Below are 230,686 nucleotides of genomic sequence, written 5' to 3' on the forward strand. Positions count from 1 at the left end.
CAATCATCACCGCGGACACACCGCGCTGAAAGGCCAACCACCCGCCAGCCGCGTCCCCAACCTCACGGGTCAGTACACCTAGCCCACGCCCGTAGCCAGACAGAGCCCTGCCGCCCACCGGCCCCGGCCCCGGCCCCGGCCAAAGCCAACCCAGATTCCCAAGCCCCAGGCCCGGGGTCCTGGGCCGGTTGGACCGTCACAACGCGCAGCGCCCGCTGCCGCCTCCCCCGGCGCCCTCACCGCCCGGGGCCGCCCAGCCCGGCCCCCAAACCCCAGCCCCGGGCGCCCGGACGGGGCCTGGCGAGCGGAAGGTGCTCAGAGAGAGCCCAGGGGCCTCACCGAGAGCAAGCGACGAGTGAGCGACGAGCGGGAGGTACGAGCGAAGAGAGGTGAGTGAGAACAAAGGAGGAGCAACAGGAGGAACAAGAGGAACAAGGCGAACGCACAGGAAAAGACGGGAAACACAGCACCAGCAGATGCTGCGGGCAGCTGAGGGGCAGGGGGCAGGGGAAGTGAGGCTGGGAGGGCGGTAGGCCGGTGGGCGGCTAGGCGTCGGCGGGCTGTCGCACGTTGGCGCGCACCCAGGCCACCACGTCGCCCGTGGAGGCGCCGGGGGTGAAGATCTCCGCTACGCCCTGCTCCTTGAGGGGGGCGATGTCGGCCTCCGGAATGATCCCGCCGCCGAACACCTTGATGTCCTCCGCCTCGCGCTCGCGCAGCAGCTCTATCACCTTGGCGAAGAGCGTCATGTGCGCGCCGGAGAGAATGGACAGGCCGATCGCGTCGGCATCCTCCTGGATAGCCGTGTCGACGACCTGCTCCGGCGTCTGGTGCAGGCCGGTGTAGATGACCTCCATGCCGGCGTCCCGCAGCGCACGCGCGATGACCTTCGCCCCGCGATCATGGCCGTCCAGTCCCGGCTTGGCCACCACCACGCGGATCGGACCGGTCACTCCCATCACTGCCTCCATGCCTTCATGCCTCATGCATCCATGGCTTCATGCTCTCGCATGCACCCTGCGGGGCTCGCACGACTGCCGTCACCGGCCGTGGGTGTGAACGAACGTTATCGCCAGCATCGCGCAAGCGCCCGTTTCACGGCGGAGAGGGAGGGGGAAATCACATGTGGGACAACACGTACGCCATGAGCCGAGCCCGCTTCGAGCCGCTGCGGGACGGCCGTCAGGGAAGCCACAGCGAGGTCGCCGCGCTTCCGCGCCGTCAAGCCGCACGGCACGGATGGCGCGGCCCATTGCATCCACCCCCACCACAGCGCCGTCGGCCTTGCCGACCCCGCGCTGCGGAAACCCCACCGGGCATGTCACGACCTTCGCCACAGCTACCCGTGAGGGCACACGGGGGACAGAGCCGCCTTTCGTGCGCCGTTCGGGAGGTCGGCCATGAAGGCCCTGCCCTTTCTCGTTTCACTCCTTCCCTTCTCCGGCCCGGGCGCGCAGCGCCGCCTCGTCCCCGCCGCGGCGCTGGTGCGGGCCACGCTGGTCGACCTGGCGATCCTCACCGGGCACGTACTTCTGTATCCGACCGGCCTCACCCAGGAGCGCCCCGTCACGGCGTTGCCTCCGCCCGGCCCCAGCCCCAGCCCCGGCTCCGGCCACCCGGCAACCGGCGAACCCGGAGCCAGGAATGACACGACCTCGGCCCCGGCCCCGGCCCCGGCCACGGCCCCGATCCCGGCCCCTGACGCGCGCACCGTGCCCCTCGCGGGTCCGGCACCGACCTCGGCCACCACACCAGCCAGCCCGATGGCGACCGCTGCTTCCCACACCTACGCCACACCCACCAACACCGCGATCACCACCACAGCCACGGCCATGACCACAACGGAGCAGGCTGCGGGGCCCGGCGAGGACAACCGGGCGTCCGCGTCGAACGCGACACGGCTGCCGACCGAAGGCCGGGCCCACCCGCCCGTGCTCCTCCTGCACGGCTTCATCGACAACCGCTCGGTCTTCGTGCTGCTGCGCCGCTCTCTGCGCGGCCACGGCTGGCACCATGTGGAAGCGCTCAACTACTCCCCTCTCACCTGCGACATCCGCGCCGCCGCCGCGCTGCTCGACCGGCACGTGGAGCAGATCTGTGAGCGCACGGGGCACCGGCAGGTCGACATCGTCGGGCACAGCCTGGGCGGACTCCTCGCGCGCTACTACGTCCAACGCCTCGGCGGCGACGACCGCGTGCGTACGTTGGTCACCCTCGGCACTCCGCACAGCGGTACCCGGTCGGCCGCCTGGCTGTCCGCGCATCCGATCGTGCGGCAGATGCTCCCCTCGTCCGACGTGATCGCGGAGTTGGCAGAGCCCGCGCCGGGTTGCCGTACGCGCTTCGTCGGCTTCTGGAGCGACATGGACCAAGTGATGAGTCCCGCCGAGTGCGCGCGTATTGATCACCCGGACCTCATCGCGCGCAACACGCGCATCCACGGAATCGGACATCTCGCCCTGCCCGTGCACTGTGCCGTCGCGACGGGCATCCGGCAGGCACTGACCGTGGAGGAAACCGTGGAGAAAGCCGTGGCGGAAGAGGTCGACGAAGAGGTCGTAGACGCTTCAGAGCCCGCTTCGGTTGCTTGATCCCCGCGTTTTTCATCGAACAGAAGTCGAACACGCGGCCAAGTAATGCCGATCGAAGCGCCGAAAGGCGACCAAATGCCCGTTCTCGGCGTGCTCGAAACCAGTGGACGATTGTCGGCGTCACGTACCGCCGGGTACAGTCGCCGCTAATTCTCCTGCTGTCGAGGCGAAAGAGAAGTTGGTGGTGAACAACCGTCATCCGTCGGGAAGCTCAGACCCGGCGGCCCCCGCTCCGGATGCCTCGTACGCGTCTTACGATCAGCAGAGCGCACAGCACGGCAACACCGGGTACGACGGTTACGCCACGGGCACCTTCAACAATCCTGGCGCCGCCTACGGTGAAGGCGACGCGCTAGGCGATCCGTTGTTCGGCACTCTGTCGGGTGGCCCCGACGCCGACCCGTACGGCAACGGCGGTCAGTACGGCTCTGGGCAGTACGACGCCTCGCAGTGGAACACGGGCAGTCAGCCCACGGTTGACTCCGGTGCTCAGGGCGACGCTCACGGCGATCAGGGCTCGTACGGCGACCAGTCCGGCGGGTACGACACGGGTGACACCGGCAGCTATGACACCACCGGCACCTGGGGCAGCGCCACTGGTTATCAGCAGATGGCGTCCGGACAGTCCGACGCGGGGCAGTTCGACAGCGGGCAGTACTCCACCGGCCAATACGACACCGGGCAGTACGACGCCCATCAGTACGGCGCGGGGCAGCACGACACCGGCCAGCACGACGCCGGGCAGTGGAACACTGGCCAGTTCGCAGCGGGGAACCCGGAGATGGGCCCGTTCGACGACAACGGCGGTCAGCTTGAGGCAGGCGCTGGACAGTTCCGTCCCGGCCAGCCGGATGTGAGCCAGCCTGAAGCGTGCCAGTTCGGCACTGGTCAGTTCGATACGGGTCAGTTCGGTACAGAGCAGTTCAATCCCGGGCAGTTTGATTCCGGGCAGTTCGACACCGGGCAGTGGGCGCCGGGCCCGTACGGGGCCACTCAGTTCGATACGGGTCAGCTCGACTCAGGGCAGTTCGATACGGGGCAGTTGGACAGTGGCCAGTACGACGCCGGCCAGTGGGACACCGGTTCGTACGCCATCGCTCCTGAAGCCGGGTACGAACAGCAGCAGTACCAGCAGCAGCCGCAGAGTGAGCACGCGCAGTCGCAGGAGCAGGCTCCCGAGCAGGCGTACAGCCCTGCCCCCGAAGCCGAGCCTGAACGTACGGCCACTTTCCCCGCAATCACAGTCGACGAGCAGGGCCTCGCTCCTGATGCCCCCTCCGTTCCTGACCGCACGCCCGCATTCGACGGCGCCTCTGACGTGGACGGTGCCGACTCGGGTTCCGGTTCCGACTCCCGATCCGCGGCTGAGCCCGTTGCCCGGCCCTCGCGGCGGCGCCAGAACCATGACGAACCAGCGGCCGGGTCCCGTACCGCGACCGACACCGCGACCGCGCCGCCCGCCCGCAGGGACGGCAGCCGCAGTCGGCGTCGCCCGAGCACCAGGTCCAAGCGTTCGGCGCTGCTCACCGTCGCCGTACCGTCCGTTGCCGTGATGGGTGTCGCGGCCGTGGCCGCCGCCTCGGTCAGCGGTGTCGGTGGCGGGGGCAGCGGTGACAAGAAGAAGAACACGACTACGCAGGCGGCGCCCGACACCGCGTCCGTGAAGCCGACGGTCGCCAACAGCAAGCTGGACACCCAGCTCGCCGGGCTGACCGAGGACGCCGACGACTTCGCCGACCGCGCCAGCCGTACGCAGGAGCGCCTCGACCTCAAGCAACGGCAGGCGACCGAGAAGAAGCGCAAGGCGCAGGAGGCGGCGCGCAAGGAGGCGCAGCGCCCGAAGTTCGCGCTTCCGGTCGCGCAGCATGGGCTGAGCGCCCAGTACGGCCAGGCCGGGATCAACTGGATGTCGGTGCACACGGGCATCGACTTCCCCGTCAGCTACGGCACGCCGGTGATGGCCGCGACCGACGGCACCGTACGCACGCAGTTCAACTCGGCGTACGGCAACATGGCGATAGTGACCTCCCCCGATGGCACCGAGACCTGGTACTGCCACCTGAGCGGCACCAAGATCCGGTCCGGCTTGGTTCAGGCGGGGGACACCATCGCGTACTCGGGGAACTCCGGGAATTCCACCGGGCCTCACCTGCATTTTGAGGTGCGGCCCGGTGGTGGGTCTGCGGTCGATCCGCTGCCTTGGTTGCGGGGGCATGGGCTCGACCCGACGTAGCGGTGTCCGCCGGCGCGTGGCGGTGTGGGCCCAAGCGGTTCTTTCCCCTACCCGCCCTTTCCCGTTTTTGTCCTCAAGCGCCGGACAGGCTTGTTCTTGCCCTCAAGCGCCGGACGGGCTACATCCGTCGGACCACAAGCCAAGACTGGTTGCACCATCCTTCCAGCGCCCGCCTGGCTGAAAGTTGTCCTCAAACGCCGGACGGGCTTGAAATTCAAGCCCGTCCGGCGTTTGAGGACATACGCAGCCTGACCGGCGTCTGAGGCCGACGGTTGGCCCGTTGCGGCTACAGCTTTTGGACCGGGGCGTAGCGCAGCAGCAACCTCTTCGGCTTTTCCTCGCCGAAATCGATCGTTGCCTCAGCCGCGTCGCCGCTACCCTTTACTCCGACCACCGTGCCGAGGCCGAACGAGTCGTGCGTGACCCGGTCCCCCACGGCGAGGGAGACCACCGGGCGGTCCTTGACCCGGCGGGTCGCGAAGGCGTTGCTTCCGCCACCCCGGCCGCCGGAGCGGGTCGAGGAGGAGAAGGACGACGACAGCGAGGACGCGATCGATCCGCCGCCGACGCCGCCCATCGAGGCGGACGGGGTTGCGGGGCCCGTGCGCTTCCAGTGGAGATACTGGTCGGGGATCTCCTCCAGGAAGCGGGAAGGCGGGTTGTACGCGGGCTGGCCCCAGGCGCTGCGCATGGTCGAGCGCGTCAGATACAGCCGCTCGCGGGCGCGCGTGATGCCCACGTAGGCGAGCCGCCGCTCCTCCTCCAGCTCCTTCGTCTGGCCGAGCGCGCGCATGTGCGGGAAGACTCCGTCTTCCAAGCCGGTCAGGAAGACGACGGGGAATTCGAGACCCTTCGCGGTGTGCAGGGTCATCAGCGTGATGACGCCGGAGCCCTCGGTGTCCTCGTCGGGGATCTGGTCGGAGTCGGCGACCAGCGCCACCTTCTCCAGGAAGTCGGCCAGCGTGCCGGTTACCGCACCACCGGCCTCGTCCTCATCGGTCTCGTCCTCAACGGTCCCGTCCGCGGCACCGGTCTCGTCCACGCCATCAAGATCGTCGGTGTCGGTGTCAGCGGCAGCAGGGGCACCAGCGTCGGCCAGCTCCGCGGCGTCAGACGCACTGGCGCCCGCCGCGTCCGCAGCCGCCGCCACAGCGGCAGCCGCCCCCGCGACGTCAGTCGGGTCAGCCACCTCTGTCGCCTCAGCACCAGACCCAGACCCAGACCCAGCATTCACAACAGCAGCCGGGCCGGAAGGACCGCCAGGTCCGCCCGCGCTCGGGCCGGCCGGAGCCGCCGACACGCCCCGCTCCTGCTCGAACTCCAGGGCCACTGCCGCCAGCTCCTGGAGGTTCTCCACGCGGGTCTCGTCCTGCGGGTCGGTGGAGGCCTGGAGCTCCGCGAGGTAGCCCGTGCGCTCCAGCACGGCTTCGAGGACCGTCGCGGGGCCCGCGCCCGATTCGACGATGGTTCGCAGGTCCTCCAGCAGGACATTGAACCGGCGGACGGCGTTGACGGAGCGCGCCGCCATCCCGTACGCCTCGTCCACGCGCCGCAGCGCCTGCGCGAACGAGATCTTCTCGCGCTGGGCGAGCGCGTCGATCATGGCTTCGGCGCGGTCGCCGATGCCGCGCTTGGGAACGTTGAGAATGCGCCGCAGGGGCACCGTGTCTTCCGGGTTCGCCAGGACGCGCAGGTACGCGAGGATGTCGCGGACCTCCTTGCGCTCGTAGAAGCGGACACCGCCGACGACCTTGTACGGCAGGCCGACCCGGATGAAGACTTCCTCGAAGACACGGGACTGCGCGTTCGTCCGGTAGAAGACGGCGACGTCGCCCGCCTTGGCTTCGCCCGCGTCCGAGAGCCGGTCGATCTCGTCGGCGATGAACTGCGCCTCGTCGTGCTCGGTGTCCGCGACGTAGCCGGTGATCGTGGCTCCGGCTCCGGCGTCCGTCCACAGGTTCTTAGGGCGGCGGTTCTCGTTGCGCTCGATGACGGCGTTGGCGGCGCTCAGGATCGTCTGCGACGAGCGGTAGTTCTGCTCAAGCAGGATGGTCGTCGCGTTGGGGTAATCCTCCTCGAACTGGAGGATGTTGCGGATCGTCGCACCCCGGAACGCGTAGATCGACTGGTCGGCGTCGCCGACCACGCAGAGCTCGGCGGCGGACTCGGGCGGGCCGACCAGCTCGCGCACAAGCGTGTACTGCGCGTGGTTCGTGTCCTGGTACTCGTCGACCAGCACGTGCCGGAAGCGGCGGCGGTAGTGCTCGGCGACGTCCGGGAACGCCTGGAGCAGGTGCACCGTCGTCATGATGATGTCGTCGAAGTCCAGCGCGTTGGCCTCGCGGAGCCGCGCCTGGTACATCGCGTACGCCTCGGCCAGGGTCTTCTCGAACCCTCCCGCGGACTCCGTCTGGGAGCTGCCCCCGCCAACCTGCCCGGCGAAGGTCTCCTCGTCGATGAGCTCGTTCTTGAGGTTGGAGATCTTCGCGCTGAAGGACTTCGGCGGGAAGCGCTTCGGGTCGAGATCGAGATCCCGGCAGACCAGCGCCATCAGCCGCTTCGAGTCGGCCGCGTCGTAGATCGAGAAGGACGACGTGAAGCCGAGCCGCTTCGACTCGCGGCGCAGGATGCGCACACACGCGCTGTGGAAGGTGGACACCCACATGGCGTTCGCCCGGGGGCCGACCAGCTCGGCGACGCGCTCCTTCATCTCGCCCGCGGCCTTGTTCGTGAAGGTGATCGCCAGGATCTCTCCCGCGTGCGCCCGCTGGGTGCCCAGCAGGTGCGCGATGCGGTGCGTGAGCACGCGGGTCTTGCCCGAGCCGGCCCCGGCGACGATCAGCAGCGGCGAGCCGGCATGCGCGACGGCGGCCCGCTGCTGGTCATTGAGCCCTTCCAGCAGCGCGGCCGGGTCGATGGCGGGCCGGGGCGCACCGTTGCGGTAGTACGCGTCGCGGTCGGCGGGCGCGCCGGAACCGCCCCCGGGCCCGGAGAGGTCCCAGCCCTCGAAGAGGTCGTGCGGGATCTGCTCCGGGGCCTGGCCGGCGGGGCCGCCGGGATCGTCCTCGGGGATCTCATGGTCCTCGGGCGGGGGCTCCTGGCCCGGCTTCTCAAGATCCGCCAGGAAGCTGTCATCAAAGAGGCTGCTCATCGCCAACCGAGTCTAGGCCGCCGCACTGACAACCCGCACAACCCTTTCGGGCAAATCGAACATCAGCCTTCACAGCCGCCCCACACATTGGCTACCGTGCTCGCTCATGGCGGCCCGTATCCCCGTCGGCGACAGCGTCGGCAACGGGTGGCCCGCGCCGAGTCTGGTCCGTCAGCAGGCGGCCGGAGCCGGGGACCCACCTTCCTCACCTCCTCCGGGAGGAGAGGCCAGCATCACCGGGGTGAATCGGCCCGTACCCCCACGTGCGGACCGTAGGGCAGCCTTCCTCCCCTGTCATGTACGCCGCCGACACCGATCGCGTCAGCGGCATCCTTGACGGGGGCAGCCCGAACCCGACAGCTAACCCGGTAGGCGGTCCACGGAAGGAGTCGCCTCCCTTGGCGTCGCACCGCAAACCCCGGGCACGGGGGCTGGAAGCCAGTTCCAGTCGCCGTACCGCTATCGGCCTGACCACGGCCGCTCTCGCCTCTCTCACCCTCCTCTCGCAGACGTCGGCGAACGCCGCTCCCGGCGAGCCGAAGCCCTCGGTCGAGGAGGTGAAGAAGAAGGTCGACAAGCTCTACCAGCAGGCGGGCACGGCCACGCAGGAGTACAACGCGGCCAAGGAGCGCACCGACGGCCAGCGGGTCAAGGCGGACAAACTGCTGGATGACGTGGCCGAGCGCACCGAGAAGGTCAACGAGGCCCGCCGCAAGCTCGGCGCCCTCGCCACAGCCCAGTACCGGACCGGCGGAATGAGCTCGACCGCGACCCTGCTGCTGGCCTCCGACGCGAAGAGCCTCTTCGACCAGTCACACCTGATGGACCGGATGACCGGGCGGCAGCAGCAGGCCATCAAGGACTACCAGACCCAGCAGGCCGACGCCGCGGCCAAGCGGGGCAAGGCCGCGCGAAGCCTCGACTCGCTCACCCGGTCGCAGAACGAGCTGAAGGCCAAGAAGCGGTCCGTCCAGACCAAGCTGACCGAGGCCAGACAGCTGCTGTCGAAGCTGACCGCGGCGGAGAAGGCGCGACTGGCCGAGCTGGAGCGCGAGAAGGAAGCCGAGGCCAAGCGGAAGGCCGAGGAGCTGGCCCGTAAGCAGGCCGAGAAGGAGCGCGCGGAGGCCGCGGAACGCAAGCGCCAGGAAGAGCGCGAGAACAACGGCGGCTCGGGCGACGGAACAGGCAGCGGAACGGGCAACGGGACAGGGGAAGGAACCGGCGACGACCCCGGTGGCAGCACCAGCCCCGGCTCGGGCGACACGACCGACCCCTCCGATCCCGCCGACTCGTCCTACGACGCGAAGGCGAAGAAGGCGATCAGCTTCGCCCGGGCGCAGATAGGCAAGCCGTACGTGTGGGGCGCCACCGGCCCCAATTCGTACGACTGCTCCGGCCTGACCCAGGGCGCGTGGAAGTCGGCCGGGGTGACCCTGCCGCGTACCACCTGGGACCAGGTGAAGGTCGGCAAGCGCGTGTCCACATCCAGCCTCAAGCCGGGCGACCTCGTCTTCTTCTACGACGACATCAGCCACGTCGGCCTGTACATCGGCGGCGGCAAGATGATCCACGCGCCGAAGCCCGGTGCGAACGTGCGGGTCGAGTCGATCTACTACATGCCGATCTACGGGAACGTCCGCCCGGCCTGACGCGGAGCACTGACGCGGAGCACTGACAAGCGCCGACGCGGAGCGGGACGCAGGGCGCAGGCTCGTCCTCTTCTCCGGAGACCCCCGCGGTCTCCTGATGAGGGCGGGCCTGCCGCCGCGCTCAGCTGGTGCCGCTCACGCCGTGCCCTGCTGGTGCCCTGCTGCTCGGTGAGCCGTCCGCCAGGGCTGCGGCTCGACAGCCCTGTGTCTCGACAGCCGTGCGTGACGCGCCCGTGCCGCCGCAGGTCACACCCACAGCACGGCGATGAACGTATTGGCGACCGTGAGCAACCCGATCGTGCCGAAGACGGTGGCCGACAGCTTTTCCTTGTCGCGCTTCACGTAGACCAGTCCGATGATCACGAGCAGCAGGGCCAGCTTGATCGTGAGTTTGGTGTGGTTGATCGAGTTGTCGTCCGCGTTGTTGAGGGCTATCAGGCCGATGCCGGTCACCAGCATGGTCAGGGCGCCGAGGAGCATTCCTGGGGAGATACGAGCCTGCCCCGACCCGATCACTTTCATCTGGGTGAAGAAGCCGCCGAGCAAGGCGGCGATTCCTAAGACGTGCAGTCCGACCACAGCGTTGATCGTTGCATCCATGGCCGCGAGCCTATCCCGGCGATCGGTGCCAGATGGCTGAAAGTTCGCGAAAGCCGTTCAAAAAGCGGTCACTTGACGACAGCAAGCGCCTATCTCCTGGGAAATTCCCTCCAGTTCGCGCTCCGGCCTACCACCCCGGATTAGCGTCCCCAGCGGGTGGACGACTCCCCGCTGTTACCGAAGGCACGTTTCGGCGACTGTCGGCCACCAACGCCGAGAGATCCGGCGGCGGCTCTCCCCTCGCTTCGGGCCGCCGCCGGACCAAGTGGAAGGGAGCTGACGGCCCACGTGGCGTCACACAGAGCGCGAACCTCCTCCGGCGCACACCGGAGCTCGCACCGCAAGCCCAAGCAGTCCCCCCTCAGCGGCAGCACCTCCCGTGCCGCCCTGACCCTCGCCATCGCGGGCGCCGCCACCGCCACCGTCTTCAACACGGCCGGGCAGGCGGCTCCCCGCCTCCAGCCCCGCACACCGTCGGCGCCGCCCTCCCTCGCCCAGATGAAGGCCACGGTCGACCGTTATTACCGCGAGGCCGAGGTGAGCACCGAGAAGTACAACGGGGCGAAGGAGCGGGTCGGCGCCGCCCAGCGCGCCCTCAACAACCTGCGCGACCAGGCCGCCCGGCAGGCCGAACGGCTCAACCGCTCCCGTAACGCCCTCGGCGCCACCGCCACCGCCCAGTACCGCAGCGGCGTCATCGCCCCCGCGCTCCAGCTCGCCCTCTCCTCCCGCCCGGACGACTACCTGGAGCGTGCCTCCCTCTCCCGCCGGGCGGGCGACCGCCATGCCGCCACCCTCGCGCGGTTCGCCCGGCAGTCGCGAGAGATCAGCCAGGTGCGGGAGCAGGCCGCCGCCCGGCTCACCGAACTCGGCCGCTCGCAAGAGGCGTTGCGCGCCCACAAGACCGCGATCGAGAAGAAGCTCGCCGCAGCGAAGCAGCTGATGTCCCGGCTGACGGCCGAGCAACGCGAGCGCGTCGAGGAATCCCGCAGCTCAGCCAGCCCGGACCGGGTCCAGCCCACACGGGCACGCGCCGCCCGGTCCGACGCCCCACGCGCGCCCCGCGCGACGGACGCACCGACAGCCCCGCAGGCACCGACCACACCGGCCAACCCGACCGCCCCGACCGCACGCGCCGAGCGCGCCGTCTCCTACGCCCACGGCGCCCTCGGCAAGCCGTACGGCTGGGGCGCGACCGGCCCGGCCGCGTACGACTGCTCCGGCCTGACCCAGGCCGCCTGGCGGGCCGCCGGGGTCTCGCTGCCCCGTACCACCTACACCCAGATCAACGCGGGCCGACGCGTCTCCCGCGACCAGCTCGCCCCAGGTGACCTGGTGTTCTTCTACTCCAGCGTCAGCCACGTCGGCCTGTACATCGGCAACGGCCAGATGATCCACGCCCCGCGCCCCGGCGCGCCTGTGCGCGTCGCGCCGATCGACGAGATGCCGTTCTCGGGCGCGAGCCGCCCGGCCTGAGACGCCCCCGCGTGAGATGCGGCGCGTCTCACGCGGCGTAGTCCTTCAGCTTTTCCGTCTCCAAGGTGACCCCGACCGGCTCGGGAAGCGCGACGACGGCACCGTACGGATAAGACTTCCGGCTCAGGTATTGGCCGCTCTTGGGCTCGCTGTAGACGGAGAGAGTGCAGGCGTCGCGGTCGATGAGGAGGTAGACCGGGATCTCCGCCGCCGCGTAGCCGTCGCGCTTCTCCGTGCGGTCGCGGCGGTCGGTGTCCGCGTCATGCGAGGCCACTTCGACGGTCATGAGAACGCCATCGGGGTCGGACCACTCGCCGTGCCCGACGAAGTGGTCCTCGGGTGCGAGCGCCCCGCCCGGCCGCGCCCTGCCCTTGCGGTACGCCTCGACCTTCAGCCCCTGCTCGGGGTACAGCGCCAGATCAGGACTCTGGCGCATGCACTGCTTGAGCAACCACATGACGATCGCTCCGTGATTCCCACTAGGGTGCGAGCGTCTTGGTGTCGATGGCCGCGCCGTCCGGTAACCGGTCGAGGTGCGCGGCGACCGACGCCTCGCGCGGCGGGAGGTGGGCGAAGTCATGCGACTTGCGCGGCCGTTGACCTGGCGCTGAGCGCTTGCCGTAGCCGGGAGAGGCCATCGGGGGCGCGTAGGGGCGGGTGGCGACGCTAGAATGGGGACCAGCCATGGGGGATCGATTCCTTAGTCGGCGATCTCGATGGTTAAACCCCCGCTCGGTGCGCTAACACCGGCGGGGGTTGTTCGTTGTGGCGCACGCTACACGGCGGGTGCGCTATGTCGCGAACCGGTCACGCCACGTCATCTGTACTGGTATAAGCGGGAGTTCGTCGCCCGTACGCGATCTCGCCGGTGGCTCGCGTGGGGAGGGTGGCCGGGTTGTGCCAACCCGCCCATTCCTTGCATAGGCCGCTCGGGTCCCGAAGCCCGACGCTCATGCCTGCGGCGGGGCGGTGGGGGCGGGATGGCGTGGCCGTCGGTCCCTTCGCGTGTCGCCAGGCGTCACCTTACGGGCCGTCACTGGCCCGGGTCAGGATGAGTACGCTGGCCCCCGCGCGCGACGGGGCCGGGCTCCACGGTGAACAGGCGGTGCAATGGATTACGCACGCATGCGGGTGATCGGCGAAGAACTCGCCAGGAATGCTCCGGACGCCTTCGTCGGATACGAGATCGTCGGCGACCAGATCACGATGATGCTGCCCCCGAGCCGCCCGCGTGCGCTCATCGCCTGGACCCTCCGCGAACAGCTCTCGGCCCAGCTGAAGGAGACAGTGCCGCTTCTGGTGGCTCACACGGGGGGCGAGGTGGAAGATCCGGCCATCGGCCGTCTCCGCCGTCCTGACGTGATCGTCGTCCCGTATGACGTCTTCGCCGAGCAGACCATGAGCCCGTTCGAGCCCCGCGACATCGCGCTCGTCGCCGAGATCGTCTCCCCCTCCAACCACACCAACGATTACCTCGGCAAGATGACTGAATACCCGGCGATGGGTATCCCGCTGTATCTCCTCGTAGACCCCCGCAAGGGCACCGTCGCCTCCCTGTCCGACCCCGGCCAGGGCCCCGACGGACCTCGCTACCGCACGCGGAGCGACTACGTCTTCGGCGACACGGTCACCATCGGGGACTGGACGCTCGACACGGCGCCCTTCCGCCGATACCCGCAGGCTCGCTGAAGCGTTACGTTCCCCACGCGCGGGCGGGCCCCTACTCACGGTCGCGCCGCCCGACGCTCAAGCGTCGGGCGTGAGCTCCCGTGCGTACGTGAGGAAATCCGCCCACGCGTCAGCCGAGAACGCGAGCTGCGGGCCGGACTTGTCCTTGGAGTCCCGGACGTGGACGGTGTGGGGACGGGCGGCTACCTCGACGCAGTTGCCGCCCCCGTCGTCGCTGTGGCTGGACTTGTGCCAGGTGGCGGCAACCTCGACGCACTCGCCGCCGCCAGTGTCGCTGTAGCTGGACTTGAACCACGCCAGCTCGGTGCTCATAGTTCCTCCGCCGACTTGCCGATGAACCGCGTGGACTCCTCGGGACTGAAAGCCTTCCGGAGGATCATGGCATGGCGCTGCGTGATGATGCTGACCTTCTCCGGGTCCGAGTACAGCACCCCCGTCTCTTGCGCCTCCAAGTAAGCGAGATGGTCGTGTTCGGGTGTCTCCAGCAAGACGAATGGTCCGTTGAGTCCCGGGTGTGCGCCCCCGCTCAGCAATACCTGAATGGTCACGTTGCGCCGCTCTCCCATGGCCAGCAGGTGGAATAGCTGCCGTCGATGCACCTCTTGACTGCCAACCGGGTACCGCAGTGCAGCCTCACCGATCACGAAGTGGAACGCCTTGGTCTGCTTGTCCAGGAGGGACTGTCGCGTCAGCCTTCCCGCGACTCGCTCCTCGATGGTCTCGTCGTCCAGTACGGGGCAGTGCGCGTTGAGCAGTGCCCGCGCCGTCTCCTCCGTCTGAAGCAATCCTGGAACGAGCTGGGCCTGATACGAGTTGAAGACCATAGCCTCAGCCTCGTACCGCATGTAATCCTGCGAGTACGAAGCGAACTTCTGCGGCTGCAAGTACTCGCGAGCCGCGAGCAGCATCCCCCGGGCCCCGCACACCTCGTCCGCGATCTCCAGCAACCGCAGGGTCGGGCGGCGCCGGCCCTGTTCCATCGACTTGACGGTCTCGCACTCGTAGCCCGCCTGCTTGCCCAGCTCTTCGCGGCTCACGCCCGCCTGTGTGCGCCAGAGTTTGATCTGATTGCCGCAGTAGCGCCACGTCATCGGCGGCTGAGCAGTTCCGTCCGTCACCGCGCCCACCCTTCGGTACCCGGTGGGTACGTCTACGCTGCGTACCCACACCGTTACTCTGCAAGAGTAGGTTCGCGCCAGCAGAGTTTGCGCCATGAACGACGGAACTCCCCCACCACCGCATGTCGTTGAATGGCGGCTCACCCGCCACCGCCGCAGCGTCGGCCGTGCCCGTCAGCTGCTGCGCGACCAGGCGCGGCGGTGGCTCATTCACGACGAGGCGGTCGACACCGCCGTGCTTCTACTGTCCGAGCTGGTGACGAACGCGTGCGTGCACGCGTACGCGTCGCCGGGGCGGGAGATCAGGGTGCGCTGTGTGCTCAGCGAGGCGGCGCTGCGCATCGAGGTGTCCGACGCCGGTGACACGTGGCCCCGCCCTCGGCTGGCCGCCGCCGGGGAGGAGTCGGGGCGGGGGCTCGTGATCGTCGCGGCGCTCGCGGACGCGTGGGACGCGTATCCGCGTCCCTGCGGGGTCGGCAAGACGGTGTGGTGCGAACTCAAGGTCACCACGGGCGCGGGGACCGGGGCGTGTCCGTGAGGGAGCCCGGGGCCGACCCGTACGCGGGCACTCCGTACGAGGGATCGCCCGAGGGGTGGTGGACGGGGTACGGCGGGGCGCTGGATGTGCGCTCCGGGGTCGTGTTCGTTCCGCAGGGGGCCGACGTGCCGCCGTGCCCCTTCCCGTGCCCCCGCTGTCTCGCGCGGGCGCGTAGGAGGGCCACTCGGGGAACGCGGAGCGAGCGGCGGAGGTCCGGTGGAGCCGCCTAGCGCGGCGGGCCGAAGAGGTGGCTGATCACGGTGCGGGCCATGGTTGCCGGGTCGGCGTCCGGCGGGGTGGGCAGGGCGCCGCTGAGCCAGAGGGCGGCGAAGCCGTGGACCATGGACCAGGCGGCGAGTTGGGCGGCGTCCGGGTCCTCGGCGGCCTTGTGGGCGGGCAGCGCCGCCAGGGCGTTCTTCAGGGCCCGGTCGGCGCGTTGGCGGGCTGCGGTGACATGGGGGTCGTCGCGGTCGTAGAGGCCGGGCTGGAACATCACCTCGAAGTGGGCCCGGTGCTCGATGGCGAACCCGATGTACGCGATACCCGTTTCGATCAGTTCGTCACCCGCCGCGTCGAGGGCGTCCGCGAGCATCTCGTAGCCCTGCGCGGCGAGCGCGGTGAGCAGGCCCGTCTTGTCGCCGAAGTGATGGGCGGGGGCGGCGTGCGACACGCCCGCACGGCGGGCCAGGTCGCGCAGGCTCAGCGCGGCGGGCCCCTGCTGCTCGATCGCGTCGGCGGCCGCCGTGAGCAGGGTGCGGCGCAGGTTTCCGTGGTGGTACGGCCGGTCGGTCATGGGTCCAGTTTATCTTTCCATTGACAAGATGAGGTCGAGCGGGGGTAACTTGATCCTGTCTAGATTGAACACTGGAGGCTCTCGTGGAACCCCTTGTCGCACTTGTCGCCGGGTTTCTGGGCGCCCGCCTGGCCGGGCTGGCCGGTGTCGAAGCACTCGACAGCTGGCATCCGGCGCTGCGCGCCGGGCTGGCGCTGATGTTCCTGGTCACCGGGTTCGCCCACTTTCACCGCAGGTTCCGGGCCGACCTCATCGGCATGGTTCCGCCCGCCCTGCCCCGGCCGGATCTGCTCGTCACCGCTACCGGCGTCCTGGAGCTGGCGGGCGCGGGCCTGCTGCTGGTCCCGCTGACCGCGCCGTGGGCGGCGGGCGGCCTCGCCCTGCTGATGATCGCCATGTACCCGGCCAATGTGTCCGCCGCCCGACGGCGGGTGGCCCAGGGTGACCCGCTCGGGCCCCGTACGGCGCTCCAGGCCGTGTTCATCTCGGCGGCGGCGGCGCTCGCGGTGCTGTAGCGCCAGCCGCCCCCGGGTTCCGGCTGCGCGTCACGGCCGGAGAAATGACCTCGTGGACAGCGCCGCGCCCCTGCTAGCGTGCTCGGCATGAAGCGCGCTGCCATGACGACGACGCCGGAGAGTGTCCCGGCGCGCTGACAGATGTCTTTGTCCGAAGCCCCGGGGCGAGTGCCCCGGGGCTTCGGCATGGGGGTACCCCGGCCGCAGAGCCGGGGACGTCACTCGCCCGACGACCGCGAGGAGACCGCCGCCATGCATGACCACCGCAAGCTCGGCCGCGAGCTGGACCTGTTCGACACCGACCCGCTGATCGGCGCGGGACTGCCGTACTGGCTGCCCGACGGCGCGACCGTACGGCACACCCTGGAGGAGTACATCCGCGCCGCCGAGCGGCGGGCGGGCTACCGGCACGTGTACTCGCCGGTGCTCGGCAAGCGGGAGCTGTACGAGATCTCAGGGCACTGGTCGCACTACAGCGACGACATGTTCCCTCCGCTGGATCTCGGTGGCGAGCAGGTCGTTCTGCGGCCGAGCCTGTGCCCCCACCACGCGGTGATCTACCGCTCCCGGTCCCACAGTTACCGCGAGCTTCCGCTGCGTATGGCCGAGTTGGGCGGCATGTACCGCTCCGAACTCTCCGGGGTGCTCGGCGGGCTGACCCGGGTCCGGGCGATCCAGCTCAACGACGCCCACATCTTCTGCACTCTGGACCAGGTCGCCGCCGAGGCGCAGGCCGCCCTGGAGATGATCCGCCGGGCGTACGAGGCACTCGGCATCCGCCCGGCCCGCTACCGGCTCTCCCTCCCGGGCCCCGGCGGGAAATACGTCGCCGCCCCCGAGATGTGGCAGCGGTCCTCGGCCCTGCTGGCCGGCGTCCTCGACCGCTCCGGCCTGCCGTACGAGTCAGCCGAAGGCGAGGCCGCTTTCTACGGGCCCAAGATCGATGTCCAGGTCACCGACAGCGCCGGGCGGGAGTCCACCCTGTCCACCGTCCAGATCGACTTCCACCAGCCCGAACGGTTCGACCTGCACTACATCGGCGCGGACGGCGCGAAACACCGGCCGGTCATGGTCCACCGCAGCATCATCGGCAGCGTGGAGCGAGCCGTCGCCCACCTCATCGAACAGCACGGCGGTGCCTTCCCCGGCTGGCTCGCCCCCACCCAGCTCGTCATCCTTCCGATCTCCGAAGCCGAAATGCCCGACGCCGCAGCTCTCGACCGGCGGTGCGCCGAGCTCGGGCTGCGGGCGGAGATCGCCGGGCCGGAACACGGCACCCTGGGCGCCCGCGTCCGGCAGGCCCGCCTTGTTCCCTACCAGGCCGTCATCGGGGCCAGGGAGGCCGCCGAGGGCCACGTCGCCCTGCGCCTGCGCGACGGACGCCGTCTCGACCCGCGGCCCACCGAGGACGTCCTTTCCAGCATCGGCGCTCTCGTCGACGCCCACAGCACCAGCCTGTGGGATGCCGCCGACTGTCCCTAGAAGGCTGTGTCCGGCGGCTCGCGCTGGGAGGGGGTACCGCCGTTCGTGCGTCGCCGAGTGCGGGTGCGTTGTAGCTGGTCGCGCAGTTCCCCGCGCCCCTGACGGGGCACGCCCCTGGGCTGTGCCAAGGCTGCTTCGCCGAGGGACTGCTCCCGTACAACCAGCCTGGTCACGGCGGTAATTGTCTGGAGAAACGATCAACGGGCCGGGTAGCGTCCGCCCATGCCTGAGCTCCAGCGTCTCCGACTTGATCACGCACCGGCCCTGCTCGCGTTCGAGCGGGAGAACCGGGCGTACTTCGCCGCTTCGATCCCCGACCGTGGTGACGACTACTTCGCCCAGTTCGACGCCCGGCACGACGCGCTGCTCGCCGAGCAGGCAGCCGGGCTGCACCACCTCCACCTCCTCGTGGACACCGGCGGTGCCGGTGAAGGTGACAGCCCTGGTGGCAGTCCTGGTGACAGTTCTGGTGGCAGTTCTCGTGGCGGGGCGGTGTTGGGGCGGATCAATGTGATCGATGTGGCGGACGGTTCGGCCGAGCTGGGGTACCGGATCGCCGAGCGCGCCGCCGGGCGGGGGCTGGCCACCTCCGCTGTCCGGCAGGTGTGCGCCCTGTCCGCCACCGAGTACGGACTGACCACGCTGCACGCGATGGTGACGCTGGACAACGCCGGGTCGCGCGCCGTCCTGGCCCGTACGGGATTCGTTCCCGTCGGCGAGACCGTGCTGGACGGCCGCCCGGCGCTGCGCTACACGCGCGACCTCACGGCTGGCTGACTCGCGGCCACGAGCCACCCAGCCGTCCTGGTCATGTATCCCTGTCGTGGGCCCAGAGGTACAGGATGAAGTCCCTGTGCCTGCCTTCGACTCGTTGTGGCTGATCCCCGGTGGGGCGGTAACCCAGGGCGCGGGCGATGGAGATGCTGGGGCCGTTGTCCGCCTCGATCTCCAGCAGCAGGCGTGCCAGTCCCAGGACCTGGTGCGCGTGGTCGGTCAGGAGCCGCGTGGCGCGCAGGGCCAGGCGGCCGCCGCGGTGGGCTGAGCCGACGGCGTACCCCACGGTCCCCCGCTCAAGGTTGACCGACACCTCCCCCAGCGGCTGCCTGCCGTCCGTGGTGATGGCCAGGTGAAGTCGCTGACCTTCCGCCCGGCCGCGCCGGATCATCTCCAGGTACGCGCGGGCCGCGGGCAGGTCGAAGGGGTCGAGGGGCGAACGGAGCGGCGCCCGGTCCGCTATGCCAGGGTCATCGAACAGCTCCACGAGGTCGGGCAGGTCCGCTTCCTCCCACTCCCGAAGCACCAGGCCGTCACCGGTCAGCCGGACGGGCGAGACGGGTAGCAACATCAGACCTCCAGGTCGCCAAGCCGGAATGTGTCTCACTATGCCCGTAGACCTATGCCCGTAGACCGCCGTGCGGGCCGCTGCGTGCAGGCGCCTTCGTGCAGGCCGTCGTGCAGGCCGCTTCGTGCAGGCCGTCGTACGCACGGCTCCATACGGACGGTTCCGGCGCGGCGTTCATCCGTCGCGCTGGGCCTCCAGCAGGATGTCGCCCGCGGCCGTCCGGTAGTAGAGGACGGAGCGCCCGGCGCGGCGCCGCCGGATCAGGTGGGCGTCGAGCAGCACCCTGAGGTGGCGGCCCACCGAGCCGAGGCCCTGACCGGTCAGGGCGACCAGTTGGGTCGTGCTCATGGGAGTGTCGAGGAGGACGAGGACGCCCGCTCTGGCGGGACCCAGCAGCGTGCCCAGCGCCTCGGGCACCGACGCCCGGCCCGCTTCGACCAGGGCGCCCGAGCACGGGTACACCACGGCATAGCGGTGCCGGGACCGCTCCCCCTGCCTCCGCCGCCGTTCCGTCCCCTGCTCCGGGCCTTCCGGCCAGCCGGGGGCCGGGGGCGCGTCCCACGTGAGCCAGCCATGGCGCGGCGTGACAGGGACGAACATCAACTGCGCTCCGGCGAGTTCACGCGGCGGGAAGTCGTAGGTGTTGGTCTGGAGCCGGTTCTCGCCAAGCCAGCGCATCCCGGGGCGCATGTCGTCCAGCGCGGCCGCCCAGCCGCCCTGGCTCAGCTGCGCCGTGCGCGCGATGACGTCGGCCTCGATGATCCGGCGGCGCCGAGGCCAGTACGGAAGCACCGTTTCCGTCCACACCCACTCCAGCAAGTCGGCGGTGCGCCGCGGCAGATCGGAGCGGTGCAGCTGAGCGGGGATGGGGCCGCCGTACGACACGACCAGGTCGGCGCGGGCGGCCTCGGGTGGTGTGTCGCGGACGCACGCCACCTCCTGCGCGAAGGTCGGCCGGTCACCGGCGGCGGGTTCGGGCGTGGGCGTAAGGAAGTCGGCGTTCCAGCGACGGCCGAGCGCGGCCCGTATGAGCAGGGCGGTGACCGGGTCGTCGGCCAGCCGCTTGCGGTACGCGGGCAGGTGGGCGTCGAGCCACGAGCGCTCACCTGGATGCGCGGCCGTCCCCCGCTCCAGGGTCTTCAGCGTCGCCGTCGCTTCCGCCAGCGGGGAGAGGACGAACCGGCTTCCCGCGAGCGTATCGGCGTTGACCTGCCACCAGCTCATTGTTTCGCCTCCTCGCGAAACTGTAACTACCCAGGAAGTGGGCTGCTGAGACTCCCGCCATGCGCACCTATCGCGAACTCTTCCGCACTCCGGAGTTCACCCCGCTCTTCCTGACCTCTGCCGGGCAGGTGGCTGCCCAGACCGTGAGCGGGCTGGCCATGGGCACGCTGATCTACGCGGCGACCGGCTCACCGCTGCTGTCAGCCCTCGCCATGTTCGGCCCGTCCCTCGCCCACGTCATCGGCGCGACCACGCTGCTGTCGGCGGCCGACCGGCTCCCACCGCGCGCCACGCTGACCGCCATGGCACTGCTCTTCGCCCTCGGCACCGCCGCCCAGACCTTTCCCGGCCTGCCCGTGTGGGCCGCCTTCGCCATCCTGCTGTGCCTCGGCATGGTCGCGTCGGTGGGCGGTGGGGTGCGCTACGGGCTGCTCAACGAGGTGCTCACGAAAGACGGTTACCTGCTCGGCCGCTCCGTGCTGAACATGTCCGTCGGTATCCTGCAGATCTGCGGCTTCGCCGTCGGCGGCGTCCTCGTGACCGTCCTGTCGCCGCGCGGCACGCTGCTCGTCGGCGCCGCCCTGTATCTCGCCGCGGCGGCCTGCGCCTGGTTCGGCCTCAGCCAACGGCCACCGCGTGCCACGGGGCGGCCTTCGGTCACCAGCACCTGGCGGAACAACTCCCGCCTGTGGTCCTCCAGGCCGCGCCGCTACGTGTACCTCGCCCTCTGGGTGCCCAACGGGCTGATCGTCGGCTGCGAGTCCCTGTACATCCCCTACGCGCCCGCGCACGCGGGGCTTCTCTTCGCATGCGGTGCCGTGGGCATGCTGGCCGGGGACACGCTGATCGGGCGGTTCGTCCCCAAGCGGTGGCGGGAGCGGCTCGACGCCCCGCTGCGCCTGCTGCTCGCCGCCCCGTATCTGGTCTTCGCCCTGCACCCGCCGCTGCCCCTCGCCATGGTGGCTGTCGTGCTCGCGACGGTCGGCTACGCGGCCGGCCTGCTGCTCCAGGAGCGTCTGATGGCCCTGACGCCGGAGGAGTTGACCGGGCACGCGCTCGGGTTGCACTCCGCCGGGATGCTCACCATGCAGGGCGTGGGCGCCGCGCTGGCCGGGGCCGTCGCCCAGTTCACCTCACCGGCGACGGCGATGGCCGTCATGGCCGGGGCCTCCGTCGCCGTCACCCTGGCCCTCGCACCGGGCCTGCGGCCACCTCGGACGGGGACGGGGACGGGGACGCCGGATGACCCGTACCCGCGCCGGGCCGGCCTTCCGCAGCCCACTCCCCAGCCGGGGTCATGACAGGGCGAGGGTCATGACAGGGCGGGCGCCGGTGCCTCGACGGCGTCGGTGGCGCCGGTGGCGTCGGTGGCGTCGGTGGCGTCGGTGGCGTCGGCAGCGTCCGGGCGCTTGTTGCCGCGTACCGCGTCCAGGTACTCCGCCATGGCATCCCTGTTGCGCACAAGGCATTCGATGCGTTCGTTCATACGGTCGCGTTCGAGTTCGAGCGTGGCCAGCATCTCCGGTGTCGCGTCGGGGAAATGGATGATCCGGGGCTTGTCGAGGCACGGCAGGATCTGCTTGATGATCCGGGTCGGCAGCCCGGCGTCGAGCAGCCCTCTGATCTGGAGGACCCGGTCCACGAAGCGCTCGTCGTACTCGCGGTAGCCGTTCGGAGAGCGCTCGGCGGCGATCAGCCCCTGCTCCTCGTAATAGCGCAGCAGGCGACGGGCCGTGCCGGTGCGCTCCGACAGCTCTCCGATACGCATACGTACCTCTCCCCTTGCCGTTTCCGTGGCCCGTGCCGGGCGTCGCCCTACCCCCGCGACCTTCACACCCATGCGAGGGTTCGAGCATACGCACGGGCGGCCCGTGCGGGAGGACGGGTCCTTGAACGCCCCCAGCCCGCGCCCCAGTCCGCGCCCCAGCCCCCAGTCCGCGGCACAGCCCACGCCGCGAGTCCACTCGGCACCACCGCCCTCGTGCGGCACACCCGCACCGGCCCGCCGACGGCCCGGGTAGAGCGGCGCCACGTCTCACCCAACTGCGTCACTCGGCCGCGTCACTTGACTGGTCACTCGCCTGCGTCACCCCTTCGCGTGGCGCTGAGCCGCCCGGCCCGGGAACCAGGCCGACGGAGGTTCCGCGGGTGATAAGAGCTATTACCGCCACGCTCCGATCGGCGGCGTTCACCGATCCCCGCGTACCGGACACATCCAGGAGGCCGCAAGAATGGACAATCACCCGATGGACCGCCGGTACTTCCTGGCGGCTTCGGGAGCGGTCGCCCTGGGCATCTCGACCGCTTCCCGGGCCACCGCCACCCCGCCCGGTCCTGAGCTCGCCCGGGCCGCGACGCCGACCAGCCGCTGGGACGCCGCCGGCCCCCATCGCGTAGGGGTCAGGCCCACCGCCGCCACGACGTATTTCCACCCCGAAGGGCTCGGGCGCGGAGGGCGGAGGTATCCGGTCGTGCTGTGGGGGAACGGGACCTCCAGGAAGATCGCCCACTACCGGGGGCTGCTCACGCACTGGGCAAGCCACGGGTTCATCGTGGCGGCCTCCAGCGCGCTGTACTCGAACTCCGGCGTCGCCGTGCTCAACTGCCTCGACGCGCTCACCCGGCAGAACGCCAAGCCGGGCAGCGTCTTCCACAACGCGGTCGACCTCCGGAACATCGCCACGTCCGGGCACTCCCAGGGCGGCGCCGGAGCGCTCAACGCGGCGGCGGACAAACGGATCACGTCGATCCTTCCGATCGAGCCGGGCCCCTTGGCCACCGTGGACAAGCTCCACTCACCCTTGTTGCTGCTGACCGGGTCGCGGGACGCCGTCGTCCCTCCGCCGCTGTGGATCATCCCGCACTTCTACGACTCCGCACGCGTCCCCACCGTGTACGCGTCCCTCCGCGACGCGGACCACTTCCGTACGGTCACCGCCGAGGACGGCGGGGGGTTCCGCGGCCTGACGACCGCGTGGCTCCTCTTCACGCTCAAGAAGGACGCCATGGCACGACGCGTCTTCGGGGGCGAATTCACCCTTGACCGCCATCCGGAGTACGCCGATGTCCGCCGCAACAGGGCGGCGATGAAGGCGTTCTGAAGCCGGCGGTCACCCCGCCGCGTGGCACGTCCGGCCACCGGGCAGCGAGCCGGACCAGGGCGCGAGCCGCCCACGCACTCCACCCTGGCCCTGGCCTTGCCCGGCCCGCTTCGGAGTCCGGCCCTGAGCAACCCGCTGACGGTATGGCCGCCAATGGCGCGCCCGCCATGCGCATCTCTGACGCATCGGCAATCTCGGTCCATTTCTCCACATACCCGCCTCCATAAGGGAATGGGGAAGCGCCGACGAGTACGCACGTGATGTCTTCCGCTGAGCAGGCAGGAAGGGCACGAAGCCGCCGCAGGCGTTCCGTCGTGCCGACGGGTGGGCACGGGGGCTTCCCCCGGAATAGCCGGTGCGCACCATTGGGTAAGCTGCGGCGAATTTTCGTCACACAGGGGTGGGAGAGCACGGAATGCGGAAATTGAGACGGTCCCGTTCGGCGGTGGGGGTCGCGGTCGCGCTGGGTGCGGTGTGCGTGCTGAGCGTGACGACCGGCTGTTCTTCCTCGTCGGACTCGTCGGACTCGTCGGACTCGTCGAACGGTGACGGCAAGGCCGAGCCGGAGGGGAAGAAGCTCGGCGCCAAGGGCACCGCGTGCGCGCTGCCTGTGGAATTCCGGGTCGCGAAGTCCTGGGAGCCGGAGGCCGTCTCGACGGCGGCGGACACGCTGGGCGGCCCGGTCACGCAGGGCCTCAGCACCCTCGTATGCGAGATCGACGCGAAGCCCGCCGGGCACATCGGGTACATCCGCGTCTGGACCGCCGACCAGCAGGCGACCGGCGACCGTAAGCCCCGGCAGATGCTCAAGGCGTTCATGGCCGAGGAGCGGGACATCAGTGATGTGCGCTACCGCGAGGTGGAGGCCGGGAAGCTGGCCGCGACCGAGGTCACGTATCTGAAGAAGGTCCCTGACCTTGAGCCGAAGCAGGAGCGGGCGCTGGCGGTGGTGACCGGCAACGGCAGCGCGTTGCTCCACCTCGGCGGCTTCGACACGGCCGAGCACAGGGCGATGCTGCCCGCCTACGAACTGGCGAAGAAGACCATGACCGGACCGGCGAGCTGAGGCTGCGAGGCCACGCCCGCATCCGCCCCCCGCATCGCGTAGTCGGGGGGCGGTATGCATGCCGTGTATACACGCCATGTACAGTGCTCCGCATGCTCATCGAACATGCCCTGGGCACCGCCCGGGGCCGCGCCGCACGCCGCACGGGCGGCGTCGCGCGTCCCACACCCCCCGGTTCCGGCGCGCCCGCGCCGCACCCCCACACCGCCGGTACGGACAGGGCCACCGGGGCGGACAGGGCTGATGGGTCCGGCCGCCGGGGCGGCGGCCGGTAGCCGATCGCGGCGCGGATCGCGCCGATGCGGCACTTCTCGGTAATTCACCTTATTGACCGGCGATTCCGCGCCGAGCAACCGCCCGGCGGATAAGCGGACGCCTTCGGCAGCCGGACTTCACCCGATTCACACGCGGAGCCCGGCTGCGCCCGCGTTCCCGGCTTTCTTCAGTTCTTTCCCGCATGAGAGAGGGTTCGCCATGCCGAAAACCAAGCGGTCGATACGGTCGGGCACGGCTGTCGCCGTAGCCGGAGCCGTGTCCCTGGCGCTCGCGCTGAGCGGCTGCTCGGACCAGAGCGACACCACATCCCCGAAGTCGGCCCGATCACAGGCGGACAGCAAGGCCCAGGGCAAGTTCGGCTCGGTCGACTGCGATGAGGCCAAGTGCATCGCGCTGACCTTCGACGCGGGGCCCGGCAAGGACACCCCGCGACTGCTGGACACGCTGAAGGAAAAGAAGGTGCCGGCCACCTTCTTCCTGCTGGGCAAGAACCACGTGAAAAAGCACCCCGAGGTCGTGCGCCGTATCGCGGAAGAGGGACACGAGGTCGCCAATCACACGTGGTCGCACGGCATATTGACCGACCTCAAGCCCGAGGAAATACGCGAGGAACTCTCCCGCACGCAGGACGCGATAGCCGAGATAACCGGCCGCCAGCCGACCCTGATGCGCCCGCCGCAGGGCCGCACCAACAAGGACGTCACCGAGATCAGCCGCAAACTCGGCCTCTCCCAGGTCCTGTGGAGCGTCACCGCCAAGGACTACTCCACGACCGACTCCGACCTCATCAAGAGCCGTGTGCTCAAGCAGGCCGACCGTGACGGCATCATCCTGCTCCACGACATCTACGACGGGACCGTGCCCGCCGTCCCGGGCATCATCGACGAACTGCACAAGCGCGGCTACACCTTCGTCACGGTCCCCCAGCTCATGGCCCCGGCCGTCCCCGAGCCAGGCGAGGTCTACCGCCCCTGACCGCGACCGTCGGCACGCCGCCGTCAGTGGAGCGGAACAGCCGCCGAGACGTACGAACGTGCCGGGCCTCACCAGCGGTGCGACCCGGCACTTCCGCGTGCCCACCGGGCCCACGGCCGCGTGCGCGTGAAGCGAGCCGCCACGTAGGTTGGGGCCCGCAACGAGCCCACCACGCGGCACAGCCACGCCCGTAGCCACGGAACCAGGACCATGACAGAGCGACAGCCTCACGGATCGGCCCGGCCCGGCGGACGGACGGCCCGTACACGCGCGGCCGTACTCGCGGCGGCCGCCGAAGAGCTGGACAGCCACGCCTTCGCGGACCTGACCCTGGAAAAGCTCGCCAAGCGCTCAGGCGTACATGTGTCGACCATCCGCCGGCGGTGGCGCTCGGTCGAAGGAGTCGTCCTCGACCTGCTGGCTCAGCACAGCACGACCATCCACACCCCCGACTCCGGCGACTTCCGGCAGGACCTGCACGAGCTGGCCCAGGCGATCGCCGACTTCCACGCGACGCCGCGCGACCGGAACCTCATCGAGGGAATCATCGCGGCGGCCGTCCACCACCCGCACGTCCAGGAGGTCGTCCACGACGCCTTCACCGGCCGCACCCAGCAGGTCACCGGACTCGTGCGGCGCGCCGTCGACCGCGGAGACCTGCCGCCGGGCACGGACGCGGCGGAAGTCATCGCCTCCCTGAGCGCCCCGTTCTACTACCGCCTCCTGATCATGCGCCGCCCCATCGACGCCCGCCTCGTGCACGCGAGCGCCGAAGCCACGTACCAAGCCGCCCGAGCGGGCACCTTCATCCCCGCCGAGAGCTCCCCGGGCCCCCCGCACACGCCGTCGCCGTGAGCCGGCCGGTAGATCCGCTCGCCGGGCCTCCGGCAGCCGTCGCTGCCGGACGTACGGGCGCAGCCCAAATCCTGCCTCTGGCCTGCGAGTCAAGCCAGAGGACCTCTTTGTCTTTCACCAATTTCGCGGGTAAAAGTGCTGTTATGTCACGCACCTTCGAAGATCTTGTAGCCGAGGCCGGTTCGGTGTCCGTGGACGGCTGGGACTTCTCCTGGCTGGACGGGCGGGCGACCGAGGAGCGGCCCTCCTGGGGGTATCAGCGGCTGCTGAGCGGGCGCCTCGCCGCCGCTTCCGTGTCGGCCGCCCTGGACATCCAGACCGGCGGCGGGGAGGTGCTGGCCGGGGCGGCGGCGTTCCCGCCCGCGATGGCTGCCACGGAGTCGTGGCCGCCGAACGCCGCCAAGGCCACCACGCTGCTCCAGCCGCGCGGCGTGGTCGTCGTCGCGGTCCCGGACGAGCCGCCGCTGCCCTTCGCGGACGGGGCGTTCGACCTGGTCACCAGCCGCCACCCGGCGACCGTGTGGTGGTCGGAGATCGCCCGGGTGCTCAAGCCCGGCGGCACGTACTTCGCGCAGCACGTCGGGCCCGAGACCGTCTTCGAACTCATCGAGTTCTTCCTCGGCCCGCTCGGCCCTGAGCTGCGCCGCAAACGCCACCCGGACGTGGAGACCGCCGAGGCGGAGGAGGCCGGTCTTGAGGTCGTGGACGTACGCGTGGAGCGGCTGCGGATGGAGTTCTCCGACGTCGGCGCGGTCGTGTACTTCCTGCGCAAGGTGCTCTGGACCGTGCCCGGCTTCACCGTGGAGGCGTACCGCGACCGGCTGCGGGCGCTGCACGCGAAGATCGAGGCCGAGGGCCCGTTCGTCGCCCACTCGTCCCGGACCCTCATCGAGCTCCGCAAGCCCGGTCACGCCTGAACCGGCACACCGCACCGGCCTGCGGCCCGGCACATCGAGTGCCGGACCGCTGCCGTGGGCGGCGCGCTCCTGCCGCCGGTGGCGGGCCGCCGCCCGGCGGCCGCAGTAGGCGCGCCGCGCGTGACTCCCCTCCGCCTCACGCGCCACCCGCCGCGCGTCACGCCAGGGACACCAGATCCAGATACTCCTCGCTCCACAGGTCCTCGTCCGCGTCCGGCAGCAGCAGGACCCGGTCGGGGCGCAGGGCCGCGATGGCTCCCTCGTCGTGAGTGACCATCACCATCGCGCCGGGGTACGTGCCCACAGCGCCCAGGACCTCGGCGCGGGAGGCGGGGTCGAGGTTGTTGGTCGGCTCGTCCAGCAGCAGGACGTTCGCCCCGGAGTGGACCAGTCCGGCCAGCGCGAGACGGGTCTTCTCGCCGCCGGAGAGCACCCCGGCGCGCTTGTCCGCGTCGTCCCCGGTGAACAGGAAGGCGCCCAGCACGCGGCGCACCTCGCCGTCCGTGAGGTGGGGCGCGGCGGCCGCCAGGTTCTCCCGGACCGTACGGGAGGCGTCCACGGTCTCGTGCTCCTGGGCGAAGTAGCCCAGCCGCAGCCCGTGCCCGTGCCCGTGGACGACCCTGCCGCTGTCGGGGGTTTCCCGCCCGGCGAGCAGCCGGAGCAGGGTGGTCTTGCCCGCGCCGTTGAGGCCGAGGACCACCAGTCGGGCCCCCCGGTCCACGGCCAGATCGACCCCGCTGAGAACCTGGCGCCCGCCGTACGACTTGGCCAGGCTGACCGCTCCGAGCGGCGTCCGCCCGCACGGCGCGGGCTCCGGCAGCCGGATCTTGGCCGTCTTGTCCGTACGCCGCGCGGGCTCCAGGTCGGCGAGCATCCGGTCGGCCCGGCGCGCCATGTTCTTCGCGACCACGGCCGTCGCCACCCGGGCACGCATCTTGTCCGCCTGGGCATGCAGGGAAGCCGCCTTGCGTTCGGCGTTCGCCCGCTCACGCGTGCGGCGGCGCTCGTCCGCCTCGCGCTGGGCGAGGTAGGCGGCCCAGCCGGTGTTGTGCACGTCGACCGTCATGCGCTGCGGATCGAGATGGAAGACCCGGTTGACGCTGTCGGCCAGCAGTGAGGTGTCGTGGCTGATGAGCACCAGGCCGCCCTGGTGGCCCAGCAGGAACGTGCGCAGCCAGGCGACCGAGTCGGCGTCCAGGTGGTTGGTCGGCTCGTCCAGCAGCAGTGTGCCGTCGCCGCCGGCGAACAGGATGCGGGCCAGCTCGACTCGGCGCCGCTGCCCGCCGGACAGCTCGCCGACCGGCTGCTCCATGACCCGCAGCGGCAGCCCGAGCCCGGCGGCGACCCGGGCCGCCTCGGCCTCGGCCGCGTACCCGCCACCGGCCTGGAAGGCGGCCTCCGCACGGGCATACGCGTTCATCGCCCGCTCCTGCGCGGCGGGCGTCGCCGCGTCGGCCATCGCGGTCTCGGCCGTACGCAACGAACGGACCGCCTGGTCGAGGTGCCGGGCGGAGAGAATCCGGTCGGTGACCGTGACGGCGGGGTCGGCGGCGCGCGAGTCCTGCGGCAGATAGCCGACGTCGCCGGTCCTGGCCACGGTCCCGGCGGCGGGGCGGGCCTGCCCGGCCAGGATGTTCAGCAGGGTGGTCTTGCCCGCGCCGTTACGGCCGACCAGACCGATCCGGTCGCCGGGGGCGACGGTGAAGGAGATGTCGGACAACAGCAGACGGGCGCCGACGCGCACGTCGGCACCGCGAACGGTAATCATGGAATGACGCTCCGAGAAAGCAAAAGGACACACTTCTGGCGTGAAAGCGGGTCCTTGAGCTAGGAAACTCGGGGCGTAGACATGCGACCACCGTAACCGCAACCGCCCGGGAAACGCCTGCGATTTCCGCGCGCACCGCTGTGACCTGGGCGTTTACCGGCGCGCTGCGGGCTGTACGTCTTTTTCTGCGTGGCGTACGGCACCGGCTCAGCGGCTGAGCCGGTGCCACCTCCGCATCAGATGAAGCTGCCGCGTCAGAACTGCGGCGTCAGACCAGCCGTCGCGCGGTCGCCCAGCGCGTCAGCTCGTGGCGGTTGGAGAGCTGGAGCTTGCGCAGCACGGCCGAGACGTGGGACTCGACCGTCTTCACCGAGATGAACAGCTGCTTCGCGATCTCCTTGTACGCGTAGCCGCGCGCGATCAGACGAAGCACCTCGCGCTCGCGCTGGGTGAGGCGGTCCAGGTCCTCGTCCACCGGGGGCGCGTCCGTGGAGGCGAAGGCGTCGAGGACGAAGCCCGCCAGCCGGGGGGAGAAGACCGCGTCACCGTCCCTGACCCGGAAGATGGCGTTGACCAGGTCGGTGCCGGTGATGGTCTTCGTGACGTAGCCGCGCGCGCCGCCCCTGATGACGCCGATGACGTCCTCCGCCGCATCGGAGACGGACAGCGCCAGGAAGCGCACCGGGCGCGTGGCGTCCCCCATCATCGCCGCGCTGCGGCGCAGGACCTCGACGCCTCCGCCGCCGGGCAGGTGCACATCGAGGAGGACGACCTCGGGGCGGGTCGCGGTGATCACCGTGACGGCCTGGTCGACGTCGGCGGCCTCACCGACCACCTCCACGCCCGTCTGGTCCGTCTGGCCGATCTCCGCCTGCACACCGGTGCGGAACATCCGGTGGTCGTCGACCAGGACGACCCTGACGTGGCGGCCCTCGGCCGCGCTGCCGGTCTCCGTGACGCCTTCGGTCATGTCGCGACCCTCTCCATCTCAAGTTCCACTTCGGTGCCCCCGTCCGGCGCGGAGCGAAGCCGCGCCGTGCCGCCGTTGCGCTGCATTCTGCCGATGATCGACTCGCGTACGCCCATCCGGTCGTCCGGCACCGAGTCCAGATCGAAGCCAGGGCCCCTGTCCCGTACGGAGACGAAGACCGTGCGCCCCTCCACTTCGGCGTAGACCTGGACGGCGCCGCCCTCGCCACCGTACTTGGCCGCGTTCACCATTGCCTCGCGCGCGGCCTGTATCTGTGCCACGAGCCGGTCGTCCAGCGGGCAGTCGCCCACGCACACCACTTCGACCGGCACCCCGTGATAGTCCTCCACATCCGCCGCCGCACGCTTGACCGCGTCGGCGAGGGTCGTCGGTTCGTCGGCCTCCTCCTTGCCCCTGCCCTCCGGCTTGTGCAGCCAGGCGCGCAGCTCGCGCTCCTGCGCCCGGGCCAGCCGGGCGACCTCGCGCGGGTCCTCCGCGTTGCGCTGGATCAGGGTGAGCGTGTGGAGGACGGAATCGTGGACGTGGGCGGCGACTTCGGCGCGCTCCTGGGCGCGGATGCGCATCAGCCGCTCGTCGGACAGGTCCCGCGCCATCCGTACCAGGTAGGGGCCCGCGAGCAGCGCGATGCCGACGAGCACGGCGAGCGCCGCTTGCAGCACAGCGCCCAAGTGCCGGGCTGAGCCCTGCATCACGACGATGCCGGTGACTCCCACGCAGACCAGCGCGACCCCCGCCGCGCCGCGCGCGATGGGCAGCACCTGCTTGCGGCGGCTCAGCTCGACCCACTGCGCGCGGCGGGAGTTGTCCGCCTGCCGCCACACCAGGGTGACGCCCGCGCCGATGAGCATCAGCGGCCAGATGTAGGTGTTGGCGCGGCCCAGCTCGAAGTTGGTGACGAAGAAGGACATCCCGATCACGACCGCGATCAGGGCGAGGATCTGCCCCTTCTCCGGCCTGCGGGCCAGCCGCCGCTTGCCTCCGGCAGGCGGGGCAGGGGGAAGCCGGGCCCCGTCGACCCCGCCGACGCCGAGCGGCACCACGAACCAGAAGAGGGCGTACACGAGCACGCCGAACCCCTCGGCCATCAGCAGCACGACGAACACGATCCGCACCCACGAGACCGGCAGCCCCAGGTGTCCGGCCAAGCCGCGCGCGACGCCGCCCAGCATCCGGCCCTCAGCGCTGCGGTACAGCTTGCGCGGGGGCGGCTCGGTCGTGGTCGCTGCGGCGGTCATGCCCCGATCGTCACACGGCTGACAGGCGCCGGGCATCAGGGCTGACCCTGATCAGCCCCCTGACGGGAACCCGGATGACCATCGCGGATCACCGTGGCTCACCACGGACGGAGGCTCTCCCCGTCTCGCCCGGTCCGAGCCAGGCCCGCCCAGCGGACCCAGCGGACCGACCACACCCACCGCACCGACCGACCACACCGACAACAACCGACCGTGCGTGACTGGTCTGCTCAGGCCCGTGCCGGACTACTCGGGCTTGTCCTCGTTCTTGAGGTCGTCGGCGGTACGGAAGCCGTCCTTGAGCGTGTCGAAGAGCGGCCGGTACTGGGCCCACTCCGCGCTCGGAGCCGACACGTAGATCGCGTACTCCTCCTCGCCCTCCTTGCCGAAGCCGAGGTCGATGGCGCGATACGGCCGCACCTCTCCCTTCAAGGAGAACTCCCACACCGCCGCGGGCTCGCCCCGGAACGTCGTGCGCTGCATGCGCAGCCGCTCGTACGTCGGTTCCTTGGCCTTGAGGTCCGCCTCGACGTCTTCGAAGTGTTCCAGGTGGTCCGGGCTCGCGAAGTCCAAGGCGTTGATCTTGATGTTGACGCGCTTCGTGGGGTCCACGTAATCGACCTGCTCGCCTGTCCCCGACTTCCTGGTCCAACCGTCGGGGACGGGGAAGGCGACGCCCAGCTCCTTCTCGTGCACGAGGTGGAAGCCGTCCGGCGCCGGGGGAAGCGGTGACTGCTCCGGCTTCGTCCTGCCGTCGTCCTCGGGTCGGCTCGACGGGGACCTGGTCGCGTCGGCCCGCTCCGTACCACCCCCGTCGCTGTCACCCGCCAGATAGACGAGCACCGCGCCCACACCGGCGACCAGCAGTGTCACGGCCACCGCACTCCACAGCACCGCCTTGCCGCGCCGCCGCCCGCCCTGGGGGGCGGGACCGGCGGGCGCGGGTGCGGGCGTACGGGGGTCCGGGACGCGGGTGCCGCTCTGCCGGTGGGTGGGGGCTGTCTCCCCCGCCCTGTGAGGCGGCGGCCCGGCGGGCCTGTTCGCCGACGGCCAGCTCACGGGGCCGCTGCCCGGGGAGCCCGGCCCTGTGGGCGGGCTCGCGGCCGGGCCTGTGGGCGGGCTCGCGGAAACGTTTGTTTCGGCGTTCGTGCCCGTGCCCGTAGTCGCGCTCGTGCCCGCTCTCGTGCCCGTACGTGACCGGGGGTCGCCGGTGCCCGCGTCGTCCGCCAGCAGGGGCGGGCGCAGCAGCTCCGTCTCGGCCTCGGCCGCGGCGGCCCGCAGCGCCCGTTCCACGTCCTGGGCGTCGGGACGCGCCTCCGGGTCCTTGGCCAGCAGGGCCCGTACGAGCGGCGCGAGCGTACCGGCGGCCAGCGGCGGCGGCAGCTCGTCGGTGGCTATCGCGTACGCCGCCTCGAACGCGGTGTCCTTACGGAACGGCGGCCGCCCCTCCATCGCCTGGTAGAGCGTCGCGCCCAGCGCCCACAGGTCGGAGGCGGGGCCCGGCTTGCCGCCCCTGACCCGCTCGGGCGCCACGTAGTCGATGGAGCCGACCAGTTCGCCGGTCTTCGTCAGGGTGGACGTGCCGGAAGCCATCGCTATGCCGAAGTCGGTGAGCACCACCCGGCCCTCCGCTCCGAGCAGCACGTTCCCGGGCTTCACATCGCGGTGCAGCACTCCCGCCGCGTGCGCCGCCCGCAGCGCCGCGATCATCCCGCGCCCCACGCGGGCGGCCTCCTCGGGCGGCAGCGGGCCCTCGCGCTTGAGCACATCACCGAGGGTCTGCGACGGCACGTACTCCATGACGATGCACGGCATCCCGCGGTCATCCACGACGTCGTGCACCACGACCACATTGGGATGGGTGATGCGGGCCGCGCTGCGCGCCTCGCGGCGCGTGCGTTCGTACAGCGTCGCCAGCTCGTCTTCCGCGAGATACGGCGAGATGTGCAGCTGCTTCAGGGCGACCTGACGTCCGAGCAGTTCATCGACGGCCCGCCAGACGGTGCCCATGCCGCCGCGGCCGATCCGCTCCGCCAGCCGGTAGCGCCCGGCGACCAACCGCCCCTCGTCCGACACCGCACACCCCTCTGCTTCCCCCGGTCGCGTTCGACCCGCCACGATAGCCGCCCCGTTGCCGGTTACCGGCGCCGAACCGCCTCTTAAGACCATGTGGCGCCCGGCGTACGCCGCGGGCGGCGCGCGACGCCGGGCCAGGCGTCCGCTCTGATGGGGTTCTGACCGGAACGTCCGAAGGCCGGGGGTCGACACCCGCGCGGGCACGCGCGCGTCCCATGGACGCTCTCGCCGTCAGGATCTGGACGCTCTCGCCGTCGGGATCGATCTTTCCGGCGCCGGGACGGCCCCCTCCCGGGGCCGCTCGTCTCAGGGGCGATTTCAGGGAACGTCCAGGGTCATGGCGGATGCCGGTGGGCCCGCCGGGTTGACACCATGTACGTATGACCGATGCACCCCCGCCCCCCGTCGAGGCTGGCGCCGCGAGTCCCCCGGCGGCGGCCTGCGGCGCGACGGCCGTGGAAGCCGAGCCCCGCGACCGGCAGCCGTTGCGGCGCAGCCGCGAGCACAAGGTGGTCTCGGGGGTGTGCGGCGGGCTCGGCCGGTACTGCGACCTGGACCCGGTGATCTTCCGGGTGGTGCTGGCCGTCCTCGGCGTCGCCGGTGGCGTCGGGCTCGTCGCCTACGGCTTCGCGTGGCTGCTCATCCCGCAGTACGGGGAGGACGAGAACGAGGGCAGGCGGCTGCTGTCGGGGCGGGTGGAGGGCTCGGCGCTGACGGCCGTGCTGACCGCGCTCGTGGGCTGCGGGCTGTTCCTGTCCATGCTCAACAACGGCAGCGTGGTCGCGTTCTCGATGATGCTGTCGCTCGCCGCCGTGGGAGCGGGGTACTGGTCGCGGCACCGGCGGCACGCGGAGAGCGACGGCGCCGTGGACCCGGCGACCGCTCAGACGGTCGCCGACGCGCCCCCGGAGACACTGGCACCGCCCGTGCCCGGTGCCCCGTCGTGGTGGCGCGACCCGATCGTCAAGGACGGCACGACGGGGCTGCCCGGCAGCGGGCAGGCGTCGGGCACCGGTTACCTGTGGGGCCCGGACGACGGCCCGTACGACGAGCGGACGGCCGGTGCCGCGCCCGCCCGCGACGTGACCAGGGGCGAGTCGGTCGGCGGCCGTACGTTCCTGCTCGCCCTCTGCGCGGCGGCGGCCGGCACGGCCGCCGCATGGGAGACGCAGCCCCTGGGCACCAGCCTGGAGATCGGTCTCGCCGCCGCGCTGGCCGTCTTCGGCCTCGGGCTCGTGGTCAGCAGCCTGTACGGGCGGACGAGGGGCGGGACCATCGTCTCGGTCGTGCTGACCGGTGCCCTGCTGGCGGGGGCGGCCGCGCTGCCGAAATCCGTCACCGCCGACTGGCAGGAGCGGACCTGGCGGCCCCAGTCGGCTACGGCGGTACTCGACCGGTACGAACTGGGCACGGGCTACGCCGCACTCGACCTCACCGGCGCGCGGCCGGGACGCGACCGCACAGCGGCCACCTACGCGTCGGTCGGCGCGGGAAAACTGAAGGTGACCGTGCCCGACGATGTGACGCTGCGGCTGACGGTCAAGGTCGGCCTCGGCGACGTCCAGTTGCCCGGCGAACCGGAGGAGGACGTGGATGTCTCGCCCAGCCGCGAACGCGTGCTGACAATCCCGCCGAGCGGGCCGGGCGGCAAGCCGCTCCCGGCGTCGAAGACGCGCGGCACGCTGGTGCTCGACCTGCACGTCGGCATGGGCCAGGTCGCGGTGGTGCAGCCATGAACCGGCACGCGTTCGAACCGGGCAAGTTGCTGGCCGGGGTGACCGTCCTCGCGGTCAGCCTCGGCTACGCACTGGACGCGGCCGGGCGGTGGGACCCGCAGCCGTTCGTGCTCCTGCCGGTGCTGGGTGGGGGGTTGTGCCTGGCGGGGCTGGTGGCCGCCGTGACGTACGCGGGACGGCGCAGGCGGCGCGGCCGCCACCAGGTCCCCGTCTCCTCGCCCCCGCCCACGTCCGCGCCTCCTGACCTGCCTGGTCTGCCTGGTCTGCCGATGGAGGAGCTACGGCGCGAACATGAGGCGTTGCGGGCGCGACGCCAGGGAGAGCCGGATGGAGAGCCCGGTGACGAACCGGATGACGAACCGGAGTCCCGGCAAGGGCCGGAGTCCGAGGGAGCCGGGCCTCGCTGAGGCGCGCCCGAGGAGGCGGCGGAGTCAGCCGAAGAGGTGGGAGCCTTGGCGTCGGCGGCGGTTGGCGAGAACCCCGTCCAGGGACAGCCTCGGCGCTCCCGCGAGTACCAGAGGAATCCAGGCCATCAGGTAGGCCAGGTCGTTGCCGTAGTAGTACGGCTCCGTCGACCAGGTGACCGTCAGCCACAGGCTCAGCGAGATCAGCGCGCCGCCGAGCGCCGCCAGCCGGGCCAGCAGACCGAAGAGCGTGCCGAGGCCGACAGCGATCTCCCCGCACGCTATGGCGTAGCCGAAGCCCGTCGGGTCCTTGAGTGCGAGGTCGACCAGGTCGGGAATGGCCGCCGAGTCGCGCGCGTAGCGCATGGTCTCGCCAATCGATCCCGCGCCGCGGTCGGACATGAAAGCCGGGTCGGTGAGCTTGTCGAGCCCGGCGTAGATGAAGGTGACACCGAGGAACAGCCGTAGCGGCAGCAGCGCGTACCGCGACATCACGCCGCCCCACCCGCCTCCGGGCGGTCCGCCGCCCAGCCCGCCTCCCAGCCCGCCGCTGGCTCCTCCGCCGAGTGTCCGATCCGCGTGTGCCATGACACGTGCCTCTCCGTCGCCGCGCGTCATCCAGTGTCCTCGTGTCGTCGAGCATGCGCTTCGCTCGGGCCTACGTGGCACACATACGTACGGAAACGGCGTCGTGCTCATCCGCGCGCCGCCCCGGTCCTCGGCGGCCGGGGCAGCGGGCGTGGAGCGGCGTGGGGCGCCATCGGACGGTCAGTCGAGGTCGCTGCGGCCGCCGCCGTCGCCGGTCGAGGCTCGCCTTGACGGGACCAACGTAGAAGTTGAACTGAACGGCAGGTCAAGCCCGAGGCGGCGCCCCACTCGTCCCCGGAGACACGGCCGCGCCGCCTCCGTGGGGACGGGGGCGGCGCGGCCGGTGTGCTGCGGGGGGAGCGGATCACTGTCACTCCGCTGAGGGGGCTACTCCCACTCGATGGTGCCCGGGGGCTTGCTGGTGATGTCCAGCACCACGCGGTTGACCTCGTCCACCTCGTTGGTGATGCGCGTCGAGATCTTCGCCAGGACGTCGTACGGCAGGCGCGACCAGTCGGCCGTCATCGCGTCCTCGGAGGAGACCGGGCGCAGCACGACCGGGTGGCCGTAGGTGCGGCCGTCACCCTGGACGCCGACCGACCGCACGTCAGCGAGCAGGACGACCGGGCACTGCCAGATGTCGCGGTCGAGCCCGGCGGCCGTCAGCTCCTCGCGGGCGATGGCGTCGGCGTCGCGCAGCAGGTCCAGGCGCTCCTTGGTGACCTCGCCGACGATGCGGATGCCGAGCCCCGGGCCGGGGAACGGCTGGCGCTGGACGATCTCGGCGGGCAGGCCGAGCTCCTGGCCGACCATCCGGACCTCGTCCTTGAAGAGCCTGCGCAGCGGCTCGACCAGCTCGAACTCCAGGTCCTCGGGAAGACCGCCGACGTTGTGGTGGGACTTGATGTTGGCGGTGCCGGTGCCGCCGCCGGACTCGACCACGTCCGGGTACAGGGTGCCCTGCACCAGGAACGCGACGTCCTCGCCCGCGTCGCCCGCCTCGGCGACCAGCTCGGCCTGGGCCTGCTCGAAGACCCGGATGAACTCCCGGCCGATGATCTTCCGCTTCTGCTCGGGGTCGGACACCCCGGCGAGCGCGGTGAGGAACCGCTCCTCGGCGTCGACGACCTTCAGCTGTACGCCGGTCGCGGCGACGAAGTCCTTCTCGACCTGCTCGGACTCGCCCTTGCGCATCAGGCCGTGGTCCACGTAGACGCAGGTCAGCTGGGAGCCGATGGCCTTCTGGACGAGGGCGGCGGCGACGGCGGAATCCACCCCACCGGACAGCCCGCAGATCGCGCGCTTGGTGCCGACCTGCTCGCGGATGGCGGCGACCGACTCCTCGACGACGCTACGGGGGGTCCACGTCGGCTCGATGCCCGCGCCCCGGTAGAGGAAGTGCTCAAGGAGCTGCTGGCCGTGCGTGGTGTGCATGACCTCGGGGTGGAACTGGACGCCGTACAGCTTGCGCTCGTCGTTCTCGAACGCGGCGACCGGCACGACGTCCGTCGACGCGGTCACGGTGAAGCCCTCGGGCGCGGCCGAACAGGCGTCACCGTGCGACATCCAGACGGACTGCTCGCCGGGCGTCCCCTCGAAGAGGGTGGAGCCGGTCTTGGCGACGGTCAGCGGCGTACGGCCGTACTCACGGGCACCGTTGTCGTCGACGGTGCCGCCGAGCGAGGTGGCCATCAGCTGGAAGCCGTAGCACATGCCGAGGACCGGGACCCCGGCCTCGAACAGGTCGCGCTCGACGGTCGGCGCGCCCTCCTCGTACACCGATGAGGGCCCACCGGAGAGGATGATCGCCCTCGGCTTCTTGGCGAGCATCTCGGCCACCGGCATGGTGGACGGGACGACCTCGCTGTACACCTGTGCCTCGCGCACGCGGCGGGCGATGAGCTGTGCGTACTGCGCGCCGAAGTCGACGACGAGGACGGGGTCCGGGGCGTCGGCGTGGGCGGCAGCTGGAGTCGCTGATGGCACTGGGGCGGCCTTCCGGCGGTGGTACAGGGGGTTGGACTTTCGATTCTAACGGGCGCATACTCTGCCCCATGTCCAAGCAGCTCACCTTCCGCTTTACCTATGGCACCGGCCCGTCCGGCTGCCATGGTCGTGCTGCTTGATCAACTGACAAACGACTTCCCAGGCGCCCCGGGCCGAACAGGCCCGGGGCGCTTGCTGTCTTCCGGGTCTGGCCATCGGCTCAGGGGCCTCAATCAAGGACCCAGGAGACACGGATATGAGCACGCGGACAGTGACAGCGGCCACAGCGACCCCGACAGCCCCAGGCTCCGCGACAACCACGGCCACAGGCACAGCCACAGGCACCACCGCAGCCACGGCCGCTCAGCCCGGCGGCGCACGGGACACCGGCGCGCGCACCGAAGCGGCGGCGGGTGTGATCACCGGCGCCCGGGAGCGGATCGACGACCTGGACGGGCGGATCATCGGACTCGTCCAGGAGCGGATCGCCGTTTCGGCCGTCATCCAGCGCGAAAGGATCGCCTCCGGTGGGCGGCGCGTGAACCTCGCGCGCGAGCTGGAGATCCTCAGCCACTACCGCGACCAGTTGGGCAAGCCGGGCACCACGCTCGCCATGACGCTGCTTGAGCTGTCCCGTGGACGCGTCTGACCCGTTCACCGGCGGGTACGGACCTGACCCGCGCACCGGCGGGCGCGGGGCCGACCTGCCCCCGGCGGGCGCGGGTCCCACCCGTCCACCGGCGGGCGCGGACGGACTACGCACGGCGGACGCGCGCGGCTCGGACGTGGCGCGGACGGGGTACGTGCGGAATCGTTTAGTCGCCGTGTTCCGCGCGCCGTCACCCGTACGGCGCGTGACCGGCGCGCGCGGGTATTCGTTGGGCTGGGTGTCCGCGCCAGCCAGGAGCGGCTTCACACCACGCGTGGCTTCCGTTCCTGTTCATTGGGCGCCCAGCAGCGGCAGGACGGATCACCGAAGCGATGAGACGTGCTCCCTGTGGTGACTCAGGCGGTGCGCGTCGTGGGACCTCGCTTCGGTCAGGGCGACCGGTCAGCAGGGGACAGCAGCCCGGTCGTCACCAAGGACGGTCGGTTCCGGGGACGCCTGGAACCGACCGCACCCGGTTCGCACCACATCCGGTCGAAACTGTTGCGCCGGATGAGACGTATCCACCACGATGCAAGGCGAGACTTCCGTACCGCGCAGCGTCCTGTTTCGCGTGCTTTCTCCTACCTTCGACGGCCTGACCAGCCCCCGGACGGTACGCGCCAGCGCACCTCGTACAGCGGACAGCTCTACCCCTCAGCGTCCTCTTCATCAAGGACCTCAGAACCAGCGGCGCACCCCCCGGCGCCGCCCCTCAGCACCGGCGCTGCCCTGTCGCCGATGCTGAACCCCGAGGGCCCCGTGGTTGCCAGCACCCCCCGCAGGCGACCACGGGGCCCTTGCCATGCGCCCGCGCGCGGGTGTGGGCGCGCGGGGCGGCATGGCCGCGCTTTCTGCACGCGTGCGCGCACACGTGCGGGTGCGCACACGCGTGCGCGCGGCTCTCACCGCCCGCCCCGCAGGCCGCGTCGGCTGGTGGGCGCGGTGCCGATGTGCCGCCAAGTGAGCCAGGTCACTGCCGGTTGTGACCTTTCTGTGAGCAACCTTTGACGGCGACCACTGGTCATGTACGTGCAAACGCACGGCCATCACGCGCCCCCACCGCGACGGCCTTCCACACGGGTGCCGCTGTCCCCAGCCGCACCTTTGGACCCAGAAGAGGTCTCATGAAGCTTCGCCGCGTCCTTGCGTCCGCTGCGGTCACGGCGGCCATTGTCCCCGCCGCCCTGCTGGCCGCGCCCGTCGCCTACGCCGACAGCCCTACGGGTGACCCCTCTGTCACGGCCACGGAGGCCACGACAACCGCGCCCACGCCGACGGACACCTCCACGCCGACCGACGCTCCGCCGACGACCGACACTCCCACGGGCAAGCCCACCACGGCGACCCCCACGGACACGGAGACCACCACGGCTCCGCCGACCCCGACGGACACGCCGCCGGCGACCGAGACTCCCACGGGCAAGCCCACCTCCACCTCCGACCCGTCGGAGGAGCCCGCCCCGTGCACGGACGGCGACTACAGCGAGGACCCGGAGCTCACCACCACCCTCACCGGTCTGCCGTCGAAGGTCGTCGCCGGCAGCGGGTACCACGGGTTCAAGTTCACCGTGAAGAACAACTCCGACCGCTCCTACCAGCGCGTCGACCTGGGGATCATCGCGGGCACCTCGCACGCGAGCGACCAGGACGGCACCGGCAGGTACCTGACCCTCCAGTACCAGGACCCGAAGACCGGCGCGTGGGCGACCATCTCCACCAGCGAGGACGACGAGGGCCAGGGCTACATCGGGTACACCCAGGTGCGCCCGAAGGAGACGCTGAACCTCGACCTGCGGCTCAGCGTCGCCAAGAGCGCGCCCGTGGGCTTCGGCTACGCCGTGTCCATCGGTGTGTACGCGGATGACGAGGGCAACTGCGTCTTCTCGACCGGCGAGTACTACGACTTCGAGGTCCTGAAGTCCTCCGCGCAGGTGCCGGGCGAGGTCCCCGACGCCAAGCCGCAGGGCGGCAAGAAGTCGCTGCCTGCCAAGCCGCAGGGTGACAAGGAGATCCACCCGGAGGGCGAGCTGGCCGAGACCGGCTCGTCGTCCAGCCTGCCGACGATCGCCATGATCGGCGGCGTAGCCATGGTCGCGGGCGCGGGCGCGATCGTCGTCGTCCGGCGCCGTAAGGCCGGCGCGACGGCCTAAGCGGTTCGCTGCCGCGGCGCAGCCGTGGTGGTGTGTGGTCGCGTGGTCCTCGTCCCCGGACGAGGACCACGCGACCACTGCTTTTCCCCGGCTGCCCCGGCCCGCGCGGGGCGGGGCGGGGCGCCGTGCCCCCCGGCGGCTGCCCGCGGCTGTTTCCCCAGCTTGGCGAGCGGCCGGGCCGCGCTCAGGGATTCGTCCTCAAACGCCGGACGGGCTTGAAGGAGGCAACCTGGGGGGCGGGGCGCCGCGCCCCGAGCGCCTCGGCCGGCGCGTGGTCCCGGGTCACCCCAACGCGCCCCCGCGCCGCCCTTGATGGCGACGGGACGCCGCTGGACGCTGGGCATAGCCGACCACCGGGGGCCGCCATGGGCGACGAGAACCACCTCAACGGGTACGACCTTCTCAACGAGGAGATCATCACCGCCGCTGAGCCTGAGCCGGAACAGCAGGATGAGGACGATGGAGAGGGATGACACCGGACGTCGCTGGTTCGCGGGCTACCTCGCACGCCCCGCGCCAGCCCACGCCACGAGCGAACGGACCTGTCCTGACCACCCGACGACCAGGCTGGTACGGGTCCTCGGCCGTGCCTGGATCTGTCCGGTCTGCGTCCGCCAGCGCGCTGACACCGGCCCCTCCGCGTCCGAGTAGCCCGCCGCCGCGCGACGAAGCCCCCACCGCTCCGGCCGCGACGTCGACCGCAGGGCGGGGCGTCGACCGCAGGGCGGTGCGGTCTCCTACACCTGGGCCTTCGGTGGGAGCTTCGGCAGGGGGACGAACGGCAGGTCAAGGGCGCCGAAGGCGTCCTTGGGGACGGCTGGGGTGTGGGGTTCCACAGGGGACAGGCGCTGGTAGGGGCGGTCCTGGGCGGGGCGGGCGTCGGGTTCGCCCTTGTTGGGCCAGAGGGACATGGCTCGCTCTGCCTGGGCGGTGATGGTCAGGGACGGGTTGACGCCCAGGTTGGCGGTGATCGCCGCGCCGTCCACGACATGGATGCCCGGGTGGCCGAACAGGCGGTGGTACGGGTCGATGACGCCGTTCTCCGGGGTCGTGCCGATCGGGCAGCCGCCCAAGAAGTGCGCGGTCAGCGGGGTGCCCATCAGCTCGCCGACGTTCGTGCCCGCGAAGCCGTTGATGGACTCGGCGACGAGCTGCGCCGCCTCGGCACCCTCGGGTATGAAGTCGGGGTTGGGCGCGCCGTGCCCCTGCCGGGCGGTGAGCAGGCCCTTGCCGAGGCCCTTTTCCTTGCGGTAGGTGGTCAGCGAGTTGTCGTGTGTCTGCATGACCAGGCCGATGATGGTGCGTTCGGACCAGCGGCGGTTGGACAGAGCGCGTACGGCGAGCGTGGGGTGCCTGAGGTTGGCGGCGAGGAAGCTCACCCAGTTCGGCACCCGCTCGCGGTGCGGGAACTGGAGGATCGACAGCGAGCCCATCGCGTTGGAGCCCTTGCCGTAGCGGACGGGCTCGATGTGGGTCGTCGCGTTGGGGTGGATCGACGAGGTGATCGCGACGCCCTTGGTGAAGTCGACGCGGCGTTCGCCGCTGATCTTCCGGTAGCGCCGGTCGGTGGTCTGCGATCCGAGGATGGCCTCGGAGTTGGTGCGGGTCAGCGAGCCGAGGCGCTCGGACAGCCGGGGCAGCTCGCCCCGGTCGCGCATCGTGTGCAGCAGGGTCTGCGTCCCGTACGTACCGGCGGCGACGACGACCTGGCGGGCGCGCAGCGTCCGCGGCTGGTCCTTGGCCTTGGCCTTGGCCTTGCGCTTCGTCTCGGTGGGGACCGTGGCGACGCGGTAGCCGCCCTCCGGGTGGTCCGCGAGGCCCACGACCGTGGTCATCGGGTGGATGACGGCCCCGGCGCGCTCGGCGAGGTACAGGTAGTTCTCGTTGAGGGTGTTCTTCGCCCCGTGGCGGCAGCCCGTCATGCACTCGCCGCACTCGGTGCACGCCTTGCGGTCGGGCCCCACGCCGCCGAAGTACGGGTCGGCGACGGTCTCCCCCGGCCTGGCCCGCACGCCGTCCTTGGCGCCGTCCGCCTTCGCGTCGTCGCCGTCGCCGAAGAAGACCCCGACCGGCGCCATGTGGAAGGAGTCGCCGACGCCCATCTTCTCTGCGGCGTCCTTGAGATGGACGTCGGAGGGGGTGAGGGTCTTGTTGAGCCGTACGCCGAGCATCCGCTGGGCCTGGTCGTAGTACGGCTTCAACTCCTCCTGCCAGTCCGTGATGTGGCCCCACTGCGCGTCCTGGAAGAACGCGGGCGGCGGCACGTACAGGGTGTTGGCGTAGTTGAGTGAGCCGCCGCCGACACCGGCGCCCGCGAGCACCATCACCTTGCCGAGGATGTGGATGCGCTGGATTCCGTAGAGGCCGAGTGCCGGGGCCCACAGGTAGTTGCGCAGGTCCCAGGAGTTCTTCGGCAGGGTCTCGCGGGTGAAGCGGCGGCCCGCCTCCAGCACGCCGACGCGGTAGCCCTTCTCGCTCAGGCGCAGCGCCGTGACGGACCCGCCGAAGCCGGAGCCGATGACGATGACGTCGTAGTCGTACGCGGCGTCGTCAAGCTCGGCTGGGTCGGCGGGGGCCGCCGGGGCGGAGTTGTCGGCAGAGTCGTCCCGTGACACTGAGGTACCTCCGTAGGAACGTGCGGCTCAGCGGAGCCGGAATGCCTTCATGGCGCGCAGGCCACGAGTCATCAGCTGCGCGTACTTCTCATCGGTCAGACCGAACGCGGGGGCCAGCGGCAGCAGCCGCTGCTGGGCGACGGTCTGCGCTTCGGTGAACCTCAGGACGCCCTCGCTGCCGTGCCTGCGGCCGAGGCCCGAGTCGCCCATGCCGCCCATCGGGGCCTGGGCGCTGCCGTACGCGGCGGCGTAGCTCTCGTTGACGTTGACCGTTCCCGCGCGCAGCGTGGCGGCCACCGCGCGGCCCCGGCCGCCGTTCTTTGTCCAGACGCTGGCGTTGAGCCCGTAGGAGGTGGCGTTGGCCAGATCGATGGCCTCCTCCTCGGCGGAGAAGCGGTAGATCGAGACGACGGGCCCGAAGGTCTCCTCGGTGCAGACGGCCATCGGCGACTCGACGCCGTCGAGGATGGTCGGCTCGTAGAAGAGGGGGCCGATGTCGGGGCGGGCGCGGCCGCCCGCGACGACGGTGGCGCCCTTGGCGACGGCCTCGTCCACGTGCCGGGTCACGGTGCTGAGCTGCCGGTCGGAGACCAGGGAGCCCATGTCGGCGCCGTACGCGAGGTCGGCGCCGAGCCGCATCGCCTTCGTACGGGCGGCGAAGCGGGTGAGGAACTCGTCGGCGACCGACTCGTGGACGTACAACCGCTCGATGGAGACGCAGAGTTGGCCCGCGGAGGAGAAGGCGCCGCGCACCGCGCCCGCCGCCGCCTTGTCCAGGTCGGCGTCCGCAAGGACGATCATGGCGTTCTTGCCGCCGAGTTCGAGGGAGCAGCCCACGAGCCGGGCCGCGGCGCCCTGGGCGACCTCGCGGCCGGTGCGGGTGGAGCCGGTGAACGAGACGTAGTCGGCGTGGGAGACGATGGCCGGGCCGATCACGGGCCCTTCGCCGAGGACGATCTGCCAGACCCCGGCCGGAAGCCCGGCCTCGATCAGCAGCTCGCGCGCCCACAGGGCGGTCAGCGCGGTCTCGGTGTCCGGCTTCATGACGACGGCGTTACCGGCGACGAAGGCGGGGAGCGCGTCACCGGCGGACAGCTCGAAGGGGTAGTTCCAGGGGGCGATCTGGCCGACGACGCCGCGCGGCTGGCGCAGTTCGGTGACCTTGGTGAGGGTCGGCATGACACCTACCCGGCCCTTGGGGCTCAGGTAGGCGGCTGCCTTGCGCCCGTAGTGGCGGGCGGAGATGGCGACCGCCTGGACCTCTTCGTGGGCGTGCAGCCTGGCCTTGCCGGTCTCCAGCTGGATGAGGTCGAGGACCTCGGACTGCCGCTTCAGGACGAGATCGTGGAAGCGCAGCAGTACGGCGGCGCGCTGCCGCAGCGGCAGGGCCGCCCACAGCTTCTGCGCCTCGCGGGCGCGCGCGAACGCGGTGGCGACGTCCTCGGGCGTGGACTCGGGCAGGTCGGCGAGCTTCTCGCCGGTGAGGGGCGTGTGGCTCAGCGTCCGGCCGTCGCCGACGACGTCGCGGGTGAGCCGGGACACCAGCTCGGGGGTCACCACATCGGCCGCCGTGCGCGTCCCCGACGGGGCGGTGAAGACCGGGTTTCCGGAGGCGGTGGATGTGGTGCTCGCTGTGACCTGCGTGGTGCCCTTCGAGTCCGTCATGCGGGTGAGCGTATGCCCGCTCGGCCCGTTTGGGTACCCGGCGGTAACTCCTTTTCACCAACCCGCCACGATCGCGCCAGCAATCACTGGCCCAGTAGCCCTGGTCAGCGCGCTTTCCGGGTAGCGGGCAGGGTCCGGCACGTCGTTTCGGCAGCTGCCAGCCGCATATTCGCCGCCGCCTTCACCGGCCGCCTCCGGCCGGGAGGGGCGGGGTCCGCCCCTCCCGGCCGACGTCACAGATCCTTGATCTCCAGGTTCTTCACGACGTCCTTGAACAGCTTCTCGCCCTCGTCGCTCGGCTTGCCCTTGGCGGGCATCTCGACGACGAGCTGCCACTGCACGTCGTTGCCGTTCATGTAGTGCAGCTCGCGGCGGCGGAGGTTCCGCGGGTTGGTGGAGTCGCTGGTGGTGAACGTGGTGGTCAGCTCGGCTGCCTTCGCGCCCTTGTACGTCGTCGCCCGCACCGTGCCGTTGATCGTCCCGCTCGCCATGCCGTGCTCGTAGTAGTCCTCTTTGTAGTTCGCGAGGTGCGCGTTGGCCTCGCCGAGCGCGGTGTCGCTGTCGCCCTCCTCGGTGACGGCGTCCCTGCGCAGGGTGATGGTGAAGACCTTGCCCGGGTCGAGGAGCTTGATCTCGTTCTCGTTCTCGCTGAGCGCGTAGTCCTTCGGCGCCGCGACGGTGGCCCTGACCCGCTCCTCCGCGTCCACCGTCTTCCAGCCGTCCGGCGCCTCGTCCCCGCCGCCGAACGGGTTGGCGATGACGAGCACCAGCGCCACCGCGGCCGCCAGCACACCGCCTCCCAGACCGAACTGGGCCTTGCGGCTGGACCTCAGCCAGCCGGGGAGGACCCGGGAGCCGCCGCCGCGCTGCCCCTGGCCGGGCGCCGTGCCGCCCGCGGCGAACAGCGTCGCGGGCTGCGGGGCCGGGCGTGCCACCTGTTCCAGCGTCTGCCGTGCCTCGGCGGCCGTCGGGCGCGCCGACGGCTCCTTGCGCAGCAGCTGCATGATCAGCGTCCCCAGCGCGCCGGAGCCGCGCGCGGGCATCTGCGGCTCGGCCGAGAGCACCGCCTGGAGGGTGGCGGGGTGGTTGGAGCGTCGGTACGGGGACATGCCCTCGACCGCCGCGTACAGCACGACACCCAGCGACCACAGGTCCGACTCCGGGCCGGGGCGCTGCCCCAGCACCCGCTCGGGCGCGATGAACTCGGGGGAGCCGACGAACGCGCCGGTCTCCGTCAGCCCCTGCTCGCCCTCGACCTGCGCGATGCCGAAGTCCGTCAGCACCACCCGGTCGTACTGGCCGAGCAGCACGTTGTCCGGCTTCACATCGCGGTGCAGGACGCCCGCCTCGTGCGCCGCTGAGAGCGCGCCGAGCACCTCCAGGCCGATCCGCGCCGCCTCGCGCGGGTCGAGCGTGCCCTCCGCCAGCACGTCGCCGAGCGAGCGGCCGCGCACCAGCTCCATGACGATCCACGGGCGGCCGTCCTCGACGGCCACGTCGTGCACGGTGACCACGGCGGGGTGGTTGATACGGGCGGCGGCGCGCGCCTCGCGCTGCATGCGCTGGTAGACCGTCTGCCGCTCACGCTCGGGCAGGCTGTCCGGCAGCCGCGGCTCCTTGACCGCGACGTCCCGGTCGACCACCTGGTCGTGCGCCTTCCACACGGTGCCCATGCCGCCGTGCCCGAGCCGCGCCGTCAGCCGGTAGCGGCCGCCGATCAGCCGCCCCGCGTCCGGGTCGGCGGCGACGGTCCCCGCGGCGGCGCCGCCGGGGCCGGGCAGCCCGGCGAGCTGTGTCGGCTCGTACGCCTGGGGGCCGCCGCCGGCGTTCGGGTCGTAGGCGCGCGGGTCGGGGCCCGGGGCGCCGTGCGCCGCGTACGGGACGTGGTCACGCCGCGCGCTCTGGTCCTCCTGGTACCCAGCGCCCTGCCCTGGCACCGGCGCCGGGCCCGGAGCGGCCGGGGGCTGTGCTCCTTGCGGCGGTCGCAGCCCATAGCTCGTGGGCTCGTTCGCCCGTCCCCCATCGTTCGTCATGGCCTAATCATTACCTCGCGCCGCCGCCGGGTGGCCAGCGGGCCCTGGCTCGTGCACACGATGGTGACAAAGCCGTTGCCACGGAGGTCAGTTAGCGCCCGGCCGGTCGAAGCTCGCGACGACGGCATCAAAATGTCGCTTTGCTTCGGCCTTTTTGCCGATAGGGCCTGATACCCACACGTCGTACATCTGGCCCCCCTCGTCCCAGCTGAGGTCATAGGTGACGCGCGTCCCGCCGTCCCCCGCCGTCCCGTCCCAGGTGAACTCCCACAAGCCCGCCGGACGCCCCGCGTGCGTCGTCTCGGTGACCTTGCCGTCCCGGTAGCCCTCGTACCGCTGCGGGCCCTCCGCGTGCGCGTCCCGCATCACCCGCACCGGCCCCCGGGGGTCCAGCGACTGCGGATGGACACCGATCCTGAACGCCTTGCCGGGTGAGTAGTAGTAGACGCGGGGCGCCTCGTAGTCGCGGGTATAGCCCTTGGGCAGGGCGACCTTGAACCCCGCCGGGTCGTCGAACAGCTCATACCCCTGCGGAACGGAGCCTGACCCGGTCGGCGCCTCACCGGCGGGGGGCGGCGAGCCCGCCGACTCTCCCCTCCCGCCGCCCTTACCCGTCTGCTTCCCGTCCTTCTGACCGTCCCCGGGCTCCCTGGCTCCGGCCGCGGAGCCGCCGTCTCCATCGCCGGTCCGGTCGAGCAGTGTCAGGGCTCCCCCGGCCACACCCGCCAGCGCCACCACGGCGGCGGCCACCATCACCGCCATACGACCACGTGCCGGGCGCCCGGCACGCGCCCGGCCGCGCTGCCCCTGTTCGCCCTGGCCCCCTTGGCCACCGGGACCGCCGCGCCCGTCGGCCGGGCCGGTCGGCGGTGCGCCGCCCTGCCCCACGGGGGCGGCCCCCTCCCCGTACGGGGAGCCGACCGGGCCGGGGTAGCCGTACGAGGCGGGCCCGCCGTGCGCGGCGGGCTGTGCGTACGGGTCCGGCTGCGCGTACGCGTCGGGCTGTCCGTACGGAGTGGGCCGGACCCGCGCGGGCGGTGGTGCCTGCTGTGCGTACTGGGCGTGGTGCGTCTGCCGCGCGGGCTGCCCCGGCGCGTCGGGCCGGCCGGGTATGTCCGGCGCGGCGTGCGAGGGCGGGGCGGGGGCGGCGCTCACATCCCGGGAGCGGCCGGTCCGGGCGTTCCCGCCGCGCGGCGCCGCGGAGCTCGCCGCGCGGGCTCCCGGCTGGATCACCGGCTGCTGCCCGGTGTCCAGGTACGCCCGGAGCAGCCGGTCGGCCGTGTCCGCGTCCAGCCGCTGCTCCGGGTCCCGGTCGAGCAGCCCGCGCACGACGGGGGCCAGGGGCCCGGCGGCGTCGGGCGGGTGTATCTCGTCGAAGACGACGGCGTGCAGCACACCGCCCAGCGAGTCCCGCCGGAACGGTGACTCCCCGCTGACCAGCGCGCACAGCAAGACGCCGAGCGACCACAGGTCCGACTCGGGGCCCGTCCTGCGGCCCGACATCCGCTCGGGCGCGGTGTACTCGGGCGAGCCGACGAAGGTGCCGGTCTCGGTGATCGTCGTGACCCCGTGCACCTGGGCGATGCCGAAGTCGGTGAGCACGACCCGCCCGGTGCCCGACTCCATCAGGACGTTGGCGGGTTTGATGTCGCGGTGCAGCACGCCGCGCGCGTGTGCCGAACGCAGCGCGTCCAGCACCGCCGCGATGATCCGCGCCGCCTCGCGCGGCCCGACCGGGCCGTCCTGGACAAGCTGGTCGGCGACGGAGCGCCCGTCGACCAACTCCATGACGATGCACGGGCGTTGGTCCTGCTCCACGACGTCGTGCAGGACGATCACGTTGGGATGCTTGATCTGGGCGACGGTACGGGCCTCGCGCAGCGTGCGGTCGCGCTGGAGCTGGGCGTCGAGCGCGGAAAGCCCCTCGCCCAGGTGCAGCTCCTTGACCGCCACCTGTCTGCCCAGCAGTTCGTCATCGGCACGCCACACCATGCCCATGCCGCCCCGGCCGAGACGTGACACCAGCCGATAACGGCCGGCGATCAGCCGGCCGTCGCCCCCGAAGCTACCCATGGGCCCATCTTGCCTCACCGTCACCAGGCCGGACCGCCCCGGACCCCGCGGACCACCGGGTCCCCGGGCCGGGCGCCTCCGGTGCGCCCTGGCCCATCAATCGCACGGCTGTATATGGCGGTTGTTGTCGCATAAGGCGGTTAACACGCATCAGGCCCTGACCCGGCCGAAGCCGACGGAGGCCGCCACAGTCGATGGCGCCGTACGTGGCGGCGCCACGTCACAGCAGCGCCACGTCACCACAGCTCCAGGTCAGCGCGCGGTCCCGGTGGCCGATCGCGCGCCCGCTCGTACCCGGACACGGGGGCCTCCCGGTCACGGCCCGGCCGTGCGGTCCGCCACCGACTCCGCCGCCAGCGCCCGCAGAGCGCTGTACGCGGCCTGGATGAACGCCCCGCTCAGCGCCGGCGACCGGTTGGCCAGCGCGACCAGGGAGACGTCCGCCTGCGGGCTGAACCCGGCGAAGGCGGTGAACCCCCGGGTGCCGCCCGAGTGGTGGTAGAGGTCGTGGCCGGGGCGGGGACGGATGTTCCAGACCAGCGCGAGGCGGCTCGTACCGCGGGGCACGACCAGGCGGGGCCGGGTGACGTCGGCGAGCGCCGCACGCAACCGGGCCGGGACGGCGACCGGGGCCGATTCCGGGTCGGCCAGCAGGTCGAGCAGGGTCAGCATGTCGCGGGTGGAGGACCGCACCGCTCCCGCTCCGGGCAGGCCGGGGATCTCCCAGCTGGGCCTGGCCCGGCCGTGCCAGTAGCCGGTGGCCTGCGGGAGGTCGGGCGCGCAGCTGGTGCGGCGCAGGCCCAGCGGGCGGAGCACGCGGGTGGCGAGGAGCTGGCCGTAGTCACCGTAGAGGCCGTGGCCGGGCCCGGCGGCCCGCGCCAGCAGGTGGCCGAGCAGTCCGACGCCGAAGTTGGAGTAGTGGAACCGGGTGCCGGGGCGGACCCGGGTGTGGGTGCGCCCGAGGGCGGCCAGCAGGTCCTCGGTGTGGAAGGCGGCGTACGGGTTGGCCAGCCACCCCGGCATCGACCGTAGCGCGAAGCCCGGCGGGAGCCGGGGCAGCCCGGAGGTGTGCGTGGCCAGATGCAGCAGGGTCACCGGGCCGCCGCGGGTGTACGGGGAGGCGACGCGCGGCAGGAAGCGGGTGACAGGGTCCTCGTAGTGCACCTCGCCGCGCGCCACCATCTCGGCGAGCAGCAGCGCGGTGAAGGTCTTGGTCAGCGAGCCGATCTCGAAGCGGGTGTCGGCGTCCACCGGGTGCCCGCCGTCCCGGGCGGTGCGCCCGTCCGCGAGGAAGACCCGGTCCTCCCTGCGGCGTGCGGCCACCGCGACACCGCTGGCCCCCGGGGAGGCCCGCAGCAGCGGTACCAGCGCCTGCGTCGCCCAGGCGGGTTCGGCCCCTACGGGCGCGGGCGGCTGCCGTGGCCTGCCCCGCGCGCCCCGTGCGGTCGCTGTGCCCGGTGCGTCCCGGCGCTGCCGCCCGGCCTGCCCGCCGCGCCCGGTCCGCCGACCGGGCTCGGCCCGCTCGGCGTGGGTGCCGGCGGGGCCCGGCCCGGTCCCGCCCGCCCCCTCGGGGCCCGGCGCCGGTCCGCCGCGGCCCGCGCGCCTCACCGCTGGGCCGCCGGGGCCGCTCCGCCCAGCGTGCGGGAGACCGCGAGGGTGCCCGCCACCGCCGCGACCACCGCCGTGTGCTGGTGGTCGTGGAAGCGCTGGTCGAGGTCTTCGGCGACCGGCTCGCCGTCGCGCGGCAGCAGACCGTCGTCGTGCTGGACGCGGGCGAGGAGTTCCCAGTCCGCCACGTCGCAGTACGGGCGTTCGAGGCAGGAGCCGACGATCATCAACTCGGCTACCAGATCCCACTGTTCGACCTCGGCCCAGATGTCTATCCATACCGGCAGCCAGGTACTGATGTACTCGGTCAGCTCGGTCGGCAGGCCGGTCGGCTGGGCGGCCCAGTCGGTGAGGTGGAAAACCGTATGGGTCATGCAGTAACCGGTCATCCAGTCGATGCACCAGGGCTCCGGGATGCCGGACAGCCAGGTGGTGCTGGTCAGCCTCTCCCAGTCGTAGGCGAGTCCCTCCTCGTCGAGACCGGCGATGCGGGCGGCGTTGGCGACGCCGAGCTTGCGGTTGGGGTGCTGCTCGATGCCGCGGACCGACCGCAGCCCTGTGGTGTGCCGTATGAGCCGCTCCAGCGGCTCGTGCCGGTACCCGTTGAGCGTGAAGTGCGAGTACGTCTCCAGCGGGTCGCTCATCATCGGGTACCGCAGCAGCCGCTCGTAGAGCATGTCGCCCTGGCTGAACTGCCGCCAGCAGTAGTCGAGCAGCTCGCGGGCGATGCGCAACTCGGCGGTGCCCGCGGCCGACTCGCGCAGCACGAGCGTCGCGGCCAGCGCCGTCTCGCCCAGCGGCTTGTACACGCTGTCCGGGTCGCCGAGCTCGGCCGTCGTGCCCTCTGGCAGGCCGCCACGCTCGTGGTGGGTGTGCAGCCATGCGAGCGCCTTGGACGTGACGCGGTGGGCGGTCTGGGTCGCTGTTGCTGTCATGCGGCCTCCAGTCCGGTCAGGTGGCGGGTGATGGCGAGATCCAGGGCGAGCCGTGGGCCGCTGCTGCCGAGCAGCCCCAGGTGTTCCACCAGCGGCGGAAGCTCCAGGAAGGTCCGTACGCCCTCGGCCTGCAACAGCGCCAGCCAGCGCACGATGCGGGTGGCGGTCGGGTAGTCGCGGCGCAGCATGGCGCGGGTCGCGCCGCGCGCCAGGGCCAGCGGTTCCTCGCGTGCCGCCGCGTGCACGGGACCTTGGAGTCCCGGCAGGGCCAGCGGCGAGAGCTGCCCCATGCGGACCGACCAGCGCTGCCAGTCCAGACCGGCGGCCTCGGCGCCGTCCGCCGGGGCGTCGGCGACGTAGGAACTGTCGGTGGCGTGCAGCCGGTCGGCGGCGGACGAGCCTTCGGTGACGCGTACGCCTTCGGTCACTGAGGCGCCGTCCGCCGGGTACGCGGCGCGCAGCCGCTCATCGGACAGCACCGGCGCCCCGATAGGTTGCTCCGCGCTGACCTGCGCGGCTTCCTCCGGTGCGAACCGGCCGAGCAGGTCCGCCAAGGCCCAGTCGCGCCAGGCGACGACCCAGGGCTCCGCGGGGCCGGCGGGTGGCGGCTGCGGCGGGCCGACGGCGGGTGGGAAGACGGTGAAGGACATGGCGATGGCCGCCGCGTCCTGCGGGGAGAAGGGGGTACCGGTGAGAAGGTACGGGGCGAAGAGGTCGGCTCCTACGACCCGGATGGCGGCAAGGGCCGCCTTGGGGTCGTCGGCGTCCTCGACGTGCTCGGCGACCAGGGCCGTGCCCCCGACACCCCGTAGGGCGTCGAGGACACGGCTTGCCAGGTCGGCCGCCGAGGCGGCATAGGCCGTCTGCGGCCGATCAGGGCTCACTTGTCCTTCGGCTCCTTCGGCGACAGCAGGAGGCCGAGAAGCAGCTTGCCCGCTGCCTGCGGGGCGTACAGCGGGGCGTCGCTGAGTGGCGCTTCCGGTTCCACCATCAGGTAGCCGACGGCCTCCTCGTCGGTGCGCGACACGAGGAGCGGTTCTGTGTTCTGAGCAAGCATGTGTTTGCCTCCTCAAATAGACTCATCGCCGTTGCCGGAGATGCTCACTAAGATCCGAATTTACACCCCTTCGTGGCGATATGCCCCTCGACAGAAATCCCGCTCCGGACGGCAACGGACCTGCCCGGGTGAGCATCTGAGGATTCAATTGAATCCCGGATCAGCTCCCGCCCTGTTGCCGGCCCCGCTGGGCGCCCTGTTGGGCGCACCTTGCTCACGCGCCGGAGCCCCGGCGCGTGAGAGCCAGGCAGCCGGTCAGCCGGCGACCCGCCAAGTGCGGCTGCCCTTGAGGAACTTGCGCAGTGCGGGGTCCAGCACCGCGGTGGTGCCGTCACTCGCCCGCGCGGTGACCGTGTGCTTGCGCCCATCGGCCCTGATGCCAAGCGACTTGGGGGTGACCGACGCCCGGTCCCTGGCCGCCTTCACCTCGCGCCCGTCCGCGTACCAGCGGATCGACGCCGAATCCGGCACATCGACGCTCACCCGGGCCGTCCTCGACAGGGACTTGTCCGTGGGGGTCGTACTGGCGAGCACGCGCGCGTGCCGGTAGAAGCCCGCGATCATCGCCTCCCGGCCGGGGAGATTGAACTCGCGGCCGAGCTTCCGCATGATCGAGTTCTCGGTGGGCCGGTTGAGACCGCGCTCGTAGTACCCGCCCCCCTCGTACGCCCCGACCGTGCCGCCGTCCGGCGACGCCTGGCCGAGCCAGCGGTGCCACTTCTTCCGCTGGGCGGCCATGTCCTTCGCGCTCAGCTTGCTGATGTTCACCGCGGTGGGCTCGGGGCCGGTGTACGTGCCCTCCTCGCCGTAGGTGTACTCGTCGGCGAGCTTGCCGAGCGAGTGTCCCGTCTCGTGGACGGCGACCTGGTCGGAGTCGGCGTGGTCGGACGAGGCGGTGGCGATGCCGTCGTAGCCGGGCTTCGAGGTGACGTCGTTGTAACCGGCGCCGCCGTACTTCGCCGAGTTGCTGAGCACGATGACCAGGTCGGCGGCGGGCGCCTTGGCCGCGTACGACTCGACCTTGCCGGTGTCTACACACAGCAGCCGCTCCATACCGCCACACCAGAAGTACGACTTCAGCGCGGTGTCCTTGACGGTGGACTGCGCCGGATCGCCGGAGACGCCGGACTGGTTGGAGACGGCGTCCACCGCCCAGACGTTGAAGAGGCCGGGGTAGGACGTGTACGGCTCGACCGCGGCGATCTGCTTCCACTTCGAGCGCGCGTCGGCGTGGAAGTCCTCCTGCTGGGCGGCGGTGTAGCCGTCGCCGATCACGACGACGTCGAGCTTGTCGGCCGTCGAGCCGTTCTCGACCAGCGGTGTCACGTCCCCGTCCCCGGCCACCTCGGCGGGGGAGAGCGGGCGGGCGGCGCGGGCGATGTGGTCGGGGGTGGAGACGGGGACGGTGGTGTGCCGGGGGTGGCCGTTCGGGCCGGTGAAGTACTCGACCTCGTGGACGCGTTCCGTACCGTCGGCGGCCGGGGCGGCGGATGCGGAGCGGGGCTCGTCGGCGTCACCGCCCACCGCCGTCGCGGTGCCGGTGAGCACCGCGGCGACGGCTACGCCGCCGGCTATCGCGGCGGTACGGATACGTATACGGACACGTCTGGACATGGCTGGTCTCCCGAAGCCGGATGTGTAAGCGGCGAGTTAAGCCGGATTAAGTTGCCGCTCAACGTAGAGGCGGGAGAGACATCAGACAATGGTTCGAGAGGAAGTGACGGAAGTAGCGGCGGTGTTGTACGCACCGTCGCGAGACCACGCGACGCCGGGGCCCGTGGCGGCGGCCGACGGACCCCGGCGTGGCGGGAGTGGGCAGTTGGCGGGAAGAGCGGGCTAGCGGAGCGTGCCGCAGTTCGTGCCGTGCTTCCCGCCGTGTTCACCGGCGATCCGACCGCCCCAGTTCACGCACAGCCCCTTGCCGTAGCGGTACACCGGCCCGGCGTACGCGCGGTAGTGCCCGGAGTCGAAGGACGGGCTGCCGTCCCCGGCGACCTCCCGCAGATCGGCCTCCACGAGGACCGGCTCACCGGGGGTGTCGCGGATGGTGACCACACAGTTCTTTGCGGTGCCGCTGTTGTACGTGAGGAAGGCCGTGCCCGAGTCGCCCACCCGGGCGGAGTTGACGACCTTGTAGCCGCCGCCGCAGACGCCGTTGTACGCGGCCCTCGCCGGGGCGGCGGCCGGCTCCTTGGCCGGGCGATCGGCGGCGGGAGAGACGGAGGGGGAAGAAGCGGGGGACGGGGAGGGGGATGCGGCGGAAGAGGTGGTGGGGGACGCGGGGGTCGTGGGGGTCATTGAGGTCGTGACGGAGGTGGAGGGCGAAGCGGATGTGGAGGTGTAGCCGGAGGCGGGAACGGGCCGGGTGACGGTAGCCGACGCCTGCGGTGCGGTGAGGGCGACACAGGCGCCCGTGACGACGACAGCGAACGCGTTCGTGGCGCGCTTCGAAAGCTGCATGGTTCCTCCGTGCGGGGGGATCGCGGGTGAGTCCCGTCACCGCAGTTGACAGCCGCACCGGGGTGGCGGTTGTGGCTCATCCGGCACACATCCGAGATGTCAGATCCCTGACTCCCTTTGTTTACAAAGGAGTTGAGCGATGTCCGCCATGTGTCCGGTTTTCCCGGCGCCCGCCGCTTTCCCCGCGCCCCTCGCGCCCGCCCTTGCCCGCCTCTTGTACGCCCCACGCGCCGCCTGCCCCTCCGGCCCGCAGCGCCCCTTCCCGCCGCCCCCTCCCCATCGTTCCGCTTCCGCTTCCGCGTCTGCTCCCGCCACGCCCCCGCCGCGCCTACGCCGCCTCGTCGCGTACGAGCCGCAGCAGCCGGTCGAACACCACCCGGCCGCCGGCCCGCACCCCGTCGTGCTCGTACTCGTCGGTCACCCAGGTCCGCAGGCCCCGGATGGAGCGCGCCGTGCGCAGCGAGTGGGAGGTCTCCACGTACAGGTCGTCGTGGTAGACCATGGCCGCCACGGGCACGGTGTTGCGGGCGAGCTGGCCGGTGTCGTAGAGCGGGCCCCACCCGGTGCGTTCGGCGAGCAGGTGCGCCGTCTCGCGCAGGGGGCGCAGCGCGGGATGGGTGTCCAGCATCCACGGGTGCACGGTCTCCCCTGTGAACAGCACCGGGCCCCCGTCGGCGACCGCCTTCCCCGCGTCGAACTGCGGGAACTCGGCACGCACGCGGTGGGCGGCCCAGTCGGTGGCGCGGCCGCCCCGCGCGTAGATGGACTCGTGCAGCAGGGCGTAGAGCGGGTTGGCGGCACGGCTGAAAACGGCGGCGGCGCGCTCGCCGAACTCGTCGCTGAGCCGGGGCCCCTGGGCGGTCGGCACGAAGGCGCTCTCCAGCAGGTAGTGCAGCCGGTGCGAGCCGTCGCCGGTGCCGAGCAGGATGCCGAGCTGCTGGAACGCCTCAGGTGTCAGCGTCGTCCCGTCGGGCAGCACCTCTTCATGGGTGGCGAGGTGATCGGCGATCCGGGCGGCGTTGGCCAGGTCGCCGGGGTAACGGGCGTAGTGCCGCAGCGACTTGTGTTCCATGCGCGGATAGGCGGCGCGGTAGACCGTGTCGGCGTCCGCGTCGAGCGAGGGGAGCCCGCCGGTGATGAGGACGGTGGCGAGCCCTTCGGGCGCGTACGAGAGGTAGCTGACCGCGCAGAAGCCGCCGAAGCTCTGCCCGAGAACGGTCCAGGGCCGGTCGCCGAGCAGCCGCCCGCGTACCAGCTCGCAGTCCTTGACGATCTCCACAGCACGGAAGTGCGCCAGGTATCCGGCCTGCTCGGCCGGGGTGCCGCGCAGGGGCAGGGTCTGCCGGTTGGCGGGGGTGGAACGGCCGGTGCCGCGCTGGTCGAGGAGGAGCACCCGGAACTCGTCGAGCGCCCCGTCGAGCCAGCCGCCGCGGCCGACGGGCCGGTCGGCGGCGCAGCCGGGCCCGCCCTGGAGGTACAGCAGCCACGGCAGCCCGTCGCGGGCGCCGTACTTGTCGGCGGCGACGACCTCTCGGGCGTACAGCTGGATCTGTTCCCCGCCGGGGGCCGTATGGTCGAGCGGAACGTCGAAGACATGATCGGTGAGGACGAGTCCTGGCTGGCGGACCATCGTGTCCGGATCGATCGCGTTCGGCATCTTTCCATCCTCACGTAAATGAACTAGATAAATGTATTTAGCTCCGCGATAAACCTACCCGCGGGGAGAAGAGGGCACGGTGGCGGACAAGAGCGCGGGCGACGCGGGTCACCCGGGCGACCCGAGAGCGATCGGGCGGCGCGTGCTGCGGCTGCGGACAGCGCGCGGCCTCACCCAACGGCAGCTGGCCGAGCCCGCTTACAGCCCCGCCTACGTCTCCACCCTGGAATCGGGCAAGGTCAGGCCCTCGGAAACCGCCCTGCGGCACCTCGCCCAGCGGCTGGGCACCAGCCCGGAGGAGCTGACCACGGGGCGCCCGCCGCACGCCGCCACCGAACTGCGGATGCGCCTCACCGACGCCCGGCAGGCCCTGGAGACCGGCGCCGCCGACGACGCCGCCCGCACCTTCACCGCCCTCCTCGGCCAGGCCGCCGAGCTCGACCTCACCGCCGAACAGGCCACCGCCCGGCTCGGGCTCGGCGACTGCGCCCTCGAAACCGGCGAACTGCCGTGCGCGCTCGACCACTTCGAAGAAGCCGAACGGCTGCTCGCCACGGACCCGCTGCCGCGCCGGGTCCCGGCCATCCGGGGCCGTGCCACCGCACATCTCCTCGCCGGAGAACTGCGCTACGCCTGCTACCTGCTGGAAAGCGCCCTCGACGAACTGAACGCCACCGGGCTGCCCGACCCCGACGCCCTGCTGCTGCTGTACACCGCCTCCATCGCCCCGTACATGGACATGGGCGCCCACGCGCGGGCGGCCCACGCCGCCGAGCTGGCGCTCGCGCTGGCCCCGCGCGTGCGCGACCCGGCCCTGGTCGCCGGAATGCACCGCGGCGTCGCCCGCACCCTCATCGCCGAGGGACGCACCGCCGAAGCCGACGCGTCGCTGGCCAAGGCGCAGGAGCTGTACCAGCAGCTGCGCATCCACACCGACCTCGCGCACTGCCACTGGATGCGCGGCTACGTCCACGCGCAGGACGGCGACCTGGACCGCGCCGAGAAGGAACTGCGCACCGCGCGGGACATGCTGGCCTCCAAGCGCGCCGCGCTGTTCACGGTGCAGGTGGAGGTGGAGCTGGCCGACGTGCTGCGCAGACGCGGCAAGGCCGCCGAAGCCGAGGAACTGCTGCGTCCCCTGCTCACGCCGCTCGGCGCGCCACCCGCTGACGCGGCCACGGCCCCCGTACCGGGCCCCCGCGCCCAGGACAGCGAGCCCGTACGCCCTGCCGCACCCACTGGCACGCCCACTGTCGCGCCTGCTGGCGCACCCGCCGCCGCACGCACCGGCGCGCACACCGGTGGGCTCAGCGCCGAGCGGGGCGCCGTGCACGCGGGCGGCGCGCACCGGCTGCTCGGGCTGATCGCTGAGGAGCGCGGGGACACCGAGACCGCGGAGGAGCACTACTGTGCCGCCCTGTCGCTGCTGGAGCGGACGGGGGCGGCCGGAGACCTCGCCGACCTGTGCCGCCTGCTGGGCGATCTGCTGCGGCGCACAGGCCGCGTCGAAGCGGCCCTGGACGCCTACCGGACGGGTCTCGGCCACCGGGCGGCGCCCGGGACCACCACGCTGGGGCCCGCGCCGGCGGAACCGTCGGTCTGAGGTGCGTGGTCAGCGCGTGCCTCACGGTTCCAGCGCGGGGCCCCGCAGCGTGTCCCGCCGCGGACCAGCCCCTCCCCCCGCCAGGGGCCGGTCAGCGGCCGGTCCGGTGCGGCGCGAGCAGGCTGGACCAGCCACGCCGCAGGTCTGCGTACTCGTCCTCGCACAGCTCAGCGCGTTCCTCGCTGAGCTGCTCGCCATCGACGAGGGTCTCAAACCGGTCAGGGTCCGAGCCGTAGACGTAGCAGCGATAGTTGGCCGAGCGCGCAGCGTCGGGCAGATGTTCGTCGGAGAAGTCGAGATCCTCCGCGTCCGTCTGCTCCGCATAGAGGGCGTAGCTGTCAGCGGCGGCGAGCACCGCTTCGTGTCCAGCCACGCCTTGGGGGATGAGGAAATACGCGGCGAACTGATCCGCCACGTCCTCCTCGCGACCCACGATCGGCAGACCGAACTTGTCGATCAGCGCGTGGGCGACCTCGTGGTACAGGGTCTCGGTCACGACCCCTGCCGTCCTCGCTTCCGCCTCTTCGGCGTCCGCACCGTCGTCCTCGAAGAGGCCGCGCACCTCGTCCACGAACTCGTAGCACAGCTCCACCCGGCCGGTGCCCTCGTCGTACGTGGCGTCCGGCGAGCCGCACGACCTGCCGACGATCTTGAGGGAGGAGGGGACCTGAACACGGGCGTTGAGACGCGTGGCGACCTTCTCGCCGAGCCGCTGCCGCGTGAGGAAGGCGCGCTCGTCCGCGTCCGCCTTCCGGGCGGGCTCATGGGTCACTGTCAGGCCGCCGCGTGTGGGGGGCGCGGCGGCCTGAGACTCAGAGCTGCACCCCGTCAGCAGCCCGGCGCAGACGCCGGACGCGGCCACGGCGCTCGCTGTGCGCACGAGGGCACGGCGGCGAGGCCGGCGGTCGAGGCCCGGGCGGACCCCTGCGGGGTGGTGCAGCATGAGGGAAACTGTGCCGGTCAGCGGCCGCCAGGGGAATCCTTCAGTGGTCCCTCCTTACCCCCTCCGACCGGCGGGGGTATACCCGCCGGTCGGGTGGAATTGACCACTCCATTTCGGCCTGCGATGCGGCAGGCTGGTGCACGGCACAGCAGGGCGACGCACACGACGGTGGCGGGTGCGCGCCCATGAGAGAAACGACGCGCATGGCTGAGACGACGCGCAGGGCAGACGAGACGACGCACAGGGCAGAGAAGAGGAACCGGTCGGTGATCCGTGTAGCGGTGGTGGACGACGAGCAACTCGTCCGGTCGGGGCTCCGCATGATCCTTGGCACCGCCCCCGACATCGAGGTCGTCGCCGACTGTTCGGGCGCCGCCGCTGTGGAGACCCTGCGCGCCGCCGCCCCCGACGTCGTCCTGCTCGACATCCGGATGCCGGACCTGGACGGCCTGACCGTCCTGCGGCGGCTGCGCGCCGCGCCGCGCCCCCCGGCCGTCGCCATGCTGACGACCTTCGACGCGCAGGAGTACCTGACGGCCGCGCTCCGCGAGGGCGCCGCCGGGTTCCTGCTCAAGGACACCGACCCGGAGCAGCTCGTACGGGCCGTCCACACGCTCGCCGACGGCGGGCGCCTGCTCGACCCCGCCGTCACCGGCGCCGTCATCGGCGGCTACCTGGCCGCTGAGGCCGAGGTCACCGCGTCCACCGCCGTGCAGGGCCTGACGCCGCGCGAGCGCGAAGTGCTGGCCCTGCTCGGCGAGGGCCTGGCCAACCCGCAGATCGCCGAGCGGATGGGGCTGGCGCCGAGCACCGTCAAGGACCATGTGCGAGCGGTACTCGTGAAGCTGGGCGGTCTCAACCGCGTCCAGGCGGCGATCCTCGCCGACCGGGCGGGCCTGCTCGCCGACCGCTCCCGGTCGCCCCGCTCCCGCTCCGCCCGCCCGCTGTCCACGCCACCCGGCGGCTCGCCGTGACGGGGCGCTCCCCGCGCGCGGGGCGCTGGACCGTCATGGGGGCCGCCAAGGACAGGGCCACCGAGGACGGCTCAGCGACCGCGACGGCCGAGACGGCGGTGCCCGCGGCGACAACGGCTGACGCACCCCGCGCGGGCGGTGGTGCGGGCGCGGACGGGGCGTCCAGCGCGGGTGGCGGCGGGACGTACGCGAGCTACCCGCTGTTCTCCCGCCCCTCGCGCGTCTCCCGGCTGCCGCGCTGGGTCACACTCTTCGTGCCCGTCCTCCTCGCGGTCGCCGACGCGCTGCTGGTCAACTGGGACACCCGCGGCCTGGAACTGAACGTCTCGCTGGTCGCGGCGGCCGCGCTGCCGCTGCGGCGCCGGTTCCCGCTGCTGGTCTTCCTGGTCACCCTGCCGGGGATCTTCATCGGCTACATCTGGTTCGCGCCCATGATCGCGATCTACACCGTCGCTGTGCGGCGCCCGGGCCGTGCCGTCCTCACGGTGGCGGTGCTGCTGCTGGCCGCCGCGCACTTCGTGCCGTACCCGGTCTCCGACCTCGACCTGAGTGACCACCGGGAGAACGCCCTCACCCTCATCGACTCCTTCGTCACCTCCACCGCCCCGATCGCGCTGGGCCTCCTCGTCCGCATGCGCGGCGAGCTGGCCTCCCGCGTAGATGACCTGACCCGCAGCCGCCGGCACGCCGACCAGCTGCTGGCCGAACGGGTCGTCGGCACCGAGCGGGCGCGGCTCGCCCGCGAGATGCACGACGTCGTCGCCCACCAGGTCAGCCTGATCAGCCTCCAGGCCGGAGCGGTGCAGGTCAGCACCGAGGACGCGTGCGCGCGCGAGGGCGCGCGCACGGTTCGCGAACTGGCCGTACGCACCCTCGACGAGCTGCGCCACATGGTCGGTGTGCTGCGCGCGGCGGGCGGCGACACGGAGGAGCTGACCCCGCAGCCTCGGCTGGCCGACCTGCCCCGGCTGATCGAGGTGAGCGCCCTCGACGTGGAGTACGAGTACGCGAACGGGTACGGGGATGGAGACGCGATTGCCCGCCGGCGCGCGTACGCGGGCGGGGACACGCACGGCTACGGGGCGCCAGTCGGCTGCCCGCCCGGCCACGAGGCGGCGCCCGAGCCGGGTGACGCGGCACGGCGCCCCGAGGCGGTCGAGCGCGCGGCCTTCCGTACGGTGCAGGAGGCGCTGACCAACGTGCGCAAGCACGCGCCGGGCGCCCAGGTGCGGGTACGGATCAGCGAGGAGCCGGCGCTGCTCGGCGCCGCCGCGGACGCCGGCGTGACCAAGAGTGCCGGCGGCGCCTCGGCGAACGCAGCGAGCGGGGGCGCGGACACGGGTGGCAGCGCGGCCCCGGGGCTGCGCGTGGAGATACGCAACGGGCCGCCCGACGCGGCGGCACCGGCCCCCGAGCTGCCGGGTGGCGGACATGGTCTGGTCGGCCTGCGGGAGCGGGCGCAGTTGCTCGGTGGGACCTTCAGCGCGGGCCGGACGGACGACGGCGGCTTTCTCGTACGCGCGCACTTCCCGTTCGCCGGAGAGTGGCGCGGCTGACAAGGTCCGGCCGCGGCGGACGGGGCCGGGAAACGGGCGCGGGGAAGGGATGGGCCGCTGCCGGGCAGCGTCCAGCGGGGAACGGGGGGAGCAGGGAACGGGCGCGCCGCGGACGGGCGGCGTCAGGCGGAGAGCGGTTCGGCGGCCTCGTCGGTCGCCGAGGTGAGGTCCGGGTAGACCTCGAAGAGACGCCGCACACCCAGTGCGGCCAGGACCCGGTTCACGTGGGAGCCGTCCACGGCGCCCTGGGCGGGCAGGATCAGCCGGAGCCGACCGGAGCAGGAGCGCATCAGACGGCGCGCGGCGATGAGTACGCCCACACCGCTGGAGTCGCAGAATCTGACGTCGCCGAGGTCGAGCACAAGACTTCGGCGGCCCTCCGCGACGGCGTCGTGCACGTGCTGCCTTACGGCGGGCGAGGTGACCAGGTCCATCTCGCCGGAAACCCGCAGCACGGCCCACCCCGCTTGCTCTACCTCCAACACCTTCAACGTCACGCGCTCGAAGCCCTTCGCTCGCCCGCTAACCGGAACTATTCACTCCTGGACCGGCTGCCCGGCCCCCAACCCGCGAAACCCCAGGACACCCAGCCGAACCCAACGACTCTGCCGACCCTATGCCCCGCTACGGCACGTCAGCCCCATAAATCCGGTCACACGGCGATAACACATAGACGTATTCGCGCACGATCGATCGATAACAACCACAGAAATCTGTCCCAAAGTGACTGCCCCCATACCATCCGCATCCACAAAAGGAGTGCACCTTGCCCTAAACACACGCCCGTTGTCAGCGCACCGGACTACATTCGATGGGACGGTAGGCATACGCACGGGGACAGGGACCGGGGAAACTGGGGGTCGTATGACGCACGAAGCACCGCCCCGCTGGGACCGCAAAATGCAACAGCGCCTCGCCCGCGGGGAGGCCGCCGCCCTCGGCGAACTCTACGACCGCTTCGCATCCCTCGTGCATCACCTCGCGTACCGCGTCCTCAACGACGAGGAAGGCGCCGACCGCATCACGCGCGAAGTCTTCGCGCACGTCTGGGAGAACCCGGACGCGTACGACCCGAAGCAGGGCTCGCTGCGGTCCTGGATCGCCTCGATCACCCACCGCCAGGCCGTGCACCGGCTGCGCCAGTCGGAGACCGCCTCCAGCGACCCGGGCGCCGAGAACAGCCCGGAGAAGGTCGAGGAGAAAATCCAGAACGCCTCGGCGGCCGCCCGCGCCGACTACATCGTCACCGCCATGCCCGCCCCGCTGCGCGCCGCCCTGGAGCTCGCGTACCGCGACCGGCACGACTACCGGCAAGCGGCGGCCGCCCTCGGAGTCACCGAGGACGAGGCCAGGCGACGGCTGCGGCTCGGACTGCAACTGCTCTCCACAGCGAACGACCTCCCGCACGCGGTGGCGCCGCCGAGCTACGGGCGGACCAGGTGAGCGGGCCCGGAGAGCCGGACCGCCTCGGCCCGGACGACGGCGACCCAGGCGCGGCCGGCCGGCCGCGCATACCGTCGCCACGCGCCCCAGCCGAGGACGGCGGCCACTGGCCCGCCTCGGCGCCATCTCCGCAGGAGCCCGCAGCCGTGGATGACGCCACCGACCACTCCCCCGCCACCGGCCCCGACGGCAGCCCCGGCCCACCCAGGCCGCCCGGCGGCGACGGCACCAACGAGGCGAACGGACCGCACGGCGTGAACGGCCTCCCCGAAGGCCCGGAAGACGACCGGGACCGGCCACCGCGTGAGGCGTCCACGCCCGCCTCCTCGTTGGCCCCGTCGCACAAGGTGCTCAAGTCCCTGCTCGGCGCGTGGGCACTCGCCGCGTGCTCGCATGAGGAAACCCTCGCCGTGGAGCGCCACCTCAACGAGTGCCCCACCTGCGCCGAAGAGGCGCTACGGCTGCGCAGGGCGGTCGGCCTGCTGCATGCCGAGGAGAACCTCGATCTCGACCCGATGCTCCGCTCCCGGGTACTCAAGGGCTGCCTCGGCCGCCGCCCGGCGCGCATCCCGGTGCCCGAGTGGGCCTCGCCGTACGACGCGGAGACCGCGCGCCTCGACGCGCTGCTGCGTGACATGGGCGAGGCGGAGTGGCGTGCCCCGGTGCGACTCAAGTGGTTCGACGGCAAGCAGGCCATGTCGCGCGAGACCGACGTCGCCGGAGTGATCGGCCATCTGCTGGCCGTCGACGGCATCGTCGCCACCGCCATCGGTCTGCCCGACCCGCTCGGAGCGGACGCCCCCAGCTCGCCGGAGGCGCGGACCACGGCGTACTGGCGCGACGAGGACGCCCACGTCACGCGCCTCGCCCAGCGCGGCGTCCCCACTCACCGCGCCCGTCCGAGGCACTCCGCGCGGCCCTCGCCCGAGCGGCAGCCACGAGAACGGGCCAGGGCAGGGCCCGCGCTGGGCGCGATCCGCACTCCCTGGCGCGACCAGGGCCACGCGCTGCTGCGGACCGTGTCGTTCGCGGGCCACGGCCTCGCCCAGCTCTCGGTCCCCTACGGCGAGTTCGCCCTGCCGCTGCGCGACTCCTTCCTGGACCGCGCCTTCGAGTGCTGGGTGCACGCCGGGGACATCGCCGGTGCCGTGGACTACCCGTACGACCCTCCGGCCGCCGCCCACCTGAACTCGATGATCGACCTGTGCGCCCGGCTGCTGCCCGGCGCGCTCGCCGAGCGCCGGCAGGCCGGGCTGGCGAGCCCGCCCCGACGGCTGGGCGCGGCAGGGGCGCCGGGCCGGACGCTGCATCTGGAGGTCGAAGGCCACGGCGGCGGGCACTGGTACATCGCGCTCGACTCGCCCGCCGCCATCGCCACACCGGACGAGGAGGTCGCCCATATCGCCCTGGACCGGGAGGCGTTCTACCAGCTGGTGGCCGGGCATGTGCCACCGCTGGACGCGGCGGCGGGCCAGCTCGGCGATCCGGAGGCGATCCGCGACGTGCTGTACGCGACGGCGTCCCTGTCCCGGCTGTGAGCACACGGCCGTGAGCCACGCGACGACGAGGCGCGGGGCTGTGCCGTGCGGAGCTCTGTGAGGCGCGGGGCGTTGTGAGGCGCGGGGCTGCGAGCCTGGGCCAGGCGAGCCGGGGCTAGGCGAAGACGACCGTCCGGCGCCCGTTCAGCAGCACCCGGCGCTCGCTGTGCCACTTCACCGCGCGGGCCAGCGCCTGGCACTCCACATCGCGGCCGACGGCGACCAGCTGGTCGGGGGTGACCTGATGGCCGACCCGCTCGACCTCCTGCTCGATGATCGGGCCCTCGTCGAGGTCGGCGGTCACGTAGTGCGCGGTCGCGCCGATCAGCTTCACGCCCCGGGCGTGCGCCTGGTGATACGGCTTGGCGCCCTTGAAGCTCGGCAGGAACGAGTGGTGGATGTTGATGATCCGCCCTGACAGCTGCTTGCACAGGTCGTCGGACAGCACCTGCATATAGCGCGCGAGTACCACCAGTTCGACCTGCTCCGCCCGGACGAGTTCCCGCAGCCGCGCCTCCGCCTCGGGCTTGTTCTCCCTGGTCACCGGGATGTGGTGGAAGGGAACCCCGTACGAGTCGACCAGCTTGGCGAAGTCCGTGTGGTTGGAGACGACAGCGGCGATCTCGACCGGCAGGGCGCCGATGCGCGACCGGAAGAGCAGATCGTTCAGGCAGTGCCCGAACTTGCTCACCATCAGCACGACGCGCATCTTCTCGTCGGCCCGGTGGATCTGCCAGTCCATCCGGAAGGAGTCACCCACAGCGGCGAAACTCGCGCGCAGCTTGTCCAGGGTGACCGGCGTCCGAGCGGGCCGCTCCTCGGCCCCCGCGCCCTCGGCGTCCTCACCCGTCCGGTACTCACCAGTCCTGTGCTCACCAGTCCTGTACTCACCGGTGAAGTGGACCCGCATGAAGAACAGCCCCGTGTCGCGGTCGCCGAACTGCTGGCTGTCCTCGATGTTGCAGCCGGTCATGAAGAGGAAGCTGGACACGGCGTGCACGATGCCCTGTTTGTCGGGGCAGGACAGGGTGAGGACGTAGCTCTCGGGGGCGGCGAGCGGCGCGGCGGGGTGCGAGTCGTTCATAGCCCAACAGCGTCGCACACCCGCAGCCCGCGCCCGACCTGCGACCAGCCCTCGGGACCGCGGCGCCGGGCAGCACGGATCACCATCCGGCGCACGTCATCCGGCCCGGCACGACGCCGCGTGGCGTCACACGGCGTGCGTCAGCTGGGTCAGCGCCTGGAGGGAACGCGGTGGCACGTCCGGGTCCTCGCCGTCGTTGGCGGCAAGCCGGACATGCGCCTCGCGGGCGGCCCGGACGGCCTCCGGCCAGCCGTGGTGGTCCATGTACACCGAGACAGGGGCGTCGGGACCCACCTGGTGCATGATCCGCAGTACGCGCAGCACGGCGACATCGACGAGCGCCGCCTCCTGCGAGTCGCGGAAGATCGTCCCGACGTACTTCTCGGCCGACCAGTTGTCCAGCCAGGTGTCCTCGACCAGCCGGTACACGGCGTCGGTAACGTCTCCGTATCCGTCATGGCCCGCCAGCCAGCAGTTCTGCTGGAAGGACGGGTCGGAAAGCATGTGCAGCGCCGAGCGCACATTGGTGCGCCAGCGCCACCACGGCATGTCATTGAGCGGCATAGCGCCCATGGTGGTCGAGCGGCGGCCGCGACGGGAAGACTTCTCCGAACCTTGCACGGTAATCGATCGTACGTTCCGCACGGACTCCTGTACGCATCCCCCCGTAATTCACCTTCATGACACTGCCCGTTACCCCGACAACACTCGTGCGTTACTGGCAAGGCGCAAGGGTCGGTGTCCATGACCGGTCGGCGACGTCCTTCCCCCCGTCCCTCCAATACCGCGGTCGCGGCCGCTTGTGCGGCGGCAGGAGCGTTGCTGCTCGTCGGCTGCGGTTCGTTCCCGGGGTCCTCGGGGGAATCCCGGAGCGAGCCCATCACCGTGATGACCTGGGCCCCCGAGGGCACCAAGGCGACCAATATGCCCGGCATGCCCGCCATGGCGCAGGCGTACGCCCGCTGGGTCAACGACAACGGCGGCATCAACGGCCGCAAGCTGCGCGTCCTGACCTGCAACGATCGCAACGACTCGGTGACGGCCGCGAACTGCGCACGGCGCGCCGCCGAGGAGAAGGTCGTCGCCGTCGTCGGCTCGTACAGCCAGCACGGCCGGTCCTTCATGTCCCCGCTCGAAGCGGCGGGCATCCCCTTCATCGGCGGCTACGGGCTGTCCGAGGAGGAGTTCACCAGCCCCTTCTCGTACCCCGTCAACGGCGGCCAGGCGTCGCTGCTCGCGGGCAACGGACGGCAGCTGGCGGGCGTCTGCAAGCGCGTCGCGCTCGTACGGCCCGACACGATAGCGGGCGACGAACTGCCCGATCTCCTCGATGCCGGGCTGACCGAGAGCCGCCGCGAGCCGGCGGTGGACATACGGGCGCCCGAGGACGCCAGCGACTACACCGGAGCGGCCCAGCGCGCGCTGGACGGGGTGCACGCCACCCCGTCGGGGACCGGCGGCACGGCGGTGGACGGCGGCACGGTCGGGGACGGCAGTACGACCGAGGGCGGCAGTACGACCGAGGGCGGCGGCACGGCCGGGAACAGCAGCACGGCCGGGGGTGAGCGGGACCACGCGTGTGTCACCGCGGCCCTCGGTAAGCGCACCAACACCTTCTTCGACTCCTTCCGCCGCGTGCAGGAGGACAACCCGCAGGTGCGCATCGCCTCCATCCTCGGCAGCGTGCGCCAGTCCTTGGTGGACAGCACCGGCGGCAAGGACAGCGCCCTGGAGGGCACCTACGCCACCGGCTGGTACCCGGTCGCCGAGGACCCCCGCTGGAAGCCCATGCACCGGGTCATCGGCGACTACGCGTTCAAGGACAACCGCATCGACGCCACCGACCCCGGCGCGCAGACGACGTGGATCGCCTACACCGTCCTCCGCTCCGTCCTGACCTCACTGGACAGCGACGACATCAGTGCCGGTTCGGTACGGCGCGCGCTCGACCACGGGCACGAGACGGACACCGGCGGCCTGACTCCGAAGCTCAGCTGGCGGTTCCAGGACCTGCTGGCGGTCCGGGACTACCCGCGCATCGTGAACGCGAACGTGACCTACCAGGTGGTCACGAACGGCGAGCTGGTCGCCGTACGGCCGGGCTTCGTCGACCTCACCAAGACCCTGGTCGACCGCAAGGCGAGGGACTGAGCTGTGTCGGGTTGAGCCGTGTCCGGCTCATCCGCGTCCGGCGGATCATGCTGGGGGAGTCCCTGCCCGTGCGTCGCGGGCCGCGGGTGCGTCGTGGCTGGTCGCGCAGTTCCCCGCGGCCCTGACGGGGCACCCCTTCGCTGCCCCAGGGGCTGGCCGCAGGGCCCGGAGCCCCGCGGGGCCGAAGCCGCGGTCAGAGCTGGTCGGCCTTGCGCTGCGTCAGGCCGTACTTCTGGGCGACCGGGTTCCACAGGGCGGCCGCCTGCTTCTTCGCCGCGCTGGCCTCGCCGCTGGCCCGGTTGCCCGCAGCCGTCTGCCCGGTGTTGCGCGCCTTGCCCTTGTGGCAGCCCTTCTTCTTGCCGGCCTGGTCGGCCCATGCCGCGTAGTGGCTGTCCGCCGACGCCGATGACTTCCACGCCTTGGTCAGCGAGCTGGTCAGCTGCTCGTGCTGGGGCAGCTTGTCCACCGAGATCTGGCCCAGCCGGGTCACCAGCGCGTCGCGCTGCCTCGCCGCGGCCCGCAGGTCGGACGCCGCCTTGGGCAGCGCCTTGCAGGACCTGATGTCGCTGACCGCGGCGATCACGCTGGAGCGGCTGTTGTTGCTGTCCTTCAGCAGCGTGTCCAGCGCCTTGGCCTGTGGCTCCGCCGGGTCGGGCGCCTTCGTCGGAGGCTTCGATTCGACGGACGGCGACTCGCTGGCCGTGACGTCCTTCTTGCCCTCGTCGTCGCTCTTGTCGTCACCGCCCAGGCTCATCGCGGCACCGGCGGCGAGACCGGCGACGGCACACACGGCCACGACGATGCCGATGATGACGCCGCGCGACATACGCCGACGCCCGCCGCCACCGCCATCCAGTGAGGCCATGCCCTGCGGGTCGTAACCGGGCGGCTGGCCCTGGCCGAACGCGGGCCCTCCATGACCGTACGCACCGCTGTGGTGCGGCTGGGGCTGCGGCTGCGCGCCCGGGCCCCGCTCGTCGTAGAGCGGCAACTGCTGGGTGGCTTCCGGGGATTCGGCCGCCGAGTCCGAACGGAACAAGCCGTCGAACTCCGCGGGCGGCTGGCGCTCGCCGGGCGCGCCCGGCCGGATGGCGAAGGGCGCGCCGTTGGGCTGGGGCGCGGGTGCCTGGCCGCCGTAGGGCTGCCCCCCGCCCGCCGGGACCGGGCCCGGGAGCACCTGGGTCTCCTCGGCGGCGCTCGGCTGGTAACCGGCCGGGGGCGGCCCGTCCGCGGCGATCGGCCTGCGCAGCATCGTGGTCGACTCGGAGGGCGACTCGGGCCGCGGTCGGTGCTCAGGCTGCGGCTGACGCTGAGGCGGCTGCTGAGCCTGGGGTAGCGGCTGCGGCGCCTGAGGCTCGTACGGCTGGTGGGCCTGCTGTTGCGCCTGATGCTGCCCTTGAGGCTGCGACTGCTGTTGTGCTTGGTGTTGCGCTTGGTGCTGTGCTTGGTGTTGTGGGGGCTGCGGCAGCGGCTGTGACGGTTGAGCCGGTGACTCGTACGGCCATTGGTGCTGCGGCTGCTGGTGCTGCGACGCGGGAGGCTGCCGGTAGTCCGGCTGCTGCTGATATCCCGACTGCTGCTGGTGCTCGGGCTGTTGATGCGGCTGGTGGTGCGGCTGCGCCTGCTGCGGCTGAGGAGTCGGGAAGGGCTGGCCCTGCGGCGGCAGCGAGTGGCCCTGCGGGCCGTATCCCTGACCCTGGCCGGACTCCGGTCCGTTCGTCGCGGGCGCGCCCTCGGGCGGCAGCGGCAGGGCGGCGGTGGGCGGCGGCCCACCAGGTATCGGGCCGGGCCCACCTGGCATCGGCCCCGGCCCCGGCATCGGCCCGCTGGACGCCGGAATGCCGGATATCGCCCTGCCGACCGGCGGGATGAGCTGCGTCGCCTCGGAGTCCTGCCCGGCGCCGGGCTGGTACCCGGCGGGCGCGGCGTCGGGAAGCATGTGCCCCGGCACCCTCGGCATCAGCATCCGGGTCTCCTCGGAAGGAGACAGCGGCGGCGGACCCTGCGGCGGCTGGGCCACGTTGGGCCCCCAGGGGTCACCCCACGGCTGGCCGCCCGCCGGGGTGGCCTGATCGGGGTCCCAGGAGTCACCCTGCGCCCCACCGTGGCGGAGGCCAGCGGAGGGCAGGACTACACCCTCATGGGCGGGCGGGACCGCAGGGGGCTGCGGCTCATTTCCCTGTCCGCTCTGCGTCACCGGGGACTCCTCGTAGCTATGCGAAAGTACGGAACCGCCCGTCACGCTACCGGGTGAACGCCCCGCGCGTGACGACAGCAGGTCAGGGCGTAGTCCCCTGGGCTCCACTCCGCCGCCCGGCCCGGTTTCCGCACCGCCGCCTCACCGTCCCCGCAGCCGCCGCCCGCCCCGTGCCGGGCAGCTCCGCACAGCCGCTACGCGGCGGCGACCTCCAGACGCGCGCCGAACTCGCGGACCACCGGCTCGTCCCTGTACGGCTCCAGCCGCTGCTGGAAATCGTCCAGATACTCCGCCCCCCGGTTGGAGCGCAGCCCGCCGAGAAGCTCGACCGCGCGCGTCCCCGTATGGCACGCCTCCTCCACCTCGCGCTGCTGCACGTGGCCCGTGGCCAGCAGCAGCAGCCCGATCGCCCGGCGTCTGGCGCGGGACTCCGGATGGCCCGCGAGGGCTTCCTGGGCGGACTCCTTGGCGGCCTGCCCCTGGCCCAGATCGCGGTGGCAGTGCGCGAGTTCGTCGGCGAGGTAGGCGTGGTCGAAGTGCTGAATCCAGACCGGGTCGTCGCCGGACTCCCGGGTGGCCTCGGCGCGTTCCAGCGCCGCCGTGGCCTCTCCCACCGCTGTCTGGCACGCCTTGTCGTCACCGAGCAGCGCGTGCCCGCGCGCCTCGGCCGCGTGGAACATCGCCCGCGCACGCGGCGTGACCTGTCCCCGCGCGCCCTCCTGAGCCGCCCGTGCGAGCTGGGCGATCTCGCGCGGGTTGCCGAGCGAGGCGGCGAGATGGCTCATGCTCGCCGCCAGTACGTAGCCGCCGTACGCCCGGTCCCCGGCGGCCTGCGCCAGCCGCAGCGCCTGGATGTAGTAACGCTGGGCGAGGCCGGGCTGACCGGTGTCGACGGCCATGTACCCGGCGAGTTCGGTGAGTCTGGCGACGGCGGCGAAGAGCTCGCGGCCCACGGCCTCGCGGTAGGAACCGGCGAGCAGACCGGAGACCACACTGTTCAGATAGTGGACAACGACCGGTCGTACGTGGCCGCTTCCGTAGCGGTGGTCGAGTTCGACGAGGGCGGTCGTGGTCGCTTCGACGGCGGCGACATCGGCCCTGCCCACCCGCGCGCCCGCGGCCCGTGCGACATGCGGATCGGCGCTGGTGATCAGCCAGTCCCGGCTGGGCTCGACCAGCGCCGAGGCGGCGACCGTCGAGCCGCTCAGGAAATCGCGGCGCCCCACGTCGCTGCGCCACAGCTCACAGACCTGCTCGATCGCGCCGAGGACGGTGGGTGAGAACTGCAGGCCCACACCCGAGGCGAGGTTCTTGCCGTTGGCCATGCCGATCTCGTCGATCGTGACCGTACGCCCCAGCTTGCGGCCCAGCGCCTCGGCGATGATGGCGGGAGCCCTGCCGCGCGGTTGCTGCCCGCGCAGCCAACGGGCCACGGACGTCTTGTCGTAGCGGAGATCCAGGCCGTGCTCGGCTCCGCACATGTTGACCCGGCGCGCCAAACCGGCGTTCGAGCAGGCGGCTTCCTGGATGAGCGCTTGCAGTCGTTCGTTCGGCTGCCGCGCTGCGAGCGGCCTAGCGGCCATGGCTGTACCCCCTGTTACTGCTGTGCGTTCCCAACGAACGCCGGTTCCTCGTGATCATTGCCCGCGCAAATGCGGAGAATGCAGCACTTGCCCGTATTGGTCACATGCAGTGCTGGCTGGCCTCAAACACGTAACTCTGCGTGAACACGACGCTGTGCCCTCGACGGCTGTCCTTCGCGGTGCGAACGCCCGATTTCCCGAGCTTTCGTCACAGTTGGTGGCTACCCGCTCACAGTTGGGCGGTCCCCTGCGCGCCCCCGCCCATGCACCCATGCGCCCCATGTGCCGTAACGATGCTCCACCCCGGACCCGGCGGCGGCCCGTAACCCCTGCTGGCGGGGGAAGGTTGAGTTGAGTGTGGAAGAGACTCTGGACGTCACAGTAAGCACGCAGATCCCCAAGCAACGCGGTGAACTGCTGCTCGACGCGGCAGTGCGGTACGCGGAGGAACGCCATTGGGATATCTGCGCCGGCACCTGGCTCGAAGCCGTCGAGGGCGGCGAGCGCTGCTCGTGCCAGGCGCCCGACTGCCCATCGCCGGGAGCCCATCCGACCCGCGCCGACTGGGCGCACCAGGCCACGGGCAGCGCCGTCGCCGCCCGCCGCATGTGGAGCAAGACGCCACGGGCGTCGATCCTGCTGCCCGCCGGGCGCAGCTTCGACGCCATCGACGTCTCGGAGTCGGCGGGTTGCCTGGCGCTGGCCCGCATGGAGCGGATGAACGTGCCGCTGGGCCCCATCACCTCCACCCCCGACCGCCGGATGCTGTTCCTCGTGCTGCCCGGCGGCGCCGCGAAGACCCCCGAGCTCGTACGGAAGCTGGGCTGGCCGCCGGCGGCGCTGGACATGGTCACGCGCGCCGAAGGCGACTACGTGGTGGCGCCGCCGTCCCGCCTCGGCTCGCACGGCTCCGTCCAGTGGGCACGGCAGCCCACCGTCGCCAACCGCTGGCTGCCCGACGCGGAGGAGCTGATGAGCGCCCTGGCCTACGCCTGCGGCCGGGAGGCGGCAGCGGCCCGCCTCCGCTGAGCGGGGCCGCCTCCCGGTCCCCCGCCGCGCTCCTCCCGGGCCCCGTACGCGCTTGCGAAGCCGTGCCCGGCACCGCCCGTAGGCTGGACCGCCAGCGGGGGCACGACCGGCCCTCGCGGTCACATCAGAGGGGCGGCATCAGTGTCAGCGGAGTCAGAGCGCGCCAGCGCGGCGGCGGAGTCACCCGGTGGAGCGACGGAGGCGACCGGGGCCGAGACCCCGCGGGATGCGGCTCCCGCGGCCCAGGCCGCGGCGCAAGCGTCTCCGGTCGCCGTACGGGTGTCGGGTCTGTGGAAGCGGTTCGGGGAACAGGTCGCCGTCGCCGGGATCGACCTGGAACTGCCCGCCGGTCGGTTCATCGGACTCGTCGGACCCAACGGGGCGGGGAAGACCACCACCCTGTCGATGATCACGGGCCTGCTGCGGCCCGACATGGGACAGGTCGAGATCGGCGGGCACGACGTATGGCGTGACCCGGTCGCGGTGAAGGCCCGGATCGGGGTGCTGCCGGAAGGGCTGCGCCTGTTCGAACGGCTTTCCGGTCGCGAACTTCTTGTCTACACCGGCCGGTTGCGCGGCCTGCCCGGCGACGAGGTGGACAAGCGGGCCACCCAGCTGCTGGACGTCCTGGATCTGGCGGGCGCGCAGCACAAACTGGTGGTCGACTACTCGACGGGCATGCGGAAGAAGATCGGCCTCGCCGCCGCGCTGCTGCACAACCCCGAGGTGCTGTTCCTGGATGAGCCGTTCGAGGGTGTGGACCCGGTCTCCGCGCAGACGATCCGCGGCGTCCTTGAGCGCTACACCGCTTCTGGCGCGACCGTCGTCTTCTCCAGCCATGTGATGGAGCTGGTCGAGTCGTTGTGTGACTGGGTGGCCGTGCTGGTCGCCGGGCGGATTCGCGCACACGGCCCACTGGCCGAGGTGCGGGGCGAGGCGGCCTCCCTCCAGGACGCGTTCCTGGAGCTGGTCGGCGCGAACGACAGGGACCGGGGCCAGAGCCTCGACTGGCTGGGCGGCGGCGCCCGGTGAACGCGCCCGCCTTCTCGCCCGCACCCGCACCCGTCCCGGCCCCTGCCACCGCCCCGGCGCCGGCCGCCGCCTCCACCGGCGCCGTCACGGCCGTCTTCGTCCAGCTGAAGCTGTCGCTGCTACGGAACGGACTACGGCAGTCCGCCGGTCGGCGCGCCGCGTACATCGCGTCCATCGTGATCACCGTGCTGTTCGCGGCCCTGCAACTGCTCGGCCTGATCGCCCTGCGCGGCCACGACCATGTGGCCGCGCTCGTCGTCACGCTCGCCACCACCGTCGCGCTGGGCTGGGCCGTCATGCCGCTGTTCTTCCCCTCCGGCGACGAGACTTTGGACCCGACACGGCTGGTGATGCTGCCGCTGCGGCCCCGGGCGCTGGTCGTCGCGCTGCTGACGTCCTCGCTCATCGGCATCGGGCCGCTGTTCACCCTCACCCTCACCGTGGGTTCGGTGATCGCCCTCGCGCACGGGGCGGTCGCCGCCGTGTTCGCCGTGCCGGCCGTCCTCCTCACATTGCTCGTGTGCGTGGCGCTCGCCCGCGCCATGGCGACCGCCAACGTCCGGCTGCTCACCAGCCGCAAGGGCCGCGATCTCGCCCTGCTCAGCGGGCTGATCATCGCGGTGGGCGCGCAGGTCGTGAACCTCGCCACCCAGAAGCTGTCCGGCGCGGGCGGGTTGTCCTCCCTTGAGCCCGTGGCCGACGTGCTGCGCTGGGTGCCCCCCGGCTCGGCGATGGACGCGGTCTGGTCCGCGAGCGAGGGCTCGTACGGCATGGCCTTGGCGCAACTTGCGGTCGCCGTGGCCACCTTGGCGGCCCTGCTCTGGTACTGGCAGCACGCCCTCGGCAAGCTGATGACGTCCCCCGACGCCTCGACGCTCCAGGTCGTCGAGGAGCGGAAGTCGGGCTCCGACGCGCGCGGAGTGGCGAAGCTGCTCCCGGACGACCGTACGGGCACGGTCATGCTGCGCACGTTGCGCTACGCGTGGCGCGACCCCAAGACGAAGGCGGGCTGGGCGACCTCGCTGGGGATCGGGCTGCTGCTTCCCGTCGTCTCGGCCTTGCAGGGCGGCGGCAGCGTCTACACCGCGTGCTGGGCGGCCGGGCTGCTGGGGCTCCAGATGTACAACCAGTTCGGGCAGGACTCCTCCGCGTTCTGGATGGTGGCGCAGGCCATCTCCACCTCGCGCGACGCCTATCTGGAGCTGCGGGCCCGCGCCCTGGCCCTGTCGCTGGTCGCGCTCCCCTACGTCACCCTGGTGGTCCTGGGCTCCGCCGCGCTGCTGGACGACTGGGCGGCGTTCCCCGAGGCGCTGGGGCTGTCGCTGGCGCTGCTCGGCGCACTGCTCGCGACGGGTGCCGTGGCCTCGGCCCTCTATCCGTACTCCATTCCGCAGGACAGCGGCTACAAGAACGTCGCCCCCGGCCAGGCGGGCCTCGCCTGGATCAGCATCCTCGGCGGCATGCTCGTGGGCGCCCTGCTGTGCGCCCCCGTGCTGGCCCTGACGATCTGGCTGCATGTGGCGGGCGCCCACGGCTGGTTGTGGCTCGTCCTCCCGCTGGGCGGGGCGTACGGCTTCGGCATCGCGGTCGCCGGTCTGCGGCTGGCGGCGCCCCGCACCGTGGCGCGGCTGCCGGAGATCCTCACAGCGGTCAGCAAGGGCTGAGTGCGGCGGAGCGAGGGGAGCGGCCCGGTGCGCTGAGCACGCCGGGCCGCCCCCCGTTTCTGTCTTACGGCGCCGTTCCGGGACCCTCCTGGCGTCAGCGGTTGATCGCCTGGACTTCCTGGACCGTCACATCGGTCGTCGAGCCGTACGTACCGTCCGGGAGGTCACCGCTTGAGTTGCCCGAGCCCTTCCAGGAGATGTCCCAGGTGATGGTCGCCTTGAGCTGGTGCGGGCCCGTACCGGACGTGGCGCGCAGGTGGTTGACGCCGCATGGCGGGTCCTGTTTGCCCTTGTCCTTGGCCTTTTGTCTTGCCTCGGCGCTCAGCCTTCGTCGCGGGCGGCCTGAATCGGCATGATGGCGCCGCCGGCTACCATCAGCCCGCTCCCGGTCGGGCCGCCACCAGTGTTCGCGGCGAGTCGGATACGGAACAGCTCGCCGTCCGCAGAGCCCTCCGGCCGCAAAAGCAGGCCATGCCGCGACCGGCGGGCCTCGACCACGAATCCTCGGTACTGGTTGGAGAGGGTGTCCGAGCTGCCTGCGGCGATCAGCCCGTGATCACCGTCTCGTCCCTTCTTGACGACTTCTTCGAGTGCCTCGTCCAGCGGTGTCTCGTACAACAGCTCCGCGTCATCTGCGACCACGACATAGGGGCCGCCGATGGTGTCGATCAGTTCTTCGAGGCCATCCTCGGTACTCTCAGCGTTGAGTATGCCCACCACGCCCTGCTCCCCCTCCAATTCTCGGAGCGGTGACTTGCGCGGGGTGACGAGGATGACGGGCACCTGGTTGCGGAGCAACGAGCGTGCCGCCGTGACGAGAGTGCTTGAGCGCCCGGACTTGGGCGGTCCCGCGATCACGAAGCCGGGTCCGGACTCCTCCAGGTCGATGCCCACCGGACCCAGTTCGTCGCCACCGACTCCGATGAGCGCCCACAGCGGGGGCGCGGTGAAAGCGGGCTGGAGGGCCATCGCTTCCTCGGCGGTCACCCGGATAGGCAGGGCGTCGATCCGAAGAGGCCGCATGAGCGGAGGCGTGTGGTGGTCGAGGCGTTCCGCCAAAGGACTCCGCGTGGAGCAAGCGCCTCGTTACTCAGAGGCGCTACCAGGCGGCCCGCGCATGGGCTCGGAGCCCACCACGGCCATAACGCGCCTCCATAACGCGCCTGTGGCATAGCCACGTTCGCCGGCGCCCGTCATGCGCGAACTGGCCACTGGCCGACGGATGCAGACGTGGCTACCGGCTCAGGACCGGCCGTCGGCGAGCGGCCGGTCCTGGCCTCTCAGGCGCGCGGCGCCAGCGGCAGCCTCCTACGCGGGCAGCACCGACTCCAGGAACGGCTCCACCACTCTGCGCCAGCCCTCGGGCTGGTCGTAATGGACGAGATGGCCCGCGTCAGGAACTTCGGCGTAGGTGCCGTGAGGCAGCACGCGGACCATTTCCTGGGCCTCGGCGCGGCCCAGTTCGCCGTCGAGGCCGCGCACCACCAGGGTGGGACACTGGACGAGGGCGAGCTCTTCCCAGTGGGCGTCGTGGACCCAGGTCTCCCGGGCCATCAGCATCTGGCGGCGGGAGAAGACGGGGCGCCAGCCGTCGGCGCGCTCGGCCATCACCTCGGCGAAGAAGTCCCCACGAGCGGGACGGGGGCGCTCCAGCGACGGATCGTCCTCGCCGAACCACTTGCGAACGTCGGCGAGCGTGCCGAACGGGACCGGCCAGGACTTGAACCAGTCGGCCCACTCACGCTGCGAAGCGGCGCCCAGCGCCGAGGCGCGCATGTCGCAGATGACCAGGGCCCGCACGAGGTCGGGTCGGCGGGCGGCGAGCTGCCACGCGGTCAGCGCGCCCATGGAATGCCCGATGAGGGTCACGGGGCCGAGGCCGAGCCGCTCGACGGCGGCCTCGGCGTCCGCCACATACGCCTCGCGTGTGTACGGCCCGTCGGAGGGCTTCTCGCTGCGGCCGTGGCCCCGCTGATCGAGGGCGACAGCACGGTGCCGGGTGGCGAGCCAGCGGGCTGTCTCGGCCCAGTGAGCGGCACGGCCCATCAGGCCGTGCAATAACAACACCCCCGGTCCACGGTCTCCCGTCCGGCCGCCGTTCCCCGCCTTGGGTGGGTCGGCGAACTCCCAGGCAGCGAGCCGCACGCCACTGGCTCCGGTCACGTCAATGCGCCGCACCATGTGTCCTGGCACCCCCATTCCTCCCTAGAGCAGCTCCACACTATCGAACTCCTATTCGAACAAAGCGTTTCGTGCGGTAACACCCCTCGTTCGAGTGACTGACCTCAAGGATTGCCCGGCGTTGCCGAGGGGAGACAGCTAGACGAGGGCGGACTGCTCGGGGAAGGGAGTCCGTCCCGGCGGACCTTGAGAGCTCGGGGCTCCAGGTCGCCACGGGGGGACACGGGGAGGCGAGACCCCGGCGGCTCAGGCCGTCGGGGCTTTCGTCGCGCCGCGCTCCCGTACGGGACCGGGCAGCCCCGGCAAGGGCCCAAGCAGCTCTGATGCGGAGGCGAGCAGAGACCTGCGCGCGGGCGCGCCCGCGCGCGCGTCCACGGAGGCGCGTCCGAGCGGCGGCGGTTGTTGCCTCACCGCGCGCCGGCCGCTCACTCCCCGACGTGTCCGCGACAGCTCCCCACGACCATGACGGGCCCATCGGACCCACCTCCCCAGCCCCGGGAGACACCGGGAGTGATCCCGCGTGCCCCACACCCCCGGCCCTCGACGCAACCGCTCGCATATGCGTCAGCGACAGCGTGGCACGCTCCGGGCGCGAGCGCTCGCTTTCCGTCAACTCCGGGGGACAAAAAGCCTATTGGCGCATCTGACCAGGCATGTGAACCACCCGGTCGCGGCCCAGTCGCACCGCGCGAAGGCTCCGCCCTCCCCCTTCCGCAACAGCTCCGCGCGCCGCCAACTGCCGCCCCAGCGGCCCGCCCTCCGCCTGACGGCGGCCAGACGGCGCCTGCGGGGGGCCGGATGGGGGCGTACGGACGGGGGCGTACGCAGAACCGCTGGGCGTGGGAGCTGGTGGGGACTGGTAGGGACCGATAGAGGCTGCTGGGTGCCGGTGGGGCTGATGAGGCGTGGCGGGGGTGGCGGAGGAACCGAGTCCGCTGCGGCGCCCGACACCGGAGACGTCAAACGGCCGCCGGGAGCCTCCATGGCACCCCGGCGGCCGTCCGCCTCACTCTCCGCCCTGGGCCGTACAGACTCCGGCCCGTACGGACCTCGCTCAGGCCGTACGGACGAGCCGTACAGCACCTCACGCGGACACCGCGCACCGCGCGAGGTGACGGGCGAGGCGGCGCGCATGCCCGCCCAGCGGCAGCGCCGCTCTCGGCGACACACCGCTACCGCTGCGCGGCGTCGCCGCTACTGCTTGGCGACGAAGACGTGCGAGGCGATGTCCGACTGCAGCTCGGCCGCCTCGCCGCTGCTGCCGACGAGCACGCCGCCGGCCGACTCCGTCACGCTGACCACGGCTCCGGGCTGGACTCCGGCCCGGCGCAGCGTGTACATCAGCTGGGCGTCCGTCTGGATGGGCTCGCCGATGCGGCGCACGACCACGGTCTTGCCCTCCGCGCCCGGCTCCAGCTCCAGCAGGCTCACCATCCCCGACTCCAGGAACGGATCGGCCTCGGACTGCTCGCCCAGCTCCTCCAGCCCCGGGATCGGGTTTCCGTACGGCGACTCGGTCGGGTGGTGGAGCAGCTCAAGCACGCGGCGCTCTACCGCCTCACTCATCACGTGCTCCCAGCGGCACGCCTCAGCGTGCACCTGCTCCCACTCCAGGCCGATCACGTCGACGAGCAGACACTCGGCGAGCCGGTGCTTACGCATCACGCGGGTGGCCAGGCGACGCCCCTCGTCGGTCAGCTCCAGGTGCCGGTCCCCGGCGACCGTCACCAGGCCGTCGCGCTCCATGCGCGCGACCGTCTGGCTGACCGTGGGGCCGCTCTGATCGAGCCGCTCCGCGATCCGGGCGCGCATCGGGACCACACCTTCTTCTTCGAGCTCCAGGATGGTGCGGAGATACATCTCCGTCGTGTCGATCAATCCGGACATGCGTGCCCCTCGGTGTGTCGTGCGGTGGCCCTGAACTCAATTCTGACGCATCCCACCGACAACCGTGCCGTGCCGCCCTTGTCGGAACCGCGTTCGCGTCTCCGCGGGCTATTGACAGGGCACTGGTCCAGACCGCAACGTGATCCGCGCCACGCGCGCGGAGACGGGCACGGAGACGCGCGCGTTGCCGCGAGCTCACAGCGGCGACACAGCAGTGAGACGGCAGTGACGCAGCAGTGGGACAGCAGTGAAAAGGCCGGGAAAACGCCGGAAAAACAAAGGAAAGGGCACCTCGTCGATGAGCGAGAGCACACGTCCAGTCGCCGCCAAGCTGACCGGGCAGTACTTCGACGCCGCCATCGCGCTGCTCCAGCGGGCGCGCGACGAGGAGTCCGGGCACATCGCCGAGGCCGCGGCGATGATCGCCGACACGGTGCAGGCCGACGGACGTCTCTTCGCCTTCGGAGCCGGGCACTCCTCGCTGCCCGCGCAGGACGTCGTCTACCGTGCGGGCGGCCTCGCCCTGATGAACCTGCTTCTGGTGCCCGGCGCGATCGGTGTCGATGTCATGCCCGCCACGCTCGGCAGCGCGCTCGAACGGGTCGACGGACTCGCCAGGGCCGTGCTCGACACCAGCCCCGCACGCCCCGGGGACCTCCTCTTCATCATTTCTCTCTCCGGCCGCAACTCCCTGCCCGTGGAAATGGCCATGAACGCCCGCTCTCTCGGTCTGAAGGTCATCGGCGTGACGTCGGCGGCGTACGCGGAGGAGACCACGTCGCGGCACACGTCCGGCACCTTCCTCAGGGACCACTGCGACCTCGTCATCGACAGCAAGATCGCCGTGGGGGACGCCGAGTTGACCGCTGAGGGCGTCGCCGCGCCGTTCGCGCCCGCTTCGACCGTGGTGACGAGCGCCTTGATGCAGGCCGTCCTGGCCTCGGCCGCCGGGGAACTCGCCGCGCGCGGGATCGACCCGCCGATGCTGCGGTCCGGGAACGTCGACGGGGGCCATGAGTGGAACGGCCGGGTGATGGCCGAGTACGGCGACCGGATCTTCTACCGCCACTGAGCCCTGCCCGGCTGCTGCGCCTGTCTGTTTGCCGCAGATGGCTCAGCAGCCGCGCCAGGCAGGCGTCAGCGCAGCTGCTGGGCCAGGTCGATCGCGGCGGCCACCCGTACCGCCACGTCCTCGGCGTACGCGGCGTCCGTACGGTCGAAGGCCCGGCGGCTCGGGCCGCGCAGGAAAGAGGCGACGCCCAGCGTGCGGCCTCTGCTGCGCAGCACCGCGCACAGCCCGTGCACCGTGCCGCCCGGCCACTTGCGGGCCGCCGCCCACTGCGCGCTGCCCTCCTGGTCCGTACGGCTCGCGCTGGCGCGCACCGATCCGCAGCGGTCGGCCGCCAGGAGGGCGGGGTGGCCCTCCATGTACGCCACCGGGATGCCGTCGGCCCTGGCGACCGGGACGCATGGGCCGACCCCCGCCGCCCCGGCGGGCGCCGCCACGACCCGCACCAAGGAGATCGGCGGGCCTCCCGACGGCTGCTCGAAGTCGGTACCGGAACGCGAGCGGGAGCCGGAGGCGACGCCGGGCGCGGCGCCGGAAGGGGGCGCGGACGCCGACGGCTCGGACGGCAGCGGCCCGCCGGTCCGCTGTCCGGGGGGCCGCTGTCCGGGAGGCCCCGGGACTGAGGCGGCCGTGGATGACGGCGTCGGCGACGAGGACGTGCCGGGCGGCGCATGCTGTGCGGGCTTCGGCTGCGGCTCACGCACCAGGTCGACCAGCGCGTGGTCGGCGAAGCCCGCCAGCGCGAAGTCCAGATAGACGGTGGCCGCCTCGATCGGGTCCTCGCACTCGGCCGCGGCCCGCGCCGCACGGTGCAGCTGGTTGCTGCGGAACCGCATCCGGGCGCTCTCCTGCTCCGCCCGCTTGGACTCCGTGACGTCGAGGAAGAGCCATGCCACGCCGAGCGGCACCGGCTCCTCGGCGAGCGGGGAGGCGAGCCGCAGGAAGCCGCTGCGCCAGCACCGGCGGATGGGCGGCTGCCCCAGGTCGGAGCCCTCGCCGCGCACCGTCACCCAGATCTCGGTCGGCGCGGGCGGCGGCCCCTCCGCCAGGACGTGCTGGAAGGCGCTCTCCACCTCTTCCACGCCCTGCTCAAGCAGCTCGCCCAGCGGGCGCCCGAGCAGCACGGCGCGCCCCGTACACAGGGCCTGGGCGGCGTGGCTGTTGACGACCGCGGGGCGCAGATCGGCGTCGACCAGCACCACGCCCCACGAGGCGTCGTCGAACAGCGCCTCGCTCAGCGCGATCGACCGCTCCAGGTCGATCTGCGTATGGACCTCGCTGAACGCGCAGTACACCCCGGCGGCCCGGCCGTCAGCGCCGATCACGGCGGAGGACTGCGTACGGACCAGGACCCGGCCGCCCTCCTTGGTCAGCAGGGCGAACTCGTGGACCTGCCGCCCGCCCGCCCGCATCACGCCCAGCAGCCGGGACTCCACGTCCTCGGCGTCAGCCTCCCGCACCGCCCAGTCGACGAGCCCCTGGCGGCCGACCGCCTCCTGCGCCGTCCAGCCGAGGATGCGCTCGGCCTCACGGTTCCAGTGGGTGACCGTGCCGTCGGAGTCGAAGGCGCACAGCGCGGCGTCCATGCCGTCGAGCAGCGCGGCGAGCAGGTCGGAGTCGTCACGCTCGGCCGTACCGGCTGGGTCCGGCTCGCCGGGTGAGCCCCCCGGCGAGCCACCGTCCGGATCGTCGGCCGAGGCCGACGCGTCCGCGGAATCCGTGGAACGGGCAGGGTCGGAACGTTGCGAGGCAGTCACCGGACACCCCCTGCTGGACGTGGCTGCGTGTGCCGCACGACAGGTGTGGCAAGTGCGGCACGTCGAATGCCACACAGCGAGCAATTGAACTCGAACGTGACGCGCGCCACACCGTGTTCGGCGAAATCGTTGCTTGCCGGAAATTCGGTTGTGGGTGCGCCGAGCGGTTCCTAATGTGTGGTGCACACGAGAAGGGAGGTGGTTCGGCCGATGTACAAAATCCGGACGCGTGAGGTGATTGCGGGCTAGCGTCCGCCGTCGCACAACGCTTCGCTCCGTGCTCCGCCCCTGGTGGTGCCCGGAACAAGAGGCCACGCAGCGCCGGACGCGCACACGAGAGATGTGTGCGGCTGGCCAATCCCAAGCAGTCACCCGACCCGCGGAGTCGCCGGTTCGTCCGACCGGCCCCCTCGCGCCTCACGGCGCAGGGGAACAGACCCGCGGGTCGCCTGCGTTCGCGGGCAGCCGGGGCGCGCGTACGCCCGGCCTGCGTCACGTTGACGGGCGGCGTCCCCGCCCGGCGCGCCCTTCTCCGTAGGAAGTGTCCGGCGCGTACGGCTCCACGCGCCCACTCCCCCGTACGGCTACGGACACAGCCTCTCGACGATCCAGTCGCCCTCGGCGGCACCGGCGCCGTCACCGTCACCGTTACCAGAGCCTCCCGCTTCCCCCTCCGGCGCGCCGCCGGTGACCGCCGTGATGCGCGTGTAGCGGAGCCGGTCGTGCAGCCGGTTGGCCCGGCCCTGCCAGAACTCGACCTCCCGCGCCACGACCCGGAAACCGCCCCACCCCGGCGGCACCGGAACCTGCTCGTCCGGCGGATAGCGGTGGGCCAGCTCCTCGTACATCTGGTCAAGCGCCGCGCGGGAGCCGATCATCTGGGACTGCCGGCTCGCCCACGCGCCCAGCTGGGACCCGTGCGGCCGGGTCCGGAAGTACGCCGCGGTCTCCTCCCGGCCGGTCCGCTCCGCGACGCCCGAGACGATCACCTGACGCGCCAGCGGGTGCCAGGGGAAGAGCAGCGAGACATGCGGGTTCGCGGCCAGTTCCAGGCCCTTGCGGGAGCCGTAGTTGGTGTAGAACACGAAGCCCCGCTCGTCGTAGCCCTTCAGCAGGACCGTACGGGAGCTGGGGCGCCCCGCCGCGTCCACCGTCGAGACGACCATCGCGTTGGGTTCGTGCAGCCCGCTTTCGGCCACCTCGGCGAACCAGCGGCTGAACTGCTCGTACGGAGTGGCCGCGAGGTCGGCCTCGAAGAGCCCCGCGTCGCGGTACTGCTCGCGCATGTCGGCGGGGTCGTGGACGCGCGGCGGCTGCGGGTCGGCATGAGACACGCGCACATCTTGCAGCATCGGCCAGGGGGCTGGTTCACCCTGCCCCGGCTCGCGCGCCCGTAATCCTCTTGAGTGGAAGGGGGCAGTGTGCCGCTTCTCACGCTTCCCCGCAGGTGGTGAACCCGCCAAAATCATCTACGGGCCCACTGTGGGCTCCGGATACCAACGGCTATCGTTGCCGGTTCTGCACTGAGCCGCACCACACACCTTCCCGGGTCTGACTCCGCAGGCGGCTGGACGACCACCACGCCGCGCGGGGAACGGCACCGGGGCAACCGGCATGGACCGCGAGCCGCGCCACGCGGCCGTGTAACCGTCCCGGGCCTTCAGACCTTGACAACTTGGTCACAAGCCGTTTTGTCGACCACATCCAGAGGAGCCGCCTGATGTCCGACTTCGTACCCGGACTTGAAGGAGTCGTCGCGTTCGAAACGGAGATCGCCGAACCCGACAAGGAAGGCGGCGCCCTCCGCTACCGGGGTGTGGATATCGAGGAGCTGGTGGGCAACGTCTCGTTCGGGAACGTGTGGGGCCTGCTGGTGGACGGCGCGTTCAACCCCGGTCTGCCGCCCGCCGAGCCGTTCCCGATCCCGGTGCACTCCGGTGACATCCGCGTCGACGTCCAGTCCGCGCTCGCCATGCTGGCGCCCGTGTGGGGCCTGAAACCGCTGCTCGACATCGACGAGGCCACGGCCCGCGAAGACCTCGCACGTGCCGCCGTCATGGCGCTGTCGTACGTCGCGCAGTCGGCTCGCGGCCAGGGCCTGCCGATGGTCCCGCAGAAGGAGATCGACAAGGCGGAGACCGTCGTTGAGCGGTTCATGAAGCGCTGGCGGGGCGAGCCCGACCCCAAGCACGTCGCCGCTGTCGACGCGTACTGGACATCGGCCGCCGAGCACGGGATGAACGCCTCCACGTTCACCGCCCGCGTCATCGCCTCCACCGGCGCCGACGTCGCCGCCGCCCTGTCCGGTGCCGTCGGCGCGATGTCGGGCCCGCTGCACGGTGGTGCGCCGTCCCGCGTCCTCGGCATGATCGAGGAGATCGAGCGCACCGGCGACGCGACGGCCTACGTCAAGCAGACCCTCGACCGGGGCGAGCGGATGATGGGCTTCGGGCACCGCGTGTACCGCGCCGAGGACCCGCGCGCGCGTGTGCTGCGCCGTACGGCCAAGGAGCTGGGCGCGCCGCGCTTCGAGGTCGCCGAGGCCCTGGAGAAGGCCGCTCTCGAAGAGCTGCACGCGCGCCGCCCCGACCGGGTGCTGGCGACGAACGTGGAGTTCTGGGCGGCCATCGTGCTGGACTTCGCCGAGGTCCCCGCGCACATGTTCACCTCGATGTTCACCTGTGCCCGCACGGCCGGGTGGAGCGCGCACATCCTGGAGCAGAAGCGCACCGGCCGCCTGGTCCGGCCGTCCGCGACGTACGTCGGACCCAGCTCGCGCAGCCCGCGCGACATCGTCGGTTACGCCGACATCGGCCGCTGAAACGCCCGCCTGGCGCTCACGCCGGGCGGTGAGAGTCCGCTTGTGACACCAGGGCGGCGCACGGCCACGTGCGCCGCCCTGGTGCGTACGCCGTGGCCGGTTGCGGCTGGTCGCGGTGCGCGTTCCGCATGTGGGGCGCCGGGGGGCTCGTGCCCTACGTCAGAACCTCGTGGACCAGCCGCGCCCACTGGGTGACCACCCGTTCGCGGCGTGGCGCGTCGTCGGTCAGCAGGTTGGCGAGGCCGAGGCCGCGCGCCATGTCGAGGAGGCCCTGCACGGTCTCCCGCACTCCCGGGACGCTCTCGTCGGCGCCGAGCAGCTCCACCGCCATCCGGTGGCTCTCCCGGCCGATGCGCGCCTCCAGGGCCTTCACGCGGATTCCCAGCTGCGGCTCGTTCGAGGCCGCGACCCACAGTTGCAGCGCCGCCCGGAACAACGGTCCCGTGTAGAGGCTGATGAGCGCGTCGACCACCGCGTGCGTACGCTCGGGACCGTCCCGGTCCGGGGAGTTCACCGCATCCTTCAGCAGCCCACGCATGGCGGCCGAACGCTCCTCCGCCACCTGCTCGACGGCGGCGGTGAACAGGTCCTCCCGGGTGGGGAAGTGGTGCTGCGCCGCCCCGCGCGAGACCCCCGCCCGCTCCGCGACGACGGAGACCGTCGAGCCCGCCCAGCCGTGTTCGCACAGGCAGGCGACGGCGGCCTCAAGCAGCCGTTGCCTGGTCGCGCGGCTGCGGTCCTGCTTGGGGTCGCGCAGCGCGGGGCGCGCGGTCAACGCGACGCCCCCGCCGGGCGCCCGGCGCCCAGCGCCCACGCCGGGTCGCGCCGCTCCAGGAAGGCCGTCATGCCCTCCCGTGCCTCCTCGGAACCGAACAGCCGCGCCGACTGCTCGGCCAGCGCCTCGGTGTCCCGGTCGAAGGCCCGCAGCACCTCGGCGGTGACGAGCCGCTTGGACTCGGCGAGCCCCTGCGGGGAGCCGCGCCGCAGCCCGTCGAGGACCGGCGCCAGCGCCTCGTCCGGGTCCCCGGCGAGGGTGACCAGGCCGATACGGGCCGCCTCGGCCGCGTCGAACCGTTCGCCCGTCAGGTAGTAGCGGCTCGCCGCCCGCGCGTCGATACGGGGCAGCAGCGGCATCGAGATGACGGCGGGCGCCAAGCCGAGCCTGGCCTCGGTGAAGGCGAAGCTCGCGCCCTCCCCCGCCGCTGAGATGTCACACGCGCCCAGCAGCCCGAGGCCCCCGGCCCGTACGTGCCCGGTGACCCGGGCGACGACGGGCACGGGCAGCTCCACGATGGTGCGCATCAGCCGGGCGAGGCCCAGCGGACCGGCGACCGGCGCGGTGCCCGAGGCGGCGTCGGCGGCCGCCGACGCCGCCTCGCTGAGGTCGGCGCCCGCGCAGAACGTGTTGCCGGTGTGCGTCAGCAGCACGGCACGGGTACCGGCATCTTCGACGGCGGCGGCCAGACCGGCCAGCAGCTCGGTCACCAGGCGGGCCGACAGGGCGTTGCGGTTGTGGGGCGAATCGAGGGTGAGCGTCGTGATGCCACGCTCGGCGGAACGCCGTACGAGGGGCGCGGCGGCCTTCGTGCCGCCGTCCGCCGCCACCGCCGCCTTGTCTGCCTCGTCACTCGTCCCGTCACGTGTTCCGTCGCTCGTCCCGTCACGTGTTCCGTCGCTCGTCCCGTCAGGCACGTCGGTCATCGGGCCGCCGGCCTCCTCTCTGTCCGTCCTGAACGTCCTGTCCGTCCTGTGCGTCCTGTGTCCGCACGTCCTGTGCCGGTGCCCGGAGCGGTCAGTACGACTTCGGGAGGCCGAGCGAGGTGTGCGACACGAAGTTGAGGATCATCTCCCGGCTGACCGGGGCGATCCGGGCCACGCGCGCGCCCGTGATCAGCGAGGCGAGCCCGTACTCGGTCGCGAGGCCGTTGCCCCCCAACGTGTGCACGGCCTGGTCGACGGCCTTGACGGTCGCCTCCCCTGCCGCGTACTTCGCCATGTTGGCCGCCTCTCCGGCCCCCATGTCGTCGCCCGCATCGTAAAGGAAGGCGGCTTTCTGCATCATCAGCCGAGCCAACTCCAGTTCGATGTGCGACTGCGCGAGTGGGTGGGCGATGGCCTGGTGGGCGCCGATCGGGGTCTTCCACACCTGCCGCGTGTTGGCGTAGTCGACGGCCCTGGCGATGGCGTAGCGGCCCATGCCGAGACCGAAGGCGGCGGTCATGATGCGTTCCGGGTTGAGCCCGGCGAACAGCTGGAGGAGTCCGGCGTCCTCGTCGCCGACCAGTGCCTCCGCGGGCAACCGCACATCGTCGATGGTCAGCTCGAACTGCTTCTCCGGGGCGGACACCTCCATCGGGATCTGCCGGTAGGAGAAGCCGGGGGTCTCCCGGTCCACGATGAACAGGCACGGCTTGAGCTTGCCGGTGCGGGAGTCCTCGGTACGGCCGACGATGAGGGTCGCGTCGGCGATGTCCACGCCGGAGATGAAGACCTTGCGGCCGCTGAGCACCCAGTCCGACCCGGCTCCGTCCGACCCGGCTCCGGATGCCGAGTCCCTGCGGGCGGTTGTCGTGATGCGGTGCGAGTTCGAGCCTGCCTCGGGCTCGGTGATGCCGAACGCCATCTTGCGGGTGCCGTCGGCGAGACCCGGCAGCCACTTCCGCTTCTGCTCCTCGGTACCGAAGCGGGCGATGACGGTGCCGCAGATGGCGGGCGACACGACCATCATGAGCAGCGGGCAGCCCGCGGCGCCCAGCTCTTCGAGGACGATGGACAGTTCGGATATGCCACCGCCGCCACCGCCGTACTCCTCGGGGAGGTTCACCCCGAGGTAGCCGAGCTTGCCCGCCTCGGCCCACAGCTCGTCGGTGTGCTTGCCCTCGCGGACGACGGTGGCCATGTAGTCACGGCCGTACCGCGCACCGAGCGCCGCCACGGCCTCGCGCAGCGCGCGGTGTTCCTCGGACTCGATCAGGGGGTTCGACATGTGTGGGCTCCTTCTCAGTGGGGCGGGGCAGGGCGGGGCGGGGCGGTCGCGCTTCGCGCGACGTCGGGGTCGTCCGGTGTTGCGGTGGTGTGGTCGGGGGTCGGCGCCGAGGGCTCCGAGGGGGCGCGGGACCGGATATTTACGGCCCGGTGCCCCGATGCGAGGAGTTGGCCTCTCGTTGGCCACAAATATCCGATAGCGTCCCGACCCCCTCTGCGCCCTCGACACCTCCCGCGCGCGTCGGCCGAGCCGGTCCGTCCCTCCTCTTTCTCCGTCCCCCTCTCTCCGTCCCCCTCGCCTTTCGTCCGCGTCGAGGTCCGTGTCGATATTCGGGTCGGGGTCCGGGTCGGGTCGGAGTCCGGGGGCCACCACGCGCGGTCACGGTGTCCCGACCGTCACGGTGTCCCGACGGTCACCGTGACCGTGACCCGACCGTCAGGGTGTGCCGACGATCACCGTGACCCGTCCGTCACTGCGGTGACTCACACACTCACAACGGCCAGCAGTGCGCCGACTTCGACTTGCTGGCCGGGGGTGACGTCCAGCGTGGTGAGGGTTCCTGAGGACGGGGCGGTGATCTTGTGTTCCATCTTCATGGCCTCCAGCCAGAGCAGCGGCTGGCCGGCCGCTACGGGGTCGCCGACGGTGATGTCGGCGACGCGGATGACCGTGCCGGGCATGGGGGCGAGCAGTGAACCCGGTTCGGTGCGGGCGGTCGGGTCCGGGAAGCGTGGGAGCCGGGTGAGGGCGTACGAGGCGGTGGCCTGGGTGATGGAACCGCCCAGGGGTGGTGCGTCCACGTAGGTGGTGCCGTCGTCGTACGCCGCGACCTCGAACGTCCGCCGTACGCCGCCCGTTTCGAGGACGACCCGGGACCGTGTCGCGCTGAGCAGGCATACGTCCGGCAGTCCGTCGGCGGTGAGGCCGTCCCTGGTCAGGCGGTAGCGGACGTCGTGCTCGGTGCCGTCCGGCTCGCTGCGGTATGTCGTGGACTGCGGCTGGGAGGGAACGTTGCGGAAGCCGCCGAACCGTGAGCGGCCGCACGCGTCGGCCAGGGCTGCGGCGAGGGCGGCCAGCGGCGCCTCGTCCGCGTCCGGGGTGGTGGTGAGCGCGTCGAGGTGGCGGTCGTAGAAGCCGGTGTCGAGGCGGGCCGCCACGAAGTCCGGGTGGCGCAGGGACCGTACGAGCAGGCTTCGGTTGGTTACCGGGCCGTGGACCTGGGCGCGTTCAAGAGCGTGCGCGAGGCGGCGGATGGACTCAGTGCGGGTGGGTGCCCAGGCGATCACCTTGGCCAGCATCGGGTCGTAGTGGACACCGATGGTGTCCCCGTCACCGAACCCGGAGTCAACGCGCAGTCCCGCACTACCGCCCCCCTCCCCAGAACGGACCGCAGACGACGACGGACGCGCGGCGGGGCCGGAGGGGGAGGGTTCTGGACGCTGACGTGTATGTGTGGCGCCTGTGTCGGGGTTCGCTTCTCGGAAGGGGCCGAGGGCGCCGTGAATATGCGGTCCAGGACCCTCCCCCGCGGGTCCCGACGCACCCACCCACCCAGCCGCCTCGGCCCCCCGCACCCGAAGCCTGCGCAGTACCCCCGTCTGTGGCTGCCACCCCCTGGCCGGGTCCTCCGCGTACAGCCGGGCCTCTACGGCGTGACCGTTCGGTTCCGGCGGATCAGCGGGCAGGGCCGCGCCCTCGGCGACGCTGAGCTGGAGGGCGACCAGGTCCACGCCGTAGACGCATTCCGTGACCGGGTGCTCGACCTGGAGACGCGTGTTCATCTCCAGGAAGTAGCCGCGCCCTTCGGGCGAGAGCAGGAACTCGACGGTCCCCGCGCCCTGGTAGCCGATGGCGCGGGCGGCCTCGGCGGCCGCCTCGTGCAGGGTGTGCCTGAGGTCGTCGCCCAGGCCGGGCGCGGGCGCCTCCTCGATGACCTTCTGGTGGCGCCGCTGGAGGGAGCAGTCGCGGGTGCCGAGTGCCCACACCGTGCCGTGCGCGTCGGCGAGCACCTGCACCTCGACGTGCCGCCCCGCCTCCACGTACGGCTCGACGAAGACCTCCCCGTCACCGAAGGCCGAGACCGCCTCGGCGCTCGCGGCGGCCACCTCGTCGGCCAGCGCGCCGAGTTCGCGGACCAGCCGCATGCCCCGGCCGCCGCCGCCCGACGCCGCCTTGACCAGCAGGGGCAGATCGGCGGCTGTGGCGTCCTCGGGCCGTACGGGAGCCAGCAGCGGCACCCCGGCGCCGCCCATGATCTCCTTCGCACGGGTCTTGGAGGCCATGGCCTCGATCACCGCGGGCGGCGGCCCTATCCAGGTCAGCCCGGCGTCGATGACGGCGCGTGCGAATCCGGCGTTCTCGGACAGGAAGCCGTAGCCGGGGTGTACGGCGTCCGCTCCGGCGGCGAGAGCTGCCTTCACGATGAGGTCGCCGCGCAGATACGTGTCGGCGGGCGCGTTGCCGGGGAGGCGTACGGCGGCGTCCGCCTCGCGGACGTGCAGCGCGTCCGCGTCGGCGTCGGAGTGCACGGCGACGGTGGCGATGCCGAGGTCGCGGCAGGTACGGAAGACGCGGCAGGCGATCTCGCCACGGTTCGCGACGAGGAGGGAGCTGATCATCTATGCCTCACATCCGGAAGACGCCGAAGCCGCCGCGCGCGCCCTCGACCGGTGCGTTGTGGATGGCCGACAGGCACATGCCGAGGACGGTGCGGGTGTCGCGCGGGTCGATGACACCGTCGTCGTACAGCCGCCCCGACAGGAACATCGGCAGCGACTCGGACTCGATCTGCTGCTCCACCATGGCGCGCAGCCCTGCGTCGGCCTCGTCGTCGTAGGGCTGGCCCTTGGCGGCGGCGGAGGCGCGGGCGACGATGGACAGCACCCCCGCGAGCTGCTGGGGGCCCATGACGGCCGACTTGGCGCTGGGCCAGGCGAAGAGGAAGCGGGGGTCGTACGCACGCCCGCACATGCCGTAGTGACCGGCGCCGTACGAGGCCCCCATGAGGACCGAGAGGTGCGGGACCTTCGAGTTGGAGACGGCGTTGATCATCATCGCGCCGTGTTTGATGATGCCTCCCTGCTCGTACTCCTTGCCGACCATGTAGCCGGTGGTGTTGTGCAGGAAGATCAGCGGGATGTCGCGCTGGTTGGCCAGCTGGATGAACTGGGCGGCCTTCTGGGACTCCGCGCTGAACAGCACGCCCTGGGCGTTGGCGAGGATGCCGACCGGGTAGCCGTGCAGCCGGGCCCAGCCGGTCGCCAGGCTCGCCCCGTACAGCGGTTTGAACTCGTCGAAGTCGGAGCCGTCGACGACGCGGGCGATGACCTCGCGCGGATCGAAGGGGGCCTTCAGGTCCCCGGGGACGATGCCGAGGAGTTCGTCCTCGTCGTGGAGGGGAGCCAGTGCGGTATGCGCGCCGCCGGGGTCGGGGTGCGCCTTGGTCCAGTTCAGGCGGGCGACGACCCGGCGTGCCTGGCGCAAGGCGTCCAGTTCGTCGACGGCGAAGTAGTCGGCCAGCCCGGAGGTGCGGGCGTGCATCTCGGCGCCGCCCAGCGACTCGTCGTCGCTCTCCTCGCCGGTGGCCATCTTCACCAGCGGCGGCCCGCCGAGGAAGACCTTCGCGCGTTCCTTGACCATGATCGTGTGATCGGACATGCCGGGGACGTACGCGCCTCCGGCGGTGGAGTTGCCGAAGACGACGGCGAGGGTGGGGATTCCGGCGGCGGACAGCCGGGTGATGTCCCTGAACAGCGCCCCGCCCGGGATGAAGATCTCCTTCTGGGAGGGGAGGTCCGCGCCGCCCGACTCGACGAGGGCGACGCAGGGCAGCCGGTTCGCGTACGCGATCTCGTTGGCCCGCAGCGCCTTCTTCAGCGTCCACGGGTTGCTCGCCCCGCCGCGCACCGTGGGGTCGTTGGCGGTCACCAGGCACTCCACGCCCTCGATGACCCCGATGCCGGTGACGAGCGCCGCGCCCACCGCGTAGTCGCTGCCCCAGGCGGCGAGCGGGGACAGTTCGAGGAAGGGCGTGTCGGGGTCGAGGAGGAGTTCGACGCGCTCGCGGGCCAGGAGCTTGCCCCGGCCCCGGTGGCGCTTGACGTACTTCTCACCGCCCCCGGCGATGGCCTTGCCGTGTTCGGCTTCGACGGCGGCGAGCTTGCCGAGCATCGCCTCTCTGTTGGCGGCGTACTCGGCACTCGCCGTGTCGAGCGCCGACGCGAGGACGGTCACAACAGCACCTCCGGTATGTCCAGTTGCCGGGCGCGCAGCCATTCGCCGACGGCCTTGGCCTGCGGATCGAATCGGGCCTGCGCCGCGACGCCCTCGCCGAGCAGTCCTTCGACGAGGAAGTTGAGCGCCCGCAGCCGTGGCAACGGATGCCGGGTGACGCTCAAGTGGGCGGTTTCCGGCAGTAGTTCGCGGAATGTGGCGGTGGTGAGCTCGTGGGCGAGCCAGCGCCATGCCTCGTCGGTCCGCGCCCATACGCCGACGTTGGCGCTGCCGCCCTTGTCGCCGCTGCGGGCCCCGGCGATCAGGCCGAGCGGGGCGCGCCGGGTGGGCAGGCTGTCCGGCAGCGGTTCGGGGAGGGGCGGGGGTTCGACGTCGGCGAGTTCGCGGGTGGCCGCGGGCGGGGCGATGGGCAGCCGCTGCCCGTCGGGGAGCACGGCCGTGTGCGGCACGCTGTCGGCGGGCACGTACACCGCTTCGAACACGCCGTACGGGGCGCCCTTGGCGGGCGGCGCTGTCACGTGGAAGCCGGGGTAGCTGGCGAGGGCCAGCTCGATGGCGGCGGCGCTGAGCGTGCGCCCCACCGTGTCCGCCTCCGGGTCGCGCACGACGAGCCGCAGCAGGGCGCTGGCCTCCTCCTGGACGGCGGCGTCGGCCCGGTCGGTACGGGCCAGCGTCCACCGGACCTCGGCGGGCCGCTTGCCCTCCAGCGCGTCCTCGACCTGCTGCCGTACGAGAGCGGCCTTGGCGTCGATGTCGAGCCCGGTCAGCACGAAGGTGACCTCGTTGCGCCAGCCGCCGAGCCGGGTCAGCCCCGCCTTGAGGGCGGGCGGCGGTGCCTCGCCGCGCACCCCGGCGATCCGCACCCGGTCCTGGCCCTCCTGGGCCAGCGTCACGGTGTCGAGCCGGGCGGTGACGTCGGGCCCGGCGTAGCGCGCGCCTTGCGTCTCGTACAGCAGCTGGGCGGTGACGGTCTCGGTGGTGACGGCGCCGCCGGTGCCGGGGTGCTTGGTGATGACGGCCGAGCCGTCGGCGTGGAGCTCCGCCAGCGGGAAGCCGGGGCGGCGTGTGTCGTGCTCGGTGAAGAAGGAGTAGTTGCCGCCGGTGGCCTGCGCCCCGCACTCCAGGACGTGCCCGGCGACCACGGCCCCGGCGAGGACGTCCCAGTCGTCGGCCGCCCAGCCGAAGTGCGCGGCGGCGGGTCCGGTGACCAGCGCGGCGTCGGTGACCCGCCCGGTGATCACGACGTCGGCGCCGCCGCGCAGGCAGGCGGCGATGCCCGCGCCGCCGAGGTAGGCGTTGGCGGTGAGGGCGCCCTCGCCCCATCCCTCACGCTGGGCGCGGGCCAGCACGTCGTCACCCTCGACGTGCGCGACCCGCACCGGCACCCCGACGCGCTCGGCCAGCTCCCGTACGGCGTCGGCGAGGGCGGCGGGGTTGAGGCCGCCCGCGTTGGTCACGATCCGCACCCCGCGCTCGACGGCGAGCCCGAGCCCTTCCTCCAGCTGGCGCAGGAAGGTCTTGGCGTAGCCGCGCCCCGGGTCCCCCAGCCGGTCGCGGCCGAGGATGAGCATGGTCAGCTCGGCGAGGTAGTCGCCGGTGAGCACGTCGAGCGGGCCGCCGGTCAGCATGTCGTGTACGGCGTCGAACCGGTCGCCGTAGAAGCCGGAGGCGTTACCGATCCGCAGCGGCGGCGCGGTGGCGCGCCGTGCGGGGCCGTCCGGGCTTCCGCCCGAGGCTGGCAGCACGGTCACGCGCCCTCCTCCTCGGACCTCAGCGCGGCCCGGCTCGCGGCTGTGCCTGTCGCTGCGCCTGCGGCTGTGGCTGCGGCTGTGGCTGCGCCTGTGCCCGTGGTCGGCGGTGCTGGCGGAGGTGCCGCGTGCGCTCCGGCGCCCATGGGGCGCCCCGTCGCCTCGCGTCCCGCGCCGGGTGGGCCCGCGAACGCCTGGGCGAGGGAGAGCCACCGGTCGGCGTCGCCGCCCTCGGCGCGTACCGCCAGGTCATCGCGGTGGGCCCGCTGCGTGACCAGCAGGCAGAAGTCAAGCGCGGGGCCAGTGACGCGCTGTGCGGCGTCGGGCGGCCCGTACGCCCACAGCTCGCCGTCCGGCGCGGTCAGCTCGATCCGGAACTCCTCGGCTGGTGGCGGCAGCTCCCGTGCCGCGTAGGAGTAGTTCCGCGCCCGTACGCCGATCCGCGCCACATGCCGCAGCCGGGCCGTCGGCTCCCGGCGTACGCCGAGGGTGTCAGCGATGTCCTGCCCGTGCGCCCAGGTCTCCATCAGCCGCCCGGTCGCCACCGAGGCGACGCTCATCGGCGGCCCGTACCAGGGCAGCTTCGCGCCCTCCGGCTGCTCGGCGAGAAGCCGGAGCAGGGCGGCCCGGCCCGCGCGCCAGCGGCTGAGGAGTTCGGCGGGCGGCAGCGCCGCACCGGCTTCGGCCCCCTCGTCGACGAAGCGCCCGGGGGCCCGCATCGCCTTCTCCACCTCCAGCGCGAAGGCCGCCGGGTCGGTGGCGGACTCGGCCGCGCGGTCGTCGGTCCAGGCCAGGTGGGCGATCTGGTGCGCGATGGTCCATCCGGCGGCGGGCGTCGGACTGGCCCACTGGTCCGGCGTGAGCCCGGCCACCAGTGCGTCCAGTTCGTCCCCTTCGGCCCGCAGATCGTCGCGTACGGCTGCGCTGTCGGCCATGGTGCGGCTCCCCTCGTCGGCTGTTGAGCTCGTACGGTACGGACTGGGCGTACGGGCAAAGGCATTGACGGGCCAACAGACTTGACAGCCAGGCCCGTTGAGCCGCTCGCCGGTTCGAGAGTGGCAGCGCGGCGCAAAACAAGCAAGCGTGATTGCATTTATTTTTGGGCCGCAGCTCTTGTACCTACTGGTACGCACAGGCCCGCGCCCCCACGACGCGCCAAGACCGACCGGGGCCCGACCAGGGCTTGCCGAAAGAATCCGGTCGGCATAGTGAGCCGGATAACAGCAGGTGGGACCGGGAGCACGGCGCACAGTCAGCGCGCAACCCCGCGTAAACACGCCAACTTCCCGACCACAACGCCGCGTTAACGCCGTTCGTTACGGAAATCCGCAGGTCAGTGCGGCCTTGTGGAGGCCCGGACTTGCCGGTTCGCCACTCGCCGGAAACGAGACGTTAATCTTGTCGCCGCCGCGTTGGCGGCTATCGCGATATACGCTGATCGTCCTGGGTGAGAGCCGTGGAGGCCCCTTACCGATGTGGGGGCCCGTAGTTCAGATGCCGACCAAGTCGGCCTCAAACTAGGTGGAGCAGTGGTGCGGAACAGGACGGTCCGAGGGGTGCTGGCGACTGTGGTCGTCGCGCTGCTGGCCATGCTGCTCAGCGCGCACGCCGCCCAGGCGAACGAACCCGCGTCGGCGCAGCCGCGGGGTGCCGCGGTGGCCGTGGAAGCCCCACGGCTGTGCGAGGACTCGCCTCGGCCGGAGGAGAAACCCGCCCGGTCGGGGGCCTGTGTGCGGCATGGGGTCACCCAGTCCTCGCCGCTGAAGGCGAGGCAGGCGAAGGCGCCCCTCGTCGTCACCACCACGCGCCCCGCCTCGGCGGGGGCGGGCGGGCCGAACTGCCCGTCACATGGCCAGCGGAGGCAGCACAGTGCGGTGCTGCCCAGCATGCTGCAAGTCCTGCGCTGCTGACCTCAACCGGCGAACGACCGCCGGACTGGTCGGCAGCACCGACCACACCGGGCCTTCCCTGTCAGAACCGGTCCCATCCGACCAACTGGCGAGCCGACACCGTCGGCCCGCCATGACGTCATCTACGGACCAGGTTCCGACCGGCCCGGCCGACCCCAGCGCCCCCTGAGCCACCGAGCCCCCTCCCGAGCACCCTGTGCACCGCCCCGCGCCACGGACACGCCACCGCGTGCCTCAAGTGGCGCCGCGCGCCCCACCACAGGCGCGGTGTCGATCCCGCACGATGGCCATACCCCGGCCGTCGCTCCGGCTGATTCGCCGGGCCCCTTCGTCGTGCGCCGCCCGACCGGGCACGCGCGGTCACCTCACCCTCTCCTCCCGCTCGGGCGGGTCGCTCGGTGTCCCCTATCCCTGACGTCCAGCTGTACCGATGCGCACCCTCATACAGCGCAGGAGGCAACTGACATGAAATCCCTCATCGATCACGCCCGTACCTTCCGCCACCGCGCCGAGCAGCGCGGCGAGCAACTGGGCTCGCTGGCCGCCGGGCAGTCGCCCGAGGCCCTGTTCATCACGTGTTCCGACTCACGTGTCGTCCCGTCCCTGATCACCGGCGCCCGCCCGGGCAACCTCTTCGAGCTGCGTACGGCGGGCAACATCGTCCCCGAGTACCGGCCCGAGCGGCCCAGCGGCGAGACAGCCACCATCGAGTACGCCGTGGAGGTGCTCGGCGTCGCCGACATCATCGTCTGCGGCCACTCGCACTGCGGCGCTGTCGGAGCGCTGGTCCGGAACGAGGACCTCGCCACCGTCCCCGCCGTCTCCGGCTGGCTCGCGCACGCCTCTTCGCCCCTGATAAGCCCCGACGGACCGCTGGACGTGCGGACTCTGGACGCCGACATCGCGCAGCCGGTGCAGGCCCATGTCCTGGCCCAGTTGGAGCGGCTGCGCGACTACCCCTGCGTCGCCAGACGGTTGGCCGAAGGGCGGCTGGGGCTGCACGGCTGGTTCTACGAAGTCCACACCGGCGCCGTGCTCGCGCACCAGCCGCCCGCCGACGCCTTCCTGCCGCTGTGACCGGCACGGCACCCGCACCCGTGCCCGCTGACCCCACCAGCCCCCGCACCACCCGAACCGCATCGCGAGGACATCATGCGCCCCTCTGCCCTCACCCTGCGGCGTGACTTCGCCGCCTCCGTCGTCGTCTTCCTGGTCGCCCTGCCGCTGTGCGTGGGCGTGGCGGTCGCCTCGGGCGTCCCCGCCGAGGTAGGTCTGATCACCGGCATCGTCGGAGGCATCGTCACCGGCCTGCTCCCCGGCAGCAGCCTCCAGGTCAGCGGTCCGGCGGCCGGGCTGACCGTCCTCGTCTACGAGGCCGTGGAGACCTACGGGCTCGCCGCACTCGGCGTCATCGTGCTGGCGGCCGGGCTGCTGCAACTGCTGCTCGGCGCGCTGCGCTGCGGCCGCTGGTTCCGGGCCATCTCCGTGTCCGTCGTGGAGGGCATGCTCGCCGGGATCGGCCTGGTCATCATCGCCGGGCAGCTGTACTCCATGGCGGATGTGACCGCGCCCAAGACCGGCATCGAGAAGATCACCGGCCTGCCCGGGCTCATCGGCGACATCGCCGGGTCCAGCGACACCTTGTGGGCCTTCGCGATCGGCGCCGGATCGCTCGTACTGCTGCTGGTGTGGCCGGTGCTGCCCGCGCAGGTCCGCGTGGTGCCCGGCGCGCTGGCCGCCGTGCTCCTGGCCACCGCCGCCACCGCCCTCGCCGACCTGCCCGTGCACAAGGTCGAGGTGCAGGGGCTGCTGGACTCGGTCAACGTGCCGGGGACGGGCGACTTCGCGGACCTGGGGCAGATCAGCCTGATAGGCACCGTGCTCGCCTTCACGCTGATCGCCTCCGCCGAGAGCCTGTTCAGCGCGGCGGCCGTCGACCGGCTGCACGACGGTCCGCGCACCGACTACGACAAGGAGCTGATGGCCCAGGGCGCGGGCAACGCCCTCTGCGGGGTGCTCGGCGCCCTGCCGATGACAGCGGTCATCGTCCGCAGCTCGGCCAACGTCCAGGCCGGGGCCGTCACGAAGGCGTCCCGTGTGCTGCACGGCGTGTGGCTGCTGCTGTTCGCCGCCCTGCTGCCCGCCGTCCTCGGTCTCATCCCGGTGGCCGCTCTCGCCGGAGTCCTCGTCCACGCGGGGTGGAAGCTGCTGCCGGTCAAGCATGTGGTTCCGCTGTGGCGCGAGCACCGGGGTGAGGCGGTCATCCTCGGGGTCACCGCCGTCGCGATCGTCACCGTGAACATGTTCGAGGGCGTCCTGATCGGCCTGGCGCTGTCCATCATCAAGACCGCGTGGGAGACCTCGCACATCCACAGCAAGGTCACCGACGCCGGGAGCGGGCCCATCCACGTCGCGCTCTCCGGCAACGCCACCTTCCTCCGGCTGCCGAAGATGCTGGACACCCTGGAGGGACTGCCCAAGGACCGGCCCATCGAGCTGGACCTGACGGGCCTGCGCCACCTCGACCACGCGTGCAGCACGGCCCTCACCAACTGGGCCGAGCGGCACAACGACGAGGACACCGTGCCGGTACGGATCTCCACGGCGGCAGGCGTGTGAGGCACCCCGCGGGCGTGTGAGGCGCCCCGCAGCCGAACAGCCCGCCTGAGCGACGGGGGCTGACGGCACGTCGGGGCTGCATGAATGACGGGAGCCACCCGGTCCGGACGGACCGGGTGGCTTCGTCGTGTCCGCGCGGCGCGTGGCGGCGGGGTCAGCGGCGGCCGGGAGCGGCCTCGGCGGCGCGGGTTCGCGCCAGGTCCGGCCCCTACGGACTCAGGAGCGGACTCAGGAGCCTGCCGGTCCCCCTGACGCGGCTCGCAGCCCTTCCGCCAGCACCTCGGCCAGGTGGCGGCCGCGCACGCCCGAGAGCTGGTCCAGCTGCGTACGGCACGAATAGCCGTCGGCCAGCACCTCGGCGTCCGGCGCCCGGTCCCGTACGGAAGGCAGCAGCCGCTCCTCCGCGCACGCCACCGACAGCTCGTAATGGCCCGCCTCGAAACCGAAGTTGCCCGCCAGGCCGCAGCAGCCACCGCTGAGTTCGCCGCTGAGCCCGGCCCGTTCGCGCAGTTTCCGCTCGGCCTCTTCGCCAAGGACGGCGTGCTGGTGGCAGTGGGTCTGGCCGACCACGGGCCGGTCCAGGCGGGGCGGCCGCCAGTCGGGCGCGTACTGGTCGAGAGCCTGCGCGAAGGTCCGTACGGACGCGGCGAGCCGGGCGGCGCGCGGGTCGTCGGCGCCGGTCAGCTCCGGGAGGTCGGACTGGAGGGTGGCCGCGCAGCTCGGCTCAAGGACGACGATGGGCAAACCCGCGTCCAGGGCGGGCTCGATGATGTCCAGGGTGCGCCGCATGACCTTGCGGGCATGGTCGAGCTGCCCGGTGGAGACCCAGGTCAGGCCGCAGCACACCGCGTTCCTTGTGCCGCCGGGTGCGCCACCTGGCGGGACGACGGCGCGCAGCCCGGCCGCCTCAAGAACGGCGACGGCGGCCCGGCCGACCGAGGGTGCGAGATAGTTCGTGAAGGTGTCGGGCCACAGGACGACGGTCTGCCGCCCCTCCTCCGCCCCCGCGCGCGCGTCCGCCCCGCCGTGCCTCGGGCGCCGTGGGAGTGGCTGCCCCTCCGCCCCCGCGCGCGCGTCCGCCCGCACGCGCGCGCGCCACCAGCGGGTGAACGGCTCGGGGGCGAGCTCAGGGATCACGCGCTCCGGGGCGATGCCGCCAACCCGCTTGGCCAGCGCGGCGAGCGGCGCCAGCCGGGCCGCCAGGTTCGCCGCCGGGGCCAGCCGCAGCGCCGCCGTGCCGCGCAGCCACACCGGCAGCCAGCCCATCGCGTAGTGCGCCGCGGGGCGCACCCGCCCCTCGTAGTGGTGGTGCAGGAACTCCGCCTTGTACGTGGCCATGTCGACGCCGACGGGGCAGTCGGTGCGGCAGCCCTTGCAGGACAGGCACAGGTCGAGTGCTTCGCGGACCTCCTCGGAGCGCCAGCCGTCCTCGATGACCTCGCCCGCCAGCATCTCGTGCAGCAGCCGGGCCCGGCCCCGCGTCGAGTGCCGCTCCTCGCCTGTCACGCGGTACGAGGGGCACATCACCCCGGCCCCGGAGGCGGTGGTGGTACGGCATTTGGCGACGCCCACGCAGCGCCGTACGGCCGCCGAGAAGTCGCCGCCGTCCTCCGGGTAGCCGAACTCGACGTCGACGGGCTGCTTCGGCAGCACCGCGAAGCGCAGGTTCTCGTCCATCCGGTGCGGCCTGGCGAGCATGCCGGGGTTCATGCCACTCGCCGGGTCCCACAGGTCCTTGAAGCGTTCGAAGAGGGTGACCAGTTCCGGCCCGTACATCTTCGGGAGCAGCTCGGCGCGCGCCTGCCCGTCGCCGTGTTCACCGGACAGCGAGCCGCCGTGGGCGACGACGAGCCCGGCGAGGTCGCGGGAGAAGTCCCGGAAGCGCGCGATGCCCGGCGCGGTGAGCAGATCGAAGTCGATGCGTACGTGGATACAGCCGTCGCCGAAGTGCCCGTACGGCGTGCCGCGCAGCCCGTGCTGGCCGAGCAACGCGCGGAAGTCCCGCAGATAAGGGCCGAGCCGCGCGGGCGGCACGGCGCAGTCCTCCCAGCCGGGCCACGCCTCGCTCCCGTCGGGCATCCGGGTCGCCGTGCCCGAGGCGTCCTCGCGGACGCGCCACAGCGCGCGCTGCCGGGCGGGGTCGGTGATGACCGCGCGATCGGTGGTGCCCTCGGCCGCCGCCCGCGCCAACTCCTCGGCACGCGCCCGCGCCTGCGCGGCGCTGTCGCCGCCGACCTCGACGAACAGCCACGCCCCGCCGCGCGGCAGCGAAGCGGCCGCCACCGGGCCCACCAGGTCGTTCGCCATGCCCTCGACGGTCAGCGGCGCGTGCGGCAGCAGGGTGTGCGCGGCCTCGGCGGCCGCGCTCTCGTCGGCGTACGCCAGCACCGCGAGCGCCCGCGCGCGTGGCGCCTCCACCAGCCGTACGGTCGCCTCGTGCGCCACCCCCAGCGTGCCCTCACTGCCGGTGAACGCGCGCGCCAGGTCGATGCCCTTCTCCGGCAGCAGCTCATCCAGGGCGTAACCGGAAATGCGGCGCGGCAGCTCGGGAAACCCGGTCCGCAGCAGCGCCAGGTCACCGTCCACCAGCGCCCGCAGCCCGTCCCGCAACCGCGCGGGCAGCCCACCCAGGCTGCCCTGACCGAGCCGCAGCCGTTCACCCCCGTACGTCAGCACGTCCAGCTCACGCACGTTGTCGGCGGTCGTCCCCCAGGCCACGGAGTGCGAGCCGCACGAGTTGTTGCCGATCATCCCGCCGAGCGTGCAGCGGCTGTGCGTGGACGGGTCAGGGCCGAACGTCAGCCCGTGCGCGTGGGCGGCGGCGCGCAGGTCATCGAGGATGACGCCGGGCTGGACCACGGCGGTACTGGCCTCCGCGTCCAGCGAGACGATCCGGTCCAGATGCCGGGTGAGGTCGAGCACCACCCCGGCGCCGGTGGCCTGCCCGGCGATCGACGTACCGGCACCACGCGGCACGACGGGCACACTGTGCTCCCGGCTGACGGCCAGCGCCGCCGCGATGTCATCGGCGTCACGGGGCGCCACGACGGCCAGCGGCACGCGCCGGTAGTTCGATGCGTCCATGGTCATGAGCGCCCGGCTCCCGGCATCGACCGCCACCTCCCCCCGCACGGCAGCGCGCAGCGCGTGCTCCAGCTCCCGGGCCGCCCCCTGGCCCTCACCGCCCCTGTCCGCGTCTTTCCTCAGCTGTGCCATGACTCCAGCGTGCATGCCGGGGGGCGGGTATGGCGGATCAACTCACGGGATTGCTGCGGGTGGCCCCTGGGGAGGACGCCGAGCCCCGGAGCGGCCGGGTCTCCGCTCGCCGCGTACTCGGCCGGAGGCGTGGTCAGCGCAGCGCCTCCAGCACACGGCTGCGCAGTGTCTCGTCCTCGATCGTGTCGGCGTCACGCCAGGCGGCGTCCGTGACCTCCTCGGTTTGCAGCTCGCCGACGTCGGCCGAGGTGCGGAAGAGGAACCGGAAGTCGAAGTGCCGGTGATCAGGCTCGCCCTTGGCTGGGTTGGCGGGGATGTCGTGAGCGTCGATGTGTACGGGGCGGTGCCCGGCTGAGACCACGACTGAGGCCGCGATGCCGGTCTCCTCGGTCAGCTCGCGCTGTGCGGCGGCGAGGAGGCTGGAGTCGTCGGCCTCCAGGTGGCCGCCGGTTCTTCAGGCTCTTCCCTGTGGTCGGTTGAGACCGCGTTGGGGAGGGGCCCATGGACGTTCTGGAGCACTGGAGTGTCGACTTCTACGACTTCACAGTTCCGCACCAACTCTTTGATGATCCACATCTCTTGAAGTTCGGAGACCTGCACGCCAGAGCTGCCGGCAACGGCGCTCGCCACGGCACCCCGGTGATCCTCTCGCCGTCCGGGCGGCCCGACTTCCGCGTCAACCTCTTCTTCCGGGAAGGGAAGATGGCGACGTGCGAGCCAGGGACGCGGTACGCGTACACGCTGATCGTGTGGCTCGACTTCCTGATCGCCATCGGCCGCTCATGGGACACCGCGACGGTGCGAGATGTCGAAGCGTTCAAGGACTGACGCCTCACCGATCTGCGGAACGACGAACGGATCAGGCCGACGTCCTTCGATACCGATCGCACTGGCCTCAACTCCTTCGACTCGTGGGCGAGTAAGCGCTACGGGATCTACCACCCCGTTCCAACCGTGCACGCCGACGACGTGGACGAGAGCGACGCGGCGCCCGGACTCGGATACGCGCGCAAGCGGCGGGGTCCGCTGCGCCCAGGCGGATCGACGCGGCGTCAGGAGAAGTGGCTGCTGCGATTGGCCTTGCAGCAGTGGCGCAACATCGGGCTGCGCGGCTACGGGTTCGATGGGATGCGTCGGGCGGGCTGGCGGGGGTGCAACGAGGACCGGGACTGCGCCTTCGTCGACGGTCTGTACGGGACGGGGCTGCGCATCCGTGAGTGGGCCAGCGTCCTTGACGTCGAGCTTCCGGTGTCGGGGAGGGACCGGATGGGGGAAGCGTGGCTGGCGGAGAAGTGCGTCAAGGGAGCCGGGGAGGGGCGGACGTACTGGATTCCGCGGCGGGTGCTGCAGTCGGTGGAGGGATACGCGGATCCACTGGAGGGGTCGAGGGTCGAGGCCATTCGCCGAGCCCAGCGGGCGGGCCGGTACGAGCGGCTGCGCGGAGTGCGCATCGTCACCGGCCACAATCCGCGGACCAGGGAGCTGTACGTCGAAGGACTCGATGGGCCCGCGACGCTGGCACTGGACGGGCTCGCCCCCGATGAGCGGCGGTTCCTCCTCCGTCGTGCGCCCCAGGGCCTGGAGCCGTTGTGGCTGTGGCTGTCGGTGAGCGGGCTGCCGAAGAAGGTCTACAGCTGGGAGGACACCTTCGACGCGGCGAACACGCGCATCGCGGAGGCGTGGGTGCGGGCGGCGGACCCGGACGGCAGCCTCAGCGAGGAGGAACGGGATCGGCGATCCGCGGCGAGTGCCCGCTGTGGGCCACGCCCCACATGTGCCGGCACAGCTTTGCCCTGAAATGGTTCTGCATCCTGTCCTTGCTGGAAGAGCGCCGCCTCGAAGGCTTCTCCGCCGAGGAGATCGAGGACTTCCGCGACCAGCTCGGCGATATCCGGCTTCAGATGTCGATCTTGTTGGGTCACAAGCACCCGGACACGTCCCGAGAGCACTACCTGGAGCCCCTCACCGGCTTGCAGCTGTCCTACTTGATGGCGCTGCTCGATGACGACGAGCAGGCGGGTGTCGACTCGTTGGTGCGGGTGTTCGCCCGTCATGGCGGCTCCACCATCGCCCCTGTTGCAGCGTCTGCCGTAGACCGCAGCGTACGCAGCGGTCGTGGAGGTTCTCGATGAGCGGGGGCGGAAGAGGTGGACGCCGCGCGTCTCAGCCCGGACCTCGGTCGCCGTGAAGCACCTGGGCGCCGACGCGCAGAGTCTGGAGGCCACCATCAAGGCGCTGTCCGACCCGACCAGCACCACCCCCGTCAGTTAGATCCTGCGTCGTGGCACCGTGCCGCCGCAGACCGGCTGACGCCCGAACTGCCTGTCCGGCCGGGTGCTCCCCGCGGCTGGTCCGGACAGGCCCCATCCCCCACCGCACACGCACGACCAAGGAGTAGCGGCGTGACTACACTCCGGCCGATGACTACTCAGACCCCCGACCCCGCCCGCATCGATGCCCTGCGCGAGGCGATGATCGCCGAGCTGCGCAAGCTGGGCGCGATCCGTACCGACGCCGTCGAGAACGCGGTCCGCACCGTCGGCCGCCACCTGTTCATGCCCGAGGAGACACCGGAGAAGGCGTACGCCGCCGAGCACGCCCTGATCACCAAGAGGGACGAGAACGGGGGGTCCCTCAGCTCCGTCAGCGCCGCCCGCATCCAGGCGTTCATGCTGGAACAGGCCGACATCCGCCCCGGCATGCGGGTGCTGGAGATCGGCAGCGGCGGCTACAACGCCGCCCTGATCGCCGAACTGGTCGGCGACGATGGCGAGGTCATCACGATCGACATCGACGCCGACGTCATCGACCGCGCCAACCAACTGCTGCCCGCCGCCGGATACGGCCGGGTGCACGCGCTCGTCGTCGACGGCGCCGACGGCGAACCTACCCATGCCCCGTACGACCGGATCGTGGTCACCGTCGAGGCGGCCGATCTCGCCCCGGCCTGGGTGGACCAGCTCGTCGAGAACGGGCGGATCGTGGTTCCGCTCAGGCTGCGGGGACTGACCTGGTCGGTCGCCTTCCAGCGGGAGGACGACGAACTGGCGGCGAGGGACTTCGAGGTCTGCGGGTTCGTCCCCATGCGCGGAACCGGCACCCGCGACGAACACCTGGTCGTACTGCACGACGGCACGGACGAAGAGGTCGGCCTGCGCCTCGACGAGGGCCAGGTCGACGCTGACCAGATGCGCAAGGCCCTGGCCGGCCCGCGCACCGAGGCATGGTCCTCGGTGACGCTCGGACTGGGACTGCCGTACGACGACCTGGAGATGTGGCTGGTCTCCGCGCTGCCCGAGTTCGCGCTGCTGGCCGCCACCCGCGAGGCCCGCGACCGCGGTGTGGTCGCCTCCTGGTCCCGCCGCGGGGTGGCCACGCTCCTCGACCGCGCCTCGGGCTCGTTCGCCTATCTGACGATGCGCCCGACCACGCCCGAGCGCAAGGTGTTCGAGTTCGGCGCCGTCGGCCATGGACTCGAGGCCGCCAAGACCGCCGAGACGCTGATCGCTCAGATCCGCACGTGGGACCGCGATCACCGCGGCCACAAGCCCGAGCTGAGGGCCTTCCCCACCGGTACCGGTGACCAGCAGCTGTCCGCCGGGGCGGTGCTGGATCGGACCGCCTTCCGCTTCACGATCTCCTGGCCCGCCGGACACTGATGTCCGAGCAGGCCAGGTGCAAGTGCACATCCATCACCAACCTCTGGAGGAAACAGTGGACACCGTTGGACTGAGCACGACCGGAAGCGACTTCGACCTGGACGTGACCTTCGCCGAGAAGGGCACGGTCATCGCGGAGCTGATGAACAAGACCAGCGACAACTGCGGCAGCACCAGCGAGAGCGCCTGCGCCGGCTGCATCACCGACTGATCAGCGTGACACCAAGGCCCGGTGCCGCGACCCCGCTCCACGGGGTCCGGCACCGGGCCGTCCCGTCACACAAGGGGAGGGGAACCTGCGGATGTACCGGTACGTGGACGCGGCCCTGCTACGGGCCGCCGCCTACCCGAGCGGGCTGACCATCCCGCCCCGGCCCGAGCCGATTGGCGACGCGGCGGCGGACACCGGGCGATGCCAGGAGTGGATCGCGCAGGTGTGGGGAGACGATGCGGTCGCTGAAGCGGTCGAGCTGGCCAGCCCCGCGCTTGCCCGCCGCATCGAGGAAATCCGTGCCGGGCAGGGGCACCGGCCCAAACAGGTCCGGCGGGCCGCCGCCGCGCTGGCCCGCTACATGCTGCGGTTCCAGTACCGCTCCACCCCCTTCGGCCTGTTCGCCGGCATCGCCCCCGCCCGCATCGCCGACACACTCGGCCTCGACTGGACGGACGCGCACCGGCCCACCGCCCGCGTGGACTCCGTGTGGCTCGCGGACGTCATCGACCGCCTGGAGTCGATACCCGAACTGCTACGGCGCCTTCCGGTAGTGGCGGACTCCACCTGCTTCGTACGCGACGAACGCCTGGTCGTGCCCTGCCAACGGCCCGACCGTGACAGCGACCGCGGCCCCGGCGAGATGAGCGTGCGGCACACCCGCGCCGTGCAGATGGTCATGGCCCACGCCGCCGCGCCCGTCACGGTCGACGACCTGACCGCCGAAGTCGCGGCCGAATACCCCGACACCCCCACCCGAGCCGTCGACGCCCTGCTGGCCGAGCTGGTGGCCCGCCGCGTCCTGCTCACCGCCGTGCGTCCGCCGATGACCGTCGCCGACCCCCTGGGACACGTCATCGCCGTGCTCGAGACGGTAGACACTGTCCACGTCGACTCCGCGCGGCCCTTGTTGAACGCGCTGAAGGACATCCGGGCGACGCTGACCCGGCACGATGCGGCCCCCGCATCGCAGCAGCGAAGTCTGCGGGTCTCGGCAGCCGAGGCGATGACCGCCCTCGCCCCGGCCGTGCAGGCGCCCCTGTCCGTCGACCTGCGGCTGGGTGCCGCGCTGACGCTGCCCCGGCCGGTGGCCCGCGAGGCGGAGAAGGCCGCGAGTGTGCTGGCCCGACTGACGCCGTTCCCGTCCGGCTCGGCGCCCTGGCAGGACTACCACGCCCGATTCCTGGAAACCTACGGGCCCGGCGCCCTGGTCCCCGTCGGCCAACTCACCGACCCCGATACCGGCCTTGACTTCCCCGCCGGATACCGCGGCTCCCGCCTTGCCCGGCCCGCTCCGGCCCTGAGTGCCCGCGACGAACAGCTCCTCGCGCTCGCCCAGCACGCCGCCATTGACGGCGCCCACGAAGTCCACCTGACCGACGAGATGCTGACCGGCCTGGAACACGCGCAAGACAGCGTCCCTCTGCCGCACATCGACCTGCGCTTCCACCTCCAGGCCCTCACCCGTCAGGCCGTCGAGGACGGCGACTTCACCCTCCACGTCAACGGCATCGCCCCGGCCGCCGGGGCCACCGCAGGCCGCTTCCTCGACCTCCTCGACGCCGCCGACCGTGACCGCATGACCGCCGCGTACACGGGCCTGCCGACCCTGACCAGCGGCGCCAGCCGGGCCCAGGTCTCCAGCCCTGCGCTGCACCTCCGCACGGACAACGTCAGCCGGGCCCCCGCCGTGGAACCCCACGTCATATCCATCGCCGAGCACCACCGAGGCGCCACGCTGGAGTTGGACGACCTGGCGGTCACCGCGGACGCCACCGGCTTCCGCCTGGTCCAGCTCTCGACCGGCCGGGTGATCGAGCCGTTCGCACTCAACGCGGTGGACCTGGGCACCTTCACTCATCCGCTGGCCCGGCTGCTGGTCGAACTGCCCCGTGCCCGTGCCGCCGCCTTCGGCCCGTTCGCCTGGGGCGCCGCCGCCCGCCTGCCGTTCCTGCCCCGCATTCGCTACGGCCGCACCGTTCTTGCCCCCGCCACCTGGCGCCTCACGGCCTCCGAACTCCCCGCCAGTGACATCGGGTTCGCCCCATGGGCCGAGCCTCTGAACACCTGGCGGCATCGCCTCGGTGTCCCCGCCGCCGTGCACCTCGGGGACGACGACCAGCGCCTGCGTCTGGACCTGGAACAGCCTGCCGACACGATGCTTTTGCGTGCCGAGCTGGACCGCGCCGGGCACGCCGTCCTGCGCGAAGCGGCCGACGAGGCCGCCTGGGGGTGGATCGACGGGCGCCCCCACGAGATCACCCTCGCCCTCGCCTCAACTGCCCCGCCCGCCACAAACCGGCACGCGGTGGGGGTCGGGGCCGTGGTCGGCCGGGATCACGGGCACCTGCCCGGCACCACCCGGTGGGCCTATCTCAAGCTCTACTCACCCCCCGACCGCATCCCCGACATCCTCATGCGCCACCTGCCCCGCCTCCTCGACGGCTTCGACGAGATGCCCCAGTGGTGGTACGTGCGCTACCGCGACCCGCACGACCACCTGCGGCTGCGCTTGCGCCTCCCGCACCCCGACGCGTTCGGCGAGATGGCGGCCAAGGCCGGCGCCTGGGCGGCCGAACTGCGACGCCACGGGCTGCTCGGCCGCATGCAGTGGGACACCTACTACCCCGAGACCGGCCGCTACGGCACCGGGGCGGCCATGGCCGCCGCCGAGACGGTGTTCGCCGCCGACTCCACCTCCGCCCTCGCCCACCTGACATGCGTGGCCGACAGCGGGGCCGACCCGCACGCCGTGAACACCGCCGGCCTCGTCAACCTCGCCGTCTCCTTCACCGGCGACACCCCGCGCGCGATGCGCTGGCTGATCGACCACATCGACCCAAGCACCGCTTCGCACCCGGCCCGCCCGGTCCATCAAGAAGCGATGCGTCTGTCCAACCCGTCCGACAACTTCGCCTCCGTACGCGCGCTGCCCGGCGGTGAAGCACTCACCGCCGCCTGGACAGCCCGCCGTCAGGCCCTGCGGCACTACCGCTCCGTCCTGGCAGAGGGCGGCACGAAGACGCCGGAGACCGTTTTGCCGTCCCTGATGCACCTGAACCACCTGCGTACGGCCGGGATCGACCCGGCCGGTGAGGACATCTGCTCACGGCTGGCCCGCTCCGCCGCCCTGGCCCACGCCGCCCGAAACCAAGGAGCCCTCGCGTGACCCCTTCCACGGCCACCGGCCCGGAACGCTCCACCCCCGGCCACGCCCCCGCCGCCCGTACTCTGAACGCCCAGTCGCTCGCCCACGGCACCGTCGGCACCACACTGGCGCACATCGAGCGCGCCCACCGCGGCCTCACGCCCTGGGCCGACGTGCACGCCCGCCTCGCGTCCTGCACCAAGGACCTCATCACCGGCGAGGGCGCCTCGCTGTACGTCGGCGCCCCGGCCGTCGCCTTCGCCCTGCACACCGCGGCCCGGGGCACCGGCCGCTACACCGGCGCTCTGCACGCCCTTGACTCCCAGATCACCCAGCTCACCCGACAGCACATCCAAGCGGCACACGCCCGCATCGACCGCCAGATACGCCCCCGCGTCGGCGAGTTCGACCTCTTTTACGGGCTCACCGGCCTGGGCTCCTACCTGCTCAGCCGCGACCCGGCCGCCCCGGTCCTGCGCGAAGTACTCACCTGCCTGGTGCGACTGACACTTCCCCTCGACGGCGACCCGGACCAACTCCCCGGATGGTGGACGGACCTCGATCCCTCCGGCCATCGCACCGAGGAGTTCCCCGGTGGGCACGGAAACCTGGGAATGGCGCACGGCGTCGCCGGGATTCTGTCCCTGCTGGCCATATGCGCGCGGGCGGGAGTGGTCGTGGAGGGCCAGGTCGCGGCGATGAAGCGGATCTGCGGCTGGCTGGACCGATGGCGACAGGGCACCGAGACCAGCCCGTGGTGGCCGCAGTGGATCACCCTGGCCGAGCACCGCACCGGCACCGTGAAGCAGTCCGGCCCGCTGCGGCCGAGCTGGTGCTACGGCACCCCCGGCCTCGCCCGCGCCCAGCAACTCGCCGCCCTCGCCCTCGGCGACACCGACCGGCAACTCCTCGCCGAACGCGCCCTCCTCGCCTGCCTGTCCGACCCCGACCAGCTCGGCCGCATCCGCGACGCCGGAATCTGCCACGGCGCCGCCGGCCTGCTCCACACCACCCACCGCGTCGCCCGCGACGCCGCCGTGACCGGCTTCGACGCCCACCTGTCCAGCCTGCGCACCCTGCTCCTGAAACAGGCACCCGCCGACGATGACGGATTCCTCGACGGCAAGGCCGGGCGCGCGCTCGCCCTGCTGACCGCCGAGACGCAGGGCACCACGGTCTCCGGCTGGGACGCCTGCCTGCTGTCCGGCTGACTACCCCGCCATCGCCGTAGATCCCGTCCGGCTTGTCGAGAAGAGGCCAACCCATGACCCCGAACCCCCGCACCACAGAGGTCCTCGTCCTGGCCGTCCTCGCGGGAACGCCGCTGGACAAGGCCGCCGCCCAGGCCCCCATGGAACCCACCCGCCTCGTCGAGGCCGTCGAGGTCTACAAGGCGGCCGGACGCGCCGCCCTCGACACAAGGGCCAGCCTCCGCGACTGGTACCAGATCCGTATCCAGTTCACCGACTGGAACAGCGCCGAACAGGCCGCCGCCACACGCCTGGCCCCCCAGCTGCGGCGAGCCCAGGAAGCCGGGACGATCGCCGAGTGGTGGTTCCTGCGTAAGCATCCCTGCTGGAGGCTGCGGTGCCGCCCCGGCCCGAAGGCCACCAGAGCCGAGATGACGGCCGCCGTCGGCGCAGTGCTGGACACCATGGCCGCCGACGGCGCCGTCGAACGCTGGTGGGAATCGATCTACGAACCCGAAGAGCTCACCTTCGGCGGACCGGCGGGCATGGACATCGCCCACGCCCTCTTCCACGCCGACAGCAGCGGCACCCTCGACTACCTGCGGCATACGTCCGGAAGCTCGGACCAAGTCGCTGTCGGCCGAAGAGAGTTGTCTGTCCTGCTGTGCACCACACTGTTCCGCGGTGCCCGCCAGGACACAGGCGAACAGGCCGACATCTGGCACCGCGTCGTACGCGAACGCCCCCTGACCGCCGAACCTTCACCGGACCAGCTGAACACCATGGGACCCGGCCTGCGACGGCTCATCAGCCTGGACGCCTCGCCCACCGGCACCCTCTTCGAACCCCACGGCCCACTCGCCTTCGCAGCCGAGTGGTCCGAAGCCTTCTCCACCACCGGCAGGCGGCTGGCCGACGCCGCCCGCGACGGCACCCTCGAACGCGGACTCCGCAACGCTCTCGCCAGCCACGTGATCTTCCACTGGAACCGCCTCGGCCTGCCCGCCGCCACCCAGGCCGTACTCGCACGGGCCGCCCGCGCCACCCTGATCACCCCACCCGACGATCGCCCAGCGCCGTAATGCACCCCGAACCCTCCGACCCCCAGACCGTCGCCCGGATGCGGACCGCCCACCGCCGAGCCCGCACCGCTCTGGACGCACATCCCCAACCGGGCCGACACGAAGCCTGGGGCTGGCACGGACGAACCCTCGGCCACCCCGTCACCACCCCCGACGGCCCCGCCTGGCTCCGCCTCGCCGCCGCCCCCCTCGACCAAGCCGACTCCACCTTCTGGAACGGCTCCCGCGACGCCGGGAACACCATCCCGGAGACGGTGCCCCGCCCCCGACTGCGCACGATCCACGACTGGAGCGAGCCGCCATGGCGCTACCGCGCCGAGCTGTACGACCACGTCGACGAACACCCCGCCGCGACCTCCCCGACCCTGACGACGGACCCCAACCTCCCCACGTCGTGGTGGACATCCCTGCGTACCGCCCTCGGCACCATCGCCACGATCCCCACCGACCGCTACACCACCGACCAGCAGTACCTCGACTGGGCCATGCCGAAATTCCTCAGCCCCTCCATCGACACCCGAGCCCCGTCCTGGAGCACCGCCCACGGCGACCTGAACTGGGCGAACCTCTGCGCGCCCCAACTCGCCATGCTCGACTGGGAAGGATGGGGCCTCGCACCCACCGGCTACGACGCCGCCACTCTCCACAGCTACAGCCTCCTCGTACCCAGCGTCGCCGCACGCGCCCGCAGCGAGTTCGCGGACGTACTCAACACCCCGGCCGGCTGCTTCGCCGAACTCGCCGTCATCACCGAACTCCTCGAAGGCACCACCCACGGCGACAACCTCCCGCTCGCCGAACCACTCCGCCAGCGGGCAGCCCACCTTCTGGGGTCTTCGCTCCACTGACAGGGAACTATCTCGTCCCTGAACACAAAGAATCCGGAGACCTCTTGGAGGCTCCGGACCAACCCGACAACTTTGATTCCGACAAGTGACTTGCCTAATGAACGCCGGGCAGGAGCCAGCGGTTCAGGGCGAGGTGCTTGATGTGGAGCACGCGGCCGGCGGGGTCGGCGAGGATCGCCCCGGCCGTGGCGTGTCCTCGGAACTCCTTTCGGCTCGCGAGGTCGGCCTCGGCGTCGAGAAGCTCCGAGAGGGAGGCGAGCCGCCGTTTCTCGTCGGGATGGGCGTCGAGGTAGTCGCCGAGAGTCTGGCGAATGTGGTCAAGCATGACGGGCACGGGGGTCTCCTCATCGGTTGAAGTAGTCGAGCCACGTTGCGGCGATGGCGGCCCGGTTGGTCGGACTGACCTCGTGCGTTCCGGGGTCGAGGCCGCCGCAGGCGAGCGCGGCTGAAGCGGCGAGTATCTCGGCCTGTACGAGGAAGATGAACGGCCCCACGCTTGCGCCGTGCAGGAAGTTGACGGCGTTGCCCCCGTTGAGCAGGTAGAAGTAGTGGCCGGTCGTCAGGTAGCGGGTGACGTGCTCACTGATATGAGCTCGCTCGTACACGTCCGGCAAACCAGCGAGCTCAAGTTCGTCCACGCTACTGGTCACGGTGGCCACATACGCGCCATTATGCAGCCGGGTGAAGTCCTCACCACGCAAGGAGAGCGCCCCGGTCGCGCACAGCACGAGCCCGGCGTCGCTCAGACCGGCCTCGCGGTCGCGCGCCACCGTGAATCCCTGCGAGAGTGCCTGCGTGCGGCGCACCGGGTCGATGTCATAGACCGTGACCCGTACGCCCTTAGCGTGCAGCAGGCGGGCGATGCTCGATCCGAGCTTGCCGAAGCCGAGCACGAGCGCTGTCCGGCCGTGCACGATGTCACCCCGATCGCGCATCAGTGCCTCGGTCGAGAACACGACCGACTGCCCGACGAGGAAATCTTCGGGGTCCTTCAGCGGTGAACGGGCTACCGACACAACCGGGCAGGGCAGTTTGTCGAGGTCGGTGTAACGGCGGTGCCCGTTCTCGGTGTCCTCGACTACGCCGAGGATCTGGCCGGAGAAGTGGTCGCACAGTGCCTTGATCGACGGGGCGAAGTATCCGCCCACGTCGAGCAGGATCACCGGGCGTCCGGCGGCTCGTGTGTCGAGGTACCGCACGGCACGGCCCGGGTCTGCGAACAGCTCACGCGACAGCTTGTCGCACGCATGCCCGTCTCTCTCTACCTGGCGCAACGCCACGGCGTCCACGCTCTTCGGCTTGGGCAGCACCGCGCGCAGGTCGGTCACGCCCGCCACACCCCGCACGAACGCCGGGCGCTCCGGTAACAGGTGTGTGATCAGGAACGCGGCAGGGCGCTCAGGGGGCTTGTAGCGCGACGCGATCCGCCCGAAGTAGGCGTCGAAACGGGCTCGTTCAAAGGTCTCCACAATGGTTCCTCCCTCGATGTGTCGTTGTCAGGCCGCGCGGCTTCTGAGGAACTGGCAGATCGGTCAGTCGCCATCCGTGTCCGCGCACTCCAGCTCGCCCCATACGCGTTTCCCCCACCGCAGCTCGTCGGTGCCCCAGCGCCACGTCAGCGCCTCGATGATCGCCAGGCCCCGGCCGCTTTCGTCCCGCGCCCCGGCCGTACATGTCTCCGGCGCCCGCTTCGACTTGTCCACGACCGCGATGCGTACGAACTTCTCCGTCGGCCGGGTGATGGTCACGCGCAGGAACCGGGTGCTGGTGTGGGTGGCGGAGTTGGCGACGAGTTCCGACACGACGTGGATGCCCGCCTCCACCAGGTCGTCCAGGCCCCACGCGGATAAGGCCGTACGGACCAGCGCGCGGGCCGGTGCGGCGCTCTCCGCCGCGCAGGGCAGGGTCTCGGTGTATGCGAGGCGTTTCGCTGGGCAATCGGATGCGGCCACAAGCATCTGGGCCTCGCGGTGCGTGTGGGGGTTTTGACGTGGCTTCGGTCGGGAGCCGGAGTGAGCCTTTTTCCCTTGCCTCGGCGTTCGGGGCATCGTGGACTCCTGTCGTCGCACTCATGACGGATACGGAGCAGAAAGACACGGAGAGTTTGTGTCCTAGGTCAGAAGATAGCGTGACCTAGGACACAAATGCCAGCGCCCTTCCCAACTTTCACGCATGCGATCGCCTGTGTCCTAGTACGCTCAACGGTAACCTAGGACACCGAAGTTGGGAGTCGCCGTGCCGGAGACAACCCCGCAACCGCCGTACATGCAGGTCGCCGAGCGCATCCGGCGTCGCATCCTCGACGGGGAGTTGGAGGAGGGAGCGAAGCTTCCGCCCATCCGCGAACTCGCGCGGCAGGAAGGCGTGGCCGTCGCCACGCTTGGCCGCTCGCTCGACCACTTGCAGGTGGAGGGCTACATCACGACCTCACGGCGCGGGACGTTTGTCGCCAATGCCCCTGAGGTCGCACCCAGTTCCTACGACCGCATCACCCGGGTCCTGCGCACCGGCTCTGTGCTGAGCGAAGGCGAGACCATCACCGTCACGGCTGCGGAGCTCATCGCTCCGCCGCTGTACGTCGCGGACATCTTCGCCTTGGACGAGGGCGACCAGGTCGTCCGGCGTCAGTGGCATACGGGGAAGGGGCGCCAGCGGCTCATGCTCGCCGTGAACTGGTACCCCGCCGCTTTCGCCGCCTTGGTGCCGGAACTGCTGTCGACGGCGAGCAGCAAATCCGTCAACCTGCTGCCGCGCCTCCAGGAGGCGACCGGCCGTCGCGTCACAGCCGGGCGTGATGACCTCCACGGGCGCGACGCTGACGCTCGTGAGGCGAACTTCCTGGGCATCCGGGTCGGCAGCCCTATCCTGGCGGGGGCACATCGCCTCTGGGACGACGAGGGTGTCATCGAGTACGGGGAGTGGTGCCTGCCCCATCGGCTCGTCGTCGGATACGAGTACCGCTTCGACGCGGCCCCCGGTGAGCAGGCCCAACCCCGGGGCTGATCCAGCAAGCTTTAGGGCAACCAGCGATCGTACGGCGAACCGTCGGCCGCCCGGTAAGCGATCAGTCAGCAACAAGGAATCAAGGAGAGCCCGTGCCGGATCGCGGTCAGCGCACGATCAGCGACGCTCAGTGGAACGACGCGCATCTGATCTGGCAGTACCACCAGATGCACCACGAACCGCGCCCCTGCTCGGCGGCCATCGGCCTCGGCAGCCACGACCTCGGCGTAGCGACAGCCGCAGCCGGGCTGTACCGCGCCGGGCTCTTCCCCGTGATCGTCTTCAGTGGCGGCAACAGCCCGACCACGGCGGCGCGCTTCCCGCGCGGCGAGGCGGTTCACTACCGCGAGCACGCACTCAGCCTGGGGGTGCCCGACGACGCGATCCTCCTTGAGACCGGGGCGGGCAACACCGGGCAGAACGTCACGCTCTCGCGCGAGGTGCTGCGTGCGGCCGGGGTCGAGGTCGACTCGCTGCTCCTGATTTCCAAGCCGTACATGGAGCGACGCTCGTACGCGACGTGCCGCAAGCTGTGGCCCGAGGTCGACGTCGTCTGCGTGTCCGAACCACTCGACTTCGCGGACTACGTCAAGTCCATCGGCGACGCGAAGCTCGTCGTAGACATGCTCGTCGGCGATCTGCAAAGGGTGATCGAGTACCCACGGCTTGGGTTCGCCCTCGAACAGGAGGTGCCAGGGGACGTCCATGACGCTTACGAACGCCTCTTGCGCTCCGGGTTCGACAGTCGGCTCATCGCGTCCTGAGAACGCCCGCCGCGCCGGGGCGCGTGGCCCCGTACGACCCCCTACGGCAACGGCAACGCCCGGCACAGCGCGTCCAGCGCGCCCGCGAACGTGTGGTCGGGTGGGGTTCCGTAGCCGACGACCAGGCCGTCGTGCGCGGGCGTCGTCGCGGCGGGGTGGCGGTAGGACGCCAGGGGGGCGACGGCGAGGCCCTGCCAGGTGGCGGCCTGGACGATGGTGCGTTCGGTGCCGGGTGGGAGTTCAAGGACGGCGTGGAGTCCGGCGGCGATGCCTGAGACGCCGACGTGCGGGGCGCGTTCGGCGAGGATCAACACGAGTTGGTCGCGGCGGCGTCGGTAGCGCTGCCGCATACGCCGGATGTGCCGGTCGTACGCGCCGGACTCGATGAGGTCGGCGAGCGTCAGCTGGTCGGGGACGCTGACCCACAGCTCCCGCTCGCCCTTGACGGCCAGTACGGCGTCCACGAGGTGGTCCGGCAGCACCATCCAGCCCACCCGTACCGCTGGGGACAGGCTCTTGCTCACCGAGCCGAGGTAGACGACGTGCTCGGGGTCAAGGCCCTGCAGAGCGCCGACCGGCTGCCGGTCGTAGCGGAACTCGCCGTCGTAGTCGTCCTCCAGCACCAGTCCGCCGGTGGCGCGCGCCCAGTGCACGACGGAGGCGCGGCGTTCGGGGTGCAGCGGGCCGCCGGTCGGGAACTGGTGGGCAGGGGTGAGCAGGACGGCGCTCGCCTCGACCCGTGGTGCGCTTCCGGTGGCCGTGGTGCCCACGCCTGGGGCGGGGTCCGGGCCCGCCAACACCCCCGTGCGGGCGCCGTGCTGGTCGACGGTGAGCGGGACGGTGCGCAGGCCCGCGCCGGTGAACAGGTGCCGGTGGAAGTCCAGGCCGTACGACTCCACGGCGACCGTCCTCCCTGCGACCGTCCTCCCGGCGTCCCTCCCCCGCCCCCGCGCCCTGCCCGGCAGGGCGCCCGGGTCCTCCCCGGCGAGCCGCCCCCAGGCCGCCGTGCCCTGTCCGGTCGCGCCGCGCCCCGCGGCTTCGCCTCGTGGTCCCCGCGGGCCGCCATGTCCCTGGGTGCCCTGGGCCGTTCGCGTACGGGACGGCTCCTCGCCGCCCGCCGCACCGCCCAGCACCTCGGCGAGCAACCGCATGCCGTGGGCGAAACCCGCGCAGACGACGATGCGTTCGGGATCGGCGCGTACGCCTCTGGCGCGCGCCAGGTACTCGGCCAGCAGCGCGCGCAGCTCCGGGCGGCCGCGCGGGTCGTTCACCCCGAAGGCCGAACTGGGCGCGGCGGCGAGCGCCCGGCGTGCGGAGGCGATCCAGGCGGCGCGGGGGAAGGCGGAGGCGTCCGGTGTGCCCGGCGTCAGGTCGTAGGCGGGGCGGGCCAGCAGGGACGGACGGGTGGGTTTGCGCGCCGCCGCCTCCGGGTGGTGCGCCGCGCGCTGGGCGACGCGGGTGCCCGAGCCCTGGCGGGCGGTGAGCCAGCCCTCGGCGACGAGTTCGGCGTACGCGTCGGCGACGGTGTTCCTGGCGACGCCGAGGTCGGTGGCGAGCGTGCGGTATGGCGGCAGCCGGGTGCCGGGGACGAGACGGCCGGTGCGGATGGCGTCGCGGAGGGCCCGGATGAGCGACGCGCGGACACCTCCAGGACCGGTCAAGTCCAGGTGCAGGTCACTGCCCAGACCCTCACTCGAATTGACCCAGGACTCAGCCATGGGAATGAACCTTACTCGCGGTCGCCTCAAGCCCTAGGGTCGAGGTCATGACCGTTCAGGAGCACACTCACAGGCTGAACTTCACGAAGACCGCGCCCAAGGTGTTCAAGGCCATGATCAGCCTCACCACCGCCGCGAAGGAGGGCCTCGACCCGGCTCTCGTCGAGCTCATACAGATCCGCGCCTCGCAGCTCAACCACTGCGCCTACTGCATCCTCATGCACACCACCGACGCGCGTAAGGCGGGCGAGAGCGAGGAGCGGATCAACCTGATCAGCGCCTGGCACGAGGCCGCGGGCTTCTTCACCGAGAAGGAGCGGGCGGCGCTGGCCCTGACGGAGGCCGTCACGCTGCTGCCGAACGGCGTCTCGGACGAGGTCTACGGTCGCGCCGCCGAGCACTTCGACGAGGGCGAGCTGGCTCAGCTGATCGCCGTGATCTTCGCCATCAACGCCTGGAACCGGATCGCGGTCACCACCAGTAAGGTCCCGGGCACGGACTGACCCGGCCCGGGCGGGCGGCGTCACGGCCCCCGTCCGCCGGATCACCCGGCGGTCCGCCGCGCGCCGCTCTCCACGGAGCGGCGCGCGCGTCTCATCCGGTGGACGCGGCACGAGACACCGGACGGGACGGATTAGGCTTCGCCCGTGGCTGAGATCCGGATTCCCGCTGACATCAAGCCCGCCGACGGACGCTTCGGCTCGGGCCCCTCCAAGGTGCGTACGGAGGCGCTCAGCGCCCTGGCTGCCACCGGAACCTCCCTGCTCGGTACGTCACACCGGCAGGCGCCGGTCAAGGACCTGGTCGGCCGGGTCCGCGATGGCGTACGCGCGCTCTTCTCCCTCCCCGACGGGTACGAGGTCATCCTGGGCAACGGCGGCTCCACCGCCTTCTGGGACATCGCGACGCACGGCCTGATCGAGCACAAGTCGCAGCACCTCACCTTCGGTGAGTTCTCCTCGAAGTTCGCCAAGGCGGCGAAGCTCGCGCCGTGGCTGGACGACCCGACGGTCATCAGCTCCGAGCCGGGCACGCACCCGGAGCCGGTCGCCGAGAGCGGTGCCGACGTCTACGCCTTCACCCACAACGAGACCTCCACGGGCGTCGCCGCGCCCATCAAGCGGGTGACCGGGGCCGACGCCGGGTCCCTCGTCCTGGTGGACGCGACCTCAGGCGCGGGCGGTCTGCCCGTGGACGTCGCCGAAACCGACGTCTACTACTTCGCCCCGCAGAAGTCGTTCGCCGCCGACGGCGGGCTGTGGCTGGCGGCCTTCTCGCCCGCCGCGCTGGAGCGCGCCGCGCGCGTGCACGCGTCCGGCCGCCACATCCCCGAGTTCTTCTCGCTGCCGACCGCGATCGACAACTCCCTGAAGAACCAGACGTACAACACCCCGGCGCTCGCCACCCTGTTCCTGCTCGCCGACCAGCTGGACTGGATCAACGGCCAGGGCGGTCTGCCCTGGGCCGTACAGCGCACGGCGGACTCCTCGTCGCGGCTCTACGGCTGGGCGGAGAAGTCGCCGTACGCGACGCCCTTCGTCTCCGACCCGGCGAAGCGCTCGCAGGTCGTCGGCACGATCGACTTCGACGACGCCGTCGACGCCGGCGCCATCGCCAAGGTGCTGCGGGCCAACGGCATCGTGGACACCGACCCGTACCGCAAGCTGGGCCGCAACCAGCTGCGGGTCGCGATGTTCCCCGCCGTCGACCCGGCGGACGTCGAGGCGCTCACGGCGTGCGTGGACTACGTGATCGACAAGCTGTAACGACGGACGACGCGGGCCGCCCAGACCGGCGGCCGACGACGCCACGACCGGCGGCCGACTGGGCACAGTCGGCCGCCGGTCGCTTGTCCTGACGCGTGGTCGCTTGCCCTGACGCGTGCAGGGGTGACCGGTCCGCGGGGCAGGCGGGTCAGTGCCCGAGGCGCTGGAAGCGGCGTACGGCCAGCGGGAAGAACACGGCGACGATGGCCAGCGGCCAGACCACCGCCATCAGCGTCGCGTGCTGCTCCACCCAGCTGTCCCCCAGCCGCACCGGGTTGCCGAACAGGTCACGGATCGCGTTGGCCACCGACGACACCGGGTTCCACATCGCGATGGCGCCCAGCCAGTCCGGCATCATCGACGGCGGCGTGAAGACGCTGGAGATCATCCCGAAGGGGAAGGCCACGGCGAAGAGGTTGCCCGCCGCTTCCTGGTTCGGGACGAGCAGGCCAAGGAAGACCCCGACCCAGATCAGCGCGAACCGCAGCCAGATCAGCAGGGCGAACGCGCACAGCGTCTCGGCGATGCCGCCCTCGGGGCGCCAGCCGACGGCCAGCGCGATGACCGCCAGGATCGCCAGGTCCACGCAGGCGGCGATGACATCGGCCACGCCCCGTCCGCTCACCACGGCCGAAGGCGCCATCGGCATGGAACGGAACCGGTCCATGACGCCCTTCTCCTTGCCGATGGCGACCATCATGGCCGTGTTCATGAACCCGTTGGCCATCGTCATGGCGAACATGCCGGGCAGCGCGTAGTTCTCGTAGTCGCCCGCTCCGACGTTCATGGCGCTGCCGAAGACGTAGACGAAGAGCAGGACGAAGACGATGGGCACGCCCAGCTGCCAGGCGATGCTGGCGGGCTGGCGCATGAGGTGGGTCAGTTCGTTGCGGACGATGGTGAGGCAGTCGGCGACCGCCCAGTACAGCCGCCGCTCCGGGGCGTCCACGATGTCGCGCAGCGCGTGTGCGGCGTCCGGCCCCCCGCTCGCCCCGGCTCCTTCCGGGCCCGTCCCCGCCGCCGCTTCCGTGGCCGTACTCATGCCGCCCCGCTTTCCGTGCTCCGCACCGACGACTGCACCGACGACTGCACCGGTGCCCGCACCGACGACCGCACCGATGCCTGCGCCGGTGCCGACGGCCGTACGTCGCGTGCCGGGCTCTCAGCGGAACGGCCGCGCCCCTGCCCGTCCTCGGACGTCGCCGCCGCTTCCTCCTCCGGGCGGTGTCCGGTCAGGCGCAGGAAGACCTCGTCCAGTGTGGGTCGGCGCAGGCCGATGTCCTCGACGGCGACTCCCGCGTCCCGCAGCGCCGTGGCGACCTCGGTCAGCGCTGCGACCGGGTCGCTGACCGGCGCCGTCACCCGCCGGTTCTCCCCTTCCGTGCGTGGCTCAGCCCCCGCACCGGCCACCCGGGCCACGGCGCGCCGCGCCATCGGCAGGTCGGCCGCGTCCCGTACGACGACCTCGACCTGGTCCTCACCGGCCGCGCGCTTGAGGCCGTCGGGGGTGTCGTCGGCGATCTTCCGGCCGCGTTCGATGACGACGACGCGGTCGGCGAGCCGGTCGGCCTCGTCCAGGTACTGGGTGGTCAGCAGCACCGTGGTGCCCCCGGCGACCAGTGCGCGCACCGCGTCCCACACCTCGTTACGGCCGCGCGGGTCGAGCCCGGTGGTCGGCTCGTCGAGGAAGAGCACGTCAGGGGCGAGGATCATGCTGGCGGCCAGGTCGAGGCGTCGCCGCATGCCGCCGCTGTACGTCTTGACGCCGGTGTCCGAGGCGTCGGCGAGCCCGAACCGCTCCAGCAGTTCGTCGGCCCGGCGCACCGCCCGCGCCTTGTCCAAGTGGAAGAGACGGCCGAACAGGGCCAGGTTCTGCCGCCCGGTGAGGAGTTCGTCGACCGCCGCGTACTGCCCGGTCAGCCCGATCCTGCGGCGTACCTGGCGGGGCTGCCGGGTGACGTCGAAGCCCGCGACCTCGGCCCGGCCGCCGGTCGGCCGGGCGAGCGTGGCCAGGATGCGCACCGCTGTGGTCTTGCCCGCGCCGTTCGGGCCGAGCAGGCCCTGGACTGTGCCGGGCGCGACGGCGAGGTCGAGGCCGCCGCCTGGCTCTCCCGGTGGCGCGCCCAGGGCGTATGTGTCTCCGTACCGCTTCTCCAGTCCTTCGGTGAGGACCGCGTATCCGGACGAGTTCAAGGGGAGGCTCCCTCTCAAGCAAGCTCACTGAGTACACCGTATGCAGAGGAGCGTACACCGTACTCATTTTCTGTCCAGGGAGTTAGGATGAGCGGCGCGATGACGACGACAGAACACAGCGGCAGCGGTGACGTGTCCCGCAGCATGGAACTCCTCTGGGGGACCGGCGAGCGCCCCAGCCGGGGCCCCAAGCCCGGCCTGACCCTGGAGCGGATCGTCACGGCGGCGGTCGCCGTGGCCGACGCCGAGGGGCTGGCCGCCGTGTCCATGCGCCGGATCTCCACGGACCTGGGCGTCGGCACGATGTCCCTCTACCGGTACGTCCCCGGCAAGGCCGAGCTGCTCGACCTGATGCTCGACCACGTCAACGGGTTCGACGAGCGGGCCCACGACCCCTCGCTCGGCTGGCGCGAGGTCATGGAGGCGGTCGCGCGCGGCACCTTCGAGCTGTACTGCCGCCACCCCTGGCTGCTCCACGTCGACCAGGCCCGCCCGCTGCTCGGCCCGAACGCGATGGCGGGGCTTGAGTTCGCGCTGCGCGGCCTCGACGGGCTCGGGCTCACCGACCGCGAGATGATCAACGTGATCGTGGTGGTCGACAGCTTCGTCGCGGGTATCGCCCGCACCCACCTCAACTCCGTCATGGCGGAACAGCGCACCGGCATCAGCGACCGGGAGTTCTGGGCGGCGCAGGCCCCCGTCCTGGAGAAGGCCCTCACCAGCGGCAGGTTCCCGCAGCAGGCCAAGCTCACCCAGGAGGCGTTCTCCACCAGCGGTGGGGAGGTCTTCGAGTTCGGGCTGAAGGGGCTGCTGGACGGCCTGGAAACCTTCGTCATGTCCCGCGGCACCACGCCGTGACCGCGTTCGTGACCTGTCGGCGCGACTCCGTGACGGCGTAGCCGTTCTGTGCCTTGATGGAAGGCATGACACCACCAGGCGGACCACGACCAGGCGGAACACCACCCACCGGGCCTGACCAGGGACCCGGCCCCGGCACAGGGGCCCGGCCCGATCCGGGGCTCGCAGCCTTCGTACGCCAGAAGAACGTCCTGCTCACCACGTACAAACGGGACGGCTCACCGGTGGGCACACCGATCCATCTCGCGGTCGACGGGGACCACGCCTACTTCCGCACCTGGCACACGGCGTGGAAGGTCGCCCGGCTGCGCAACAACCCGGAGGTGACGATCGCGCCGTCCACCGCGCGCGGCACGCCGACCGGCCCCGCCGTACGGGCCCGGACCCGGCTGCTGGACCGGGGCAGCGAGGAGAACAAGCGGGCCGCGAAGCTCATCGCCCGCAAGCGGCCCGTCCTGCAAGGGGTGGTCGTGCCCCTCCTCCACAAGGCCAAGCGGGTGCGGACGGTGCACTACGAGCTACGCCTCCTCGACGGCGCCGACGGCGCCGACAGCCCGTAGCGGGACCGTGGCCTCCCCCGCCGGCCCCCCCGTCCGTCTCCCCGCCCGGTCTCACTTCCGGCGGAACAGCCGGCGCCCGGCCATGGCGATGGCCGTCCCGATGACGAGCACCAGCCCGCCCAGATAGAAGTTGCCGCCGTCCTTCGAGTCGGCGCCGTCCGCGTCGGAGCGCCCGTCGCTCCCGCCCGAGCCGCCGCTCTCGCGCTGCCTGCGCGTCGCGTCCGACACCATGTCGTCGCCGAGCCGCACGGCGGAGACCCGGCTGCGCTCCCCCTCCGTCCCGTACATCAGCGTCCCGCCGTCACGGCTGTACGTGACCGACTCGCCCTGCCGCTGGATCGGCATCCCGGGTTCGCCGATCTCCTTCGGCTTGCCGTCGCGCCAGTCGTAGACGGCCGCCTCCAGGTAGCCGCGCAGCACCAGCCGGTCACCGGCGGGCGCGAACGCCCCGTCCGTCACCCACATATCGATGTCGGCGACCCGGGTGAACACGTTCTTCCCGGTGGCCGACAACCGGCGCGGCCCGGCGTAGAGCCCGCCGCCGTCCTTGTGCTTGCTGACGATGTAGACCCGGCCCGTCCTGGGATGGACCATCATCGCCTCGGCGTCCCTCGGCCCGCCGTCGTACGTGACGGTGAACTGCGCCGCGTTGACGGTGGTGTCCTTCAGCTGCTTCGGCTCGGCGAACCGGTAGATCCACACATGCGGCCAGGTCCCGCCCATGTTGTCGCCGATGTCGCCGACGTAGATGTTGCCGTCGGCGCCGACCGAGATCGCCTCGACGTCGCGCGGGCTGCCGATGCCCTTGAGCGTGACGGTCGCGACGGTGCGGCCGGTCTTGCCGTCGACCGCGTAGACGTACGGGCCGTCGTCGCTGTCGTTGTGCGTCCAGTAGACGCCGGGGTGCGTACGGCTCGCGGCGAGCCCGCTGGACTCGGTGATGCGCGAGTCCTGGATGGTGAAGGACGACGGCTTGTCACCGGAGTCAGCCGCCACCAGGCCGACCGACCCGCTCCCGGCGTACGCGGAAGCAGCTCCGGCAGCCCCCACGGGAGCGGCGGCGGACAGTGCCGTCAGCGCGGCGACGACAGCGCAGGTGACCAAGCGAGCTAGCGAACCCATGGGGCTAAGCCTCCCACCCCCGAACGGAGCAGTGTTCCCCACCCGCGATCTCGCCCCTCGGGGCACTGTCGAGATCGTCTCCGCCCCGGCCTCCGGTTCCGGCCGTCAACGAAACGGTGGGTGTGCCCCGTGAGTGTGGGACTGCCGCGAACGATCTGGGTAGGCTGAGGAGGTCGGCAACAATCCCGTCCCATGGGAGCACTGATGAGTGTCGCGCCTAAGCCCGAGTGGCCGCGCCCACCCGTGGGCGGATATACCGCCGACGACCTGGACCGGCTTCCCAATCTGCCTCCGCACACGGAGCTGATCGACGGGAGCCTCGTCTTCATGAGTCCGCAGACCGCCTTTCACGATCGCGCGATGCTGCTCATTCAGCTAGGGCTGATGCGCATGGCACCCGCCGATCTGGAAGTCTTCCGCGAGATGACCGTGACGCTGGGCCCGCGTAATCGCCCGGAACCAGACGTCCTGGTCGTCCGGGGCGAGGCGTTCACCAGCCACACTCAGACGACCTTCAAGCCCGAGGACGTCATCCTCGCTATTGAGGTCGTGTCGGCGGATTCCGAGGCCAGGGACCGGGAGGCGAAGCCGCTGAAGTACGCGGCGGCCGGGATTCCGCACTTCTGGCGGGTGGAGGAGGACCGTGGGCTGCCGGTCATCTACGTCTTCGAGCTGGAGCCCGCGACGAAGACGTACGCCGTGACCGGGATCTACCACGAGCGGCTGAAGGTCCCCGTGCCCTTCCAGATCGAGATGGACCTGACCGCGATCGATCCCCGCAAGCGGCTTGACGCCGAAGCGGATGGCGCGGACGACGCGCGGCGGGACGACGGCGCGCCGGAGGGCGACGCGTAAGGACGGCGACGCGCAAAGACGGACGCGGGCGCGGTGCCGCAACGGGCATCGCGCCATCGCAGCATCGTGCCGTCGGATTCGAGCAGAGCGGACACGCGGCGCGCCCTTGATTGGAGCGCACTCCAAGGCGTTGGCTGGTGACCATGAAGTACACGCAGCTCGGACACACCGGTCTCAAAGTCAGCCGACTCGTCCTCGGCACCATGAACTTCGGTCCGCAGACCGACGAGGCGGACAGCCACGCCATCATGGACGCCGCGCTCGAAGCGGGGGTCAACTTCTTCGACACTGCCAACGCCTACGGCTGGGGCGTCAACAAGGGGCGCACGGAAGAGATCATCGGCTCCTGGTTCGCCAAGGGCGGCGGGCGCCGCGACAAGGTGGTGCTCGGCACCAAGGTGTACGCCAACATGACCGCCGACGACGGCGCTCCCTGGCCCAACCACGACAAGCTCTCCGCCGTGAACATCCGGCGCTCCGTCGACGCCAGCCTCAAGCGCCTCGGTACCGACTACATCGACCTGTACCAGTTCCACCACGTGGACCGCTCGACACCGTGGGACGAGATCTGGCAGGCCATCGACGTCCTCGTCCAGCAGGGCAAAGTCCTCTACGCCGGGTCGTCCAACCACGCGGGCTGGCACATCGCCAAGGCCAACGAGGCCGCCCGGCGGCGCGGGTCGCTGGGCCTCGTCAGCGAGCAGTGCCTGTACAACCTGGCCGAGCGCCGGGCCGAGATGGAGGTCATCCCGGCCGCGCAGGACTACGGCCTGGGCGTGATCCCGTGGTCGCCGCTGCACGGCGGTCTGCTCGGCGGGGCGATCCGCAAAGAACGCGAGGGGGGCGCCGCCCGCACGGCGTCAGGGCGCTCGGCGGACGCGCTGGCCGTCTCCTCCGTACGGGAGCAGATCCAGGCCTACGAGGACCTGCTGGCCAAGCACGGCCTTGAGCCCGGCGAGGCGGCTCTGGCCTGGCTGCTCACCCGGCCTGGTGTCACGGGCCCGATCGTCGGCCCTCGCACCGCCGACCAGCTCGCCTCCGCCCTGCGCGCGGTGGAGCTTGAGCTGAGTGACGCGGTGCTGAGCGGTCTGGACGAGATCTTCCCTGGCCCCGGACCGTCGCCGGAGGCGTTCGCCTGGTGACCGTGGCGTACGTCTGGTGACCCCGGGCGCGTCGGCCGCCCTGGCCCGGTTGCCACCGTGGCCGGGGCGGTGGCCGCCCCGTTCCCCGGCGTCCGGCGTGGCGCTCAGCCCAGCAGCGCCGCCGCCGCGACGACGAGGAGGATCAGGACGAGCGTGACGCTCACGATCAGGCTTCGGGTTTTGGGGTCCACGCTCTGAGGTTAGCCGGGGTGACTGGCGGTGCCATGGTGGGGCGGGGTTATCCGCCCAGGGGCCAGGAGGTCAGTGTCTCGTAGCGGGGGCGGTCGCCGACGATGCCCGGGATGGGCGGGTGGCTGCGGACGAGGCTCAGCTGGTCGGCCTGCCAGGTCTGGCTCTCGAAGCCCTGGAGGGCGGCGACGTACGGCCGCAGATCCGTGTCGGTGCGGCTGCGGGCGATGGTCAGGTGGGGGGTGTACGCGCGGTGCTCTGTCATCGGCACACCGGCCCGGCGGGCCGCCGCCGACGCGGAGTCGGCGAGGCGGCGCATCGGGGGCAGCCCGCCCGAGGCGCCCACCCACAGGGCGCGGTTGCCGAACTGGCCACCGCCGGTGAGGCGCAGCGCGAACGGGGCGCTGCGGTGTGCGGCGCGGGCCAGTCGCTTGTACAGCTCGGGCAGCGTCTCGTCATCGACCTCTCCGTAGAAGGCGAGGGTGAAGTGCCAGCTCGCGCGTTCGGTCCAGCGCAGGGTGTCCGCGCCGGGCAGGCGGCGCAAGGCGCCGACGGCGGTGGCGAGTTCGGAGGTGGCCATCTCCGGCGGCAGTGCGGCGGCGAAGAGTCTCATCCGGTGATTTTCGCGCAGTCGGCGAGCGGCGCGGAGAGCCGGGGGTGGTTGCCGCGAGGAGCTGGGACTTGTGGCCGCGGGGAACCGGGGATTGTGGCCGCGGGGAGCCGGGACTTGTGGCCGTCCCCGGCTACGCGTGAGCCCCGGCCGTCTCCTGCCCGGCCGGGGCTCGCGCGCTGCTCGTCGGTGACCGCTTCAGGCGGCCGTCGCCAGTGTCTTCTCCGCCTTGGCCCGGGGCACGAACGTCAGGTGCTGGTGTCCGCGGCGCAGGTCGACGCGGAGCCGCAGCCCGCCCAGGCGGGCGAGGACCAGGCCCACGGCGAGAGCGGCGACGGCGGAGACGACGCCACCCGCCACGAAGCCGGTCCTGGCGCCGTAGGTGTCGGTGATCCAGCCGACCAGCGGGCCGCCGATCGGGGTGCCTCCGACGAAGACCATCATGTAGAGGCTCATCACACGGCCCCGCATCGCGGGGTCGGTGGCGAGCTGGACGCTGGAGTTCGCCGTGACGTTGAAGGTCAGGCCGAAGACCCCGATGGGGATCATCAGCGCGGCGAAGATCCAGAACGACGGGGACAGCGCCGCCACGATCTCCAGGACGCCGAACAGCAGCGCGGCGCCCACGAGCATCCGCAGCCGCGAGGTGCCGCGCCGGGCGGCCAGCAGCGCACCGGCCAGTGAGCCGATCGCCATCAGGGTGTTGAGCAGGCCGTACGTGCCGGGTCCCGCGTGGAAGACGTCATCGACGTAGGCGGTCAGCCAGATGGGGAAGTTGAAGCCGAACGTACCGATGAAGCCCACGAGCACGATCGGCCAGATCAGCTCGGGCCGCCCCGCGACGTAGCGCAGGCCCTCCCGCAGCTGGCCCTTGCCGCGCGGCGCGCGTTCGACCTTGTGCAGTTCGCTGGTCCGCATCAGCAGCAGGCCGATCAGCGGGGCCGCGAACGACAGTCCGTTGAGCAGGAACGCCCAGCCGCTGCCGACGGCGGTGATCAGCACACCCGCGACGGCGGGGCCGATGAGCCGGGCGGACTGGAAGTTCGCTGAGTTCAGGCTGACGGCGTTGCGCAGGTCCTTCGGGCCGACCATCTCCACGACGAACGCCTGGCGGGCCGGGTTGTCGACCACGGTGACCATGCCGAGCAGGAACGCGATGAGGTAGACGTGCCAGACCTGGACGTGACCGCTCAGGGTGAGCGCGGCGAGTGCGAGACCACACAGGCCCAGCGCGGCCTGGGTCATCACGAGCAGTCGGCGCTTGGGGTAGCGGTCGGCGATGACGCCGCCGTACAGGCCGAACAGGAGCATGGGGAGGAACTGGAGCGCGGTGGTGATGCCGACGGCGGTGGCGGAGCCCGTCAGGCTGAGCACCAGCCAGTCCTGGGCGATCCGCGACATCCAGGTGCCGGTGTTGGAGACCACGGCGCCGGTGGCGAAGATCCGGTAGTTATGGATCTTGAGCGAACTGAATGTTGTGCCGCGGGTGGTGGTGGCTGGTGGGGTAGTGGGTGATTTCGGTGCGGGTGCGGAGTGTGCTCCGTGTCCCGTACTCAAAGCGGCTTCGCCTCCTTTCGGGTCGGGGCCGCCTCGCGTGGGCGGCCACTGCGGGCGACGCGGACCCGTGGGCGGTGCGGGTCCGCGCGCTGATCAGAGGTGGGCGAGCTTTTCCAGGACGGGCGCGGCCGCTCGTAGCGCGGCCCACTCCTCCTCGTCCAGCTCGTCGGCCAGCTCCGCCAGCCATGCGTTGCGCTTTCTGCGGCTCTCTTCCAGCATGGCTTCGGCCCGTTCGGTCTGCGAGACCACCTTCTGGCGGCGGTCCTCAGGGTGCGGCTCCAGCCTGACCAGTTCCTTGGCTTCGAGCAGCGCCACGATCCGGGTCATGGAGGGCGGCTGGACATGCTCCTTGCGGGCCAGCTCCCCGGGGGTGGCCGACCCGCAGCGGGCCAGCGTGCCGAGCACCGACATCTCGGTCGGGCTCAGCGACTCGTCCACCCGCTGGTGCTTGAGGCGCCGGGAGAGGCGCATCACGGCGGAGCGCAAGGAGTTCACGGCGGCAGCGTCGCCGCCGGTTCGATCAGGCATGTAGTTAGGGTAACTCATTACCCCGTCTAATGAAAACCGGAAAACGGTGCCGCCTTGAATCACCTATACGGGTGATCCCTCAGTAAAAAATGAACTATCCACCCCCACCTGCCCGACACGCTGGTCTGTATGGGATCAAAGGTGTTCAGTCTGCGTATGGACGGGGAGCTGCTGGACCGGATCGGGCAGCATGCCGCGAAACGCGGAATGAGCGTCCAGGACTACGTGGTCCAGACGCTCATTCGCGATGACTTCGACGAACGCTTCAAGACGTCCGTCGATGAGACGGAGCGGTTTTACGGGGAGCCGGGGGGTGTGCCCGGCCCGCCTGTGGTGCCCGGGGTGGCCGTGGCGCCCGGGGTGGCCGCAGGGGTGCCCGGCGGGCCCGTGGCGCCTGGCGGGCCCGCAGTGGCGCCTGGCGTGGCGACGGGGGTGCCACCCGTTGTGGCGCCGGGTGCTCCGCGTGGTGGGTCGCCGGGGGTTTCCTCGGGGGTGGGGAGCCAGTGATGCGGGGCCGGTGACGATGTGGTGCCCGTCCGGGCCGGCTTTGCCCTCAAGCGTCGGGCGGGCTTGATTTGGCTGGGCGGGCTGGGTTTGGACGGTGCTACTTCACGCCCAAAGCTTGCTCGATGGGGTCGAGGAGGAAGTAGACCAGGAAGCATGCTCCGACCACGCTGAGGAGCCAGGGGATCTCGCGGGTCCGGCGGGTGGCGACGCGCAGCAGGATGAAGGACAGCACGCCGATGCCGATGCCGTTGGTGATGCTGTACGTGAACGGCATGGCGATCATCGTCAGGAACGCCGGGGCCGCGATGGTGACGTCGCTCCAGTCGATCTCCTTGACGTTGGCCGCCATGATCAGGAAGCCGACGACGAGCAGCGCGGGCGTCGCCGCCTGCGACGGGACGACCCTCGCCAGGGGGGTGAAGACCAGCGCGAGCAGGAACAGGCCGCCGGTCATGATGTTGGCCAGGCCCGTCCGCGCGCCCTCGCCGACGCCCGCCGTGGACTCCACGAAGCATGTGTTGGCCGAGGCGGAGCCGAAGCCGCCGCCCGCGACGGCGATGCCGTCCACCATCAAGATCCGGCCCATGCCGGGCAGCTGGCCCTTCTCGTCGGTCAGGCCCGCCTCCTCGCCGACGCCGATGATGGTGCCCATGGCGTCGAAGAAGCCCGACAGCAGCACGGTGAAGACGAAGAGGCAGCCGGTGAGGATGCCGACCTCGTGGAAGCCGCCGAAGAGGCTGATATCTCCGATGAGCCCGAAGTCCGGGGAGTCCACCACCTTGTCCGGCACCTCGGGGACGCTCAGGCCCCAGCTGGCGTCCGGGATGGTCACCATCGAGTTGATGATGATCGCCACGAAGGCCATGACGGTGATGCCGATGAGGATGGCGCCCCGCGTCTGCCGTACGACGAGCACGAAGGTCAGCGCGAGCCCGGCCACGAAGATCAGCACCGGCCAGCCCTGGAGCTTGCCCTCGATGCCGAGGCCGAGGGGGACCGAGGTGTGCGCCTTGTCCGGGTTACGGGTGACGAAGCCCGCGTCCACCAGGCCGATCAGCGAGATGAACATCCCGATGCCGATCGCGATGGCGCGCCGCAGACCGCCCGGGATCGCGTCCATCACGCGCTGCCGCAGACCGGAGGCGACCAGGACCATCAGCACCATGCCGGCGAGCACCACCATGCCCATCGCGTCCGGCCAGCTCATCTTCGGCGCGAGCTGGAGCGAGACGACGGCGTTGATGCCGAGGCCCGCCGCGATGGCGATCGGGACGTTGCCGATCACGCCCATGAGGAGGGTGCTGAGGCCCGCCATCAGCGCGGTGGCGGTGACGAGCTGGGCGTTGTCCAGCTGGTGGTGGTACTTGTCCTCACCGGCCCCGAGGATGATCGGGTTGAGCACGATGATGTACGCCATCGCGAAGAAGGTGGCGAGACCGCCCCGGATCTCGCGGGAGACGGTCGATCCCCGCTGCGAGATCTGGAAGTACCGGTCGAGGCCGTTCTTCGGCTCTGACGGGGGCGGCTGCTTGGCGCCGACCGGAGCGGTGGCCGAGGGGGGCATGCGAGACCTCAGTCGTACGGGCCTGGGGGAGGCGGGGGCTGGGGAGGGCCGTGAACACGAACGCCCGGAATCCTACTGACCGGTATTGGATGATCGCACTAACCAATCCGGTCAAATCCAGACCGTTGCAGTATGAACAAACAACCACAGGATTGCTATCTCCGCGCGTAGACCGGTAAGGCTCCGGTCCGCTGACGTCGGCCGGGCTCCCGCTCCCGGCGGGCCCGAACACCCACCCAGGTGACGGACTAGGCTGAGCCCCATGAAGAAGTGGACCCCACTGCACGAGGCGCCGGAGCCCCTGGAGGGCAATGTCGTCGGCACCGTCACCGGCGGCACGATCGTGTGGTTTGTCCTCTTTCTCGTCCAGCTCCCCTTCTACGGCTGGTTCGACGACAACGGCCACCTGTGGTGGGTGTGGACCTGCGCCGCTGGTGGCGGCCTCGGGTTGATCGGCATCTGGTACGTCCGCGCACGGGACCAGGCCATTCGCCGCGCGGCCGCCAAAGCCGAGGCCGAGGCGGGGCCGGAAGCAGAGGCGGACACCACGCGTGAGGCCGGGTCCGGGGCCAGGCCAGAGGCTGGGTCCGGGGGCGCTTCGGCCGCCGCGCGCACCTCACGCCTCGCCAGGGACTAGTGCCGTGTCCGGCGGATCATGCTGGGGGAAGCCCCTGGCCGTGCCGTCCGTGCGTCGCGAGCTGCGGGCGCGTCGTAGCTGGTCGCGCAGTTCCCCGCGCCCCTGACGGGGCACACCAAGCCGCTGCGCTGCACCACGGCAGGGCTACTGCCCCTGGGCCCAGCGGCCTGGAAGGCCCCATGCGCGGCCCGATGCCGGGCACTTGGCGTCGCGAGCTGCGGGCGCGTCGTAGCTGGTCGCGCAGTTCCCCGCGCCCCTGACAGGGCGTTCCCTGCTTTCCCGGGGCGCCCTGCGCGCCGAGCGGACCGGGGGCCACCCGTCGCCATCCGCCAGCCAGGGGAGCCCCGGACGCATCACGGGTCTCCAGGGTTGCTGAGATAACCACCACCACCTTTCCGCTCCTATTCAAGGGGTGCGCGCCGCCATCCCCCCGTACCGTCGAAGGCATGACGTATCGGGCTGAGACCGCAGTCGATGAACCTGATCCGGACGGCAGCGCGGGCTCCGCACTCACCGACACGCATGCGCGGAAGCCGGGTCATCCAGGGCTGAGCGCGGCCGAGGTCGCCGAGCGGGTCAGCCGGGGTGAGGTCAACGACGTACCGGTGCGGTCCTCCCGCTCCACCGGTGACATCATCCGCGCGAACGTCTTCACCCGCTTCAACGCGATCATCGGCGTGCTCTTCGTGATCATGCTGACGGTCGCCCCGATCCAGGATGCGCTCTTCGGCTTCGTCATCGTCGCCAACACCGCGATCGGCATCGTCCAGGAGCTGCGCGCCAAGAAGACGCTGGACAGTCTGGCCGTCATCGGCGAGGCCAAGCCCACCGTCCGGCGCGACGGCGAGTCCGCCGAGATCCCGACCGGCGAGATCGTCCTCGGCGACCTCGTCGAGCTGGGCCCGGGCGACAAGTGTGTGGTCGACGGCGAGGTGGTCGAGACCGACGGTCTGGAGATCGACGAGTCGCTGCTGACCGGCGAGGCCGACCCCGTCCTGAAGAAGCCCGGCGACCAGGTGATGTCCGGGTCGTTCGTGGTCGCGGGTGGCGGCGCGTTCACCGCGACCAAGGTGGGGCGCGAGGCGTACGCGGTGCAGCTGGCCGAGGAGGCGTCACGCTTCACGCTCGTCCACTCCGAGCTGCGCAGCGGCATCAGCCAGATCCTCAAGTACGTGACCTGGATGATGATCCCCACCGCGATCGGCCTGGTGATCAGCCAGAGCGTGGTCGAGAAGAACGACTGGCGCGAGGCCGTACGCCGGATGGTCGGCGGGATCGTCCCCATGGTCCCCGAGGGTCTGGTCCTGCTCACCTCCGTCGCCTTCGCGATCGGCGTCATCAGGCTCGGCCGCAAGCAGTGCCTCGTCCAGGAACTGCCCGCCATCGAGGGGCTGGCCCGGGTCGACGTGGTCTGCCTCGACAAGACCGGCACCCTCACCGAGGGCGGCATGGACGTCATGGAGCTACGGCTGCTCGGGGCCGGGCCGGACGCCACATCCGGAGCTGGCTCCAGTGGGAACGGGGCCGCTGGTGACGGGTCCGGTGGTGACGGGGGCGGTGGAGACAGGACCGGCGCCCGTGGTGACGGTGGCGGTTCCTTTGGCGAGGCGTACGTACGGCAGGTGCTCGGCGCGCTCGGTGAGTCCGACCCCCGGCCGAACGCCAGCCTTCAGGCGATCATCGACGCGTACCCGGACGGCGCCGACTGGCGGTGCACCGAGTCGCTGCCCTTCTCCTCCGCCCGCAAGTACAGCGGCGCCGCCCTCAACGGCCCGGACGGCGAGAGCAGCACCTGGCTCCTCGGCGCTCCCGACGTGCTGCTGCCCGCCGCCGACCCGGTGCTCGGCGAGACCGAGGACCTGAACACACAGGGGCTGCGGGTGCTGCTGCTGGCGCGTACGGACCGGGAGCTGGGCGACGAGCGGGTCGCCGACGACGTGCGGCCCACCGCGCTCGTCGTCCTCGAACAGCGACTGCGCCCCGACGCGGCCGACACCCTGCGGTACTTCGAGGAGCAGAACGTCGCGGCGAAGGTCCTCTCCGGCGACAACGCCGTCTCTGTGGGCGCGGTGGCCGCGAAGCTCGGGCTGCCGGGCGCCGAGCACACCGTGGACGCCCGCCGGCTCCCCACCGAGCGGACCGAGATGGCCGCCTCGCTGGAGGACGGCGCGGTTTTCGGACGGGTCAGTCCGCAGCAGAAGCGGGACATGGTGGGCGCGCTCCAGTCGCGCGGGCACAACGTCGCGATGACGGGTGACGGCGTCAACGACGTCCTGGCGCTCAAGGACGCCGACATCGGCGTCTCCATGGGCTCGGGCTCAGAGGCCACGCGCGCGGTCGCCCAGATCGTGCTGCTCAACAACAGCTTCTCCACGCTGCCCTCGGTGGTGGCCGAGGGCCGCCGGGTCATCGGCAACATCGAGCGCGTCGCGAACCTCTTCCTGGTCAAGACCGTCTACTCGGTGCTGCTCGCGCTGCTGGTGGTCTGCTCGCAGGTGTCGTATCCGTTCCTGCCGCGCCATCTGACGCTGCTGTCCACCCTCACCATCGGCGTGCCCGCGTTCTTCCTCGCGCTGGCGCCCAACAAGGAACGGGCCAGGCCGCACTTCGTACGGCGCGTCATGCGCTACGCCATCCCCGCGGGGGTCATCGCCGCCGTGGCGACCTTCGCCATGTACCTGGTCGCGCGGCACTCCTACACGGGCGAGGGCGCGCGTGACGCGGAGACCAGCGCGGCGACGCTGACGCTCTTCCTGATCTCGATGTGGGTGCTGGCGATCGTGGCCCGGCCGTACACGTGGTGGCGCATCGGCCTGGTGCTGACGATGGCGCTCGGCTTCCTCGTCGTGATCGTCACGCCCTGGCTCCAGGACTTCTTCGCGCTGAAGCTGGTCGGTACGTCGATGCCGTGGACGGCGGTCGGCATCGCCGTCGCCGCGGCCGCCCTGCTCGAACTGGCCTGGCTCTGGGTCAGCCGCCGCTTCCCCGCCTGAGCTGCGGCTCGCCTGTGCTGAATCGGAGTCCCGGCCGTACCGGAGCCCTGTGAGGGCGGAGACGCCAAGACCGCAGCCCGGAGCCCCGCTTCTCAGCTGGGTTCCGGGCTACGGACGTTGGCACGTCACGACGGAAGGTGCCGTTGGTGCCCTCGCGCGACCGGGGTCGCTACGCCGTTACTTCACGTCCACGAAGTCAACGCTCGACGCGACCGCCGAGTGCGAGGTGTTCCCGGCGTAGTTCCAGCGCCAGTCACCGTCCACGGACGCCTTGACCGTGGTCTTCAGGCTGCCGTTGGAGGCCGTCTTCACGGTCTTGACGGTCTTGAAGGTGCTGGTGCCCTTCTTGCGGAACTCCAGCTTGGTGGACTGGCCCTTGTGCGCCACCCACTTGTTGTCGCCGAAGACGTCCCAGTGCGCACGGGTCAGCTTGCCGGTGACCGTGAGCGTCTTGCCCTTCTTCACGGGCTCGGGCGAGGCGTTGACCGTGAGCTTCGACTGGCGCTGGAGCTTGAAGGACCCGGCCTTGTCGGAGGTGTAGTAGTCCTCGTCGTTGGCGTTCACCCACGCGCTGACGTACCAGTTGCCGGCCAGCGCGTCGGTGTACAGGTCGACCTTCACGTCCACCGTGAACGTGGCGACGCACGTCGAGGTCGTCGCGTTCGTCACGGTGCACGTGATCGGCTTGGTCGGCTCCTCGAAGCCGGACGACGGGCCCATCAGCTGGATGTGCTCGGCGTTCTTGATGCCCGAGTCGTCCTGCGCGGTCACCGAGACGGTGAACGTCTTGGCGCCGCCGGTGCCCAGGACGACGTTCTTGCCGCCGTTGACGACGACCTTGGTGATCTTGGCGTCACCGCTGCCGTCCGCCTGCGCCGCCGGAGCGGTAAGGCCGGTCAGCGCGATGGCACTGGCGGCGGCGAGCACGGCGAAAGTTGCGCTCTTGCGCATGTATCCCCCCACGGGATGAAAAGAGCCCCGTCGCATCCATTGTGCGACGGAGTCCGACTGGCACAACTGTACGTATTTCACCTACCGTTCACAACTGTCACACCCATCCCGCACGTCACTTGGCATTCGTACGGGAGTGGCAGTGATCGGAGGGAGAATCCCCGGCCGTACTCTGTCTCGCAAGTAGCTCAGCCGTCCCAACTCCCCGCACGCCATGAGGCTGTTACGCGGACGGCGCGACCGATGGGACAAGGCGATGACGGGATACAGCTTCCGGGCCGACGAGATCGACACGAGCAAGCCGCACTCGGCCCGGATGTACGACTACTTCCTCGGCGGCAAGACCAACTACGAGATGGACGTCGCCGCCGCGGAACAGGTCCTGTCCGTCTGGCCGGGCGCGAAGGTGTGGGCGCGGGCCAACCGTTCCTTCATGCACCGGTCCACCCACTGGCTGGCCGCGGAAGCGGGCATCCGCCAGTTCCTCGACATCGGCACCGGCGTGCCCACCGAGCCCAACCTGCACCAGATAGCCCAGCGCGTCGCGCCCGACAGCCGCGTCGTCTACGTCGACCACGACCCCATCGTGCTCACGTACGCTGACGCGCTCCTGCGCAGCACCCCCGAGGGCCGGGCCGCCTATCTGCACGCCGACGTGCTGCGCCCCGAGACCATCCTGGACGCCCCGGAGCTGAGCGGCACGCTCGACCTGAGCCGGCCGGTCGCCCTCTCGCTCAACGCGCTCATGCACTTCATCCCGGACGAGAGCAAGCCGTACAACCTGGTCAAGGACCTGATGGCACGGCTCGCCCCCGGCAGCTACCTCGCCCTCTCCCATGGCGCACCCGACCGCGACCCGCTGACCGCCGCCAGGGTCACCGAGCTGTACCGGCAGAGCGGCATCACCGTCGTCGGCCGGACCCGGGAGCAGGTCGTGCCCTTCTTCGACGGCCTTGAGCTCGTCGATCCCGGCGTCTCGATGATCTCCGCCTGGAAGTCCGAGATCGAGCAGCCACTGACCGAAGTGATCGACGTCGAGGTGGCGTTGTACGCGGGCGTGGGGAAGAAGACGGCGTAGCGCGCGCACCCGGCCGACCCTGCCGACCCGGCGGGCGCGCGGCGGCCAGGCCGCCGGAGCACGCCCTGCCGGATCACGCCCTGCCGGGTCATGTCACGTCGCGTCAGGCCGCGACGACGCGTCAGGCCCCGTCGAACCAGCGGGCCTGGGCCAGCTCCGCCGTGCGCGTCGGGTCCTCCAGCAGGGCCGCCACCTCGAAGCGGCGCTCCCACTGGCCCGCCGCCCAGGACAGGCCCGCGGCGACGCCCTCGACGGTGGACGCGTGCAGCGTGCCGTCCACGTAGCGCCAGTCCAGTTCGGCCCGGCCCGCCGCCCCTTCGGTGCGCTCGTCGGTCACGACCAGCAACTCCTCGTGCTCGATGTACGACAGCGGGGCGCCGGGCAGCAGTTCGCGTACGGCTGCGGCGACGTCGTGCGGCTCGCCGTGCGAGATGACCGGCGCGGCGCAGGCCTCGCTCAGCCGCCGCACCTGGAGCAGCTCGGCCAGTTCGGCTGCCTGGCCCGGCGGCACCGGGAGCAGTGCCCGGCCCTCGGCGAGCGGCATCAGGTCGGGCGCGTCGGCGACCAGCGCGTCAGCGGCGTCCACGACCCGCAGCACCACACCCTCCGCGCTCTCCCGTGCCACTGCGTCCGGGGCCTCTTCCGCGCCGGTCGGGGCGGCTGCGGACGCGCCCTGGATCACCGCGCGGAGCTCGTCGGGGAGCGTCACCTCTTCGGGTGACAGGTAGGCCAGGGCTCCGTAGAGAGCGCGCAGCTGGGCCGGGCCGACCTCGCTGTCCTCGTCGGCAAGGCGGGCGAGCAGTTCCGCCGCGCCGCCGGGCTCGTCGAGGAGGGCCGCCACGGAGGTGCGTACGCCGAGCGCCCGCAGCACCTGGGCGTCCACGTCCGCCGTGTCCGCCGCCTCGTAGAGACCGGCGAGCAGCGGGTCTCCCCCGGCGGCCCGCAGCCCGGCGGGGCGCCGCCCGTCGAGCACGGGGTGGCCGCGCAGCCACCACGCGGTGTACGGGCGGACCGTCTGCGAGGTCCCGGCCGTGGAGTCGTGCCCCCGCGCGCCGCCGGAAGCGGCTTCCTGGGACAGGCCGCCGGGCAGCAGCACCCGGACGGGCGTGGTCAGCGCGTCCCGCAGCGGCGGCTTGGACAGCATCGCCAGCGCCTGCGGCCAGGCGTCGTCGTCCACCAGGTCCAGGTCCCGTACGGCGATGATCTCGGTGGCCACCGGCGGCACCGGCGACGGCGGCAGCGTGTCCAGCACGTCCTCGCACCACACGTCCACCGCGTCGAGCACGCCGACGTCGTCGGGCTCGGCGTAGTCGCTGTCGCGCGGCTCCAGGTCGTCCGGTTCCAGCACCACGTCGGTCGCCCGTACGAGGGTGAAATCGGCGAGCACCCCGGCGGCGGCGAGCGTTTCCTCGCCCCACCGCCGCGCCAGCTCCTCGTCGCAGGCGGCGAGCTCACCCTCGCGGATCACCCGCTCGAAGTCGCTGCCCGGCACCACGAGATCACCGGCGAGGGAGAGCTCGCCGTCCTCGTCGGGGAGCGCCAGCGCGGCCAGCCACGGCTCGTCGCCGGGCGCGAGGCGCGCGTCCCGTACGAGCGTGAGCACCGTGTCGGCCAGCGCCTCGCTGTTCAAGGACCCGGTCGGGCCGTCCTCGTCCGCGAACGGGTCGTAGTCGTCCTCGGCCGCGTCGAGGGAGTTCGCCACGGCGGCCCGCACCTGCGGCGTGGTCAGCACGGCACGCGGGGTGGCCGGGGTGGCCCCCAGCTTCTCCAGCAGCGGGTGCACGGCGTCGGGGTGCGCGACCTTCAGGCCGAGTCTGGCCAGCGTGCGGTGGTGGGCCGCGGTGTCGTCCTCGGCGGAACGGCCGCCCTCTTCCCCGGCCCGGTCGGCGTCCCGCGCCGCCGCGTCGTCCACCGTCGGCTCACCCGGCAGGGGCAGCAGCACCTGGCGCGGCCCGATCGTGGTCCGGCTCGTCCCCGGCCTGCCGCCTCCGACGAGCGGCACCGGCAGCCCGGTGAGCTGGTCCGGGTCCGTACCGGCCAGCGCGTCGTAGAACCGCCACCACCACACGGGCGGCCGCTCGGCGCCCGCGAGCCGGTCGATCACCTCGGCGAGCGGTACGCGCGTCACACCCAGCGCGCGCAGCTCAGAGCGCCGCTCCAGACCGGCGGGCAGCAGATTCGGGAACAGCTCGGCGAGCACCCGCGCCGTCTCGGCGCCCGCGCCTTCCACGATCTCCGCGTCGGCGGGCCGCAGCACGCCCGGCACACCACCGGGCCCGTCCAGCGCGTACGGGTCGTCCCCGGCGCCGACCGCCAGCATGTCGGCCTCCCGGCCCGACGGCGTACGGCCGCCGTCAGCGCCGCCCGGACGCGCGGCACCGGCCGTCCGCGTCTCGGCACCGGCGTCCGCCGCCGTCGCGTACACGGCGGCGGCGCTGGGCAGGAAGGGGACGCGCGGCAGCCGGTCAAGAACCAGGCGGCGCAGTTCACCGTCCAGTTCGCCCTTGCCCAGCGGGCCCGGCACCAGGTCGATGATGCCGACGCTGACCGGCTCCCAGTCGCGCAGCAGCGCGGCGTACGTCTCGGCCACCCGGGCCAGCAGGAAGTCCGTGAGGGCGCCGGGCGCGACCCGGCGACGGGTCGGTTCCAGCGGGAAGGAGGCGATGAGGAGCGCGGGCAGCCCCATCGGCTCGTCCGTCGGCGTCGGCGCGTGCACGACCGGGGCGCCGCCGCCGCGCAGCTCCCGACCGCCGCGCTCCTGCCGCGTGCCGACGCCCTCGAGCGCCTCCGCCGGGCCGCCGTCGACGCGTACCGGCGCGCCTTCCGCGTCCACCTGCACCGCCCAGGTCACCGACCACGCCGGGCGCAGCCGTTCCTCTACGGGGCGGTCGGCGAGAAGATCCGCCGTCAGCCGGCCGCCGTCGCTCGCCACCCGCCACCGCGTCGCGCCGCTCTCGTGCGCGCTGTCCTCGATGACGACGTACGGGCCGTCCTGACGCCGCCTCAGTGTCCGTACGCCCGACGGCGTATCGACGACGACCTCGGCCAGGCCCGGCAGCGTCAGCAGCAGCGACGCGTCGATGGCGGCCAGCAGCCGCTCCACGACGTCCTCGGCCGCGCCGTCGCGCAGCGGCAGGACCACCACCGTGTCGTAGCCGTCGGGAGCGCGGCCCTCGGCGGGCAGCGGCAGCCGCAGCAGCGGCACGTGGCCGTCGCGGCGGCGAAGCTCGTCGCTGAGGCCGGGGTTCCCGTCGGCCGCGCCGTGCGCCAGTGCCCGCGCCTCGGCGAGCGACCAGCGCACACCACCGGTGCGGCTGACGACGGCGGGCTCATCGCTCACGGCGAGTACGGCGGCGAAGCCGACACCGAACCGCCCGACGGCGTGCGCCGCCGGGCCGCCCTCATCGGCTTGGCCTGCTTGGCCTGCTTGGCCTGCTTGGCCTGTCTGGCCTGCTTGGCCTGCTTGGTCTTCGGGCCGCTTCGCCGAGGCGCGCAGCGTGGACAGCGACTCGGCTCCGGCGGCGTCGAGCGGCGCCCCGGTGTTGGCGGCGGCGAGGACGGTTGTGCCCGTCTCGGCGTCGGCGCTGTGCAGGGTGAGCCGCAGGCGCCCGGGGACCTTGGCGCGGGCGGCCGCGTCGGCGGCGTTCTGGGCGAGCTCGACGACGAGCCGGTCGCGGTAGCCACCGAGCGCCAAGTCCTCCTCGGCGTTGGCGTCCTCCCGGAAGCGGGCGGAAGAGGCGGCCCACGCGTCCAGTACCCCGCGTCGCAGCCGTCCGGTACCGAACGGGTCAGCGTCCCCCGTCGCGCCCCGCACCATCGCCGTGCTGCTCACGTGTTGTCTCCCTGTTCCGGTTCGCCTGCGGCTCGCCCGCTCCGTGCCTGCGGCGATGCTTGCGGTGAACGTACCGTCATCGCGAGAACGTGCCCGACTGCCCCTGCTTTCCACCCACTGGACAGCCAAACCACGTTCGGCAGAACCGGCAGGAAACGGCCACCACGCGCCCGCTGCGCGCGCGTCGCGGCCGTGGCGCGGGCGGCGGCGTGCCGGACCCCCAGCGCGCGTGTCGCGCGCGTGGGTCCGCGCCGATGCCCGGGCGGCGGTCTCACCAGGTGCCGGGCCGAACCCGGGTCGATGCCGGGCCGAAGCCGCGTCGAAGCCGACCGAGGCATGGCTGGAAACGCCTGAGCGACTGGCCGAAAGAACGCCACGGAAGGGGCAGTGGCGCTCAGCCGTCAGCGGCCCGGGCGGCGCAGCCGGTCATGACGCGCGCGGTCGCCGCCCAGCCGGGTGACCGGTCAGTCCGCCGGGCCAGGCCGGGGCGCCCGCCCGAGGCGGCGCGGCCCGCGGACGGGTCAGGAATGGCCCAGTTCCTCGGCCGGGCCGTCCGGCTCGACCGATCCGCCCGTACGGTCCGGGCGGAGCCTCAGCGGGTCCACGACCGTCTCGTCGATCACCGGCGGCGCCGGGCGTGGCGGCTTCGGCATGACGGCCGCCTCGGAGTGGCCGCCGCAGCCGTACGTCAGCGAGACGACGCGGCCGTCGGCCGGGCTGAACTCGTTCGCGCACACACCGAAGGCCTGTCGCAGCGAACCGCCGAGCGACATCAGGAAACCGCAGGTCATACAGGAAGCGGGCGCCGCCTGGGCCATTGGTGTCTTCGCACCGTACGACTCCTCCCAGCGGTCGGCGGCGATGTGCAGCCCGTAACGGGACAGGACGCGCGCACGGCCCAGGCCGAGCTCGTCGGCGACCGCGGCGATCGTGGCCTTCGCCGGAAGCACGGCGCCGTTCTCGTCGACGGAGAGGCCTTCGGCCGTGGCCGTGGGCGTGGGCGTGGGCGACACGGTCGGCTGGGCGGCCGGGGAGCCGGGCGTGACGACCGCGTCCTCGGTGTCGATGAGCTGCGCCAGCTCGGCGGAGAGCACGGGGCGCTCGTCGGCGGACAGCACGGAGTTCGGCGGCGGGGCGTCCTCACCCGAGAAGCCCGGCTCAAGGCGCAGGTCCTCGGCCTCGGTCGGCAGCAGGTCGCCCGGGCCCATGTCGCCGGGACGCAGCCGCTCGCTCCACGGCACCCATTCCGGCGCGAGGAGCGCGTCGGGTCCGGGCAGCAGCACCGTCTCGTCCAGCGTGACGTTCTTGGCGCGCGAGGCACGGGCGACGGTCACCGCCCATCGCCAGCCCCGGTAGCCGGGTTCCGCGCACTCGAAGAAGTGCGTGACGACACGGTCTCCGTCGGCGACGGCGGTGACGTGCTCGCCGACCATTCCCGGGAGAGCCGCCTCTACGGCCGCCTCACGGGCAAGGTCGACCGCCTCGGCGCACAAGCGGTCTGGGGTACGGCTTCGCATCGCAGCACTCACAAGAATCGATTCTCTCCTACGCCGTCTCACGAGTGCGCCAGCCAAGCGGCCGGAACAGCGGACGGAGCGGACCTCAGGACCGCGTCAACGTCCGCGCCCGAACGGCCTCGGGCGCACCTAGTACGTCCCATTCTGCGGGATAGTGACCCGGTGCGTGGCCAAGAACGACCGCCAGTGGCGCGTTAGGCACGCTACCTTGTCGAGCCGCGCCCGCCCCACCCCCACCTCGCTCCCGCTGCCACTCCGTGACCCGTTTCTGGTGGCGGCACGCTGCGGCAAGCGTGAGAAACGCACCCGAGAAGCGATCGAAAGTCGCCTACCGCGGCCAGATTGGGTAGACGATGTCGTGGTGAAAGGCACGAGGATCGCCGAGGGCGGCCCGGCTCGCAGGCCGGTCAGAGCCTTCGGCCGCGCACTGCGCCGCCCGTTCTCCTGCACGGCACGCGGCGTGCGGAGGGCTACCCACGCCCACGGTGCGGGCGAATCCGGGCTCGGGAAACTGATCGAACTGCACGCGGTCAACTCCGCGGGCGACATGATGATCACCGTCGCCCTCGCATCGACCGTCTTCTTCTCCGTACCGACCGACGAGGCGCGCGGCCGGGTGGCGCTCTACCTGGCGATCACCATGGCCCCCTTCGCGCTGCTCGCCCCCGTCATCGGGCCGCTGCTGGACAAGGTGCCGCACGGCCGCCGTGCGGCGATGGCCACCGCGATGCTGACCCGCGCGCTGCTGGCGCTGACCATGGCGGACGCGGTCTCGGGCGGTGGGCTGGAGCTGTATCCGGCGGCCCTCGGTGTGCTGGTGGCGTCCAAGGCGTACGGAGTGGTCCGCTCCGCCGTCGTCCCGCGTCTGCTGCCCCTGCGGTTCTCGCTGGTCAAGGCGAATTCGCGGGTGACGCTCGCGGGACTCCTCGCGACCGGGCTGGCCGCGCCGATCGGCGCCGGGCTGCATCAGCTGGGAGCCGCCTGGCCGCTGTACGGGGCCTGCGCGGTATTCACCCTCGGCACGATCCTGTGCTTCACGCTGCCGCACAAGGTGGACTCGGCGAAGGGCGAGGCGACCGCCCACCTGATCGCCCACCCCCCGCACCTCCTGCCGCACGCGCACCCCCACCTGCCGCTCAGACATCACCGTGAGGTGGCCGCGACCGGCGTGGGTGGCGGCGGCGTAACGCGCGGCAATCTGGCCGTCGAGGGCACCATCGGTGGCGGCCCGGACGGCGGCAGCGAGGGCGCTGACGTGGCGACCGGCGAGCGGGCTCGCGACGGCCTGGAGGCCGGGCCCGAGGACACGACCGGCACCGCGACCGGCATCGTGACCGGCACCGCGCCGGTCGATACGACAGGGACCGCGGCCGGGGACCAGCCGGGTGACAGGGCGGCCGGGCAGCCGGGCGATGAGACCACCGACGGCACCGGCGACCACACCGGCCACAGCGCGTACGCCGGGAACGGTGCCGCAAACAGTGCCGGGAACGCCGCCGCGAACGGCGACGTGGACCATGGCGTGGACCGCAGCGAGGACCCTGGCGTGGTCGTCGTCGGGACCTCCGACGTCACCGAGCGGCCGCCCAAGCGCCCCGGGCTGCGGACCGTCGGCTCGTCCGTGCTGCACGCGCTGCCCGCCAACGGCACGCTGCGCGTGCTCTCCGGCTTCCTGACGTTCTTCCTCGCCTTCATGCTGCGCGAGCATCCGCTGGGCGGACTGGGCCCCGAGCTGTCGCTGGGGATCGTGGCGGTCTCGGCGGGCGTGGGCAACGCTCTGGGCACGGCCATCGGCGCCGGGTTGCGGACCCGCGGCCCCGAGCTGATCATCGCGGTGGTGCTGACGGGCGCGCTGGGCGCCGCGGTCACCGCCGCCGTGCTCTACAGCCAGATCGCCGTCGCCGTGCTCACCGCTGTCGCGGGCATGTCGCAGGCGCTCGGCAAGCTCTCGCTGGACGCGCTGATCCAGCGGGATGTCCCGGAAAACGTCCGGACCTCCGCATTCGCCCGTTCGGAGACCGCGCTCCAGATGTCCTGGGTGGTCGGCGGGGCGATCGGCATCGCGCTGCCGCTGAACGGGCCGCTCGGCATGTCGGTCGCGGCGGGATTCCTCACGCTGGGGATACTCGCGACCGTACGGGGCCTGCTCGGGGCGGCCAGGCGCGGCACGCCGCACCCGCGCGTGGCGTGAAGTGCGCGGCCCGATAGCCTGCCAGCATGACCACTGCCACGCGGCGGAGCCGCACTTCGATGTCGTCCTGGCGCAAGGGCCGCCGCGTCGCCGCCACCGTTGGTGCCGTATCCCTCGGGCTGATCACCCTTGCCGCCTGTGACAAGCCGACCCCTCTCGCCACCGTGACCGTGGGCACGGACTCGGTGAACTCCGAGGCCACCAAGGGCTGCTACGGCGATGGTGACGTCCTGAGCGAGAAGACCACCAAGGCGTGCCTGTCGAAGAAGGCGGGCGAGTCGATCAAGGTGAAGCCGGGCGAGAAGGTGCGCATCGGCGTGGAACCGGAGATCGCCGAGTCCGGCTGGGTCATGGTCTCCACCAACCCGCTGATGAAGGAACCGAGCAAGGACAATTACCGCAGTTTCGACGGTGATGACCTGTTCGAGCAGAAGGACCCGCAGACCGGCCAGACCGTCGGCATGCAGAAGAAGGTCACCATCGCCATCGTGGAGCTCTCGAAGAACGAGGGCCCGAAGGGGATGTGGCACTTCCAGCTGGAGCGCGACAGGTGACGCGCGACTGACCCAGCAGGCCGTACGCGGTCGCGGATCACTCCGCGACCGCACCCGCTCCACCCACCCCACCACCCCACCGACGTACTCGACTGAGGGGCTGAGCCGATGCGCGCCCTGATCATCACCGCCGTGCCGGCCGAGCGGGACGCGGTGGTACGGGGCGTCCTGGAGGCCGGTGCCTTCGAGGGCGCCGAACATGCCCTGCCCGGCGCTCCCGGCCACCCGCGCAGGCAGCTGGCCCTGCCTGTCGCCGGCACCGACGAGGCGCTGACCCTGGACGCCCTGACGGTCGACGTACTGGCCGCCGGCGTCGGGCCCGCCGCCTCGGCGGCGGTGACGGGCAGCGCCCTGGCCTCCGCCATAGCCGAGGACGCCCCGTACGACCTCGTCGTCTCGGCGGGAATCGGCGGCGGCTTCACCGCCGCCAACTGGCCGCCGGTGCCCTCCTCCGGCCAGCCTGGTGCCGCCGACCAGCCCGACGCCGCAGGGCGTCCCGGGGCTCCTCTGCTCTCCGGTGCTTCCGGGCGGGCCGAGGCGCCGCTGGCGGCCGTCGTCGTCGCTGAGGCGATCGTCGCCGCCGACCTCGGGGCCGAGACCCCCGACGGCTTCGCCGCCGTCACCGAGCTGGGCTTCGGCACCGTCGAGCACCGCCCGCCCGCGCGGCTCGTCCAGGCCGTCGCCGAGGCGACCGGGGCGGTGCGTGGGACGGTGCTGACCGTCTCCACCGTGACCGGCACCGCCGCCCGCGCCACCGCGCTCGCCGCCCGGCACCCCCGCGCGGTGGCCGAGGCGATGGAGGGCTTCGGTGTCGCCGAGGCCGCCGCGGCGCACGGAGTGCCGGTGCTGGAGATCCGTGCCGTCTCCAACGCGGTGGGCCCGCGCGACCGCGCCGCCTGGCGGATCGGCGACGCGCTGGCAGCCCTCGCTCACGCCTTCGCCGCGCTCACCCGCGTACTGCCCCGGACCTTCGCCCAGGCCGACTGGGCGGGCGACGCCCCGGACACCCGGCAAGGCCCCCCGCGCCCGGACACCGGCCCGGCCCGTGACGCGGCCCCGGCCGACGGCTCGGACCCGCCACCGGCCCCCGGCGCGGGCTCGCGCACCGCAGAAGCAGACGCAGCCGCGCCCCGCCCGAGGAGGACGCCTTGACGACCGACAGCCGCCCCCTGCGCATCGCCTACTCGCCGTGCCCCAATGACACGTTCGTCTTCGAAGCGTGGGCCCACGGCCGGGTCCCCGGCGCCCCCGAACTCGATGTGACGTTCGCCGACATCGACATCACCAACGGCATGGCCGAGCGCGGCGAGTTCGACGTCCTGAAGGTGTCGTACGCGGTGCTGCCCTGGGTGCTCGACCGGTACACCCTGCTGCCGTGCGGTGGCGCGCTCGGGCGCGGCTGCGGCCCGCTCGTCCTGACCAACGGACCCGCGCGCCCCGCGGACCTGGCGGGGAAGACGGTCGCCGTGCCGAGCGAGCGCTCGACCGCCTACCTGCTCTTCAGGCTGTGGGCCGCCGCCGAGGTGCCGGGGGATGTCGGTCACGTCAAGGTCCTGCCGTTCCACGAGATCATGCCCGCCGTGCGGGACGGTTCCGTGGACGCCGGTCTCGTCATCCACGAGGCCCGCTTCACCTACCAGGACTACGGGCTGCACCGCCTCGCCGACATGGGCGAGCACTGGGAGGCGACCACCGGCCTGCCGATCCCGCTGGGCGCGATCATCGCCAAGCGGGAGCTGGGCGGCGAGCGGCTGCGCGCGCTGGCGGAAGCGGCCCGCACCTCGGTGCGGCTGGCCTGGGACGACCCGCTGGCGTCCCGTGAGTACGTGCTGGGCCACGCGCAGGAGATGGACCCGGCCGTGGCCGACCAGCACATCGGCCTGTACGTCAACGAGTTCACCGCCGACCTCGGGGAGGACGGTTACGCCGCCGTGCGCGGACTGCTGACGCGGGCCGCGGCCGAGGGCCTGGTTCCGCCACTGAGCCCCACCGCGCTGGACTTCGGCTGACCGGACGGACGGCCACCGCCGTCTGCCGTCTGCCGTCTGCCGTCTGCCGTCTGCCGTCTGCCGTCTGCCGTCTGCCGTCTGCCGCGAGCAGCGTGCGGGGAGGCTGCCCCTGCCAGGTGCCTCCCCGCACGGCTCTCCCCCACGGCGCCGCGCACCCCGCTCCGCCAGCGGGGCGCCCGTGCCGGGCTCGTAGCACGGCTCGTACGCACGGCTCGTACGCACTGCCTGCGCGCACTGCCCGCACGTCCGTACGGTCCGCCCGCCACGCGTGCGCGCGTGCGGGTGGGCGTGCGCTCAGTGGACGGTGAATGTCCGGGATGTGCCCGTGAAGTGGCTGACGGCGCCGCCGAGTGAGCGTGCGTCGCCGTGGTGGACGATGCGGTAGTCGCCGGGCGCGGCGTCGCGGGGGATGTCCCAGCTGATGCGGGCCGTGGAGACGGCCAGGTACTCGCGCTTCCAGCGGTAGACCGTCGACCAGTCGTTGTCGGTGGCCACCGTCCGCCATGTGCCGCCGTCGCGCCGCTGCACCTCAAGGAAGGTGCCCTCGGAGCGCAGGTCGTTCTTCGGGTGGCCGGTATAGAAGGACGCCTTGGCGCGCTGGCCGCGCTGGTAGCTCCCGGCGGGCTGCTCGCTGACGTCGCCGAAGCCCTTACCGGCGGGCGCCGCGTCCAGCACCACGCCGGGCTGGAAGCTGAGTTGGCGGTCGCCGAGCCACGGCGGCCGTACCGCGCTCGGGGTGGGTGTGCCCTCCCGCAGGGAGGCGGCGAGTGCGGCGAACTCCTGCTGGTAGGCGGGGAGGGTGTACCGGCCGAAGTGGGTGGAGGCGCCCTCGTAGTGCTGGGCGTCGTACTCCTCGGGGGTCGTGACGTACTGGCTGTACGCGTTGGAGTAGCCCGCGAAGACCGTGTGCCGGGAGGAGTCGCCGAGCTCGTCGGAAACCACGTCGGTGACCCGGTGACCAGCGGCGACGGTGAACTCGGCGGGCGCGGCTGTGAGGCTCAACTGCCCGATTCTGACGATCTGGACGGGCAGGATCTGCGGTGTCCACGCGGGGCGCTGCGCGCCGGTCGCGAGGAAGACCGGCTTCGGCGCCTGGCACGCGCGCAGTTCCGGGGAGGCCGGGGTGATGACCGCGCCGAGGCCGACGAGCAGCGGGTTGGCCTTCAGGTCGCCCTCGTCGACGATGTCGGGTCCAGGACCGTCCTCGGCGCCCGCGGTGAACGCCTGGCCCAGGGCCGCCTGGCAGGTGCGGTGCGCCTTGCCGTCCGGGGTGTGGCGGCCTTTGACGTCGACCTTCGAGAAGTCGACGTACCGCTGGCGGTGGTCGATGGGGCCGGTGAGGACTTCCTTGGCGCCGTTGAACAGCTCAAGGGCCTTGTCGGCCTGGCGCTTACCGATGATCCTCGTGTTCTCGAACTCGTCGTCGGTCGGGCCGTGGGCGCCGCCGTCGCGCAGGTTCGGCGACATGTCCCCGGCGTTGGTCTGCGCGAAAGCGGCGACGAACTTCCCGCGCTCGTCCGCGCCGTCCACGCCGTACGTGTCGTGCTCCACCTGATACGAGGCGTAACCCTTGTTGTCCGCGCTGATCAGCGTGTTCTCGGGAGTCATGGAGGTCGCGTGGGTGGGGAACCAGCTGAGCATCCCGACCGGGCGCCCGGCCTGCTCGAAGCGGAGCACCGTCATCCGCGTGTCCACCTCACCGGGGAAGCGGGCTTGTTCCGCCGCCGGGTTGCGGCGGAAGGCGGCCGCGGACCGGTTGACGTTCGCGCCGCGCAGGTTCCCGCTCGCGATCTTCACGGTGCCGGGGGCGCGGTCGGCGTCGGCGGAGACGATGGACGCGACGATTCCGGAAACGATGGCCTCGTACGTCTTCTTCTGGTGGCCGAGCGTGGTGAGGTTGTACAGCACGTTGTGCGAGTGCCCGCCCGGTCCCGCGTGCGTATGCGTCGCGGACAGGACGACGTTGCTCTCCGTGTACCGGGACCCGAACCGGTCGCCGAGCCTGCGGATGACCTCCTGGTGCACGCCCTGCATGATCATCCCGGCATCGGCGCTGACGAACACCGTGCGCCCGCCGCCGGGTTGCTCCATGACGAAGGCGCGCGCCCACTGCCGGGTGTGGATGCCGGAGGTCTTCTGGTCGAGGCGGGCGTAGCCCATCATCCCGGTCTCGGCGGCCTCGCCGGTGATATCGGCGAGGCCGACGCCGACCCGGTATCCGCCACCGGCGGCAGCCTGGACCCTCTCGCCCCCGGGCGACCGGTCCGCCGCCGCGGGCCCGGCACCGGTGAGGCTGGAGGCGACGAGTGCGGCGAGAAGTCCGCCGAGCACGGCGCGTGTCCACCCCCGGGAGCGGCGGCCGTGCGGGCGGCGGGCGGAGCGGCGCGGGTGCGGTGCGGACCGGTCTTCACCGCGCCCGTCGGCCGCGAGGGGATTCCTGACCGAGGACGGCTGGGAGGCGCCGTCCCGGGAGGTGCCGTCCCGGGAGGTGCCGTCCTGGGAGGCGCCGTCCTGGGAGGCGCCGTCCTGGGAGGTGCCGTCCTGGGAGAGGCGCGGCTGACGGCTCGTGGGGTGGTCGCCGGGGGTACAGGACGTGCGTGATGACATGCGCAGTGCCTGACTGTGAGGGGGAAGTGGCCCCCGGGTACGAGGGCTCCGCCCGGCGACCGCTCCTCAGAATGGAACCGTGGTTACTGCCCGGTCAATACGGCGTCAGCAGAAAACCGAAAACCTAATCAGCTTTTCTGGCCGAACGGTCCCCCGCCCCCGGACGCACCTGGAAGGGCCTCAGGCAGAACCTCGGGCGGGGCCTCGGGGAGAGCCGCGCGCACGCCCGCCCCGCGCTCGAAAATGCCCTGCACCACCCTGCGCGCCTCAGCGAGCACGGCCGGGTCACCCTCCTGTGCGTCACGCTCGAACGCCAGCTTGACGAGGGCGTCTCCGGCGGCGACGCCCATCAGCAGCGCCGTCCGCACCCGCGCGTCCGGCTCCACGTCGAAGCGTTCGGCGACAAGGGCCGCCAGCCGGTCGGCGACCACCTCGTCGTTGCGGCGCCCCTCGGCCAGCAGCCGGTCGTCGGCCACGTCACCGAACAGCACCATCCGGAAGCCGGGGTCGGCCCGCGTCATGCGGACGTACTCGTCGAACCCGGCGACGGCGGCGTCGCACCAGTGCGCGAACCCGGCCCCGGCCATCAGCCGGTCGAGCCGGTCGAGGAAGGCGTCGAGGTTCCGGGCGGAGGCCGCCCGGAAGACCGCTCTGCGGTCCGCGAAGAATCCGTACAGCGTGGCCAGCCCGACCCCGGCCCGTTCGGCGATGCGGGTCGTGGTCGCCGCCGGATACCCCTCCTGGACGACCAGCGCCACGGCGGCGTCCAGAATCCGGTCGACCTTCTCTCGGCTGCGCCGCTGCCGGGGCTCGCGCCGCAGCGCGCTGAACGGCTTCGCCTGCTCGGCGGCCCCACCACCGGCACGCTCCGGCCCACGGGACGGCCCTGGGCGCTCCGGCTCCCGTCGGCGTTCGGCTGATGTCCGCGCGTTCATCCGCTCCTCATCCAGCCGCACAGCCCGGTAGCCCGGCAGGGCGCGAGGCGGGCGGCGACGAGGCGGGGGACACGAGGACCAGCCTCCCGGAAACCAGACCGCCGGACATCAGACTCCCAGACATCAGAGACATCAGACTCCCGGTCATCAGACTCCCGGAACAAGAAAAAATCTCGGCTTTCACCACTGCCCGGAAGGCGGTGTCCCGCGTCACACGACGAACGCGGACGCGGGACCACTGCCGATACGAGGGAGCGCTGGATCACCGAGGGGGCGCGCGGCGACGGCGGAGCGCTAGACGTCGAGTTGATCCGCTACCGCCCGCAGCATGCCCGCGATCTTGCTGCCGTGCGCCTTGTCCGGATACCGGCCGCGTTCGAGTTGCTGTGTGACGTTCTCCAGCAGCGTCGTGAGGTCCTGGACGATCGAGGCCAGTTCGTCCGGCTTGCGCCGCTGCGCGGCCGCGACCGAGGGGGTCGGATCAAGGATGGTTACAGAAAGTGCCTGGTCACCACGGTTTCCGGCGACGACGCCGAACTCGACGCGCTGTCCTGGCTTGAGCGCTTCAACGCCGTCTGGGAGTACTGACGAGTGAACGAAGACGTCGCCGCCGTCGTCGCGGGAGAGAAAGCCGAAGCCTTTCTCACTGTTGAACCATTTGACCTTGCCGGTAGGCACGTCTGTCCTCGTCCTCGTAACTCGTCGGGAAACAACGGAAAACAGCTCTGGATAGCACTACAGCGGGTCGCAAGACCCGCCGCCACCAAGGCTAATGGTCCGGAGCCTGGTGACAAGACGTACCCGCGTGGTTCCTGCTCCGTGACGACCCATGGCGGTCTCGACTTCGCAGGTAGGGGACCTACCCTTGTCGCGTGAGTAATGAAACTTCCCGCACAGGGGATCTGCTCGTCCGGATCGGCGCGATTGTCTTCCTGGTCGGCGCGGTGGCCACTCTCGTCACGGTCACCCCGCTGCTGCTGGGCATGGACCGGCTGCCGACACCCGCCTACTTCGTGTCGATGCTGATGGGTGTCGGCTTCCTCGTCGCCGCGGCAGGGCTGCTGACGTCGATCGCGGCGCAGCGGCGTCAGGCCAGGTCCGCCACGTAACCCCGCCACCACGCGGGGAACTCGGTCAGGTCGGCGAGGACGACGTCGGCCCCGGCCGCGCGCAGCTCGTCCGCGTCGCACGGCCCGGTGGCCACCGCGACGGAGAGCGCTCCCGTCGTACGGGCGCCCCGTACGTCACCGGTGTGGTCGCCGACGTAGACGCTGGCGCCGTACTCGTGCAGCGCCTCCGCCTTGGCCTCGGCCCACAGCCAGCCGATCACCGCGTCGGCCTCGATGCCGAGGTGGGCGAGGTGCAGCTTGGCGTTGGGTTCGTGCTTGGCCGTGACGACGATCGCCCGGCCGCCGCCCGCATCCGCCGGTCCGTGGCCCTGGACGGCGGCGATGGCCTCACGGGCACCGGCGAGCGCGAGGGTGGGCTCGATGGCGTGGGCCGGGTACAGCTCGCGGTAGCGGTCGCCGACGGTCTGGATCTGGTCGTCGGGGAACCAGTGCGCGAGTTCCTGTTCGAGGGGCGGGCCGAGCCGGGTGATGGCGAGATCCACGTCGATGAAGGTGCCGGTCTCCGCCGACAGCGCCTCGTAGGCCGCCTTGATACCTGGCCGGGAATCGATGAGCGTCATATCGAGGTCGAAGCCGACCGTGAGGGCGCGGGGGGCCTGGGGACCGTCTACGGCGTGGGCGTGCGGTAGCGAGGACATGGTCGATATTCTGCCGCCTGCCGCCCGTACACTTAGCCTTGCCTAACCAGGCATCAAGATCATAAGTCCGCCTTCGTGCGCTACGCGAATGGAACCGATGTCCGCCGCCCCGACCAGCAGCCCCAGAGCCTCCCTGGTCAGCCGCCGCATCGGCTGGACGGCGGTCGCCACCCTCGCCCTGCTCCTCGCGATGCTGCTCAGCCTCGCCGTCGGCAGCCGCCAGATCGCGCCATCCGCCGTCTTCGACGCGCTGCTGCACGGCGGCTCCAGCGACGCCGCCGAAGTCGTCCGCACCATGCGGCTGCCCCGCACCCTCGTCGGCCTGATGGTCGGCGCCGCGCTGGCACTGGCGGGCACCGTCATGCAGGGCATCACGCGTAACCCCATCGCCGACCCGGGCATCCTCGGCATCAGCCAGGGCGCCTCGGTCGGCGTGGTGCTCGCCATCGCGTACGCCTCGATCCACACCCTCACCGGCTATGTGTGGTTCGCCTTCGTCGGCGCCGGTGTCGCGGCGGTCTGCGTCTACGCCGTCGCCGCGCGCGGGCGCGGCGGGGCCACCCCCGTCAAGCTCGCGCTGGCGGGCGCCGCGATCAACGCGCTGCTCGTCTCCGTCACCATGGCCGTCCTCACCACCAAGGCCGCGGCGCTCGACGAGTTCCGCTTCTGGCAGGTCGGTTCCCTGTCGGGCCGGGACGCCGAGGTAGCCGGACAGATATGGCCGTTCCTGGTGGTGGGGGTCGTACTCGTCCTGGCGGTGGCGCGCGGCCTTGACGCGCTCGCGCTCGGTGAGGACGTCGCCAAGGGGCTCGGCCAGAACGTCGCCACCGTACGGATCGTCGGCGGCCTCGGCGCGACGGTGCTCACCGGCGTGGGCGTCGCCGCAGCCGGGCCCATCGCCTTCGTCGGCCTGGCCGTACCGCACATCGCCCGCGCGATCGTGGGCACCGACCACCGCTGGGTGCTCCCGATGGCGGCCCTGATCGGCCCGGTCATGCTGCTCGTCTCCGATGTGATCGGCCGCATCGTCTTCCCCCCGAGCGAGGTGCCGGCGGGCGTGATGACCGCACTGATTGGCGTGCCCTTCCTGGTGGCCCTTGTCCGCCGCAAGGCGGTGGCGGCGTGACGCACCCGCTGACCACGAAGAACATCCCAGCCGCCACGCGCGCGCCCGCGCCAGCCATGGTCCGCGCCGCGGCACCCAGCGGCCCCGTCTCCCCGTGCGCCGTCGCCCACCACCACGCCACCCACCACCACCAGGCGGTGACCCGATGACGGCCGTGGACACGCGCACGGAGCCAACGGAGCCGCGCGACGGCGCCAGGCGCCGGGCGGCCGTGCGGCCCGCCGGGTACACCCTCGTCCGGGCCGGGCGCGGCTCCTTTCTGCTGCATCGCCGTGCCGCCGCCGTCGCCGCCGTCCTCACCGCGCTGCTCGCCGCCTCCTGCGTGGCGTATCTGTGCGTCGGGGAGACGGCCGTCGCCCCCGCCGAGGCCGTCAAGGTCCTCCTCGGGCAGCCGTCCCCCGACCGGCTCGTCGTGGAGACCCTGCGGCTCCCCCGTATGACGCTCGGCGTGCTCGTCGGCGCCGCGTTCGGTGTCGCGGGCGCCCTCATCCAGACCGTCGCCCGCAATCCGCTCGCCAGCCCCGACATCATCGGCGTCACCCAGGGCGCGAGCGCGCTCACCGTGGGCGCGATGACCTACGGCGTCACCTCGTACGCCGTGCTCCCCTACCTCTCCGTCGCGGGCGGGCTCGCGGCCGCCACCCTCGTCTACGTCTTCGCCTGGCGCGGTGGCCTGCACGCCGCGCGCTTCGTCCTCATCGGCATCGGCTTCGCGGTCGCGCTGCGCTCCGTCACCCAGCTCTTCCTGACCAAGGGCGACTACCTCGTCGCCCAGCAGGCGCAGGTGTGGATGACCGGCTCGCTCAACGGACGTGGCTGGGACGAGGCCGACCCGCTGGCCCTAGCGCTGCTGGTCCTGCTCCCGTGCGTCTTCTGGGCCGCGCGGGCCCAGCGGACCGTGTCGATGGACGACGACACGGCCACCGCCCTCGGCGTCAGGCTCGGCCGGGTGCGGCTCGGCCTCGTACTGCTGGGAGTCCTCCTCGCGTCACTGGCGACCGGCGCGGCCGGTCCTGTGGACTTCGTCGCGCTGCTCGCCCCGCAGATCGCCCGCCGGATGACCCGCACCGCCCAGATCCCGCTGCTCTGCTCGGCGTTGCTCGGCGCGTTCATCGTGGTCACGGCGGATCTGCTGGCCCGCAAGCTGTTCGCGCCGACCGAGCTGCCGGTCGGCGTGCTGACCGCGGCGATCGGCGCCCCGTATCTGATCTGGCTCATCGTGAAGGACGCCAGCATCCACAGCCGTACCGGAGGCAAGGCATGACCAACGCAGCTCCCGAGGGCGACTCCGCGCCCACCAAGGCGGAAGCCGGGCCGGAAGCGGAGGCCGGGGCCGGGGCCACGGCGGAAGCCAGGCCCGGCGCGGAGGCCGGGGCCACGGTGCCAGGCGATCGTGCGGAGGCCGGTGCCGGCACGAACGGCTCGGCGCCCGGCAGCAGGCTCGCCGCCCGCGAGCTGACCCTCGCCTACGAGGACCGCACCGTCGTCGAGAGCCTCGACCTCGACATACCCAACGGCGCGGTCACGGTCATCGTCGGCCCCAACGCGTGCGGCAAGTCCACGTTGCTGCGCGCCCTGGGACGGCTGCTCAAGCCGCGTCGCGGCGCGGTCCTCCTTGACGGCACCGACCTCAGCCGCATCCCGACGAAGAAGATCGCGCAGACCGTGGGACTGCTTCCGCAGACGCCGGTAGCCCCCGAGGCGATCACCGTCGCCGACCTCGTCTCACGGGGCCGCCAGCCGCACCAGCACTGGTGGCAGCAGTGGTCGGACGAGGACGAGCGGGCGGTCAGCGACGCGATGGACCGTACGGACGTGTCGGCGCTCGCCGAACGCCCCGTCGACGAGCTGTCCGGCGGCCAGCGGCAGCGCGTGTGGATCGCCATGGCGCTCGCCCAGGAGACCGACCTGCTGCTGCTCGACGAGCCGACGACCTACCTCGACATCTCGCACCAGGTCGAGGTGCTCGACCTGATCCGGCAGCTGAACCACGAACGGGGCCGCACGGTCGTCGCGGTGCTGCACGACCTCAACCAGGCCGCCCGGTACGCGGATCACCTGGTGGCCATGAAGGCCGGGCGGATCGTCGCGCAGGGCAGCCCGGCCGAGACGGTGACGGAGGACCTCGTACGCCAGGTCTTCGGCCTGGAGTCGGTCGTCGTCCCCGACCCGGTGACGGGCAGCCCGCTGGTCATCCCCGGCGCACCGTGGCAGGCGACGGCGGGAGCCAGCGCCCCGGCTGTGGCGGGGCAGGCGGCCGACGCCCCCCAGGACACGCACTGACGCCCCCACGGGTTCCGCCCCCCCTTTGCCTCCCCCCACACCTCCCTCCCCTCGTACACGACTTCCGTACGTACGCCTACGAAAGGCAAGACATGACCCGCACCCCGCGCCCCCGCATCCTCGCTGCGGCATCCCTCGCCCTGGCCGCGACCGTGAGCCTGACCGCGTGTGGCTCCGACTCCGACGACAAGTCCTCGGACGACGGTGACATGCGCGTGGTCAAGACGGCCATGGGCGACGTGAAGGTGAAGAAGCAGCCCAAGCGGGTCGTCGTCCTCGACACCGCCGAGCTGGATTCGGCGATCACCCTCGGGGTGAAGCCGGTCGGGGCCGTCCACGCCGACGTCGCGTCCGGGTTCCTCAACTACCTGCCCAAGGACAAGGTCTCCGGCATCAAGGACGTCGGCGCCATCGGCTCCCCCAACCTGGAGACGATCATCGGTCTGAAGCCGGACCTGATCCTCACCAACAAGGACCGCGACGCCTCGCGTTACAAGGAGCTCAAGGAGATCGCTCCGACGGTGATGACGGAGACCACCGGCTACCCCTGGAAGGAGAACTTCCAGACGCACGCGGCGGCTCTCGGCAAGACGGCCGAGGCCAAGCAGGTCGTGTCCGACTACGCGGCACACACGAAGCGAGTCACCAGCGCGGTGGGCGGCCCGGACAAGGCCAAGGACACCAAGGTCAACGTCGTCCGGTTCATCGAGGGCGCCGACATCCGCATCTACGGCAAGAAGAACTACATCGCGACGATCCTCGCCGACGTCGGCCTCGGCCGCCCCGCCATCGCCGACAAGGCGAAGGACGGCTTCTCGTACGACGTCAGCCCGGAGCAGATCGACAAGGCCGACGCCGATGTCATCTTCACGTCCACGTACGGCGACCCGAAGAAGTCCCAGCAGACGAAGACGACGGGCAGCGGGCTCTGGAAGAACATGAAGGCCGTGAAGAGCGGCGCCTCGTTCACGGTGGACGACCAGCTGTGGATTCAAGGCATCGGCTACACGGCGGCCAACAAGATCCTCGACGAGCTCCAGCGCGACATCACCAAGAAGTGACCAGGTGACTGACCTGCCGGGCGGCCGCCAGGCCGTCCGGCAGCCGCCGTTGCCACAGACCGCAGCCACAGACCGCTGCCGCAGACCGCTGCCGGTCTGGAGCTACGTTGAGTTTCACGTTACGTACAGTTACGTACAGAGGTCTACCCGCCCTGCCGTCGCCTCGCTCGCCACACCAGGTAGAGGGCCGAGGCGACGGCAGCGGTGCGTACGACGACGGGTGCGGTGTCACCGAGCGCGACCCCCATCCCGTCCTCCGGAATGGCCGCACCCCACCGGCCTTCGAACCGGCCCCACAGCCACACAAGACCCCCGGTCACCGCCAGACTCGGTACGCCCACGACGGCCCACTTCGCCTCGCTACGGGAGAGGCTGCGGGTGTTGTACGCGAGCACCCAACCCAGCGCGAGCGCGATCCAGTTGCCGAATCCGGCGCCGCCGATGAGCAGCAGCGCGGCCAGGACCGGCAACGGCCCGATGGAACCGCCCCCGCCGCCGTCGCCGGCCTTGGCACGCCGGGGAGCCATCCGGCGCAACAGCCCGCCACGGCGCGGCCGTTCGCCGTCGTCCCCGTCCTCGCCGCTTCCGTCCCCGTCGGCGCCGTCCGCCTCGTCCTCGTCTTCATCCCCGCCATCGTCATCGGGGGCCTTCTCGACCGGCTGATCGTCGGGGCCGGGCGGTGGTTTGAGGAGTTCGGACAGTTCGATGCCGCCGACGAAGCCGTCCACGAACCCGGGCCCGCGCCCTTGCGGCGCGAACGGCCCCCTGTCGAGGGGGCCGAACTCCATCGGCCCGCCTTCGAGCCGCCACCAGTCGGGGTGCGATTCGCGCGGGCTCAGCTCGTCCTCACCCGCGAGGTGCGGCGGGGACGCGGCGGTCGGCGGCCTGACAGGGACATTCGGCGCGACCGGCGACGACTCGGTGTGGCCCGCCTGTCCCCGCTGCGCGCTCCACGGGAACCGGCGGGAACGGCCCGGCTGCCCGGAGTCGCCCGCCTGGCCCGGCTGGCCCGGCTGGCCCGAGTGACCCGACTGGTCTGCCTGGTCCGCCCACGGGTCAGGCTGCGCGGGTCGCACGTTCTGGCCGGAAGAACCGGCGCCGTCCCCGCGCGGCGACGGCAGCTTCCCGTGCAGGCCACCGGTGAGGCCACCGGTCAGCCCACCACGCTCGCCGAGCCCCGCCAGCCTCTCGCGTGCCGCCCGCGCGGAACGTGCCGCCCGGTCAGCGGCGGAGGCGAGCCCAGCTCGTCCGGCACCCTCCCTGTGACCGTCACCGGCGAACGGGTCCGCGCCCGACCCCGGCCCTGTTCCTGACCCTGGCCCGGTGCTGGTGCCAGTGCCGGTGGAACGTTCGCTCGGCGTGGCCGCCGGGCTCTCCGCCGACCGGCCGCCCGCCGCCGCGACCACCTCAGCCGGGGAGCCGACTTTCGCGAGGATGCGCTTGACGGCGGCAGGGCTGTCGGAGCCCGGTGCCGCCGCCCGCCGCCGGTCGATATCGGCACGTACCGCCGCGACCAGACGTACGCGGTCGCTGGACAGCAGCCCCTGCCGCTGGGCGAGGTCACCGACCTTGCCCAGATAGTCATAAACGAGCTGATCGCTCTCGATCCCCACCAAAACCCCTGCGGATGCGCACCCTTGGCGTCATGAACCGTTCCGACGTTACCGTTTCACGCTGCCGCCCAGCAGTACGTACGTGGCCGAGCAGCGGCCGGAAGGGCCCACCCCGGCGCATGAAGGCGCCCCGCCCGTCCGTCCGTCCGTCCAGGGGAACAACGGCCAGACGGGGCAGCACAGGGACGCTGGGGCGCGCTATTCGATGGTGGCCGCCCATTCGCCCCGCGCGATGCGGCACACGCCGTCCGGCTCGATGCGCACGCGGTAGCCGTACAGGCCGAGACTGCCCTCGATGTTCAGCCTGTGGCGGATGCGTTCCAGATCGCTCCACAGGCGGCGAGGGCCGCCTTGGTGAACGGTCGGGGGATCGATCCAACGCCCCTCAGCGCGCGCCCATGACCCATCCGCGTGGAACAGCCAAGACGTACGCTGCTCGCCACGTTCCTCGAAGTACGTTTCGACCCCGGGCGCAGTCAACGTGAGGCGCGTTCTCACCTCCCATGCGTCTTCCACGTTGAGCACGGGATAGCGCCCGGTAGTGACCTCTTCCCCGTCCTGATCTTTCGCCTGCGGAAAACGGGCCATGAGCCTGGGTGGGTAGTCGGCGTCGTGGCGGATACTCATGAACCCGGCCCAGTCGCGTTCGACGCGCCCCACCGCGCCCCCGTCGGGGGTCTTGTCCGCGCCGATGATCAGCGACGTGCCGGTGATCGTGGTCACCAGCCGCCCGCCCGGCTTCAACGCGGCAAGCCATGAGGCGGGGATGCGCGGCACGGACACCATGGCCACGATGCGATCGTAGGTGCCGGGCAGCGCGCCCGTGGCGTCCACGGTGGCCACCTCGGGACGGTGCCCGGCTTCCGCGAGGCGTTCACGCGCCGCGTCGGTAAGGTACGGGTCCACATCCACACTGGTCACGTGCCGGTCGCCGAAGCGGTGACAGAGCAGCGCCGAGGAGTACCCGGACCCGGTGCCCACGTCGAGCACGTCCATTCCCTCACCCGGGCGGACGTGCCGGAACATCTGCAACACCAGCGAAGGCAGGGTCGAGGACGACGAGGCCCGCCATTCGGGCCGGTCATCAGACTTGGCGTGGTCGGCATGCAGCGTGCCGAGCCGGGTGACGAGCGTGTTGTCACTGTAGGCCGCGCGCATCCACAATGCCGGATCGCTCGGCCCGTCAGCCAACAGGGCCCCGTCCTGCTCGGCCCACCACCAGCGAGGCACAAACAGGTGACGGGGGGTGGAGCGCACAGCGTCGCGCCAACGGGACTGCGGGTGCGTTACCTCATCCGCGAGCACTGCGGCGTGCCGCCGCCACGCGGTCACCAGGCACCGCCCTGGGAGAGCAGGGGGATGGCGGGGAACTTGGGCAGGCACGCCGGTTGGCCGGGCTGGCAGCTCTTGTCATCGGGGGAGCATCCGCCTGCCCCCGGGGAAGGGATCAGGTCGATGGCCCGCCACCACTGCTCGCTACCGACAAGCTCGGCGAGATGCGCCTCGCGTACGTTGCCGCACGGCATGAACCGCGACAGGACGCACAGGGTGAGGTCACCGCTGGGCAGGACCGCCGCACGGCCACGGCCGCACTGGCCGCACAGCGCGTCGACACTGGGCACCGCAGTACCGGCCGCCCGGCCGACCGCGCGCACCCGGTCCATGGTCACGTCTGCGATGCCCATGGCCGCGATCTCCGCGCGGGCTTCCTGTACGCGCTGGCCGTCGAGGACTTCCACAATGCCGACCCGCACAGGGATGCCCCGGCGGTGCGCCTCCTCGATGTTCGTCCGGGTGCGCAGGTAGCTGCCAGGCCGCTGGGTGATCGTGTCGTGTTCCGACGCGCGGTCGCTGTAGTAGCTCGTGGCCACCGAGACCCCTTCGCGGCCGAAGACGTCCCACCACTGAGGCCGTACGTGGAAGAGATTCGAGTAGACCTCGACCTTTCGGCCATGGCTCAGGGCGAGGTCGACTAGCTCGACCCACCCCGGGTACATCGTCGGTTCTCCGCCGATGAGCTGAATGGTCCCGATGTTGAGCTGTGCGGCCTCGACGACGACGCGTTTCCAGTCGGCTGGCGTCATGGCGCCGTGCGTGCCCTGCGGGCTGGAGTCCGCGAGGCAGTGCGTACAGGTGAGCTGACACGTGCCGGTCACTTCGAGTTCCAGGGTGTCCAGTAAGGCAGCACCCGTACTGGCTGAGCGTTCAACGACAGTCGACATGGCTACTCGCTCCTCTTGTCTTCCGAGTCTTCCGGTGGGTCTTCTTATCTGTGAGGTCTCTGTGAGACACCCGCCCCGGCCGCTCGACCTGTCCAGGGTTTCCACCACCGGGGCGGGCTTTGTTCCGCCCCTGCCGGGATCACCAATTGCCGTGGGGCGACCATTCGGTTTCTGACCGGCAGGGGCGGGGCCTATGGGGGCTATGGGGTACGTGCGGCGCCGTCTACGCTCCGCCGCTGCTGTCTGTGCAGTTCGCCAATCGCCTTGAGCTGCCGCTTTTCCCGATCGGTCGCCGGTCGTACGGCCCGTGGGCGTGCCTTCCACGCGTAGCCCGTGGGGCGGACCAGACAGATCAGCGGGCCATCAAGGCCGGCGATCGTCGCGGGCATTTCATAGAACCGGTCATAGACGACCATGCCGACCGCGAACGCGGAGGGCGTCTTGAGCTTCCTCACCATGTCATCCGCCTACTCGTCACCGCCCACGGAACGCCGCAGGCATCGCCATACCCTTCGCGTCTCCGCGTGCTCTCAACCTGAGTACAACGTCCCGCCGAGGTGGGTAGCCTCACCAGTAGGGACGGCTGGACAGCGCCAACTGTCCACGGAAGACAGGGGAGTTCGCACACATGACCGCTGAGACAGATGGCGCAGACCCCACCGACCCAGTGTCGTCAGCGCTCGCGCACTTCGGAAAGGAAATCCGGTTGGAGCGCGAAGCGCTGGGCATGTCCCGTGCCGACTTCGGCAAGGAGGCGGCTTGCGGGTATGACCTGGTCGCCAAGATCGAGAAGGGACAGCGCGTACCGTCCCAGGAGTTCGCGGAAGCCTGCGACCGCGTATTCCCGCACGCGAATGGGCGGTTCCTCCGTTTGTGGCCCCTCGCGCTGAAGTTCGCGTATCCGACGTGGTTCCGTAAGTACGTCGAGCTGGAAGAGAGAGCGACGCACATCCGGCTCTTTCATCCGCTGCTCGTACCGGGACTTGTCCAGACGGAGGAATACGCGAGAGCGGTTCTGCGAGGCGGCCGACCGGACAACCTCGATGACGCGGTGACCATCCGCATGGAGCGGCAACGCGTGCTTGCCGAGGACGATCCTCCCCGACTGTGGCTCGTGCTGAGTGAGTATGTGCTCCGCCGTACGGCAGTGGGGGACGCTGCTGTCATGCACGGCCAGCTCCGGCGACTCAGGGACCTCGCCGAGACACCACGTTACGTCGTGCAGATCCTGCCGGAAGAGATCCATGGCGGCAGCAATCCGTTCGGTGTCCTGTCCTTCCACGAAGGCGCTGACGTGGTGCACGTTGACGGGTTCCCCACGGGGTACATCGTCGCTGACACGGCACCTGTGTCCGAGGCTCAGAACACCTACGATCTGCTGAGGGCAACGGCCTTGTCCCCGGGCGCGTCGGTAGCCGCGATCAACTCGATCATGAAGGACGTGTACGCATGAACGCTCAGCAGTACCCCGCCGACGTGTGGCGGAAGTCGAGCTACAGCGACTCCAACCAGGGCGAGTGCCTTGAGGTGGCGGACGGCTACGCGAACGTCCCCGTCCGCGACTCCAAGGACCCGCACGGCCCGGCGCTGGTCTTCGAGCCGTCCGCCTGGTCATCCTTCGTCAGCGCTGTCCGAAGCGGAGAGTTCGACGCCTGAGCTCCGAGCGCATCCCCGAGCGAGCGCGGCCCCCGTGAACACGGGGGCCGCTGTCATGTCGGCGCTTGCCGTACAGGAGCTTCCCGACGTGACCCGCGCCGCCCTACCAGCGGCGCGGGACCGCCTCGCCTCGCGTCGGCGGCGTGCGTGACGCATGGGGCGTGGCCCGGCCACCCGGTACCGTAGACCGAATGACCACCTCGCGGGACCGGGCGGCACAGATGACCCGAGAGACCGGGCAGAACGGCGGCAGCCGTGGAGCGCCTCGTACGCTCGCCGAAGAGCTGCGGGTGCGCCCCGACGGTGCGCTCGTCACGCTGCTGCGCGCCCGTCCTGACCTGCTCAATCCCGTGCCGAACGACCTCACCCAGCTGGCCACCCGGGCGGGTACCCGTGCGTCGGTCGTACGGGCCCTGGAACGGCTCGACCGGTTCGCTCTGCAGACGGCCGAGGCGCTGGCTGTGGCGCCGGACCCCTGTTCGTACGAGACGCTGCTCGGGCTGCTCACGGGCGATGAGCCGAAGCCGGGCGACGAGGCGAGACCACGCGACGAGGGCGCACCCCGTGCACCCGGGTCAGGCGCGGGCGGAGCCCAGGAGCCGGGCGAGCAGGCGACAGCGGGGCAGATCCGCGCCGCGTTGCCGCGCGCCGTCGGCACGCTGCGCCAGCAAGCCCTCGTCTGGGGTGGTGACGACCGGCTGCGGCTGATCCGCACCGCCCGCGAGCTGCTGGCCCCCACCGCCGCGAAGCTCTCCCCCACCGGCCTCGGCCCCACCGTCGCCGAGGCCACGTCGGGCACATCGCCCGGGCGCCTCCAGGAGATCGTCGCCGCCGTCGGACTGCCCGCCACGCATGACCCGGTGACGGCTGTCGCCGCGCTGACCGGCCTGTTCAACGACCGCGAGCGGATGGCCGCACTCCTCGCCCAGGCCCCGCCGGAGGCGCTGGCGGCCCTCGGCAAGCTGACGTGGGGCCCGCCGTACGGGGCCGTATCGGCCGCGACGGCCGCCGACGCGTCGGGCGCCACAGCAGCCGGCGCAGGCCCGGCACGCGGCACGGAAGGCGCACACGTCACGGACAGCGCGCGAGGCACGGACGGCTCAGGCGGCGCCGACCGCCCAGACGGCCCGGAGTCGCGTCGGGCGGGCACCGCCGCCCCTGGCGCCGGGCCCACCTCCCATCTGCACTGGCTGCTGGCTCGCGGGCTGCTGCTGCCCGCCGGTCCGCGCAATGTCGTCCTCCCCCGCGAGGTCGCCCTGCACCTGCGCGGCGGCCGGGCGCACCGGACCGTGGAACCCGTCGCGCCGCCCCTCGCGCCGCTGACCGAACGCCGTCCACAGGCTGTGGACGCGGCCGCTGCCGGGCAGGCGTTCACCGCTGTCGCCGCCGTCGAAGAACTGCTGCGGGAATGGCAGTCCGGAGGCCCCAGCGTGCTGCGCGCCGGAGGGATCAGCGTGCGCGACCTCAAGCGGACCGCCGTCGCGCTCGACGTGACCGAGCCGATGGCCGCCTTCTGGATCGAGCTCGCGTACGCGGCCGGGCTGCTGGCCTCGGACGGCGAGATCGACGAGCGCTTCGCGCCGACCCCCGCCTACGACGAGTGGCTGCGGCTCCCGACCGAGCAGCGGTGGGCACGGCTCGCCACTGTGTGGCTGACGGCCACGCGCACCCCCGGCCTCGTGGGCAGCCGGGACTCGAAGGGCCGTGCGCTGTCGGTGCTCGGCCCCGACCTGGACCGGGGCGCCGCCCCCGAGGTGCGCCGTCGCGCCCTCGGCTTGCTCGCCGATGTCCCCGCCGGTGCGGCTGTCCCCGTGGCGGCCCTGCTGAAGCGGCTGTGCTGGGAACGGCCGCTGCGCGGGGCTGGAGACGGCACGCTCCCGCCCGACGAGGACCCACACACCCGGCTCGCCGGGTGGGCGTTCAGCGAGGCGGAGTCGCTGGGTGTCACCGGTCGCGGCGCACTGGCTTCCCACGGCCGGGCCCTCCTCGGCAAGCAGACCGCCACCGAGGCCCCCAGCCCCACGCCCGCGTCGGCATCGGCATCGGCATCGGCAACGGCGTCGGCTTCCACCACGTCATCCGCAGCCGCGGCGGAGGCCATGCCGGATTCGTCCCTCCCCGCCCCCTCCGCCGCTGAGCTGGCGGCCGCGGCCGCCGCAGCCGCGAAGCTGCTCGCCCCGCTCCTGCCCCAGCCCCTCAACCACGTCCTCCTCCAGGCCGACCTCACCGCCGTGGCACCCGGCCCCCTCGACCGTCCACTGGCCGATCTCCTCGATGTCCTCGCCGACGTGGAGTCCAAGGGCGGCGCGACGGTCTACCGCTTCACGCCCGTCTCCGTGCGGCGCGCGCTCGACGCCGGACGCACAGCCGCTGACCTGCACGCCTTCCTAGCGGAGCACTCCCGTACGCCCGTTCCGCAGCCCCTCACGTACCTGATCGACGACGTCGCCCGCAGGCACGGCCGACTCCGGGTCGGCGCGGCCTCCGCGTACCTCCGCTGCGACGACGACGCGCTGCTCGCCGAGATCCTCGCCGACCGCCGCTCCTCCGGGCTGCGGCTGCGCCGCCTGGCGCCGACCGTGCTCGCCGCCCAGGCGGCCCCCGACGTCCTGCTCGAACGACTGCGGGAGATGGGTTACGCACCCGCCGCCGAGTCCGCCGAAGGTGACGTGGTCGTGGCCCGCGCCGACGCGTACCGCACGCCGCCCCGCTCCGCCCCCGCGCCCGTCCCCGACGGCCCGCCCGTCCCTGACAACACCCTGCTCAACGCGGCGGTACGAGCGATCCGCGCCGGAGACCTGGCGGCGACGGCGGCCCACAAGCAGACCGCCACGCCCCGTCCGGAAGCGGGACAGGGCGCGACGGCAGGCCGAACCGGCCCCGAAGCGGCGGCAGCGGCGAAGGCGGGAACCGGGACCGGCGGCCCCGGCCGGCTCCCCCGGACCACCTCGGCCGACACCCTCGCCACCATGCAGGCGGCGGCCCTCACCGGCTCCGCCGTGTGGATCGGCTACGTCAACGCGGACGGCGCGGCGAGCCAGCGGGTCATCGCCCCGGTCCGCGTGGAGGGCGGCTTCGTCACCGCGTACGACCACACGGCCGACGAGGTCCGTACGTACCCGCTGCACCGCATCACGGGCGCGGCCGAACTGGCGGACGAGGCAACGTAGGTGGCAGCGGCTGGCTGTCCGGTGGCGACGGCACGCTCGGACCGGGCCTGGCGGACGGATCGAGGACGGGCACAACGACGGACCCGATGAGTCATCCGTCACAGCTTTGACGAAGATCGTCGCCGAGCGCGCCCGGCAGGCCCAGCACGGCGAGATCCCGACCGCCTCAGTCGATCTTTCCTGACCCTCGCTGCTCATCTTTCCCGACCAGAGCGCCCCGCCGACGCTCGCGCATGAGCGACACTGGATGTTTGGCTGCCAGGTGGTTTGGCCGCCTTAGCCAATCGATCACCAGTTGGGAAGGGGAGGCGCGTGACCGGACCTCTCATCGTCCAGAGCGACAAGACGCTGCTCCTGGAGGTGGACCACGAGCAGGCGGGCGCCTGCCGTCGTGCCATCGCCCCCTTCGCGGAGCTGGAGCGCGCGCCCGAGCACATCCACACCTACCGGATCACCCCGCTCGGCCTGTGGAACGCGCGGGCCGCGGGCCACGACGCCGAGCAGGTCGTCGACGCGCTCGTCGAGCATTCCCGGTACCCCGTGCCGCACGCCCTGCTGGTCGATGTCGCCGAGACGATGGCCCGCTACGGCCGCCTGCGGCTGCTCAAGCACCCCACCCACGGGCTGGTGCTGGAGAGCACCGACCGCCCCGTGCTGGAGGAGATCCTCCGCTCGAAGAAGGTCCAGCCGCTGGTCGGGGCGCGTCTCGACGCGGACACGGTCGTCGTGCACCCCTCCGAGCGCGGACAGATCAAGCAGACGCTGCTGAAGCTCGGGTGGCCCGCGGAGGACCTCGCCGGATACGTGGACGGCGAGGCCCACCAGATCGACCTCGACGAGACGGACTGGGCGCTGCGCCCGTACCAGAAGCAGGCCGTGGAGGGCTTCTGGCACGGCGGTTCCGGTGTCGTCGTGCTGCCCTGTGGCGCCGGGAAGACGCTGGTCGGCGCGGGCGCGATGGCGCAGGCGAACGCCACGACGCTGATCCTGGTCACGAACACCGTCTCGGCCCGCCAGTGGAAGCACGAGCTGGTGCGGCGGACGTCGCTGACCGAGGAGGAGATCGGCGAGTACAGCGGTACGCGCAAGGAGATCCGGCCGGTCACCATCGCCACGTACCAGGTACTGACGACCAAGCGGAAGGGGATCTACCCGCACCTGGAGCTGTTCGACTCCCGGGACTGGGGTCTGATCCTCTACGACGAGGTGCATCTGCTGCCCGCCCCGGTCTTCAAGTTCACGGCCGATCTCCAGGCCCGCCGCCGCCTCGGCCTCACGGCGACGCTCGTACGGGAGGACGGCCGCGAGTCCGATGTCTTCTCCCTGATCGGACCCAAGCGCTTTGACGCGCCGTGGAAGGAGATCGAGGCGCAGGGTTACATCGCGCCCGCCGACTGCGTCGAGGTCCGCGTCAACCTGACGGACAGCGAACGGCTCGCGTACGCGACCGCCGAGCCGGAGGAGAAGTACCGCTACTGCGCCACGACCGCCTCCAAGCGGCGGATCACCGAGGCCCTGGTCGCCAAGCACAAGGGCGAGCAGACGCTTGTCATCGGCCAGTACATCGACCAACTCGATGAGCTGGGCGAACACTTGGGTGCGCCCGTCATCAAGGGCGAGACGACGAACGCGCAACGGGAGAGGCTGTTCGGGGCGTTCCGGGAAGGCGAGCTGTCGGTGCTCGTCGTGTCGAAGGTCGCGAACTTCTCCATCGACCTGCCGGAGGCCACGGTCGCCATCCAGGTGTCGGGCACGTTCGGATCACGGCAGGAGGAAGCCCAGCGCCTGGGCCGCGTCCTGCGGCCGAAGGCTGACGGGCATGAGGCGCGCTTCTACTCGGTGGTCGCCCGGGACACGATCGACCAGGACTTCGCGGCCCACCGGCAGCGCTTCCTGGCGGAGCAGGGCTACTCGTACCGCATCATCGACGCGACCGAGCTGCTGGCGGAGGACGAAGCCTGAGCACGAGCCGTGAGCCGTGAGCCGTGAGCCGTGAGCCGTGAGCGGTGAACCGGGCAGCGGGCAGCGGGCAGCGGGGCGAACGGCTTTCGGGCACCCGCCGCCGCGCACCGTCCGCTACAGCGCGCGAACGTCCTCGTCCTTGTACTCACCGAGCACGGCCACGCTGAAGGCGGCGGCCGCGAAGACCTTCACGGCGTGCAGTGCGGTGCCGAGCGGGCGGCGGGGACGCGCGCCCGCTTCGCTCCGTACGGCAGTGGTGTCGCCGCCACGGCAGGCGGGAGAACCGGCGGACAGGGACGCGGCGGCGATCATTGCGGTGCTCATGCCTTCCATGGTCGGTTCTCCGGCCGGGCCAGGCATCGGCCCGGCGGCGTAACCACCGGTGGCTGTCCCTACACCTCCAGGCGCACGGCATCCCCTACGGGAGAACGACCACGACCCTGAGACGGCCGCCGCCCGGCCTGGAAAAACCGTTCGCGTCCCGTCGGCCCGCTGGCTAAACTCTCGCCCTTCCCCGGACACCGTCAGGGGACTCCCCCGCCTCCCGCACCACCAGGGAGCGCCACCGCCCGGACGGCAACCGGCCGGTTCCTTCGCCCACCTCGCGCCGCGTGTCCGCGTCGCTCGCCGACGTATGCCCGCGCGCACGCGTACAGCTCGTACAGCCGGAGGCAACACCGTGCCGTCGCACGCCCAGCACACCCCGGACGCTGCCCGTCAGTCGGCCGCACCGCGAGACGCCCAGCACACCGCCCCCGAGAGCACACCGCAGCCGCCGAACCCGCCCGGCACACCCCCCACACCTGACCCGCTCGGCCAGGAGCGCGCGCATCTGGCCGCCTCCCGGAGCGCACTGCGCGCGATGCGTGTGGACGTCGAATCGCTCGACACCGGCGACGTCGCCGCGAACTGGGTGAACGCGGAGGCCCTGCGGCACACCATCGACCAGCGGATCAAGGCCCTCGCCGACTTCTCGGACCTGCCGCTGTTCTTCGGCCGTCTCGACTACGAGCACCCGCACAGCCCCACAGACACCCCCACAGGCACCCCCACCCCGCCGGTCGCCACCGGCCCCGCCAGTCCCACCCCTTCTGCCGGTTCCGCTGCTTCTGCTGATTCCGCCACCAGCAACGAGCAGTTCTACATCGGCCGACGCCATGTCCACGACCCCGACGGCGAACCGATGGTCGTCGACTGGCGCGCGCCCATCTCGCAGCCCTTCTACCAGGCATCCCCGAAGCGCCCCATGGATGTCGTGCTGCGGCGGCGCTTCGGTTACACGGGCGGCGAGTTGACGGCGTACGAGGACGAACCCCTCACCGGCGTCCCCGACATCGACGCGCCGCAGACCAGCAAGTTGCTCCAGAGCGAGATCGAGCGGCCCCGCGTCGGCCCCATGCGGGACATCGTCGCGACGATCCAGCCCGAGCAGGACGAGATCGTCCGTGCCGAGATCGGCGGCACCGTATGCGTGCAAGGGGCACCCGGAACGGGCAAGACGGCCGTGGGCCTGCACCGGGTGGCCTACCTGCTCTACGCGCACCGGGACCGGCTCGCCCGCACCGGCACCCTGGTCGTCGGCCCGAACCGGTCCTTCCTGCACTACATCGAGCAGGTGCTGCCCGCGCTCGGTGAGCTCCAGGTCAAGCAGGCGACGGTCGACGACCTCGTCGCGCACGTGGAGACGCGCGGCACGGACTCCGCCGAGCGGGCCCGCGTCAAGGGTGACGCGCGCATGGCCGACGTGCTGCGCCGCGCGCTGCGCGCCGGAGTGCGGATGCCGAAGGAGTCGCTGGTGGTGGTGCGCGGTTCGCGCCGCTGGCGGGTCCCCGCCAACGAAGTGGAGGAGATGGTCACGGAGTTGCTGGAGCGGGACATCCGCTACGGGGCGGCCCGCGCGGCCCTTCCGCAGCGGATCGCGCACGCCGTGCTCGTACGGATGGAGCGGAGCGGCGAGGCGCCTGATGACCGGGTGCAGGACGCGGTGGCGCGCAACCCGGCCGTGAAGGCGGCGGTGAAGGAGATCTGGCCGCCGGTGGAACCGGGGAAGCTGGTGCTGCGGCTGCTGTCCGACCCGGAGTACCTCGCCGAGCACGCGGCGGGCGTGCTGACCGAGGAGGAGCAGCGGACCCTGCTGTGGGAGAAGCCGGCCCGCGGCCCGAAGTCCGCCAAGTGGTCCGCGGCCGACGCCGTGCTCATCGATGAGGCCGCCGACCTCATCGCGCGCACGCCGTCGCTCGGCCATGTGGTGCTGGATGAGGCGCAGGACCTGTCGCCCATGCAGTACCGCGCGGTGGGCCGCCGCTGCACGACGGGCTCGGCGACGGTCCTCGGTGACCTGGCGCAGGGAACGACGCCGTGGTCGACGGGCAGCTGGCCGGAGGCGCTGGCGCACCTGGGCAAGCCGGAGGCGAGGGTGGAGGAGCTGACGCGCGGCTTCCGCGTGCCGCGCGAGGTCATCGCGTACGCCTCCCGGCTGCTGCCGTCGATCGCCCCTGGCCTGGCGGAGGCGACGTCGGTCCGTGAGTCACCGGGGTCGCTGGAGATCCGCCAGGTCAAGCCGGTGGCGGAGCCGGAGCCCGGCGCGACGGGGACGGAACCGGACACCACCGGGCCCGGGACGACGGACACCGCCGCGCTCGACGCGGCGGTCGTCGCCGCGTGCCATGAGTCCCTGGAGCGCGAGGGCTCCATCGGTCTGATCGCGGCGGACGCCCGCATCCCGGCACTGGCCCAGGCCCTGGAGGCGGCGGGGCTCAGCCACCTGACCCCCGGCGAGGAGACCACGGCGGACGCCCGGCTCACGCTCGTCCCCGCGACGCTCGCGAAGGGCCTTGAGTACGACTACGTGGTGCTGGACGAACCAGCGGCCGTAGTCGCCGGCGAACCCACGACGCCCCTCCCGGACACGTCCCGGACCCCCGCCAACCGCACCGGCCTGCGCCGCCTGTACGTCGCCCTGACCCGCGCCGTCTCGGGCCTGACGATCGTGCACGCGCAGCCGCTGCCCGCGGAGCTGACGGGCGGCGTGGACGGTGACGGCGTGGTTTTGAGCTGACCCAGGAGTCGGAAGCCGCTGCGCGCAGGGCAGGCGGCGGCGCCGGCTCAACCCACTCGGGCTGGGGTGTCCAGCGCCGCGCGCCACTCGCTGACCGCCGCCGCGGCCACCGGTCCCGACCAGCCGTCCGGGCGGGCCGCGCCGCCGATGTGGAAGGCGTCGATGCCTGCCTCGCGCAGCGCGGGGAGGTGGTCCAGGCGCAGGCCGCCGCCGACCAGGATGCGGGGTTCGTAGCCGGGCTCGGCGGCGGCGCCGCGTGACGCTTCCGCCAGGAGGGTGGGCAGTCCGGCGTCCACGCCTGCCGCGGAGCCCGCCGTGAGGTAGGTGTCCAGGCCCGGCAGCCCGGCGAGGCGCTTGCGGGCCAGGTCGCGGTCGGGGGTGCGGTCGATCGCGCGGTGGAAGGTCCAGGGGGCGCCTTCGATGGCCTCGACCAGGGCTCGTACGGTCGCGAGGTCCGGCTGGCCGGCCTCGTTCAGGAAGCCGAGGACGAATTCCTCCGCTCCCTCCGCGCGCAGCGCCCGGGCGGTCGCGCACAGGGCGGAGACCTCGGTCACGCCGCCCGCGGCGAAGCCGTCCTTGGCCCGCAGCATCACGCGCAGCGGGATCTCGACGGCGGCCCGGATCGCGGCGAACGCGGCGATCGCGGGGGTGAGCCCGTCGGCGGCCATGTCGGTGACCAGTTCCAGGCGGTCAGCCCCTCCGTCCTCAGCGGCGCGCGCGTCGTCCACGCCGAGGGCGATCACCTCAAGAATTGGTCTAGACATGTAGCACAGAGTGCCATATCGCAGGTCGCCACCGGAAGCTGTACCTCACAATTGACTTATGTCCGCCGCTTCGCAGCACTCGTCCGGCCCACATTCCGTACCGCACCCGGCCCACAGCGCACTGCTCTCCCGCTGGGCCCATCTCCTCTACAGCGCCCGCGACGGCGCCCGCCACCCCGACCCGGACCCGTACGGTGAGAATCTGCTCGCCCGCTGGGCCGAACCGCAGCGCCGCTACCACACCACCGATCACCTCATCGAGGTCCTTGACCGGGTCGACGAGCTCTCTCACCACGCCGACGACCCCGACGCCGTCCGGCTCGCCGCCTGGTTCCACGACGCCGTCTACCTGCCCGACCGTTCGAACAACGAGGAGCGCAGCGCGCGTCTCGCCGAGCGCGCGCTGCCGGAAGCGGGCGTTCCAGCGGCCCGTGCGGCGGAGGCCGTCCGGCTCGTACTGCTGACCGTCAGCCACCACCCGGACGAAGACGACGCCAACGGTGCGGTGTTGTGCGATGCGGACCTGGCCGTGCTGGCCGGAGGGCCACAGGAGTACGCGGCGTACGCGGCCGCCGTGCGCGACGAGTACACCTTCGTCCCCGACGACGCCTTCCGGGCCGGACGCGCCGACGTCCTACGGCAACTCCTGAGACTGGACCGGCTGTTCAGGACCCCCACCGGGTACGACCGCTGGGAACGCGCCGCACGGCGCAACCTCACCACCGAACTCGATCTGCTCGGCGGGTAGCCCCTGAACCCTCTTCGCGGTCGGCCGGGCCCGGTCAGCGAGCGATACCGGGCTCCGGCCGCGTACGGGGGGAGAGAGATCGGTCCGCAGCCGGGGCCGGGCCCGGCCCGGCCCGTAGGCCATGGCCTGGGGAATGTCAGTTCCGCACGGGGTGTTTATACCTGTCATGCCCGTCCCCCCTGACTCAACTGCCCTATCCCCCACTCCCGCCCCACCTGTTTCGCCCACCTCGCCCGACCAGCAAGCCGCGCCCACCCGTATGCCCATCGCCGTATACGTGCTCGGTTTGTCCGTATTCGCGCTCGGCACTTCTGAGTTCATGCTGTCCGGGCTGCTCCAACCGCTCGCGCGCGACATGGGCGTCTCCATACCCAAGGCCGGACTCCTCGTCTCCGCCTTCGCCGTCGGCATGGTCGTCGGCGCCCCCGTACTCGCCGCGGCGACGCTCCGGCTGCCCCGCCGTACGACGCTGATCGCGCTGCTCGCCATCTTCGGGCTCGGACAGGTGGCGGGCGCCGTCGCGCCCTCGTACGAGATGCTGTTCGCTTCCCGCGTCATCAGCGCGCTCGCGTGCGCCGGGTTCTGGGCGGTCGGCGCCGCGGTGGCTGTCTCGCTCGTGCCGCTCAACGCGCGCGCCCGCGCGATGGCCGTCATGGTCGGCGGGCTGAGCGTCGCGAACATCGCGGGCGTACCCGCCGGTGCGTTCCTCGGGCAGCACGCGGGCTGGCGGTCCGCTTTCTGGGCGGTCGCGGGGCTCTCCGTGCTCGGCCTCATCGGCGTCATCACCCTCGTACCGCGCACCAAGCCGGCCACCGGCGCCGACCGGCCCTCGCTCCGCACGGAACTGCTCATCTACCGCGACCGGCAAGTCTGGCTCGCGCTCATCACCACGGCCCTCAACGGCGCGGCCGTCTTCGCCCTCTTCTCCTATCTCGCGCCGCTGCTGACGGACACAGCGGGCATGAAGGAGAGCTGGGTGCCGACGGTCCTCGGACTGTTCGGCGTGGGCGCCCTGATCGGTACGGCCATCGGCGGCCGGATCGCCGACGCGCATCTCTTCGGCACCATCTACGGCGGCATCATCGCCTCCACCGTGGTGCTCACCCTGCTGGCCCTGACCGCGCAGTACGCGTTCGCGGCGGTGACGCTGGCGCTGCTGCTCGGCGTGACAGCCTTCACCACGGCGCCCGCGCTCAACGCCCGCATGTTCAACGTGGCCAACGCGGCGCCGACCCTGGCGGGCGCGACCACGACCTCCGCCTTCAATATCGGCAACACCCTCGGCCCCTGGCTCGGCGGCCTGGTCATCGGCGCGGGCTGGGGCTACCCGGCGGTCGCGTGGACGGCTGCCGGACTCGCGGCGGCCGCTGTGGCGACGACGGCGGTCGCCTCCCGGCTGCACCAGCGCACCCAGGCCGAGGGAGGCGCCCCCGGCCTGTCGGCTTCCCGCGTCGTGGCCTCCTCGGCGCCCGGCGAGGACCACGCGCCCGCGGACCCGCGCCCGCACGAGGCCACGGTGACGACCGGCCCGGCCTCCTGACCTGTCGGCTGGTCAGTCGACTGGCCCATCGGCTCGGGACCTCTCGGTCCTGGCCCCCTCGGTCCTGGAGCTCGGCTGCGGCTGCGGTGAGGGGCGGGCGGCCCCTCCTAGCCGGCGCGCAGCCGCTACGGGACGGGGCCGCCCGCCGTGCCCGGCTCGCCCAGGCTGTCGTCGCCGAACGAGCCCCACTCGGCCTCGGCGCTGTCCGTGCCGTTCGTGCCGCGCTTCGGGCGGCGCAGCCCGGCCGCCGTCAGCCGCCGCACCAGTTCCTTGCTGCCGACCTCGATCGCGCCGAGCTCGACGGCCGTCGCGTAGCTCGAAGACGGCACGTCGTAGTGGTCGCGGTCGAAGGCCCGGCGCGGGGCGCCGACGCGCTCGGCGAAATCGTGCAGCTCCTGGTAGGAGGAGTCGCTGATCAGGTGGGACCACATACGGCCGTGTCCGGGCCAGACCGGCGGATCGATATAGAGGGCCATCAGCGCTCACTTTCGGGGCCATTGGCGCCGTGCGCGCCGTGCGCCCCCTCAGCCGAGAGCACCGCCTCCAGCGTCCCCACCCGTGCCACCGAGACCGAGGTCTTCGTGCACACCCAGTGCGGGTCGGGGCCGAGCTCCGGCTCCACGCCGAGCGCGTGCGGCTCGGTCTCCCCCACACAGATGGGACACAGCGGCCACCGCCCGTAGCGTTCGAGCAGCGCGTCCTGTACGTCCTGCGCCACCAGCCCCGCCACGAACTCGGCGCCCTCCGGCCACTGCTCGACCCACCACCGCCGGTGTGCGACGGCGTCCTCGACAAGAGAGACCACATCCGGCCGCGCGACGTCCCCGGCCGACAGATCGGCGAGCACGAGCGCCCGTGCCATGTGCAGAATCTGTTCGAGCTCCATGACATCCATTGTCAGGCCCACCGAGGGTTGACGCCCGCCACTTTGTGAAAATATCTTTCAGCCGTGAGCAGCCAGCTGAAGGAAACTTTCAAGGCCCCCGGCGCCGCCGCACCCCCGGCCCCCGCCGCCCTCGCGGCCAAGGTCCGCACCCTGGCCCCCTCCATGACCCGCTCCATGCAGCGGGTGGCCGAGACCGTGGCCGGTGATCCCGCGGGCTGCGCCGCGCTCACCGTCACCGGGCTCGCCGAACGCACCGGCACCAGCGAAGCCACCGTCGTCCGCACCTCGCGTCTCCTCGGCTATCCGGGCTACCGCGACCTGCGGCTCGCGCTCGCCGCCGTCGCCGCCCAGCAGGCGGCGGGCCGCGCGCCCGCCGTGACCGCCGACATCGCCGTCGACGACCCCATCGCCGATGTCGTGGCCAAGCTCGCCCAGGAAGAGCAGCAGTGCCTGGCCGACACTGCCGCCGCCCTCGACACCAGCCAGCTGGAAGCGGCCGTGGCCGCGCTCGCCACCGCACGCCGCGTCGATGTGTACGGCGTCGGCGCCTCCAGCCTCGTCGGCCAGGACCTCGTACAGAAGCTGCTGCGCATCGGCCTGATCGCGCACGCGCACGTGGACCCGCATCTGGCGATCACCAACGCCGTCCAGCTGGGCCCCGGAGATGTCGCCATCGCGATCACCCACTCGGGTCGCACCACCGATGTCATCGAGCCGCTGCGCACCGCCTTCGACCGGGGCGCGACGACCGTCGCGATCACCGGCCGCCCGGACGGCGAGATCTCGCAGTACGCCGACCTCATCCTGACCACCTCCACCGCGCGGGAGAGCGAGCTGCGCCCGGCGGCGATGTCCAGCCGTACGAGCCAGCTGCTGGTCGTGGACTGCCTGTTCATAGGCGTCGCCCAGCGCACCTACGAGACCGCCGCCCCGGCGCTGTCGGCCTCGTACGAAGCGCTCGCGCACCGGCACAACCCGCCCCGCCACAACCGCTGACCCGTCTTCATGGCCCCCGGCCCGGCTGACCGCGTACGTGACTCGCTCCGCCGCGCGTGCGTGATCCGCCGCCGGGGACACAGGCAGGCACGCAGGCAGGCACACGGGCAGGGATACGGGCAGGGACCGGCAGGGACACGGGCGCGGAGGCGGACAGACCGGTGACCGTGCCCTCCCATGTCGCTCGTACCGTGCCATGTCGCCCGTGCCGCACCGCACCGCGCCGTGCGTGCCGGCTGAAGCGGTCATCGATCCGCCCGCGCCCTGTCACACCGCGCGCGCCCCGAGCTTCTCCCCGCACCACGTCCGCACCCGCACCCGCACCCGCACCCGCCCAGAAAGAGTCTCTGCCGCCATGAACTCCAGCGCCGACGACGGTCAGCTACGCGCCCAACTCGACACCCTCACCACCGAGGCGTTCCGCCCCGAGCTCGCGGAGATCGACCAGCTCGACACTCTCGCGATCGCCCGCATCATGAACGGTGAGGACGCCACCGTCCCCGCCGCCGTGGCCGCCCAGCTCCCCGCCATCGCCGCCGCGATCGACGGCGTGGCCGAGCGGATGGCCCGTGGCGGGCGGCTGGTCTACGCGGGCGCGGGCACCGCGGGCCGCCTCGGAGTGCTCGACGCGAGCGAGTGCCCGCCCACCTTCAACACCAGCCCCGACGAGGTCGTCGGCCTCATCGCGGGCGGCCCGTCCGCGCTGGTGACGTCCATCGAGGGGGCCGAGGACAGCAAGGAGCTGGCCGCCGCCGACCTCGACGCGCTGCACGTCACCGCGCGGGACACCGTCGTCGGCGTCTCCGCCTCCGGGCGCACCCCGTACGCCGTGGGCGCCGTCGAGCACGCCCGTACGCGGGGTGCGCTGACGGTCGGCCTCTCCTGCAACGCGGGCTCGGCGCTCGCCGCGGCCGCCGACCACGGCATCGAGGTCGTCGTCGGCCCGGAACTGCTCACGGGCTCCACCCGGCTCAAGGCGGGCACGGCACAGAAGCTCGTGCTCAACATGATCTCGACGATCACCATGATCCGGCTCGGCAAGACCTACGGAAACCTCATGGTGGACGTCCGCGCCTCGAACGAGAAGCTGCGCGCCCGCTCCCGCCGCATCGTCGCGCTCGCCACCGGGGCGTCGGACGCGGCGATCGAGGAGGCGCTGCTCGCCACGAACGGCGAGGTGAAGGACGCGATCCTCACCCTCCTCGCCGACGTGGACGGGCCGACCGCCGGTCGGCTCCTCGCCGACGCGCACGGCCATCTGCGCGCCGCTCTCCGCGCGGCGGGCACCGCGTAGCCGCATAGGCGGCGTAGGCACGCGACCGCCCGCCAGACGCCCGGACCCGAAGCCCGGACCACCAGAAGCCCGGAGTCGAAGCCCGATCCGGTAGTCGCCGCCGGCAGTCCGCATCGACGCGAACGCAAACATGTGCGTACGAGCGAGGGCGAGCGCGAGGGCGGCGCGGCCGGTACACCCGGCGCGCCACAGGAGCTTGCGGCAAGGGCGCGGAACCGCGCCCCGGGGCGGCCAGAGAGCCCCGGGAAGGCCGCGGACGCGGGGCGCCGGAGGTGGCTCGGGAACGCGGGCAGCCGAGGCTCGCATCCCCGTAGAACGCCCGCTCGCATCCCCGTAAAACGCCCGAGGGCGGCACCCCCGCGAAAGGGGTGCCGCCCTCGGTCCGTACGAGACGGGAACAGCCGATCCGTCCTCCTCACCAGCCTGCGGCGAGGAGACGCCCAGGGGGCCGGATCAGAAGTCCATGTCACCGCCCGGCATGCCGCCCGGAGCGCCCGCCGCAGAAGCCTTCTCAGGCTTGTCGGCGATGACGGCCTCGGTGGTGAGGAACAGCGCGGCGATCGACGCGGCGTTCTGCAGGGCGGAACGCGTGACCTTCGCCGGGTCGATGATGCCCTCGGCGACCAGGTCGACGTACTCGCCGGTCGCGGCGTTGAGGCCGTGACCCGGGGTCAGGTTGCGCACCTTCTCCACAACGACGCCGCCCTCAAGGCCGGCGTTGACCGCGATCTGCTTCAGCGGGGCCTCCAGGGCCAGGCGCACGGCCTGGGCACCGGTGGCCTCGTCACCTTCGAGCTCAAGCTTCTCGAAGACCGAGGAAGCCTGAATCAGGGCCACGCCACCACCGGCGACGATGCCCTCTTCGACGGCGGCCTTGGCGTTGCGCACCGCGTCCTCGATGCGGTGCTTGCGCTCCTTGAGCTCGACCTCGGTGGCGGCACCGGCCTTGATGACGGCCACGCCGCCGGCCAGCTTCGCCAGGCGCTCCTGGAGCTTCTCGCGGTCGTAGTCCGAGTCCGAGTTCTCGATCTCGGCACGGATCTGGTTGACGCGGCCCTGGACCTGCTCGCTGTCGCCGGCACCGTCGACGATGGTCGTCTCGTCCTTGGTGATGACGACCTTGCGGGCACGGCCCAGCAGGTCGATGCCCGCGTTCTCCAGCTTGAGGCCGACCTCCTCGGAGATGACAGTGCCACCGGTGAGGATGGAGATGTCGCCGAGCATGGCCTTGCGGCGGTCACCGAAGCCCGGAGCCTTGACGGCGACGGACTTGAAGGTGCCACGGATCTTGTTGACGACCAGGGTCGACAGGGCCTCGCCCTCGACGTCCTCAGCGATGATCAGCAGCGGCTTGCCGGACTGCATGACCTTCTCCAGCAGCGGAAGGAGGTCCTTCACGCTGGAGATCTTCGAGTTGACGATCAGGATGTACGGGTCGTCCAGGGACGCCTCCATACGCTCCATGTCCGTCGCGAAGTACGCGGAGATGTAGCCCTTGTCGAAGCGCATGCCCTCGGTGAGCTCAAGCTCAAGACCGAAGGTCTGCGACTCCTCGACGGTGATGACGCCTTCCTTGCCGACCTTGTCCATCGCCTCGGCGATGAGCTCGCCGATCTGGGTGTCGGCGGCGGAGATGGAGGCGGTCGAAGCGATCTGCTCCTTGGTCTCCACATCCTTGGCCTGCTCAAGCAGCTGCGCGGAGACGGCCTCGACGGCCTTCTCGATGCCACGCTTGAGGGCCATCGGGTTGGCGCCCGCGGCGACGTTGCGCAGACCCTCCTTGACCAGCGCCTGGGCCAGGACGGTCGCGGTCGTCGTGCCGTCACCGGCGACGTCGTCCGTCTTCTTGGCGACCTCCTTGACCAGCTCAGCGCCGATCTTCTCGTACGGGTCTTCGAGTTCGATCTCCTTGGCGATGGAAACACCATCGTTGGTGATCGTGGGGGCGCCCCACTTCTTCTCGAGGACGACGTTGCGGCCCTTGGGGCCGAGGGTGACCTTGACGGCGTCGGCGAGCTGGTTCATCCCGCGCTCGAGACCGCGCCGTGCCTCCTCGTCGAACGCGATGATCTTGGCCATGTGAAGTGGTCCTCCCAGGACTGGGGGTCCCCCCGGCCGGAGGCTGGGGGAGGGTGGATACTCCGGACCGCGCACGGCGCCCGCGACGGACGGCCAGCCTGCCGCGCGGTTCCTTGCCCCGCCCGGCCTGCGGGCCTCACCGACCCGGTCCTGCTGTCACTCTCGACATCAGAGTGCTAACGCCAATGATTAGCACTCGACCCCATCGAGTGCAAGCGGCTCCGGGGTCTCGTTCGGGGTGAACGGCACCCGTCCGACGCCCCGGCGACGGCATCGGCGGTCTCCACGGACGACGCGGAACGTTTCGCCGTACGCACCTGCAACGAGCGGGAACGGACCCCGGCCGGCCCTCGGCCCGCGACCAGCCCCCACGGGCGGGGTGACGCACTGGAGGTCGCGGGCGCGTGGCGCACGCACCCGGCGCACGCGAAGGGCCCACACCCCCCAGCCGGGGATGCGGGCCCTTCTTCGCGCTGCAGTCGGTCGGCGCTCAGCCGGCCACGCGGACCATGTCCGCCTGCGGCCCCTTCTGACCCTGCGAGATCTCGAACTCCACTCGCTGGCCTTCCTCAAGGGTGCGGTAACCGTCCATCTGGATCGCGCTGTAGTGGACGAACACGTCCGCACCACCGTCGACCGCGATGAAGCCGTACCCCTTCTCCGCGTTGAACCACTTGACGGTGCCCTGAGCCATTCCTAACTCCCCTATTGCTGGCCCTTGCGCAGGACCGCACTCCGCGGACCCGGGTCAGACCTCACCCTCTGAGAATCCCCTGCTTTCGGCAGAAGGAACCCCGGAGGGCGTGCGCCGGAACGCGTCGACCGCCGCTGAATGTATCTGGCCAGATGCCCAGAGCAACAGGTCAATCGGACGAGAATTCTGGGCATGGCCGATCGGCGATAGGTGGGTAATTCCATCCAGTTACGGGCAACTCGGGCCAGACATAACGGGATCTACCCGACAAAACATACACACACTTCACGCACATTTTGACGGGTTCTCATATGCGGTCGGCACACGCGTGAGGAGGGGCCGGAGGGGGATCGCCCCAACTGTATCGCGGTTCCCAATACGGAATTGCCCCGTCCACTTATAAGCGGACGGGGCAATTCTCGCCACAATGGCGAATTCGAGCTGTCAGCCTCCGGCTACCGCCGGAATGATCGAAATGTCCGCGCCGTCCGGGGTGGCCGTCTCCAGTCCTTCGGCAAAGCGCACGTCGTCGTCATTGACGTACACATTGACGAAGCGGCGCAGCTTTCCCTGGTCATCGAGCACGCGCGCCGCGATGCCCTGGTGGTTCTTCTCCAGGTCGGCGAGCACCGCGCCGAGGGTCGCACCCTCGGCGCTCACCTCGGCCTTGCCGCCGGTGTAGGTGCGCAGGATGGTCGGGATGCGAACGTTGACGCTCATGCGAGGCCAGCCTCTCGGAACGAGTCAAGGGTGGGGCGGATGATCGCGGAGGGGCCCGTCGTCGGCGCCACCGCGTCCAGGGTCTTGAGGCCGTCGCCGGTGTTGAGGACGACGGTCGTCAGGGCCGGGTCGAGCTGCCCGTTCTCGATGAGCTTCTTCGTCACGCCGACGGTGACCCCGCCCGCGGTCTCAGCGAAGATCCCCTCCGTGCGGGCCAGCAGCTTGATCGCGTCGACGACCTGCTCGTCGTTGACGTCCTCGACCGCCCCGCCGGTGCGGCGCGCGATGTCCAGCACGTACGGGCCGTCGGCCGGGTTGCCGATGGCCAGCGACTTGGCGATGGTGTCGGGCTTCACGGGCCGTACGACGTCGTGGCCGTCCTTGAAGGCCCGGGAGACCGGCGAGCAGCCCTCGGCCTGCGCGCCGAAGATCCGGTACGGCTTGTCCTCGACGAGGCCGAGCTTGATCAGCTCCTTCAGCCCCTTGTCGATCTTCGTGAGCTGCGATCCCGAGGCGATCGGGATGACGATCTGGTCCGGGATCTCCCAGCCGAGCTGCTCACAGATCTCGTAGGCGAGCGTCTTCGAGCCCTCGCCGTAGTACGGCCGGAGGTTGACGTTGACGAAGCCCCAGCCCTCACCGGCCGGGTCGCCGATCAGCTCGCTGCAGAAGCGGTTGACGTCGTCGTACGTGCCCTCGATGCCGACCAGCTCACCGCCGTAGACGGCGGCCATGACGACCTTGCCCGCCTCCAGGTCGTGCGGGATGAACACGCAGGAGCGGAAGCCGGAACGGGCGGCCGCGGCTCCGACCGCGCCCGCCAGGTTGCCGGTCGACGAGCAGGACAGGGTGGTGAAGCCGAAGGCGCGAGCCGCCTCGACGGCGATGGCCACGACCCGGTCCTTGAAGGAGTGGGTGGGGTTCCCGGAGTCGTCCTTGACGTACAGACCGCCGGTGACGCCCAGTTCCCCGGCGAGACGGTCGGCCTTGACGAGCTTGGTGAGACCGGGGTTCAGGTTCGGCTTGTCCGCGACGTCGGCGGGCACCGGCAGCAGCGGCGCGTACCGCCAGATGCTGTTCGGTCCTGCCTCGATGCGCTGGCGCAGCGCCTCGGGGTCGCCGCTGGGCAGGTCGTACGCGACCTCAAGCGGCCCGAAACACTCCTCGCACGCGAAGATCGGGCCGAGGCCGAAGCGCTGGCCGCACTCGCGACAGGAGAGCGCTGCGGCGGGGCCGAGATCCACGGCGCCCGGCGCGGAGCCGGAGCCGGTCGTGGCAGGGGTGGGGGCGGTGGTGTCCGCGGTGCTTTCAGTGGCTTGCACAGCCATGGAGGCGAGGCCCTTTCTCCTCATCTTCCCCGCGACGGACTTCGCCACGAGACGGAATTGGCACCTTCCCCACCGGGAGCCTCGCCTGATGGGACCGGGCTTGGCGGGCCACCACTGCGGGTGTTCGTCAAGCGACGGTCAGGCAAGACCGGCGGGAGGGTTGCCGGGGCTTCAACGGGCCGTTCCCTCTGCCCCTCTGGATGAGCGGTATGGCGCTGGACTCCTTGGAGCCAGGCATTTGTCGGCGTGATGACCCCGGCATGCGAGGGTCGTCCGCGTTGTTCAAGACTGTAACTGAAGGTCGCGGCGGTTGAGATAGTCGTCCGCAACGCGAGATGAACGTAACACCGCCCGCCGCTGAGACGGGCCATCGACCGCCCTCCAGGCGGGCAAAGGAGTCACGCAGGTGCTGGAAGAGGTGGAGCACTGGCTGAGCAGCCGGTCCTGGTCCGCTGCCGACCGTCCGCTCGGCCGGCTCCTCGCGGCGAAGCGGGCCGGCGCCACCACGGTGAGCGTCGTGCTCCCCGCGCTGAACGAGGAGGCGACGGTCGGCGCGATCGTCGCGGCGATCCGGCGCGATCTGATGGTCGCCGCTCCGCTCGTCGATGAGCTGGTGGTGCTCGACTCCGGCTCCACCGACCGCACGGCCGCCGTGGCCGAGGCGGCGGGCGCGCGGGTGGTGCACCGCGACAGCCTGCTGCCCCGGCTGCCCGCCGTGCCCGGGAAGGGCGAGGTGCTGTGGCGGTCGCTGCTGGCGACGACCGGCGACATCGTCTGCTTCGTGGACGCGGACCTGCGCGACTTCTCCTCCACGTTCGTCTCCGGCATCGTCGGCCCGCTGCTGACCGACCCGGAGACGCAGTTCGTGAAGGCCATGTACGACCGGCCCCTCGGCGATCCGGAGGGCCCTGGCGGCGCGGACCGCGTCGGCCCGGGGCAGGGCGGCCGGGTGACCGAGCTGGTCGCGCGCCCGCTGCTCAATCTGCACTGGCCGCAGCTGGCGGGGTTCGTCCAGCCGCTCGGCGGCGAGTACGCGGCGCGGCGCTCCCTGCTGGAACGGCTGCCTTTCCCCGTCGGCTACGGCGTCGAGCTCGGCCTTCTCGTGGACTCCCTGCACACCGTCGGTCTTGACGCCCTGGCCCAGGTCGACGTGGGCGTACGCAGACACCGGCACCAGGACGGCCAGGCACTGGGCCGGATGGCCGCCGCGATCTACCGTACGGCCCAACTTCGGCTGACGCGTGGCCACTTGGTACGCCCGCGGCTGACCCAGTTCGCGCGGGGCGCGGACGGCGGCTTTGAGCCGCGTACGCATGATGTGGACACCGAGGAACGGCCGCCGATGATCGAGATACCGGAGTACGCGGAACGCCGCGCCGCGTAGGCCGTGGCCGGCGGTTCTTGTTGATCTTGCTGCGAGGGGAGCCCCTGTCCGTACGTCGCGGACCGCGGGTGCGTTGTGGCTGGTCGCGCAGTTCCCCGCGCCCCTCACCCCCGTCCGCGCGTCGCGGACCGCGGGTGCGTCGTGGCCGGTCGCGCAGTTCCCCGCGCCCCTGACCGGGCCCCGATGCCGGGCACGCATGGTGCGGCGGACACCCCGAAGAGGGAGACCCTGACCGAGCGTCGCCGACCGCGGGTGCGATGTGGCTGGTCACGCCGGTCCCCGGGTCCGTGGCGGGGCGGCATGGTGCCTCGGGCGTGAGGGGCGGGGCGGGGTGGTGAGGACGGCGACCACGAGACGTAACACGGCCGTACGTTTGAGCGGATCTGTGACTGGCTAAGCTCGCGTCATGGTCTCCGCGCACTCCGATCAGGGCTTTGCCGAATCCGAGCGAGGTGCCGTTTCCGGCCGGGATGCCGTCCCTGAACGGGGCGCCAAGGTGCTGGTCGCCTCGAACCGGGGCCCCGTGTCGTACTCCCTCGCGTCGTCGGGCCCGCCACCGGACGCACCGCCGCGTTCGGGCCTGCCCGCGCTGACGGCGAAGCGCGGCGGCGGCGGGCTGGTCTCCGGCCTCTCGGCGATCGGCGCTGACGCGGACGCGATCTGGGTGTGCGCCGCGCTCGGTGACGGCGACCGCGAAGCGGTCCGGCAGGCGGCACTGCGGCAGGCGGGCGACGGCCAGGCCGCCGCGGGCCACGCACCGGACGCGGACGCGGCCTCGATGCCCCCGGTGGTGGGCGGCCGGGCGGGGGCGCTGCTGGACACCGCCGACAGTGGCGGCCAGCGCGTCCGGATGCTCGACATCGAACCGGACGTGTTCACCGCCGCGTACAACGGCGTCGCCAACTCGGTGCTGTGGTTCATCCACCACCTGCTCTACCAGACCCCTCTGGAGCCCGCCTTCGACGACGAGTTCCGGAGTGAATGGGCCGCGTACGAGGCGTACAACACGGCCTTCGCCGATGCCCTCGCCCGCGAGGCCGCGCCGGGCGCCGCCGTCCTCGTGCAGGACTACCATCTGACACTCGTCCCCGGCCTGCTCCGCGAGCGCCGCCCCGACCTGCGCATCGGTCACTTCTCGCATACGCCATGGGCCCCGCCGGACTACTACCGGCTGCTACCGGACGACGTCGCCGCCGCCGTGCTGCGCGGCATCCTCGGCGGCGACCGCGCGGCGTTCCTCACCCAGCGCTGGGCCGAGGCGTTCGCCGAATGCTGTGCGCGGGTGCTGGGCGCCGAGGTCAGACGGGACAGGGCGGACGGGCTGATCGTCAGCCTCGACGGGCGGGACACCCAGCTCGGGGTGCACGGTCTGGGCGCGGACGCCGAGTTCCTGCGGGAACGGTCGCACAGGGCGGACGTGGAGGAGCGGCTGGCCGCGCTGCGCGAGCAGGTGGGCGCCGGGCGGAAGACCATCGTCCGGGTGGACCGTACGGAGCTGTCCAAGAACATCGTGCGCGGACTGCTCGCCTTCCGGCGGCTGCTCGTCGACCACCCGGAGTGGCGGGAGCAGGTGGTGCACATCGCGTTCGCCTACCCCTCGCGCCAGGACCTCGCGGTCTACCGCGACTACACGGCGGAGGTGCGGCGGGTCGCCGACGCGATCAACGACGAGTTCGGCACGCCGGGCTGGACGCCGGTGGCACTGCACGTCAAGGACGACTTCGCGCGTTCCCTCGCCGCGTACCGGCTCGCCGACGTGGCGCTGGTGAACCCGATCAGGGACGGCATGAACCTGGTCGCCAAGGAGGTGCCCGTCGTCTCGGACGAGGGATGCGCGCTCGTCCTCTCCCGGGAGGCCGGGGCCTACGCCGAGCTGGGCGAGGACGCCCTGCCGGTGAACCCGTACGACGTGGGCGCGACGGCGCGGGCGCTGCACGAGGCGCTGCTGATGGAGCCCGGCGAACGAGCCCAGCGCACAAAGCGACTCGCTTCCGCGGCGACCGCACTGCCGCCGCAGGCGTGGTTCGTGGAGCAGTTGGAGGCGCTGCACGACCTGTCGCGACCGGCCAGGTCGCCGCACGATCCCGCCTGGTAGACGATCCGCAGGCGGCCGGAGGGCCTCAGCGACCGGCGAGTTCGTCCGCGAGGGCGGACAGGAGCCCGACCACACCGGGCGGCCCGTCCACGACCAGGTCGGCGCGCTCGGCGAGCTCGGTGACCTCGTTGCTTCCGCTGCATACCAGCAGCCCGGGCTGCCCTTCCGACCTGCGTTTCTCCACCGTCGAGAACGCCGCGAGGTCGCCCAGGTCGTCGCCCACGAACATGACCGTCTCCGCGTCCACGTCCCCGGCGAACTCGGCGAGCGCGACGCCCTTGTCGATGCCGGGCGGGCGGAGCTCCAGTACGAGCCGCCCCGGCTCGACGACGAGGCCATGCCGCTCGGCGAGGGCGCTCAGTGGCGCGCGCAGCAGTTCGAAGGCGGCCTGCGGGTCGTCGGCGCGGCGGGTGTGCACGGCGATGGCGCGCCCCTTGTCCTCGACGTAGGCGCCGCGCCACGCTCCGGCGTCGTCGAGTACGCCGGGGAGTTCGGCCTGGACGGCGGCCACGCCCGGGTGCGGGGCGGGCGTGTGGATCGCGCCGCTGGCCGCGTCCCACCGCTCGGCTCCGTAGTGGCCGAGGACCACCAGGTGTTCCAGGGCCGCCACTCCGGCGAAGCCCCCGTAGCGCACGGCGACCCCGGCGGGGCGTCCGGTGAGCACGAGCACGGTGCCGACAAGGGGGGCCAGCCGGGAGAGCGCGGGCACGGCGGCCGGGTGTGCTCGGGCCTGTTCGGGGTCGGGCACGATCTCTGCGAGCGTGCCGTCGAAGTCGAGAGCGATGACGGCCCTTTCGGGCCGCCCGAGCAACGCGGCGAGGCCATCACGGCCTGCGGCGGTGGAGGGGACGGGAATGCCCATGGGCTGACCCTACCGGGGTGGCGCCCGGCGTGTCGGGCTAGTGCGGTGACGGGTCACCACGACCGGGGGATACGCGGGTGAAGCGCGGTGAGGAGAGTGGGTGCCGAGAGGTGGCGACAGGTCCGAGAGGGAGGTCTTCGTCTTCGGGCCGCCGGTCCCGCCTTACGAGGTAGGTCCGGCGGCGTCAGCGGCGGGCGCGGCGGGCGTCTCGTACGCGGCGGAGGCGGTTGACGGTCACCGGGTCGTGCGCCAGCGCTCGCGGGTCGTCGAGGAGGGCGTTCAGCAGCTGGTAGTAGCGGGTCGGCGAGATGCCGAGCCGCTCCCGTATCGCGCGCTCCTTGGCCCCGGGCCCTGACCAGCCGCGCCGCTCCACCGCGAGCACGGCGCGGTCACGGTCGGAGAGACCGGCCGGACCGTCAGGAACGGGACCGGCCGGACCGGCGGAGCCTACGCGGCCCGCTGGATCTGCGGGGGCCACTGGATCTGCGGGGCTCGCGGGGTCCGGGTCCGCCGCAGGCTCGGGGCGCTCGTGCGCGGGCCCGGTGGCCGTGGGGTCGTCGGGCTGAGTCACGCCACCCAACCTAACCGTCCGCGTTCTCCGTGGCATCGGCCTCGCGCTGGATCTCGCCGAGCACGGTCGCCGGGTCGCCGCCCTTCGTCACGGTGCTCCCCAGCTTCTCCTTGAGGCGGCTGCTGACCTGCGACCACGACGTCTTGTCGAACGGGTAGAACTGCGCGGTCTCCAGTCCCTCGATGAACTGCCAGGTCTTCTTGTACTGGGGGTCGCGGCTCATCGTCTCGGAGGCGGCGCTGGTCACCGGGAGCAGCTGGTACTTCCCTGCGAACTCGATGACGTTCTGCTCGCGGTAGACGAAGTCCAGGAAGCGGCCGATCTCCTTGCGGTTGCCGTTGCGCTTGAAGGCCGCCATCCAGTCGGCGACACCCATCGTCGGCTTCGGCTCGCCGTCGATGGTGGGCAGCGGCGCCATGCGGTAGTCGATGTCGTGGCCGGACGCCTGCTTCATCAGCGTCGGGTGCCCGTTGAGCATGCCGACCTCCCCACGCGTGAACGCGTCGAAGACGTCCTGCCGGTTGACCCGGCCGGGAGCGTCGGGGCCGGTCAGGTCCTCGCCGACGAGTTCGTCGCGCAGCCACTCCAGGGTCTTGATGTTCTCCGGCGAGTCCAGGGTGTAGCTGCCGTTGGCGTCGGTGTAGCCACCGCCGCCGCTGAGCACCCACAACAGGGCCTCGGCCGGAACCTCTTCGGGGCCGAGCGGCAGACCGTAGGGGATCTTCACCCCGCTGGCCTTGAGCTTGACGGCGGCCGCCTTCAGCTCGTCCCAGCTCTTGGGGGCCTCGGTGATGCCCGCCTTGTCGAAGAGCGTCTTGTTGTAGAAGAGCAGCCGGGTGCTGGAGGCGAACGGCATGCCGTACTGCACGCGCTTGACCTCGCCCGCGTGGGCGAGGGAGGAGACGAAGGCCGCCTGGGTGCGGATCGAGAGCAGCTGGTCGGCGCGGTAGAGCTTGCCCGCCGCGGCGTAGTCGGCGTACGAGCCGAACTGGGCCAGGTCGGGGTCCTCGCCGTTCTTGACCATCTCGGCGATCTTCTTGTCGACGTCGGTCCAGCTGAGGACGTTGACGTCGATCTTGATGCCGTCGTTCTTGGCCTCGAACGCGCGGGCCAGCTCGCCCCAGTAGTTCTGGGAGCTGTTGGTGTTGCTGTCGCCGTAGTCGGCGGCGACCAGCTTCAGCGTGACGTCACCCGAGCCTGAGCCGCTGCCGCACGCGGTGAGCGCGGGTGCCATCGCCGCCGTGGCGGCGCCAGCCGCCGTCAGACCCAAGAACCGCCGCCGCTGCACAGCTTGGTACCCACCCTCGTGCTCTGTTCGTTTCCTGGAATCTGCCGGAGCGTCACGCTCCGGCACGAGTTGCGAGTCTCCCCCGCACACCCCTCTAAGGTCTACACCACACCGGATATCGCTTCGGTATCGGTCTATATGGAACGAGCCGCCCGTGCCGCGCCCCCGGTGCGTGTCGCAGACCTGGCGACCAGGTTAAGCGGGGGCTCCGAACGGGTGCGGGCCCGCGTGCCGCCTCCCCGCGCCTCCATATGCGGCGATATACGGGCCAAATACGGCACGGAACGGGTTCTGGTGTGCGCTGTCCGTGTGGCGTCTCACAGCCGGCCGGGCGGCTCGTCGCTCCTGCCGGGCGGCTCGGCCGCCGGTCAGCCCCGGTCAGCGGGGTCCGCGCGGGCGCCACTCCGCTCGTTGAGTGGCCTAGACCTCTAGTGGGGAATCGCGCGAGACTGTCTCTCGTGAAACACGTCATCGCCCTGGATGTGGGCGGCACAGGAATGAAGGCCGCCCTGGTCGGGGCGGACGGCGAGCTGCTGCATACGGCTCGGCGGCCGACGGCACGCGAGCGCGGTCCCGAGGCCGTGGTCGCCGGAATCCTCGACTTCGCCGCCGAACTGCGGGACGTCGGGCAGGAACGGTACGGCGAGCGGGCTTCGGCGGCCGGAGTGGCCGTGCCCGGCATCGTCGACGACGTGTCAGGGATCGCGGTGTACGCGGCCAACCTCGGCTGGCGCGACGTGCCGATGCGCGCGCTGCTCTCCGAGCGGCTGGACGCGATCCCCGTCGCCCTCGGCCATGACGTGAGGACCGGTGGCCTCGCCGAGGGGCGGATCGGGGCGGGTGAGGGCACCGACCGGTTCATGTTCGTACCGCTCGGCACCGGCATCGCCGGGGCCATCGGCATCAACGGCCGCGTCGAGGCCGGCGCGCACGGCTACGCGGGCGAGATCGGCCATGTCGTCGTGCGGCCCGGCGGGCCGCGCTGCGGCTGCGGTCAGCTCGGCTGCCTGGAGACGGTGGCCTCCGCCGCCGCGGTGAGCCGCGCCTGGGCAGCCGCGGTCGGCGACCCCGAGGCGGACGCCGCCGACTGCGCCAAGGCCGTCGAGTCCCGCGACCCGCGCGCCCTCGCGGTGTGGGACGAGGCCGTCGCCGCGCTCGCCGACGGGCTGGTCGTCGCCATCACCCTGCTCGACCCCGGGCGTCTGATCATCGGCGGCGGGCTCGCCGAGGCCGGGGACACGCTGCTGCTGCCGCTGCGCACCGCCATCGCCGACCGCGTCACGTTCCAGCAGCTCCCCGACATCGTCCCGGCGGCCCTCGGGGACACCGCCGGATGCCTGGGCGCGGGTCTGCTCGCCTGGGATCTTCTCTCCACGGAGGTAACCGCCTGATGGCCGGACGAACAGTTCTCGCGGGCGCCCGGGTGGTGCTGCCGACCGCAATCGTCGACGCCGGGCAGGTGACGGTCGAAGACGGCCACATCGTCGCCGCCGGAGCGGACGAGTCCGGCGCGGCGCCGGACGCCGGGTCCGCGACCGCGGCCGCGACCGGGGGCGGGGGCGGCAGTGGTGGCGGTCAGGCAGGGGCCACCCGCCTGGAGTTGGCACCCGGGCACTGGGTGGTGCCCGGCTTCGTCGACATGCATGTGCACGGCGGCGGCGGTGCCTCGTTCTCGTCGGGGACGGCGGATGAGGCGATGACGGTCGTCGGCACACACCGCCGGCACGGCACGACGACCATGCTCGCCTCCACCGTCACCGGTGACCTCGATGAGGTGTCCCGTCAGGCCCACGTGCTCTCGGAGCTGGTCCAGCAGGGCGAACTGGCGGGCATCCACTTCGAGGGCCCCTTCATCTCGCCCGACCGCTGCGGCGCGCACGAGCCGACGCTGCTGCGCGACCCCGACCCCGCCGACGTTCGCAAGCTCATCGACGCGGCGCGCGGCACCGCCAAGATGATGACGCTGGCGCCGGAGCTTCCCGGCGGCCTCGACTCGGTGCGACTGCTGGTCGACACCGGGGTCATCGCCGCCGTGGGCCACACGGACACGACGTACGACGCCGCGCGGGACGCCATCGAGGCGGGCGCGAGCGTCGCCACGCACCTGTTCAACGCGATGCCGACGCTGCTGCACCGCGCCCCCGGCCCGGTCGCCGCGCTGCTTGAGGACGAGCGGGTCACCGTAGAGCTGATCAACGACGGTACGCATCTGCACCCGGCGACCCTGGAGCTGGCGTTCCGCAGCGCGGGCGCCGAGCGCGTCGCCTTCATCACGGACGCGATGGGCGCGGCGGGGATGGCCGACGGCTGGTATCCGCTGGGCCCGATGAAGGTCGAGGTCAAGGACGGTGTGGCCAGGATCGGCGACGGCCCGACGGCGGGGTCGATCGCGGGCTCCACACTCACCCTGGACACGGTGTTCCGACGCGCGGTGACCATCGACAAGCTGTCCGTCGAGCAGACCGTGTGCGCGCTGTCCAGCACCCCGGCCCGGGTGCTCGGCGTCGCCGACCGGGTCGGCTCCCTGGAACCGGGCAAGGACGCCGACCTCGTCGTCCTCGATGACGCTTTCGCACTCGTCGGCGTCATGCGGCGCGGGCAGTGGGTGGTCCCCCTGCCCGCTGCCGCACACTGACACCCGCGTACTGACACACACCGATGCGCGCTGCGGGCCTCCTGACCCGGTCATTTCCGTACGGCAGCCGAGCCGAACCCCTGAACGGCAGGGTCGCGGACGTCGGGGTGACAGACAGCGACGACCCTGCGCGGTTGGCCCACAGGGGTGGGCCAACCGCCAGGGTTTTGGCATGATCGCAGCCAGACAGCCAACCGCTCCACGGCCCGCGCCATGGGTTCCGCGGGTCCGGGTCCGGACCCGCCCGCCCCACGGCGCGTCACCAGGCCGACCGCCAGGGGCGACGTCACGACCACCAGCGAGGGGGAGGGGGAGGCCGCAGTGATCCTGACCGTGACACTCAACGCTGCCCTCGACATCACATACCAGGTGCCGCACCTGCGTGTGCACCACAGCCACCGGGTGTCGGAGGTCACCGAGCGGCCCGGCGGCAAGGGCCTCAACGTCGCCCGGGTGCTGGCCGCACTGGGCCACGAGACCGTCGCCACCGGACTGGTCGGCGGCGCGACGGGCGCGGCGCTGCGCGAGCAGCTCGCCAACTGCCCGGACATCACGGATGAGCTGGTTCCCATCGCGGGCACCACCCGGCGCACGGTCGGCGTCGTGGACGTCTCCACGGGCGACACCACCCAGCTCAACGAGCCGGGCCCGCTGGTCACCCCCGCCGAGTGGAAGACGTTCGCCGCGCGGTACGTGGAACTTCTCGACGGCGCTGTCGCCGTCGCGCTGTGCGGCAGCCTCCCGCCCGGTGTCCCGGTCGGCGCGTACGCCCAGCTGATACGGGGCGCGCGCGGCGCGCGTGTGCCGGTGCTGCTCGACACCAGCGGTGAACCGCTGCGCCGGGGCATCGCCGCCCGGCCCGACATCGTCAAGCCGAACGTCGACGAGCTGGCCGCGCTCACCGGTTCCACCGAGCCGGTGCGTGCCGCACGCGACGCCCGGCGCCGCGGGGCGCACGTGGTGGCCGCCTCGCTCGGCCCGGAGGGGCTGCTCGCCCTGACCGCCGACGGCGCCTGGCGCGCGGCGCCGCCCAGCCGGGTCGCGGGCAACCCGACCGGCGCCGGTGACTCGGTGGTCGCCGGTCTGCTGTCCGGCCTCGCCGAGGGGCTGACCTGGCCGGAGCGGCTGACGCGGGCGGTGGCCCTGTCGGCGGCGACGGTGGGATCACCGGTGGCGGGCGAGTTCGACCAGGAGATGTACGCCCAGCTGCTGTCGCGCGTCCACGTCAGCAGCCACCCGGCAGCGGCGTGACCGCCGAGCGCGACGCGAGCATCCACGAGGGGCCGCGTCCGGCCCGGGACAGAGGAGCACATGCCACTCGTCAGCACCGGTGAACTCGTCGAGGAGGCGCGCGCCGCTGGCCGTGCCGTCGCCGCGTTCAACGTCATCACCCTGGAGCACGCCGAGGCGATAGCCGCCGGAGCCGAGGCCGCCGGGGCCCCCGCGATCCTCCAGGTGTCGGAGAACGCGGTGAGGTTCCACGGGGGGCGGCTCGCCCCGATCGCCGCGGCCGCCGCCGCCGTCGCCCGCGCGTCGAGCGCCCCGCTGTCGCTGCACCTCGACCATGTGGTGAGCGTCGGCCTGCTGCACGCGGCGCACCCCGAGGGGTTCAGCTCGGTGATGTTCGACGCGTCGAAGCTGCCGTACGAGGAGAACGTGCGGGCCACCGCTGAGGCGGTGCGCTGGGGGCATGAGCGCGGCATCTGGGTGGAGGCCGAGCTCGGCAAGGTCGGGGGCAAGGAGGGCGAGGCGCCGCTGGACGCGCACACTCCCGGCGTGCGGACCGACCCCGATGAGGCCGTCGCCTATGTGGCGGGCACCGGGGTGGACGCGCTGGCCGTCGCCGTCGGCAGCTCGCACGCCATGACGCAGCGGACCGCCGCCCTCGACCACGAGCTGATCGGACGGCTGCGGGAGGCCGTGCCGGTGCCGCTGGTGCTGCACGGGTCGTCGGGCGTACCGGACGCGGAGATCCAACGCGCGGTGGCGTCCGGCATGGTGAAGATCAATGTGGGGACGGCGCTGAACACCGCGTTCACCGGTGCCGTACGCGAGACGCTGGCGGCGAACGCCATGACGGTGGACCCGCGCAAGTACGTGGGCCCGGCCAGGGACGCGATGGCCGAGACCGTCGCAGGATTCCTGACCGTGGTGACCACGCGCGGCTGACGCCGCAGGCCGGTCCCCCGTCGGGGGACCGGCCTGGATGCCGGCACATCAGCGGGCCGTGGCCGCTCCTTCCGCGCCTGCTGCCGCGCCTACTTCTCCAGCCACACCTGGTCGAGGTTGACGTCGCACTTGTTGCCCGCCTCGCAGGAAAGCTTCACCGTGTTCGTGCCCTTGTTGAGCTGGACGAGGGAGTAGGTGTGGGTCCAGCCCTTCTCCCAGTCGCCCTTCTTCGCCAGCGCGAAGTTCTTCATGTTGATGGCGCGCGGGTCCTTCTTGCTGTTGACCGTGAGGGTGAGGTTCTGGTCCTCACCGGGCACGCCGTAGCCGACGTACAGCTGGTATCGGCCCGCCTTCTCGACGTCCACGTTCCACGTCGCCGCCGCGCCGGGCTTGTTGATGCCCGCCACGTACGAGCCGCCCTCGGCCTTCGCGCCGGGGATCGTCGAGGCGAGGGACGTGCCGCCTTCGAGCCGCATCGCCGACGCGTCGTCCTTGGGGAGCTTCGCCGGGGTCTTGGTCGCCTTCGGGGGCTCGCTCGGTTCGACGCTCGCGCCTGCCGTGGGCTGCTTGTCGCCGTCGGGCTCGGCCTTCTTGTCGTCGTCGCCCGCCTTGTTCGAGATCATCGCTACGACGATCCCGATGAGCACCACGGCGACCACGGCTATCGCCCCGACGAGCAGGCCCTTGTTGTTGGGGCCGCGTCCGCCGCTGCCGGCACCGCGTCCGCCGCCACCGTTTCCGCCGTGCCCCGGGTCACCGTTGCGGGCGGCGGGCCCGGGGGCCTGCCGCGGCGGGGCGCCATTCGGCCCCCAGTTCGGCTGCTGCCGCTGCTGTTGCTGCGGCAGCGCCTCGGGCGCCGTGTAGTGGGCGTTTTGCGGCGGGTAGCCGTAGCCGCCCTGCTGCTGGGGCGGGTATCCGTAGCCGCCCTGCTGCGCCGGGGCCTGCTGCTGGCCGTACTGCCGCTCGCCGACCGCGCGGACGTTGTTGTACGAGGTGCGGGGGACGCCGGGCTGCTGCGGACCCGGATAGCCGTAACCACCGGTGCGCGACCTGGTCGTGCCCTGGCTCGCGCCGCCCGTCGCACCCTCGCCGCCTTCCGAGCGGTACAGGTAGGCGAACGGGTCGTCATCCTCCGGCGCACCCGAGCCGTTATTACCGGCCGTCATCCCCTGGTCACTCCCCTGTCCCTGATGGCCATCCGCGCTGTCCGCGCTCATGTACCAGAACAGCTCTTATCAGGGCCGGGGCGGCCGCAATAGCTCGTGCGCTGTCCGGATGGCCAATGTTCATGATCGATTCATTCTCGGCGGCTTTGCCGACCCGGCGCAGCCTACCGCGCCACGCAACTCGGTCGCCGCCGTCGCATAGCCGTTCCCCGGTGTTCCGAACGCCACACCGGGGTCGCGCGGACGCTACCCAGCACGCCGATTCGCCTTGGAACGAGAGCGCTTTTCCACATACATGCGCTGGTCAGCGGATTGCAGAACCTCTTCGGCCGACATCCCGCACGCTGCCCAGCTGATGCCGAAGCTCGCGCCTACCCGCACAGCCCGCCCCTCGAACCTGATGGGGGGGATAATCGCATTCCGCAGCCGTACGGCGAGATCCTGGGCATCGGCCCGGCCCAGCCCGTCAGCCAGGACCACGAACTCGTCGCCGCCGAGCCTGGCGACCGTGTCGCCGTCCCGCACCCCTTGCGTCAGCCGCTGGGCGACCTCGATGAGCACGGCGTCGCCCGTGTGGTGCCCGAACCGGTCGTTGATCGACTTGAAGCCGTCGAGGTCGCAGAAGAGGACCGCGAGGCCCTTGGTCCCGTCGTCCTCCTCGGTCTCGTCGGGCGCGAAGATGTGCACGTGGTGGTCGAACGGGCTGCCCGGGATGCCGCCCGGGATGTTCTCGAAGGCGTCGCCGCTGTCCGGGCCGCCGAACGGGGCGGCGAGGCTGAGGTCGGTGGCGATGCCGCCGCCCACGCCGTCGATTCCGTCGAAGCCGAAGCCCTGCACGTACGCGTCGGGCTCGGCGCCGCGCATCAGCGCGGCCTCCTTCGCGGCGGCGACCGCGGCACCCTCGAACCCGGGACCAGCGGCGTCGACGCCTCCCACGTAGGCGGTCTGCGATGGGCGGGCGCACAGCCTGGCGCTGAGCCGGGCGCGCAGCTCGGCGCTGTTGGGCAGGCCGGTCAGCGAGTCATGGCTGGCGCGGTGCGCGAGCTGGAGCTCGTGGCGCTTGCGTTCCTCGATGTCCTCGACGTGGGTGAGCAGGAAGCGCGGCCCGTCGGCGGCGTCGGCGACGACCGAGTTGCGGAGCGACACCCACAGGTAGGTGCCGTCCCTGCGCGCCAGCCGCAGCTCGGCGCGGCCGCCCTCGGCCGAGGTGCGCAGCAGGGTGCCGATGTCCTCGGGGTGGACGAGGTCGGAGAAGGAGTAGCGGCGCAGCACCGTCGCCGATCGCCCCAGCAGGCGGCACAGCGCGTCGTTGGTACGGAGCAGGCGGCCGTGCTGGTCGCCGCCCATCTCGGCGATGGCCATGCCGCTCGGCGCGTACTCGAACGCCTGCCGGAAGCTCTCCTCGCTGGCCCGCAGCGCCTGCTGGTCGCGCTCAAGGCGTACCAGGGCGCGCTGCATGTTCGCGCGGAGCCGGGCGTTGCCGATCGCGATGGCCGAGTGGAAGGCGTACATCTGGAGGGCCTCACGGCCCCAGGCGCCGGGGCGGCGGCCGTTGCGCGGCTTGTCGACGGCCAGGACGCCGAGCAGCTCGCCGGACGGCACGCCCCCCGCGTGCATCGGCGCGAAGAGCCGGTCCATGGGGTGCCACTCGTCGGCGAAGCGCGGCGCCGGACCGGCGACGTGCCACTGCGGTACGTCGTCATCGTCGAGGACCCAGCCCTCCGTGTACGGAATGAAGCGCAGGTCGCCCCAGCGGTCGCCCATCGCGAGGCGGCGCTCCCAGGAGCTGCGGGAGCCGACCCGGCCCGCCATCAGCGCCTCGGCGCCAGGGCTGCCGCCCACGGCCGCCACGACCAGATCGCCGTCAGGCCGTACGAGATTGACCGCCGACAGCTCATACCCCAGCCCCGCGATGACCCCGTCAGCGACGGTTTGCAGGGTGTCGGCCAGGCTGCGCGCGGTGTTCAGTTCGGCGACCACTTGATGCAGCTGCCGCAGGGTCGCAAGGCGGATGTACGGCTCCGACTCGGTCTCCATGCTCGCTCTCCCCCGAGACCTCGACAGCAACTCCAGAATTCTCGACATCTCTCACTGCCACGGCCACTGAATCACAGCGAGCTGTCTACTCGGTACACAGGGTCAACAATTACCGGCTGCTGTGACTCATGTCACAGTGCGTGTCCAGTCGGGAATAGGGCTCTGCCGAGCGGCCGGTGCGACTCGCGATATTTCCGGAAAGCAAATCCGGAATACGATTACGTTTTCTGGCAGCGGCTGACTCGAATATGGGTGCGGATTTCGTGCCGCTCCGCCTCGGGACCTAGGGCGCGTCTCGGACCGGAGCCCGATGCGGCACACCGCGGCAGGAGGTTAGCGTCGAAGAGTGTCCCAGTCATCGCTTTCCCCTCGTACCCACCACGCCGTCTCGCGGAGTGGCCGCACCGGCCCGCACACCGCTCCCGCCGTCCCCCATGCTGGAGAGGTGAGCGATGAGGAGTTCCGGGCCGCCCTGGCCAGGCTGGCCGCCGGCGTGGTGCTGGTGACCGCGCACGACGAGGAGGACGGCCCCCGCGGGGAGGACGTCGGCATGACCGCGACCGCGTTCATGTCCGTGTCACTTGACCCGCCGCTCGTGATGGTGAGCGTTCGCAACGATTCCCGTATGGACGATCTGCTGGAGCGGCAGCCGCTGTGGGCGGTCTCGCTGCTGTCGGAGAGCCAGCGCCACGTCGCGGGCCGCTTCGCGATGAAGGGCCGGATCAGCGACCGGCTGCTCTTCGAGGACATCGCGTACACGCGCGGCAAGGAATCGGGCGCCCCGCTGGTCGGCGGCGCGCTCGCGGTGCTTGAGTGCCGCACCGAGCAGCGGGTGATAGCCGGGGACCACACGCTGGTGGTGGCCCGGGTCCTGACCGCTGCCACGCCCAGCGCGGAGGGCGGGCCGCTGACGTACTTCCGCGGCCGCTACCGGCAGCTCGGCTGACGGCGCGCGCCGCCACCGAACGGGGGCGCGCTCAGCCCCATCCCTGGCCCGACCGGCCGCGCTTCGTGTCGCCGCGCTGCTTCTTCTCCCGCAGACGCCGCTCGTTGATGCCCCGCGGAATACGCGTGGCACGCCGGGGCTTGGGCGGCGGCGCGGTCGCCTCGGCGAGGAGCGAGGCGAGCCTGACGGCCGCCATCTCGCGGTTGCGCCACTGCGAGCGGTGCTCGGACGCCCGGACCGACACCACCCCGTTCACCAGGCGTCCCGCCAGCCGCTCCAGCGCGCGCTCCTTCCACACCTCCGGCAGCGCGTCGGTCCTGGCCAGGTCGAAGCGCAGCTCCACCTGGCTGTCGCTGGTGTTCACGTGCTGTCCCCCGGGCCCGGACGACCTGGAGAAACGCCACATGAGCTCGGCCTCCGGCAGGGAGACCGAACCACGGATGACATAGGGCCCGGACATGCGGACCATGATCTCGCGTTGACGCGAGCCCGTCATCCCCATTTCGCGCTCATCCCGCGCCGGACGCGCGGGCGGACCGCCGCCGGGCGGGCGGTGCTCAGCGCTCCGGGCGGCCCCGGCGGCCCTGGCGGCAGCGGTCGGCGGCGGTCAGCAAAGAGGCTTTGGCAAAGAAAGTAAAGGGAGCTGGAACCCGACGGTCCCCTCGTAGCGTTGTGGAGGGTGACGGTAGCTTCGTCGTCAGCACGAAGCCCGACAACTCGACCAGAACAGGAAAGGGACACCCCATGGCTGTAAGCCTGTCCAAGGGCGGCAACGTCTCCCTCACCAAGGAGGCACCGGGCCTGACCGCCGTCACGGTCGGCCTCGGCTGGGACGTCCGCACCACCACCGGCCAGGACTTCGACCTGGACGCGAGCGCGATCGCCGTGAACCCGAGCGGCAAGGTCTTCTCCGACCAGCACTTCGTCTTCTTCAACAACAAGGCGACGCCGGACCAGACCATCGTGCACACCGGCGACAACGTCACCGGTGAGGGCGAGGGCGACGACGAGCAGATCAACGTCAACCTGGCGGGGCTCCCGGCCGACGTTGAGAAGATCGTTTTCCCGGTCTCGATCTACGACGCCGAGTCGCGCAGCCAGAACTTCGGCCAGGTGCGCAACGCGTACATCCGCATCCTCAACCAGGCCGGTGGCGCGGAGATCGCGCGCTACGACCTCAGCGAGGACGCCGCCACCGAGACCGCCATGGTCTTCGGTGAGCTGTACCGCAACGGCGCCGAGTGGAAGTTCCGCGCGGTCGGCCAGGGCTACGCCTCCGGTCTCACGGGCATCGCCCAGGACTTCGGCGTCAGCGTCTGAGAGGTCGTTTCCGTCGGATCTGAGGCACCGGGCGCCGCGGCGTCCCGGTCGCCGACGTCCCTGGGAACCGGCGCTTTCTGAGCACGAGGCACCGCGCGTACCAGCGCCCTGAGTGCGAGGTGACCCGCGTAGCCGGCGATCCGCGGACCAGGTGGTCTGGGTACCAGGTGAGCTGCGTGTGAGGTGATACGAGGAAGCCCCCGGAGCGATCCGGGGGCTTTTTCGTGCCGTCGGGCGGGCGGTGAGCACGGCGGCCGGAGCGGGCGCGGGACAACGGGCCGGAAATCCGGGGCGATTCGAGGGCGGGCGTCAACGTACGGCCCGCGCAGCGCGTCTGTTCGCGTGGCGGGCCGTGCCGACTCCCCTCGGTGCGGCCCCTTCGAGGTTTCCGCCACCGGCCGCGCCACGCCGGACCGCCGGCCCCGCGGCGAACGTTGGACGCCCGGCCTACGGCGTACGACAGTGGAGCCCGCGGCACGCGCTACGCGTACCGCAGGACGCAGAGAGAGGGTTGTTTTCCCATGGCACAGCAGGTGCGCGGCGTCATCGCCCCGGGCAAGGGCGAGCCGGTGCGGGTGGAAACCATCGTGGTGCCGGACCCGGGGCCCAGTGAGGCGGTCGTCCAGGTGCGGGCGTGCGGCGTGTGCCACACCGACCTCCATTACCGGGAGGGCGGCATCAACGACGAGTTCCCGTTCCTCCTCGGGCACGAGGCGGCGGGCGTCGTGGAGTCCGTCGGCGACGGCGTCACCGAGGTCGCCCCGGGGGATTTCGTCATCCTCAACTGGCGTGCGGTGTGCGGCCAGTGCCGCGCCTGTAGCCGTGGCCGTCCGTGGTACTGCTTCGCCACGCACAACGCCACGCAGAAGATGACCCTGCTCGACGGCACCGAACTGACGCCCGCCCTGGGCATCGGGGCGTTCGCCGAGAAGACGCTGGTCGCGGCGGGGCAGTGCACGAAGGTGGACCCGGCGGCCTCCCCGGCCGCCGCCGGGCTGCTCGGCTGCGGGGTGATGGCCGGGCTCGGCGCGGCCATCAACACCGGCAATGTGGGGCGTGGTGACTCGGTCGCCGTCATCGGCTGCGGCGGCGTGGGCAACGCGGCCGTCGCCGGAGCCAGGCTCGCCGGAGCCGCGAAGATCATCGCGGTGGACCTGGACGACCGGAAGCTGGAGCAGGCGCGCGCCCTCGGCGCCACCCACACCGTCAACGGCGGCACCGCGGACGTCGTCAAGAGCGTCCAGGAGCTCACCGGCGGGCACGGCGCCGACGTCGTCATCGACGCGGTCGGCCGCCCCGAGACGTACCAACAGGCTTTCTACGCGCGTGACCTGGCCGGAACCGTCGTCCTCGTCGGGGTGCCCACGCCCGAGATGCGGCTGGAGCTGCCGCTGATCGACGTCTTCGGGCGCGGCGGCGCGCTCAAGTCCTCCTGGTACGGCGACTGCTTGCCGTCCCGCGACTTCCCGCTGCTCATCGACCTCTATCAGCAGGGGCGTCTCGACCTCGACGCGTTCGTCAGCGAGACGATCGCGCTCGACGGCATCGAGGAGGCGTTCGCGAAGATGCACCGCGGCGAGGTGCTGCGTTCGGTGGTGACCCTCTGATGGCCGGTGTCCGCGTCGAACACCTCGTCACCTCCGGCACGTTCTCCCTGGACGGCGGCACTTGGGAGGTCGACAACAACGTCTGGCTCGTCGGCGACGACAGCGAGGTGTACGTCATCGACGCCGCGCACGACGCGCGGGCGATCCTCGCCGCCGTGGGCGGCCGCCGACTGCTCGGCATCGTCTGCACCCACGGCCACGACGACCACATCGACGCCGCCCCCGAGGTCGCCGACCGTACGGGCGCGCCGGTCCTGCTGCACCCGGAGGACGAGGTGCTGTGGCGGATGCGGCACCCGGACCGCACACCGGACGCCCCGCTCGCCGATGGCGATGTCCTCACGGTGGGCGGTACGGAGCTGCGGGTGCTGCACACCCCCGGACACTCGCCCGGCGCGGTCTGCCTGTACGCGCCCGCGCTCGCCTCCTCCGGGCACGGTGCCACCGGCGGCGGGACCGTGTTCTCCGGCGACACCCTCTTCCAGGGCGGCCCCGGCGCCACGGGCCGCTCGTACTCCTCGTTCCCGACGATCATCGACTCGATCCGGGACCGGCTGCTGACGCTGCCGCCGGAAACCGTCGTACGCACCGGGCACGGCGACCCGACGACGATCGGCGCGGAGGCCCCGCAGTTGGCGGAGTGGATCGCGCGCGGCCACTAGCCCGCCGAGGGCCGCCCCGCCACGGGCCGCCAGGAAAGAACAGAGGAAACATAAAAAGCGGAGAAAAACTGAGAAAAGGGGACATAGGGAGAACCGGGCGTGTGTCGCCTGCCGTCCTTGCTGACGAGATCCCTACTTCCGGCGCCACCAGGGAGCCGGAACAGGAAGGAGACGAGCGACATGGCTACCAGGACTCGTCGAATGAGGATGACAGCGGCGGTTCTCGCCATCGGCACGGCGGCGGGCGGAGCGCTGATGGGCCTCGGTGCGGGCGCGGCTCAGGCCGCCGCTCCGCCCACGAAGCCGTACGGCACCGTTACCGCCACGACCGGACTCAATGAGCGTCAGTACCCGAGCACGGATTCCTCGGTCAAAGGCACGCTTGCCCATAAGCAGCAGGTGGGACTCGACTGCAAGGTCCGCGCGCAGAACGTCGCGGGGAATTCCCTCTGGTACAAGGTGCGCGGCCAGGAAAAGTGGGCGGCCGCCCGCTATATGGACAACACCGGCACCGTTCCGTACTGCAAGGACAAGTTCCCCTCAGCGGTGACCAAGAGCGCCGACGCACAGCGGGCCAAGGGCTGAGCCGCCCCTCGCATTACTCCGGTGCAGACCTGGTCCGGGCCGGGCCGGGAATCCCGGGAAACGCAGCGATAACGGCGACCACCGCCCTATCAGCCATATCAGCGGCAAGAGCAGTAAGAGCGGTCACCGCGATCGCGGAACCCTGGCCAGGAAACCCCGTCGGGCATCCGACGGGGTTTTCGCCGTATCGCTCCCTGGTCACCACGGCCCCGCCGTGGGGCCGTCATCCCGGGTACGGTCAGACCGAAGGCTTCCTGACCGCGTGGATCAGGCTCGACCAGTTGTCCTTGCCGTGGCCCAGGGCGATGGCACGGTCGTAGTGGGCCTTGACCGCGCTGGGCAGGGCCGTGTCGATCCCCGCCGCGCGACTGGCACCGACGATGTGGTCGGCGGTCGCCCCCATCATGAGGGCGGTGGCCAGGTCGCCCGGGTGGTCGTCCTCATCGATGGCACGGCTGGCATCGGTGAGATAGGAGGAGACGGCGTCGAAGTTGTCCACAGCGAAGGGCAGGAACTGCGCCGCGGTGACCCCCGCCGACCCGACCAGCGCGATCGCTTGCAGATAGGCGGACAACGACGTCAGGAAGATGCTGAGCTGCGCCTGGTAGTACAGCTGCGCCAAGGCGTGGTCCGTACCCAGGTAGTGGGCCTTTCCGATGAGACCCAGCGTCTGCTCGTGCGCCCGGAAGGCACTCTCCGGGCCGCTGTAGAAGACGTAGGACGGGTCCTTGCCGACCAGCGGCGCCGGGACCATGATGCCGCCCGCGACGAAGGCGGCGGCCCCGCGCTCAGCCGCCCACGCGGCCGCCTCACGGGTCTTCTCCGGGGTGTCGGAGCTGAGGTTGACGATGATCCGGCCGTCGATGGCGTTCCCGGCCGCGCCGAGCACGTCGTACATCGCCTGGTAGTCGGTGAGGCTGAGGATCACCAGTTCGCCCGCGCCCAGGGCGTCGGCCACGGTGTCGGCACGGACCGCGCCCTTGGCCACGACACCGTCCGCCCTGCTCGGCGTCCGGTTCCACACGGTCGTGGGATGACCGTTGCCGAGAAAGACCTCGACCATGGCCTGCCCCATCGGGCCCAGCCCGATCACGGTCACCGGCGCCGCGTTCGTGGTGGTGGCTGAGGTGGAAGTGGAGGGGGAGCTGGAGGTGTTCATCAAGTTCTGCCGTCTCATGGGTGGGGTGCGTGAAGTGAAGTGACGTGATGTGATGTGACGTGATGTGACGTGATGTGACGTGAAGAGAGGTGGGTGTGGTGAGCGGAGCCGGTGAAGCGGCCTGTCGAGTACGGGCCTGGTGGTCCGGATGTCGGCGGCGCGCTCGCCGTCCGTCCGCGGCCTGGGCTCGACTCTGCCGAGGGCCGCGCACGGTTCGCTGACGGTCCGCGCACGACGGGCTGCGGTCGTTGTCACTGGCGCGGGCTACGGTGACCTCGTGCGATTCGGAGTGCTCGGCCCGCTGACGGTGTGGACGGCGGACGGCCGTCCCGTCCGCGTGCCCGAAGCGAAGGTGCGCGCCCTGCTGGCGGCCCTGCTCGTCGACCCGGGGCGTACGGTGTCCGCCGACCGGCTGGTCGAGGACCTCTGGGGCGCCCGGCCGCCGGGCAATCCCGCCAACACGCTCCAGACCAAGGTGTCCCAGCTGCGCAGGGCGCTGCGCGCGGCGCAGCCGGACAGCGGCGAGCTGGTCGTCCACCAGGCACCGGGGTACGCCCTGCGGGTCGAGCCGGACGACGTCGACTCCGGCCGGTTCCGGGCGCTGGTGACGCGGGCCCGGCAGACCGGGGAACCCCGCGCGCGGGCGGAGCTGCTGGCGGACGCGCTGGCGCTCTGGCGCGGGCCCGCGTTCGCCGACTTCTCCGACGAGCCGTTCACCGGCTCAGCGATACAGCGCCTCGAAGAGGAACACCTGACCGCGGTGGAGGAGCACGCCGAAGCCCGGCTCGAACTCGGTGAGCACCGCTCGCTGTCCGGTGAACTCGGCGATCTGGTCGCCAGGTACCCGCTACGGGAACGGCTCCGCGCGATCCAGTTGCGCGCCCTGTACGGCGCCGGTCGGCAGAGCGAAGCGCTGGCGGGCTTCGCGGACGCGCGCGACCACCTCAGCCGGGAGCTCGGCCTCGACCCCGGCCCCGAGCTCGTCTCCCTCCACCAGGCGATCCTGACGCAGGACCCGGCTCTCGGCGCACCGGCAGCGGCGCCGGCCCAGCGCCCCGCTACGAACCTGCCGGCCCCCATGACCGACCTGGTGGGCCGGGAGCAGCAGTTGCAGCAGGTCAGCTCGCTGCTCGACACGGCGCGCCTGGTCACCCTGACCGGGCCCGGCGGCGTCGGCAAGACACGGCTGGCCATCGCGGCCGCGCAGCGGCTGGCCGGCGCCTTCCCTGACGGTGTGCGGCTCGTCGAGCTGGCCGGACTCGGCAAGTCCGCCGACACCGACGTCAGGGACGCGCTGGAGCACACGGTGCTCGCCGCGCTGGGCATCCGGGAGGACGCCCCTGGCGGGCCGCTGCCCGCGGCCGGGCAGCCGGCCCCCGCCGACCGCCTCGACAACGCCTTGCGCCCCCAGCGGCTGCTGCTCGTCCTGGACAACTGCGAGCATGTGGCCGGTCCTGTGGCCGCGCTGGCCGACCGGCTGCTGCGGGCCGCCCCGGGGCTGCGGGTCCTCGCGACGAGCCAGGAAGTGCTCGCGGTCGCGGGCGAGGCAGTGCTGCCCGTACCGCCTCTCGACGTCTGTCAGGACCCGGAGACGGCGGAGCTCGCCGTCATCCGGGAGGGCAGTGCGGTGCGGCTGTTCGCGATGCGTGCGGCCGCCGCGTCCCCCGGATTCGTCATCGACGCGTCCAACGCGCGTGCCGTCGCCACCATCTGCCGCCGCCTGGACGGCATACCGCTCGCCTTGGAGCTGGCCGCCACGCGGCTGCGGATGCTCGGCGTGGCCGGGTTGGAGGCGCGACTGGACGACCGTTTCCGGCTGCTGACCAGCGGACACCGGGCCGCCCCCGCCCGGCAGCAGACCCTGCGCGCGATGATCGACTGGAGCTGGGAGCTGCTGACGGCGGACGAGCGCCTCGTCCTGCGCCGCCTGGTCGTCCACATCGACGGATGCACCCTCGAAGCGGCCGAAGCCGTCTGCTCGGGTGACGGCGTGGAACCCGGTGACGTGCTCGGCCTGCTGGGCCGCCTGGTCGACCGGTCGCTGGTCGTCTCCGCCGAGGACCCGCGGACGGGGACCCGCCGCTACCGGCTGCTGGAGACGATCTCCGCGTACTGCCGCCAGCAGCCGTCCGGACCTGACGAACCCAAGCGGCTACGGCAGCGCCACAGCCACTACTACACCGCCCTGGCAGAACGCGCCGACCCGCACCTACGCGGCCCTGACCAGCAACGATGGCTCACCCTCCTGGACGCGGACGCCGCCAACCTGCGCGCCGCCCTCGGCAGCGCGCTCGCGCACCCGGCGCCGGACGCCCCGACCGCGCTGCGGCTGGTCAACGCCCTCGCCTGGTACTGGCTGCTACGGGGCCGGTTCAGCGAGGCCAGACGGGCGCTGGCGGCGGCGCTGGCCGCGGCACCCGCCGGGGCCGAGGGCGTGTCGCGTACGGCGCGGGCCAGGGCGGTGGCGTGGGACGCCGGTTACGCGCTCCTGAGCGGCGACGGCGCGGCGCCCGGGGACCCGGAGCACTGGCGGCGGATCGATGACCGGAGCGAACGCGCACGCGCCCGCTGGTTCGACACCTACGCCCGGACGGCCGTCGCCGACATCTCCGCCAGTGAGGCGGCGGCGGAGGAGCTGCTGGCGGAGTTCCGCGCGCTCGGCGACCGCTGGGGCGTGGCCGCCGTGCTCACCGACAGGGCCCATCACGCGATGAACCGGGGCGACCTCACCGTGGCCCGCCGCGACGCGACGCGCGGCGACGAGCTCTTCGCTGAACTCGGCGACAGCTGGGGCCGCGTCCAGGCGGCCTTCGTCCTCGGCACGACCGCCGGGATCGCCGGGGAGTACGAGGAGGCCACCCGCCGGTATCAGCAGGGGCTGCGGATGGCGGAGGAGCTCGGCCTGTGGGCCGAGGTCTCCTACCAGATGTCCTGGCTCGGCCGCATAGCGCTGCTCGACCGCGACTACGCGCGAGCCCGCGAACTGCACGAGGGGGCGATGCGGCTCGCCGCCGAGCAGAGCTTCACACCGGGCGAGATGTACGCGAGGACCGGGCTGGCCATGGGCGCGCGCAAGGAGGGCGAACTCGACGTCGCCGAGGACCACCTGCGCCGCGTGCTGAAGTGGCACCGCCTGACCGAGTTCGAACCGGGCAACAGCCTCATCCTGGCCGAGCTGGGTTTCGTCGCCGAACAGCGCGGTGACGCGGAAACGGCGCGCACGCTGCACAGGGAAGCCCTCGCCATCGCCGAGCGCTTCGGCGGCCCACGGGCGGTCGCGCTCCCCCTGGAAGGACTCGCCGCAGCCGAGGCGCTGGCCGGACAGCACCACCGCGCCGCCCGCCTGCTCGGAGCGGCGGCAGCGGCACGCGACTCGGTCGGAGCGCCATTGCCCGCAGCCGAACGCGGCGACGTCGACCGCGCCACGGCGACAGCGCGCGAGGCTCTCGGTCCGGACACCTTCGCAGCCGAGTTCGCGCACGGCAGCGCCCTGACCCCGGACGAGTGGGGCGCCCTGGCCAGACGGGCACCGGCCGCATGTGGAGGGGGCGGCTCGGTTGCCGTGGCACCATCAATGACGTGATTGACCTGGGCTACTCCCTCTCCCGCCGTTTTCCTGACCCGCCGCAGACGGACTACCGGACCGCCAGCGTGCACGCACTCCGGCACGACCTGTTCTGCGGAGACGTCTACCTCGCCGACACCAAGACGGACCGGGAGCTGTCCACAGCCTGGGGGTGGGTGCCCGTGCTGGACTTCGCGTGGGCGCTCTGCGACATCATGGAGCGCCTCGACCAGGACCCGCGCGGCAACCGGTCGGCGCGGCCGCAGCGCGCCGAGCTGGACTTCACCGAGTCCGCCGACCGGATGCTCTTCGAGCGGCGTTTCGGCTGGGTGGAGGTCACCGCCGACTGGGTACCGCTCGAAGAACCACCGCTGAACTTCAACCATGGCGCGCTGCGCCGTGAGGCCCGCGACTTCCTGCACGACCTGATCGCCGACCTCGCCGACATGCACGAGGGGCTGGCCGACAACCCGGTGGTGTGGGACTTGCAGAGCCGGTTCAAACGGGTCTGACCAGGGGCGGGCGAACGCTCACCGCCCCTCGCCGTCACTGCCCCTCGCCGTCACTGCCCCTCGCCGTCACCGTCCCTCGTCCTCACCGCCCTCCGCCGTCACCGGTCCTCGTCGCCGGTCCTCGTGTCGTCGCCGCCGGTTCTGTCACTCCTCCCCTTCCGCCGCGGTCCAGCCGTCGACCCTGACGCCTATCTGGGCCGCGAACGCGGGGGCCAGTTCGAGCAGTTGGGTGGCGCTGATCACCGCGCCGGACAGCGCTTCGACGCCGCGTGCGATGTCCAGCCCGACGACGTCCCGTAGATCCACATCCGTCATCTTGGCGCCCGTGAAGTCGACGCGGCGCAGCGTGCAGTCCGCGAAGGAGACCCGTTCCAGCGTCGCGCCGCCGAAGTCGGCTTCGACCAGCACGCAGCCCTCGAAGGTCACGTCCTTGAGCTTCGCCCGCCGCAGATTCAGGTAGTCGATCTTCCCGCCCCTCAGCAGGACCCGCTCCAAGACCGCGCCATGCAGTTGGGTGCCGCCCAGCCGGGCGTCGGTCAGCTCCACGTCACGCAGCGACGCCGACGCCAGGTCCGCGCCCACTCCGTGCACTCCTTCGAGCACGCAGTCGATGAAGCGGGCGGTGCCGAGCACAGTGTCGTCCAGCGAGCAGCGCCGTATCGCGCAGTCCAGGAACCGGGCCCCGGGCGCCGCCTGGCCCCGCAGGTCCAGGCCGGTCAGCTCGAACCCGTCGTAGTCGCCCTCGGCCACCAGCTCCGCGTCCTCGTAGGGCCGCAGCTCGGGTAGCGACACCACCGGCCGCCGGGGCTCCCGCACGCCGTCACGCGCCTTCCGCGCTCCCCCGCCTCCCCCAGGAACGCGGGCCCGCCTCTGCCCGGCTTTCGCTCCCGGTTCCGGCCCGGGTCCCTCGCCCCGTGCCTGTCGCTGCGCTCGCCCCTGCACTCGTCCTGTCTTCGGCACTCGCCACCGCCTTTCCCTCCCCATCGTGAGCCACGGGTCTGACATCGCCCCGGAGGACGCGGTCGGCCGACCCTTGACCTCAACAATGGTTCACGTTGGAGGCTGGGCGCATGACGCAGAGGCCAGCGGCCTCACGACCTACGGAGGAACCGCCATGTACGCCATTCGCCTGCACGCCTTCGGACCGGCCGAGAACCTGACGTACGAGCAGACGCGGGACCCGGAGCCCGCACCCGGCCAGGTCCGTATCAAGGTCGCCGCCGCCGGGGTCCACGTCATCGACACCACGTTCCGCTCGGGCGACCCGAAGGGCCCGTACGCGCTGCCGGAGCTGCCCACCATCCCCGGGCGCGAGGTCGCCGGCACGGTCGACAAGCTGGGCGAGGGAGTGGCCGGGGAGTGGCTGGGCCGCCGGGTCGTGGCACACCTCGGGATGGCGCCCGGCGGTTACGCCGAGCTGGCGGTCGTCGGCGTGGAGAAGCTGCACCCGCTCCCCGACGACCTGCCCGATGACCACGCCATCGCCATGATCGGTACGGGCCGTACGACCATGGGCATTCTGCGCTTGGCCGAACTGACCGCCGAGGACGTGGTGATCGTCACCGCGGCGGCGGGCGGCATCGGCTCGCTGCTGGTGCAGTACGCCAAGAACGTCGGGGCGACGGTCGTCGGCGTCGCCGGCGGCCCGGCCAAGGTGCGGCAGGTGAGCGAGCTGGGCGCGGATATCGCCCTCGACTACAACGCGCCCGACTGGACGGAGAAGGCCCGCGCCGCTCTCGACGGCCGCCCGGCGACCGTCGTCTTCGACGCGGTCGGCGGCGAACTGGGCCTCGGCGCCGTGGACCTGCTCGGCCCCGGTGGGCGCCATCTCGTCTACGGCTGGGTCGCCGGTGGTCCGTTGGAGCTGTCGGACGAGGAGTTGAAGCGGCGCGGCATCACGTCCAAGGGCGTGGTCGGCAAGCCGATGCTCGATCTCGTGGGCGGCCTGGAGGGGCTGCGCGTGCTGGAGGAGGAGTCCATGGCGCAGGCCGCCGCGGGCAAGCTCGTACCGTTGGTACACCGCTTCCCGCTCGCGGAGGCCGGGGCGGCCCACCACGCCATCGAGACGCGCGGGACGGTCGGCAAGGTCGTCCTCGTCCCGTAGTGGCGTGTCCTCGTCCCGCAGCGGTGTAAGCGCCTACGTAGCGGCGTAGGGCCTCCACGCCAGGCCGGCCGATCCGGAATCGGCCGGTCAGCCGGGCCCCGCTCCGGCCGGCTCGTCCGGCCCGGCGAGGGCCCGGAGGCGGCCCGGACAGTCGAGTCCGGATCAGCTCAGCTCGTTCAGCTCACCAACCGCAGTTCGCGGGGGCTGTTGTTCAACCGCCTTCCGCCTGTCTCCGTGCAGGTCACGATGTCCTCGATACGGACACCGAACCGGCCCTTGAGGTAGATACCGGGCTCGATCGAGAAGCACATGCCCGGCACCAGCGGCAGGTGCTCGCCCTCCACCATGTACGGCGGCTCGTGGGTGGTGACCCCGATGCCGTGCCCCACGCGGTGGATGAAGTACTCCCCGTACCCCGTCTCGGCGATCACGCGGCGTGCCACCCGGTCGATCTCCTGGCAGGCGACTCCCGGGCGGACGGCGTCGAATGCCGCTTGCTGCGCCTCGCGGACGATGTCGTGGACCTTGCGCTCCTCTGAGGTCGGTTCGCCGACGTGCACCGTGCGGGTCGTGTCCGACCCGTAGCCGTCCTTCAGGCCGCCAAAGTCGAGGACGATCATGTCGCCGTCCTCGATGATCCGGTCCCCCGCCGTGTGGTGCGGGTTCGCTCCGTTCGGGCCCGAGCCGACGATGGTGAAGTCCACCTGGCTGTGGCCGTGTTCACGTAGCAGCCCGGCGAGGTCGGTGGCGATGTCAGCCTCCGTGCGCCCGGCGAACCGCACCTCGACGATCTGCTCGTACGTGGCGTCGGCGGCGGCTCCGGCGGCCGCGAGCCGCTGGATCTCGTGCGCGTCCTTGACCGCACGCAGCATCGGCAGCACCGCCGAGAGCGCGGAGTAGCTCGTGCCGGGCAAGGTCCGCTGAAGACCGATCAGGTGCACGGCCCAGGCGGAGTCGGCGACGCCGTAACGGCCCTGCGGGGTGAGCAGCTTCCCGGCCGCCTCGTACGGGTCGTCGCCGTCGGTCCAGCTGATCAGCTCCATCGCCCCGGCGCCGCGCGACGCCGCCGCGTCGGGGCGCTCCAGCGCGGGCACCAGCAGCTGTGGCGTGCGGTCGGGCGTGATGAGCAGGGCCGTGAGCCGTTCCGTGATGGCGGGAGGCTGGTAGCCGCAGAGGTGGACGAGGTCAGGACCAGGCGTGACAACCAGCCCGGCGAGCCCCGCGTCCAGTGCCGCACGGCTTGCTCGGGCCATCCGGGCGGCGTAGTCCTCGCGGGTCATGGGGGCTGGCTGGTCAGCGATGGCGGCCATGTCTCTCCTCCGGGCAGGTCTGGACAGGCGGGGTCCGGACGAGGCGGGTGCTGAGCTTCCTCAGCATCCCGCAGCGCACCGCACCCCGCGAGATGGTCGTGGGGGAGGAGGGAATCCTCAGTCAGCGCTCACCGCTCACCGGTCGGCGGGTCACCAGTCGGCGTTCCCCAGTCGCCGCTCGCCGCTCGCCGGTCGCCGGTCGCCGGTCGCCCGTCATGAAGCGCCACGGCACTGGATCAGGTCCTGGGGCTCAGTCCGGAAAGCCGCGGCCGATGCGTACCGCCGCGTCCACCAACTCGCTGACGTGCATCCGCCCGGCGCTGCTCGGCATGCGGGTCCCGGGCCAGTACGCCGACAGCGCGGCGACCACGCGGCCGCCGGGCCCGTACACCGGGGCCGCGACCTCGGCGCCCTCACGCTTGCGCACGTCGATGCTCTGCGCCCAGCCCTGCCGCCGGACGCCGGAGAGGGTGGCGGCCGTGAACCGCGACCCGCGCAGCATCTCGTGCAGCACCTCGGGCTCCTCCCAGGCGAGCAGCACCTGCGAGGTGGGGCCCGCGTTCATCGGGAACGCCGCGCCGACGGGCACCGAGTCGTACGGCCCGGTCGAGTCGTAGGAGGGGGCAGGTGCGGCGGCCACACAGATCCGCAGGTTGCCACGGCGCCGGTAGAGGCGGGCGTTCGCCCCGGTCAGGTCCCTCAGCTCGGACAGCACCGGATTGGCGACCGTCAGCAGCCGGTCCTGGCATGCCTGGACGGCCATCAGCCCCAGTCGCGGCCCCAGGATGAAGCGGCCGTGCTTGTCTCTGGCGAGCAGCCGCAGCCGCTCCAGCGCCAGCACCAGACGGTGGGCCGTCGGGCGCTTCAGGCCGGTGTCCGCCACCAACCTCGTCAACGATGCCGGGCCTGCTTCAAGGACACCCAGCAGAAGTGATGCTTTGTCGAGGACACCGACTCCGCTCAGTGTCTGCTCGGCCGTCAGCATCTTCTCGGGACTAGTCGTCGTCATGCGTGTGTCTCCTCATCGGACCGGTCACCGATGTCTGCCAGTGACCGTCCACAACCACGGCTTCGTTGCGGATGTTGAGCGATACGGGCGGAGGTTCGACGTGACTGGGGGAAGACGGTCGAACCTCCGCCACCGCTGGCGCTCCGGGCGGAGTAGCCACCGGTGGGATTCATCATCCTTAAGTCGGCGCGGATTCCCATTCCCACGGACATGTCTATCCGTCCGGATCGAACGCCCGCAATGACCACTACAGGAAGCTGCCAGCCGTCAGCAGCCCCCAGCAATAGTTTGTCTTCCGCTCTTTCCGGCAGCACTGAACCTCAACGCCGTTCACCGGCAACACAGCTGACACGCCACCGCCCGGGCGACGAGACCGTACGCCACGCCCCCGGCTCCCCGCGCCCCCGCGCGGGTGGCGATGGCCGGTCGGCGGGTCCTACCCCGCCGCCCGCCGCACCTCGCCCCGTTCCGCGGCGCGCGAAGGGGCGTTCTGCTGGGGGACGGCGGGCAGCAGGCCCAGTTCGGCCGCCCTGACTCCCGCCTGGAAGCGGGAGTCCGCGTCGAGCAGCGCCATCATCTCCGCGACGTAGCGGCGGTAGGTACGCACCGAGACCGACAGCTCGCGTGCGGCGACCTCGTCGGTGACACCGAGCCGCAGCCACTCCAGGATCTGCCGCAGCATCCGCGTACGGGAGCCGTCGCCGAAGTCGAGGTGCTCCGTCGCCGCGAGGGCGTTGCGCCAGACGCCGGTGAAGAGGGTCTGGAGTGTCTCGATGACACCGGGGTCGCGGATGGTGGACGCCCGGCGGCCGACCGCCGAGTCCGCGCAGACCAGAGCGGCTCTGCCGTCCACAAGCACGGCCGCGAGCAGCGGTATCCGGGCGACGCGGATCTCCAGTGGCACGGGACCGTTCCCGTGGCGCTGGGCGAACTGGTCGTCGAGCGCGTTCTCGCTGCACAGCACGCGGACTCGCACCGCGCGGCGCGGCACGCCGTAGCCACTGCCGCCGTGGCCGCCGAGGGCAGCGGTCCCCACTCCGGGCCTGGCTCCGCCCTGAGCTCCGGAAGCGGAAGCGGAAGCAGAAGCGGGAGCCGCAGCAGAAGCAGAAGCCGCCAGCAGCCATTCACTCAGCACGGCGTACAGCACATGAGAATGCGCGGCATCCGCTGCGAGCACGAAGTCAATGTTTTCCTCGGCCTCATCCATCAGCCGTCTGGCAGCGGCCAGGATTTCATTGTCGTGGGCGCCGACGGACGCTACCCAGGAATTTCGTGACTGGCGGTCGCGATGCTTCACCACCGTGGATTCCACGAGCGCCCTGACCGCCATGAGTTCCTGCGCTATATCGTCCTCTCCAGGCTCTGCTTCGGCGCCTGGCCCCGTTGTTACGAATTCTCTCAACTCATTCACCCCGTGAGTTTCGCCCCGTGAGATACAGCTGCTGGTGATGCCTTCGGTGTGCGTCAGTCACACCGGGCGAGCAACCCCAGTTCGTACGCCCGTACACCCGCCTGGAAGCGGGAGTTGGCCCCTACTTCGCGCATGATCGCCGCGACGTGGCGGCGGTAGGTCCGCAGCGAGACCTGGATCTCCCTGGCCGCCACATCGTCCGTGCGCCCGGCCCGCAGCCGGTCCAGGATCTTGCGCGCCGAGTCCGTACGCAGCCGCTCGGCCAGCCGCAGATGCTCAGCGATCGGCATCGCGGTGCGCCAGGCGGCGGCGAACATCAGGTCGAGGACGCGGACGGACGCGGGGTCCTCGATGACCGAGGCGTACCGGCCGTCCTGGTCGGGCCCGGAGCGTACGAACGCGGTGCGGCCGTCCACGATCACCCCGCCCTGCAAGTCACCGCTCTCGACGCGGGCCTCGTAGCCGACCGGCCCGCGCCGCGCGGCCGCGCCCACGCCCGCCAGCTCCAGGGTGTCCGCCGCGCACAGCATCCGTACGGCGATGCCACGGCCGCCGAGCACACTGAACTGGCTGAGCAGCGGCGCGAGCAGCCGGGCCCGCTCCGGGCAGCTCGGCACGATGACGCTGACGCTGTGCCGGGCCCGGTCCAGCAGCTGCTCGACCGTCTGCCGCACGGCGGAACCATCGGTCGCGAACATGACGGGCGCGGGCCGCTCGTTGCTACGGCGGCGCATCGAGACGGCCGACTCGATCAGCTCGCACACCTGGCGCAGCGCGTACTCGACCCCGTCGGAGCCCCTCGTCTCCTCGACGGGTTCGACGACCCCGGGCCCGGCGACTGACGCGGGTGCGAAGGCTGCGGCGGATGCCGCGGTCCTGGCAGGTGCCGCCGTCGCCCCCCGCCCCTCTCCCCGCATCGCGGCGAGCGCCGCCGGCGCGGCGGGCCTGGCGGACCGCGCGGGTCCGGCGGGCGCGGTGAGGCCGGTGAGATCAGTGGAGCCGGTGGGGCCGGTGGGGCCTGCCAGTCCGGTCGGTGCCGCGCGACCAGTGGGCGATGCGGGCCCGGTGGTGGCAGCGGTGACAGCGGTGCCGCGCAGGTCATCCCCCGTGGTGACCTGCGCGGCGCCCCGCCTCGCCCCCGCCTCCCGGCCGGGAGCGCCCGCGCCGTAGTCCAGGCGTGTGCCGCCTCCCCAACGCCGGCAGTCCCACAGACCGCCGCTCGCGTACGGGGCCTTGGTCGCCCACGTAGCCGGGCCCGGACCCGAGCCTGAGCCCGGACCTGAACCCGGGCCCGGTTGCAGGGCTGCGGCCGCGCCCTTTTCCAAGCGGTTATCCGGGCCCTTGTCCTGAAGAGGGACCGAGACCGAAACCGGACCGGCCTCCAGGTCCGCCGCCAGTTCTGATACCAAGTCCGAAACCGGATGACTATCCGGGCCCGTATCCGTGCTCTGAGACATCGTCGCCATTTTTGCCATGACTCCCCCATGCGATGCGCGGCGCGGCGTTCCCCGAACGTGCCAAGACACTTCGAACACACAGGCGGGTCTCATCAGCCGCAGTGACCGTAGATTCCGGATGATTGAAAGTGCAATGACGAGTCCGATGACTTGCCTTCGCGTCCACCTGTGCGCCACTCGTTCATAACGCGCGAGCTCCCACCCGCGATCCGAACCGCTTTCGTGGCTGGAAAACCGCCACGCCCACTGTGGCGCGAGATTAGTTCGCTGGCTGCGACCCAGTCAACGCGCACCAGTTCGCAAAGAAAGTGCAAAGCAGCCGTTGTGTACCGGCCCTGTCACAGACCCGTCCCGACGCTGCGGCCCGCCCGTCAGCTTCCTGCAACCAGCGGCCGAACCCTGCGTACCAGTCCGCCGCTCGCATAACACCACGCGCACGTGTCGCGACGTTCGGCGAACTTCCCCGGCCATGCTGTCCGGTTGTTGACAGCCGAACAAGCCAAGTGGCAAGTATGTGTCAGTCACGGAATTTTTATGTGCCTCCGGATCAGCCGCCCCCGCAGGACGGCTGGTACGACCGCGTCCCACACGTCACACGCGCCACGCACCGTGACGCATGGAGGTACGCGCATACCCAGCCACTCGCCAGTCCGCCCCGTCCGCGCCGTGGCCGCACCGCCCGCGCGTGCGGCGCCCCGCACGGGGCGCAAAAGCACCGCTCCCACCGCTTCCACCGCTCCCCCAGCACGCTCCGGCGCGCGGCAGGAGGCATCGTCGGGCGGTGGCGCGCCTCCGCCCGACGGTTACGCTAGGGACAGCGGTGCCCCTCAGGGGCCCGCGCGGCGGTGGGGCCCGCCGTGCCCAACCGCGACACCCACCAGATCGCCGCATCGCCTCCTCCCCGAGCCGGAGAGGGAGACGGAGGGAAATGGGGTCGGTGTCGCCAACGGTCCCTACTCGCGACATGGCGCGCCCGCGCCTGCCCAACGAGTAGGAGGCAGCCTGTGAACAACCAGCCTGTGAACAACCCCGGACACCTGACGGACGGACCGCTCAACTCCACCGAGTCCGCTGTCGCCTCGGTCCACCCCGCCATCCCTTCGGGCGGCTCAGCGTCCCCGGTCGGCGGACCGGCCGGCGGACCGGCCGAACCCGAGGGTCCGGCTCCCCTTCCGGCCTTTCCCGCCCCTCCCGCCCCTCCCGTCCGTACGAGACAACGCGCGCGGGCGCGCGTCCCGTGGAACGTTCTCGCGGTCGTGGCGGCCGGTGGAGCCACCGGTGCGGCCGCCCGTTACGGCGCCACGCTGATCTGGCCCACCGACCCAGGGGGCTTCCCGTGGACGACGCTGTGGGTGAACGTGACCGGTTGCGCGGCGATCGGTGTCTTTCTGGTGGTCATCAGCGAGGTACGGGCGGCCCACGCCCTCATCCGCCCGTTCTTCGGCACCGGAGTGCTCGGCGGGTTCACCACCTTCTCCGCGTACGCCGTGGACGTGGAGCAGCTGCTCCACGACGGCCGCACACGCACGGCGCTGACCTATCTCGCCCTGACCCCGCTGGCGGCACTCGCGGCGGTCTGGTGCGCGGCGGCGCTCACGCGCCGCGTGATCGACGGGAGACGGGCATGACGAGGCTTACGGGCACCGCGCTGCGCGTGACCATCCTGATCGGGGAGAACGACACCTGGCACCACCGCCCGCTGTACGCGGAGATCGTGCGCCGCGCACGAGCGGCGGGGCTCGCGGGCGCGAGCGTGTTCCGGGGCATCGAGGGGTTCGGCGCCTCCTCCCTGATCCACACCTCCCGGCTGCTGTCCCTGAGCGAGGACCTTCCGGTGGCCATCTTCATCGTGGACGCGGCCGAGCGAATCCGTGCCTTCCTCCCGGAGCTGGACGAGCTGGTGTCGGAAGGACTCGTGATCGTCGACGAATGCGAGGTCATCCGCTACGTCGGCCGAGAGGAAGGCCACGAGGTGGCGCAAGCCCGTACGGCCCGGACGGCGGGGGAAGCCCCAGCGGCGGACGGAGCGCCTGCGGCGGAGGGCGAGGCGAGGGACCGGCGCGGCACCGGGCGGGGCGGGACCCGGCGACGTCGCGGATGGCGGGCGAACCACCGACCGGGCTGGCTCGGTCGACCCGGCCGGAAATCCCGCGAGGACCGCGAGAACTCCGCGAGCCACGCGGATTCCGCGGACCGGGAGAACGCGGACCGGGAGAACCCCAAGAGCCGCGACAGCGCCACCGAGGACCGGGACGAGACCGACGGCCGGGGCGACACCCACGGCCCGGGCAACCCCAACGGCCCGGACAACTCCGAGGACCGGAACAGCTTCGACGGCCGGGACAACGCCAACGGCCGGGACGACTCCGGGGGCCGGTCGTGAACTGGCTGCTCGTGGTCGCCGGAGCGGCGGTGGGCGCGCCGCTGCGGTATCTGACCGACCAGGCGGTGCGCGCCCGGCGTGACTCCGTCTTCCCGTGGGGCACGTTCCTGGTCAATGTGACCGGCTGCCTGGTGCTCGGCGCCGTCACGGGCGCCGTGGCGGCGGGGGCCGCCTCCTCCGGCCTTCAGGCACTGCTGGGGACGGGGCTGTGCGGCGCGCTGACGACGTACTCGACCTTTTCGTACGAGACCCTGCGGCTCGCCGAGAGCGGCTCCCAGCGCTACGCCGCGGCGAACGTCGCGGCGAGCGTGCTGACCGGCCTGGGCGCCGCCTTCGCAGGAGCCGCGGCGGCCCGGGCCCTGTGGGGCTGACGGCCCTGGTGGGGCCGACTTGGCCGGTGGGGCCGACCGGGCCGCCTGCCTCGCGGGAGGCGGCCCGCCGTCCCGTACGCGCGCGGGATCGCCCGCGCGTGGTCCAACTCCTGAGCTCGACGGGGCCGCCGTCCCGCTACGCGCGCGCTCGCCCCACACGCCGCGCCGCCTCAGCGGGGTGACGCGCCCCCGCCGCCCACGAAGTCGTCGAGCGGGAACGCCGCCGCGTGCGCCGCGGGCCGGGAGACGTACAGCTGGGCGTGGTAGTAGCCCTCGTCCTCCTTGCCGCGTGGGTCGGCGCCCGCCTCGACCACGGCGGCGATCGCGTGCCGCCGCTCCGCCACGTCAGCGAACCGCCGCTGGATGAACGTGCGCTCATGGCCGGCTGTCTCCGTCACGAGCCCGAGGCGGCCCAACTCCTCGGCCACCGGCCCGTACCGCACACCGCGCAGCACGAACGCCGCGACCCACACCGGCTCCTCGGCGACCTCCACCAGCCGGGCCACGGTGCGGCTGGTGATGTACCCGATGCCGCCGGTCACCGTGATGAGCTGGGCCCGGGCGGCCGCGGCGCGCAGCGCGGGGCCGGGGTCGGCGCGCTCCAGGTCCTCGCCGTACGCCTCGTCGAGCAGTCCGGCCGTACGGGCGTACGTGACGGCACGCCCAGCCGCGTCGAGCCCGACGACGCGTGCGGCGTCGGGCAGCCGCCGCTCGCTGAAGAACTCCCGGTCGCGCGCGATGAGCTGCGCGGTGCTGAGCCCGGACACCTCCGGTGCCGTGTAGCGCTCGTACAGCTCATCCAGCGTGACCTTGTGGTTGAGCAAGGCGGCGTTGATCCCGTACGAGCAGCACAGGTCCACCACAGTCGGCGGTCGCTCGGCGGGCTGACCGGCCGTGGTGTCGGCCAGTACGCGGGCGGCGAGCAGCTGCTGGAAGATCTCTTGCGCGTGGTGGGGTATCTGGTAGGCGAGGGGCTGCATCGTGCGGAAGTAACCGCGCGGGTCTGGCTGGTTATAGATGTCGTCGAAGCGGGCCTTTCCTCGCAGGCCGTCATCCGAGTCCACTCGCGCACCGGTCATGGCACCTCGTCTCTTTACAAGGGCGGGCCGATCCCACCCGCATCATGGCTAGTGGCTCACGTGAGCCGGGGGAACAGTGCCGTATTGAATCCGGCCATTTATCGGCTGCGAACCGAACCGCAGAATGAGGCTCGCACATCGCGTACGGGCTGGGTAGCCGCCCACTCGGCCACTTCCCGCCGCTACCGCCGGTGACCAGTCGAGATGGCGGCTCCACGACACCGCGGAAGACCCGGCCACCGCGGACTGTGATCTTCCGGTGAACGAATGGCGAGCCCACCACCGCGATTCGACGGGTCTTCGCCCCTGAGGTTTGAAGGCTCCAGCGACGCTGAGGCGCGAGGCGTCACGCTCAGTAGCGAGCCGGTGGCTCAGGAGGCACGAGTTCAGGCCGCGCGCCCGGCTCGGACAGCAACGTGTGGGGGGGGGGGGGGGGGGGGGGGGGGGGGGGGGGGGGGGTGGGGGGGGGGAGGGGGGGGGTCGCGCTCCCGTTGGGGAAAAAAACGTCTCCCCCCCCCCCCCCCCCCCCCCCCCGCATGCCTGGCCACCCCGTTCCAGCCCCGCCGCCGCCGGTCGGCCACCGATCCGCCACCGATCTACCGCCGTTCTGCCGCCGGTCCGCCGCCGGTCCGCAAGGAGCCTCCCCGGCGCGCCTCACTAAGGTGACCGCGTGGACTTGCGCCAGTTGCGGTACTTCATGGCCGTGGCCGAGGAGCAGCACCTGACCCGGGCGGCGGAACGGCTCGGGATACGGGCGACCTCACTCAGCCAGCAGATCATCACGCTGGAACGGAGCCTTGGCGTCGCCCTGTTCCTCCGGACCTCCGCCGGGATGGTCCCCACGGCCTCGGGCCGGGCGTTGCTGCCCCGCGCCGAGGCGTTGCTCGCGGCGGCCGAGCAGGCGTCGCTGGCCGCACAGGAGGCTGCGGTCACGGACCGCCCGCTGCGCATCGGGATCACCCCGGGCTCACCGCCGGACATCGTCCCGCGCGTATGGGAGGCGGCCCGGCGCGCCGGTACGGAGGTCGAGCTGGCGGACCTGCCCGCCGCGCGGCAGCCTGACCTGCTCCGCGCCGGACGACTGGACGCGGCCGTGCTCGTCCTGCCCGCGGACGTACGCGGCCTGGAGACGCAGCTGGTCAGTGACGCGCCACTCGGCGTGCTCGTCGCGGCGACCCACCCGCTGGCCGACCGCGCCTCGGTCACCTGGCCGGACCTCACCGGTCAGGAACTGCTGTGGTTCGCCCGTGACCTCGCCCCCGGCTACCACGAGGCGGTGCTGGCCGCGTGCCGCGCCTCCGGGTGGGAGCCTCGGCGCATCCGCGAACGCCCCCCGCACAACCGGCTGTTCGTCGCCGAACTGCGGCACTCCGAGGACCTGGTGGCGCTGCGCCCCCAGTGGTCCACCACCGAAGGGCTGTCCTGGGTCCCGCTCGCCGACGGCGCGCCCCGGGCCCGGCACGCCTTCGCGTACCGCCCGGACCCGAACGCCGGGAGCGACCGGCGCCCGGACGTGGTGCGTGACCTGCTCCGTGAGCTCCTGCCTCACGGCTGTGCGGCAACACCTCGTGGACAAGCGTCACCCGGCGCGGTTGGCTGACGGACAGGGGTCTCCAACTCCACAGCGGAGACCGCGCCCAACCCACCACTCACCCTCACCACTTCACCCTTCACGCCATCACCACTCACGCCATCACTTCATCGCGCGGGGAGCGAGATACTCATGGCACTTGTCCACTGGGGCTTCATCTACACCGCCGCGGGCGCGGACCCCGACTGCCACACCACGACCGTCGACACCGGGCAGTGCCGCACCGATCTGGCCGCCGTGGCCACGCCCGACCAGTGCGTCGCCGTGGCTCAGCGCATGGTCGCCGACGGCGTCCAGCTGATCGAACTGTGCGGCGGCTTCGGCCCGGTGTGGGCCGCTCGCGTCATCGAGGCCACCAACGGGAGCGTCCCCGTCGGCGCTGTCGCGTACGGGCCCGAGGCCGTGGACCAGGTTCACGCCATCTTCGCGACACCGCCCGCCTGACCGCGGACGGCAGCCCCGTCGCCGCAGCGGTGGCCAGTGCGGCGACAGACCAACACCGGGAACACGTGACCTGCGCCACAACCGCACTCCTCGGACAACGCCCGGGCTCCTGACCCGATTACTGAGCACACGGCCGGCGATCGGCGTCGGCCCCGGGCTCAGTCCAGGAGCAGCGATGACGCGCAACTGTCCGCGTACCGATCATGCCGAGATGGAACAGCGGCTCGACCGGATCGATCGCCGTATCGACGCGTTCTGCGTCGCCGGGGCGGCGACCGCCGCACTCGCGGGCACAGGGATGCTGTGCACCGCCCTCTACCAGTACGGCATGGTGCACGACGGATCGATGGCGACGGCCGGCGGCGCGCTGGCCACGCTGCTCTACGGCGGCACCGGCTGGATCGCGAAGAAGGTCAAGAAACGCAGGCGCGCCCGCGCGGCGCGCCGCCCCGTGACCTGACGTCAGCTTCCGGTAGCGACAGCCGACTTGACCCCACCCACCACTACCGGTGCCACGACCGGTTCTGCTACCGATGGCGGTGGCGATGGCGCCACTGCTGGGCGACGCTACTGGGCGCGGCCGCCGGGACGCGGACCAGCCGACGGCGCGATTGCCGCCCCAACGCGCTAAGCGTTTCCCGCGCCAGGCCCGAGTACCCCCTGTGAGGCCGGAGCTTGCCCTCTAGCTCCGGCGAGATCAGGAGGACGACATGACCACAGAACTGGTACCGGAGCCAGCGGACGAAGTGCCCGGCAAGGCACCCCCGCCGGCCACGCGGGTACCGGCTCAGGGCCCCCACCAGCCCCCCGAGAAAGCGTCCGGTATCTCCGAGCAAACGCTCAGGACGCTCCATTCCCGCTTCTACCGGTATGCCGGCTACCGGGGGATGAACGACGCGGACGCACGGGACCTGGCCCAGAAAGGCTGCGTCGCGGTCTGGAAGAAGAAGCCGCCCCTCACCGAACGTGAGGCTCTCGCGTACGGCCTCCGGGTCGTACAGAACGGGATTGTCGACCATTACCGCTCGGGGCAGCGCGAAATCGCGGTGGCGGATCTGCCCGCCCGGCACGTGCCGCTGCTCGCCGAGGATGCCGCGCTCAAGGCCATCACGTCGGACGAGGCGCGCAACGCGGTCAAAGTGCTCCGCGACATTCTCAGCGTCCGGCAATTCGACGTCTACGTCATGCGCGAGGTCTGGTCTCTGAAGCACGCGGAAATCGCAGAGTTGTTCGGCTGCGCCGAAGGGACGGTCAGGGCGACCTTCAGCAATGCGAGCGCGAAGGTCCAGCAGCACCGGGAAAACGGAACCTTCGGGTAGGTCACGCCTCGGGATCACGTCCAGCCAACCTCACACGTCGGGGAGCACCATGCCACTTCCCGTGATCCCGGGGCGGGGTCTATCAGGCCCAGTCAGATCAGCAGCAGGAGGAAATATGCCTCGCTTTCCCAACCGAGGGCCAAAGGACGCTCTCGTACAGCACCTGAAAGAAGCGGACGCCGATATCGTGACATTCGATACGGGAGGCGACGAAGAATGGGCGGCAACCAAGGCTGCCATCCTCGCGCAGGCCGACGATGAGGAGCCGGGGGACCTCATCGGCGGTGTGGGCGATCACGGCGGCCCCAGCATGGGAAACGGCCTGTTGCCCAGGCTCCTTCCGCTGGTCACTGTCGCCGCCGGCGTCATCAGCATCGCGCTCACCCATTCCCTGTGGGGAACTCTACTCGGTGCCGTGTTTGTCGTCGCGGCATTCGGCTACGAAGCCATCGCCTATGTGCTGACACGACGAGTTGACGCACGCGGAGAACCAGTTCTAAAAGGCGGCAGGCGGCCTATGAAAACCGGAATCGCGGCAAGTGTGACAGCAGGACTGGCAGTGGCTACCGCGGCGACCGTCGCCTCCGACCTGAGGCACTGATATCACCCGACGGCACAACCCAGCACAGAGAGGAAAGGCGATGTCTTAATTGATGTTCGCTGACAGGGAAGATGCCAGCGAATCCCTTACCGTCCGGGCCCCGGCCGCGTCCCGGGCCCGGACGCCGCAGCCCGGTCGTCCCAGAACGTGACGAGCACGGGCACGCACCCAAACGGTCCAGCGACGACCGCACCCTTCACGGCAGCACGCCGAGAACGCGACCAGCGGCCACCGCCCCCACAAAACCACAGCTCAGCGCCGCTCACAGACGGACGGCGACAGCGCGAACGAGCGCCGGCACACCGCCACGCGGACGCAAGCGGCAGGTGTACGACCCCTGTCGCACGGGCACCTGTTGACGACGAAACTGACCACCTGTCACCGACCCATCGCATGCGCCGACCGCCACACAAGGAACCGTCACACGAGGAGAAGACGTGCGCCCTTCGCGAAAACACTCCGGGCTGACCGTCCTCACCGCTTTCGGCATGGCCGCGTGTACCGCCTTGGCGGGATGCGGAAATGACGACAGCGGCGACTCCGGCACCTCTGGCAACGCGTCGGACGGTAAACGTTCCACCCCGGAAGGAAACAAGGGACCGGGCGCCGACGAGCAAACCGCACATACCGTTCGCACGGCCTACGAGAAGACGGCAAAGGCCAAAACCGCCAGAATGCGGCTGCGAACAGCGACCACGGCCGGTTCCCAGAGCGCCCGCGTCAGCGGGAACGGTGTCATGGATTTCAGTTCCGGAGCCTCGAAGCTGATCCTCACCAGCCGGCACAAGAAGTTCGAGCAGCGCGTCATCGACGGCGTCCTCTTCCAGCGATCACCAAGAGACGAGCGTGCGAGCATCCCGGGCAACAAACCCTGGATCAGGATCAACCTGACAAAGGCCGCCCAGCAAGAAGCCAACGGCGCCGCACAGGTGAACGACCCCGCGGAATCAGCGGGCTACACGAAGGCCATCACGGGCAAGAACGTCAAAAAGCTGGGCACGGCGAAACTCAAAGGCACCGACGTCACCCGCTATCGGGTCACCATCGACGTCGACAAGCTGGCGAACGGCAACCAGGCCAAGACCGCTCAGCTCAAACAGCAGCTCGGCCGCCGCCTTCCCATGGATCTCTGGCTGGACGACGAGGGCCGCATCCGCCGCCAGCAGCTGGACATGACCGTGCAGGCACCGACGGGATCAGCAGGCGGCGGCACGCAGAGGGCGACGGTCCGTACGGTCATCGATTTCACCGACTACGGCGCGGACGTCAACGTCCAGCCCCCGCCCACCAAGCAGACGGCGGACATGACCGACACGACCGCCCCGTGATCCCGCCTGCCGCCGCCCATCAGCCCCTCAACCGACGCGACAGCACCCGCGACAGAACGACGGGGCGACAGGGCGACAGAACCGTAGCGATCATCCCCGCAAGAGCCTGACCAGTGACGTCCGGGTCTCAAGACCCCGCGCTACACCCCGCGCTCCCACCGATCCGGCTCAGTCGAGGACCGCGGCGACGGCCTCGATCTCCACAAGCTGGTCGTTGTAGCCGAGCACGGTGACGCCCATCAGGGTGCTGGGAACGTCATGGTCACCGAACGCCTCACGGACGACCTCCCACGCGGCAACCAGATCAGCCTGGCTGCTGGACGCGACGAGCACACGAGTACTGATCACATCCTCGATCGACGCCCCGGCCTCACCGAGCGCGACCCGCATGTTCTCCACGGCCTTCGCCGCCTGCCCCGCGTAACTCCCGACCGCCGCCGTGCTCCCGTCCTTGTTCAGCGGGCAGGCCCCCGCGAGAAAGATCAGACGCGACCCGGCGGGCGCGGTAGCCGCGTAGGCGTACTCGGCCGCGTCGGACAGCGACGCGGAACGAATCAGACTGACGACACTGGCCACGGTTCCCCCTAACAAAAGCCCAGAAGATCGCAACCATCCTGGCACGCCCCATCCAGTGGCCCCGTACGCCGGACGGGCCACCCGACGCCCACCCGACCGCCCCACCGGGCGGCGAGGCGGTCGGCTAGGGTCCCGCCGGGCCGCGTGGCCGCGTGGCCGCGTGGATGACACACACCCGTGGACGTCGCCGCACATGCACAACGCCCCGGACCGTTCCCAGGTCCGGGGCGTTCGCACTGCTCAGCAGCGATGCTGCGCCAGAGCCGACTGTCGGGTTCGAACCGACGACCTTCGCTTTACAAGAGCGGTGCTCTACCAGCTGAGCTAAGTCGGCGTGTCCCAGCAGTGTACCTAGGCTCGGGGAGTGGTCTTGTCGAATATTCGTCAATCACCGACTGCTGACACAGCGCCCCTGGCCAGGTACCGTCACGGCAAGTCTGGTCACTGGACTAGACCCCTTCCTCACCGCCCGTGGCGCTGGGAAGGCTCACCTTTACTCGGATCGTCCGGCACGTTCCTGCCGGTGAAGGGACCAAGCACCATGGCTACGGTCACGTATGACAAGGCGACCCGGATCTACCCCGGCTCCGAAAAGCCCGCCGTCGACCAGCTGGAGATCGACATCGAGGACGGCGAGTTCCTCGTCCTCGTCGGCCCCTCCGGTTGCGGCAAGTCCACCTCGCTGCGGATGCTCGCGGGGCTTGAGGACGTCAACGGCGGTTCGATCCGCATCGGTGACCGCGACGTCACCCACCTGCCGCCGAAGGACCGGGACATCGCCATGGTGTTCCAGAACTACGCGCTCTACCCGCACATGTCGGTCGCCGACAACATGGGCTTCGCGCTGAAGATCGCGGGTGTCAGCAAGAGCGAGATCCGCCAGAAGGTCGAGGACGCGGCGCGGATTCTGGACCTCACCGACTACCTCAGCCGGAAGCCGAAGGCGCTCTCCGGTGGTCAGCGGCAGCGTGTCGCGATGGGCCGGGCGATCGTCCGGGAGCCGCAGGTCTTCCTCATGGACGAGCCGCTGTCCAACCTGGACGCCAAGCTCCGCGTGCAGACCCGTACGCAGATCGCCGGCCTCCAGCGCCGCCTCGGGATCACCACGGTCTACGTGACCCACGACCAGGTCGAGGCCATGACCATGGGCGACCGGGTCGCCGTGCTGAAGGACGGCCTGCTCCAGCAGGTCGACTCGCCGCGCAACATGTACGACCGGCCGAACAACCTCTTCGTCGCGGGCTTCATCGGCTCCCCCGCCATGAACCTCATCGAGGTGCCGATCACCGACGGCGGCGTCAAGTTCGGCAACAGCGTCGTCCCGGTGAGCCGTGACGCCCTCGCCCTCGCCGCTGACAGGGGCGACACGACGGTCACCGTCGGCGTCCGCCCCGAGCACTTCGACGTGGTCGAGCAGAACGACGCCGCCGCCAAGACGCTCACCAAGGAGTCCAAGGACGCCCCGGCGGGCATGCCCGTCACCGTCAACGTCGTCGAGGAACTCGGCGCCGACGGCTACGTCTACGGCACCGCCGAGGTCGGCGGCTCCACCCACGACCTCGTCGTCCGTGTGAACGGCCGCCAGGTGCCGGAGAAGGGCGCCGTGGTCCACGTGGTCCCGCGCCCGGGTGAGACGCACGTCTTCTCCACCTCCACCGGCGAGCGCCTCAGCGACTGAGCCATCGGGCCCCGGAGACCCGGGAGCCGCCCCCTGCACCCCTGTGCCCCTCGGGCGCAGGGGTGCAGGTGCTCAGAAGCCCCCGAGCGGACCGCCGCCCTCCAGCCCCAAACAGCCAGCTCCTCCCCCGCGGCCGCCCGCCCCCACCGGTCGCCCCCCCGTGCGGCCGTCCGTCCGTACGTACGGCTGTGGCCTCCGCGCGGGACGCCGCGTGCGGCTCGGGAGCGGGAACGGGATCGCTGCGTTCGTGTGGCTGTACGTCCGTATGGCCATCAGTCTGTACGGGGCGCGGGGCGACCCGGTCACCCACCACGTCACGCGACGTACGACAGACGCGGCCCACTGGCCGGGCCGGCCCATCCGCTCGTCGGCCGACGGGTTTTCGGGTTCCCGGAGACACGGCGGCGCGCATCCGCACTACGCGGCCGCGTCGCGTCTTCGCGGGTGGAATACCCCGGCAGAACGGCCTTTTCGAGCCGTGTGCGTCAACATGCAAACCGAATGCAGGCACCAACCCGTCGCTCAACAGGGTGACTAAATGTCGCCAAATCATCACCCCTCGCTACGATCTCGGCATGAACCAGGCCGTCCGCCGTATCGGCAGAACTCTCACCCTTGTCCTCCCCGTCGTTCTCGTCCTCTCCGGGACCCTGGCGGTGACCGCCGTCCCCTGGGCAGGCACCCAGTCCAATGACTCCGTGCTCACCGCCTCCTCGGAGAACGCCTCGTCCAAGGCCGCTGACCGCGCGCCTCACGAGGTGCTGCGCGACCAGCTGCTCGCCGAGCTCCAGGAGAAGGACCCGGGCGTCGCCCTCAACCATCTCCAGGAGGCGACCACCGAACGTCCGTCGCTCGCCCGGCACTGCGCGTCCATCGCCCGCGCCCTCGGCCGCGCCGCGGTCGCGAAGTACGGCGGCGCCGCCCACCGCGCGCACGCCTTCTCCCGTCCCGTCTGCGACACCTCGTTCGCATCCGGCGTCGCGCAGGCCAACTGAGGTCCGGCAACTGGTCGGCGGACCCGTCGGCCAGCACCTATCGTGCGGACATGACAGGAGACCCCGCCGCGTCCGCAAGCCCAGTACCGCCCGTCCCATCCGTCCCGCCCACGGCCACCGCACCCACCCCGGCCGTACGAACCGGAAGTCACGCAGCAGCATCCGCGAGCCCCGCGGCCGTGCGGCCGGTCGCCGACTCCGCACAGCCCGCCCGGCCCACGCAGGCGGTCGTACTGGCCGGAGGCCAAGGCTCGCGGCTGCGCCCGTACACCGACGACCGCCCCAAGCCGATGGTCGAGATTCCCGGCACCGGGACCCCGATCATCGGCCACCAACTGGCCTGGCTGGCCAGCGAGGGCGTCACCGACGCCGTTGTCTCCTGCGGCCACCTCGCTGAGGTCCTGCAGGACTGGCTCGACGGCGCCGAACTCCCGCTGCGCGTCACCACGGTCGTGGAGAGCGAGCCCCTTGGCCGCGGCGGCGGCCTCAAGTACGCCGCCGCCTCCCTCCCGCATCCCGACCAGCCCTGGTACGCCACCAACGGCGACATCTGGACCCGGTTCTCACTGCGCGAGATGGCGGACTTCCACCACGAGCGTGACGCCACGGCGACCCTTTCCCTCGCCCGGCCGCGGATTCCCTGGGGAGCCGTGGAGACCGACGAGTTCGGCCATGTGCTGGACTTCATCGAATCGCCGCCATCGCCGTATCTGATCAACGCGGGCGTCTACGTCTTCTCCGCCGAGTTCACCAGCCTCCTTCCCGACCTCGGCGACCACGAGCGCACCACCTTCCCCCGCCTCGCACGCGAACGCCGCCTCGCCGGATACCCACTCCCGCACGGTGCCTACTGGCGCGCCATCGACACCGCCAAGGACCTGACGGAGGCCGCCAAGGAGCTGTCCTCCCACGGAGGTTGATCCCCGCGGCGGTCGCACGGCTCCCCGGTGCCGCCGGCGCCCGCTGGCGACCGGCGGGCGAGGTCACGCGGGCACGCGCGCGGGTGGGTGGGCGAGCGGGTGCCGCGTGGCCTGCGCGGCAGGGCACGCCCCTCCGCCGCACTGCGTGCCCCCAAGCCCGCGCCCTCGCCCATGCCCGAGCGCCGCACGCTCCGACCCGAGCGCAGTACGCCCGTACGTGACGTACGCCCGCACGCCCGTGCGTGGATGAGTGCCGCCCCGCAGCATCCACGTATGCCTATGCGCTACGGCGATGTCCTGCGGCGGTGCCCCGCAGGAGCGGGGCCCGGGCCCGCCCGCCCGCCACACAGCGGCAGCGGCGCCCGGGAGGACGCCGCTGCCTGGTGGGGCTCTGGGGTGGGGGCGGGCTACGGCTCAGAGGCGTAGCCCGCCGTTGTCGTCGGCCGAGTCAGCCGAGGAGGCCGCCGAGGGCGCCCTCGCCGCTTGTGCCTCCTGTGCTGCCTCCGCTCGACCCGCCGCTGCCGGTGGTCTGCGACGGGGCTCGCTGCTGCTGTTGCTGCGGTGCGGACTGCGGGGGCTGCTGGCGCTGTTGCTGCCGCGGTGCGGGCTGGGCGGCGCCTGCGGTCTGGCCCTGGCCGCCGACCTGGCCCTGCTGAGCCTGCCCCTGCTGACCCTGCGTCTGGCTCGGGCCCGTGCTCACGCTGCCCGCGCCCGGCTGCCTGCCGGTGGCGCCCGGTACCTGCGACGAGGGCGCCGACATGGTCGGGCTCGGGGACCTGCCCTCCGCCGACGGGGAACTCGTGCTGCCCTCCGGGCCCCGGGTGCCGGGCCGTGCGGTCTTGTCCGACTTCTGCGGCAGCGTCTTGCCCGGCAGCCGGTTGACCGGCGGGTCGCTCGGCCCCGGCACCCGGACGGTGTCCGACGACCGTACGGCGCCACCCAGCATGGAGCCGATCAGCAGCGTCAGCCCGATGACGACGGTCGCGGTGGCTGCGCCGCGGCGCAGCACCCGGCGCCGCAGCTCGCTGATCTCGACGCGCGGGCCGAGCCGCCGCCATGCCTCGCCCGCCAGCCGCCCGTCCATCGAGTAGACGGGCGCGCCCGCGATGATCAGCGGGCTCCAGGCGGCCAGGTAGATGATGTCCGGCGCGTCGTAGGCGGGAACGGTGCGCCAGCTGACCGTCACGATCAGCGCGGCGGACAGCATCGCCCCCACACTCGCGGCGAGCCGCTGCCACAGCCCGAGCACGGTGAGCACCCCGACCACGACCTGGAGGAAGGCGATGGTCAGCCCGGCGCCCACCGGGTGTCCGAGGGCGAAGTCGCGCAGTGGTGAGGCGACGGCCCAGGGGTGCAGCGACTGGAGCCAGGTGACCATGGAGCCGCGCTCGCCGCCGTCGAAGTAGACGGGGTCGCAGAGCTTGCCCATGCCCGCGTAGATGGAGATGAGGCCGAGGAAGACGCGGAGCGGGAGCAGCACGACGCCCAGGTTCATCCGGCGGCCCGGGTAGTAGGCGTGCCGGACGGTGTCGGAGCTGCGGCGCTTACGCGGCGGCTGGTCGGCCTCGCACCGCTCCTGGTCGGCGGACTGGTACACGGCGGTCGGCCAGCTCACGTCGGCGGGGGCGTCAGCGGAGGCGTCAGCGGGGCCGCGCTGCCTGCCGAGGCCGCCTCCGTACGAGGTGGTGGTCAGGTGCTCGGCGCTCCCGTAGCGGCCGCCGGCCGCGGGGGTTTCAGGCCCGCCGTCGAATCTGCCGCGCACGTAGCGCGTGCCGCCGGGTGGGGTCGCGTCGTCGGTGTACGGGCTGCGCGGCCCGATGACCAGGGCTTGGGTCTCCTCGGCGTTGACGCGCGGCAGCACCTGGGTGGCACCGGTGTCGGCGCTCATCGGGCCGCCCGCCTCACCGTGGGCGGGGCCGTAGGGCGGCACCGCGGACGCTGTGACCGTGCTGGGCGGCGGGGTGGGGGCCATGCTGGCGCTGGACTGGCGTACGGCCTGGAGGAGTTGGGTCGTCGCCCCGTCTCCTGGGCCGGTGTGACCGCTCCACACCACCGGTGCGCGGCGCCGGGCTCCGCGGCCCGCACGACCGGCACCAGCCCCGGACAGGGCGGCGGCCCGGGCCGTCTCCGCTAGCGCGCTGCTCTTGACGGGGGTGGCGAGCTGCACACGGAAACTCGCGTGATTGACGATGACCTGCGCGGGGTCACTTGGCACCTTCGCCATGTTCAGGCGCGGTTCGTCGTCATATCTCGGTGAGCGTCCCCCCGGAAGGGTGCGGGGTGTTCTGGTGTCCACGCTCATCTAACCGAGTGACTTGCACTTAAGACACTGCCTTGACTGACCTGATGTGTCCGAGGCCCGTCAAGTCGTGATTGTCAAGTCCCGGAAGGGGTGCGGCAGGCTCCTCAGCGGCGCGCCCCCCGCCTCGTTCAGCGACACGCGCGCGGCGCGCTCAGCGGCCGCGCGACGCCCCGTACGGCAACGTGTTCCGCGACGCGCCAGCGGCGCGTCCGGCCCCGTACTCAGCGGTGTATCCGGCTCCGTGCCGAGCGGCGGGTCCAGCCGGTGCCTTCGGCTGCGGCGGCGACGTCAGCTGCCGCTCACCGTCGTTTCGGCGCTGCGGCCGCCGCTTCGGCCGTCACTGCGGCTGCGGCTGTCGCTTCAGCCGCAGCCACCACTTCCCTGGGCATGGAGACCGGCGCGCGCCCCCCGCACGCGCTCAAGCACCGGCACACTCACGCTCTCGTACGCGCTCACGTGCCCATACGCGCTCACGCTCTCGTACACGCCCACGCTCTCGTACACGCTCACCCGCCCGTACGCGCTCATGCGCGCCGACGAGCCGCCTCGTACAGCACCACACCCGCCGCCACGCCCGCGTTCAGCGACTCGGCGCCACCCGGCATCGGGATGCGCACCCGCACGTCACATGTCTCGCTGACGAGGCGCGACAGGCCCTTGCCCTCACTGCCGATCACGATCACGACGGGACCGCCGAGCGCTTCGAGGTCCTGCACCTCGGCTTCCCCGTCGGCGGCGAGGCCGACGACGGTGAGGCCCGCCTTCTGGTAGCTCTCCAGCGCGCGCGTCAGATTGGTGGCGCGTGCCACCGGCGTACGAGCGGCCGTGCCCGCCGACGTCTTCCACGCACCCGCCGTCATCCCGGCCGCCCGCCGCTCCGGCACGACCACGCCGTTGCCGCCGAAGGCGCACACGGACCGCACCACGGCGCCCAGGTTGCGCGGGTCGGTGACCCCGTCGAGCGCGACGATCAGCGGGTCCCTGCCCGCGTCGTAGGCCGCTGCGGCCAGGTCCTCGGGGTGCGCGTAGTCGTACGGCGGGACCTGGAGGACCATGCCCTGGTGGTTGAGCCCGTTCGTCATCCGGTCGAGCTCGGGGCGCGGCGCCTCCATCAGGTTGATGTTGCCGCGCTCGGCCGCGAGCTGGAGCGCCTCGCGCACCCGCTCGTCGTTGTCGATGAACTGCTGCACGTACAGCGTGTTCGCCGGCACGCCCTCGCGCAGCGCGTCGGCGACCGGGTTGCGGCCGACGACCAGTTCGCTGGTGCCCTTGGGCCCGCCGCGGCGCGGGGCCGGCCGCTTGGAGGCCTGCCGCACCTTGGCGTTGGCGACGCGCTGCTTGACATGCCCCTTGCGCGCCTCAGCGGGCGGCGTCGGGCCCTTGCCCTCCAGGCTCCGG

The 230,686-nt window shown here is 71.6% G+C and carries 192 protein-coding genes, 1 tRNA gene, 3 pseudogenes and 2 riboswitches (1 of these 198 cut by a window edge); of the genes and pseudogenes, 101 read left to right on the forward strand and 95 right to left on the reverse strand.

Annotation, left to right across the window (positions count from 1 at the left end; translation table 11 throughout):
- Window positions 1-545: 545 nt before the first annotated feature.
- Entirely contained in the window at window positions 546-959 is a 414-nt protein-coding gene (gene icmB / locus AC5P1B_RS09520; RefSeq protein ID WP_493886204.1) for a coenzyme B12-dependent isobutyryl CoA mutase small subunit, read from the reverse strand.
- 804 nt (window positions 960-1,763) lie between these two features.
- Between icmB and AC5P1B_RS09525 the strand changes: the two genes are divergently transcribed.
- Both AC5P1B_RS09525 and AC5P1B_RS09530 read left to right on the forward strand, forming a co-directional pair.
- Entirely contained in the window at window positions 1,764-2,591 is an 828-nt protein-coding gene (locus tag AC5P1B_RS09525; RefSeq protein WP_493886575.1) for an esterase/lipase family protein, read from the forward strand.
- A gap of 184 nt (window positions 2,592-2,775) precedes the next feature.
- Entirely contained in the window at window positions 2,776-4,824 is a 2,049-nt protein-coding gene (locus AC5P1B_RS09530; protein WP_493886205.1) for a M23 family metallopeptidase, read from the forward strand.
- Window positions 4,825-5,110: 286 nt separating this feature from the next.
- On the opposite strand, the gene AC5P1B_RS09535 is transcribed toward AC5P1B_RS09530, so the two are convergent.
- On the reverse strand, window positions 5,111-7,975 hold the full coding sequence (locus tag AC5P1B_RS09535) for an ATP-dependent DNA helicase (RefSeq protein ID WP_493886206.1): 2,865 nt from the start codon (window positions 7,973-7,975) through the stop codon (window positions 5,111-5,113).
- Window positions 7,976-8,120: 145 nt separating this feature from the next.
- A riboswitch (cyclic di-AMP (ydaO/yuaA leader) is annotated at window positions 8,121-8,365 on the forward strand.
- Between the two features lie 8 nt (window positions 8,366-8,373).
- Between AC5P1B_RS09535 and AC5P1B_RS09540 the strand changes: the two genes are divergently transcribed.
- Window positions 8,374-9,624 carry a C40 family peptidase gene (locus tag AC5P1B_RS09540; protein ID WP_493886207.1) on the forward strand — a complete coding sequence of 417 codons (1,251 nt, stop codon included), beginning with the start codon at window positions 8,374-8,376 and terminating at the stop codon, window positions 9,622-9,624.
- 246 nt (window positions 9,625-9,870) lie between these two features.
- Here AC5P1B_RS09540 and AC5P1B_RS09545 read toward each other — a convergent pair whose 3' ends face one another.
- Window positions 9,871-10,224, reverse strand: coding sequence for a hypothetical protein (locus AC5P1B_RS09545; protein WP_493886208.1), 354 nt, complete (start codon window positions 10,222-10,224; stop codon window positions 9,871-9,873).
- A 288-nt stretch (window positions 10,225-10,512) separates the two neighbouring features.
- Between AC5P1B_RS09545 and AC5P1B_RS09550 the strand changes: the two genes are divergently transcribed.
- Window positions 10,513-11,700, forward strand: a complete 1,188-nt coding sequence (locus AC5P1B_RS09550) for a C40 family peptidase (protein ID WP_493886210.1) — start codon at window positions 10,513-10,515, stop codon at window positions 11,698-11,700.
- Between the two features lie 28 nt (window positions 11,701-11,728).
- Here AC5P1B_RS09550 and AC5P1B_RS09555 read toward each other — a convergent pair whose 3' ends face one another.
- Together AC5P1B_RS09555 and AC5P1B_RS09560 are read right to left on the reverse strand one after the other, a co-directional pair.
- Window positions 11,729-12,280, reverse strand: coding sequence for a Uma2 family endonuclease (locus tag AC5P1B_RS09555; RefSeq protein WP_493886211.1), 552 nt, complete (start codon window positions 12,278-12,280; stop codon window positions 11,729-11,731).
- Window positions 12,180-12,386: a hypothetical protein gene (locus AC5P1B_RS09560; RefSeq protein ID WP_493886628.1), complete on the reverse strand. Its 207-nt coding sequence runs from the start codon at window positions 12,384-12,386 to the stop codon at window positions 12,180-12,182. Before AC5P1B_RS09560 ends, AC5P1B_RS09555 begins: the two co-directional genes overlap by 101 nt.
- A 424-nt stretch (window positions 12,387-12,810) precedes the next feature.
- Between AC5P1B_RS09560 and AC5P1B_RS09565 the strand changes: the two genes are divergently transcribed.
- Window positions 12,811-13,389 (forward strand): Uma2 family endonuclease, encoded by a 579-nt coding sequence (locus AC5P1B_RS09565; protein WP_493886213.1) that lies wholly within the window; start codon window positions 12,811-12,813, stop codon window positions 13,387-13,389.
- A 57-nt stretch (window positions 13,390-13,446) separates the two neighbouring features.
- On the opposite strand, the gene AC5P1B_RS09570 is transcribed toward AC5P1B_RS09565, so the two are convergent.
- Complete coding sequence (locus AC5P1B_RS09570) at window positions 13,447-13,701, reverse strand: DUF397 domain-containing protein (protein ID WP_493886215.1); 255 nt, start codon at window positions 13,699-13,701, stop codon at window positions 13,447-13,449.
- A complete protein-coding gene (locus AC5P1B_RS09575) occupies window positions 13,698-14,480 on the reverse strand; it encodes a helix-turn-helix domain-containing protein (RefSeq protein WP_493886576.1) in 783 nt (260 codons plus the stop codon). The genes AC5P1B_RS09570 and AC5P1B_RS09575 overlap by 4 nt, the downstream gene beginning before the upstream one ends.
- 121 nt (window positions 14,481-14,601) lie before the next feature.
- Between AC5P1B_RS09575 and AC5P1B_RS09580 the strand changes: the two genes are divergently transcribed.
- Window positions 14,602-15,045 (forward strand): ATP-binding protein, encoded by a 444-nt coding sequence (locus AC5P1B_RS09580; RefSeq protein ID WP_493886216.1) that lies wholly within the window; start codon window positions 14,602-14,604, stop codon window positions 15,043-15,045.
- Window positions 15,046-15,271: 226 nt separating this feature from the next.
- On the opposite strand, the gene AC5P1B_RS09585 is transcribed toward AC5P1B_RS09580, so the two are convergent.
- Complete coding sequence (locus AC5P1B_RS09585; protein WP_493886217.1) at window positions 15,272-15,838, reverse strand: TetR/AcrR family transcriptional regulator; 567 nt, start codon at window positions 15,836-15,838, stop codon at window positions 15,272-15,274.
- 83 nt (window positions 15,839-15,921) lie between these two features.
- On the opposite strand from AC5P1B_RS09585, the gene AC5P1B_RS09590 reads away from it, so the two are divergent.
- The 3 genes from AC5P1B_RS09590 to AC5P1B_RS09600 all read left to right on the forward strand — a co-directional run bounded on the left by AC5P1B_RS09590 (window position 15,922) and on the right by AC5P1B_RS09600 (window position 18,612).
- Window positions 15,922-16,353, forward strand: a complete 432-nt coding sequence (locus AC5P1B_RS09590) for a DoxX family protein (protein WP_493886218.1) — start codon at window positions 15,922-15,924, stop codon at window positions 16,351-16,353.
- A 168-nt stretch (window positions 16,354-16,521) separates the two neighbouring features.
- Window positions 16,522-17,835 (forward strand): threonine--tRNA ligase, encoded by a 1,314-nt coding sequence (gene thrS, locus AC5P1B_RS09595; protein WP_493886578.1) that lies wholly within the window; start codon window positions 16,522-16,524, stop codon window positions 17,833-17,835.
- A gap of 222 nt (window positions 17,836-18,057) precedes the next feature.
- Window positions 18,058-18,612, forward strand: coding sequence for a GNAT family N-acetyltransferase (locus AC5P1B_RS09600; protein WP_493886219.1), 555 nt, complete (start codon window positions 18,058-18,060; stop codon window positions 18,610-18,612).
- Window positions 18,613-18,643: 31 nt separating this feature from the next.
- On the opposite strand, the gene AC5P1B_RS09605 is transcribed toward AC5P1B_RS09600, so the two are convergent.
- Entirely contained in the window at window positions 18,644-19,180 is a 537-nt protein-coding gene (locus AC5P1B_RS09605; RefSeq protein ID WP_493886221.1) for a GNAT family N-acetyltransferase, read from the reverse strand.
- Window positions 19,181-19,351: 171 nt separating this feature from the next.
- Window positions 19,352-20,401, reverse strand: a complete 1,050-nt coding sequence (locus AC5P1B_RS09610) for an ArsR/SmtB family transcription factor (protein WP_493886222.1) — start codon at window positions 20,399-20,401, stop codon at window positions 19,352-19,354.
- A 59-nt stretch (window positions 20,402-20,460) separates the two neighbouring features.
- On the opposite strand from AC5P1B_RS09610, the gene AC5P1B_RS09615 reads away from it, so the two are divergent.
- Window positions 20,461-21,702 carry an MFS transporter gene (locus tag AC5P1B_RS09615; protein WP_493886223.1) on the forward strand — a complete coding sequence of 414 codons (1,242 nt, stop codon included), beginning with the start codon at window positions 20,461-20,463 and terminating at the stop codon, window positions 21,700-21,702.
- A gap of 11 nt (window positions 21,703-21,713) precedes the next feature.
- Here the strand turns inward: AC5P1B_RS09615 and AC5P1B_RS09620 are convergent, their stop codons facing one another.
- Entirely contained in the window at window positions 21,714-22,169 is a 456-nt protein-coding gene (locus AC5P1B_RS09620) for a MerR family transcriptional regulator (protein ID WP_493886224.1), read from the reverse strand.
- Between the two features lie 463 nt (window positions 22,170-22,632).
- Here AC5P1B_RS09620 and AC5P1B_RS09625 point away from each other — a divergent pair, with 463 nt between their 5' ends.
- The 6 genes from AC5P1B_RS09625 (at window position 22,633) to AC5P1B_RS09650 (ending at window position 27,591) form a co-directional block, all read left to right on the forward strand.
- The gene (locus AC5P1B_RS09625) at window positions 22,633-23,502 is read left to right on the forward strand and encodes a poly(ethylene terephthalate) hydrolase family protein (protein ID WP_493886225.1); all 870 of its coding nucleotides are present in this window, start codon (window positions 22,633-22,635) and stop codon (window positions 23,500-23,502) included.
- A gap of 445 nt (window positions 23,503-23,947) precedes the next feature.
- Window positions 23,948-24,568 (forward strand): lipoprotein, encoded by a 621-nt coding sequence (locus AC5P1B_RS09630; RefSeq protein WP_493886226.1) that lies wholly within the window; start codon window positions 23,948-23,950, stop codon window positions 24,566-24,568.
- Window positions 24,569-24,660: 92 nt separating this feature from the next.
- Window positions 24,661-24,843, forward strand: coding sequence for a hypothetical protein (locus tag AC5P1B_RS09635; protein ID WP_493886227.1), 183 nt, complete (start codon window positions 24,661-24,663; stop codon window positions 24,841-24,843).
- A gap of 199 nt (window positions 24,844-25,042) precedes the next feature.
- Window positions 25,043-25,819: a polysaccharide deacetylase family protein gene (locus AC5P1B_RS09640; protein ID WP_493886228.1), complete on the forward strand. Its 777-nt coding sequence runs from the start codon at window positions 25,043-25,045 to the stop codon at window positions 25,817-25,819.
- Window positions 25,820-26,029: 210 nt separating this feature from the next.
- On the forward strand, window positions 26,030-26,674 hold the full coding sequence (locus tag AC5P1B_RS09645) for a TetR-like C-terminal domain-containing protein (RefSeq protein WP_493886229.1): 645 nt from the start codon (window positions 26,030-26,032) through the stop codon (window positions 26,672-26,674).
- Between the two features lie 143 nt (window positions 26,675-26,817).
- Window positions 26,818-27,591, forward strand: a complete 774-nt coding sequence (locus AC5P1B_RS09650) for a methyltransferase domain-containing protein (RefSeq protein ID WP_493886230.1) — start codon at window positions 26,818-26,820, stop codon at window positions 27,589-27,591.
- A gap of 157 nt (window positions 27,592-27,748) precedes the next feature.
- Here the strand turns inward: AC5P1B_RS09650 and AC5P1B_RS09655 are convergent, their stop codons facing one another.
- From AC5P1B_RS09655 to AC5P1B_RS09670, 4 genes are all read right to left on the reverse strand, one after another.
- A complete protein-coding gene (locus tag AC5P1B_RS09655) occupies window positions 27,749-29,359 on the reverse strand; it encodes an ABC-F family ATP-binding cassette domain-containing protein (RefSeq protein ID WP_493886231.1) in 1,611 nt (536 codons plus the stop codon).
- Window positions 29,360-29,627: 268 nt separating this feature from the next.
- Window positions 29,628-30,329: a LuxR C-terminal-related transcriptional regulator gene (locus AC5P1B_RS09660; protein WP_493886233.1), complete on the reverse strand. Its 702-nt coding sequence runs from the start codon at window positions 30,327-30,329 to the stop codon at window positions 29,628-29,630.
- The gene (locus AC5P1B_RS09665) at window positions 30,326-31,585 is read right to left on the reverse strand and encodes a PspC domain-containing protein (RefSeq protein ID WP_493886234.1); all 1,260 of its coding nucleotides are present in this window, start codon (window positions 31,583-31,585) and stop codon (window positions 30,326-30,328) included. The genes AC5P1B_RS09660 and AC5P1B_RS09665 overlap by 4 nt, the downstream gene beginning before the upstream one ends.
- Before the next feature lie 246 nt (window positions 31,586-31,831).
- A complete protein-coding gene (locus AC5P1B_RS09670) occupies window positions 31,832-33,661 on the reverse strand; it encodes a serine/threonine-protein kinase (RefSeq protein ID WP_493886235.1) in 1,830 nt (609 codons plus the stop codon).
- A 380-nt stretch (window positions 33,662-34,041) separates the two neighbouring features.
- Here AC5P1B_RS09670 and AC5P1B_RS09675 point away from each other — a divergent pair, with 380 nt between their 5' ends.
- Complete coding sequence (locus AC5P1B_RS09675; RefSeq protein WP_493886236.1) at window positions 34,042-35,397, forward strand: PspC domain-containing protein; 1,356 nt, start codon at window positions 34,042-34,044, stop codon at window positions 35,395-35,397.
- Entirely contained in the window at window positions 35,394-35,804 is a 411-nt protein-coding gene (locus AC5P1B_RS09680; protein ID WP_493886237.1) for a hypothetical protein, read from the forward strand. Before AC5P1B_RS09675 ends, AC5P1B_RS09680 begins: the two co-directional genes overlap by 4 nt.
- A gap of 24 nt (window positions 35,805-35,828) precedes the next feature.
- Here the strand turns inward: AC5P1B_RS09680 and AC5P1B_RS09685 are convergent, their stop codons facing one another.
- Both AC5P1B_RS09685 and guaA read right to left on the reverse strand, forming a co-directional pair.
- The gene (locus AC5P1B_RS09685; protein ID WP_493886238.1) at window positions 35,829-36,389 is read right to left on the reverse strand and encodes a DoxX family protein; all 561 of its coding nucleotides are present in this window, start codon (window positions 36,387-36,389) and stop codon (window positions 35,829-35,831) included.
- A gap of 387 nt (window positions 36,390-36,776) precedes the next feature.
- Window positions 36,777-38,375, reverse strand: coding sequence for a glutamine-hydrolyzing GMP synthase (gene guaA / locus AC5P1B_RS09690; protein ID WP_493886239.1), 1,599 nt, complete (start codon window positions 38,373-38,375; stop codon window positions 36,777-36,779).
- A 256-nt stretch (window positions 38,376-38,631) separates the two neighbouring features.
- Between guaA and AC5P1B_RS09695 the strand changes: the two genes are divergently transcribed.
- Both AC5P1B_RS09695 and AC5P1B_RS09700 read left to right on the forward strand, forming a co-directional pair.
- Window positions 38,632-39,024 (forward strand): chorismate mutase, encoded by a 393-nt coding sequence (locus AC5P1B_RS09695; protein WP_493886240.1) that lies wholly within the window; start codon window positions 38,632-38,634, stop codon window positions 39,022-39,024.
- Between the two features lie 1,124 nt (window positions 39,025-40,148).
- Window positions 40,149-41,174, forward strand: a complete 1,026-nt coding sequence (locus AC5P1B_RS09700; RefSeq protein ID WP_493886241.1) for an LAETG motif-containing sortase-dependent surface protein — start codon at window positions 40,149-40,151, stop codon at window positions 41,172-41,174.
- A 737-nt stretch (window positions 41,175-41,911) separates the two neighbouring features.
- Here AC5P1B_RS09700 and AC5P1B_RS09705 read toward each other — a convergent pair.
- The 11 genes from AC5P1B_RS09705 to AC5P1B_RS09755 form a co-directional block, all read right to left on the reverse strand.
- On the reverse strand, window positions 41,912-43,789 hold the full coding sequence (locus tag AC5P1B_RS09705) for a GMC oxidoreductase (RefSeq protein WP_493886242.1): 1,878 nt from the start codon (window positions 43,787-43,789) through the stop codon (window positions 41,912-41,914).
- Between the two features lie 27 nt (window positions 43,790-43,816).
- On the reverse strand, window positions 43,817-45,454 hold the full coding sequence (locus AC5P1B_RS09710; RefSeq protein WP_493886243.1) for a succinic semialdehyde dehydrogenase: 1,638 nt from the start codon (window positions 45,452-45,454) through the stop codon (window positions 43,817-43,819).
- A 233-nt stretch (window positions 45,455-45,687) separates the two neighbouring features.
- The gene (locus AC5P1B_RS09715) at window positions 45,688-47,487 is read right to left on the reverse strand and encodes a serine/threonine-protein kinase (RefSeq protein ID WP_493886244.1); all 1,800 of its coding nucleotides are present in this window, start codon (window positions 47,485-47,487) and stop codon (window positions 45,688-45,690) included.
- 87 nt (window positions 47,488-47,574) lie between these two features.
- Complete coding sequence (locus tag AC5P1B_RS09720) at window positions 47,575-49,560, reverse strand: serine/threonine-protein kinase (protein ID WP_493886245.1); 1,986 nt, start codon at window positions 49,558-49,560, stop codon at window positions 47,575-47,577.
- 315 nt (window positions 49,561-49,875) lie between these two features.
- A complete protein-coding gene (locus AC5P1B_RS09725) occupies window positions 49,876-51,168 on the reverse strand; it encodes a serine hydrolase domain-containing protein (RefSeq protein WP_493886246.1) in 1,293 nt (430 codons plus the stop codon).
- Complete coding sequence (locus tag AC5P1B_RS09730; RefSeq protein ID WP_493886247.1) at window positions 51,165-52,103, reverse strand: DUF6895 family protein; 939 nt, start codon at window positions 52,101-52,103, stop codon at window positions 51,165-51,167. Before AC5P1B_RS09730 ends, AC5P1B_RS09725 begins: the two co-directional genes overlap by 4 nt.
- Window positions 52,100-52,987: a hypothetical protein gene (locus AC5P1B_RS09735; RefSeq protein WP_493886248.1), complete on the reverse strand. Its 888-nt coding sequence runs from the start codon at window positions 52,985-52,987 to the stop codon at window positions 52,100-52,102. The genes AC5P1B_RS09730 and AC5P1B_RS09735 overlap by 4 nt, the downstream gene beginning before the upstream one ends.
- Window positions 52,984-53,160 (reverse strand): hypothetical protein, encoded by a 177-nt coding sequence (locus AC5P1B_RS09740; protein ID WP_493886249.1) that lies wholly within the window; start codon window positions 53,158-53,160, stop codon window positions 52,984-52,986. Before AC5P1B_RS09740 ends, AC5P1B_RS09735 begins: the two co-directional genes overlap by 4 nt.
- 255 nt (window positions 53,161-53,415) lie before the next feature.
- On the reverse strand, window positions 53,416-54,774 hold the full coding sequence (locus tag AC5P1B_RS09745) for a M64 family metallopeptidase (protein WP_493886250.1): 1,359 nt from the start codon (window positions 54,772-54,774) through the stop codon (window positions 53,416-53,418).
- A 222-nt stretch (window positions 54,775-54,996) separates the two neighbouring features.
- Window positions 54,997-55,620 carry a spore-associated protein A gene (locus AC5P1B_RS09750; protein WP_493886251.1) on the reverse strand — a complete coding sequence of 208 codons (624 nt, stop codon included), beginning with the start codon at window positions 55,618-55,620 and terminating at the stop codon, window positions 54,997-54,999.
- 328 nt (window positions 55,621-55,948) lie between these two features.
- Window positions 55,949-57,277, reverse strand: a complete 1,329-nt coding sequence (locus AC5P1B_RS09755) for an alpha/beta fold hydrolase (protein WP_493886252.1) — start codon at window positions 57,275-57,277, stop codon at window positions 55,949-55,951.
- 79 nt (window positions 57,278-57,356) lie between these two features.
- Here AC5P1B_RS09755 and AC5P1B_RS09760 point away from each other — a divergent pair, with 79 nt between their 5' ends.
- Window positions 57,357-58,880: a helix-turn-helix domain-containing protein gene (locus AC5P1B_RS09760; RefSeq protein WP_493886253.1), complete on the forward strand. Its 1,524-nt coding sequence runs from the start codon at window positions 57,357-57,359 to the stop codon at window positions 58,878-58,880.
- 91 nt (window positions 58,881-58,971) lie between these two features.
- On the opposite strand, the gene AC5P1B_RS09765 is transcribed toward AC5P1B_RS09760, so the two are convergent.
- Complete coding sequence (locus AC5P1B_RS09765; RefSeq protein WP_493886254.1) at window positions 58,972-59,652, reverse strand: DUF4344 domain-containing metallopeptidase; 681 nt, start codon at window positions 59,650-59,652, stop codon at window positions 58,972-58,974.
- Window positions 59,653-60,089: 437 nt separating this feature from the next.
- Here AC5P1B_RS09765 and AC5P1B_RS09770 point away from each other — a divergent pair, with 437 nt between their 5' ends.
- Window positions 60,090-60,797 carry a response regulator gene (locus AC5P1B_RS09770; protein ID WP_493886255.1) on the forward strand — a complete coding sequence of 236 codons (708 nt, stop codon included), beginning with the start codon at window positions 60,090-60,092 and terminating at the stop codon, window positions 60,795-60,797.
- Window positions 60,798-60,832: 35 nt separating this feature from the next.
- Window positions 60,833-62,353, forward strand: coding sequence for a sensor histidine kinase (locus AC5P1B_RS09775; protein WP_493886256.1), 1,521 nt, complete (start codon window positions 60,833-60,835; stop codon window positions 62,351-62,353).
- A gap of 122 nt (window positions 62,354-62,475) precedes the next feature.
- On the opposite strand, the gene AC5P1B_RS09780 is transcribed toward AC5P1B_RS09775, so the two are convergent.
- On the reverse strand, window positions 62,476-62,850 hold the full coding sequence (locus tag AC5P1B_RS09780) for an STAS domain-containing protein (protein WP_493886257.1): 375 nt from the start codon (window positions 62,848-62,850) through the stop codon (window positions 62,476-62,478).
- A gap of 367 nt (window positions 62,851-63,217) precedes the next feature.
- Between AC5P1B_RS09780 and AC5P1B_RS09785 the strand changes: the two genes are divergently transcribed.
- On the forward strand, window positions 63,218-63,796 hold the full coding sequence (locus tag AC5P1B_RS09785; protein WP_493886259.1) for an RNA polymerase sigma factor: 579 nt from the start codon (window positions 63,218-63,220) through the stop codon (window positions 63,794-63,796).
- Window positions 63,793-65,334, forward strand: coding sequence for a zf-HC2 domain-containing protein (locus AC5P1B_RS09790; protein ID WP_493886261.1), 1,542 nt, complete (start codon window positions 63,793-63,795; stop codon window positions 65,332-65,334). Before AC5P1B_RS09785 ends, AC5P1B_RS09790 begins: the two co-directional genes overlap by 4 nt.
- Window positions 65,335-65,449: 115 nt before the next feature.
- On the opposite strand, the gene purU is transcribed toward AC5P1B_RS09790, so the two are convergent.
- Both purU and AC5P1B_RS09800 read right to left on the reverse strand, forming a co-directional pair.
- Entirely contained in the window at window positions 65,450-66,418 is a 969-nt protein-coding gene (gene purU / locus AC5P1B_RS09795) for a formyltetrahydrofolate deformylase (protein WP_493886263.1), read from the reverse strand.
- 126 nt (window positions 66,419-66,544) lie between these two features.
- Window positions 66,545-67,045 carry an SCO4402 family protein gene (locus tag AC5P1B_RS09800; RefSeq protein ID WP_493886580.1) on the reverse strand — a complete coding sequence of 167 codons (501 nt, stop codon included), beginning with the start codon at window positions 67,043-67,045 and terminating at the stop codon, window positions 66,545-66,547.
- Window positions 67,046-67,162: 117 nt separating this feature from the next.
- On the opposite strand from AC5P1B_RS09800, the gene AC5P1B_RS09805 reads away from it, so the two are divergent.
- Window positions 67,163-68,569: an ABC transporter substrate-binding protein gene (locus AC5P1B_RS09805; RefSeq protein ID WP_493886264.1), complete on the forward strand. Its 1,407-nt coding sequence runs from the start codon at window positions 67,163-67,165 to the stop codon at window positions 68,567-68,569.
- A 193-nt stretch (window positions 68,570-68,762) separates the two neighbouring features.
- Here AC5P1B_RS09805 and AC5P1B_RS09810 read toward each other — a convergent pair whose 3' ends face one another.
- Both AC5P1B_RS09810 and AC5P1B_RS09815 read right to left on the reverse strand, forming a co-directional pair.
- A complete protein-coding gene (locus tag AC5P1B_RS09810; RefSeq protein WP_493886265.1) occupies window positions 68,763-70,535 on the reverse strand; it encodes a hypothetical protein in 1,773 nt (590 codons plus the stop codon).
- Between the two features lie 425 nt (window positions 70,536-70,960).
- Window positions 70,961-72,349 (reverse strand): NsdA family TPR-like regulatory protein, encoded by a 1,389-nt coding sequence (locus AC5P1B_RS09815; protein WP_493886266.1) that lies wholly within the window; start codon window positions 72,347-72,349, stop codon window positions 70,961-70,963.
- Between the two features lie 357 nt (window positions 72,350-72,706).
- Between AC5P1B_RS09815 and AC5P1B_RS09820 the strand changes: the two genes are divergently transcribed.
- From AC5P1B_RS09820 to AC5P1B_RS09830, 3 genes are all read left to right on the forward strand, one after another.
- On the forward strand, window positions 72,707-73,378 hold the full coding sequence (locus tag AC5P1B_RS09820) for a bifunctional DNA primase/polymerase (protein ID WP_493886268.1): 672 nt from the start codon (window positions 72,707-72,709) through the stop codon (window positions 73,376-73,378).
- A gap of 279 nt (window positions 73,379-73,657) precedes the next feature.
- Entirely contained in the window at window positions 73,658-74,410 is a 753-nt protein-coding gene (locus AC5P1B_RS09825; protein ID WP_493886582.1) for an ABC transporter ATP-binding protein, read from the forward strand.
- Entirely contained in the window at window positions 74,407-76,074 is a 1,668-nt protein-coding gene (locus tag AC5P1B_RS09830; protein WP_493886270.1) for a transporter, read from the forward strand. Before AC5P1B_RS09825 ends, AC5P1B_RS09830 begins: the two co-directional genes overlap by 4 nt.
- 321 nt (window positions 76,075-76,395) lie before the next feature.
- On the opposite strand, the pseudogene AC5P1B_RS09835 reads toward AC5P1B_RS09830, so the two are convergent.
- The 3 genes and pseudogenes from AC5P1B_RS09835 to AC5P1B_RS09845 form a co-directional block, all read right to left on the reverse strand.
- Window positions 76,396-77,106: pseudogene (locus tag AC5P1B_RS09835) on the reverse strand (FtsK/SpoIIIE domain-containing protein); the annotation flags it as partial.
- Between the two features lie 276 nt (window positions 77,107-77,382).
- Window positions 77,383-78,255, reverse strand: coding sequence for an alpha/beta fold hydrolase (locus tag AC5P1B_RS09840; RefSeq protein ID WP_493886584.1), 873 nt, complete (start codon window positions 78,253-78,255; stop codon window positions 77,383-77,385).
- Window positions 78,256-79,449: 1,194 nt separating this feature from the next.
- Entirely contained in the window at window positions 79,450-80,142 is a 693-nt protein-coding gene (locus AC5P1B_RS09845; RefSeq protein ID WP_493886271.1) for an iron-dependent transcriptional repressor DtxR, read from the reverse strand.
- A gap of 298 nt (window positions 80,143-80,440) precedes the next feature.
- Between AC5P1B_RS09845 and AC5P1B_RS09850 the strand changes: the two genes are divergently transcribed.
- A complete protein-coding gene (locus AC5P1B_RS09850) occupies window positions 80,441-81,214 on the forward strand; it encodes an SIS domain-containing protein (protein WP_493886272.1) in 774 nt (257 codons plus the stop codon).
- Window positions 81,215-81,279: 65 nt separating this feature from the next.
- Here AC5P1B_RS09850 and AC5P1B_RS09855 read toward each other — a convergent pair whose 3' ends face one another.
- Together AC5P1B_RS09855 and pdxH are read right to left on the reverse strand one after the other, a co-directional pair.
- Complete coding sequence (locus AC5P1B_RS09855) at window positions 81,280-82,968, reverse strand: PAS domain-containing protein (RefSeq protein WP_493886273.1); 1,689 nt, start codon at window positions 82,966-82,968, stop codon at window positions 81,280-81,282.
- A gap of 584 nt (window positions 82,969-83,552) precedes the next feature.
- Window positions 83,553-84,254 (reverse strand): pyridoxamine 5'-phosphate oxidase, encoded by a 702-nt coding sequence (pdxH, locus tag AC5P1B_RS09860; protein ID WP_493886586.1) that lies wholly within the window; start codon window positions 84,252-84,254, stop codon window positions 83,553-83,555.
- 434 nt (window positions 84,255-84,688) lie between these two features.
- Between pdxH and AC5P1B_RS09865 the strand changes: the two genes are divergently transcribed.
- Window positions 84,689-85,789, forward strand: a complete 1,101-nt coding sequence (locus AC5P1B_RS09865; protein WP_493886274.1) for a citrate synthase 2 — start codon at window positions 84,689-84,691, stop codon at window positions 85,787-85,789.
- Between the two features lie 154 nt (window positions 85,790-85,943).
- On the opposite strand, the gene AC5P1B_RS09870 is transcribed toward AC5P1B_RS09865, so the two are convergent.
- From AC5P1B_RS09870 to AC5P1B_RS09900, 7 genes are all read right to left on the reverse strand, one after another.
- Entirely contained in the window at window positions 85,944-86,564 is a 621-nt protein-coding gene (locus AC5P1B_RS09870; RefSeq protein ID WP_493886275.1) for a TetR/AcrR family transcriptional regulator, read from the reverse strand.
- Window positions 86,561-87,490, reverse strand: coding sequence for an enoyl-CoA hydratase family protein (locus AC5P1B_RS09875; protein ID WP_493886276.1), 930 nt, complete (start codon window positions 87,488-87,490; stop codon window positions 86,561-86,563). Before AC5P1B_RS09875 ends, AC5P1B_RS09870 begins: the two co-directional genes overlap by 4 nt.
- A gap of 91 nt (window positions 87,491-87,581) precedes the next feature.
- Window positions 87,582-88,775, reverse strand: a complete 1,194-nt coding sequence (locus AC5P1B_RS09880; RefSeq protein WP_493886277.1) for an acyl-CoA dehydrogenase family protein — start codon at window positions 88,773-88,775, stop codon at window positions 87,582-87,584.
- A 482-nt stretch (window positions 88,776-89,257) separates the two neighbouring features.
- Complete coding sequence (locus tag AC5P1B_RS09885) at window positions 89,258-91,393, reverse strand: acetyl/propionyl/methylcrotonyl-CoA carboxylase subunit alpha (protein ID WP_493886278.1); 2,136 nt, start codon at window positions 91,391-91,393, stop codon at window positions 89,258-89,260.
- A 7-nt stretch (window positions 91,394-91,400) separates the two neighbouring features.
- Window positions 91,401-93,008: an acyl-CoA carboxylase subunit beta gene (locus tag AC5P1B_RS09890; protein WP_493886279.1), complete on the reverse strand. Its 1,608-nt coding sequence runs from the start codon at window positions 93,006-93,008 to the stop codon at window positions 91,401-91,403.
- Window positions 93,005-94,753 carry an acyclic terpene utilization AtuA family protein gene (locus tag AC5P1B_RS09895; protein WP_493886589.1) on the reverse strand — a complete coding sequence of 583 codons (1,749 nt, stop codon included), beginning with the start codon at window positions 94,751-94,753 and terminating at the stop codon, window positions 93,005-93,007. Before AC5P1B_RS09895 ends, AC5P1B_RS09890 begins: the two co-directional genes overlap by 4 nt.
- A gap of 2 nt (window positions 94,754-94,755) precedes the next feature.
- The gene (locus AC5P1B_RS09900; RefSeq protein WP_493886280.1) at window positions 94,756-95,691 is read right to left on the reverse strand and encodes a TIGR03084 family metal-binding protein; all 936 of its coding nucleotides are present in this window, start codon (window positions 95,689-95,691) and stop codon (window positions 94,756-94,758) included.
- 621 nt (window positions 95,692-96,312) lie between these two features.
- Here AC5P1B_RS09900 and AC5P1B_RS09905 point away from each other — a divergent pair.
- The 3 genes from AC5P1B_RS09905 (at window position 96,313) to AC5P1B_RS09915 (ending at window position 99,285) form a co-directional block, all read left to right on the forward strand.
- Window positions 96,313-96,666, forward strand: coding sequence for a hypothetical protein (locus AC5P1B_RS09905; protein ID WP_493886282.1), 354 nt, complete (start codon window positions 96,313-96,315; stop codon window positions 96,664-96,666).
- 465 nt (window positions 96,667-97,131) lie between these two features.
- Complete coding sequence (locus AC5P1B_RS09910) at window positions 97,132-97,743, forward strand: carbonic anhydrase (protein ID WP_493886284.1); 612 nt, start codon at window positions 97,132-97,134, stop codon at window positions 97,741-97,743.
- A 75-nt stretch (window positions 97,744-97,818) separates the two neighbouring features.
- A complete protein-coding gene (locus AC5P1B_RS09915) occupies window positions 97,819-99,285 on the forward strand; it encodes a SulP family inorganic anion transporter (RefSeq protein ID WP_493886285.1) in 1,467 nt (488 codons plus the stop codon).
- 228 nt (window positions 99,286-99,513) lie between these two features.
- Here the strand turns inward: AC5P1B_RS09915 and AC5P1B_RS09920 are convergent, their stop codons facing one another.
- Together AC5P1B_RS09920 and AC5P1B_RS09925 are read right to left on the reverse strand one after the other, a co-directional pair.
- Window positions 99,514-102,501 carry an FAD-binding and (Fe-S)-binding domain-containing protein gene (locus tag AC5P1B_RS09920; RefSeq protein ID WP_493886286.1) on the reverse strand — a complete coding sequence of 996 codons (2,988 nt, stop codon included), beginning with the start codon at window positions 102,499-102,501 and terminating at the stop codon, window positions 99,514-99,516.
- A 133-nt stretch (window positions 102,502-102,634) separates the two neighbouring features.
- On the reverse strand, window positions 102,635-102,940 hold the full coding sequence (locus tag AC5P1B_RS09925) for an NUDIX domain-containing protein (RefSeq protein WP_493886591.1): 306 nt from the start codon (window positions 102,938-102,940) through the stop codon (window positions 102,635-102,637).
- Window positions 102,941-103,002: 62 nt separating this feature from the next.
- Between AC5P1B_RS09925 and AC5P1B_RS09930 the strand changes: the two genes are divergently transcribed.
- The 10 genes from AC5P1B_RS09930 to AC5P1B_RS09975 all read left to right on the forward strand — a co-directional run bounded on the left by AC5P1B_RS09930 (window position 103,003) and on the right by AC5P1B_RS09975 (window position 112,639).
- Complete coding sequence (locus AC5P1B_RS09930) at window positions 103,003-103,329, forward strand: hypothetical protein (protein ID WP_493886288.1); 327 nt, start codon at window positions 103,003-103,005, stop codon at window positions 103,327-103,329.
- Window positions 103,330-103,455: 126 nt separating this feature from the next.
- Complete coding sequence (locus AC5P1B_RS09935) at window positions 103,456-104,298, forward strand: hypothetical protein (protein ID WP_493886290.1); 843 nt, start codon at window positions 103,456-103,458, stop codon at window positions 104,296-104,298.
- Window positions 104,299-104,318: 20 nt separating this feature from the next.
- The gene (locus AC5P1B_RS09940; protein WP_493886292.1) at window positions 104,319-104,633 is read left to right on the forward strand and encodes a hypothetical protein; all 315 of its coding nucleotides are present in this window, start codon (window positions 104,319-104,321) and stop codon (window positions 104,631-104,633) included.
- Entirely contained in the window at window positions 104,617-104,772 is a 156-nt protein-coding gene (locus AC5P1B_RS09945; protein WP_493886294.1) for a hypothetical protein, read from the forward strand. Before AC5P1B_RS09940 ends, AC5P1B_RS09945 begins: the two co-directional genes overlap by 17 nt.
- 149 nt (window positions 104,773-104,921) lie before the next feature.
- Window positions 104,922-106,160 carry a methyltransferase, FxLD system gene (gene fxlM / locus AC5P1B_RS09950; RefSeq protein ID WP_493886295.1) on the forward strand — a complete coding sequence of 413 codons (1,239 nt, stop codon included), beginning with the start codon at window positions 104,922-104,924 and terminating at the stop codon, window positions 106,158-106,160.
- Window positions 106,161-106,215: 55 nt separating this feature from the next.
- Entirely contained in the window at window positions 106,216-106,371 is a 156-nt protein-coding gene (locus AC5P1B_RS09955; protein WP_493886296.1) for an FxLD family lanthipeptide, read from the forward strand.
- A 91-nt stretch (window positions 106,372-106,462) separates the two neighbouring features.
- On the forward strand, window positions 106,463-109,540 hold the full coding sequence (locus tag AC5P1B_RS09960; protein WP_493886297.1) for a lantibiotic dehydratase: 3,078 nt from the start codon (window positions 106,463-106,465) through the stop codon (window positions 109,538-109,540).
- A complete protein-coding gene (locus tag AC5P1B_RS09965) occupies window positions 109,537-110,730 on the forward strand; it encodes a lanthionine synthetase C family protein (RefSeq protein ID WP_493886298.1) in 1,194 nt (397 codons plus the stop codon). Before AC5P1B_RS09960 ends, AC5P1B_RS09965 begins: the two co-directional genes overlap by 4 nt.
- Window positions 110,731-110,783: 53 nt before the next feature.
- Complete coding sequence (locus AC5P1B_RS09970) at window positions 110,784-111,791, forward strand: thiopeptide-type bacteriocin biosynthesis protein (RefSeq protein ID WP_493886299.1); 1,008 nt, start codon at window positions 110,784-110,786, stop codon at window positions 111,789-111,791.
- 38 nt (window positions 111,792-111,829) lie between these two features.
- Window positions 111,830-112,639 (forward strand): hypothetical protein, encoded by an 810-nt coding sequence (locus AC5P1B_RS09975; RefSeq protein ID WP_493886300.1) that lies wholly within the window; start codon window positions 111,830-111,832, stop codon window positions 112,637-112,639.
- 94 nt (window positions 112,640-112,733) lie between these two features.
- Here AC5P1B_RS09975 and AC5P1B_RS09980 read toward each other — a convergent pair whose 3' ends face one another.
- The 3 genes from AC5P1B_RS09980 to AC5P1B_RS09990 form a co-directional block, all read right to left on the reverse strand.
- Window positions 112,734-112,973 (reverse strand): hypothetical protein, encoded by a 240-nt coding sequence (locus tag AC5P1B_RS09980; protein ID WP_493886301.1) that lies wholly within the window; start codon window positions 112,971-112,973, stop codon window positions 112,734-112,736.
- Window positions 112,974-112,983: 10 nt separating this feature from the next.
- Window positions 112,984-114,108 carry an adenosylhomocysteinase gene (locus AC5P1B_RS09985; protein WP_493886302.1) on the reverse strand — a complete coding sequence of 375 codons (1,125 nt, stop codon included), beginning with the start codon at window positions 114,106-114,108 and terminating at the stop codon, window positions 112,984-112,986.
- A 63-nt stretch (window positions 114,109-114,171) separates the two neighbouring features.
- Window positions 114,172-114,597, reverse strand: a complete 426-nt coding sequence (locus AC5P1B_RS09990) for an ATP-binding protein (RefSeq protein WP_493886303.1) — start codon at window positions 114,595-114,597, stop codon at window positions 114,172-114,174.
- A 307-nt stretch (window positions 114,598-114,904) separates the two neighbouring features.
- Between AC5P1B_RS09990 and AC5P1B_RS09995 the strand changes: the two genes are divergently transcribed.
- Both AC5P1B_RS09995 and AC5P1B_RS10000 read left to right on the forward strand, forming a co-directional pair.
- The gene (locus AC5P1B_RS09995) at window positions 114,905-115,642 is read left to right on the forward strand and encodes a GntR family transcriptional regulator (RefSeq protein ID WP_493886593.1); all 738 of its coding nucleotides are present in this window, start codon (window positions 114,905-114,907) and stop codon (window positions 115,640-115,642) included.
- Between the two features lie 92 nt (window positions 115,643-115,734).
- Window positions 115,735-116,406, forward strand: coding sequence for a YdcF family protein (locus tag AC5P1B_RS10000; RefSeq protein WP_493886304.1), 672 nt, complete (start codon window positions 115,735-115,737; stop codon window positions 116,404-116,406).
- 41 nt (window positions 116,407-116,447) lie between these two features.
- On the opposite strand, the gene AC5P1B_RS10005 is transcribed toward AC5P1B_RS10000, so the two are convergent.
- The gene (locus AC5P1B_RS10005) at window positions 116,448-118,124 is read right to left on the reverse strand and encodes an aminotransferase-like domain-containing protein (protein ID WP_493886306.1); all 1,677 of its coding nucleotides are present in this window, start codon (window positions 118,122-118,124) and stop codon (window positions 116,448-116,450) included.
- A gap of 47 nt (window positions 118,125-118,171) precedes the next feature.
- On the opposite strand from AC5P1B_RS10005, the gene AC5P1B_RS10010 reads away from it, so the two are divergent.
- Window positions 118,172-118,627 (forward strand): carboxymuconolactone decarboxylase family protein, encoded by a 456-nt coding sequence (locus tag AC5P1B_RS10010; protein WP_493886308.1) that lies wholly within the window; start codon window positions 118,172-118,174, stop codon window positions 118,625-118,627.
- Between the two features lie 144 nt (window positions 118,628-118,771).
- Window positions 118,772-119,890, forward strand: coding sequence for a phosphoserine transaminase (serC, locus tag AC5P1B_RS10015; protein ID WP_493886311.1), 1,119 nt, complete (start codon window positions 118,772-118,774; stop codon window positions 119,888-119,890).
- Window positions 119,891-120,038: 148 nt separating this feature from the next.
- Here the strand turns inward: serC and AC5P1B_RS10020 are convergent, their stop codons facing one another.
- Together AC5P1B_RS10020 and AC5P1B_RS10025 are read right to left on the reverse strand one after the other, a co-directional pair.
- Window positions 120,039-120,932 (reverse strand): ABC transporter permease, encoded by an 894-nt coding sequence (locus AC5P1B_RS10020; protein WP_493886313.1) that lies wholly within the window; start codon window positions 120,930-120,932, stop codon window positions 120,039-120,041.
- The gene (locus AC5P1B_RS10025) at window positions 120,929-122,083 is read right to left on the reverse strand and encodes an ATP-binding cassette domain-containing protein (RefSeq protein ID WP_493886315.1); all 1,155 of its coding nucleotides are present in this window, start codon (window positions 122,081-122,083) and stop codon (window positions 120,929-120,931) included. The genes AC5P1B_RS10020 and AC5P1B_RS10025 overlap by 4 nt, the downstream gene beginning before the upstream one ends.
- A gap of 99 nt (window positions 122,084-122,182) precedes the next feature.
- On the opposite strand from AC5P1B_RS10025, the gene AC5P1B_RS10030 reads away from it, so the two are divergent.
- Both AC5P1B_RS10030 and AC5P1B_RS10035 read left to right on the forward strand, forming a co-directional pair.
- Entirely contained in the window at window positions 122,183-122,941 is a 759-nt protein-coding gene (locus AC5P1B_RS10030; RefSeq protein ID WP_493886317.1) for a TetR/AcrR family transcriptional regulator, read from the forward strand.
- 65 nt (window positions 122,942-123,006) lie between these two features.
- Window positions 123,007-123,501 carry a PPOX class F420-dependent oxidoreductase gene (locus AC5P1B_RS10035; RefSeq protein ID WP_493886319.1) on the forward strand — a complete coding sequence of 165 codons (495 nt, stop codon included), beginning with the start codon at window positions 123,007-123,009 and terminating at the stop codon, window positions 123,499-123,501.
- A gap of 51 nt (window positions 123,502-123,552) precedes the next feature.
- On the opposite strand, the gene AC5P1B_RS10040 is transcribed toward AC5P1B_RS10035, so the two are convergent.
- On the reverse strand, window positions 123,553-124,623 hold the full coding sequence (locus AC5P1B_RS10040; protein WP_493886322.1) for a hypothetical protein: 1,071 nt from the start codon (window positions 124,621-124,623) through the stop codon (window positions 123,553-123,555).
- Between the two features lie 204 nt (window positions 124,624-124,827).
- Between AC5P1B_RS10040 and AC5P1B_RS10045 the strand changes: the two genes are divergently transcribed.
- Complete coding sequence (locus AC5P1B_RS10045; protein WP_493886324.1) at window positions 124,828-125,478, forward strand: Uma2 family endonuclease; 651 nt, start codon at window positions 124,828-124,830, stop codon at window positions 125,476-125,478.
- Between the two features lie 143 nt (window positions 125,479-125,621).
- A complete protein-coding gene (locus AC5P1B_RS10050) occupies window positions 125,622-126,620 on the forward strand; it encodes an aldo/keto reductase (protein ID WP_493886595.1) in 999 nt (332 codons plus the stop codon).
- A gap of 238 nt (window positions 126,621-126,858) precedes the next feature.
- Here the strand turns inward: AC5P1B_RS10050 and thpR are convergent, their stop codons facing one another.
- The 3 genes from thpR to AC5P1B_RS10065 all read right to left on the reverse strand — a co-directional run bounded on the left by thpR (window position 126,859) and on the right by AC5P1B_RS10065 (window position 129,504).
- The gene (gene thpR, locus AC5P1B_RS10055) at window positions 126,859-127,422 is read right to left on the reverse strand and encodes an RNA 2',3'-cyclic phosphodiesterase (protein ID WP_493886326.1); all 564 of its coding nucleotides are present in this window, start codon (window positions 127,420-127,422) and stop codon (window positions 126,859-126,861) included.
- A gap of 195 nt (window positions 127,423-127,617) precedes the next feature.
- Window positions 127,618-128,976, reverse strand: a complete 1,359-nt coding sequence (locus AC5P1B_RS10060) for an MFS transporter (RefSeq protein ID WP_493886328.1) — start codon at window positions 128,974-128,976, stop codon at window positions 127,618-127,620.
- Between the two features lie 93 nt (window positions 128,977-129,069).
- The gene (locus tag AC5P1B_RS10065; RefSeq protein WP_493886330.1) at window positions 129,070-129,504 is read right to left on the reverse strand and encodes a MarR family winged helix-turn-helix transcriptional regulator; all 435 of its coding nucleotides are present in this window, start codon (window positions 129,502-129,504) and stop codon (window positions 129,070-129,072) included.
- Between the two features lie 129 nt (window positions 129,505-129,633).
- Here AC5P1B_RS10065 and AC5P1B_RS10070 point away from each other — a divergent pair.
- Window positions 129,634-129,807: pseudogene (locus AC5P1B_RS10070) on the forward strand (ribbon-helix-helix protein, CopG family); the annotation flags it as partial.
- 301 nt (window positions 129,808-130,108) lie between these two features.
- On the opposite strand, the gene AC5P1B_RS10075 reads toward AC5P1B_RS10070, so the two are convergent.
- On the reverse strand, window positions 130,109-131,575 hold the full coding sequence (locus AC5P1B_RS10075; protein WP_493886332.1) for an NCS2 family permease: 1,467 nt from the start codon (window positions 131,573-131,575) through the stop codon (window positions 130,109-130,111).
- 262 nt (window positions 131,576-131,837) lie between these two features.
- Between AC5P1B_RS10075 and AC5P1B_RS10080 the strand changes: the two genes are divergently transcribed.
- Window positions 131,838-132,212: a DUF2530 domain-containing protein gene (locus tag AC5P1B_RS10080; RefSeq protein WP_493886334.1), complete on the forward strand. Its 375-nt coding sequence runs from the start codon at window positions 131,838-131,840 to the stop codon at window positions 132,210-132,212.
- 446 nt (window positions 132,213-132,658) lie between these two features.
- Window positions 132,659-135,205, forward strand: coding sequence for a cation-translocating P-type ATPase (locus AC5P1B_RS10085; RefSeq protein WP_493886336.1), 2,547 nt, complete (start codon window positions 132,659-132,661; stop codon window positions 135,203-135,205).
- A 177-nt stretch (window positions 135,206-135,382) separates the two neighbouring features.
- On the opposite strand, the gene AC5P1B_RS10090 is transcribed toward AC5P1B_RS10085, so the two are convergent.
- The gene (locus AC5P1B_RS10090; RefSeq protein WP_493886338.1) at window positions 135,383-136,156 is read right to left on the reverse strand and encodes a calcium-binding protein; all 774 of its coding nucleotides are present in this window, start codon (window positions 136,154-136,156) and stop codon (window positions 135,383-135,385) included.
- Between the two features lie 256 nt (window positions 136,157-136,412).
- Between AC5P1B_RS10090 and AC5P1B_RS10095 the strand changes: the two genes are divergently transcribed.
- Window positions 136,413-137,234: an SAM-dependent methyltransferase gene (locus tag AC5P1B_RS10095; RefSeq protein WP_493886340.1), complete on the forward strand. Its 822-nt coding sequence runs from the start codon at window positions 136,413-136,415 to the stop codon at window positions 137,232-137,234.
- 121 nt (window positions 137,235-137,355) lie between these two features.
- Here the strand turns inward: AC5P1B_RS10095 and AC5P1B_RS10100 are convergent, their stop codons facing one another.
- The gene (locus tag AC5P1B_RS10100) at window positions 137,356-141,051 is read right to left on the reverse strand and encodes a sacsin N-terminal ATP-binding-like domain-containing protein (RefSeq protein ID WP_493886597.1); all 3,696 of its coding nucleotides are present in this window, start codon (window positions 141,049-141,051) and stop codon (window positions 137,356-137,358) included.
- 536 nt (window positions 141,052-141,587) lie between these two features.
- Window positions 141,588-142,583, reverse strand: a complete 996-nt coding sequence (locus AC5P1B_RS10105) for a DUF3027 domain-containing protein (protein ID WP_493886342.1) — start codon at window positions 142,581-142,583, stop codon at window positions 141,588-141,590.
- A 361-nt stretch (window positions 142,584-142,944) separates the two neighbouring features.
- Here AC5P1B_RS10105 and AC5P1B_RS10110 point away from each other — a divergent pair, with 361 nt between their 5' ends.
- From AC5P1B_RS10110 to AC5P1B_RS10125, 4 genes are all read left to right on the forward strand, one after another.
- Window positions 142,945-144,774, forward strand: coding sequence for an MFS transporter (locus AC5P1B_RS10110; RefSeq protein ID WP_493886344.1), 1,830 nt, complete (start codon window positions 142,945-142,947; stop codon window positions 144,772-144,774).
- 26 nt (window positions 144,775-144,800) lie between these two features.
- Entirely contained in the window at window positions 144,801-145,328 is a 528-nt protein-coding gene (locus AC5P1B_RS10115) for a hypothetical protein (protein ID WP_493886346.1), read from the forward strand.
- A gap of 108 nt (window positions 145,329-145,436) precedes the next feature.
- Window positions 145,437-146,480 (forward strand): futalosine hydrolase, encoded by a 1,044-nt coding sequence (gene mqnB / locus AC5P1B_RS10120; RefSeq protein ID WP_493886348.1) that lies wholly within the window; start codon window positions 145,437-145,439, stop codon window positions 146,478-146,480.
- Window positions 146,477-147,337 carry a 1,4-dihydroxy-6-naphtoate synthase gene (locus AC5P1B_RS10125; RefSeq protein ID WP_493886350.1) on the forward strand — a complete coding sequence of 287 codons (861 nt, stop codon included), beginning with the start codon at window positions 146,477-146,479 and terminating at the stop codon, window positions 147,335-147,337. Before mqnB ends, AC5P1B_RS10125 begins: the two co-directional genes overlap by 4 nt.
- A 294-nt stretch (window positions 147,338-147,631) precedes the next feature.
- Here the strand turns inward: AC5P1B_RS10125 and AC5P1B_RS10130 are convergent, their stop codons facing one another.
- The 3 genes from AC5P1B_RS10130 to AC5P1B_RS10140 all read right to left on the reverse strand — a co-directional run bounded on the left by AC5P1B_RS10130 (window position 147,632) and on the right by AC5P1B_RS10140 (window position 151,557).
- Window positions 147,632-149,944, reverse strand: coding sequence for a neutral/alkaline ceramidase (locus AC5P1B_RS10130; protein WP_493886351.1), 2,313 nt, complete (start codon window positions 149,942-149,944; stop codon window positions 147,632-147,634).
- A 128-nt stretch (window positions 149,945-150,072) separates the two neighbouring features.
- Complete coding sequence (locus AC5P1B_RS10135) at window positions 150,073-150,879, reverse strand: TetR/AcrR family transcriptional regulator (protein WP_493886353.1); 807 nt, start codon at window positions 150,877-150,879, stop codon at window positions 150,073-150,075.
- A gap of 294 nt (window positions 150,880-151,173) precedes the next feature.
- Entirely contained in the window at window positions 151,174-151,557 is a 384-nt protein-coding gene (locus tag AC5P1B_RS10140) for a cold-shock protein (protein ID WP_493886354.1), read from the reverse strand.
- A 194-nt stretch (window positions 151,558-151,751) separates the two neighbouring features.
- On the opposite strand from AC5P1B_RS10140, the gene AC5P1B_RS10145 reads away from it, so the two are divergent.
- Window positions 151,752-151,988: a hypothetical protein gene (locus AC5P1B_RS10145; RefSeq protein ID WP_493886355.1), complete on the forward strand. Its 237-nt coding sequence runs from the start codon at window positions 151,752-151,754 to the stop codon at window positions 151,986-151,988.
- Here the strand turns inward: AC5P1B_RS10145 and AC5P1B_RS10150 are convergent.
- Entirely contained in the window at window positions 151,967-152,647 is a 681-nt protein-coding gene (locus tag AC5P1B_RS10150; RefSeq protein ID WP_493886356.1) for an HAD family hydrolase, read from the reverse strand. The genes AC5P1B_RS10145 and AC5P1B_RS10150 overlap by 22 nt on opposite strands.
- A gap of 97 nt (window positions 152,648-152,744) precedes the next feature.
- Between AC5P1B_RS10150 and AC5P1B_RS10155 the strand changes: the two genes are divergently transcribed.
- The 5 genes from AC5P1B_RS10155 to AC5P1B_RS10175 all read left to right on the forward strand — a co-directional run bounded on the left by AC5P1B_RS10155 (window position 152,745) and on the right by AC5P1B_RS10175 (window position 157,117).
- Entirely contained in the window at window positions 152,745-153,773 is a 1,029-nt protein-coding gene (locus AC5P1B_RS10155; protein ID WP_493886600.1) for a FecCD family ABC transporter permease, read from the forward strand.
- Window positions 153,770-153,922 carry a hypothetical protein gene (locus AC5P1B_RS10160; protein WP_493886357.1) on the forward strand — a complete coding sequence of 51 codons (153 nt, stop codon included), beginning with the start codon at window positions 153,770-153,772 and terminating at the stop codon, window positions 153,920-153,922. The genes AC5P1B_RS10155 and AC5P1B_RS10160 overlap by 4 nt, the downstream gene beginning before the upstream one ends.
- The gene (locus AC5P1B_RS10165; RefSeq protein ID WP_493886358.1) at window positions 153,919-155,037 is read left to right on the forward strand and encodes a FecCD family ABC transporter permease; all 1,119 of its coding nucleotides are present in this window, start codon (window positions 153,919-153,921) and stop codon (window positions 155,035-155,037) included. The genes AC5P1B_RS10160 and AC5P1B_RS10165 overlap by 4 nt, the downstream gene beginning before the upstream one ends.
- The gene (locus AC5P1B_RS10170) at window positions 155,034-156,056 is read left to right on the forward strand and encodes an ABC transporter ATP-binding protein (protein ID WP_493886359.1); all 1,023 of its coding nucleotides are present in this window, start codon (window positions 155,034-155,036) and stop codon (window positions 156,054-156,056) included. The genes AC5P1B_RS10165 and AC5P1B_RS10170 overlap by 4 nt, the downstream gene beginning before the upstream one ends.
- 92 nt (window positions 156,057-156,148) lie before the next feature.
- Entirely contained in the window at window positions 156,149-157,117 is a 969-nt protein-coding gene (locus AC5P1B_RS10175; RefSeq protein WP_493886360.1) for an ABC transporter substrate-binding protein, read from the forward strand.
- A 143-nt stretch (window positions 157,118-157,260) separates the two neighbouring features.
- Here AC5P1B_RS10175 and AC5P1B_RS10180 read toward each other — a convergent pair whose 3' ends face one another.
- The 4 genes from AC5P1B_RS10180 to AC5P1B_RS10195 all read right to left on the reverse strand — a co-directional run bounded on the left by AC5P1B_RS10180 (window position 157,261) and on the right by AC5P1B_RS10195 (window position 161,410).
- Entirely contained in the window at window positions 157,261-158,730 is a 1,470-nt protein-coding gene (locus AC5P1B_RS10180; RefSeq protein WP_493886361.1) for a hypothetical protein, read from the reverse strand.
- Between the two features lie 198 nt (window positions 158,731-158,928).
- Entirely contained in the window at window positions 158,929-160,062 is a 1,134-nt protein-coding gene (locus AC5P1B_RS10185) for a methyltransferase domain-containing protein (protein WP_493886362.1), read from the reverse strand.
- Window positions 160,059-160,952 carry a radical SAM/SPASM domain-containing protein gene (locus tag AC5P1B_RS10190; RefSeq protein WP_493886363.1) on the reverse strand — a complete coding sequence of 298 codons (894 nt, stop codon included), beginning with the start codon at window positions 160,950-160,952 and terminating at the stop codon, window positions 160,059-160,061. The genes AC5P1B_RS10185 and AC5P1B_RS10190 overlap by 4 nt, the downstream gene beginning before the upstream one ends.
- Window positions 160,953-161,152: 200 nt before the next feature.
- Window positions 161,153-161,410 (reverse strand): hypothetical protein, encoded by a 258-nt coding sequence (locus AC5P1B_RS10195; protein ID WP_493886364.1) that lies wholly within the window; start codon window positions 161,408-161,410, stop codon window positions 161,153-161,155.
- A 170-nt stretch (window positions 161,411-161,580) separates the two neighbouring features.
- Here AC5P1B_RS10195 and AC5P1B_RS10200 point away from each other — a divergent pair, with 170 nt between their 5' ends.
- From AC5P1B_RS10200 to AC5P1B_RS10215, 4 genes are all read left to right on the forward strand, one after another.
- A complete protein-coding gene (locus tag AC5P1B_RS10200; protein WP_493886366.1) occupies window positions 161,581-162,405 on the forward strand; it encodes a helix-turn-helix domain-containing protein in 825 nt (274 codons plus the stop codon).
- On the forward strand, window positions 162,402-162,608 hold the full coding sequence (locus tag AC5P1B_RS10205) for a DUF397 domain-containing protein (RefSeq protein ID WP_493886367.1): 207 nt from the start codon (window positions 162,402-162,404) through the stop codon (window positions 162,606-162,608). The genes AC5P1B_RS10200 and AC5P1B_RS10205 overlap by 4 nt, the downstream gene beginning before the upstream one ends.
- Before the next feature lie 221 nt (window positions 162,609-162,829).
- Window positions 162,830-165,778: a helicase-associated domain-containing protein gene (locus AC5P1B_RS10210; protein ID WP_493886602.1), complete on the forward strand. Its 2,949-nt coding sequence runs from the start codon at window positions 162,830-162,832 to the stop codon at window positions 165,776-165,778.
- A 312-nt stretch (window positions 165,779-166,090) separates the two neighbouring features.
- Window positions 166,091-167,740, forward strand: a complete 1,650-nt coding sequence (locus AC5P1B_RS10215) for a DNA repair helicase XPB (protein ID WP_493886369.1) — start codon at window positions 166,091-166,093, stop codon at window positions 167,738-167,740.
- A 114-nt stretch (window positions 167,741-167,854) separates the two neighbouring features.
- Here the strand turns inward: AC5P1B_RS10215 and AC5P1B_RS10220 are convergent, their stop codons facing one another.
- Complete coding sequence (locus tag AC5P1B_RS10220) at window positions 167,855-168,064, reverse strand: hypothetical protein (protein ID WP_493886371.1); 210 nt, start codon at window positions 168,062-168,064, stop codon at window positions 167,855-167,857.
- Between the two features lie 355 nt (window positions 168,065-168,419).
- On the opposite strand from AC5P1B_RS10220, the gene AC5P1B_RS10225 reads away from it, so the two are divergent.
- A complete protein-coding gene (locus AC5P1B_RS10225; RefSeq protein WP_493886373.1) occupies window positions 168,420-170,798 on the forward strand; it encodes a HelD family protein in 2,379 nt (792 codons plus the stop codon).
- 47 nt (window positions 170,799-170,845) lie between these two features.
- Here AC5P1B_RS10225 and AC5P1B_RS10230 read toward each other — a convergent pair whose 3' ends face one another.
- A complete protein-coding gene (locus tag AC5P1B_RS10230; RefSeq protein WP_493886374.1) occupies window positions 170,846-171,562 on the reverse strand; it encodes a copper homeostasis protein CutC in 717 nt (238 codons plus the stop codon).
- A gap of 58 nt (window positions 171,563-171,620) precedes the next feature.
- Here AC5P1B_RS10230 and AC5P1B_RS10235 point away from each other — a divergent pair, with 58 nt between their 5' ends.
- Complete coding sequence (locus AC5P1B_RS10235; RefSeq protein WP_493886375.1) at window positions 171,621-172,310, forward strand: HD domain-containing protein; 690 nt, start codon at window positions 171,621-171,623, stop codon at window positions 172,308-172,310.
- A 259-nt stretch (window positions 172,311-172,569) separates the two neighbouring features.
- The gene (locus AC5P1B_RS10240) at window positions 172,570-173,850 is read left to right on the forward strand and encodes a Cmx/CmrA family chloramphenicol efflux MFS transporter (protein WP_493886376.1); all 1,281 of its coding nucleotides are present in this window, start codon (window positions 172,570-172,572) and stop codon (window positions 173,848-173,850) included.
- Window positions 173,851-173,975: 125 nt separating this feature from the next.
- Here AC5P1B_RS10240 and AC5P1B_RS10245 read toward each other — a convergent pair whose 3' ends face one another.
- Window positions 173,976-174,326 carry a DUF4031 domain-containing protein gene (locus tag AC5P1B_RS10245; RefSeq protein ID WP_493886377.1) on the reverse strand — a complete coding sequence of 117 codons (351 nt, stop codon included), beginning with the start codon at window positions 174,324-174,326 and terminating at the stop codon, window positions 173,976-173,978.
- Entirely contained in the window at window positions 174,326-174,745 is a 420-nt protein-coding gene (locus tag AC5P1B_RS10250; protein ID WP_493886378.1) for a DUF8819 family protein, read from the reverse strand. Before AC5P1B_RS10250 ends, AC5P1B_RS10245 begins: the two co-directional genes overlap by 1 nt.
- Window positions 174,746-174,799: 54 nt before the next feature.
- Between AC5P1B_RS10250 and AC5P1B_RS10255 the strand changes: the two genes are divergently transcribed.
- Together AC5P1B_RS10255 and murQ are read left to right on the forward strand one after the other, a co-directional pair.
- Window positions 174,800-175,732, forward strand: a complete 933-nt coding sequence (locus AC5P1B_RS10255) for a MurR/RpiR family transcriptional regulator (protein WP_493886380.1) — start codon at window positions 174,800-174,802, stop codon at window positions 175,730-175,732.
- A 355-nt stretch (window positions 175,733-176,087) separates the two neighbouring features.
- Window positions 176,088-177,026, forward strand: coding sequence for an N-acetylmuramic acid 6-phosphate etherase (gene murQ, locus AC5P1B_RS10260; protein ID WP_493886381.1), 939 nt, complete (start codon window positions 176,088-176,090; stop codon window positions 177,024-177,026).
- Window positions 177,027-177,479: 453 nt separating this feature from the next.
- Here murQ and groL read toward each other — a convergent pair whose 3' ends face one another.
- The 4 genes from groL to thrC form a co-directional block, all read right to left on the reverse strand.
- Complete coding sequence (gene groL / locus AC5P1B_RS10265) at window positions 177,480-179,105, reverse strand: chaperonin GroEL (RefSeq protein ID WP_493886383.1); 1,626 nt, start codon at window positions 179,103-179,105, stop codon at window positions 177,480-177,482.
- Between the two features lie 490 nt (window positions 179,106-179,595).
- Entirely contained in the window at window positions 179,596-179,799 is a 204-nt protein-coding gene (locus AC5P1B_RS10270; protein ID WP_003986833.1) for a cold-shock protein, read from the reverse strand.
- Window positions 179,800-180,243: 444 nt separating this feature from the next.
- The gene (locus AC5P1B_RS10275; protein ID WP_493886384.1) at window positions 180,244-180,519 is read right to left on the reverse strand and encodes a ubiquitin-like small modifier protein 1; all 276 of its coding nucleotides are present in this window, start codon (window positions 180,517-180,519) and stop codon (window positions 180,244-180,246) included.
- Window positions 180,516-181,847 carry a threonine synthase gene (gene thrC, locus AC5P1B_RS10280; protein ID WP_493886387.1) on the reverse strand — a complete coding sequence of 444 codons (1,332 nt, stop codon included), beginning with the start codon at window positions 181,845-181,847 and terminating at the stop codon, window positions 180,516-180,518. The genes AC5P1B_RS10275 and thrC overlap by 4 nt, the downstream gene beginning before the upstream one ends.
- A gap of 17 nt (window positions 181,848-181,864) precedes the next feature.
- Window positions 181,865-182,054, reverse strand: a riboswitch (SAM riboswitch).
- A 199-nt stretch (window positions 182,055-182,253) separates the two neighbouring features.
- Here thrC and AC5P1B_RS10285 point away from each other — a divergent pair.
- Window positions 182,254-183,231, forward strand: coding sequence for a glucosyl-3-phosphoglycerate synthase (locus tag AC5P1B_RS10285; RefSeq protein WP_493886389.1), 978 nt, complete (start codon window positions 182,254-182,256; stop codon window positions 183,229-183,231).
- Between the two features lie 406 nt (window positions 183,232-183,637).
- The gene (locus AC5P1B_RS10290; RefSeq protein WP_493886390.1) at window positions 183,638-185,326 is read left to right on the forward strand and encodes an alpha,alpha-trehalose-phosphate synthase (UDP-forming); all 1,689 of its coding nucleotides are present in this window, start codon (window positions 183,638-183,640) and stop codon (window positions 185,324-185,326) included.
- Window positions 185,327-185,351: 25 nt separating this feature from the next.
- On the opposite strand, the gene otsB is transcribed toward AC5P1B_RS10290, so the two are convergent.
- The 3 genes from otsB to AC5P1B_RS10305 form a co-directional block, all read right to left on the reverse strand.
- A complete protein-coding gene (gene otsB / locus AC5P1B_RS10295) occupies window positions 185,352-186,188 on the reverse strand; it encodes a trehalose-phosphatase (RefSeq protein WP_493886391.1) in 837 nt (278 codons plus the stop codon).
- Between the two features lie 184 nt (window positions 186,189-186,372).
- Complete coding sequence (locus AC5P1B_RS10300; RefSeq protein ID WP_493886392.1) at window positions 186,373-186,759, reverse strand: DUF3263 domain-containing protein; 387 nt, start codon at window positions 186,757-186,759, stop codon at window positions 186,373-186,375.
- 10 nt (window positions 186,760-186,769) lie between these two features.
- On the reverse strand, window positions 186,770-188,047 hold the full coding sequence (locus tag AC5P1B_RS10305; protein ID WP_493886393.1) for an extracellular solute-binding protein: 1,278 nt from the start codon (window positions 188,045-188,047) through the stop codon (window positions 186,770-186,772).
- A 458-nt stretch (window positions 188,048-188,505) separates the two neighbouring features.
- Between AC5P1B_RS10305 and AC5P1B_RS10310 the strand changes: the two genes are divergently transcribed.
- The 4 genes from AC5P1B_RS10310 (at window position 188,506) to AC5P1B_RS10325 (ending at window position 192,851) form a co-directional block, all read left to right on the forward strand.
- The gene (locus AC5P1B_RS10310; RefSeq protein ID WP_493886394.1) at window positions 188,506-189,438 is read left to right on the forward strand and encodes an ROK family protein; all 933 of its coding nucleotides are present in this window, start codon (window positions 188,506-188,508) and stop codon (window positions 189,436-189,438) included.
- Window positions 189,438-190,682: an N-acetylglucosamine-6-phosphate deacetylase gene (gene nagA / locus AC5P1B_RS10315; RefSeq protein WP_493886396.1), complete on the forward strand. Its 1,245-nt coding sequence runs from the start codon at window positions 189,438-189,440 to the stop codon at window positions 190,680-190,682. Before AC5P1B_RS10310 ends, nagA begins: the two co-directional genes overlap by 1 nt.
- Before the next feature lie 321 nt (window positions 190,683-191,003).
- Entirely contained in the window at window positions 191,004-191,933 is a 930-nt protein-coding gene (locus AC5P1B_RS10320) for a 1-phosphofructokinase family hexose kinase (protein ID WP_493886397.1), read from the forward strand.
- 60 nt (window positions 191,934-191,993) lie between these two features.
- Complete coding sequence (locus AC5P1B_RS10325; RefSeq protein WP_493886400.1) at window positions 191,994-192,851, forward strand: class II fructose-bisphosphate aldolase; 858 nt, start codon at window positions 191,994-191,996, stop codon at window positions 192,849-192,851.
- Window positions 192,852-192,940: 89 nt separating this feature from the next.
- Here the strand turns inward: AC5P1B_RS10325 and AC5P1B_RS10330 are convergent, their stop codons facing one another.
- Window positions 192,941-194,017 carry a CBM35 domain-containing protein gene (locus tag AC5P1B_RS10330; RefSeq protein WP_493886402.1) on the reverse strand — a complete coding sequence of 359 codons (1,077 nt, stop codon included), beginning with the start codon at window positions 194,015-194,017 and terminating at the stop codon, window positions 192,941-192,943.
- Window positions 194,018-194,263: 246 nt separating this feature from the next.
- A complete protein-coding gene (cdgB, locus tag AC5P1B_RS10335) occupies window positions 194,264-196,054 on the reverse strand; it encodes a diguanylate cyclase CdgB (RefSeq protein ID WP_493886404.1) in 1,791 nt (596 codons plus the stop codon).
- A gap of 445 nt (window positions 196,055-196,499) precedes the next feature.
- Here cdgB and AC5P1B_RS10340 point away from each other — a divergent pair, with 445 nt between their 5' ends.
- The gene (locus AC5P1B_RS10340) at window positions 196,500-197,000 is read left to right on the forward strand and encodes a flavin reductase family protein (RefSeq protein ID WP_493886406.1); all 501 of its coding nucleotides are present in this window, start codon (window positions 196,500-196,502) and stop codon (window positions 196,998-197,000) included.
- A 31-nt stretch (window positions 197,001-197,031) separates the two neighbouring features.
- On the opposite strand, the gene arfB is transcribed toward AC5P1B_RS10340, so the two are convergent.
- Window positions 197,032-197,460 (reverse strand): alternative ribosome rescue aminoacyl-tRNA hydrolase ArfB, encoded by a 429-nt coding sequence (arfB, locus tag AC5P1B_RS10345; protein WP_493886407.1) that lies wholly within the window; start codon window positions 197,458-197,460, stop codon window positions 197,032-197,034.
- Between the two features lie 284 nt (window positions 197,461-197,744).
- On the opposite strand from arfB, the gene AC5P1B_RS10350 reads away from it, so the two are divergent.
- From AC5P1B_RS10350 to AC5P1B_RS10365, 4 genes are all read left to right on the forward strand, one after another.
- A complete protein-coding gene (locus AC5P1B_RS10350) occupies window positions 197,745-198,320 on the forward strand; it encodes a TerD family protein (RefSeq protein WP_493886408.1) in 576 nt (191 codons plus the stop codon).
- Between the two features lie 521 nt (window positions 198,321-198,841).
- A complete protein-coding gene (locus AC5P1B_RS10355) occupies window positions 198,842-199,927 on the forward strand; it encodes an S-(hydroxymethyl)mycothiol dehydrogenase (protein WP_493886409.1) in 1,086 nt (361 codons plus the stop codon).
- The gene (locus AC5P1B_RS10360; protein WP_493886410.1) at window positions 199,927-200,589 is read left to right on the forward strand and encodes an MBL fold metallo-hydrolase; all 663 of its coding nucleotides are present in this window, start codon (window positions 199,927-199,929) and stop codon (window positions 200,587-200,589) included. Before AC5P1B_RS10355 ends, AC5P1B_RS10360 begins: the two co-directional genes overlap by 1 nt.
- 180 nt (window positions 200,590-200,769) lie before the next feature.
- Complete coding sequence (locus tag AC5P1B_RS10365) at window positions 200,770-201,174, forward strand: SH3 domain-containing protein (RefSeq protein ID WP_493886411.1); 405 nt, start codon at window positions 200,770-200,772, stop codon at window positions 201,172-201,174.
- Window positions 201,175-201,412: 238 nt separating this feature from the next.
- Here the strand turns inward: AC5P1B_RS10365 and AC5P1B_RS10370 are convergent, their stop codons facing one another.
- A complete protein-coding gene (locus tag AC5P1B_RS10370) occupies window positions 201,413-202,333 on the reverse strand; it encodes an NAD(P)-dependent oxidoreductase (protein ID WP_493886604.1) in 921 nt (306 codons plus the stop codon).
- 277 nt (window positions 202,334-202,610) lie between these two features.
- On the opposite strand from AC5P1B_RS10370, the gene AC5P1B_RS10375 reads away from it, so the two are divergent.
- The gene (locus AC5P1B_RS10375) at window positions 202,611-205,916 is read left to right on the forward strand and encodes an AfsR/SARP family transcriptional regulator (protein WP_493886412.1); all 3,306 of its coding nucleotides are present in this window, start codon (window positions 202,611-202,613) and stop codon (window positions 205,914-205,916) included.
- Window positions 205,913-206,410: a hypothetical protein gene (locus tag AC5P1B_RS10380; protein ID WP_493886413.1), complete on the forward strand. Its 498-nt coding sequence runs from the start codon at window positions 205,913-205,915 to the stop codon at window positions 206,408-206,410. The genes AC5P1B_RS10375 and AC5P1B_RS10380 overlap by 4 nt, the downstream gene beginning before the upstream one ends.
- 144 nt (window positions 206,411-206,554) lie before the next feature.
- On the opposite strand, the gene AC5P1B_RS10385 is transcribed toward AC5P1B_RS10380, so the two are convergent.
- Window positions 206,555-207,226, reverse strand: a complete 672-nt coding sequence (locus AC5P1B_RS10385) for a pentapeptide repeat-containing protein (protein WP_493886414.1) — start codon at window positions 207,224-207,226, stop codon at window positions 206,555-206,557.
- 298 nt (window positions 207,227-207,524) lie between these two features.
- Here AC5P1B_RS10385 and AC5P1B_RS10390 point away from each other — a divergent pair, with 298 nt between their 5' ends.
- Window positions 207,525-208,514 carry a zinc-binding dehydrogenase gene (locus tag AC5P1B_RS10390; RefSeq protein ID WP_493886415.1) on the forward strand — a complete coding sequence of 330 codons (990 nt, stop codon included), beginning with the start codon at window positions 207,525-207,527 and terminating at the stop codon, window positions 208,512-208,514.
- A 176-nt stretch (window positions 208,515-208,690) separates the two neighbouring features.
- On the opposite strand, the gene AC5P1B_RS10395 is transcribed toward AC5P1B_RS10390, so the two are convergent.
- The 4 genes from AC5P1B_RS10395 to AC5P1B_RS10410 form a co-directional block, all read right to left on the reverse strand.
- Window positions 208,691-209,824 carry an aminopeptidase P family protein gene (locus AC5P1B_RS10395; RefSeq protein ID WP_493886417.1) on the reverse strand — a complete coding sequence of 378 codons (1,134 nt, stop codon included), beginning with the start codon at window positions 209,822-209,824 and terminating at the stop codon, window positions 208,691-208,693.
- 250 nt (window positions 209,825-210,074) lie between these two features.
- Window positions 210,075-210,833, reverse strand: a complete 759-nt coding sequence (locus AC5P1B_RS10400; protein ID WP_493886418.1) for an IclR family transcriptional regulator — start codon at window positions 210,831-210,833, stop codon at window positions 210,075-210,077.
- 436 nt (window positions 210,834-211,269) lie between these two features.
- Entirely contained in the window at window positions 211,270-212,010 is a 741-nt protein-coding gene (locus AC5P1B_RS10405; protein ID WP_493886419.1) for a helix-turn-helix transcriptional regulator, read from the reverse strand.
- A gap of 287 nt (window positions 212,011-212,297) precedes the next feature.
- Window positions 212,298-213,653 (reverse strand): helix-turn-helix transcriptional regulator, encoded by a 1,356-nt coding sequence (locus AC5P1B_RS10410; RefSeq protein WP_493886420.1) that lies wholly within the window; start codon window positions 213,651-213,653, stop codon window positions 212,298-212,300.
- Between the two features lie 1,304 nt (window positions 213,654-214,957).
- On the opposite strand from AC5P1B_RS10410, the gene crcB reads away from it, so the two are divergent.
- The 3 genes and pseudogenes from crcB (at window position 214,958) to AC5P1B_RS10425 (ending at window position 216,455) form a co-directional block, all read left to right on the forward strand.
- Window positions 214,958-215,329 (forward strand): fluoride efflux transporter CrcB, encoded by a 372-nt coding sequence (crcB, locus tag AC5P1B_RS10415; protein WP_493886606.1) that lies wholly within the window; start codon window positions 214,958-214,960, stop codon window positions 215,327-215,329.
- Window positions 215,326-215,661 (forward strand): annotated as a pseudogene (locus AC5P1B_RS10420) (DUF190 domain-containing protein); the annotation flags it as partial. The gene crcB and the pseudogene AC5P1B_RS10420, both read left to right, overlap by 4 nt.
- A gap of 419 nt (window positions 215,662-216,080) precedes the next feature.
- Window positions 216,081-216,455: a fluoride efflux transporter FluC gene (locus AC5P1B_RS10425; protein ID WP_493886421.1), complete on the forward strand. Its 375-nt coding sequence runs from the start codon at window positions 216,081-216,083 to the stop codon at window positions 216,453-216,455.
- Window positions 216,456-216,625: 170 nt separating this feature from the next.
- On the opposite strand, the gene AC5P1B_RS10430 is transcribed toward AC5P1B_RS10425, so the two are convergent.
- Window positions 216,626-217,534, reverse strand: coding sequence for a hypothetical protein (locus tag AC5P1B_RS10430; protein WP_493886423.1), 909 nt, complete (start codon window positions 217,532-217,534; stop codon window positions 216,626-216,628).
- Window positions 217,535-218,204: 670 nt separating this feature from the next.
- On the opposite strand from AC5P1B_RS10430, the gene AC5P1B_RS10435 reads away from it, so the two are divergent.
- The 6 genes from AC5P1B_RS10435 (at window position 218,205) to AC5P1B_RS10460 (ending at window position 222,817) form a co-directional block, all read left to right on the forward strand.
- Window positions 218,205-219,134 (forward strand): LysR family transcriptional regulator, encoded by a 930-nt coding sequence (locus AC5P1B_RS10435; RefSeq protein ID WP_493886425.1) that lies wholly within the window; start codon window positions 218,205-218,207, stop codon window positions 219,132-219,134.
- A gap of 123 nt (window positions 219,135-219,257) precedes the next feature.
- The gene (locus AC5P1B_RS10440; protein WP_493886426.1) at window positions 219,258-219,569 is read left to right on the forward strand and encodes a DUF6506 family protein; all 312 of its coding nucleotides are present in this window, start codon (window positions 219,258-219,260) and stop codon (window positions 219,567-219,569) included.
- 175 nt (window positions 219,570-219,744) lie between these two features.
- Window positions 219,745-220,029, forward strand: a complete 285-nt coding sequence (locus tag AC5P1B_RS10445) for a hypothetical protein (protein WP_493886427.1) — start codon at window positions 219,745-219,747, stop codon at window positions 220,027-220,029.
- A gap of 250 nt (window positions 220,030-220,279) precedes the next feature.
- Window positions 220,280-220,888, forward strand: a complete 609-nt coding sequence (locus AC5P1B_RS10450; RefSeq protein WP_493886429.1) for an RNA polymerase sigma factor — start codon at window positions 220,280-220,282, stop codon at window positions 220,886-220,888.
- Window positions 220,889-221,003: 115 nt separating this feature from the next.
- Window positions 221,004-221,489 carry a hypothetical protein gene (locus AC5P1B_RS10455; RefSeq protein ID WP_493886430.1) on the forward strand — a complete coding sequence of 162 codons (486 nt, stop codon included), beginning with the start codon at window positions 221,004-221,006 and terminating at the stop codon, window positions 221,487-221,489.
- A 437-nt stretch (window positions 221,490-221,926) separates the two neighbouring features.
- Window positions 221,927-222,817 (forward strand): SCO4651 family lipoprotein, encoded by an 891-nt coding sequence (locus AC5P1B_RS10460; RefSeq protein WP_493886431.1) that lies wholly within the window; start codon window positions 221,927-221,929, stop codon window positions 222,815-222,817.
- Window positions 222,818-222,985: 168 nt separating this feature from the next.
- Here AC5P1B_RS10460 and AC5P1B_RS10465 read toward each other — a convergent pair whose 3' ends face one another.
- Window positions 222,986-223,393 (reverse strand): RidA family protein, encoded by a 408-nt coding sequence (locus AC5P1B_RS10465; protein ID WP_493886432.1) that lies wholly within the window; start codon window positions 223,391-223,393, stop codon window positions 222,986-222,988.
- 261 nt (window positions 223,394-223,654) lie between these two features.
- Window positions 223,655-223,727, reverse strand: a tRNA-Thr gene (locus AC5P1B_RS10470).
- A 207-nt stretch (window positions 223,728-223,934) separates the two neighbouring features.
- On the opposite strand from AC5P1B_RS10470, the gene AC5P1B_RS10475 reads away from it, so the two are divergent.
- From AC5P1B_RS10475 to AC5P1B_RS10485, 3 genes are all read left to right on the forward strand, one after another.
- On the forward strand, window positions 223,935-225,071 hold the full coding sequence (locus AC5P1B_RS10475) for an ABC transporter ATP-binding protein (RefSeq protein ID WP_493886434.1): 1,137 nt from the start codon (window positions 223,935-223,937) through the stop codon (window positions 225,069-225,071).
- Window positions 225,072-225,646: 575 nt separating this feature from the next.
- Window positions 225,647-226,066: a hypothetical protein gene (locus AC5P1B_RS10480; protein ID WP_493886436.1), complete on the forward strand. Its 420-nt coding sequence runs from the start codon at window positions 225,647-225,649 to the stop codon at window positions 226,064-226,066.
- A gap of 179 nt (window positions 226,067-226,245) precedes the next feature.
- Window positions 226,246-226,986 carry a nucleotidyltransferase family protein gene (locus tag AC5P1B_RS10485; protein WP_493886437.1) on the forward strand — a complete coding sequence of 247 codons (741 nt, stop codon included), beginning with the start codon at window positions 226,246-226,248 and terminating at the stop codon, window positions 226,984-226,986.
- A gap of 448 nt (window positions 226,987-227,434) precedes the next feature.
- Here AC5P1B_RS10485 and AC5P1B_RS10490 read toward each other — a convergent pair whose 3' ends face one another.
- Together AC5P1B_RS10490 and rlmB are read right to left on the reverse strand one after the other, a co-directional pair.
- On the reverse strand, window positions 227,435-228,958 hold the full coding sequence (locus tag AC5P1B_RS10490; RefSeq protein ID WP_493886608.1) for a DoxX family membrane protein: 1,524 nt from the start codon (window positions 228,956-228,958) through the stop codon (window positions 227,435-227,437).
- Window positions 228,959-229,812: 854 nt separating this feature from the next.
- On the reverse strand, window positions 229,813-230,686 hold the 3' portion of the coding sequence (rlmB, locus tag AC5P1B_RS10495) for a 23S rRNA (guanosine(2251)-2'-O)-methyltransferase RlmB (RefSeq protein ID WP_493886439.1). It continues 80 nt past the right edge of the window; the window shows 874 of its 954 coding nt (coding positions 81-954); its start codon lies off the right edge, out of view; its stop codon occupies window positions 229,813-229,815.

The sequence above is a fragment of the Streptomyces sp. A01 genome, from assembly GCF_059026195.1.

Coding starts and splice junctions, on each gene's coding strand:
- AC5P1B_RS09970 (WP_493886299.1), top strand. CDS start 110,784: ATGACCCCGAACCCCCGCACCACAGAGGTCCTCGTCCTGGCCGTCCTC.
- AC5P1B_RS09750 (WP_493886251.1), bottom strand. CDS start 55,620: ATGCAGCTTTCGAAGCGCGCCACGAACGCGTTCGCTGTCGTCGTCACG.
- AC5P1B_RS09660 (WP_493886233.1), bottom strand. CDS start 30,329: ATGACCGAAGGCGTCACGGAGACCGGCAGCGCGGCCGAGGGCCGCCAC.
- AC5P1B_RS09610 (WP_493886222.1), bottom strand. CDS start 20,401: ATGAGCTGGTGGCAGGTCAACGCCGATACGCTCGCGGGAAGCCGGTTC.
- AC5P1B_RS09930 (WP_493886288.1), top strand. CDS start 103,003: ATGGACGTTCTGGAGCACTGGAGTGTCGACTTCTACGACTTCACAGTT.
- AC5P1B_RS09575 (WP_493886576.1), bottom strand. CDS start 14,480: ATGACGTGGCGCTACTGCGGCAATCAGATCAAACTCTGGCGCACACAG.
- AC5P1B_RS10390 (WP_493886415.1), top strand. CDS start 207,525: ATGTACGCCATTCGCCTGCACGCCTTCGGACCGGCCGAGAACCTGACG.
- murQ (WP_493886381.1), top strand. CDS start 176,088: ATGAACTCCAGCGCCGACGACGGTCAGCTACGCGCCCAACTCGACACC.
- AC5P1B_RS10205 (WP_493886367.1), top strand. CDS start 162,402: ATGAACGCTCAGCAGTACCCCGCCGACGTGTGGCGGAAGTCGAGCTAC.
- AC5P1B_RS09710 (WP_493886243.1), bottom strand. CDS start 45,454: ATGACGGACTCGAAGGGCACCACGCAGGTCACAGCGAGCACCACATCC.
- AC5P1B_RS09580 (WP_493886216.1), top strand. CDS start 14,602: ATGAACGACGGAACTCCCCCACCACCGCATGTCGTTGAATGGCGGCTC.
- AC5P1B_RS10270 (WP_003986833.1), bottom strand. CDS start 179,799: ATGGCTCAGGGCACCGTCAAGTGGTTCAACGCGGAGAAGGGGTACGGC.
- purU (WP_493886263.1), bottom strand. CDS start 66,418: ATGAACGACTCGCACCCCGCCGCGCCGCTCGCCGCCCCCGAGAGCTAC.
- AC5P1B_RS10355 (WP_493886409.1), top strand. CDS start 198,842: ATGGCACAGCAGGTGCGCGGCGTCATCGCCCCGGGCAAGGGCGAGCCG.
- AC5P1B_RS09560 (WP_493886628.1), bottom strand. CDS start 12,386: ATGGCTGGTCCCCATTCTAGCGTCGCCACCCGCCCCTACGCGCCCCCG.
- AC5P1B_RS09875 (WP_493886276.1), bottom strand. CDS start 87,490: ATGACCGACGTGCCTGACGGGACGAGCGACGGAACACGTGACGGGACG.
- AC5P1B_RS09720 (WP_493886245.1), bottom strand. CDS start 49,560: ATGGGTAGCTTCGGGGGCGACGGCCGGCTGATCGCCGGCCGTTATCGG.
- AC5P1B_RS10095 (WP_493886340.1), top strand. CDS start 136,413: ATGACGGGATACAGCTTCCGGGCCGACGAGATCGACACGAGCAAGCCG.
- AC5P1B_RS10400 (WP_493886418.1), bottom strand. CDS start 210,833: ATGACGACGACTAGTCCCGAGAAGATGCTGACGGCCGAGCAGACACTG.
- AC5P1B_RS10200 (WP_493886366.1), top strand. CDS start 161,581: ATGACCGCTGAGACAGATGGCGCAGACCCCACCGACCCAGTGTCGTCA.
- thpR (WP_493886326.1), bottom strand. CDS start 127,422: ATGAGACTCTTCGCCGCCGCACTGCCGCCGGAGATGGCCACCTCCGAA.
- AC5P1B_RS10325 (WP_493886400.1), top strand. CDS start 191,994: ATGCCACTCGTCAGCACCGGTGAACTCGTCGAGGAGGCGCGCGCCGCT.
- AC5P1B_RS09995 (WP_493886593.1), top strand. CDS start 114,905: ATGCAGGTCGCCGAGCGCATCCGGCGTCGCATCCTCGACGGGGAGTTG.
- AC5P1B_RS10350 (WP_493886408.1), top strand. CDS start 197,745: ATGGCTGTAAGCCTGTCCAAGGGCGGCAACGTCTCCCTCACCAAGGAG.
- AC5P1B_RS10490 (WP_493886608.1), bottom strand. CDS start 228,958: ATGGCCCCCACCCCGCCGCCCAGCACGGTCACAGCGTCCGCGGTGCCG.
- AC5P1B_RS09715 (WP_493886244.1), bottom strand. CDS start 47,487: ATGACGAACGATGGGGGACGGGCGAACGAGCCCACGAGCTATGGGCTG.
- AC5P1B_RS09785 (WP_493886259.1), top strand. CDS start 63,218: ATGACGCACGAAGCACCGCCCCGCTGGGACCGCAAAATGCAACAGCGC.
- AC5P1B_RS10360 (WP_493886410.1), top strand. CDS start 199,927: ATGGCCGGTGTCCGCGTCGAACACCTCGTCACCTCCGGCACGTTCTCC.
- AC5P1B_RS10155 (WP_493886600.1), top strand. CDS start 152,745: ATGTCCGCCGCCCCGACCAGCAGCCCCAGAGCCTCCCTGGTCAGCCGC.
- AC5P1B_RS09525 (WP_493886575.1), top strand. CDS start 1,764: ATGGCGACCGCTGCTTCCCACACCTACGCCACACCCACCAACACCGCG.
- AC5P1B_RS09675 (WP_493886236.1), top strand. CDS start 34,042: ATGACCGATGCACCCCCGCCCCCCGTCGAGGCTGGCGCCGCGAGTCCC.
- AC5P1B_RS09815 (WP_493886266.1), bottom strand. CDS start 72,349: ATGGCCGCTAGGCCGCTCGCAGCGCGGCAGCCGAACGAACGACTGCAA.
- cdgB (WP_493886404.1), bottom strand. CDS start 196,054: ATGGAGACCGAGTCGGAGCCGTACATCCGCCTTGCGACCCTGCGGCAG.
- AC5P1B_RS09680 (WP_493886237.1), top strand. CDS start 35,394: ATGAACCGGCACGCGTTCGAACCGGGCAAGTTGCTGGCCGGGGTGACC.
- AC5P1B_RS09645 (WP_493886229.1), top strand. CDS start 26,030: ATGACAGAGCGACAGCCTCACGGATCGGCCCGGCCCGGCGGACGGACG.
- AC5P1B_RS10020 (WP_493886313.1), bottom strand. CDS start 120,932: ATGAGTACGGCCACGGAAGCGGCGGCGGGGACGGGCCCGGAAGGAGCC.
- pdxH (WP_493886586.1), bottom strand. CDS start 84,254: ATGCGCGAGCAGTACCGCGACGCGGGGCTCTTCGAGGCCGACCTCGCG.
- AC5P1B_RS10030 (WP_493886317.1), top strand. CDS start 122,183: ATGACGACGACAGAACACAGCGGCAGCGGTGACGTGTCCCGCAGCATG.
- AC5P1B_RS10050 (WP_493886595.1), top strand. CDS start 125,622: ATGAAGTACACGCAGCTCGGACACACCGGTCTCAAAGTCAGCCGACTC.
- AC5P1B_RS09650 (WP_493886230.1), top strand. CDS start 26,818: ATGTCACGCACCTTCGAAGATCTTGTAGCCGAGGCCGGTTCGGTGTCC.
- AC5P1B_RS09910 (WP_493886284.1), top strand. CDS start 97,132: ATGAAATCCCTCATCGATCACGCCCGTACCTTCCGCCACCGCGCCGAG.
- AC5P1B_RS09685 (WP_493886238.1), bottom strand. CDS start 36,389: ATGGCACACGCGGATCGGACACTCGGCGGAGGAGCCAGCGGCGGGCTG.
- AC5P1B_RS09695 (WP_493886240.1), top strand. CDS start 38,632: ATGAGCACGCGGACAGTGACAGCGGCCACAGCGACCCCGACAGCCCCA.
- AC5P1B_RS10365 (WP_493886411.1), top strand. CDS start 200,770: ATGGCTACCAGGACTCGTCGAATGAGGATGACAGCGGCGGTTCTCGCC.
- AC5P1B_RS09850 (WP_493886272.1), top strand. CDS start 80,441: ATGAGCGAGAGCACACGTCCAGTCGCCGCCAAGCTGACCGGGCAGTAC.
- AC5P1B_RS09840 (WP_493886584.1), bottom strand. CDS start 78,255: ATGGTGCGGCGCATTGACGTGACCGGAGCCAGTGGCGTGCGGCTCGCT.
- AC5P1B_RS10040 (WP_493886322.1), bottom strand. CDS start 124,623: ATGGGTTCGCTAGCTCGCTTGGTCACCTGCGCTGTCGTCGCCGCGCTG.
- AC5P1B_RS09585 (WP_493886217.1), bottom strand. CDS start 15,838: ATGACCGACCGGCCGTACCACCACGGAAACCTGCGCCGCACCCTGCTC.
- AC5P1B_RS10005 (WP_493886306.1), bottom strand. CDS start 118,124: ATGGCTGAGTCCTGGGTCAATTCGAGTGAGGGTCTGGGCAGTGACCTG.
- otsB (WP_493886391.1), bottom strand. CDS start 186,188: ATGGGCATTCCCGTCCCCTCCACCGCCGCAGGCCGTGATGGCCTCGCC.
- AC5P1B_RS09605 (WP_493886221.1), bottom strand. CDS start 19,180: ATGTTGCTACCCGTCTCGCCCGTCCGGCTGACCGGTGACGGCCTGGTG.
- AC5P1B_RS10165 (WP_493886358.1), top strand. CDS start 153,919: ATGACGGCCGTGGACACGCGCACGGAGCCAACGGAGCCGCGCGACGGC.
- AC5P1B_RS10275 (WP_493886384.1), bottom strand. CDS start 180,519: ATGAGCGTCAACGTTCGCATCCCGACCATCCTGCGCACCTACACCGGC.
- AC5P1B_RS10250 (WP_493886378.1), bottom strand. CDS start 174,745: ATGGATGTCATGGAGCTCGAACAGATTCTGCACATGGCACGGGCGCTC.
- fxlM (WP_493886295.1), top strand. CDS start 104,922: ATGACTACTCAGACCCCCGACCCCGCCCGCATCGATGCCCTGCGCGAG.
- AC5P1B_RS10130 (WP_493886351.1), bottom strand. CDS start 149,944: ATGTCATCACGCACGTCCTGTACCCCCGGCGACCACCCCACGAGCCGT.
- AC5P1B_RS09975 (WP_493886300.1), top strand. CDS start 111,830: ATGCGGACCGCCCACCGCCGAGCCCGCACCGCTCTGGACGCACATCCC.
- AC5P1B_RS10075 (WP_493886332.1), bottom strand. CDS start 131,575: ATGCCCCCCTCGGCCACCGCTCCGGTCGGCGCCAAGCAGCCGCCCCCG.
- mqnB (WP_493886348.1), top strand. CDS start 145,437: ATGCGCGCCCTGATCATCACCGCCGTGCCGGCCGAGCGGGACGCGGTG.
- AC5P1B_RS10190 (WP_493886363.1), bottom strand. CDS start 160,952: ATGTCGACTGTCGTTGAACGCTCAGCCAGTACGGGTGCTGCCTTACTG.
- AC5P1B_RS09865 (WP_493886274.1), top strand. CDS start 84,689: ATGTCCGACTTCGTACCCGGACTTGAAGGAGTCGTCGCGTTCGAAACG.
- AC5P1B_RS10430 (WP_493886423.1), bottom strand. CDS start 217,534: ATGACCGGTGCGCGAGTGGACTCGGATGACGGCCTGCGAGGAAAGGCC.
- nagA (WP_493886396.1), top strand. CDS start 189,438: ATGGCCGGACGAACAGTTCTCGCGGGCGCCCGGGTGGTGCTGCCGACC.
- AC5P1B_RS10085 (WP_493886336.1), top strand. CDS start 132,659: ATGACGTATCGGGCTGAGACCGCAGTCGATGAACCTGATCCGGACGGC.
- AC5P1B_RS09655 (WP_493886231.1), bottom strand. CDS start 29,359: ATGATTACCGTTCGCGGTGCCGACGTGCGCGTCGGCGCCCGTCTGCTG.
- AC5P1B_RS09600 (WP_493886219.1), top strand. CDS start 18,058: ATGCCTGAGCTCCAGCGTCTCCGACTTGATCACGCACCGGCCCTGCTC.
- AC5P1B_RS10455 (WP_493886430.1), top strand. CDS start 221,004: ATGCCTCGCTTTCCCAACCGAGGGCCAAAGGACGCTCTCGTACAGCAC.
- AC5P1B_RS09990 (WP_493886303.1), bottom strand. CDS start 114,597: ATGCTTGTGGCCGCATCCGATTGCCCAGCGAAACGCCTCGCATACACC.
- AC5P1B_RS10330 (WP_493886402.1), bottom strand. CDS start 194,017: ATGACGGCCGGTAATAACGGCTCGGGTGCGCCGGAGGATGACGACCCG.
- AC5P1B_RS09545 (WP_493886208.1), bottom strand. CDS start 10,224: ATGGATGCAACGATCAACGCTGTGGTCGGACTGCACGTCTTAGGAATC.
- icmB (WP_493886204.1), bottom strand. CDS start 959: ATGGGAGTGACCGGTCCGATCCGCGTGGTGGTGGCCAAGCCGGGACTG.
- AC5P1B_RS09665 (WP_493886234.1), bottom strand. CDS start 31,585: ATGACCGCCGCAGCGACCACGACCGAGCCGCCCCCGCGCAAGCTGTAC.
- AC5P1B_RS09565 (WP_493886213.1), top strand. CDS start 12,811: ATGGATTACGCACGCATGCGGGTGATCGGCGAAGAACTCGCCAGGAAT.
- AC5P1B_RS09640 (WP_493886228.1), top strand. CDS start 25,043: ATGCCGAAAACCAAGCGGTCGATACGGTCGGGCACGGCTGTCGCCGTA.
- AC5P1B_RS09745 (WP_493886250.1), bottom strand. CDS start 54,774: ATGTCCAGACGTGTCCGTATACGTATCCGTACCGCCGCGATAGCCGGC.
- AC5P1B_RS10115 (WP_493886346.1), top strand. CDS start 144,801: ATGACCACTGCCACGCGGCGGAGCCGCACTTCGATGTCGTCCTGGCGC.
- thrC (WP_493886387.1), bottom strand. CDS start 181,847: ATGGCTGTGCAAGCCACTGAAAGCACCGCGGACACCACCGCCCCCACC.
- AC5P1B_RS10235 (WP_493886375.1), top strand. CDS start 171,621: ATGTCCGCCGCTTCGCAGCACTCGTCCGGCCCACATTCCGTACCGCAC.
- AC5P1B_RS10440 (WP_493886426.1), top strand. CDS start 219,258: ATGGCACTTGTCCACTGGGGCTTCATCTACACCGCCGCGGGCGCGGAC.
- AC5P1B_RS10010 (WP_493886308.1), top strand. CDS start 118,172: ATGACCGTTCAGGAGCACACTCACAGGCTGAACTTCACGAAGACCGCG.
- AC5P1B_RS09960 (WP_493886297.1), top strand. CDS start 106,463: ATGTACCGGTACGTGGACGCGGCCCTGCTACGGGCCGCCGCCTACCCG.
- AC5P1B_RS10135 (WP_493886353.1), bottom strand. CDS start 150,879: ATGAACGCGCGGACATCAGCCGAACGCCGACGGGAGCCGGAGCGCCCA.
- AC5P1B_RS10045 (WP_493886324.1), top strand. CDS start 124,828: ATGAGTGTCGCGCCTAAGCCCGAGTGGCCGCGCCCACCCGTGGGCGGA.
- AC5P1B_RS09885 (WP_493886278.1), bottom strand. CDS start 91,393: ATGATCAGCTCCCTCCTCGTCGCGAACCGTGGCGAGATCGCCTGCCGC.
- AC5P1B_RS10090 (WP_493886338.1), bottom strand. CDS start 136,156: ATGCGCAAGAGCGCAACTTTCGCCGTGCTCGCCGCCGCCAGTGCCATC.
- AC5P1B_RS10290 (WP_493886390.1), top strand. CDS start 183,638: ATGGTCTCCGCGCACTCCGATCAGGGCTTTGCCGAATCCGAGCGAGGT.
- AC5P1B_RS10450 (WP_493886429.1), top strand. CDS start 220,280: ATGACCACAGAACTGGTACCGGAGCCAGCGGACGAAGTGCCCGGCAAG.
- AC5P1B_RS09915 (WP_493886285.1), top strand. CDS start 97,819: ATGCGCCCCTCTGCCCTCACCCTGCGGCGTGACTTCGCCGCCTCCGTC.
- AC5P1B_RS10065 (WP_493886330.1), bottom strand. CDS start 129,504: ATGCCTGATCGAACCGGCGGCGACGCTGCCGCCGTGAACTCCTTGCGC.
- AC5P1B_RS10150 (WP_493886356.1), bottom strand. CDS start 152,647: ATGTCCTCGCTACCGCACGCCCACGCCGTAGACGGTCCCCAGGCCCCC.
- arfB (WP_493886407.1), bottom strand. CDS start 197,460: ATGTCCGGGCCCTATGTCATCCGTGGTTCGGTCTCCCTGCCGGAGGCC.
- AC5P1B_RS09620 (WP_493886224.1), bottom strand. CDS start 22,169: ATGCGTATCGGAGAGCTGTCGGAGCGCACCGGCACGGCCCGTCGCCTG.
- AC5P1B_RS09555 (WP_493886211.1), bottom strand. CDS start 12,280: ATGACTTCGCCCACCTCCCGCCGCGCGAGGCGTCGGTCGCCGCGCACC.
- AC5P1B_RS10035 (WP_493886319.1), top strand. CDS start 123,007: ATGACACCACCAGGCGGACCACGACCAGGCGGAACACCACCCACCGGG.
- groL (WP_493886383.1), bottom strand. CDS start 179,105: ATGGCCAAGATCATCGCGTTCGACGAGGAGGCACGGCGCGGTCTCGAG.
- AC5P1B_RS09880 (WP_493886277.1), bottom strand. CDS start 88,775: ATGTCGAACCCCCTGATCGAGTCCGAGGAACACCGCGCGCTGCGCGAG.
- AC5P1B_RS10445 (WP_493886427.1), top strand. CDS start 219,745: ATGACGCGCAACTGTCCGCGTACCGATCATGCCGAGATGGAACAGCGG.
- AC5P1B_RS10175 (WP_493886360.1), top strand. CDS start 156,149: ATGACCCGCACCCCGCGCCCCCGCATCCTCGCTGCGGCATCCCTCGCC.
- AC5P1B_RS09625 (WP_493886225.1), top strand. CDS start 22,633: ATGGACAATCACCCGATGGACCGCCGGTACTTCCTGGCGGCTTCGGGA.
- AC5P1B_RS10245 (WP_493886377.1), bottom strand. CDS start 174,326: ATGGCCCTCTATATCGATCCGCCGGTCTGGCCCGGACACGGCCGTATG.
- AC5P1B_RS09740 (WP_493886249.1), bottom strand. CDS start 53,160: ATGCTTGCTCAGAACACAGAACCGCTCCTCGTGTCGCGCACCGACGAG.
- AC5P1B_RS09700 (WP_493886241.1), top strand. CDS start 40,149: ATGAAGCTTCGCCGCGTCCTTGCGTCCGCTGCGGTCACGGCGGCCATT.
- AC5P1B_RS10210 (WP_493886602.1), top strand. CDS start 162,830: ATGACCCGAGAGACCGGGCAGAACGGCGGCAGCCGTGGAGCGCCTCGT.
- AC5P1B_RS10475 (WP_493886434.1), top strand. CDS start 223,935: ATGGCTACGGTCACGTATGACAAGGCGACCCGGATCTACCCCGGCTCC.
- AC5P1B_RS09535 (WP_493886206.1), bottom strand. CDS start 7,975: ATGAGCAGCCTCTTTGATGACAGCTTCCTGGCGGATCTTGAGAAGCCG.
- AC5P1B_RS09845 (WP_493886271.1), bottom strand. CDS start 80,142: ATGTCCGGATTGATCGACACGACGGAGATGTATCTCCGCACCATCCTG.
- AC5P1B_RS09900 (WP_493886280.1), bottom strand. CDS start 95,691: ATGGCCGACAGCGCAGCCGTACGCGACGATCTGCGGGCCGAAGGGGAC.
- AC5P1B_RS09775 (WP_493886256.1), top strand. CDS start 60,833: ATGGGGGCCGCCAAGGACAGGGCCACCGAGGACGGCTCAGCGACCGCG.
- AC5P1B_RS10100 (WP_493886597.1), bottom strand. CDS start 141,051: ATGGTGCGGGGCGCGACGGGGGACGCTGACCCGTTCGGTACCGGACGG.
- AC5P1B_RS10170 (WP_493886359.1), top strand. CDS start 155,034: ATGACCAACGCAGCTCCCGAGGGCGACTCCGCGCCCACCAAGGCGGAA.
- AC5P1B_RS10395 (WP_493886417.1), bottom strand. CDS start 209,824: ATGGCCGCCATCGCTGACCAGCCAGCCCCCATGACCCGCGAGGACTAC.
- AC5P1B_RS10480 (WP_493886436.1), top strand. CDS start 225,647: ATGAACCAGGCCGTCCGCCGTATCGGCAGAACTCTCACCCTTGTCCTC.
- AC5P1B_RS09755 (WP_493886252.1), bottom strand. CDS start 57,277: ATGCCGAACGCGATCGATCCGGACACGATGGTCCGCCAGCCAGGACTC.
- AC5P1B_RS10105 (WP_493886342.1), bottom strand. CDS start 142,583: ATGCGAAGCCGTACCCCAGACCGCTTGTGCGCCGAGGCGGTCGACCTT.
- AC5P1B_RS09635 (WP_493886227.1), top strand. CDS start 24,661: ATGCTCATCGAACATGCCCTGGGCACCGCCCGGGGCCGCGCCGCACGC.
- AC5P1B_RS09805 (WP_493886264.1), top strand. CDS start 67,163: ATGACCGGTCGGCGACGTCCTTCCCCCCGTCCCTCCAATACCGCGGTC.
- AC5P1B_RS10080 (WP_493886334.1), top strand. CDS start 131,838: ATGAAGAAGTGGACCCCACTGCACGAGGCGCCGGAGCCCCTGGAGGGC.
- AC5P1B_RS09615 (WP_493886223.1), top strand. CDS start 20,461: ATGCGCACCTATCGCGAACTCTTCCGCACTCCGGAGTTCACCCCGCTC.
- AC5P1B_RS10230 (WP_493886374.1), bottom strand. CDS start 171,562: ATGTCTAGACCAATTCTTGAGGTGATCGCCCTCGGCGTGGACGACGCG.
- AC5P1B_RS10370 (WP_493886604.1), bottom strand. CDS start 202,333: ATGAACACCTCCAGCTCCCCCTCCACTTCCACCTCAGCCACCACCACG.
- AC5P1B_RS09920 (WP_493886286.1), bottom strand. CDS start 102,501: ATGGCACAGCTGAGGAAAGACGCGGACAGGGGCGGTGAGGGCCAGGGG.
- AC5P1B_RS09810 (WP_493886265.1), bottom strand. CDS start 70,535: ATGCTGATGCCGAGGGTGCCGGGGCACATGCTTCCCGACGCCGCGCCC.
- AC5P1B_RS10220 (WP_493886371.1), bottom strand. CDS start 168,064: ATGAGCACCGCAATGATCGCCGCCGCGTCCCTGTCCGCCGGTTCTCCC.
- AC5P1B_RS09570 (WP_493886215.1), bottom strand. CDS start 13,701: ATGAGCACCGAGCTGGCGTGGTTCAAGTCCAGCTACAGCGACACTGGC.
- AC5P1B_RS10240 (WP_493886376.1), top strand. CDS start 172,570: ATGCCCATCGCCGTATACGTGCTCGGTTTGTCCGTATTCGCGCTCGGC.
- AC5P1B_RS09730 (WP_493886247.1), bottom strand. CDS start 52,103: ATGACAGCAACAGCGACCCAGACCGCCCACCGCGTCACGTCCAAGGCG.
- AC5P1B_RS10195 (WP_493886364.1), bottom strand. CDS start 161,410: ATGGTGAGGAAGCTCAAGACGCCCTCCGCGTTCGCGGTCGGCATGGTC.